This is a genomic window from Paenibacillus amylolyticus, assembly GCF_001570725.1.
GTDB classification, from domain to species: domain Bacteria; phylum Bacillota; class Bacilli; order Paenibacillales; family Paenibacillaceae; genus Paenibacillus; species Paenibacillus amylolyticus_A.
Window position 1 is genome coordinate 57,672 of record NZ_BCNV01000004.1, and the last position, 164,862, is coordinate 222,533.

At 46.5% G+C, this 164,862-nt stretch carries 148 protein-coding genes and 1 riboswitch; of the genes, 115 read left to right on the forward strand and 33 right to left on the reverse strand.

The window, feature by feature from the left end; translation table 11 throughout:
* The first annotated feature begins 98 nt into the window (after positions 1 to 98).
* Positions 99 to 809 carry a MarR family transcriptional regulator gene (locus tag PAHA3_RS19385; RefSeq protein ID WP_062836378.1) on the forward strand — a complete coding sequence of 237 codons (711 nt, stop codon included), beginning with the start codon at positions 99 to 101 and terminating at the stop codon, positions 807 to 809.
* Positions 810 to 1,091: 282 nt separating this feature from the next.
* Entirely contained in the window at positions 1,092 to 1,283 is a 192-nt protein-coding gene (locus PAHA3_RS19390) for an aspartyl-phosphate phosphatase Spo0E family protein (RefSeq protein WP_062836379.1), read from the forward strand.
* Between the two features lie 44 nt (positions 1,284 to 1,327).
* Here the strand turns inward: PAHA3_RS19390 and PAHA3_RS19395 are convergent, their stop codons facing one another.
* The 3 genes from PAHA3_RS19395 to PAHA3_RS19405 form a co-directional block, all read right to left on the reverse strand.
* The gene (locus PAHA3_RS19395; RefSeq protein WP_017692164.1) at positions 1,328 to 2,206 is read right to left on the reverse strand and encodes a carbohydrate ABC transporter permease; all 879 of its coding nucleotides are present in this window, start codon (positions 2,204 to 2,206) and stop codon (positions 1,328 to 1,330) included.
* Between the two features lie 34 nt (positions 2,207 to 2,240).
* Positions 2,241 to 3,161 (reverse strand): ABC transporter permease, encoded by a 921-nt coding sequence (locus PAHA3_RS19400; RefSeq protein WP_062836494.1) that lies wholly within the window; start codon positions 3,159 to 3,161, stop codon positions 2,241 to 2,243.
* Positions 3,162 to 3,467: 306 nt separating this feature from the next.
* Entirely contained in the window at positions 3,468 to 3,746 is a 279-nt protein-coding gene (locus tag PAHA3_RS19405; RefSeq protein WP_062836380.1) for a hypothetical protein, read from the reverse strand.
* A 161-nt stretch (positions 3,747 to 3,907) separates the two neighbouring features.
* On the opposite strand from PAHA3_RS19405, the gene PAHA3_RS19410 reads away from it, so the two are divergent.
* From PAHA3_RS19410 to PAHA3_RS19420, 3 genes are all read left to right on the forward strand, one after another.
* A complete protein-coding gene (locus PAHA3_RS19410; RefSeq protein WP_062836381.1) occupies positions 3,908 to 5,668 on the forward strand; it encodes a sensor histidine kinase in 1,761 nt (586 codons plus the stop codon).
* Positions 5,643 to 7,235 (forward strand): response regulator transcription factor, encoded by a 1,593-nt coding sequence (locus tag PAHA3_RS19415; protein WP_062836382.1) that lies wholly within the window; start codon positions 5,643 to 5,645, stop codon positions 7,233 to 7,235. Before PAHA3_RS19410 ends, PAHA3_RS19415 begins: the two co-directional genes overlap by 26 nt.
* A 142-nt stretch (positions 7,236 to 7,377) precedes the next feature.
* The gene (locus tag PAHA3_RS19420) at positions 7,378 to 9,030 is read left to right on the forward strand and encodes an extracellular solute-binding protein (RefSeq protein WP_062836383.1); all 1,653 of its coding nucleotides are present in this window, start codon (positions 7,378 to 7,380) and stop codon (positions 9,028 to 9,030) included.
* Between the two features lie 367 nt (positions 9,031 to 9,397).
* Here PAHA3_RS19420 and PAHA3_RS19425 read toward each other — a convergent pair whose 3' ends face one another.
* Entirely contained in the window at positions 9,398 to 9,640 is a 243-nt protein-coding gene (locus PAHA3_RS19425; protein ID WP_062836384.1) for a DUF7662 domain-containing protein, read from the reverse strand.
* A 331-nt stretch (positions 9,641 to 9,971) separates the two neighbouring features.
* On the opposite strand from PAHA3_RS19425, the gene PAHA3_RS19430 reads away from it, so the two are divergent.
* From PAHA3_RS19430 to PAHA3_RS19460, 7 genes are all read left to right on the forward strand, one after another.
* Positions 9,972 to 11,687 (forward strand): DUF6138 family protein, encoded by a 1,716-nt coding sequence (locus PAHA3_RS19430; RefSeq protein WP_062836385.1) that lies wholly within the window; start codon positions 9,972 to 9,974, stop codon positions 11,685 to 11,687.
* 90 nt (positions 11,688 to 11,777) lie between these two features.
* Positions 11,778 to 12,830, forward strand: coding sequence for a hypothetical protein (locus tag PAHA3_RS19435; RefSeq protein WP_062836386.1), 1,053 nt, complete (start codon positions 11,778 to 11,780; stop codon positions 12,828 to 12,830).
* A 279-nt stretch (positions 12,831 to 13,109) separates the two neighbouring features.
* The gene (locus PAHA3_RS19440; RefSeq protein ID WP_167350916.1) at positions 13,110 to 15,011 is read left to right on the forward strand and encodes a hypothetical protein; all 1,902 of its coding nucleotides are present in this window, start codon (positions 13,110 to 13,112) and stop codon (positions 15,009 to 15,011) included.
* 252 nt (positions 15,012 to 15,263) lie between these two features.
* Positions 15,264 to 16,040, forward strand: coding sequence for a hypothetical protein (locus PAHA3_RS19445; RefSeq protein WP_062836388.1), 777 nt, complete (start codon positions 15,264 to 15,266; stop codon positions 16,038 to 16,040).
* Between the two features lie 45 nt (positions 16,041 to 16,085).
* On the forward strand, positions 16,086 to 17,048 hold the full coding sequence (locus tag PAHA3_RS30925; protein ID WP_235599510.1) for a hypothetical protein: 963 nt from the start codon (positions 16,086 to 16,088) through the stop codon (positions 17,046 to 17,048).
* Positions 17,049 to 17,798 carry a hypothetical protein gene (locus PAHA3_RS19455; RefSeq protein WP_371327941.1) on the forward strand — a complete coding sequence of 250 codons (750 nt, stop codon included), beginning with the start codon at positions 17,049 to 17,051 and terminating at the stop codon, positions 17,796 to 17,798.
* Entirely contained in the window at positions 17,798 to 18,067 is a 270-nt protein-coding gene (locus tag PAHA3_RS19460; protein ID WP_062836497.1) for a DUF4176 domain-containing protein, read from the forward strand. Before PAHA3_RS19455 ends, PAHA3_RS19460 begins: the two co-directional genes overlap by 1 nt.
* A gap of 56 nt (positions 18,068 to 18,123) precedes the next feature.
* Here the strand turns inward: PAHA3_RS19460 and PAHA3_RS19465 are convergent, their stop codons facing one another.
* The 3 genes from PAHA3_RS19465 to PAHA3_RS19475 form a co-directional block, all read right to left on the reverse strand.
* A complete protein-coding gene (locus PAHA3_RS19465; protein ID WP_062836389.1) occupies positions 18,124 to 18,399 on the reverse strand; it encodes a WXG100 family type VII secretion target in 276 nt (91 codons plus the stop codon).
* A 187-nt stretch (positions 18,400 to 18,586) separates the two neighbouring features.
* Positions 18,587 to 19,693 carry a stalk domain-containing protein gene (locus PAHA3_RS19470; protein ID WP_062836390.1) on the reverse strand — a complete coding sequence of 369 codons (1,107 nt, stop codon included), beginning with the start codon at positions 19,691 to 19,693 and terminating at the stop codon, positions 18,587 to 18,589.
* Positions 19,694 to 19,895: 202 nt separating this feature from the next.
* A complete protein-coding gene (locus PAHA3_RS19475; protein WP_062836391.1) occupies positions 19,896 to 20,102 on the reverse strand; it encodes a hypothetical protein in 207 nt (68 codons plus the stop codon).
* Between the two features lie 335 nt (positions 20,103 to 20,437).
* On the opposite strand from PAHA3_RS19475, the gene PAHA3_RS19480 reads away from it, so the two are divergent.
* From PAHA3_RS19480 to PAHA3_RS19505, 6 genes are all read left to right on the forward strand, one after another.
* Complete coding sequence (locus tag PAHA3_RS19480) at positions 20,438 to 22,060, forward strand: copper amine oxidase N-terminal domain-containing protein (RefSeq protein WP_062836498.1); 1,623 nt, start codon at positions 20,438 to 20,440, stop codon at positions 22,058 to 22,060.
* 188 nt (positions 22,061 to 22,248) lie between these two features.
* Positions 22,249 to 22,698, forward strand: a complete 450-nt coding sequence (locus PAHA3_RS19485; protein ID WP_047841622.1) for a disulfide oxidoreductase — start codon at positions 22,249 to 22,251, stop codon at positions 22,696 to 22,698.
* Positions 22,699 to 22,717: 19 nt separating this feature from the next.
* The gene (locus PAHA3_RS19490; protein ID WP_062836392.1) at positions 22,718 to 23,161 is read left to right on the forward strand and encodes a FixH family protein; all 444 of its coding nucleotides are present in this window, start codon (positions 22,718 to 22,720) and stop codon (positions 23,159 to 23,161) included.
* Positions 23,162 to 23,351: 190 nt separating this feature from the next.
* Positions 23,352 to 24,839 carry an alpha/beta hydrolase gene (locus PAHA3_RS19495; RefSeq protein WP_062836393.1) on the forward strand — a complete coding sequence of 496 codons (1,488 nt, stop codon included), beginning with the start codon at positions 23,352 to 23,354 and terminating at the stop codon, positions 24,837 to 24,839.
* A gap of 26 nt (positions 24,840 to 24,865) precedes the next feature.
* Positions 24,866 to 25,267, forward strand: a complete 402-nt coding sequence (locus PAHA3_RS19500; protein WP_062836394.1) for a MerR family transcriptional regulator — start codon at positions 24,866 to 24,868, stop codon at positions 25,265 to 25,267.
* Between the two features lie 165 nt (positions 25,268 to 25,432).
* Entirely contained in the window at positions 25,433 to 26,488 is a 1,056-nt protein-coding gene (locus PAHA3_RS19505) for a serine hydrolase domain-containing protein (protein ID WP_062836395.1), read from the forward strand.
* A 95-nt stretch (positions 26,489 to 26,583) separates the two neighbouring features.
* On the opposite strand, the gene PAHA3_RS19510 is transcribed toward PAHA3_RS19505, so the two are convergent.
* The 4 genes from PAHA3_RS19510 to PAHA3_RS19525 all read right to left on the reverse strand — a co-directional run bounded on the left by PAHA3_RS19510 (position 26,584) and on the right by PAHA3_RS19525 (position 29,922).
* Entirely contained in the window at positions 26,584 to 27,261 is a 678-nt protein-coding gene (locus PAHA3_RS19510; protein WP_062836396.1) for a succinylglutamate desuccinylase/aspartoacylase family protein, read from the reverse strand.
* 96 nt (positions 27,262 to 27,357) lie between these two features.
* Positions 27,358 to 28,326: an ABC transporter ATP-binding protein gene (locus PAHA3_RS19515; RefSeq protein ID WP_062836499.1), complete on the reverse strand. Its 969-nt coding sequence runs from the start codon at positions 28,324 to 28,326 to the stop codon at positions 27,358 to 27,360.
* A gap of 22 nt (positions 28,327 to 28,348) precedes the next feature.
* On the reverse strand, positions 28,349 to 29,149 hold the full coding sequence (locus tag PAHA3_RS19520) for an ABC transporter permease (protein WP_062836397.1): 801 nt from the start codon (positions 29,147 to 29,149) through the stop codon (positions 28,349 to 28,351).
* Positions 29,146 to 29,922 (reverse strand): ABC transporter permease, encoded by a 777-nt coding sequence (locus PAHA3_RS19525; RefSeq protein WP_062836398.1) that lies wholly within the window; start codon positions 29,920 to 29,922, stop codon positions 29,146 to 29,148. The genes PAHA3_RS19520 and PAHA3_RS19525 overlap by 4 nt, the downstream gene beginning before the upstream one ends.
* Before the next feature lie 306 nt (positions 29,923 to 30,228).
* On the opposite strand from PAHA3_RS19525, the gene PAHA3_RS19530 reads away from it, so the two are divergent.
* The 10 genes from PAHA3_RS19530 (at position 30,229) to PAHA3_RS19575 (ending at position 39,280) form a co-directional block, all read left to right on the forward strand.
* Positions 30,229 to 31,080 (forward strand): DegV family protein, encoded by an 852-nt coding sequence (locus PAHA3_RS19530; RefSeq protein WP_062836399.1) that lies wholly within the window; start codon positions 30,229 to 30,231, stop codon positions 31,078 to 31,080.
* 204 nt (positions 31,081 to 31,284) lie between these two features.
* Positions 31,285 to 31,950 carry a response regulator transcription factor gene (locus PAHA3_RS19535; protein WP_062836500.1) on the forward strand — a complete coding sequence of 222 codons (666 nt, stop codon included), beginning with the start codon at positions 31,285 to 31,287 and terminating at the stop codon, positions 31,948 to 31,950.
* Positions 31,947 to 32,879 (forward strand): sensor histidine kinase, encoded by a 933-nt coding sequence (locus tag PAHA3_RS19540; RefSeq protein WP_062836400.1) that lies wholly within the window; start codon positions 31,947 to 31,949, stop codon positions 32,877 to 32,879. The genes PAHA3_RS19535 and PAHA3_RS19540 overlap by 4 nt, the downstream gene beginning before the upstream one ends.
* A 125-nt stretch (positions 32,880 to 33,004) precedes the next feature.
* A complete protein-coding gene (locus PAHA3_RS19545) occupies positions 33,005 to 33,928 on the forward strand; it encodes an ABC transporter ATP-binding protein (protein ID WP_062836401.1) in 924 nt (307 codons plus the stop codon).
* On the forward strand, positions 33,921 to 34,619 hold the full coding sequence (locus tag PAHA3_RS19550; protein ID WP_062836402.1) for an ABC transporter permease: 699 nt from the start codon (positions 33,921 to 33,923) through the stop codon (positions 34,617 to 34,619). The genes PAHA3_RS19545 and PAHA3_RS19550 overlap by 8 nt, the downstream gene beginning before the upstream one ends.
* A 105-nt stretch (positions 34,620 to 34,724) precedes the next feature.
* Positions 34,725 to 35,537, forward strand: a complete 813-nt coding sequence (thiD, locus tag PAHA3_RS19555) for a bifunctional hydroxymethylpyrimidine kinase/phosphomethylpyrimidine kinase (protein ID WP_062836403.1) — start codon at positions 34,725 to 34,727, stop codon at positions 35,535 to 35,537.
* A 251-nt stretch (positions 35,538 to 35,788) separates the two neighbouring features.
* Positions 35,789 to 36,469, forward strand: coding sequence for a response regulator transcription factor (locus tag PAHA3_RS19560; protein WP_062836404.1), 681 nt, complete (start codon positions 35,789 to 35,791; stop codon positions 36,467 to 36,469).
* A complete protein-coding gene (locus PAHA3_RS19565; protein ID WP_082762910.1) occupies positions 36,466 to 38,214 on the forward strand; it encodes a sensor histidine kinase in 1,749 nt (582 codons plus the stop codon). Before PAHA3_RS19560 ends, PAHA3_RS19565 begins: the two co-directional genes overlap by 4 nt.
* A 21-nt stretch (positions 38,215 to 38,235) precedes the next feature.
* Complete coding sequence (pssA, locus tag PAHA3_RS19570; protein WP_062836406.1) at positions 38,236 to 38,781, forward strand: CDP-diacylglycerol--serine O-phosphatidyltransferase; 546 nt, start codon at positions 38,236 to 38,238, stop codon at positions 38,779 to 38,781.
* 13 nt (positions 38,782 to 38,794) lie between these two features.
* Complete coding sequence (locus PAHA3_RS19575) at positions 38,795 to 39,280, forward strand: DedA family protein (RefSeq protein WP_062836407.1); 486 nt, start codon at positions 38,795 to 38,797, stop codon at positions 39,278 to 39,280.
* 383 nt (positions 39,281 to 39,663) lie between these two features.
* Here PAHA3_RS19575 and PAHA3_RS19580 read toward each other — a convergent pair whose 3' ends face one another.
* Together PAHA3_RS19580 and PAHA3_RS19585 are read right to left on the reverse strand one after the other, a co-directional pair.
* Positions 39,664 to 40,317, reverse strand: a complete 654-nt coding sequence (locus tag PAHA3_RS19580) for a hypothetical protein (protein ID WP_062836408.1) — start codon at positions 40,315 to 40,317, stop codon at positions 39,664 to 39,666.
* Positions 40,318 to 40,518: 201 nt separating this feature from the next.
* Positions 40,519 to 41,709, reverse strand: a complete 1,191-nt coding sequence (locus PAHA3_RS19585) for a cation:proton antiporter (protein WP_062836409.1) — start codon at positions 41,707 to 41,709, stop codon at positions 40,519 to 40,521.
* A 378-nt stretch (positions 41,710 to 42,087) separates the two neighbouring features.
* Here PAHA3_RS19585 and PAHA3_RS19590 point away from each other — a divergent pair, with 378 nt between their 5' ends.
* The 5 genes from PAHA3_RS19590 (at position 42,088) to PAHA3_RS19605 (ending at position 45,296) form a co-directional block, all read left to right on the forward strand.
* Positions 42,088 to 42,660 (forward strand): DUF420 domain-containing protein, encoded by a 573-nt coding sequence (locus PAHA3_RS19590; RefSeq protein ID WP_017692198.1) that lies wholly within the window; start codon positions 42,088 to 42,090, stop codon positions 42,658 to 42,660.
* 72 nt (positions 42,661 to 42,732) lie between these two features.
* Positions 42,733 to 43,476 carry a 2,3-diphosphoglycerate-dependent phosphoglycerate mutase gene (gene gpmA, locus PAHA3_RS19595; RefSeq protein ID WP_062836410.1) on the forward strand — a complete coding sequence of 248 codons (744 nt, stop codon included), beginning with the start codon at positions 42,733 to 42,735 and terminating at the stop codon, positions 43,474 to 43,476.
* Between the two features lie 151 nt (positions 43,477 to 43,627).
* Positions 43,628 to 43,798: a hypothetical protein gene (locus PAHA3_RS30570; protein ID WP_167350917.1), complete on the forward strand. Its 171-nt coding sequence runs from the start codon at positions 43,628 to 43,630 to the stop codon at positions 43,796 to 43,798.
* 178 nt (positions 43,799 to 43,976) lie between these two features.
* Complete coding sequence (locus PAHA3_RS19600) at positions 43,977 to 44,885, forward strand: aldo/keto reductase (RefSeq protein ID WP_062836411.1); 909 nt, start codon at positions 43,977 to 43,979, stop codon at positions 44,883 to 44,885.
* An 84-nt stretch (positions 44,886 to 44,969) separates the two neighbouring features.
* The gene (locus PAHA3_RS19605; RefSeq protein WP_062836412.1) at positions 44,970 to 45,296 is read left to right on the forward strand and encodes a thioredoxin family protein; all 327 of its coding nucleotides are present in this window, start codon (positions 44,970 to 44,972) and stop codon (positions 45,294 to 45,296) included.
* A gap of 622 nt (positions 45,297 to 45,918) precedes the next feature.
* Here PAHA3_RS19605 and bacA read toward each other — a convergent pair.
* Complete coding sequence (bacA, locus tag PAHA3_RS19615) at positions 45,919 to 46,728, reverse strand: undecaprenyl-diphosphate phosphatase (protein WP_082762920.1); 810 nt, start codon at positions 46,726 to 46,728, stop codon at positions 45,919 to 45,921.
* Positions 46,729 to 46,942: 214 nt separating this feature from the next.
* Here bacA and PAHA3_RS19620 point away from each other — a divergent pair, with 214 nt between their 5' ends.
* The 5 genes from PAHA3_RS19620 to PAHA3_RS19640 all read left to right on the forward strand — a co-directional run bounded on the left by PAHA3_RS19620 (position 46,943) and on the right by PAHA3_RS19640 (position 50,636).
* Complete coding sequence (locus PAHA3_RS19620; RefSeq protein ID WP_062836414.1) at positions 46,943 to 47,575, forward strand: TetR/AcrR family transcriptional regulator; 633 nt, start codon at positions 46,943 to 46,945, stop codon at positions 47,573 to 47,575.
* Between the two features lie 115 nt (positions 47,576 to 47,690).
* On the forward strand, positions 47,691 to 48,542 hold the full coding sequence (locus PAHA3_RS19625) for a substrate-binding periplasmic protein (RefSeq protein ID WP_062836415.1): 852 nt from the start codon (positions 47,691 to 47,693) through the stop codon (positions 48,540 to 48,542).
* A gap of 32 nt (positions 48,543 to 48,574) precedes the next feature.
* The gene (locus PAHA3_RS19630; protein ID WP_062836416.1) at positions 48,575 to 49,219 is read left to right on the forward strand and encodes an amino acid ABC transporter permease; all 645 of its coding nucleotides are present in this window, start codon (positions 48,575 to 48,577) and stop codon (positions 49,217 to 49,219) included.
* Positions 49,220 to 49,235: 16 nt separating this feature from the next.
* Positions 49,236 to 49,982 carry an amino acid ABC transporter ATP-binding protein gene (locus PAHA3_RS19635; RefSeq protein WP_062836417.1) on the forward strand — a complete coding sequence of 249 codons (747 nt, stop codon included), beginning with the start codon at positions 49,236 to 49,238 and terminating at the stop codon, positions 49,980 to 49,982.
* 231 nt (positions 49,983 to 50,213) lie between these two features.
* The gene (locus PAHA3_RS19640) at positions 50,214 to 50,636 is read left to right on the forward strand and encodes an OsmC family protein (protein WP_036606882.1); all 423 of its coding nucleotides are present in this window, start codon (positions 50,214 to 50,216) and stop codon (positions 50,634 to 50,636) included.
* Positions 50,637 to 50,730: 94 nt separating this feature from the next.
* Here PAHA3_RS19640 and PAHA3_RS19645 read toward each other — a convergent pair whose 3' ends face one another.
* The gene (locus tag PAHA3_RS19645; protein WP_062836418.1) at positions 50,731 to 51,342 is read right to left on the reverse strand and encodes a TetR/AcrR family transcriptional regulator; all 612 of its coding nucleotides are present in this window, start codon (positions 51,340 to 51,342) and stop codon (positions 50,731 to 50,733) included.
* 141 nt (positions 51,343 to 51,483) lie between these two features.
* Between PAHA3_RS19645 and PAHA3_RS19650 the strand changes: the two genes are divergently transcribed.
* The 21 genes from PAHA3_RS19650 to PAHA3_RS19750 all read left to right on the forward strand — a co-directional run bounded on the left by PAHA3_RS19650 (position 51,484) and on the right by PAHA3_RS19750 (position 81,546).
* Positions 51,484 to 52,662: an MFS transporter gene (locus tag PAHA3_RS19650; RefSeq protein ID WP_062836419.1), complete on the forward strand. Its 1,179-nt coding sequence runs from the start codon at positions 51,484 to 51,486 to the stop codon at positions 52,660 to 52,662.
* A gap of 181 nt (positions 52,663 to 52,843) precedes the next feature.
* Positions 52,844 to 54,634 carry a sensor histidine kinase gene (locus tag PAHA3_RS19655; RefSeq protein WP_062836420.1) on the forward strand — a complete coding sequence of 597 codons (1,791 nt, stop codon included), beginning with the start codon at positions 52,844 to 52,846 and terminating at the stop codon, positions 54,632 to 54,634.
* Positions 54,627 to 56,225 carry a response regulator transcription factor gene (locus PAHA3_RS19660; protein ID WP_062836421.1) on the forward strand — a complete coding sequence of 533 codons (1,599 nt, stop codon included), beginning with the start codon at positions 54,627 to 54,629 and terminating at the stop codon, positions 56,223 to 56,225. Before PAHA3_RS19655 ends, PAHA3_RS19660 begins: the two co-directional genes overlap by 8 nt.
* A 174-nt stretch (positions 56,226 to 56,399) precedes the next feature.
* Positions 56,400 to 59,309, forward strand: coding sequence for a glycoside hydrolase family 2 protein (locus PAHA3_RS19665; protein WP_062836422.1), 2,910 nt, complete (start codon positions 56,400 to 56,402; stop codon positions 59,307 to 59,309).
* A gap of 279 nt (positions 59,310 to 59,588) precedes the next feature.
* The gene (locus PAHA3_RS19670; RefSeq protein WP_062836423.1) at positions 59,589 to 60,572 is read left to right on the forward strand and encodes an ABC transporter permease; all 984 of its coding nucleotides are present in this window, start codon (positions 59,589 to 59,591) and stop codon (positions 60,570 to 60,572) included.
* A gap of 15 nt (positions 60,573 to 60,587) precedes the next feature.
* Positions 60,588 to 61,490, forward strand: a complete 903-nt coding sequence (locus PAHA3_RS19675; RefSeq protein ID WP_036606894.1) for a carbohydrate ABC transporter permease — start codon at positions 60,588 to 60,590, stop codon at positions 61,488 to 61,490.
* A 187-nt stretch (positions 61,491 to 61,677) separates the two neighbouring features.
* Positions 61,678 to 63,366: an ABC transporter substrate-binding protein gene (locus PAHA3_RS19680; protein ID WP_062836424.1), complete on the forward strand. Its 1,689-nt coding sequence runs from the start codon at positions 61,678 to 61,680 to the stop codon at positions 63,364 to 63,366.
* Positions 63,367 to 63,753: 387 nt separating this feature from the next.
* Entirely contained in the window at positions 63,754 to 65,457 is a 1,704-nt protein-coding gene (locus tag PAHA3_RS19685; protein WP_062836425.1) for an ABC transporter substrate-binding protein, read from the forward strand.
* A gap of 320 nt (positions 65,458 to 65,777) precedes the next feature.
* Positions 65,778 to 67,475, forward strand: a complete 1,698-nt coding sequence (locus tag PAHA3_RS19690) for an ABC transporter substrate-binding protein (protein WP_371327943.1) — start codon at positions 65,778 to 65,780, stop codon at positions 67,473 to 67,475.
* A gap of 188 nt (positions 67,476 to 67,663) precedes the next feature.
* A complete protein-coding gene (locus PAHA3_RS19695) occupies positions 67,664 to 70,045 on the forward strand; it encodes a glycoside hydrolase family 95 protein (RefSeq protein WP_062836426.1) in 2,382 nt (793 codons plus the stop codon).
* Between the two features lie 16 nt (positions 70,046 to 70,061).
* Positions 70,062 to 71,423 carry a GH1 family beta-glucosidase gene (locus PAHA3_RS19700; RefSeq protein ID WP_062836427.1) on the forward strand — a complete coding sequence of 454 codons (1,362 nt, stop codon included), beginning with the start codon at positions 70,062 to 70,064 and terminating at the stop codon, positions 71,421 to 71,423.
* Positions 71,424 to 71,752: 329 nt separating this feature from the next.
* The gene (locus PAHA3_RS19705; protein WP_082762913.1) at positions 71,753 to 72,016 is read left to right on the forward strand and encodes a hypothetical protein; all 264 of its coding nucleotides are present in this window, start codon (positions 71,753 to 71,755) and stop codon (positions 72,014 to 72,016) included.
* A 318-nt stretch (positions 72,017 to 72,334) separates the two neighbouring features.
* Positions 72,335 to 73,309, forward strand: a complete 975-nt coding sequence (gene cyoA / locus PAHA3_RS19710; RefSeq protein ID WP_062836428.1) for a ubiquinol oxidase subunit II — start codon at positions 72,335 to 72,337, stop codon at positions 73,307 to 73,309.
* 21 nt (positions 73,310 to 73,330) lie between these two features.
* On the forward strand, positions 73,331 to 75,301 hold the full coding sequence (locus tag PAHA3_RS19715) for a cbb3-type cytochrome c oxidase subunit I (RefSeq protein WP_062836429.1): 1,971 nt from the start codon (positions 73,331 to 73,333) through the stop codon (positions 75,299 to 75,301).
* Positions 75,302 to 75,922 (forward strand): cytochrome o ubiquinol oxidase subunit III, encoded by a 621-nt coding sequence (gene cyoC / locus PAHA3_RS19720; RefSeq protein ID WP_062836430.1) that lies wholly within the window; start codon positions 75,302 to 75,304, stop codon positions 75,920 to 75,922.
* Positions 75,923 to 76,252, forward strand: a complete 330-nt coding sequence (gene cyoD / locus PAHA3_RS19725) for a cytochrome o ubiquinol oxidase subunit IV (RefSeq protein ID WP_062836431.1) — start codon at positions 75,923 to 75,925, stop codon at positions 76,250 to 76,252. It abuts the gene before it with no gap.
* A gap of 216 nt (positions 76,253 to 76,468) precedes the next feature.
* Positions 76,469 to 77,308, forward strand: a complete 840-nt coding sequence (gene kduI, locus PAHA3_RS19730) for a 5-dehydro-4-deoxy-D-glucuronate isomerase (RefSeq protein ID WP_036606918.1) — start codon at positions 76,469 to 76,471, stop codon at positions 77,306 to 77,308.
* A gap of 221 nt (positions 77,309 to 77,529) precedes the next feature.
* Positions 77,530 to 78,288 carry a DeoR/GlpR family DNA-binding transcription regulator gene (locus tag PAHA3_RS19735; protein ID WP_062836504.1) on the forward strand — a complete coding sequence of 253 codons (759 nt, stop codon included), beginning with the start codon at positions 77,530 to 77,532 and terminating at the stop codon, positions 78,286 to 78,288.
* 76 nt (positions 78,289 to 78,364) lie between these two features.
* On the forward strand, positions 78,365 to 79,117 hold the full coding sequence (gene kduD, locus PAHA3_RS19740; protein WP_062836432.1) for a 2-dehydro-3-deoxy-D-gluconate 5-dehydrogenase KduD: 753 nt from the start codon (positions 78,365 to 78,367) through the stop codon (positions 79,115 to 79,117).
* A gap of 37 nt (positions 79,118 to 79,154) precedes the next feature.
* Positions 79,155 to 80,000 (forward strand): sugar phosphate isomerase/epimerase family protein, encoded by an 846-nt coding sequence (locus PAHA3_RS19745; RefSeq protein ID WP_062836433.1) that lies wholly within the window; start codon positions 79,155 to 79,157, stop codon positions 79,998 to 80,000.
* 238 nt (positions 80,001 to 80,238) lie between these two features.
* Positions 80,239 to 81,546: a homocysteine synthase gene (locus PAHA3_RS19750; protein ID WP_062836434.1), complete on the forward strand. Its 1,308-nt coding sequence runs from the start codon at positions 80,239 to 80,241 to the stop codon at positions 81,544 to 81,546.
* A 154-nt stretch (positions 81,547 to 81,700) separates the two neighbouring features.
* Here the strand turns inward: PAHA3_RS19750 and PAHA3_RS19755 are convergent, their stop codons facing one another.
* Complete coding sequence (locus tag PAHA3_RS19755; RefSeq protein ID WP_062836435.1) at positions 81,701 to 81,883, reverse strand: hypothetical protein; 183 nt, start codon at positions 81,881 to 81,883, stop codon at positions 81,701 to 81,703.
* Between the two features lie 84 nt (positions 81,884 to 81,967).
* On the opposite strand from PAHA3_RS19755, the gene PAHA3_RS19760 reads away from it, so the two are divergent.
* Positions 81,968 to 83,983, forward strand: coding sequence for a heavy metal translocating P-type ATPase (locus PAHA3_RS19760; RefSeq protein WP_062836436.1), 2,016 nt, complete (start codon positions 81,968 to 81,970; stop codon positions 83,981 to 83,983).
* A gap of 131 nt (positions 83,984 to 84,114) precedes the next feature.
* Positions 84,115 to 84,924: an alpha/beta fold hydrolase gene (locus PAHA3_RS19765; protein ID WP_062836437.1), complete on the forward strand. Its 810-nt coding sequence runs from the start codon at positions 84,115 to 84,117 to the stop codon at positions 84,922 to 84,924.
* A 123-nt stretch (positions 84,925 to 85,047) separates the two neighbouring features.
* Here the strand turns inward: PAHA3_RS19765 and PAHA3_RS19770 are convergent, their stop codons facing one another.
* A complete protein-coding gene (locus PAHA3_RS19770) occupies positions 85,048 to 85,779 on the reverse strand; it encodes a ZIP family metal transporter (protein ID WP_017692233.1) in 732 nt (243 codons plus the stop codon).
* Positions 85,780 to 86,035: 256 nt separating this feature from the next.
* On the opposite strand from PAHA3_RS19770, the gene trxB reads away from it, so the two are divergent.
* The 4 genes from trxB to PAHA3_RS19790 all read left to right on the forward strand — a co-directional run bounded on the left by trxB (position 86,036) and on the right by PAHA3_RS19790 (position 89,500).
* Positions 86,036 to 86,977 carry a thioredoxin-disulfide reductase gene (gene trxB / locus PAHA3_RS19775; RefSeq protein ID WP_036668032.1) on the forward strand — a complete coding sequence of 314 codons (942 nt, stop codon included), beginning with the start codon at positions 86,036 to 86,038 and terminating at the stop codon, positions 86,975 to 86,977.
* A 62-nt stretch (positions 86,978 to 87,039) separates the two neighbouring features.
* Positions 87,040 to 87,270, forward strand: a complete 231-nt coding sequence (locus PAHA3_RS19780; protein WP_056693307.1) for a glutaredoxin family protein — start codon at positions 87,040 to 87,042, stop codon at positions 87,268 to 87,270.
* 249 nt (positions 87,271 to 87,519) lie between these two features.
* Positions 87,520 to 88,353, forward strand: a complete 834-nt coding sequence (locus tag PAHA3_RS19785; RefSeq protein WP_062836438.1) for a helix-turn-helix domain-containing protein — start codon at positions 87,520 to 87,522, stop codon at positions 88,351 to 88,353.
* Entirely contained in the window at positions 88,262 to 89,500 is a 1,239-nt protein-coding gene (locus PAHA3_RS19790; RefSeq protein ID WP_082762921.1) for an AraC family transcriptional regulator, read from the forward strand. Before PAHA3_RS19785 ends, PAHA3_RS19790 begins: the two co-directional genes overlap by 92 nt.
* Before the next feature lie 117 nt (positions 89,501 to 89,617).
* On the opposite strand, the gene PAHA3_RS19795 is transcribed toward PAHA3_RS19790, so the two are convergent.
* Together PAHA3_RS19795 and PAHA3_RS19800 are read right to left on the reverse strand one after the other, a co-directional pair.
* Positions 89,618 to 89,815: a hypothetical protein gene (locus PAHA3_RS19795; RefSeq protein WP_017692236.1), complete on the reverse strand. Its 198-nt coding sequence runs from the start codon at positions 89,813 to 89,815 to the stop codon at positions 89,618 to 89,620.
* A 147-nt stretch (positions 89,816 to 89,962) separates the two neighbouring features.
* Positions 89,963 to 91,129 carry an ROK family transcriptional regulator gene (locus PAHA3_RS19800; RefSeq protein WP_062836440.1) on the reverse strand — a complete coding sequence of 389 codons (1,167 nt, stop codon included), beginning with the start codon at positions 91,127 to 91,129 and terminating at the stop codon, positions 89,963 to 89,965.
* A 200-nt stretch (positions 91,130 to 91,329) separates the two neighbouring features.
* Here PAHA3_RS19800 and xylA point away from each other — a divergent pair, with 200 nt between their 5' ends.
* The 9 genes from xylA to PAHA3_RS19850 all read left to right on the forward strand — a co-directional run bounded on the left by xylA (position 91,330) and on the right by PAHA3_RS19850 (position 108,434).
* Positions 91,330 to 92,646, forward strand: a complete 1,317-nt coding sequence (xylA, locus tag PAHA3_RS19805; RefSeq protein ID WP_062836441.1) for a xylose isomerase — start codon at positions 91,330 to 91,332, stop codon at positions 92,644 to 92,646.
* A 509-nt stretch (positions 92,647 to 93,155) separates the two neighbouring features.
* Positions 93,156 to 94,649: a xylulokinase gene (xylB, locus tag PAHA3_RS19815; protein WP_062836443.1), complete on the forward strand. Its 1,494-nt coding sequence runs from the start codon at positions 93,156 to 93,158 to the stop codon at positions 94,647 to 94,649.
* A gap of 221 nt (positions 94,650 to 94,870) precedes the next feature.
* Positions 94,871 to 95,602 (forward strand): glycosyltransferase family 2 protein, encoded by a 732-nt coding sequence (locus PAHA3_RS19820; RefSeq protein ID WP_235599512.1) that lies wholly within the window; start codon positions 94,871 to 94,873, stop codon positions 95,600 to 95,602.
* Positions 95,603 to 96,669: 1,067 nt separating this feature from the next.
* The gene (locus tag PAHA3_RS31235) at positions 96,670 to 97,740 is read left to right on the forward strand and encodes a glycosyltransferase (protein WP_062836505.1); all 1,071 of its coding nucleotides are present in this window, start codon (positions 96,670 to 96,672) and stop codon (positions 97,738 to 97,740) included.
* A gap of 249 nt (positions 97,741 to 97,989) precedes the next feature.
* A complete protein-coding gene (locus PAHA3_RS19830; RefSeq protein ID WP_062836445.1) occupies positions 97,990 to 98,616 on the forward strand; it encodes a bifunctional 4-hydroxy-2-oxoglutarate aldolase/2-dehydro-3-deoxy-phosphogluconate aldolase in 627 nt (208 codons plus the stop codon).
* Between the two features lie 168 nt (positions 98,617 to 98,784).
* Positions 98,785 to 99,711 (forward strand): alpha/beta hydrolase, encoded by a 927-nt coding sequence (locus PAHA3_RS19835; protein ID WP_062836446.1) that lies wholly within the window; start codon positions 98,785 to 98,787, stop codon positions 99,709 to 99,711.
* A gap of 229 nt (positions 99,712 to 99,940) precedes the next feature.
* Positions 99,941 to 102,334 (forward strand): S-layer homology domain-containing protein, encoded by a 2,394-nt coding sequence (locus PAHA3_RS19840; RefSeq protein WP_062836447.1) that lies wholly within the window; start codon positions 99,941 to 99,943, stop codon positions 102,332 to 102,334.
* A 292-nt stretch (positions 102,335 to 102,626) separates the two neighbouring features.
* Positions 102,627 to 103,754 (forward strand): transglutaminase domain-containing protein, encoded by a 1,128-nt coding sequence (locus tag PAHA3_RS19845; RefSeq protein WP_062836448.1) that lies wholly within the window; start codon positions 102,627 to 102,629, stop codon positions 103,752 to 103,754.
* A gap of 153 nt (positions 103,755 to 103,907) precedes the next feature.
* Positions 103,908 to 108,434 (forward strand): collagen binding domain-containing protein, encoded by a 4,527-nt coding sequence (locus PAHA3_RS19850; RefSeq protein WP_062836449.1) that lies wholly within the window; start codon positions 103,908 to 103,910, stop codon positions 108,432 to 108,434.
* 128 nt (positions 108,435 to 108,562) lie between these two features.
* Here PAHA3_RS19850 and PAHA3_RS19855 read toward each other — a convergent pair whose 3' ends face one another.
* The 3 genes from PAHA3_RS19855 to PAHA3_RS19865 all read right to left on the reverse strand — a co-directional run bounded on the left by PAHA3_RS19855 (position 108,563) and on the right by PAHA3_RS19865 (position 112,504).
* Positions 108,563 to 109,204, reverse strand: coding sequence for a class D sortase (locus PAHA3_RS19855; RefSeq protein WP_062836450.1), 642 nt, complete (start codon positions 109,202 to 109,204; stop codon positions 108,563 to 108,565).
* 195 nt (positions 109,205 to 109,399) lie between these two features.
* Positions 109,400 to 110,881 (reverse strand): amino acid permease, encoded by a 1,482-nt coding sequence (locus tag PAHA3_RS19860; RefSeq protein WP_062836451.1) that lies wholly within the window; start codon positions 110,879 to 110,881, stop codon positions 109,400 to 109,402.
* Positions 110,882 to 110,998: 117 nt separating this feature from the next.
* Positions 110,999 to 111,214: riboswitch (Lysine riboswitch) on the reverse strand.
* 147 nt (positions 111,215 to 111,361) lie between these two features.
* The gene (locus PAHA3_RS19865; protein WP_062836452.1) at positions 111,362 to 112,504 is read right to left on the reverse strand and encodes a virulence factor; all 1,143 of its coding nucleotides are present in this window, start codon (positions 112,502 to 112,504) and stop codon (positions 111,362 to 111,364) included.
* Positions 112,505 to 112,746: 242 nt separating this feature from the next.
* On the opposite strand from PAHA3_RS19865, the gene PAHA3_RS19870 reads away from it, so the two are divergent.
* Entirely contained in the window at positions 112,747 to 113,163 is a 417-nt protein-coding gene (locus tag PAHA3_RS19870) for a hypothetical protein (protein WP_062836453.1), read from the forward strand.
* A 48-nt stretch (positions 113,164 to 113,211) separates the two neighbouring features.
* Here PAHA3_RS19870 and PAHA3_RS19875 read toward each other — a convergent pair whose 3' ends face one another.
* Complete coding sequence (locus PAHA3_RS19875; RefSeq protein ID WP_062836454.1) at positions 113,212 to 113,910, reverse strand: response regulator transcription factor; 699 nt, start codon at positions 113,908 to 113,910, stop codon at positions 113,212 to 113,214.
* 342 nt (positions 113,911 to 114,252) lie between these two features.
* Here PAHA3_RS19875 and PAHA3_RS19880 point away from each other — a divergent pair, with 342 nt between their 5' ends.
* From PAHA3_RS19880 to PAHA3_RS19905, 6 genes are all read left to right on the forward strand, one after another.
* Positions 114,253 to 117,099: a PAS domain-containing sensor histidine kinase gene (locus PAHA3_RS19880; protein ID WP_062836455.1), complete on the forward strand. Its 2,847-nt coding sequence runs from the start codon at positions 114,253 to 114,255 to the stop codon at positions 117,097 to 117,099.
* Between the two features lie 386 nt (positions 117,100 to 117,485).
* On the forward strand, positions 117,486 to 118,832 hold the full coding sequence (locus PAHA3_RS19885) for a cytochrome ubiquinol oxidase subunit I (protein ID WP_062836456.1): 1,347 nt from the start codon (positions 117,486 to 117,488) through the stop codon (positions 118,830 to 118,832).
* Positions 118,829 to 119,863, forward strand: coding sequence for a cytochrome d ubiquinol oxidase subunit II (locus PAHA3_RS19890; protein ID WP_062836457.1), 1,035 nt, complete (start codon positions 118,829 to 118,831; stop codon positions 119,861 to 119,863). Before PAHA3_RS19885 ends, PAHA3_RS19890 begins: the two co-directional genes overlap by 4 nt.
* Before the next feature lie 8 nt (positions 119,864 to 119,871).
* Complete coding sequence (gene cydS / locus PAHA3_RS19895) at positions 119,872 to 120,069, forward strand: cytochrome bd oxidase small subunit CydS (RefSeq protein ID WP_062836458.1); 198 nt, start codon at positions 119,872 to 119,874, stop codon at positions 120,067 to 120,069.
* Positions 120,070 to 120,139: 70 nt separating this feature from the next.
* Entirely contained in the window at positions 120,140 to 121,186 is a 1,047-nt protein-coding gene (locus PAHA3_RS19900) for an MBL fold metallo-hydrolase (RefSeq protein ID WP_062836459.1), read from the forward strand.
* 215 nt (positions 121,187 to 121,401) lie between these two features.
* The gene (locus PAHA3_RS19905; RefSeq protein WP_062836460.1) at positions 121,402 to 123,027 is read left to right on the forward strand and encodes an ABC-F family ATP-binding cassette domain-containing protein; all 1,626 of its coding nucleotides are present in this window, start codon (positions 121,402 to 121,404) and stop codon (positions 123,025 to 123,027) included.
* 116 nt (positions 123,028 to 123,143) lie between these two features.
* Here the strand turns inward: PAHA3_RS19905 and PAHA3_RS19910 are convergent, their stop codons facing one another.
* Entirely contained in the window at positions 123,144 to 123,332 is a 189-nt protein-coding gene (locus tag PAHA3_RS19910; protein WP_017692261.1) for a hypothetical protein, read from the reverse strand.
* A gap of 290 nt (positions 123,333 to 123,622) precedes the next feature.
* On the opposite strand from PAHA3_RS19910, the gene PAHA3_RS19915 reads away from it, so the two are divergent.
* Positions 123,623 to 124,510: a cation diffusion facilitator family transporter gene (locus PAHA3_RS19915; protein WP_062836461.1), complete on the forward strand. Its 888-nt coding sequence runs from the start codon at positions 123,623 to 123,625 to the stop codon at positions 124,508 to 124,510.
* Between the two features lie 90 nt (positions 124,511 to 124,600).
* On the opposite strand, the gene PAHA3_RS19920 is transcribed toward PAHA3_RS19915, so the two are convergent.
* On the reverse strand, positions 124,601 to 125,080 hold the full coding sequence (locus tag PAHA3_RS19920; protein ID WP_062836462.1) for a hypothetical protein: 480 nt from the start codon (positions 125,078 to 125,080) through the stop codon (positions 124,601 to 124,603).
* A 372-nt stretch (positions 125,081 to 125,452) separates the two neighbouring features.
* Positions 125,453 to 125,617, reverse strand: coding sequence for a DUF1328 domain-containing protein (locus PAHA3_RS29960; protein ID WP_017692264.1), 165 nt, complete (start codon positions 125,615 to 125,617; stop codon positions 125,453 to 125,455).
* 220 nt (positions 125,618 to 125,837) lie between these two features.
* Between PAHA3_RS29960 and PAHA3_RS19925 the strand changes: the two genes are divergently transcribed.
* From PAHA3_RS19925 to PAHA3_RS19975, 11 genes are all read left to right on the forward strand, one after another.
* Positions 125,838 to 126,347: a DUF948 domain-containing protein gene (locus tag PAHA3_RS19925; RefSeq protein ID WP_062836463.1), complete on the forward strand. Its 510-nt coding sequence runs from the start codon at positions 125,838 to 125,840 to the stop codon at positions 126,345 to 126,347.
* Positions 126,348 to 126,415: 68 nt separating this feature from the next.
* A complete protein-coding gene (locus tag PAHA3_RS19930; protein WP_062836464.1) occupies positions 126,416 to 126,949 on the forward strand; it encodes a hypothetical protein in 534 nt (177 codons plus the stop codon).
* A 94-nt stretch (positions 126,950 to 127,043) separates the two neighbouring features.
* A complete protein-coding gene (locus tag PAHA3_RS19935) occupies positions 127,044 to 127,388 on the forward strand; it encodes a general stress protein (RefSeq protein ID WP_062836465.1) in 345 nt (114 codons plus the stop codon).
* Positions 127,389 to 127,736: 348 nt separating this feature from the next.
* The gene (locus PAHA3_RS19940) at positions 127,737 to 128,906 is read left to right on the forward strand and encodes a PP2C family protein-serine/threonine phosphatase (protein WP_062836466.1); all 1,170 of its coding nucleotides are present in this window, start codon (positions 127,737 to 127,739) and stop codon (positions 128,904 to 128,906) included.
* Positions 128,903 to 132,625 (forward strand): response regulator, encoded by a 3,723-nt coding sequence (locus tag PAHA3_RS19945; RefSeq protein WP_062836467.1) that lies wholly within the window; start codon positions 128,903 to 128,905, stop codon positions 132,623 to 132,625. The genes PAHA3_RS19940 and PAHA3_RS19945 overlap by 4 nt, the downstream gene beginning before the upstream one ends.
* Positions 132,626 to 132,711: 86 nt before the next feature.
* Entirely contained in the window at positions 132,712 to 133,584 is an 873-nt protein-coding gene (locus PAHA3_RS19950) for a CheR family methyltransferase (protein ID WP_036606984.1), read from the forward strand.
* 16 nt (positions 133,585 to 133,600) lie between these two features.
* On the forward strand, positions 133,601 to 135,277 hold the full coding sequence (locus PAHA3_RS19955; protein ID WP_062836468.1) for a response regulator: 1,677 nt from the start codon (positions 133,601 to 133,603) through the stop codon (positions 135,275 to 135,277).
* A gap of 86 nt (positions 135,278 to 135,363) precedes the next feature.
* Complete coding sequence (locus PAHA3_RS19960) at positions 135,364 to 135,702, forward strand: STAS domain-containing protein (protein ID WP_017692272.1); 339 nt, start codon at positions 135,364 to 135,366, stop codon at positions 135,700 to 135,702.
* A gap of 18 nt (positions 135,703 to 135,720) precedes the next feature.
* Positions 135,721 to 136,173: an anti-sigma B factor RsbW gene (gene rsbW, locus PAHA3_RS19965; protein WP_062836469.1), complete on the forward strand. Its 453-nt coding sequence runs from the start codon at positions 135,721 to 135,723 to the stop codon at positions 136,171 to 136,173.
* The gene (locus PAHA3_RS19970) at positions 136,170 to 136,943 is read left to right on the forward strand and encodes a sigma-70 family RNA polymerase sigma factor (RefSeq protein WP_062836470.1); all 774 of its coding nucleotides are present in this window, start codon (positions 136,170 to 136,172) and stop codon (positions 136,941 to 136,943) included. Before rsbW ends, PAHA3_RS19970 begins: the two co-directional genes overlap by 4 nt.
* 146 nt (positions 136,944 to 137,089) lie before the next feature.
* Positions 137,090 to 138,106, forward strand: a complete 1,017-nt coding sequence (locus tag PAHA3_RS19975) for a magnesium transporter CorA family protein (protein WP_062836506.1) — start codon at positions 137,090 to 137,092, stop codon at positions 138,104 to 138,106.
* Between the two features lie 19 nt (positions 138,107 to 138,125).
* On the opposite strand, the gene PAHA3_RS19980 is transcribed toward PAHA3_RS19975, so the two are convergent.
* The 4 genes from PAHA3_RS19980 to PAHA3_RS19995 form a co-directional block, all read right to left on the reverse strand.
* Complete coding sequence (locus tag PAHA3_RS19980; protein WP_017692276.1) at positions 138,126 to 138,491, reverse strand: DUF5665 domain-containing protein; 366 nt, start codon at positions 138,489 to 138,491, stop codon at positions 138,126 to 138,128.
* An 84-nt stretch (positions 138,492 to 138,575) separates the two neighbouring features.
* Complete coding sequence (locus PAHA3_RS19985; RefSeq protein WP_017692277.1) at positions 138,576 to 138,983, reverse strand: YtxH domain-containing protein; 408 nt, start codon at positions 138,981 to 138,983, stop codon at positions 138,576 to 138,578.
* Positions 138,984 to 139,047: 64 nt separating this feature from the next.
* Positions 139,048 to 139,305: a GlsB/YeaQ/YmgE family stress response membrane protein gene (locus PAHA3_RS19990; RefSeq protein ID WP_017692278.1), complete on the reverse strand. Its 258-nt coding sequence runs from the start codon at positions 139,303 to 139,305 to the stop codon at positions 139,048 to 139,050.
* Between the two features lie 134 nt (positions 139,306 to 139,439).
* The gene (locus PAHA3_RS19995) at positions 139,440 to 140,141 is read right to left on the reverse strand and encodes a phosphatase PAP2 family protein (RefSeq protein ID WP_062836472.1); all 702 of its coding nucleotides are present in this window, start codon (positions 140,139 to 140,141) and stop codon (positions 139,440 to 139,442) included.
* Between the two features lie 178 nt (positions 140,142 to 140,319).
* Here PAHA3_RS19995 and PAHA3_RS20000 point away from each other — a divergent pair, with 178 nt between their 5' ends.
* Positions 140,320 to 141,339, forward strand: a complete 1,020-nt coding sequence (locus PAHA3_RS20000; RefSeq protein WP_062836473.1) for an asparaginase — start codon at positions 140,320 to 140,322, stop codon at positions 141,337 to 141,339.
* A gap of 139 nt (positions 141,340 to 141,478) precedes the next feature.
* On the forward strand, positions 141,479 to 142,204 hold the full coding sequence (locus PAHA3_RS20005) for a pirin family protein (RefSeq protein ID WP_062836474.1): 726 nt from the start codon (positions 141,479 to 141,481) through the stop codon (positions 142,202 to 142,204).
* A gap of 65 nt (positions 142,205 to 142,269) precedes the next feature.
* On the opposite strand, the gene PAHA3_RS20010 is transcribed toward PAHA3_RS20005, so the two are convergent.
* Positions 142,270 to 142,494 carry a DUF1128 domain-containing protein gene (locus PAHA3_RS20010; protein WP_017692283.1) on the reverse strand — a complete coding sequence of 75 codons (225 nt, stop codon included), beginning with the start codon at positions 142,492 to 142,494 and terminating at the stop codon, positions 142,270 to 142,272.
* A 158-nt stretch (positions 142,495 to 142,652) separates the two neighbouring features.
* Between PAHA3_RS20010 and yyaC the strand changes: the two genes are divergently transcribed.
* The 5 genes from yyaC (at position 142,653) to PAHA3_RS20035 (ending at position 149,149) form a co-directional block, all read left to right on the forward strand.
* Positions 142,653 to 143,210 carry a spore protease YyaC gene (gene yyaC, locus PAHA3_RS20015; RefSeq protein ID WP_082762916.1) on the forward strand — a complete coding sequence of 186 codons (558 nt, stop codon included), beginning with the start codon at positions 142,653 to 142,655 and terminating at the stop codon, positions 143,208 to 143,210.
* A gap of 60 nt (positions 143,211 to 143,270) precedes the next feature.
* Complete coding sequence (locus PAHA3_RS20020; RefSeq protein WP_062836475.1) at positions 143,271 to 144,062, forward strand: alpha/beta fold hydrolase; 792 nt, start codon at positions 143,271 to 143,273, stop codon at positions 144,060 to 144,062.
* Positions 144,063 to 144,337: 275 nt separating this feature from the next.
* On the forward strand, positions 144,338 to 145,042 hold the full coding sequence (locus PAHA3_RS20025; RefSeq protein WP_062836476.1) for a DUF6483 family protein: 705 nt from the start codon (positions 144,338 to 144,340) through the stop codon (positions 145,040 to 145,042).
* Between the two features lie 96 nt (positions 145,043 to 145,138).
* Positions 145,139 to 146,380: a class I SAM-dependent methyltransferase gene (locus tag PAHA3_RS20030; RefSeq protein ID WP_062836477.1), complete on the forward strand. Its 1,242-nt coding sequence runs from the start codon at positions 145,139 to 145,141 to the stop codon at positions 146,378 to 146,380.
* A gap of 186 nt (positions 146,381 to 146,566) precedes the next feature.
* On the forward strand, positions 146,567 to 149,149 hold the full coding sequence (locus PAHA3_RS20035) for an O-antigen ligase family protein (RefSeq protein ID WP_062836478.1): 2,583 nt from the start codon (positions 146,567 to 146,569) through the stop codon (positions 149,147 to 149,149).
* A gap of 470 nt (positions 149,150 to 149,619) precedes the next feature.
* Here PAHA3_RS20035 and PAHA3_RS20040 read toward each other — a convergent pair whose 3' ends face one another.
* Positions 149,620 to 149,967 (reverse strand): hypothetical protein, encoded by a 348-nt coding sequence (locus tag PAHA3_RS20040; RefSeq protein WP_062836479.1) that lies wholly within the window; start codon positions 149,965 to 149,967, stop codon positions 149,620 to 149,622.
* A gap of 160 nt (positions 149,968 to 150,127) precedes the next feature.
* On the opposite strand from PAHA3_RS20040, the gene PAHA3_RS20045 reads away from it, so the two are divergent.
* The 14 genes from PAHA3_RS20045 to PAHA3_RS20110 all read left to right on the forward strand — a co-directional run bounded on the left by PAHA3_RS20045 (position 150,128) and on the right by PAHA3_RS20110 (position 162,743).
* On the forward strand, positions 150,128 to 150,742 hold the full coding sequence (locus PAHA3_RS20045; RefSeq protein ID WP_062836480.1) for a DedA family protein: 615 nt from the start codon (positions 150,128 to 150,130) through the stop codon (positions 150,740 to 150,742).
* A gap of 2 nt (positions 150,743 to 150,744) precedes the next feature.
* Positions 150,745 to 151,314, forward strand: coding sequence for a thioredoxin family protein (locus PAHA3_RS20050; protein WP_017692292.1), 570 nt, complete (start codon positions 150,745 to 150,747; stop codon positions 151,312 to 151,314).
* 6 nt (positions 151,315 to 151,320) lie between these two features.
* Positions 151,321 to 151,953, forward strand: coding sequence for an MBL fold metallo-hydrolase (locus PAHA3_RS20055; protein WP_062836481.1), 633 nt, complete (start codon positions 151,321 to 151,323; stop codon positions 151,951 to 151,953).
* A gap of 508 nt (positions 151,954 to 152,461) precedes the next feature.
* Positions 152,462 to 152,728 carry a hypothetical protein gene (locus PAHA3_RS20060; protein WP_076333554.1) on the forward strand — a complete coding sequence of 89 codons (267 nt, stop codon included), beginning with the start codon at positions 152,462 to 152,464 and terminating at the stop codon, positions 152,726 to 152,728.
* A gap of 237 nt (positions 152,729 to 152,965) precedes the next feature.
* Positions 152,966 to 153,349 (forward strand): hypothetical protein, encoded by a 384-nt coding sequence (locus PAHA3_RS20065; protein ID WP_024631336.1) that lies wholly within the window; start codon positions 152,966 to 152,968, stop codon positions 153,347 to 153,349.
* A 205-nt stretch (positions 153,350 to 153,554) separates the two neighbouring features.
* Positions 153,555 to 153,842, forward strand: coding sequence for an Asp-tRNA(Asn)/Glu-tRNA(Gln) amidotransferase subunit GatC (gene gatC / locus PAHA3_RS20070; RefSeq protein WP_036607033.1), 288 nt, complete (start codon positions 153,555 to 153,557; stop codon positions 153,840 to 153,842).
* 27 nt (positions 153,843 to 153,869) lie between these two features.
* Positions 153,870 to 155,327 (forward strand): Asp-tRNA(Asn)/Glu-tRNA(Gln) amidotransferase subunit GatA, encoded by a 1,458-nt coding sequence (gatA, locus tag PAHA3_RS20075; RefSeq protein ID WP_036667997.1) that lies wholly within the window; start codon positions 153,870 to 153,872, stop codon positions 155,325 to 155,327.
* Positions 155,328 to 155,353: 26 nt separating this feature from the next.
* Positions 155,354 to 156,793 carry an Asp-tRNA(Asn)/Glu-tRNA(Gln) amidotransferase subunit GatB gene (gatB, locus tag PAHA3_RS20080; RefSeq protein ID WP_062836483.1) on the forward strand — a complete coding sequence of 480 codons (1,440 nt, stop codon included), beginning with the start codon at positions 155,354 to 155,356 and terminating at the stop codon, positions 156,791 to 156,793.
* 95 nt (positions 156,794 to 156,888) lie between these two features.
* Positions 156,889 to 157,353 carry a GNAT family N-acetyltransferase gene (locus PAHA3_RS20085; protein ID WP_062836508.1) on the forward strand — a complete coding sequence of 155 codons (465 nt, stop codon included), beginning with the start codon at positions 156,889 to 156,891 and terminating at the stop codon, positions 157,351 to 157,353.
* A 33-nt stretch (positions 157,354 to 157,386) separates the two neighbouring features.
* Positions 157,387 to 158,097, forward strand: a complete 711-nt coding sequence (locus tag PAHA3_RS20090) for an MgtC/SapB family protein (RefSeq protein WP_062836484.1) — start codon at positions 157,387 to 157,389, stop codon at positions 158,095 to 158,097.
* Between the two features lie 147 nt (positions 158,098 to 158,244).
* Positions 158,245 to 158,838, forward strand: a complete 594-nt coding sequence (locus PAHA3_RS20095) for a hypothetical protein (protein WP_062836485.1) — start codon at positions 158,245 to 158,247, stop codon at positions 158,836 to 158,838.
* 26 nt (positions 158,839 to 158,864) lie between these two features.
* Positions 158,865 to 160,274 (forward strand): DUF4097 family beta strand repeat-containing protein, encoded by a 1,410-nt coding sequence (locus tag PAHA3_RS20100; RefSeq protein WP_062836486.1) that lies wholly within the window; start codon positions 158,865 to 158,867, stop codon positions 160,272 to 160,274.
* A 171-nt stretch (positions 160,275 to 160,445) separates the two neighbouring features.
* Entirely contained in the window at positions 160,446 to 160,868 is a 423-nt protein-coding gene (perR, locus tag PAHA3_RS20105; RefSeq protein WP_026081471.1) for a peroxide-responsive transcriptional repressor PerR, read from the forward strand.
* A gap of 144 nt (positions 160,869 to 161,012) precedes the next feature.
* Positions 161,013 to 162,743, forward strand: a complete 1,731-nt coding sequence (locus PAHA3_RS20110) for a glycosyl hydrolase family 18 protein (protein WP_062836487.1) — start codon at positions 161,013 to 161,015, stop codon at positions 162,741 to 162,743.
* A 272-nt stretch (positions 162,744 to 163,015) separates the two neighbouring features.
* On the opposite strand, the gene PAHA3_RS20115 is transcribed toward PAHA3_RS20110, so the two are convergent.
* Positions 163,016 to 163,396: a DUF2614 family zinc ribbon-containing protein gene (locus PAHA3_RS20115; protein ID WP_062836488.1), complete on the reverse strand. Its 381-nt coding sequence runs from the start codon at positions 163,394 to 163,396 to the stop codon at positions 163,016 to 163,018.
* A 122-nt stretch (positions 163,397 to 163,518) separates the two neighbouring features.
* On the opposite strand from PAHA3_RS20115, the gene PAHA3_RS20120 reads away from it, so the two are divergent.
* On the forward strand, positions 163,519 to 164,397 hold the full coding sequence (locus PAHA3_RS20120) for a nucleotidyltransferase-like protein (RefSeq protein ID WP_062836489.1): 879 nt from the start codon (positions 163,519 to 163,521) through the stop codon (positions 164,395 to 164,397).
* Positions 164,398 to 164,862: the final 465 nt, after the last annotated feature.

The following is a 164,862-nucleotide window of genomic DNA, read 5'->3' on the forward strand; positions in this document are numbered from 1 at the left end:
AATTCTATTCATTTGTCAATATTGTTTCCTGGAAACTTTATTTATGAACCTGTCCTTGATATACTGGGATGAAGTTCATTAGTGTTGGAGGAAAAAGGATGATCAAGCCATCAAACTATCACAATAAAGAGCACCTGATTGATGAAGTGCTGGAAGCTGTGAAAGACATACAGATTAAATTCCAAGCGGAAGATGACGAAGAGAAGGAGTGGCTGCTCCAAAACAGCCCTAATCCGGAGGTTCAAGAGTTAGTCGAAGACATGACGGTTACTATGCTGCATGTGCTGGATGCCATTGGAACACTTGAACCTGTAAATGGCATAACCATTTCGAAGCAATTCGGCTTTTCCAAAGGCACAGTTTCCAAAATCACCAAGAGGCTGGTCCAGAAAAATATCATTTTGCCTGAATACCTGCCGGATAATAAAAAAGAAGTATTGTTTCGCGTGTCAGAACGGGGTCAAGACATATATCGTTTACATCAAGCCATGCATCAACAAATTGATCTTGGCGCAAACCGTTTTTTGCAACGATATACCGAAGATGAATTGCAGTTCATAGTTCATGCTCTCCGTGATACGGCACAGGCGTCCTGGTTCCATACAGAAAAAGATGGTCCGTTATTGGTTTCTAGTGAAGTTATTCCATATCCCGATGAAGTCTCACATGATAATGAGAGTACGGAAGCAGTAACCGTTAACGAGGAAATGAATGAAATTATGGGGATGCTTCATACGCTGAATTCCCGTGATCTGAAGAAGGCCAAGGCCGTTCTTGAGGATGTTTTCTTTACGAAATATGAGGATTAGCGTAAGTAAGCTGTTGAGCCTGCTCATATTCATCTCGGCATACGAAGTTGTTCTGCAAAAAAATAAACGCTATAAAACCGGACAGGCCGCAGCCGATCCGGTTTATTTGCATTCAACATATATGCACATCAGGTTATGTGATCCACGCTAAAAATAAATTTCACAAGAAAAAATAACCAAAATTTTAATTTTGGGGTAATCCAAATCCCCTCTTGTTCCGAATATTATATTAGATGGTCTTTTTTGGATGATGGATATTTAAGGACAACAGGGGGCGGGAGTATGGTACATAATCCGGAAACCATTCAGGAATGTATCGAACATGCACGGCAAAGACTCTACCAGATTGCAAATCAATATCCGGAACTGTGGCATCCGGAAGTTATTCGCCAATCCATGGTGCTGGATGAGTTAATTAATGAATATAACAACGCAACTCGTGGGAGAACGATCGCAAATCAAATGAAATCATAACCTTCTGAACAAAGAATTTCATGTCGAGATTCCGTGTGTTTGCCTTACTCTTTTACCGCCCCGAGCACAATCCCCTTTACGAAGAAACGCTGCAAGAACGGATATACGAGCAGGATCGGCAGAGCGCCAATAAAGATCTGAGCCGCGTTCACCGTACGTTGAGACATGTTCTGGAGCTGCGTTGCATCCACGTTCATGTTGGAGAAGTCCTGCTGTACGATAATGGTCTGCATTAACGTGGCAAGTGGATATTTGGAAGCATCATTCATATAGATCAGCCCGTCGAACCAGGAATTCCATTGACCTACCATGGTGAATAAGGAGATCGTGGCAATGGCGGGCATGGATACAGGCAGATAAATTTTGAACAGGGTCGTAATATGGTTGGCTCCATCAATGAATGCGGCTTCTTCCAGCTCTTTTGGCACGTTACGGAAAAAGTTCATCATCAGAATCAGGTTCCAGACAGCCACCGCGCCTGGCAAAATGAGAGCCCACATCGTATTAATCAGTCCAAGCTTCTGGATCAAAATATAGGATGGAATCAATCCCCCGCTGAATAGCATCGTGAAGATGAAAAACCACGCATATAACGAGCGCCCCTTGAAATGCAGACTCTCCTTGGATAATGGATAAGCCGTCAGGAAGACAAGTGTCATACTGAGCAAAGTACCTAGAACCGTACGCTGGACTGAGATCCAGAGTGCACTGAGAAAGTTACTGTTACCAAATGTTTTGGTATAGGCGTCCACCGTAAAATCAATCGGCCACAGTGTTACCAGATTGGCGGATGCTGCCGCTTTACCACTGAAGGAAACGGCCAGAATATGGACCAGCGGCAGGATGCACAGGATCGAGACGGCCGCGATGAATATCAGGTTGAAACCATTGAATATACGGTACCCGGTTGTTTTGTGATACACCTTGATTCCTCCTTAATGCGTTATGCTAACTCTTTTAAAAAATACGGTAATTGGCGATTTTGTAAGCCATCCGGTACGCAGAGATGACCAGGAACATCGCGACAAATGATTTGAATAGTCCAACGGCTGTCGCAAAGCTCATTTTGCCATTCAGAATTCCCATCCGGTAGACAAAGGTATCGATAATATCGCCTTTTTCATATACCAGCGGATTGTACAGGTTGAAGATCTGGTCGAAGCCTGCATTCAGGATATTGCCCAGCGATAACGTACCTACTACGATAATCATCGGCACGAGTGCAGGCAGGGTAATATGTAATGTCTGTCTAAGTCGTGTTGCCCCATCTACCTCCGAAGCCTCATATAATGCGGGGTTAATACCCGCAAGTGCTGCCAGAAATACAATCGTTCCGAATCCAAATTCCTTCCATACATCACTAACAACTACCGTTACACGGAACCAGTCGCCATCCCCCAAAAAGAAGATCGGTTCAACGCCAGCCGCCGCCAACACCTGGTTTACCAGCCCGCCTTCCGGTGATAACATGTCGAGCAATATACCACCCAGGACAACCCAGGACAGGAAATGGGGCAGATACACCAAGGTCTGTGAGAAACGTTTGAACGTGGAGTTCCGAACCTCATTCAGCAAAATGGCGAACACCACGGGGGCCACAAGTCCGGCCACAATTTTCATCGAAGCGATCAGTACCGTGTTCCAGATGACCTGAACGCTGTCGGGATATTCGAACATGAACCGGAAGTTGTCCCAGCCGACCCATTTGGAGCCAGTGAACCCCAGCCACGGTTTGAAGTCTTGAAAAGCAATAATAATGCCGCCCATGGGCACATAGGCGAACAGCAAAGTGAGCAGTACAGCAGGCAGCAGCATCAGATGCAGCGGCCACGTGCGTTTGAAATTCCAGCGGGTACGTTTGCGTGCATGGGGTGTCATTTTTCGCACCGGCTTATTGGTTGTTAACGGTTGTTCCATAGCCATCAGGGTCCCTCCTTTATCTCGTCCAACCCCGGGCAACATGAGGCGATCAAGCCTCTGCACGGAGTGGAGCAACTGAATTATAACAACGGAAAAGGGCGGACTATAGAACAACATTTCAATGCGGATGTTGAAATATTAACCTGTTGATGGAAACAGCAAAAAAGAGCATCCGACTGTAAAGTCAAACGCTCCTGTTATCAGGTTAGCTCCTGCCATATGTTTTCTGCTTCCGATATGCCCTTCATGCTGAACATGCCTCTATTATTTCACAATCGAGCCATCATACTGCGTATCAACGGTACGAACCGCTGACTGTACCTCGGTCACTAAACGTTCCCGTTCTTCATAGAGCGGGGCTTCCTCTCCCTCAAAATCAAACTGAATCGCCCGAACGCTACCTGGAGATAAGGTTAATTCCTGAAGCTGTAACTCAAACAGGAATGAAGCATCAAAAGCCATGCCATCTAGGTCCCTGTAACAGTACAAGCTGGAAATATCATCTTCTTCAATATGCAAAATGCCTTGTTCTGTCAGTTGCATCACAGAGCCCCCTCACGAAATGTTGATTCATTTCCAGTATAAGGAGATTTCAGGTCGTAGGAAAGACGGAGAACATAAAATCATATAGAAATGTAAGGGTTTTCAATATAAAATAGGACTTCGGTGTAGAACGACTTCAAATTCAGGGACAGGGTGAAACGATGAAATTCACAGTATTTGCGAAGACGGTCATTCTTTTAATCTGCCTGCTCGTACCCATTCTGCTGCTCTATACATACGCGAATCAGGCAAATGTGGACATGGTCGTTGAAGAGAAACAACAGTCGAGTCTGAACCAGTTCAATTATTTCAGTTCCCAGGTGGATAAAAATATCGAGCAGCTCTCACTGTATGGTCTTACATTGTTGCGGGATCCGAGTATCCTGCACTACCGTTACATGACGGATTTAACCAGCCAGTATGAGAAGAACAGCATCTATCTGGATATTCTCGACAAATTATCGTTGTACCAGTCCACCAGCCGCTGGAAGAACGATATTACCATTGTGCTGCCACAAGCCGAACTTGTGTTATCCACCATGTCCAGCCGGACGGTCTACGATGAGAAGATGTTGACGTTTCCGCAACCGGGCCAATGGCAGCTGGAGCAGGGGAGCTTCACCTACTTTTTCACAGATAACTATGAGTGGAATGAAAAACCGGTGAATACAGGCGTGCGAACGGTGATGGAGATTAATTTTGACCCGATGAACGTGGTTGCCATGTTGGATGATTTTAAAGAAACGCAGGGCGGAGATCCTTTCTTATTAGTACCGGGCAATGAGCCGTTACTGAACCGTACGGCGGACCCCGAACTGGTTGAAGCGATCATGCGAGATATGCCTTTTAACGGAACGGAGAGGGAGGGCAATCATCAATTGGAGGTGGGCGGCAAGCAATATCTGGTCAGTTACGTGCACTCCAAACAGCTACAGGCAGTATACGTGAACCCAGTGGTATTGGATGATTTGCTAACCCCGATGGATAAGAGCCGAAATATGTTTATTACCTCCATTCTGTTACTGCTCGTGCTGAGTATCGGGGCTGCGCTGCTTTTGTATCGAAAAGTCCAGGTGCCAATCCACCGTTTGATGAGAGGGCTGCAACAGATTCGCAAAGGGCAGCTGTCCACACGGATTCCAGTCGATCACTCTCGTGATGAATTTGCGTACCTGACCCAGAGCTTTAACCATATGGCGGAGCAGATTCAGGAACTGATCGAGAAGGTATACGAGGAACGTATTCGCTCACGTGAAGCCACACTTAAACATCTGCAATCACAGATCAATCCTCATTTCCTGTACAACTGCCTGTTTTATATCAAAAATATGACCCAGCTCGGCAACCGTGAAGCGGTTATTGCCATGTCGCTAAGCCTGGGTGACTACTATCGCTACATTACGCGGGGCGAGAATGATATGACGACAGTGGAAGAAGAGATCCGGCTGCTGGACCATTACTTGTCCATTCAACAGATGCGGACCAACCGGCTGACCTACGAGATCGCTGTACCGCAGCAACTGATGCAGCTTCACATTCCGCGACTGCTCATTCAGCCGATCGTAGAGAATGCGGTGATCCACGGTATTGAGCCGATGGAAGGCAGTGGGCATGTTGTCGTAACAGGTATGGCGGTACCCGAACATATTGAGGGACGAAAATATACAAGATACAGCCTGTTTGTAGACAATGACGGTGTCACGCTGACAGCGGAAGAGATTGCGGAATTGGAACGGGAGATCAATGAACCGATGGGCGAAGAGATTGGAACAGGCACATGGAATGTGCACCAGCGTCTCGTTACACGATATGGGCTGTCGTCCGGGCTTCATTTTGGAGCGATTCCCTATGGTGGACTTAGTGTAGAAATTCGATGGTTTGAGGAGGAACAAACGAATGATGAATCTGATGGTCGTGGATGATGAACATTCCGCAGTAGAGTCGATCGCCGTCTCCATACCGTGGAGAGAACACGGGATTGGTCAGGTATTCAAAGCCTATTCAGTCAAAGAGGCACTGGAACATATGGCAACACATCAGGTCCATATTATTATCACGGATATTCGCATGCCGGGTCTGTCCGGTCTGGATCTGGTCAGTCATATCCGGCAAAAGTGGGAACGTACCAAATGTATTATTTTATCGGGGCATGCTTCCTTCGATTATGCGAAGCAGGCGCTCAAACATGGGACAGTCAGTTATCTGCTCAAACCGGTCCGGGATGAGGAACTGATCGAATCCGTGCAGCAGGCCGCCGTGCAGATTCGCCTGGAGGGTGAGAAACAAATGCTGCACCAGCGGGCCATGTATTCGGTGAGGGAACATCTGCCCGAGAAGCGGGCGGAGCTGATGAAGGATGTGCTGTTAGGGCATAAATTTGCGGATGCAGAACTCACGGATAAGTTGGAGCAGCTGGAGATCGTGTTCCGTCCACAGGATAAAATGCAGCTGCTACTCATCCGTTATGATGACCATCAAGCCACACATAAAGCGTTTCGGCTGATGAAGTACGCCATCTCGAATGTAGTGGAAGAGATCTACGGCAGTGCCTATCATCTCTGCCATACGGATGACGCCTATGATGACCTAGTCTTCATGACCAGTCCCAAACAAACCCAAGCCGAACCTGAGATGTTAATGGGCCGACTCGGAGAACGGTTAATCCACAGTGTGAGGCAGTATCTGAACGCGACCATTTCACTATCGGTTAGCCGCATGGGACGTTTCCCAGAACAGGTGCCGCAGCTATATCATCAAGCTGTGAGTGCACTTCGCAAGCAGGCCGAGGCGGGCAAAGGATTACATCTGAATGCGGTGGCAGGAACCAATGGGGCCACGTTGAAGTCTCTTGCAGCGCTGTATGAACCGCCGGGTCTAACGACGTTACTGGAAGCCGGGCGCATGGAGGATGCACACCGTAAGATTGATCAGATCTTTGCCGAACTGTCGAACAGTGTGTTCCCGGAGCATGTGTATGTGGCTTTTCATTATCTGGCGGCGGCATTCTCCTATATGGCTCATCGGGAAGGAAGGCAATTAGCCGAAGTGCTTGGGGAGCAGTATCAGCAGCTGCTCAAGGATGGTTATGGCATCTCGCTACGCAGTCTTGAAACGTGGACTCGGTCTGTGATGCAGCATTGGGCAGAGAGCACCAGCGAGGCGGGACAGGATGCGGGATCAACCCTCATTAGGCAGGTGCAGCAATGGATCGACCATCATCTGGGTGAGGATCTATCGTTGCAGGTCATTGCTGGAGAAGTGCATCTGCACCCGGTATATCTGTCGAAAATGTACAAACAATCCACCGGTGAAGGTATTAGTGATTATATTATCCGTTCCAGAATGGAACGTGCGGTTCATTTGCTCAAGCATACGGCGATGAAGATCTATGAAGTTGGTCAGGAAGTGGGGTACAACAACACGCCTTATTTCATTCAGGTGTTCCGCAAACATTATGGACTGACCCCGCAAGATTTTCGGAACGGTTAACAAATCAATATGAACATTGAAATTGTGATATATGTTTGCCTCCCCGGCTGCACTATCCTTTTCATGTAAGGTGCATAATGCCACATGCAGAGGTGCATTTGGCACAAAAGGGTATCCAAGTTACCTGAGGAGGGGTTAGTTCATGTATAGAAAAATGATGACGGCATTGCTCGCAATAACGATGGTTGCTGTAACGGCATGCAGTTCGGGGGCCAAGGAAGAACCGGTGAAGGAAGCAACTGCACCACTTGCTCTGCAAGATGGGAAGTATGAACCGGCGGTACAGATGAGCTATTTGCGGGCCTGGAATGATGATACAAAGTTCAAGAATGGGGAAACGGCACAGAACAATGTGCATACCAAATGGGCCAAGGAACGACTTGGTATCGATCTGACCACACCGTGGGCCGTATCGGTGACCAATGATGCATTTTATACAAAATTGCGCTTGTCTCTGTCCGCTAACGAGGAATTGCCGGATATCGTCTCCATTCGGGGAGACTACAATCTGGTAAGGGAATTAATCGAATCCGGCAAGTTTGCCAATGCAGGCGAGTTATTTGACCAATATGCTTCGGACACATGGAAACAGGCATCTGAATCGGCACCGGAGGAATGGTATCCATACATGTATGAGGGCGAGCGTTATGGCATTCCGATCTTTGATTATGCCTACAATGGTGATTCGGTCATGTTCATTCGGGAAGACTGGTTGAAGAAGCTGGGACTGGAAGAACCAAAAACCATGGATGAGCTGGTTACGGTGATGGATGCTTTTACGAATCAGGACCCCGATGGGAATGGCAAGAAAGATACGTATGGTCTCACTGTCGGCATGAAGAATGCGCTCAATACGTGGATGACGGAATCGGGCTGGATCTTCGGCATGTACAACACGATGCCTGGACAATGGAATGATGCTGGAGACGGCACACTGCAATATGGTTCCATCCAGCCAGGTGTGAAGGAAGGCCTTGCGACGATGAAAGATTGGTTGTCCAAAGGTTATCTGCCCAAAGAAGCAGGCGTATATGACGAGATCAAGGCAGCAGAACTGTTCACCGCAGGTAAAGCTGGCATTATCGTTGGGCCACACTGGATGCCAAACTGGCCGATCGATGATGTGAAGAAAAATGTGGATGGTGCCACGTACAAGGCTATTGCCTTACCTACAGGGCCAACAGGCGAGAGCCATCAACATGGTTCTGGTGCAAGCAACGGGGTGGTGCTGATTAACAAAGACATGGCGAACCCGGAGATTTTCTTCACGTATCAGAATTATCTGTTCGACAACTTTGCCAACCCGGAAGTGGGCAGCGAGTTCGAACATGGCTTTGCGCAAGGATATGACTATGACATCGTGGATGGCAAAGTTGTTGGTGAAGCTGAAGTAAAAGACGGCGTATCCCCACTCAAATATACGATTACGTATGATGGTGCCCGGATCCCGAATCTGATGATGGATACGCTAGCGGAACTGGCGAAGGGCAAAGAGCCGGAGACTCCTTTTGAGAAAAATACGAAGATTGCCAACAAACCGGAAGTGTTTGTCGCCGCTGAGGTGGTTGTTGCGAATAAAGATAACGCGATCAAGAACAAGTTCACCGGGGCACCAACCGAGACGATGAAAATGAAGAAGGACGCGATCGACAAGCTGGAGAAGGATACGTTCAGCAAGATCATCTATGGTCAGGTGGGCATTGAGGAATTTGATACGTTTGTGACAAAGTGGAAGTCCATGGGCGGCGATGATATTACAGCCGAAGTGAACGAGTGGTATAAGACAGTTAATTAATAAATAAAGCAGAGTAGAACGATGAATTCATCGGATCTACTCTGCTTTTTTTGTAGGCATTTTCATGACAAAAAACAACAAGGATAAGAAAAATAGAGCCTTTGAGGGTTAATACAAATAATCTATATAAATTGAACTAAAACATTCACAAGAGAACGAAGAGGACAGAAATAACCTGAAAAAGCGAAGCTAAAAGCTTTCTGAAAGAAAGCTGCATCGGAAGCATAGGCTCGCCTTTATCCCTGGATTTTCACCTTTTAAGAGTGAATGAAAAAAATCTGGGGATAACAGCGATCGGAAGGTTGTTCTGTCATTGGAGTTGTAAGTGTGAATAATCTTTAGTTCAATTTATATAGTACATGATTATCTATGACTCGAAGCGGACAAAGGTAACGTTTTTTCCTAAAATCACATTATCCACCTTCCAGCCGGCATTTAACCAGGATAGTGCCTGTGTATGATTATTGGAATTATTCACCCACCATTGTTCGCGATTATACGCTGTAGGGGGTAACGTAAATCCGAGAATTTCCTCAAGCTCTGCATATGTAAGGGTGATTGAAACCTGATTCAAATAGTTTTCCAAAGGGAAGTATTTGCTATAGCTCATTTAGTCAGACCTCCTGAAAAGGAATACAATGATTATACAACGTGGGGAAGATGATAGCGAGGGCATGCCGAGAGTCTACATAGATGTGAAAGGCTTCCGTAGATCTCTTTGACTAGGGCATGTCTTAAATACCACTTATGGGCATCTTTCACCACCTTTTCTCCCCCTGCTGCCTTATTGTTCCGGGTGTGCTGGAGAGAGTAAAATAATAGGTAGTATGCGAACGTCAATACGTATTTATAACATAGACGCCCCGGATTGATCCGGGATTCATAGAGGTTCAAGTGTTGTTGATAAACATCATTAGATGTATGGGAAGGCAGGAGATTAGATGAGTACACTTTATGATCAGGCGATGGAAGAGATGATTACGACGATCCACGAATGGTTTGATGAACAGGAAAAGCGAGATGATCTGGAAAGTGTTGTGAAGCGAACCACGCTGCAAATGGGCATCTTCAATGATATTGTGCTGGATTACAGACCTGGCCGGACCACCGTAGACAGTCTGGATTTAGGTTTGGATGATGGTTTGAAATCGAAGCAGGCAGGAGCCTTTACAGAGGAACAGGTACGGAATGAGATCGGGCCAAAGCTTGTAGAGGTTGTTCAAGACAGATTGGACAAGCTGGCTAATACACCATTGATTGACTATCGATTTACCTTTCGTGGGAAATTCCCAACAACCGAAGGTAAGATGCAATTGACGTTACTTGAATATATTAATGAGGAGAAAAGACAGCTACTCCTTGAGCGTATTTATAGCTATGTAGACAAGAAACTGGAGAACGGTACATATCCAACGAAGCGCTTGGAGTCCTTCTTTTTGACAAGTCATCTGCTTGATCCGAAGCTGTTGCCGGAGTTGGATGTAGCATGGACGATCAGGCAGTATGATCGGATTCAAGCGTTGAATCAGGGGCGTCCGGATGCACTTGCGGAACATCGTGGTGAGATTACTCGTGCGGTGACGGCATGGGCGGAGAATCAGTTTTTGCCACAGTATTTTGATGTGCAGTCCTCGACTTATCGTACCAACGAATATTCGCTTAAACCCGGAGCAACGCTTCAATCGAACATCGAAACACAGGCAGGCCAACATTCGGACGAGCAGGGGAGGGCGCAAACATTCGGGACTCAACCAATAGATCTGCTATTATACGCGGCGGTGATGATTCTACGATTTGAGCCGAGCTATAGCAAACCCAAAGGTGTAACTTTCCTGGAACTGGCGAAGCAACTCGGTAGCCGTCGTGCGGAACGCATGATGACAGAAGGTAGCGGGACGTATGCGAAGGACGATATTCATGTGAAGACGGAAGAAGTGGAATGCAAAGCAAATGATGTATTCGCTCTGATGACCATTCACATTCGGAAGGAAGAGGCGAGTGCTTATCAGCAGGCACTTACCTTTATCACTCATCTGTTGAAGCAGGGCTTTCCGAAAAGTTATAAGATCAAGCTGAAATCTGCCGTAAAGCAGTATTTGCCGATTAAAGGGCTCGCGAAGTCGGATACGCACCGATTCTTTGCTAATGCACTGGAGTACCCGGAGTTGCATCCACTCCTGGAAGAGTATGCGCGTGAGGCTATCCAAGAGTTTGAGTTTTATGAGGATACCGAGGGTGAGAAGAGCTGTATGCCAGGCAGTTATGCAACCTTTGGGCTGGGGCTCGTGGATGAGCGGTATTTCCCGCTGGTTGAATATTACATGGGTGAAGTGGATGATGAGCATCAGTTAATTCAGGATAAGTTCATTGCGGCATTTGTAGAAAAACAGGGTGTAACGGCTCAATCCATACCTGCGTTAGTCGCCAGTTTGCGTCGTTCTACGGACAGCTTGAAGCTGAAGATTCAGCCCGTGCTGGAAAATGAGGTAATACTCGAACTGTTGGTTAGACAGATTCAAGAACTTGAGCATTATGAAGCGGAACGTGTGCTCTATCCGATCTTTGGCAAGGTGGAGAAGCTCACAACGCTCGCTCGCAAAGCGGAGGGAAGACGGAAGGAATTATTGCTACAAATGTTGCAAGCCGCAGGGAAATGAGGATGTACACAAGACAAGTCAGATTGTGATGTATGAGCCAGCAAAGCATTTTAGAGAAGTGAAAGTGTATAAGGAAAGGTGGGAGAAGTTATGGAAGCATTGAGACGAGACATGTGGCAGGGGTTGAATGCTCAGGATAAAGAGGCTTGGATGCGTAAGCTTATTCGTCGTTTACCAGATGGTATGGTATATGAGGGTCTCGAGACATTTGAACGATTCGGTCAGCGAATGGAGACAGGTGTATTTACGGAGGATGGGCTGAGATTTGTGTTTGTGCCTGGGGATCAAGTAACGCTCGGCTGGGATCGTTGGCAACATGGAATGAACGAAGAGACCTCAGCCGACCTGCATCAAACGGTCAGTGAGTATGGTGTGGAGGACGTGGATTCGTTTCTGGCGAGCCAAATGTCACCTGTGAGAGAAGTGAATATTGCGCCGATGCTCGTGGAATGTGAACTGATCTCGCTTGGCTGGATTGAAGTATCCGAGGAGGAAGCACACGCGCAGGAAGATCCTGATTTCCCGTCAGCACTGGAGCAGTTTAAGCAGTCGGATATACGTGAATATGAATTGCATCAACAATTCCGTCTCATTCGCCAAGGTGAAGATGAAGTCCGAATCCTGTGGTTCAACGAAGGAATAGAACTGGAGGACGTTGTGAGGGAGGAAGCAGCGGCGGGCTTTGGTTTGCTGACCGAAGACGAATGGGAGTATATCTATGGCGGCGGTTGTCGCACTTTATTCCCCTGGGGGGACAGCTTCAACTATACGATGAGATTGAAGCACTTTGGAAGTCTGGAAGGCGTGGATGAGATTGTGGATAAATCGACAGATCTAGACTCTACACGAGTTGAAGAAAAGGATGATCGTCCTTATGATCTGGAACTACCGAATTTCTTTGGCATACAGTTTGCAGGTGATCCCTACAAGTATGAGCTTACACTCGATTCGGCTGGCGACGTGATGCCCAAAGGCGGAGACGGTGGGAGTCTGATTTGCGGTGGAACAGGGCCGTTGATTGGTTTCTTGCCTGCTGCTGCGGTCTATTATCGAGACGTTAATGCCAGTGAACTCGACTGGGAGGATTTGATGGATGCGATGTACTATCGCAGGGTTGTTCGTTTAACAGATCTAAAGGTTTGATCGATTAACCGTAACACCTAGTAAGCGGTAGGATTCCTACGGAGAAAGAGATTAACTGGATTCTAAAGTGACAGCTGACAGATAAATGAATACATCCGTCTCTGTCCTTTGGAGTGTTTCATTAAGACCAGAAGATGGAAGAAAAAGTAATGAATATTTAGATCAAAAGTTCTATACTTAACGAGTCTCAACCAAATTTATTACATAGAGAAGGAGTTAAGTATGTCCAGAGTATGCAAATGGCTCATCGTCAGTTTAGTTTCAATTTTTATACTTAGCATGTCGGAATTCACAGTCTCAGCGTCCACTTCAATAGTTCAAACCGCACAGAACACAGAGCGATCCATTTCATCCAAAGATCGGGTGCAACATAACATTCGTTTTGCAGTCAGAGGCACGGAGGTGACCGTGACTACGCTTCGAACAAGTTTTGATACTGGTGAAATCAAAGAAAATGAGTATCATTTTACCGATCCAGCTATCCTTCCTCGGATACATACCGGTCTGACGACAACTTCCCATCAGTATGATCCTATTGTTAGTGACACACCAGCAGGATTAAAAGGATACATAACTTATTATGCCACGGATGATAAGCAGTATTATTACGTTTTGTATGAGTATGACTATAGCTCGAACACACTTCGCAAGGTCCATGAGGGCGAAAACCGTATCTACTTGGAACCTCAAATCGGAATATATTATACGATTTACGAGAAAAACGTACCTAAATCCAACTACTATTCCATGGTCACAGGAAAAAAAGTATACACTCGTGGAAAGATTTTGCTGGAAAGAGATTTTACAGACACCAAATATGTGGTATCACCGATTCCACAAACCCGTAATTTTGGGGTTTATTGCACAGATACTTTAGATTGTCACTACCTTGAATATGGCGGTATAAAGGGGAAGAAGGCAAAAGTAAGCGACTTGTGGATGAAGCCCGACCAGAAGACGGGCTTGTCTACTAAAGCTTTTCAGGTAAGTGCAGATGTTCATCTAAATGTTTCTCAAGGCAACACGAGGGATCGGAAATCAGACTGGACTGTGGTTGTAACCAAGAATGGCAAAAAAACCACACTGATTAAAGAGCGAGTGGGCTATGTGCAATCATTTATCTCACCCGAAAGAAAAACATTGGTTCTGGTCACAGAGAACGGTCTGGATAGTAAAAAGGAGTCTTCCAAGGTACAAATCTATGATTTGAAGACCCTTAAACGGGTTCGTTCCTATGATTCTCCTTATCGCGCTCGTACCGAAAGTATCCAATGGATTACTGAGGATGAGTATATTATTGAACAGTATTTTTCCAATCCAGGTTCTTACCCGCCATCCTTATATGTTATTTCAGAAAATAAACATCTTAAATTGAATTATAGTACGTACAGTGACTGGAAAAAATACTGGAATTCCTTTCAGTTCTCTAATGTCTTTTTCCCGATGGAGCCTGTAGCTATTAAGTCTGACCAGGGTGTATTAGAGTATAAAGGACAGCCTTCCTTCTACATGGAAGGGCAGCATTATGTTCCTTTAGAAGAATTCACTAAAGCATTTCATATTCAATATAATCTCGGTAAGGATCGGATCATCTTCACTCGTGGACAGCGTTCTTCTAGTGTAAATCAGCCTTCAAAACAATTGTTGACGCTGTACAATCAGACCTTTATTCCCTTGGGTCAGTGGAGTAAGGACTTGGGGCTCAAAGTATCGGAGACAAAAGGAAGCAGGTACAACAAACAATTAAGCATAAGCGATGAAGAAAAGGGTACTGATCTGGCCATGGAGCCCAAAATTCTCCCTTTTCAGGCAAGTGCACGATGGATGGATCGGGTAGGGGACAGTTACCAATTAGATCCGGTAAATACTAGGCCGATGGAATCAGCTGTGCCAGACCGAATTGATGGTGTAGTGCTGAATTTTGATCGAACATTGACCATTTCCTCCTCTAAAGATTCAATTACAGAGTTGCTGTTCACCAATCCAGACTACACTTCGGTGATCGGGAAAGTATCTTTAACGGACATACCTGAGAGGAAGTGGGGATTTAGCACAGCCAAGATTCCAGAAAACATGTTACAAGATGGTGTGCTTAATATGATTTTTCCCGTGAATGAAGGAAAATCAACGATGGTGTACTCCTTGAAGCTTCCAGAACCATTTGATAAAAATAAATTCTAAAGATAATAAGCAGTTCAGGTACAGCATCATTTTTGCTGTGCCTTTTTCATTTTTTTGGGTAAATATAATCAGGCTTAACGTCTCACATCAGGAGTGGGGGCGCATTGAGCCCAGCCAAGGTTCCTTTTACAATAAAATAATAGAATCTTTCGCCACCTCTTTATATTGACCACTTGGGAAAGGGGAATGACCTTGCCTTCATATACATCGTTTCAGTGTTCCGGCCGGGAGGCCTTGTTTCTGTTTCATATAATGAATATTCCGGAAGCGGATCAGCTTCTCACGGATCTGAATGATCCTGCATTACAGGGGGAGCAGGTCGAACGTACCTATGAGCAGATTCTCGCAGGTTTAGTTGAAGATGGTGTTATTGAATTGGATAACCAGCAGATGACCATCGATCCGGAAGTACATAACCTGCTTATGGGCTGTAAGCTCAGCAGTGCAATAACCCGACTCGATTTGCGTGCAGCAGATGGGCAATCATCGGTGACCTATGGATTTTTGTCAGGCGGCATGCAGATGGTTGAGTGGGTCTGGAAACCTGCACAAGATCAGGCGGTACTGACTTCTTTTGATGAATTCGAAGAAATGTTTCAGGTCATGGGGAATCGAATTGAACTACCCGACCCAGTAGTATCCAATGTGAACCCTCAATCACAGGATACGATTCGTACACTCATACAGGGAGAAACGTTAAAACATCTGTCTGCGTTGGCAGTAGATTCAGCCTTGGAAAAGTTCGAATCTCTTTTGAAAGAGGACCAGCATCTGGATCAAGCGTTAATGCAGACATTGACTGAAGGCTTTGCCACGCTTGAGAAGTGGGGGAATTTCGAGGTATATACTCGAGGACGGGAAGGACAGCCACAAACCCTTTATTTTATAGGCAGTATCCACGGGAACTGGTTGTTCCTTGAAGGGGAAGAGAACGATCTATTAACAGCTTTCAAGGTAACGGAAGAAGAGCTGGTGCAAAGCCTGTTTCTGCTAACGACCCGATCGTTATCCGTACTGTCCGAAGTTTAAGCCCGACATGAGCCATACATAGATGTAAACCAAGGGGGGATCCAGTTGACCAAAATTGTCATGAAGGCAGACTATCTGAATTCACTCGCACAGCAGATTGAACAGGTGACGGCACAGCTGCAACAGGTGGATAGTGTTCTGCAACAAGCCATTCAGGGAGCAGCCTGGCAGTCGGGGAATAGACAGACCATTATTGGTCTGTACCAGACACATCAACAGCGGTTTCAGACTGCTGGACAGAGTATGCAGCAGCTGGCTGCGTATGTAAAGACTACTCGTGAGAAGATGGAACAGGAGGATCAATCAGGTGGGAGATTTGGTCTTACGGGTGTTAATTTGCTAGCACCATTTGATGGCCCCGGAAGCACAGTAGGTACGCTAACCGCTGCTGCGGCTGTCGCGAAACTGGGATATCGAGTGAAAAACGGTTATATGGTCAAGCAGGAGCTGAACCGAAACACGCCACGTATTTTGGTTCGCGAAAGCTATGATTCAGTGAAAGGTAATCCGTTGGTGAACGGCAGACCAAGGGACTACAAAATCCATTATGTCCGAGACATTGAAGCCAAAATAGCGAACGGAACAGCTACACCTCAGATTAAGGAAATCGCCTCGATGATGAAGCCAGGTTATGCAGTCAAATCGGCATTAACGGACAAGCTGGGTTGGGCGAGTGTAGGTATTGATGTATTCACGGATACGCAGGAGAACATCAGTCAGAATGCGTCCGGTGACAAGATTGCTGGTGATATTATTGGTAACGTTGTGGTCGGTGGGGCAACAACGGTGGGAGCGACTCTCTTGGCAGCGGCCATTCTGCCTGCGGCGGCGCCTGTACTGGCAGTAGGTGCAGTCGGCTTGGGTGTATCTGTAGGTTTGACGTATCTTGCAGAAGGGGTAACCATGAATATGGATTTGGATGGCGATGGGCAGGATGATTCCGTGAAGGATGTTGTAAAACATGGAGCGAAGAAAGCATGGTCTACGGTTTCCGGGTGGTTCAAATAGATGGGAAGTCATAAACGAACTACCAAGACATCCATTACTTCCGAATCTGCCGTGTATGAAGGAACATCCTATAATCGGGATGCATTCGAGAACTATCTTGCGGTATACGCCGTGGACGGAATTCGTTTCAGTGCAGGTACGCTCGTTCTTTTCTTCCTCAATGTATTCCTGCTCATCCCAGTGTTCAGTGTTCCGTTTCAGCCGTTGTATGCCTATTTGCTGCTCCCGCCGCTGGCAGTCATGAATGTATGGGCCATTGCTCTGATTGTGGCTCCCCGCAGGTTGCAATTGAATTACGTTCTGTTTCGAGGTGTATTCGGAATCGTATGTTCATTGGGCTTTATGATGATTATTCAAAAGTTTGCCTACGGCATGTTAGGCCTGACAACGCCTTGGTATGCGATTGGTTCGTTTGTGGTATACGGTTTTGCATTCTTTCAGTATGCGAAGTTTCACATCAACAGATTGAAGCAGTCACCTAACAGGCAAAAGTCTGATAAAGGCGGTCGCATGCCTGTTGCGACGCTGACTATGCTGACTGGCGGTGGTTATCTGCTGGCCAATATTTCTCTGGCCTTTGTTACCGAACAGACGGTTGCTGTTGTGCTCATGAGTGTGTATATCATGCTGGCCTTTGTTGTATTTCATTTTATAATGGATACGCATCGGTACTACTGGCTTCGCCGCGTACTGAACACGCCTGTGGAAGCTGGCAATACAACACAGAATACAGAGAGGAAGATTACATGATGGACAAAGAAACATCTACCTTACTGCCGAATGGGTCTGTTATTCGCTTAAAAGAAGGCACCAAAAAGCTTGTTATCTATGGACGCAAGCAGATGTTAATGACAGAACCACCCCGTCAATTTGATTATATTGGCTGTTTATACCCCGAGGGTTACATTAATCCGGATTATACGTATGTATTCAATCACGAAGATATCGAAGAGATTATTTTCAGAGGATATGTGGATCAGGAGGAGGAAACATTCGCGGCGGAACTGGAGCGTAAATAACCTGAGTTGTAAAGGTTGGTTCTACATATGAGGAAATGCCACTAAACGGATCAGTCCTAACGTGACTGATCCGCTTCACGGAAACGCGTCGCTGTCTGCTGAAGACTGGTGCCAGTCTCCTGTAAACCGCGTAAATAGTGACTTATGTTTGTCATGCTGTCATTCATACGCCCGAGAAACTCCCGCTGGCGTTCGCCTTCCCACTGCCCCTCAGACTGATCAATCATCGTTTTGAGTTGGGCCAGAATATCTTGTCCATTTTGGGATGCCTTGTTGAACTCACCTGCCAGTTGTTGAAGTTCTTCTGGGGACAGATCAATGCGTTGGTTCATGATGTCCACTCCGTTTCGTTCGGATATAAGATACTTTACACTTCATTATAACCCCATCCTTTTCAAAATGAAGCTGGACGAAAGCCTTGTTTTCAGACCAATTCAGCGCGTCTTCATAGTACAAAACACACATCAATCAGCCCCAGCTTATAGAGTGGGACCGAAGTGATGTGTGTTTCTTTTTTGTTTATTTCACTTTCTGTACAGATACCGCCATTTGCTCCAGTTGATTGTGAGTCAATTGGTTATTCGGCGAGCTGAATGTTACATAACGATCATCCAGCTTGAACGTGAGCATATCCGTTTGATCGGGTGTATACCATTTGGCGGATACGCCATTAGGCAGTTTTACCGTTTTGCCATCATAGCTGAACGAATAATCTTTAGGGGATACCGTGACATTCATACGATTGAAAACAAAGTTTACACCATCACCGCCCGCACCTACGCTTTTGAACGAATCTCCAGCAACCATATGTTGTGGGGCATAGGCAGTTGTGAACCCGTCAAACTTTGCAAATGCTTTGCGAATGTTATCCAATTGTTGCTTGCTATAGTTCACATCTGCGAATGCAGTAATCCCTTGATCGTTGTTGCCAGTTACCTTCTGAACAGAGACAGCGACTTGTTGCAGCTGAGCTTGGCTCAGCTTATGATCCGGTGAGCTAAGTGTAACGTAGCGATCATCCAGTTGGAATGTGAGCATGCCCGTTTGATCTGGTGTGTACCATTTGGCGATCACGCCATTGGACAGTTTCACATCTTTGCTCGTATAGCCGTCTGAATAATCTCTTGGAGACACATCCACTTTCATATGGTTGAAAACAAAGCTGACGCCATCGCCACCCGCACCTACACTTTTGAACGTATCACCTGCGATCATCTGCTGAGGTGCATAAGCGGTCTCGAACCCATCGAATTGTGCAAAAGCCTTTTGAATGGCGTCTTTTTGTGCTGTACTATACGTTACATTCGTTAGAGTTGATGGATTGCTTGTCGCTTGGCCAATAATGACCTGTCCTTTTTTGCCATCATAGGATACAGGTACATGTAGCGCATCGGCAAGCGCACGTACAGGCAGATAAGTGGAGTTGTTATAGGTAATTGGTGCAAGCTTGTTGCCATTGCCATCCGTTGGTGAGTAAGCCGCGCCATCAACATTAAAGCTGATTCCATGGTTAAGGTATGCAGAGATTTTTTCCAGCTGCGTTCCGGCGAATACACCCGTTGCTCCTGTTAAAGTCATGCCCAGTACCATCATTGTTGCTACAGATTTTTTCATGTTTTTTTTCATCATATATCTCTCCTTCAAGTTGGGGTTTGGTTTGTTTAATGGGCTCGCTGTCCCTTATGGCTTTATATTAAACCCCGAACATATCCAGAATAATTCTGAATTATCTCCAACTTGTAAACATGTGCATGTACATGGAGAATGTAGAACGAAACTTGAAGTTGCTTGGCATGTTTGAACGTATTCTTTGCCGAATCGAAACATTTTAGTTAAAAAGATAGAGGATTAGTCCGCCAAAACCAAGTACAATCGCACCGACGTATACATAGGAAAGTTTACTGAGGTTTTGCTTTGTGCGGCGATCATATTCGGGATTACTGGTCTGATTGGCTTTCGAATTTCCGATGATCATGGTAGCAACACCTCCAAATAAGGCGATACCCACAATTAAAACATAAGGCAACCAGGTCATGAATGGACCTCCTTCGCGAATAATATGATTCTCTTCATTGTACTTCAGGTTAACCTTTGATGTAAGCTTCAATTGAGAAATTAAGGGAAATGAAGTACCTATCTTACAGATGGTATATCGTCTCGGATAGGAAAGATCACTGCAACTTTATATTTTTTTAATCCTAAAAAACCTTGATACAACAGGCATTCGTAGCTTTCTTCACTGAAAGCTGCGAACTTTTTTTGCCCACAGAGTGATCCAGAATGGAGAAGCCTGCGTTACACCCTATGAAGACGACGACAAGGAAAGAAATTATACACAAAACATAATCGAGGAGTGAACACGTAATGAAAATGAAAATGAAGAAGTTTATCGCACCTGTACTTAGCTTGACACTGTTGATGCCGGGGATCGCTGGAGCAGCTTCCGCACCACAGACACCGATGACCATGATGAAAGCATCCGTGAACACACCTGCAGCTGACCTGAGAGCGAACCTGGACCACCTGTTGTCCGAGCACTTTGCACTCGCAGTAACGGCAATGGCCAAAGCATATGACGGAGCTAAAGATGCAGATGCAGCCTACAAAGCACTCGACCAGAATGCACTGGATATGCAACCGGCAATCGCTTCCCTATACGGTGACGCTGGTGCCAAAGAATTCGAACGTATCTTCCGCGCTCATAATAAATACACAGATGATCTGGTGAAAGCAACCAAAATGGGCAACCAGGCTGGGATCAAACAAGCACAGGCAAACATCAACGGTTTCGTGGATGAATTCTCCACATTCCTGAGCACAGCTACCGAAGGCAAGTTGCCAAAAGCAGCAGCCAAACAGGCTCTGCAAGTACATGAAGATCTCGTGCAAAAAGTATTCGATGAGTATGTAGCTGGAGATTATGCTGATGCATACAAGGCTTACCGTGAAGGTTTCAAAGAAATGTTCGACGTAAGTAAGGCGCTCTCAACGGCCATTACTACACAAATGCCTGAGAAATTCGAAAATACCAAAGCGGATACGAAAGCAGCTGATCTGAGATCTGCACTCAACCACTTGGCTTCCGAGCACTTTGCGCTTTCGGCTCTGCAAATGCAAGAGGAATTTGATGGACGCACAGCAGCCTCCAACGCACTGGTTACAGCTGAAGCTGGAAACACAGCTGACTTCAAAGCAGCGATTGCTTCCGTTTACGGCAACGATGGTGCCAATGCTTTCGAGAAAATTTGGGTAACCAACCACGTTAATGCACAAAGCGACTACGTAAAAGCCGTTAAAAACAACGATGCTACGGCTCGTGCAGCAGTAGAGAAACGTATTGATGGATTCACAACAGAGTTTGCTACATTCCTGGATTCGGCAACAGCTGGCAATCTGCCAAAAGCAGCAGGACAACAAGCTCTGACAACGCATGAGAATCAAGTGCAAAACGTATTGAATCAATATGCAGCAGGTAATTATGATGCTTCTTACACAACAAATCGTGAAGGCTTCAAAGTGATGTTCGGTGTAGGTCAAGCCCTGGGTAACGCGATCGTGACTCAATTCAATGACAAATTCCAAGAGCCAGCAACACCTGCACCCGCGCCGGAAATGACAACAGTATGGATGCAACTGAACAGCAAAATGCTGAAAATTAACGACAAAACAACCAACATGGACACAACACCAGTACTTTGGAAAAACACAACATACATTCCACTGCGCTTCCTAAGTGAAGGTATTGGTGCAACAGTGAAATGGGACAAAAAAGCACAACAAGTAACGGTAATGGCTGGCGATGATACCCTTGAATTCTGGGTGAACAACAACGTGATGGAAGTGAACGGTGTGAAGAAAAACGTGGGTTCAACTGTATTTGTAAACAAAGATGGACGTACGCAAGTACCCCTGCGTTTCATTGCTGAACTTCTGAACTGGGACGTGAAATGGGCACAAAAAGATGGTTCCATTACGCTGACTAAATCCATGTAATCCAACGTTTTTCATATGAATCAAGCAAAAGAGCTGCCCCATACGGCAGCTTTTTTGTATTCACCCAAAAGTTCAAAAATTTGGTATAATCATCGAGTAATGACCTACATAACAGCTTGAATAGCCGATGGAGTCTAGAATGAGGTATGATAATTTGGTATAAGCAAAATGAAAAGGGGGACAGAGGAATGAGTACATCATCAAAATCGGAGCGTCCAGCGAGAAATGTGGATACCCGGTTATTTGTTGCCTGGGCCGTTTCCGTTATTGCAACAGGGGGCAGTCTCTATTTCAGTGAGATCAAGGGCTTTCTTCCATGTGATCTGTGCTGGTATCAGCGCATATTCATGTATCCACTAACGATCTTGCTGGGCATTGCCTACTTTAAGGATGACGTGGGCATCACGAAATACGTGCTCCCACTTAGTTTCGTCGGTGGCGGCATCTCGTTATATCATGTAACGATCCAGCGTATTTTTTCGGCTACAGGTAATGCCGTGGCGTGCGGCAAGGTTCCATGTTATACCGACTATTTGAACTGGTTTGGATTTATCACCATTCCGCTATTGGCACTGATTGCCTTTATTATCATCATCGTGATGCTGTGGGGCATCGGCAAAACACCAAAATCTTCTTGATAAGAAAGGATAGATGGTGATGAGCGGACAAGCTCGTTGGTTCACGCCCTTCCTGGTGCTGATCCTTTTGGTCGCTGGCTGCTCCTATGAGGAGCAGTCTGCTTCCGGGGAGATGCCGGAGATGATCCGGGTGAAACTTATGATGCCGGATAAGGCGAAAGTGAATGAAGAGGTCGCTTTGCAGATCAAGCTGACACAGGGAGATCAGTCTGTAAATGATGCGGATCATGTACAGTTTCAGGTATGGAATGAACAGGATGAACCCGAAGCACCTTCATTCGATCAAGGAATGATGAGTGCCGAAGAGCTTGAATCTCGGGGAGCGACGAAGGCTGTATCTATAGGTGATGGTATATATGAAGTGAAACATGTGTTTCAGCAACCCGGAGTGTACGTGGTGCAGGCGCATGTGACCTCAGGAGCGATGCATACCATGCCTCGAACAAAGGTAACCGTAGAATAGTCATTTGTGGTCACCCGATGAATATACCGTACAAGTGCATTCGGGCTGGATGTAGGGTATATTCATCGGGTGTTTCAATGTGTTTCAATTGGCTTGCTTCACCCGTTTTTCGTTCACATATTCAGCCTTGACCTTGAAGTATACTTCAAGGTTTATTCTTGATTCATCAAGGAATATTGGAGGCTGGATAATGAGAATTTTAGAATGGATTTTGGTATTGGTAACCGTAGCTGTTACAGTAATTATGCTGGTGTTTCCGAAGCGCTGGGCAATGATAATGGGGACACTCACAGCTCTGATTCTGGCAGTGCTTCTGCATGGCTTAATCAATTCATTTCGGGTGCAGATGATACTAACCTATATCGTTACACTTGTATTATTCATAACGTTAATCATTCAACTCATGAAATCATACCGCAGTGGCCGTTATGTTCACAGCGCGCAGAAATCCAACCGTCGTTCATGGATTAAGATGACGCTGGCATCGATTCTGGTTCTGGCCTTCAGTGCAGGTTCAATCATACTGACCTGGCTGTTACCTGCTTTTACAATGCCTGAACCAACCGGCTCATATGCCATTGGCACGTTCTCTGAGCACCTGGTGGATGAATCTCGTGAAGAGACCAAAACACCCGAGACCGGGGACAAACGTGAACTTATGATTAATGTATGGTACCCGGTGGATCAGGAGGCCGTCCAAGGGCTGCCGCTGGAGCATTACCCTAGTGAACTGGGAGAAGCGATCAGTCTGGTGTTTGGCATTCCATCTCAGGTGTTCAGTTATCTGGATACCATTCCAACACATGTGGTGCAAGGAGCTGAGATGTCCACCGTCCAAAGCAAGTATCCGGTTCTGCTATTCTCGCCGGGTGTCCGCTCAGCCCGTTTTCAAAGCATGACGATGATTGAGGAACTGGTTAGCCATGGTTACATTGTCGTGGGGATAGATCACCCTTATACGTCAGCACAAGTGACATTTCCCGATGGACGTGAAGTTTCCTATCAGGCTGACCCTGAATTTGCAACGTCAGCGGAATTGTATCAATATAATGTAGAAGGCATAGGTATCCGTGCAGCTGATGCAAGCTTTGTGCTCGATACGCTTACCCAATGGAATTCACATGACCCGAATCAATTGCTCCAAGGCAAACTTGATCTGGATCAAGTGGGCATCATGGGTCACTCATATGGTGGGGCAACGACAGCGGAAGCACTGGCGCAGGATGAGCGATTCCAAGCAGGACTTAGCCTGGAAGGCGGATTCTGGGGAACCGTATCCAAGACAGCCCTGAAACAGCCGTTTATGTATATCATGTCGGGTGGAACCGCCAAAAGTCTGGAACCGGATGCCACCGAAACGGAAAAAGTAGCCTATCCAGAGTTTAAGCCTGATCTGGATCGAGTGATGACAAGTAGTCTGAATGATACCTATTATCTGACGGTGGATAATTTCTTCCATCAAAGCTTTACGGATATTTCATTAATCTCACCGAAACTATTCGCCAGAGGCATGACGCCAGAACATAATGTGGATATAACAAGATCCTATGCGCTGGCATTCTTTGACCGTTATCTGAAAGGGGAAGAGCAGCCCTTGCTGCAAGGTTCTTCAGCGCAATTTCCCGAGGTCACCTATGATGCCACGTATACCAAGATCCGCAACAAACAAACGCAATAAGTCCGCAGAAAGGTGGAGGAGTAGGCATGGAAACCATGACAAGAGGAATGTTGGCCAAGCGTACCGGTGTGAGTATGGCAACCCTCCGTTATTACGAGGATAGCGGGATTCTGCCTGCTCCCCGTCGTTCCTCCAACGGATATCGGGTGTATACCGAGGATTATCTGGTCAAAATTAAGTTCATTAAGGACGCCCAGCTGCTGGGTTACTCCTTAAAAGAAATACAAGAGACGCTGCAACTGCTCAGCCAGGAGGATATGGAAAGTGAGACGTTAAAATCCCTCGTTTCTGACCGAATCGCTGATATTCAGAAGCATATCGATCACCTGGAACAGATGCAGATTCATCTGGCCAGGTTGCTTAAGACGCCAGAAGATGATATCCACAACTATATTCAGTCGTTCAGGGTAACAAAGAAAGAGCCGTAATCGCGGCTCTTTTCCTGTTTAGCAGAAAAACAGGAGATGACTAACGAGCAGGGAATCGGAGATTTAAAACGAATACATAGTGTAGTTTGCCAATACATAGTGGTGGTTAAAGCAATTTCAATATTCCAATAATGAAATTTACACCAAAAAGGAGTAACATTTTCTATGAGGGATTTACAAGATTTTGTATCCGATTACATTAAAGGCAAGAAACATCTGCATCTTGAGATTGGCATAATTACAAAGGGCGATATCGAATATCATTCGGTAGGCAATCCCCAAAAGAAGAGCACGGCGGCTCCCGAACACAGATTGTTCGAAATCGGCTCTGTAACCAAGCTTTTTACATCGATCCTTCTATTAGAATTGGAACATCAAGAGCAGCTTTCCACGGATGACACGGTTGGTAAGTACATACACAATGGTAAAAACGATTATTTGAATAAGGTTAGCTTAAAAAGTCTTGCTACGCATACCTCTGGATTACCTGGAATGGCTACAAACCTGTCTTCGAAGAAAAATCGATACAATCCGTTTTCAAATTATACGGAGGATGATTTACTTGCTTTTTTATCGGATGCTGACTTTACGGATCAGATGGGTTCATTTGAGTATTCCAATACCGGCGTGGGCTTACTGGGTTATATCCTATGTAAAGTATCAGGCAGTACATATGACGATCTGCTGAAAAAATATATCACAGGTCCATTAAAGATGACGGAGACAGCTGTTATGCTGAATGCAGAACAGAATGGCAGATTTGTAGATGGACATACGTCAACGGGGAAAAAGATGCCTCATTGGGATACTGGTGTACATGAAGGGGCAGGGGCGATCAAGTCGTCTCTTCACGATATGTGTTTATTTGTGCAGGCCAATCTGAATGAAGATCATCCGCCAGTCTCTGCAATGCAACAAAGTCACATGCCTGTAATGATTGGAGATTCAACTCATCGTTACGGATGGTTTAGTGATCATATCTCAGATCAGAATATTCTCTGGCATAACGGTAGCACATTTGGTTTCTCCAGTTATTTGGCTATAAATAAGCAACAGGGGATAGGCGTCGTATTATTGTCCAATTATTGTTTTGGATCAGCCTCCATTGTGGATGAGTATCTGGATGCGATATTCAAGTTTATAACTAAAAAAGACCTTTATCCACTCATGCCGCTGGACCCTGTGGGTAATAAAATTCTGGAAGCAATGATGCAGAGATAAATGCAAAAATAAACACCTCCAAAGCGAACTCCCGAAGTGTATCCTCGGGCGCTCTCTTCTGAAGGTGTCTTTTATTTGTATCTTCATAATCTCAATCATGACATGCCCGCTTCACGCAGAAAATGGTGCACAATCTCCGTCTGATACTTGATCCGGGTAGAGCGTTTCAGACTCCAGCAGGTCTCCACCGTAACAGAACGGGCTTGTAATATTCTTGAAGCCGCTGTACGGGCAGATCCCGGTAACTCATGCTGCTTGAGGTTAAAATGACGATCACGAATCGCAATCGACCGATTCATCCGTTCGATCACTCTTCTGCAAGCCGGAATCGTCCGACTGCCGGGATTGGTAATCAGCGTTTGTCCGAGCACTCGCGAACTAAGCTGTGAAAGTCCGTTGGCTTCATGCAGATCGAGCCACCAGTCGGCCCGATGTTCACGCGCCAGCTGAAAAACTGCCGCTGCTAATCGATGCTTGGCCTTGCCCGACATACGGCGTGGAAACGTACGATTCAGATCTGGCTTACCTCTGATTTTCTTTGCGTAGGCTTTCTGATTCACGCGTGGCACGATAATCAGCAGCCCTCGCTGAATGACGCGACGACCCGTCGTACAATCATCTGCGAGCTTTTGTGCAGCGGCCATACTCGCCGTTTCATTCCCATGAACCCCGGATGTAATGAACATCACCGGTCCCGGCATCATGCCACGTACGATGTAATAGGGAGTGGCGTGTGCGCTGGATGCTGCCAGTATATGTTTGGTCACAAGCATGACGCTTCACCTCCGCTATTACAGTACGTCATGTCCCTCTTTCATGTAACGGCAGAAGAACAGGTCTTCATCCAATTTCATTACAAAATGGGCCGACTAGTACACCCGATGAATGATATCTTCAAAATCAGGTTCTTTCATCTCTACATCTTCAATCTCACCCCAATGTTCCAACTGTTTGAGAATGTCCATTGTGCTCCATTCCTTACGGTTCACTTGGGTGGTGACGATCTGTCCTTCCACTCCTGTAATCTGTATCGCGGACGACACAACATCTGGGATGTGAAACGCTCCCCGGAACGTTACCCGAATTAACGTAGGCAGTCCGATGGTTTCGCGAAGCGATGAGATCGTGCCGTCATATGTCAGTTGACCATGGTTAATCACCATGACCCGGCTGCATAACTGCTCAATGTCGTCCATGTCATGTGTGGTCAGCAAAATCGTTTTGCCAAACGTTTCATTTAATGTACGTAGAAATTGGCGAATGTTCCGCTTTGCGTTCACATCCAGTCCAATCGTCGGTTCATCGAGAAAAAGCAGTTCCGGATCATGCAGCATGGAAGCTGCGAGATCCGCACGCATGCGTTGTCCAAGCGAAAGCTTGCGGACAGGCGTGGCCCAGAACGATTCAAGGTCCAGCAGCTCGGCGAACTGGGACAGCCGTTTCTTTTTATCCTCGGCACGGACGCCGTACATCTCGGCCAGAATATCATATGAATCTTTCACGGGTAGATCCCACCAGAGCTGGCTGCGCTGTCCAAACACGACGCCCAGTCGACCGACGGTGCTGCGCCTGTCCTGATGGGGGTTCATACCACCAAGCCGGACCTCGCCCGAGGTTGGGTGCAGGATACCTGTCAGCATTTTGATCGTGGTAGACTTACCAGCCCCGTTTGGACCGATGTAGCCCACAAACTCCCCTGGGCCGATATCAAAACTGATATCGCGGACCGCTTCCTTGGACACATATTCACGTGAAAATAACGTACGTAACCCGGAGAAACGTCCTTCGCGAATAACAGGAGTTTTGAATTCCTTTTGCAGATGCCGTGCTGTGATCATGTTCATGATTCGTTTCGCCTCCTTAGCTACCTGTACTTTGATATTTGGTCATGCCGAATTGCCAGAAACGCAGACTTGCAGCCAAGCTCAGTACGGCAACCGCCGCAACAGCAACTAGAACCCACGCTCCTCCTTCACCCCGCAGCAGGTAGAGTGACGGAATGTAGTTGACGAATCCCACAGGAATCACCGTTAGCAGAATGCCGGACATCCATTTGGGATATAACGTTAGCGGATATTGGGCAGCTGTTCGTGCTGCATCTTCCGTGATCGTCTGTAATTCCTCGATGCGTGTGGTCCAGAATCCGAGTGTGGCGGTAGCGAGTCCGATGGAAAAGAGAATCACTGCCCCTGTCAGGATGATGAACAGGGAGAAAGGAATGGCAGTCCAGCCGATCTGTCCGCTCTGCATCATGCCTGCTAGAGACCAGCAGAGAATAAAACCGCCTTGCAAGACTTCTCCAGCCATGATGCGGAAGTTTTGTGGAAGCAGTGCCAGCAATACGGGCATGGGACGGGTTAACAGTTGATCAAGCTCACCGCCCACCAAGTATTTTTCCAGATGATGAACCTCGTTGCCGAATGTGCGGTACAGTGTTTTGGATAACGTCATGATGGCGAAAAGATAACCAATTTCATCGAGGGACCAGCCTTTAATGGCTCCGAATTTGTGCAGCACCAGAGCAACCATCAGAAACTCGGAGATTTGAATTAAAGCGGCGAGTACGGACGCCATGATGAAATTGAACTTGTATTGCATCCGGCTGCGGATGCTCGTTCGAATGAGCATTTTATATAAATTGAACCAGGAAGTTCGTTTCATCCGCCTTGTACCTCCACTTTACGACGTAACACTTGGGTAATCGCAAGACAGATCAACGTCATGAAGACGCACCAAAGCAAGGTTCCCCATAGCAAGGAGCCATCTTCGAAACCAAGATAGATTCGGGTAGGTACATAGAGCAGGAAAGGGTAGGGTGATATCCAGGCAAGTTGTTCAAGCCAGTTCGGTAGCCATTCCAGTGGAATGAAAAAACCAGCCAGCAGATTCATCATCGCGTGATTGCCCCAGTGAAGCCAAGAGGACTCTGTGGTCCACATCGACGTGGCACCGATAATGTAGTTCATGCAGATGGACAAGTATGCGGCGCCGGCAAGACCAAGTGCTGCATAGAACAACGTTGAAACGTCTGAGGGCCAATCCAGGGAAAAGACAATGGAGAAGAGCAGGTAGATCGGAATACTTTTGTACACAAACTGGTAGGCAATCTGCCCCCATTCGCGTGCCATCAGGTGGGTGAACAGATGAACAGGCCTCATCAGATCCAGTGCAATCTGCCCTGTCCTGACGGATAGGGGAATACCCAATCCATTCGTGAGAAAACCTGAGATCCAGAGAGAGGATTGCGTGAACGCAATATAACTGATCATCCCCTGTGTCCCGTATTCTCCGAGTGTGTGATCGGCCCCGATGCCGATCCAAAGGCAGGCGTACATGTAACCGAACATGGCGCTTGCCAAGTTATGGACCATGTGTGCCCCGCGGTATTGCAGGTTCCGGGAGTAGGCTTTGGAAGCCAGAGTGAAATAAAGCATGTGACACCTCCGATAAGTGGATTGAACGGCGTTTCCGTTCACTTCAGTCAAGGCGAAAAAAGAGAGAAGGACAACAGCATACCAATTTATTCCTTCACAGGCAAGACATTTTTTTAGCTATAAATGGAAATAATAGGGTTGTTCATGATTGCGCCACAAGACAACGGTCTGTCCGTTCCTTTATAATTGAGAGGCAGTATCGCAAACGTTTACAATATGAAATATTCAAATTTTAAATAAACCGCCGGGCTTGTGCCTGACGATTGAGGATACAGAACGAACAATCCGGCAAGAGAGAAGGATGTCATGAAGAAAATTGCATGGGTCACCGATAGTACCAGTACACTGGATCCCGTTTTTGCGGAGCAAAATCATATCTACATCGTACCGCTGCGCATCGTATTTGGAGAAGAATGTTACCGGGAAACCGATGACATTACATCTGAAACGTTCTATGAAAAACTTGCGGAGGCTTCACGTGCGAGCAGTTCGCAGCCACCCATTGGCGAGTTCATTGAACTATATGAGTCGCTGAAAGACAAGTACGATGAGATTATTACGATTCATTGCTCTACTGCACTGAGCGGAACGCTGCATACGTCCATGCAGGCTGCAGAGATTGCAGGAGTGACGGTGACCGCAATTGATTCAAAGGCAGGTGCCTATCCTCATCGTGAGATGATTATGCAAGGACTGGAATGGCAGAAGCAGGGATGTTCGGCTGCCGAGATCAAAGTAAATATTGAACAGATGATTGATAACATGTCCTTTTACCTCATACCGGCCAGTCTTCAGCATCTTCACCGCAGTGGGCGGGTGTCGGGCACACAGCTGATCATCAGTCAACTGCTCAAGATCCATCTGTTGCTTCGATTTGAAGAGGGCAAAGTGGTTGTGAATGAGAAGATTCGCACGTTCAAGCGGACGAAAGAGCGTATGCTGGATATGCTCAAACTGGATGTGGAGAAAGTAAAGCATGTGTGCATTATGCATGCGAATAATCAGGAAGAAGCCGTCACAATCAAAAAACAGATTGCAGATCTATTGCCTAGATTAAAGACCGAGATCATGCCGTTTATTCCTGTGGTGAGTATCCATGCAGGTGCAGGAACCATTGGGCTGTGCTGGATACACAGCGAGAACGGATACAGAGACTAGACGTATAAGCACTCATCTATTAACGCTCATAGACCTGGCAGGAAACACACTTTATACCAAAGTGGTGCTCCTGTCAGGTTTTTTCGTATGTCATTGCCAATTCAAACAAACTGTGAGGTAATAAAGAAAAATGTTCATGTTGGAGGGGAACTTGTGTCAAGTCACCGCTTATTGCTTGTTGAAGATGATCGTTCAATTAGTGAGATGGTCGGACCTTATCTGGAAAAAGAGGGATACGACGTCACGTATGCATATGACGGATTAGAGGCAGAATGTCAATTCAGTCAGTCACAACCGGGGTATGATCTGGTTATTCTGGACCTGATGCTGCCTCGTAAGAGTGGGATGGATGTGCTGCAGACCATTCGGGCAGTAAGTTTGGTACCTGTGCTCATTCTGTCTGCGAAGGATGGAGAAGTGGACAAAGCGCTGGGGCTGGGCTTCGGTGCTGATGATTATTTGAGCAAACCCTTCTCATTAATCGAGTTGACTGCCCGTATTAAAGCTGCGATTCGCCGCGCCAATTATACCGCTCAGCCTGTGGCTGAAGTGGCTAAAGATCAGCGTATTCACCTCGGCGGACTTGTGGTCGACATGGAGACATACGAGGTGGAACGTGAAGGTACACCCGTCAAGCTGACCTCCAAGGAATTTGGCATTCTGAAGCTATTGGTTACTCATCCCGGCAAAGTGTTCACCAAGGCTCAGATCTACGCTTCGGTCTGGAACGATCATTATTATGGAGACGAAAATATCATTAACGTACATATGCGTCGTCTGCGCGAGAAATTGGAGGTGGACCCTTCGGCTCCCCAGTATATCAAGACACTCTGGGGCATCGGATATAAGCTGGAGGCGGAGCAGGCATGACACTGATTTTTGCCAGTACAACAGCTATTCTAGTCATTGTGGTCATTGGAATGTGGGTGAGATTGCGGAAACGCAGCCAACACTTGTCTTATATTCATGAGAAAATATCCGCTATTTTGGATCAAGGCACCTTTGAGCGCTTGCTTGTATTCAACAGTGATGATCAAGTTAGCCAACTTCTGAAAGACATGAACCAGCTGCTGGACCATGCGCACCGTGCGACGGCCGGTTATGCGAACCAGGAGAAGGAGATGCGCAATATGCTCTCCAACATCTCGCATGATCTGAAAACGCCGCTTACGGTTGTGCTGGGCTATAGTGAGACCTTGCTGCACAGTCCATCATTGACCGATCAGGAACGAAAGATTATGACGGAGAAAATACAAGATAAGGCGCAGGAAGTGCTACGTCTGATTCATTCCTTTTTCGATCTGGCGAAGCTGGAATCTGGAGACACTGAGCTGGTGCTTAGTCGAGTTAATATAAGCGAATTATGCCGGTTGAAGATGATCTCCTTTTATGAAATGTTGACCAATCTCGGGTTGCATGTGGAGCTGGATATACCTGATGATGATATCTTCGTGCAAGGAAATGAAGAAGCACTGGACCGTGTGCTGGATAATCTCATTACCAACGGGATGAAATATGGATCAGAGGGTAAGGTGCTAGGGCTAACGCTCGAACATTCGGCAGGTGGACCTGTGACGCTACAAATCTGGGACCAAGGGAAGGGAATTCCTGAGAGTGAGCATAGCCGTGTGTTCGAACGTATGTATACACTGGAGGATTCTCGCAATCGACTCTATCAGGGCAGCGGCCTTGGGCTGACGATTACGAAGCGGCTAGTTGAGCGGATGGGTGGAAGCATTCATTTACATAGTGTGCCACATCAACGGACTGTATTTTCGGTTACCTTAAAGGCCAGGTAGAGCCTGTTTTGGCATTTTCGGTCAAGCTTAAGGTTTTTGTAAGATTTGATTAATAAAAAAGCAGACTTTTCTCTTTACAATACAGTATAGGAACCCGGACAGGGGACGTAAAGGAGAACAAGACGATGACTTATATCGCACGAACGATAGATGTGACCAAAGTATATGAAGGGGTCGAGGTTGTATCCAACGTCAATATGAGTATTAAGCAAGGTGAGATCTATGGGTTTCTCGGTCCGAATGGTGCAGGCAAAACAACCATCATGAAGATGCTGACCAATCTGGTTAAACCAACAACAGGAGAAATTGAACTGTTTGGGGAGAAGCTTACACCTACATCCTATGAAGTGTTGAAACGAATGGGCAGCATTATTGAATATCCTTTTTTCTATGATAAGCTGTCTGCTCGCGAGAATCTGGAGCTTCACTGTGAATACATGGGGTTTCACAACAAAAAGATCATCGACAACACGATGGAAACGGTAGGGCTTAAGGATACGGGCAAGAAACCGGTCAAGGACTTCTCTCTGGGTATGAAACAGAGGCTGGGATTGGCTCGTGCACTCATAACCACACCCGAACTGCTCATTTTGGATGAACCGATCAACGGATTGGACCCTGTAGGGATCCGGGAGATGCGAGATTTGTTCAAGCGCCTTAGCAATGAGTATCGCATTACCCTGTTGGTCTCTAGTCACATTCTTGGCGAGATAGAGCAAATTGCGGACACGGTTGGTGTCATTCGCGGCGGTCGCTTGGTGGAGGAAGTATCGATGGAGAGCATTCGTGGAAGTCAAAATGAGTTCATCGAGTTACAGGCGGTAGATATCCGCAAAGCGACTTATGTCATTGAACACCAGCTTGGTTTGAGTAATTATAAACTGGTCGATGACCAAACGTTACGAATCTATGATCCGGGAATCATTCCATCGGGACTGAACACCAAGTTGATTCAACACGGCATTGAGATCGAATCGATATCCAAACGGGCTCATTCCCTGGAAGAACACTTCATGAAGTTGGTAAAAGGGGATGAAGACGTTGCTTAAACTAATCAGACTTGAGATGCGGAAGCACCGCTTTGCACGTAATTTTGCAGGTGCAGGTATTGCCAACATAGCCATTCTTCTTTTCCTGATTATGATTGGATTCATGGATATGGGAGCAGAAGATTATGCCTATGCCGATTACCAGACCGCCTTTATAATTATCGATACGTTTGCGAGAGCGACCTTTATCATATTTGCAGGAGCTTTATTATCCAAGCTGGTGATCAGTGAGTATCGAAATAAAACCATGAACGTCATGTTCACCTATCCCATCCAGCGTCATAAAATCATCGCGGCCAAATTGATTATCGTGTTTGGTTTTACAATTGTGATGATTATGGTTACCGATCTGTTGATGGGTTCACTGCTGTTGATTGTTAATCAATTCTATTCCTTCATTCCTGAATCACTGAGCAATCGGGATATGTTGGGACTTCTGGTGAAGTACAGTATCAGTTCTTTATCGGCTGCGTGTATGGCACTCATTCCCCTATTCTTCGGTATGCGTAAGCATTCTGTTACAGCGACAATGGTCTCGTCCATTTTGCTAGTTTCGATTGTCTGCTCCGGATTCAACGGGTCGGAAGTTTCCATTCATTCGCTTATTGTTATCCCGCTGACCCTTGGAGCTGTAGGTATATGGATTGCTTCGATGTCCATGGTTCGTTTGGAGACCAAAGATGTGAATTGATTCATTCGGAAAACCATGCTCTGTGTGGCTTCAGATGCCATTGACATCCGCTCGTACAAGGGATAGGATAATGTCAACTGAGACACAAAGGAGAATGCAACTACCATGACGATTCCAAAAACATTAACAATAGCTGGCTCGGACACGAGCGGCGGTGCAGGGATTCAAGCTGATTTGAAAACTTTTCAGGAGCTGGGTGTGTATGGTATGACCGTACTGACTACGGTTGTGGCAATGGAGCCCGATACATGGGATCACCAGGTCTTTCCTGTGGAATTAAATGTAGTAGAAGCGCAGCTTCGCACTGTTCTTGATGGCATCGGTTTTGATGCAATGAAGACAGGTATGCTCGGTTCTGTAGATATTATTGAACTGGTAGCGAAGCATATTCGCCGCAGTGGTCTGCCACAGATCGTGATCGATCCGGTAATGGTCTGCAAAGGTACGGACGAAGTACTGCAACCGGAAAATACGGAAGCAATGATCGAATTCCTGCTGCCAGGTGCCGATCTGGTTACACCTAATCTGTTCGAAGCATCCCAACTGGCGAAGAGTGGACCGATTCGCTCCAAAGAACAGATGGAAGCAGCAGCAGCAGCAATTCATGCCCATGGCTCAAAGCATGTTCTGATCAAGGACAGAGGTGTAATTAGCCCGGGTAAAGCAATGGATCTACTCTATGATGGAACCAACTACGAATGGTTTGAAGCCGATGTTGTCGGCTCCGGATATACGCATGGTGCGGGCTGCACGACGTCTGCGGCGATTACCGCAGGATTGGCTCGTGGTCTTTCAGTGAAAGAGGCTGTTCGTGAAGGTAAAGCCTTCGTGACCAAAGCGATTGCCGGCGGATTCCCGCTGAACCGTTTTGTTGGCCCGACACTGCATGTGGCACACCGTCTGGAGCACCAACGCTAAGTGTTACCAGTGAGCGCGCAGTAGCGCATCACTTCTGGATAACACACTTCGATTTCATTTAAGTAGCTGTCAATGAGCAGAAGATTGCTCGTTGATGGCTTCTTTTTTGTGCGAATTTTGATAAAAATTAGTAACTTTTGGCTTATATTAATCGTATATATCATGGGGTTCATTCCAAAAGATGTCTGGACACATGAACGACACATGGAATAGGTATGTTATCATCAGAAATCTAAAAAGGAGAGTCGGTCATGATCAGAACAGTGCTTCTGGTGGAAGATGAAAGCCGCATTCGTGAGATTGTGGCCGATTATTTCATAAAAGAACAATGGAACGTCATAGAAGCAGAACATGGAGTACAGGCATTGGAACTGTTGGCTCTGCATGAGGTGGATCTGGTTATTCTGGATGTTTTGATGCCGGAAATGGATGGATGGACATTATGCGGGCATATTCGCTCCCAATCCACCGTACCTATTATCATGCTGACTGCACGGTCCGAGGATGACGATAAAATTCATGGATTCCAGCTGGGCGTAGATGATTATGTCACGAAGCCATTCAGTCCACGTGTGCTGGTTGCACGTGCAGAGACATTAATGAAGCGGGTTGAAGGTTCATTTGGACGAGAGCAGGGTGTGGTTCGCTTCGGACAGGTAACTCTTGATCCATGGGCTCGGCGACTGGAGAAGGACGGCATTGAAGTGGAGCTTGCACCAAAGGAGTATGATCTGTTGCTCTATTTGGTACGAAATGCAGGCATTGTATTGTCCCGGGATGCCATCCTGAATCGGATCTGGGGATTTGATTTTGAAGGGGACTCTCGTGTTGTGGATACTCATATCAAGAAGCTGCGCAGTAAATTAGGTGATGAAGCCAAGTGCATTCGGACTGTAATTGGCACCGGATATCGTTTCGAGGCAGAAGCATGAGAAGAAATGGCGTAACAATGAAGCTTTTCCTGGTCATGGCAGGATGTCTGGTACTTCTATACGGAACGACGGTTTTTGCCCAGTTGGTCTGGTTTCCTGACTTTTATCAGCATCAGAAGGTCAGCAGCATGAAGAAAAAGCTGTCCAAGTTCGAACAGCAATATTCCAATGGGCATTGGAGTGATTTACAACTAGCCAAGGAGACCGGGAAGTTCATGCGTCAGAATCAGTCGCATCTGGTCATTCTGACGAATACCGGAAGACTGGTTAATGATCCGTTCCACATTACGCTGCTTCAGGAGGACGGGAGTCACGTGAAGGTGTCCTTATCCTTGTTTATCAATAGTGAGAATGCAGGCTGGATTACATCCCATCTGAAATATGGGCAGGAACTGACGGTGAGAGGCCCGGCCAGCGGTTCCATGGTCTACCCATTCAAAATCCAGGATGCCACTTCTGCTGCATGGGGAACAGAAAGCTTTCAGGAATCGATTGAACCGGTAAAGGAATGGTCAGGTGTATTGACCGAGGTAGTTCTTCCTAATCTGGCAACGTGGAGTCAGAGACAGGGACTGCTGGTGCAGGCACTGGATAGTCGGTTCCCTTTGTCCACCGAAGACCAGCTTGCCTTGGCGAATGGCAAAATGCTTAATGAAGAATGGACGGATAGCTGGAGTGGTGTGCGGAACGTCATCACCATTGCTCCGGTGCATCGTTCAGGGCCCGAGCAACAACTGATATTCTCGCTTACCTCTCTACAGGAGATGAGGGAAGCGAACGAGGCAACACGATTGTTCTATGCGTATTTTGGTATTGGCGCATTTATATTGATTCTGTTACTGGCACTGCTGCTGTCCCGAATCGTAACGAAGCCGCTGCTGGCCCTGAACCATGTCGCCAAGAAAATGTCTACCCTGGATTTCACGGTGAAATCACCCATCCGGCGTAATGACGAAATCGGCAGTCTGTCCAATAGTCTGAATGCATTATCCGGAACCTTGGGTCAAACATTGGAAGAGCTGAGGCAGGCCAACACGCAGATGCGTACAGATATGGAAATGAAGCAGCAGATTGAACAGCGTCAGCGCAAATTTTTTGCCGATGCATCGCATGAACTCAAGACACCGATCAGCATTATTAAGGGTTATTCCGAAGGGCTGAAGGATGGCGTAAGTGAAAGCAAGCGTGAGCGTTACATTGAGATCATCGCCGATGAGACCATCAAAATGGAAACGATGGTTGAAGAGATGCTGGATCTGGTACGACTGGAATCTTCAGCGGTTCAGTTGAATACGGATGCTGTTGCACTGGCTGACATGATTGAAGATATCGCCGGTCGTCTGGGTCCGCAGCTGAAGGACAAAGGATTGGATGTGGTGCTTGTATCCACAACAGAGCAGACGGTGGAAGGTGACCGGAGCAAGCTGGAGCAAGTTATTTTCAATATCATGATGAATGCTATACGTCATGCGATACCACATACCGATATAACTATTGAGATCAGCAGACGTGACGGTTTGGTTCACATTTCCATTGAGAACAAGGGCGAGCAGATTGCTGAAGCTGAGCGCCAGTATATATGGGAGAGGTTCTATCGGGTAGAGCGCTCACGTAATCGCAAAATGGGGGGAACCGGGCTCGGTCTGGCCATTGCGAAGCAGATTCTTGATCTGCACGGGTGCAGTTATGGAGTGGAGAATACACCGGATGGAGTCCGTTTTTATATTATTTTTCCTAAAGCCTAGTACGAAAGGGAGTCAAATCTTATGAAGTCTTTACCATCGATTTTAACCTTGGGGAATCTGAGTTCAGGCATGCTGGCAGTCATTATGGCTATTCATGGTGAATTTGCCCTGGCTGTGATGATGATATGGGTAGCGATGTTCTTTGATCTGTTTGACGGGTTTGCGGCCCGCAAATTGCATTGTGAGGGTGAGTTCGGCAAAGCTCTGGATTCGCTCGCAGATGTAGTTTCATTCGGAACAGCCCCCGTGCTGATTCTGTATCTGAACTCCATGAATGAAGTGAGTGTGCTGGGAATGGCACTGACCGCATTGTTTCCGGTTTGCGGTGCATTGCGTCTGGCTCGTTATAACTGTCAGAAGACAGCAAGCAGTGGTTTTGTCGGGATGCCGATTACATTTGCAGGGGGGCTGATGTCCTTTTTCGCGCTTTGGAGTCTTTATTTCACGCATGGTGTAGCTTATCTTGTCATTATTGTACTATCCGGTCTCATGGTGAGCCAAATCCGATTCCCATCACTAAAACAAGTGCTAGCCTCTCATGAGAAGGATATTGTGGAACCGAAATAAGGAGCGAGTCAGTATGGAATTTGCAAAAGAATTTATTGGTCAATATGGATATTTCGCAATATACGGACTACTGGCTCTTGGTGTCATTGGCATGCCGATTCCGGATGAGGTGATGATGACGTTTGTTGGATATCTCGCCTCCATCTCGGTATTGAATTACTCCGTATCCATCGCCGTCAGTTTCGGTGGCGCATTTACCGGGGGGCTGCTCAGCTATATGATCGGCAAGAAAGCGGGCAGGCCGCTGGTTGAAAAATACGGCAAGTGGGTCGGCGTCAATGCCAAACGATTCAGCAGGGTGGAGTCGTGGTTCCTTAAATATGGATATTGGTCCATCATCCTGGGTTACTTCATTCCAGGCATTCGTCATCTGATGTGCTGTTTCTCGGGGATTAGCAAGATGGCAATGGGCAGGTACGTTCTCGTATCAGGCATTGGTGCATTTGTCTGGTGTGTAGTCTTTATCTCGATTGGTTTTTATGTCGGTGTGTTAACTTAAAATGGGACAGCCTGTTGCAACAACGGGCAAAGATCGAAGACCTCTTGAGTGTAAGGTGGTCTTTTTTTGTTTTTCTATGTACGGTCGGAGACCTCATTCTAAGTAATTTAATCGACTACAAGTAACTTCCCCTTGGAACTGTAGGCTAGCCCGCAAGCTATTCCAAGTAAATTCAAGCGTTTCAAAGTCATCTCCAAAACTCTAACGAACTCAGATGAGCTTATTACCTAGATATGAGCAATGTTGAAATTCTAACGAATCTCAGCAACCTTATTTTACGAAAAAGCCTGAATAAGTGCCCTGATTTCCTCCATATCATCAGAATAAGGTGTCCTGAGTTCGTTAAAAAATGGATATGCCCCAAATCGGCGAAATAGAGTGTCTCAGGTTCGCAGGATATAGGTTCGATATCGTTGGGTGCCACTAGCGACATTTAATACTTGTTGATCCATCAGGCTGTGAAGAACTCTTCGAGCATGCTGATCTGTGATTCGGAGGTGCGCTGCTAGTTCCGATGGGGCAAATGGACGAATGATGCGTCTGGCATAACGAACAGTTTCGGCTTCAATCCAATTGAGGGATGCGGGCACATCTGTAGCAATGAATTTTCCCATAAAAGAGAGCACAAGCTGTTGGCACCTTTTCGGTTCGTCCTTAATGGAGAGATACGCAATCGGCAGAAAAATCCAATCATCAAGTGTTAGCAGACAATGCCTCCAGCATAAATCTTTAAACCGCCTTACATCCAGATCCCGAGCATGTGGCCCGTATCCCTGAATCTCAATACCTCCTTTAACGCCGTTACCTGGCAGATAAGCCAGATCCAGATAGCGATAGCCGTTATGAAAGTCGCGAACCTCCCATTCAGGTTGCAGATGGTTAAAGCTTTTCATAACAGGGAACCAAACGGAACGCAAAAATTCCAATGTGCCATGTTCAAGTCCATTTTCTATTCGCGAGAGCACTCTGGGGTTCGTTTCCTTCTCCAAAAGGGAGTGCATCCACACTTCGTAAGCCTCATCAAAATCAATACTCATCGTCTTCATCTCCTTTAAAAATAAAATAAAACGAATGTGAACAGGGATTCAGGTCGTCATCCGAAAATACAAAAAGCCGCTCTGACCATTTCTAACCTTCACATTGAAGGAGAGAATGGATCAAAGCGGCATGTGCTTCACGACCGATATATTGCATTTCTAAGCCAAGTATAGCTTTAACTACAGAATGATTTCAATAGCTCATCCGTTCAAATGTGACTCCTCAATCCCTTTCTCAAACCGCTGCTCTCCTTTTTTACGTGCAAAGGTTATTTTGAGCAGAGGTGGCGTAACCAAGGTAGTGATGATGACCATGATCACAACGCTGGTAAAGTACTCCGAATCAAGCAAGCCGGAAGCAAGTCCCGTGGATGCGATAATTAGAGCAACTTCCCCTCTGGAGATCATGCCTGCCCCAATAGCAATAGAAGAGGAACGATCAAATCCGGTCAGCCGTGCACCAGCTCCACCACCAATCATCTTAGTGACAATGGCGATGAGACTGATGACGATAATAAACCAAATCTGCGAACCGACACCATCAAAGGTGACATTTAATCCGATACTGACAAAGAATACCGGGACAAAAATCCCGTAAGCAATCGGCTCGATTTTAGTTTCAACCTCATGTTTGAAGGTAGTCTGAGAGATGGCAATTCCTGCTGCAAAAGCACCGATAATACCCGCAACACCCATCCACTCAGCAAAGTAGGAAAAGAGAAAACAGATAATGAGTCCGGTCGTAATCACGGTCTCGGTGACCCGCAGTGGGGCCATCCATTTCATAATCCGTGGCACGAGCCACCAGCCTGCTGCAAAGATGATGACGAAGAACAGCAGTTTCTTGCCAATCAACCATCCAATAGAGATATCTCCAGCACCTGTGCCGAGCAAGCTCATCATAACAGCGAGTAGAACCACGACGAGCACATCATCCACAACGGCTGCGCCCAGAATCGTAGTACCTTCCCGTGAACTCAGCTGATTCATGTCCTTCAACGTCTGCACAGAGATACTTACGGAAGTCGCACAGAACAATAGTCCGAAGAACAGCGCGTGTGTCTGCGACATGCCGAAAGCTAAGGCCGAACCGTATCCCCCGACAAAAGGTAAAATAACTCCACCGACAGCCACAGCAAAAGCAGCCTTCCAGTTTTTCTTCAATTGCTCCAGATCGGTTTCCAGTCCGGCGATGAACATCAACAACAGTACCCCGATCTCGGCCATGTAATGAACGAAATCCGTCTTCTCCACCCAACCGAGCAGCGCAGGCCCAAGGATGACACCGACAATCAATTTCCCCAATACCGAAGGTTGACCCAGTCTCACAGACAGATCTCCGGCAAGTTTGGTAAAGATCAAAATAAGTGCAAGAACCAAAATAAATTCCATAGGTGTACTCCTCTCCGGCAGTAGCGTCAATAGGTTAACCTGTCCAAGGGTGAAGCAGCCCATCCAAGCTTCAAACCAAAAAAAAGCATGGAACCACTTCAAAAAGTGCCATTCCATGCCTTGAAAAAAACAAAGAGGGGCCCTTGGTGACAGGCTCCTCCATTTTGAACGCGTATGTGATTAATTGCGTTAATTATACCACAAATGAAGGATTCGGTAAATGGGAGCCGGATTGGATTTGATTGAAAATGGCCGCAAAGGGGCATTTTATAGGGGAGTGCAGCGGTTTTTGTTCAGAGTGTTGTCACTTAACAGCCCGGAATTGCCGAGATATAATGATATAGAACATAGAAGTTAGGATATGAGGAGGATTTTGCATTGGGCAAAAATAACAAAGGGGAACCGAACATCCCGTCCCCGACGAGCAATAAAAATTTCGCAGGCATCATTATCACGATTTCCATTCTTGCTAATGTCATTATTTTATTATTGTTCTTCGCACCGTCTATTGGTTACAAGGGTGATGTAACCTTTGATATTACGGTGTTACCGCGGTTTAATGCCGTGTTTAACAGCTTTACCTTCATCTTCCTGCTCGCAGCGCTTATTGCTATTATCAAGCGGAATGTGAAGCTGCACAAACGATTTATTCTTGCTGCATTCTCAACAACGTTGTTATTCCTCGTGACATATCTGACGTTTCATTACCTTTCTCCAGAGACGTCCAAATACGGCGGCGAGGGCATCATTCGTTCCATTTATTTCTTCATCCTGATCACCCATAGTATACTGGCAGCCCTCATTGTTCCATTGGCGTTGTTCACACTCGTGTGGGGTTGGACGAATCAATTGAAGAAACACCGCAAAATTGCACGTTGGACTATGCCAATCTGGCTGTATGTCAGTTCTACAGGTGTCGTGGTATACCTGATGATGGCACCATATTATTAATGTGATGAACGTTTCACTGTGCTAAATAGTTTGACTTGCGGGTAATGTTTCTTTGGAAGGAGGTTCACGCTTATGTACAGAGTTGTTTTGATTCGCCATGGACAGAGCATGTGGAATGTGGAGAACCGATTTACCGGTTGGACAGATGTGGATCTGACGACGGATGGTTACGCAGAAGCTCGTAAAGCAGGGAAGATCATGAAGGAACAGGGGTTTGATTTTGATTATGCCTATGCATCTGTGCTGAAACGTTCTATTCGAACACTCGATATTGCGCTGGATGAGATGGACCTCATGTGGATTCCCATTACGAAGACCTGGAAGCTGAATGAACGCCATTATGGTGCACTGCAAGGACTGAACAAACAGCAGACTGCCTTGAAGTATGGGGAAGACCAAGTGAAGGAATGGAGACGCTCCGTTAGCGTATCTCCCCCTGCATTGGACGAAACCGATGATCGATATGTGCAGGATTTGGACAAGTACAAGCGGCTCGGGTGCACGATCCCGTTTACGGAGAATCTGATGGACACATCGAAGCGTGTGCTGGATTACTGGAATGCGGAGATTAAACCGATGGTGTCGGCTGGCAAAAGAGTGCTGATCTCTGCGCATGGTAACACGCTCCGTTCACTCGTCATGCATCTGGACCAACTGTCCGAAGCAGACGTGATGGCGCTCAACATTCCGACAGGCATTCCGCTTGTCTATGAGTTGGATGAAGATCTGCATCCCATCGGTCACTTCTATCTGACCGCGGATGGTTCGACCTACAAACATGAAGAAATGACCCATGTGGCAACGCCGTCCGATTAATGGACATGGATGATTGGAAGATGACCGCTGAATTGAATTCGGAGGTCATCTTTTTTTGTGCGATCAAGCTTGCACTTCGTTTCGTTTTGCTCCCAGAGGGTAATTGTCAAACAAGACACGATGTACATTTATCCTGAAGGAGGAGAAGCACATGTCTAAAAGAAGAGGAATACTGATGACGGCTATCGGAGCAGGTGTAACTTATCTGATGAGGAACAAACAAGCAAGAGATAAGCTGTTCAGCACCGTATCGGGTATGATGAAAAACTCCAATTCGTCGAATGGAACAAGTAAAACCAGACCACGCGTGGAAGTGAAATAGATTGCGATAGTTCACCTATCGATTGAATTAAATGATGATCATGAGAAACCTGGAGATGAAGTCGTTCCAGGTTTTTTTGTGCAATTGAAAGCCACCTTTTGTTTTGGTGAGGCATGCGATTTTTGCCAGCAAGAATGGTACAATGGATACTTGCAGAACGTATGGAGGGAGATAAATTATGAAGAAGAATCGTCTGGGCACATCCGGACTAATGGTGTCTGAGATTGGGCTGGGCTGTATGTCGCTCGGAACCGATATGGAGCCCGCTATAGATCTGATTCATGAAGCTCTGGATCACGGTGTAAATCTGCTGGATACAGCGGATCTGTATGACGAAGGGCGTAATGAAGAAATTGTAGGACAAGCTATTAAGGGACGTAGGGACCAAGTCGTTGTGGCGACCAAAGTAGGTAATCGTCGTATTGCTGGCAAGGAGGGCTGGTCTTGGGACCCATCCAAAGCCTATATCAAGCAGGCTGTGCATGAAAGTCTGAAACGACTGCAGACCGATTATATCGACCTGTATCAGCTGCATGGCGGAACCTTGGACGACCCCATCGAAGAGACGATCGAAGCGTTTGAGGAGTTGAAGAAAGAAGGACTCATCCGGTATTACGGCATCTCTTCCATTCGCCCCAATGTGATACGGGAATATGTGAAGAGGGCATCGATCGTCAGTGTAATGAACCAGTATAGTGTTGCTGACCGCAGAGCGGAAGAAGAAGTGCTGCCTTTATTGGAACAAAAGGGGATCAGCGTAATTGCCCGTGGACCTGTAGCTAGCGGTGTGCTCGCCGATTCCGGATCTGCCAAGGCAGATAAAGGTTATCTGGACTACACACCAGAGCAACTATATACCATTCGGCAAGGGCTAAGTCGTTTGGTCACGGATCAACGCAGCATGGCTCAGACGGCTATTCGCTACGCGTTATCCCATCCTGCCGTAGCAGCAGTTGTCCCGGGTGCCAGTTCAAGAGACCAGTTGCTGCACAATATTGCCGCTTCGAATTCACCCGCGCTCACAACTGCAGAAATTCAGGAAATACGGGAGCTTAGTCCCGCTAATCTGTACAAGCAGCATCGTTAACGTTATTAAGCCTATTTTCAATTGTAACTATACAAGGTACAATGAAGATCAGCCCAAAAAGAACAACCAAAGGAGAGATGACATATGGAAAGAATTCAAAGTGAACAACAATATCTCGATACAATTAACTCTGATGGTTATACCGTCATTAAATTTGATACAACCTGGTGTCCGGATTGCAAAAACCTGGATCGCTTCATCGGGGATGTTATCGACCAGCATACGGATAAAACCTTCTATGCCCTGGATGCAGAGAAGTTCCAGCCGTTTGCCGATGAGAATGGTGTACGTGGCATTCCAAGCCTGCTCGTTTTCCAGAACGGCAAAAAAATCGCACATCTGCATAGTAAATGGGCGAAAACACCTGCTCAAATCTCCGAGTATCTGGAGACGCTTGAATCCAAAGTTTAAGCATACGAAGGCAATAAAGTTTATTAAATAACATTGCTATGAAGACCTCTTCTTGTCCAGGCGACAGGAGGGGTCTTTTTGCTTCATTCCAGCCCGCATGATGTTTCCTCAATTAAGTGAAGCTGAGGAAAAGGGCTTGTTTAGAATTTGTTCAGTGTTCCCATGTATACTGTGAGAACAAACTGAATATTTGGAGTGAACAAGATCCGTATGAAGAATGAAATTTTTGAAGAAATGCACCAATTAAGTCACAACGATGACCGAAGATACCGATTATTAATGATCGGCGTGAAGCAGTTGCTGCAGGAACAAAAGGAGAGTAGATATAATTTGATTGAAAGATTGAGGTATCGGAAGAGACACCGGAACATTCAAGTGAAAGAGTGGTACTGAGCCAGACATCTTACCAGAAGTGAATATGAACCTGGAAGTCCATGATACATAGTAAACCTAGTCGTCATCACGCATGATCCAACCTATAATTACAGAAATTCCTGTCTCTGAAGCAACAACAGAACCATGTAGCAATAGTTAGCACAGAGAACATAAATAAGGCGGTCTCGTTCCGAAAGGAACGAGGCCGCCTTGATTTTGCCTGTCTTAATGAATGTAATTGTAATGATTACATCAAAATAATAAAGAACACGGCTGCCAAAACGAAGCGATATACAGCGAAGACGGTCAGGCTCAATTTTTTCAAAATGGACAAGAACGTCTTGATCGCCAGCATGGCGACGATGAACGCAGCGATGAATCCAATCGCGAAGATCGGGAAATCACTGCCGTTCAGGTGATCGATACTTTTGTACAGGTCATATCCCGTAGCACCAATCATAATCGGCACAGACACGAGGAATGTGAACTCGGCAGCGGCTACACGGCTTACTCCTGCAAAGAGACCGCCTGAGATCGTTGACCCGGAACGGGAGAAGCCTGGCCACAACGCCAAGATCTGAAATAGTCCCACCACGAATGCCTGTTTGTAAGAAATATCATCGACATCATGAGTGGTAATTCGGTGACTCTTTTGGCTCCAGCGTTCGGCTACAATCATCAATATACCACCAATAACGAGGCTGTACAGCACTGTCTCCGGACCAAATAAATGTGCTTTGATCCAGTCGCGGAATACAAGTCCGATGACTACGGCAGGAACCATTGCCAAGAAGATATGTCCCAGATTGAGGCGGCGGGAATACGACCTAGTCCCTCCGGTGAAGCGGAACATATCAATGAATTTGTTCCAGTACAGTACTACAACAGCAAGTACAGCTCCGAGTTGAACAACCACCTCAAACGTTTTGACTGACTCGTTGTCCTCCGATAAACCCAGCAGGTGGGCGGTCAGAATCATGTGTCCAGTAGAGGACACGGGCAAAAACTCAGTCAAACCTTCGATGATGCCCATAATAATGGATGATATAATGTCCAATTCTCTTCCTCCTTGAAATGCAGGTGACAGCAGAGGCTGTCCTGCTTGACCATGCCTGTTCATCTGAACAAGGCTATCACCTATTATGATCACAAATGCGCTCAACTTCAACTTATGCTTGTAACCATTTGTTTAAAACTATATTGACAAAAACCTAGTTATCCAATAGGATATAACTTAACTGACTGACTGATCAATCGGGAGGGTTACATGAATGACCAAAATTAACGGTTTGGAACCCGGTGAAGAACGCCGGGACCAGATAATTCGCATAGCGATGGAGCGATTTGCAACCCAGGGCTACCATCAGACGAAAATTTCTGATATCGTCCGTGAAGCTGGTGTTGCGCAGGGAACGTTCTACTGGCACTTCAAGAGTAAAGAAGCCATTGCTTCGGAGATTGTATTAACGGGCAAGGAGAAGTTACTTGAGGCAATTGGGCAAGGATACCGCAAGGATGCCGGATCAGTAGAGGATATGGTGAAAGCATCGGAAAGGCTATTCACCGACTTGTTCTCATTTGCTGCGCAGAATCGTTATTTTATGGAGCTGTTGCTCAAAGGCATCGTGACCGAAGAATCCGTACAACGTCTGGTCGAGGAGACACGTAATGCCGTCGAGACAGCGTTCCGTCACAATATGGAACGTGCCATCGAACTCGGCATGTTGCCTCAGGACATGGATGTGCCGCTTCGGGCCGCATTGTTGGTAAGCATGATTGAAGGCATGATATCGCGATGGTTGTTCGGCTCGGATGAGTTGCACAGCAAGTTCTCAGCCATGACAGCTTCATCACTGGCAGCTGAAGCAGCAAGCTTTGAGTTTTACGGACTCCTAGGCATATAAGATTCACATGATTAAGCAAGTAACAGGGAATAATGGTACAACTGCGGTTTCATGACAACGAAGTAACCGAATGTACACCAAGAGATGAATACACGAATGAGAGGAAGTTAACGTAATGAATAACACATATGGATCGAAAACTCGTAAAGGCTGGTCTTTGACAGCGATTCTGCTGATGACCGTGCTGGTACTTAGCGCTTGTGGAAGTAAGGCAACGGACAATGGAGGCACGAACGGTGCGCAGGCAAGTAATGAACTGGAGCAGATCAAGTCTGCTGGCGTGATCAAAGTGGGCATGATGGGCACATACGCACCATACAACTTCCTGAACGATAAGAAAGAAATGGATGGCTACGATGCTGATATCGCACGTGAGGTTGCGAAGCGTTTGGGAGTTGAGGTTGAATTTGTATCCCAGGAGTTCTCCGGTCTGACACCTAGTCTGCAAGCTAAAAAGCTGGATGCCATCATCAGCCAGATGACCATTACTGATGATCGTAAGAAAGTACTGGATTTCAGTGATCCGTATATCACGAACCAAGTTAAAATCATTGTCAAAGAAGACAATAACGATATTACCAAGCTGGAAGATTTCAAAGGTAAAACGATTGGCGTAGGTTTGGGTACGAATGATGAATCATATCTGCGTAATGAAGTGTTGCCGAAAGTGGGCGACTTCACGATTAAAACCTATGACGATGTCATCTCTTCACTCAAAGACCTGAATGCTGGGCGGATTGATGCAACAATCAACAACATGTACGCACTGAAACCGATTGTGGATGCCAATGGACTCAATATCAAAGCTGTAGGTGAAGCGATTAAAAGTGACCAAGCAGGAATTGCTGTACGTAAAGACAACCCGGAACTGGTAGCTGCACTGAATGATGCCCTCAAAGGCATGAAAGATGATGGCACGTACGATACCATTTTCAAAAAATGGTTTGGTGAAGAGCCTGCGCAATAATGAACCTGCAAGGCGAAGGGAAGATTTGACCCATGGAACTGGTATTTGAGAATATCCCCTTCTTTCTGAAGGGGGCTTACTATACGCTGTATGTAACTGTGATCTCCATGTTTTTTGCCTTTATCATCGGCGTGCTCGTTGCGATTGCTCGTCTGAAGGGACCGATGTGGCTTAGGTTGATCGCAAGATTTTATGTATCCATCATGCGGGGAACCCCGCTGTTGGTGCAATTATTCGTCATTTATTACGGATTGGTCGATTATGGAGTGACCTTGGGATCGCTCACCGCAGCATGTCTGGGACTCAGTCTGAATGCAGGTGCGTTTCTGTCGGAGACGTTCCGGGGAGCTATTCAGGCTGTACCTAAAGGGCAGACGGAAGCTGCATACGCAACGGGAATGACACCGGCTCAAGCAATGAGACGGATTATCTTTCCGCAGGCTGTACGCATTGCCATCCCTCCGATGGGGAACACCTTTATTGGCATGTTGAAGGAAACGTCACTTGTGGCTGCCCTTGGGGTAACAGAGTTGCTCCGCTCGGCACAGCTGTTGGTAGCCCAATATTATGTAAATATGCCGTTTTATCTGGCCATCGGTGTGATCTACTGGATTATGAGTATCGGCTTCTCGGCCATTCTGGAACAAGTGGAGCGCCGGCTGGCCCGCGCTTACTGATAGGAGGAGAGAAGCGATGATTACCACAACTGGACTTACCAAACGTTTTCAGAAAAATGAAGTGCTTACGAACATCGATCTGCATGTCGATGCCAAAGATATTGTTGTATTGCTCGGACCGAGTGGTTCAGGCAAAAGTACCTTGCTGCGCTGCCTGAATGGACTGGAAGAGCTGTCTGGAGGACAGATCGAAGTGAACGGTGTAGTGGTCAATAGTGCTGATTCACTGCGTGTCCAGCGTGCCCGGGTATTGGAGATTCGTCGCCAGACCGGTATGGTCTTCCAACAGTTCAATCTGTATCCGCACAAGACCGTGCTGGGTAATGTGATCGAAGGTCTCGTTACGGTGAAAAAAATTAAACGTGATGAAGCAGCTGAACGCGGCCGGATTCTGCTGGATCGGGTGGGGCTGTCGGATAAGCAGGATGCGTATCCATCCCGGTTGTCGGGTGGACAACAGCAACGGGTCGCCATTGCACGTGCACTCGCAATGGAGCCGGAAGTGATGCTGTTTGATGAGCCAACTTCAGCCCTTGATCCTGAGCTGGTCGGAGAGGTGCTTTCGGTCATGAAGGAGCTGGCAGAGGAAGGCATGACGATGCTGGTTGTGACACATGAATTGAAGTTTGCCCGTAATGTGGCGAACAAAATCGTCTTTATGGCGGATGGATCAATCGTGGAAGAGGCAAGTCCACAAGCCTTTTTTGAACATCCAACGCAAGAACGCACCCGTCGTTTCTTGCAACAGATTACTGAATTCTAATTACATTACTACAATTTATACTGATTGATACGATGATTACAGAGATAAGCTACTGAGTGAAGGGGACGGAATCGATTCTGAAGAAGCGTAGCGCTCGCCTTTGTCTCCGAATATTGTCCTTTGTGAATAAAAATCAAAAATATTTGGAGACAACAGCGATCGGAAGAACGAGCCGTACCCGGAACGGATTTCTGCAAATCGTAAACTATTGTAAGAAAGAAGGATAACATCATGAATGTAACAACCGTATGGAAAGGCAAACGCGCGTTTACTTCCGAAGGACCCTCTGGCTACGCGGTTGGCATGGATGCCACTGCTGCTTATGGTGGTGACAGCAAAGGTGCGACCCCGATGGAATTGTTACTCGCGGGTCTTGGCGGCTGTATGGGAATCGACATTACGATGATTCTGGACGCTTTCCTGGACAAAATTGAGTCGATTGAGATTGAAGCGCAAGGCACACGGAGCGAAGAGATGCCCAAAGGCTTCACATCCATTGATCTGATCTTCAAGGTCGATGGTGATATTCCGGATTATCGCATCTGGAAAGCCATCCAAATGGCCGAAGAGAAATATTGTGCAGTCTCCGCTTCGCTGAGTGCCGATATTCATCCAAAACTGATCCTGAATGGGGTAAGTACACCTCGTCCTTAACAGCATATGAGTAAATCGTATACTGAGCAGGCACTTCCAATCGTGGGAGTGCCTTTTTTGGTTTTTCTAACGTATCAACAGTTAGTGAATAAAGTCAGGCTGGATGTTGAACAAGGTTCCAGATGCCCATGAATTCCGTGATAGCCTGATCGATCGTTGCAAAAGGAATGCCATCCCGGGCTTGTGTAGATATGCCTTGCATAAAGGTATCAAATACGGTGGTTAGCATGACCACATTCGTGGAAGCAGGAATTTCACCAATATCTACTGCACGCTGGATGCAATCCTGCAGGCGGTTACGAGTCAGCTTTCTTTTCTCAGCGGCAATGTCACGGATATGATTGTTTTTGGAAGAACATGTGCTGGCGGACAGCACAATTAAACAGCCCGATGGATGTGCGGTGTCTGTTTGCATTTTTGCGGTACTTCTTAGTGTTGTTTCAATTGCTTCTTTTGGTGACAGCATGAGATCCGAGAAGCTTTCGGTGACACGTCCAAACGTTCCCATATATCGTTCTACCACTTCTGTATACAGCGCTTCTTTGGATTCAAAGGCTGCATAGAAGCTGGCTGCTGAAATATCCCCCATGGCTGCTCGAAGCTGAAGTAATGAAGTGGCCTCGAACCCTTGCTCCCAAAAGAGCATCATCGCCTGTAATAGGGCTTCATCCCGATCGAAAATGCGCGGACGTCCCGTTCTTGCCATAAGAGATTCCCCCTTTTTTCTTAATTATATACTAATCGATCCAAAAGTCATTGACAAGGTGAGACAGTCTGAATAATATAAGGAATGATCGATCCATAATTCGATTGCTTATTCTATACTACCTTAAAAGGAGCTGCACAGATGTCGAATATATCTTCTCATCGTTTTCCATGGTTAGGGTTGCTAGCCCTGGCTATGGCGGGTTTTATAGCCATTATGACCGAAACACTTCCTGCGGGGCTGCTGCCGCAAATTAAAGAAGGGCTGCAGATCTCTGAGGCAGGGGCGGGGCAGCTTGTCACCTTTTATGCTGTTGGGTCGCTGGTTGCTGCCATACCTGTGGCGGTGCTGACAAAGGGCTGGCGGCGGCGTCCGCTTTTACTCCTGTCCATTATCGGTTTTCTTGTCTTCAACACCATTACTGCCCTCTCGTCAAACTATGTGCTGACACTTTTCGCTCGTTTCTTGGCTGGTGTTGCAGCGGGTGTCTCTTGGGGCCTGATTGGCGGTTATGCATTACGCATGGTACCTGATCATCTCAAGGGAAGGGGCATGGCCGTAGCTATGATTGGAACGCCGATTGCCTTATCATTTGGTGTTCCGGCAGGTACGCTGCTGGGTTCATTTATGGGCTGGCGCTCGGTGTTCTGGCTGATGTCGTTGCTGGCGTTGGTACTGATTTTCTGGGTGCTCTGGAAAGTACCCGACTATCCAGGGCAGTCAGCGGATAAGCGGATCTCCCTCAAGCAAGTACTGTTCACCCCCGGTATCATTCCCATTTTGACTGTCGTCTTGGCCTGGATGCTGGCTCATAATATTTTATACACCTATATTGCTCCGTTTCTCGCTGATGTCGGTTTGGAATCCAAGGTTGGACTCATTTTACTTGTATTTGGTCTGATGGCATTGGTGGGCATTTGGGTTACAGGTATGTTCATTGATCGGTGGTTGCGTATGCTGGTTCTCATGAGCCTTGCGGGCTTTGCTTTGGTTTCCCTTGTATTAGGTCTTTGGAGTGAGCATGTTGTTGTCGTCTTTGCTTCTGTTGCCCTGTGGGGTCTGACATTTGGCGGTGCGGCTACCCTGTTGCAGACTGCACTTGCTCAAGCTGCGGGCGAACAGGGTGTGGATCTCGTCATGCCGATTAATACAACCGTTTGGAATTTGGCTATTGCCCTTGGGGGAATGGTGGGAGGTGTTCTTCTGAATCAATGGGGAGCTTCGTCATTTAACTGGGCCATCTTGGCTTTATCACTTGTGGCTCTGATTGTTGCATGGCGTGCTAGAGGATATGGATTCCGCCCATCTAGCAGTCACTAAACTTCTGTCGGCAGAAATAATTTGGTAAGCCGGTCGCCATGTTAATGGCGGCCTCTTCTGTTCGAGGTTCAATGACAATCCGAATTCTGGCGGTTATGTGGTATGATAAATTAAAGGGACAGGACATCCTGATCCTGCTCTTTATATGTAAGCGCTTATACAGATGACGGAAGGTGCAGACATGTTTAAAAGGCTGATACGAACCACCAATAATCTAAAATTAAAGCATAAATTGCTCATTTCCTATGTACTGGTCGTCATGATCCCGGTCCTGATCGTTGGTCTTGCTGTGACCAGTTATTTTCGCCAGCAGGCTCTGGACAATGCGATTGGGCAGACGATCATCAATGTGGACAAGATCAAGAGCCAGACGGCGACCATGTTGCGTGTGCCAACAGACATATCCAACCTTTTAATGTTTAATGCGGATCTCAAGGAGATCGTGAACAAACGGTACGAGAGTGTTGTGCAACTGACCTCGGCTTATCTCGCATACAAAGATTTTCAAGAATACAGGCGTCTGTACCGTGAAGTCGCCGGCATTCGGTTTTACTCGACCAATCCGACACTGATCAACAACCTCGAATTCATTCCTGTAGATAAGCAGACCGAAGAGAGTTACTGGTATCAGCAGGCACTGAAAACGACCAGCATCGGGTGGTTTTACATTCCGGACAAGGGTGATAATCCTGTACACAAGCTCAGCCTGGTACGCAAAGTACCTTTTGCCGAATATCGGACCGAGGGTGTGCTGATGATTGTGATCAATCAGGATGAGCTGAATGGATTGTTGCGTCAAGAACAGTTCGAGACGTTGATTACGGACGAGCAGGGCTACGTGGTTGCAGCCAAGAATACAGAGCTGGTGGGTAAAACGCTGAACGAACTTGATTTTGGCGTCGATCTGCAGAATCAGGCAAAAGGTACCATAGAAGCTGACTTTCAAGGGGAACCCTCCAACATTGTTATTGATGAGCTGGGTCCTGGATCAAGCATGAACAGCTTGAAGGTTATTTCAGTTTTTGCTACCAAAAATATTGTCAAAGATGCGAACACCGTCAGCATGATCGGTATGATTTTTATTATCCTTGTGCTGGTTATCGCCCTGCTATTCGTATATATCATCTCGTTCCTCACGTCGAACCGATTGCTGCGGCTGAGTAAACATCTCAATAAGCTTGCATTAGGAGATCTGAACGTGACTTCGAGAATTGACGGCAACGATGAGATCGGACAACTGTCACGTCAGTTTAACTATATGGTGAAAAGCATCAATGAACTTATGACGCAGGTGGTAGAAGCGACCGAACAGAACAATCAATTGGAAATCGCCCAGAAAGAGATTAAACTGAAAATGATGGCGAGCCAGATCAATCCTCATTTCTTGTTTAATGCTTTGGAGTCCATTCGCATGAAAGCGCATATTAAGGGCGAAGCAGAGATTGCCAACATCGTCAGGCTGCTGGGCAAGCTGATGCGCAAAAGTCTGGAGATTGGCAGTGGAAAAACAACCTTCCGGGCTGAACTTGAAATGGTACGTTCCTATTTGGAAATTCAGAAATTTCGTTACGGCGACCGACTTGCGTTCCAGATCCATATCGATCCCGAGGTGGAGAAGATGTACATTCCGCCTTTGATTATTCAGCCTCTGGTTGAGAATGCGATTGTCCATGGTCTGGAGAACAAAGAGGGTACAGTTCGTGTGAATATAAGTATTCGTTTAGTAGAGGACATTGTGCAGATCCGTGTAGAAGATGATGGTGCAGGCATAACGCCGGAACGACTGGCTGAGGTGATGCAGTTCATCTGTGGACCAGAGGAACAGGAGAAGAGCCGGATTGGCATGCGTAATGTACATCAACGCTTAACACTGACGTACGGGGAGCCATATGGATTGCAGATTACGAGTGTATATGGGGAAGGAACAGAGGTTTCTTTCACTTTGCCAGCAGGAGGGGACCAACATGTATAAAGTATTTTTGGTGGATGACGAACCGAGCATCCGTGAGGGACTGACCACCATTATCGAGTGGGAAAAATACGGATTCGAGGTCATTGCTACAGCTGCCAGCGGGCGTGAGGCCATCTCCCGGTTTGAGGAATTGGAGCCTGATCTGACGATTATTGATATTCGCATGCCCGGTATGACCGGGCTGGATGTGATTGAAGAAGTGCGCCGGAATCATCCGGATTCGCACTTTTTGATATTGAGCGGTTACGCGGATTTTGATTATGCCAAAAAAGCCATCAGTTTCGGTGTGGATGGGTATCTGCTCAAACCGGTGGATGAAGAAGAGATTATTGGCGAGCTAGAGCGTATTGCTACGATCTTGACCCGTGAACGAGAGACGATGGCACGTCATGCTGGTGAAGATACCGTCTATCGGGAGCATCAGATCGAGGCTTTGCTCTTTGACAGTCTGGAGGGTGCGGGTAGCATGGAAGAAGATAGCCTGGGGCTGCACTGGCCTCACTATCAGATTGTGCTACTTGAGATGCATGTAGCCCCCGACCTGCAGCGGGGAAGTGTAATGAAACGCAAACTGATTGAAGCATTTGACCAGAAAGAGCGAGGTATTGTATTCTCGTTCCATTCCGGTCTGGGGCTGTTAAGTAAGGAAACAATCACATCCGAGTCATCTGCAAGAAATCTGTATGATGAGCTGGAAGGGCTACTGGGAGAATGGGATATTCACATGTATGGTGCTGCCGGAGAACCGGTACATTCTACTGCTGAGATTGCACGGTCATACACTCAGGCCAATCGTACTCTTGGGGAACGATTCTTGTTCACGGAGCAGCGCATTATTCTATGGAATGAAGGCAACGAAGGCGAAGGCGTTATTGTGCCAGGAGTTGAAGCTGTGGATGGAACGCATGAACCAGATGAGGAAGAACTCGCGGACAAGCTGTATTATGCGTTGGACATCCGCAGTAGTGAATCAGTCATGCGGGTACTGGGTGAGATGGAAGAGCGTGTGGTTCCATATCATCGAACAGAGCAAGCGATCAAGACGGCGTTCTCACAGGTATTTTCTCTGGCAATCAACAAGCTCGCAGCGACGAATCAACATATGCACTCCATTATGCAGGAACATTCGGTTCTGATTAACGAAGTCTATCATCAATTCACGATGTCCGATCTCAAAGTGATGGCAGCCGAGCATTTGAATCGACTTATTCAACGTATGGGTGGAGGTAGCAAGGATACTGTACTGAAACAGATGATTGAATTTATCCAGCGTAATCCTGGTGAAAATCTCAAGCTCGAAGTACTGGCAGAAGTGTTTAACTATAATAGCAGTTACCTCGGCAAGTTGTTCAAGAATCATACAGGAGAGTACTTCAATGTTTTTCTGGACAAGGTTCGTATGGAGAAGGCCAAGGAATTACTGGATGAAGGACTGAAGGTCCATCAGGTCGCGGCGAGAGTGGGATATGCGAACGTGGACTATTTTCACGGTAAGTTCAAGAAGTATGTAGGGGAATCCCCATCCGCTTACAAACAAGCAAGAACGCAATCCCTTTCCAAAGAATCGGCTACCGATATAAACGAAGAATAAGTACGAAGTGCTGGGCTTTGCCCATGCTTATTTTATAAAACGTTTTCGGTTTACTGGACATTCTCCAGATTCATCATATTGTCCATGCTCTTCCCATGATAAGCAATGGTCACGGAATGCTTCACATCTTAGACTGGATTTACAAGAATCCAGATGAAGGGATGGCTATACGATATGAATTTGTCTGATATAGGTGCTGTACGTCATACATTGAACTTAAATGGAACATGGCAGTTTCGTTTGGATTTGGAGTCTGATAAGCTCGTTGAACAAATGATATCACCACCTCCTCGGAGTGAAAACACATCATGGGAGAGCATTCAGATTCCTGGTTCATGGGAAGAGCAAGGGTACGGGGATGAGCCTGAATACGAAAGAATCGATACCTGGACCAAGGTACGTGAGTATGAAGGCTCAGCCTGGTATGCACAGGATGTTCATGTTCTATCAGACGATTTTGGCTGCCAGTATATATTCAGGTTGGAAGGGGTTCGCTGGACCACGAATCTTTGGATTAATGGACAGTATGCCGGGCAGCAAGATAGTCTGGTGAATCAACAGAAGTGGAATGTTACCTCTCTGGTCAAGCAGGGAGAAGTGAATCGGATACAGATCTGCGTGGATAATACGATGAAACTTCCGTTGGCTGGTAGCCATATTCATTCATTGCATACAGCCACAGCCTGGGGTGGAATCACGGGTGGTGTTTATCTGGACCGACTGCCCCCATGCCGAGTACAGACGTTACGCATTCAACCAGATGCTGAAAACGGAGCCATTCTGGTTGATTGTACTGTAAGCGCTCCCGCAAATGAATCGGCCAGAGGGATGCAATTGCATGTGGATATCCAGCATCCGGACGGCACATGGCTTGATCGTTACATTTCTCATGTGGAGTTGAGTGGTCCTGCGCATACTGACATAAGCTCCGTTGTTTCAACTGAAAGCAACGCAGTAATAGACCAGTGGCGATTGGAGCTTGGGACAGAGAAGTCTATCGCGAGATGGTCGGATGAATCACCTCAATTATACAGAGCAGTGATCCATCTTCTTGACGGTGAACAGGAGCTGGACCAGCTGGAGCAAACATTCGGTCTACGTTCTTTTGTTGCAAACGGAAAGCAACTTGAATTGAATGGGACGCCGTTGTATCTTCGCGGGTACGTCGATTGCTGTATCTTTCCACTTACAGGATACCCCGTTTGGGACAAGGAGCATTATATTCAGCAGTTTCGAATTGCCAGATCATACGGCTTCAACCACGTACGATTGCATGGGTGGAGCGCGCCTGAGCCTTTCTGGGACGCGGCTGATGAAGCCGGCATGCTGGTGCAGGCAGAACTTCCACATTGGTCTCGATTCTTTGAGCAACCCGATCAGTCTGCGCCGGCTGAAGTGTTGTCCTATCTGACACAAGAACTGGACGGGTTGCTCCAATCGCTGTACAGGCATCCTTCATTCGTCATGTTCTCCATGGGGAATGAACTGATTGGTCCGAATGGTCATCCTGAACTCAATGCATTGGTATCGAGGGCAAGGGATATGGACCCGACCCGGTTATATACGGACAATACAGGTTTTGGACAGCTTCCGGCGCAAGGGCGGGAAGGTGATTATTATATTCAGTCGTTGAACTGGCATCCCCCACTTGAGTCCACTATATCAGCTGTACCGGATACCACGCTGGATTATCATGCGGTTACCCGGCTTGCGAAGCATCCCGTTATTGGACACGAACATGCACAGTTCACCATGTATGTGCGGCCCCAAGAACGAGCCAAGTATACTGGCGTATTGCGTCCTAGCTGGTTAGGACCCATCGAAGAATCGTTGTCTAACAAAGGCATGATGGCGGACCTGGAGCATTTTCAACAGGCCACCGGCACACATTTGATGCGTTCCTTAAAAGAAGCCATGGAGCGGATTCGACGAACACCAGACGCTGCAGGCGTGCAGTTGCTGGACATCCGCGATTTTCCAGGGCAGGGACATGCTACGACGGGCATTCTGGACGTATTCTGGGACGACAAAGGTATTACAACACCTGAAGAATTCATGCGGTTCAACGCAGACGTGGTGCTGTTGTTAAGCTGCGATGAACGTACATTCTACGCCGGAGAACCTATTCATGTCGATGTCCGCATATCACACTATGGTAAAGATCCGCTTAAGGATGCATCCATACAGTGGAAGTTGATTAGCGATGATGTGATGCTTACGGAAGGAGAATGGAAAACCGGAGATATCCAATGTGGGTCCGTCATGTCATTGGGAAGCATCGTCACTACAACACCTCGTGAAGGAGCAGCTGCTTTTCGGATCGAAGCGGAACTGCGGTCAGGTGATTCGGAGAGGATTGCAGCCAATATGTGGCAGGGCTGGTCGTTTCCTTTTTATCAGTCTCATCCGGGTTCGAAGCGGTTCTGGAATACCGTGGCAGAGTTGCGGCCATTCCTGGGTGAAGCACATGATGATTGCGTAGATCACATCGATGGATTTCGTTTATTGAAAAATAGGGAGATTGACTTGGTTATCGTTCAGTCGTTGACACCTAATGTCCTTGATTATATGGTCAACGGGGGGAGTGTGTGGCTACAGCCAACGGCAGAAGGGCTATATGATTCAGTGGAGACCAAGTACCTGCCTGTATTCTGGAATTACCTGATGTTCGCTACACAGCCTGGTGCAACGATGGGCATGGTTTTGAGGGATCAGGTACCACTATTGGGTTCCTTCCCGCAGGATGGGGCTTCCGATTGGCATTGGTATCACCTGGTGAACGGTACACCGGCGTTATGTTTGGATACGTTGCACGGTGTGGAGCCACTAATTGAAGTGGTGGACCATTTCCATCGGGCCAAACGACTCGCTTATGCTTTTGAGGCAAAAGTAGGGAAAGGCAGGATTTTGGTATCCTCACTTCCTTTTACTAACCTGTCGTTAATGAAGCGTCCGGAAGTCGCCTACTTATTCCAGGAGATACTTGCGTATCTGAATGGGGATCAATTCCGTCCAGCAACCTCCATATCTGTAGCACAATTGCTCGGGATCGTTAAACTGCAAACCATTCAATTTACATTGTGATTTAAAAGGACCCGAAAGGGTCCTTTTTGTATGCCAAGTAATTGAAGTAAACGATTACTATAAAACGTTTTCGAAATTTACCACTTTAGATGGTATTTTACCTTTATATTACTTTTGTTTCATTTAAAAGTAGGATTTATCACTGATTTTAACTAATTTATGTCTGATTATATATGTCTATATCTAATTTTTATATGATTTTCTCTAAAATCCAGATGGTATTTTGAAAACGCTCTATCGAGTATGATTATTTTATAAAACAGAGGAGGGGGAACGGAGATGGAAACGCTAACAAAAAAATCCGCTTCCGCGAACAGAAGCAGTGACCCCAAACCGCCTTTAAAGAAACGGCGGAACGGAATTTGGGACAGAATGAAGCAGCAGAAATATCTCTATCTCATGTCATTGCCATTCGTAGCTTGGGTTTTCGTATTTAACTATCTGCCACTATGGGGATGGACGATGGCTTTCCAAAACTATAAACCTGCCAGATCATTTGGTGATCAAGAGTGGGTTGGTTTTAAACACTTTGTAGAGCTGTTCAGTGATGATCGTTTCTATCTGGTACTTCGAAATACGCTTGCAATGAGCTTGATGGGACTAGTTGTTGGTTTTATCGTGCCGATATTCTTCGCTATTCTCCTGAATGAAATGAGAGGCATGTTCTTCAAGCGTGCCGTGCAAACGGTATCATATCTGCCTCACTTTGTATCTTGGGTTGTTGTAGCCGGGATCATTACGAAGATGCTCTCCACCGATGGAGGGATTATCAATGATCTTTTGGTAGGCCTGAACATTATTGATCAGCCGATTCAATTCATGGCTAAGGGGAACTTGTTCTGGTACATTGTAACCGCTTCAGATATGTGGAAAGAAACTGGTTGGAATGCCATCATCTATCTGGCGGCGATTACAGGTATCGACAATGAGCTGTATGAAGCTTCCCGTGTAGATGGAGCCAACCGGTGGAGACAGATGTGGCACATTACGCTGCCTGGCATACGGACCACGATTTCCGTACTTTTCATCATGTCAATTGGACATCTTATCAGTATCGGTTTCGAGAAGCAGTTCTTGCTTGGCAACAGTCTGGTCACAGACTACTCGGAAGTACTTGATCTATACGCGCTCAATTATGGTTTGAATATGGGACGATTCTCATATGGTACAGCCATAGGTATATTCAACTCCGTTGTCAGTATCATCCTTCTGTTTACTGCGAACGGCTTGTTCAAAAAATTCACAAAAGAAAGCATCATGTAGGGAGGGGACGACATTATGGCGAACAAAGCATTCAATGCTACTCGGGGCGATAAACTGTTCGATATATTCAACATCCTCGCGATGACCATGGTGCTGGTTGTAACACTTTATCCATTCCTTAACGTACTAGCCATCTCACTCAATAACTCGACAGATACAGTACGTGGCGGAATTTACTTGTGGCCTCGCGAATTCACATTACAGAACTACAAAACGATTTTCCAATATGATGGATTGCTACAAGGTTTGCAGATCTCCATTCTGCGTACACTTGTAGGTACCGTGCTCGGATTGATCAGTTCATCCATGATCGCCTTTACACTGAGCAGACCTGATTTTGGACTTAGAAAATTTGTTTCCACAACGCTTGCGCTCACGATGTATTTCTCCGGTGGTCTGATTCCGGTGTACATTCTGATGCGTGACTTGAACCTGATCGGTACATTCTGGGTATATGTATTGCCTGGCATGATCAGTGCATTTAACGTGTTCATCATCCGTTCATTCATTGATGGCCTGCCATACTCATTGCAGGAATCTGCGAAGCTGGACGGAGCGAATGACTTTACAATCTATTACAGAATCATCTTGCCACTGTGTAAACCAGTGCTTGCTACCATCGCATTGTTCCTGGCTGTAGGTCAATGGAATGCGTGGTTCGATACGTACCTGTATAATGGTTCAAAGGCACATTTGACCACGCTCCAATATGAGCTGATGAAAGTATTGCAGAGTACACAGCAGGGCTCAGGTGCTGGACGAAATGCCAATGATATGGCGCAGCAAATGACACAGATTTCACCGGAATCGATCAAAATGGCGATTACGATCGTTGTAACGGTTCCAATCCTCATTGTATATCCATTCCTTCAAAAGTACTTTGTTGGCGGTATGACACTGGGCGCAGTAAAAGGTTAAACAAGCTTGTACAGGCTGCCACATAGAGCGGCCGTACACCTACAAATGAAGCATCAGGATAACCGAAGCGCAGCCATGTGGTCTGCGCTTCACCGTATAGGGCTGCGGTGTGGTATTCATGAGGCTATAGACAGGGACAAAAAAGTCCCGGACAAAACAGACATATGAAACAGGGAGGATTACCATTATGGCAAGTTCCAAAATGAAGATTGCACTGGCTCCAGTGCTTGCGATGTCTTTGCTCGCAGGTTGTGGTGGAGGAAGCGGCGGTGATACGTCCTTCAAGGATACAAGCGCAGAGACAACTCCACTTACTTTCGACTTTTTTAGTGTCGATCCCAGTCCGAACTGGAATGGCATGAAGGATGAAGTCGGCAAAGTCCTTACAGAAAAAACAGGGATAACCCTTAACGGTGAATTTGCCGTTAGTGGTGGTCAGGATAAGATATCCTTAATGGCAGCGAGCGGAGACTATCCGGATATCGTGTCACCCAAAGGAGAACTTAGCAAACTGGTGGATGCCGGGGCAATGCTCGATCTGACAGATCTGATCGACCAATATGCTCCCAATCTGAAGAAGCTGTATGGTAATTACATGGACCGGTTGAAATACAGTAACGAAGATCAGGCTATTTATGTGCTGCCAACGTATTATGCGGTAGACCAAAAGTACTTTGATGCAGGTGGCGGATTTGGTATTCAACACCGTGTATTGAAAGAACTCGGATACCCGGAAGTACGTACACTTCAGGATTACGAGAATGTATTGAAGGCGTACAAAGAGAAACACCCAACGATTGATGGTCAGCCAACCATCCCTTTAACACTGGACGCGGATGATTGGAGAATCATGATTACCGTGACGAACCCGGCCTTCCAGGCCACAGGTGCACCCGATGACGGTGAATACTACATCGATCCAGAGACATATGAAGCAAGTCTGCATTACAAACGTCCAGAGGAAAAAGAGTACTTCCGCTGGTTGAACCATATGTATAACACTGGATTGCTGGATCAGGACAGCTTCATCCAAAAAACAGACCAATACAAATCCAAAATTGCAAGTGGACGTGTTCTTGGTGTCATTGACCAGGATTGGGGTTATTCCGATGCAGAAAATGCACTGAAATCTGCGGGCAAGGATGAAGCAACGTATTCACACTTCCCGGTAACCCTGTCCGAGGATATCAAGGATCATGCCTACCAAGACCCTGGTTTTGTATCCGGCTGGGGTGTAGGGATTACAACATCGAACCCTGATCCGGTTCGTACGATCAAATTCTTTGATTACCTGGCTTCTGAAGAAGGGCAAGTACTGATGAACTGGGGAATTGAAGGCAAGCAGTATGAAGTGAAGGACGGCAAACGTGTGATTCCTGCCGACATTCAAGACCAAAAAACCAATAATGCAGCCGTATTCCAGAAAGAAACGGGTATTGGACTGTACACCAATATGTCCGGTCACTATGGAGATGGTGTGAAGGATTCAACGGATAACTACTATACTACGAATTTCCCTGAACAGATCGTGGCAGCCTATTCCGATGCAGAGAAAGAAACACTCAAAGCATATGGTGCTACTACGTGGAAAGACCTGTTCCCAAGTGAAGATGAGTTCCCAATCAAACCATGGGGAGCAGCATACAATTTGCCAACACCAGGTGATTCTAACTACAACGTTATCTTCAAGAAAACACAGGATATCATCCGGAAACGTATACCGGAAGCCATTCTGAGTACTCCTGAACAGTTCGATGCTATCTATGACGGCATGATTGCAGAAGTGAACCAAGCAGGAGCAGAGGATATGGAGAAACAATATACAGAGCTCGTACAAAACCGTGTTCAACTGTGGAGCGGTGAAGAGGCTAAATAAGTACGTGTCAGGTCAGATTCAAACAGAGAAAGAACCCGGGAAACCGGGTTCTTTTTTATGTCTAAAACGTTTTCTAAAAAACGTTTTCAATTTTGAATATTCGCTATTGACAAGGACTATTGGAGGTATTATTATTCAATTATGAAAGCACTTACATTTGCTTGTACATCAGGGAAAACGACATACATTCTGTCCTATTCGTTCAAAGGCAACTTAGAGGATGACGAGTGAATTAAGGTGATGCAAGATCCATTCACTGTTATAAGGAAAGCGCTTTTAATGTTAGATAAACAAAATAGTTACACTTGTTTCATCTGGTCACGGTATGTGCAGGTCAGCCTGTTATACAAATATACAGCTTCATTATATCCATAAGGGGGATTACACATGAAGGGCAAAACACCAAAAACATTCGCAATGCTTCTGTTAGCCAGTGCTCTTGCAATTACAGCAGGATGCAGCGGCAGTGGAGGAGGAACTACCGCTTCAGAAAAGCCGGTTGATTCTGGAGATACGACCACCCCGGTAACCTTTACATTCTTTGGTGCAGACGCAAGTCCGAGCTGGAACAACATGAAAGATGCAGTGGGCCAAGAGATCACCAAACAAACAGGTGTTACAATTGAAGCAGAGTACGATGTGAATAATGGTGGTGACCAAAAGATTCCTTTGATGGCTGCCAGCGGTGATTACCCTGATATTATCTTTCCTAAAGGTAACTTGTCGAAGCTAGTGGATGCAGGCGCAATGCTGGACCTGACTGACCTGATTGAGGAACATGCACCAAACCTGAAAAAAATCTATGGCGAGCAGATGAATCGTTTGAAATACAGTCTGGACGATCAGGCGATCTATGCTATTCCAACGAATATGGGTGTAGATAACGTTGCATTTGATGCAGGTGGCGGTTTCGAAATTCAGCAAAGAGTCTTGAAAGAGCTCGGATACCCTGAAGTGAAGACACTTGAGGATTACGAAAACGTTCTTAGAACGTATTATGAAAAACATCCAACGATTGATGGTCAACCAACCATTCCGCTGACATTGAATGCAGATGACTGGAAGATCATGATCACGGTAACGAACCCTGCCTTCCAGGCAACAGGTGGACCGGATGATGGTGAATATTACATTAACCCTGAAACGTATGAAGCAATGCTTCACTACAAACGTCCTGAGGAGAAAGAATATTTCCGTTGGTTGAACAAAATGTATAATGAAGGACTGCTGGATAAAGATACTTTTGTGCAAAAGGATGATCAATACAAATCCAAAATTGCCAGTGGTCGTGTACTCGGTCTGATTGACCAGGACTGGAACTATGGTGAAGCCGAGAATGCTCTCAAAGCAGCGGGTAAAGATGATGCCACATATGCTCACTTCTCCGTGTCCCTGAACAAGGACATTGTGGATCATACGTTCCAACCAACTGGATTTGACGGATATGGAATCGGGATCACAACTTCGGCCAAAGATCCGGTACGTATTATCAAATTCATGGATTGGCTTGCTTCCGATGAAGGTCAAGTGTTGAGAAACTGGGGTCTTGAAGGCGAACACTACAACGTTGAAAATGGCAAACGTGTCATCCCTGACGAAGTTCAGGAACGCAAAACGAATGACAACTCAAACTTCACCAAAGAAACAGGAGTTGGATTGTACAATATTTTCAGTGCAAGATACGGTGATGGTGTAAAAGATGCTACAGATAACTACTACACAACGAACTTCCCTGAACAGATCCAAGCAAGTTACACACCAGCAGAGAAGGAAACATTGAAAGCATATGGTATTACAACATGGAAAGATTTCTATCCTTCCGAAGATGAACTGAAGCTGAAAGATTGGGGCGCAGCATATAACATGCCTGTACCTTCTGACACGGATTACAACGTAACATTCCAGAAAACGCAGGACATCATCCGTAAACGGATTCCAGAAGCCATCCTTGCCAAACCGGAGAACTTCGACAGCGTATATGATAGTCTCCTGGCTGAACTCGATAAAGCGGGTGCGGTAGAAATGGAGAAACAATACACCGTTTGGATCAAAGAACGTGTTGCGCTATGGACTGGAAAAGATGTGAAATAAGATTGAAAACAAGGCATAAAAGCCAATGGTTTTCATTTCAAAAAAAGCCCTTGAGAAAGGGCTTTTTTTGTTGTTGACGTAGGGTGGTGGATAGCATATAATCTATCATGTAAGCACTTTCAGTAAGCGTTTTATAGTAATTACGAAAACGTTTTATGCTTGTTAGCAGAATGTTTTATCGCCTTAAACCGATTGAGATGCTAGCTTTACAAAAAGCCATAATGGACTGTATCGAAAGCGCATTCAAAAAAAGTGGTATCCTCAGGCATAAAGCCTGTTATACAGATAAAACCTTCATAAATAATAGGGGGAACTAGACAATGAGAGGCAAAATGAAAGGTAATACACCCAAGACGTTTGCAATGTTGATGCTCGCAAGTGCAATGTTGGTCACAGCTGGTTGTGGGAATTCGGGAACCAAAGAGACTTCGGAGTCCAGCGGAACCGAACCGATCACTGTTACATTCTTCGGGGCGGATGCTAGTCCAACCTGGAACAAGATGCAAGATGCTGTTGGTAAAAAGATAACGGAGCAAACAGGCGTTACCATTGAAGCAGAGTATGATGTAAACGATGGTGGTAACCAGAAGATTGCGCTTATGGCTGCCAGTGGTGACTTTCCTGATATGATCTACCCTAAAGGTAACTTATCTAAGCTTGTGGATGCAGGCGCGATGCTGGATCTCACGGATTTGATTGAGGAGCATGCTCCCAATTTGAAAAAAATCTATGGAGAACAGATGAACCGTTTGAAATACAGTCTTGAAGATCAAGCGATATATACCATTCCAACCAATATGGGTGTCGATAATGTTACGTTTGACGCTACAGGTGGATTCGAAATTCAGCAAAGAGTCTTGAAAGAGCTTGGGTACCCTGAAGTGAAAACACTTGAGGATTACGAGAACGTACTTAAAGCTTATTATGAAAAACACCCAACGATTGATGGTCAGCCAACCATTCCATTGACATTAAATGCAGATGACTGGAAGATCATGATCACGGTAACAAACCCAGCTTTCCAGGCAACAGGCGCACCGGATGATGGTGAGTATTACATTGACCCTGAAACGTATGAAGCTAAGCTGCACTACAAACGTCCAGAGGAAAGAGAATATTTCCGTTGGTTGAACAAAATGTATAATGAAGGCCTACTGGACAAAGATGCATTTGTTCAAAAGGATGACCAATATAAGTCCAAAATTGCCAGTGGCCGTGTCCTCGGTCTGATTGACCAAGAGTGGAATTATCAAGAAGCGGAGAACGCGCTTAAATCATCGGGCAAGGATGATGCCACATATGCTCACTTCTCCGTATCCCTTAACGACGAAATTGTGGATCATACGTTCCAACCAGCCGGATTTGACGGTTATGGCATCGGAATCACAACTTCTGCCAAAGATCCAGTGCGTATCATCAAATTCATGGATTGGCTTGCTTCCGATGAAGGCCAAGTATTGAGAAACTGGGGTCTTGAAGGCGAACACTATAACGTTGAGGATGGTCAACGGGTTATCCCAGATGAAGTTCAAGATCGTAAAACAAATGACAACTCCAATTTCAGCAAAGAAACAGGAATTGGGATGTATAACGTATTTAGTGCAAGATACGGTGACGGTGTAAAAGATTCTACGGATAACTACTATACAACGAACTTCCCTGAACAGATTGTAGCTGGTTACACGGCTGCAGAGAAAGAAACGCTGAAAGCTTATGGTATCACGACTTGGAAAGAGTTCTATCCAGCTGAAGAAGATCTGCCAGTCAAGGATTGGGGCGCAGCTTATAACATGTCAGTACCTTCCGGTACAGACTATGAGGTAACTTTCCAGAAAACGCAAGATATCATCCGTAAACGGATTCCGGAAGCTGTTCTGACTACACCAGCAAACTTTGATGCAACCTATGATGCTCTACTGGCTGATTTGGACAAAGCAGGTGCAGTTGAAATGGAGAAACAATTTACGGTTTGGGTTAAGGAACGTGTCTCCCTGTGGACAGGAAAAGACGTAAAATAATATGGATTGTCTGCGGTTCATGGTTACACAAGGAAAGGCCCTATATAGGGCCTTTTTTTGTGGATGATGTGATGATTTGCATTGACGCAAATTTTGAAATCACATATAATTTTATTATTGTAAGCACTTACCGAAAACGTTTTATGTACTAAAGAATTCTATAGCTGATTTAGGAACAGGAGCTAATCATGTCCCAACACAATAACCAAACTAAAATCAATCGTCTATGGTATCGAAAACCGGCAAAACGCTGGGAAGAAGCATTGCCTATCGGAAACGGCCGTCTTGGAGGCATGGTGTACGGTGGCGCAGCAGATGAACGAATTCAGCTCAATGAAGATACATTATGGTCAGGATTTCCACGAGATACGATTCAATACAGCAGTCAACGGTATTTGAAACAGACGCGTGAGTTGATTATGGATGGGCAGTATGGCGAAGCGGAGGATTTGTTGAACCGTGAAATGCTGGGTCGTGATGTGGAGGCCTATCAGCCGATGGGTCACTTTCTACTACACCATGAGGGTCTGGATGATCTTTCGTATGATGCATTTGAGCGTGAGCTTGATCTGGAGTCGGGTATTGCCACCACGGCGTATTCTTGGGAAGGAACTCGTTATGTACGTGAAGTATATTCCAGCGCTTCGGATGATCTGATGGTCTGCACATTGAAAGCTGATCAGAAGGGTGCCGTGAATGTAAGTGTTACGCTAGACAGTCCCCATCCTTATCAGGTTCAGACTTCGGGAGATGCACTCACCATGCTCAGCCGGTGCCCAAGTCATGTGGAGTCCAATTACTTCAGGGATCACCCTGAATCCGTTATCTATGAAGAGGATCGGGGAACCGCGTATGCTGTGCGTGTGGCAGTTACGGCAACAGGAGAGCAGGCGAAGGTCTCCAAGCTGGAAGGCAAGCTACATATTCAGGGTGCTGATCAGGTTGTTTTCTATCTGGCAGCAGCTACGTCCTTTGAAAGTTACAATGTATTGCCTGTGAAGGACAACCTGGTGCTGGAAAAGGAATGCATGGATACGATATCCAAAGGGATCGCACATGGTGCGGAATCGCTTCGTGACCGACATGTAGAAGATCATAACGCTCTGTTTAACAGAGTCTCTATTGATCTAGGTGTATCGGCTAACGCCGAATTGCCTACGGATGAGCGGCTGCAGGCTTATCAGGCAGGGGAACAAGACCCTGGGCTGGAGGCACTCTATTTTCAATATGGAAGATATCTGTTAATGGCGAGTTCGCGTCCGGGCAGCCAGCCTGCCAATCTGCAGGGAATCTGGAACCATCAGGTAGAGCCGCCATGGCACAGTGATTACACGATCAATATCAACACCGAAATGAACTACTGGCCGGCAGAAGTCTGCAATCTCAGTGAATGTCATGAGCCGCTATTTGATATGCTGACAGATCTCAGTGATACAGGGCGTAGAACGGCGCGAATTCTCTACGGAGCCCGTGGATGGACCGCGCATCATAACGTGGATATCTGGAGAACCACGACACCAACAGGCGGTGATGCAAGCTGGGCATTCTGGCCGATGGGTGGCGTGTGGCTGACCTCGCATCTATGGGAGCATTACCAATTTACCGGTGATCAGCGTTTTCTTGAGGAACGTGCCTATCCCATTATGAAAGAGGCTTCACTCTTCTGTCTCGACTGGCTGGTGGAAGGACCGGATGGTTATCTGGTCACGATTCCATCCACTTCACCAGAGAACAAGTTCCTGACAGACGCTGGAGAGGCACGCAGCATATCCATGGCTTCAACGATGGATATGAGCTTGATTCGTGAACTGTTCAGCCGTTGTATTGAGGCCGCGAAGCAATTGAATCTAGATGAGTCGTTGGCGAGCGAGTGGGGTGAGGCTCTGGAGAAACTCTATCCATTCCGAATTGGAAGCGAAGGACAATTACTGGAGTGGTTTAAGGATTTTTCCGAATCCGAGCCAGGGCATCGTCACGTCTCCCATCTATATGGACTGTATCCAGGAGAGCAGATTAACCGCATGCATACTCCCGAACTTGTGGAAGCAGCACGAGTATCGCTTGAACGCCGTATCGCACAAGGTGGCGGGCATACAGGATGGAGCTGTGCGTGGTTGATCAATCTGTATGCACGACTGTTGGATAAGAACCAGGCACATCAGTTTGTACGCACATTGCTGGCTCGATCTACGCATCCGAATCTGTTTGACGACCATCCGCCTTTCCAGATTGATGGTAACTTTGGAGGCACGGCCGGAATGGCCGAGATGTTGTTGCAGAGCCACTTGAACGAGTTACATTTACTGCCAGCACTGCCTGATCTCTGGACTCAAGGTCGTGTTGAAGGGCTTCGTGCAAGAGGTGGCTATACCGTGGGCATAACGTGGGCGGACAATAAGCTCGCGTCAGCGGTCATCAAGGCAGACCGAAATGATTCGCTGACCATTCGCAGTGCTTATCCGCTGCGTGTGGAAGGACATGAACAAGCTAAGGCAGAGCTTACGCCACAGGGCGATTATGTAGTTATTTTAACCATGACCGCAGGACAGACGATCCGCGTGTCATCATGAGACGGAGGAGTAAACCATGACGATTTTTAAATTTCCGCAAGATTTTCGCTGGGGAACAGCAACAGCTTCCTATCAAATAGAAGGAGCGGCACAGGAAGGTGGACGCGGGGTATCCATCTGGGATACGTTTGCGCGCACGCCTGGCAAAGTATATAACGGAGACAATGGTGATGTTGCATGTGACAGTTACCATCGGTATGAGGAAGATATCGAATTGATGAAGAAACTCGGGATTAATACGTACCGGTTTTCCATTGCCTGGCCGCGTATTATTCCTGACGGGGATGGGGAGATCAATCGGGAAGGTCTGGACTTCTACCACCGTTTCGTGGATGCATTGCTGGAGGCTGGAATTGAACCGTTCCTCACGCTGTATCACTGGGATCTTCCGCAAACGCTGGAGGATGACGGAGGTTGGGGCAACCGCAGAACTGTGGATGCTTTTGTGAAATATGCCGAAGTGATCTTCAAAGAATTCTCGGGTAAAATCAACTTCTGGCTGACATTCAACGAACCATGGTGTATCGCGTTCCTGTCAAACCTTCTCGGGATTCATGCGCCAGGAAACAAAGACCTGCAAACGTCAATCAATGTTGCTCATGGATTGCTGGTTGCTCATGGTAAAGCAGTTCAATCCTTCCGTCGCTTGGGTACAACCGGACAGATCGGTATTGCTCCAAACGTATGCTGGGCTGAGCCTTATAGCAAATCTCCTGAGGACCAAGCTGCTTGTGATAGATCAATCGCGCTCAATACCGACTGGTTCCTTGACCCGATCTACAAAGGCTCGTACCCGCAATTTATGGTGGACTGGTTCGCAGAAGCGGGAGCTACGGTGCCAATTCAAGAAGGCGATATGGAGATCATCTCGCAACCGATCGACCTGCTAGGCATTAACTATTACACCATGGGGATCAATCGCTTCAATCCTGAGGCAGGCGCTCTGCAATCGGAAGAAGTTGATATGGGCCTCACTAAAACCGATATTGGCTGGCCAGTGGAATCACGCGGCTTATATGAATTCATGCATTATCTGCAAAAGTATGGAAATGTGGATGTGTATATCACGGAGAACGGTGCCTGCATCAATGATGATCTGGAGAATGGCAAAATTAATGATGATCGCCGGATTGCATATTATGAACAGCACTTGGCTCAGATTCACCGCATCATTAATGACGGCATTAACCTGAAAGGGTACATGGCATGGTCACTGATGGATAATTTCGAATGGGCAGAAGGCTATCGTATGCGCTTCGGTCTCGTTCATGTGGATTATCGTTCACTTGTGAGAACGCCGAAGGAGAGCTATTACTGGTATCAGAATGTCATCAAGAATAATTGGTTGGAAACACGGAACGAACATAATCCCCAATAGACTCGGTGGCAGCTTTTAAGGGGAAAGCAAAGAGAAAGACGGTAGCATTGGAGTATTCCGATGTGCCGTCTTTTTTGTGTTTTATTACAGATGAAAACGAGGAGATCATAAAGGTTTGATCAGGTCAAGTGTAGTTCCTGTTATGAAGAGACGGTTTTTGGGTTATAAGAAGTAAGGAAGAAATGAATAATGTTTTGTCAACGGGTAAAATTAAAATAAAGTGTCCAAATTGCGAAGAAAATTTGAACATTTGTTGACTAAAAATCATACTGATGTGGTATATTGGTATAAGGAAAGCACTTACAAAAAGGGAAAAGGAAGTGTTTACTATGGCATCGAAGACAGCAATGGTTAGCCAATTGGAGCGCAAAGACAAAAATATGCAGCGCGCCGTCTTGACGATGACAGTTCTGGCATGGGTCGCACTCATTACGGGAGTGATCATGTGTCTGATCAATCTGAATGATTTTAATGATCGTAATCTTGGCTTGATGGTCGGTATTGGATTCCTTGTAGGTAGTGTATTTATCTACGTTATTGCCAAAGCGATAGGCCTCGTTCATACACGCCGGGAAGACGAAGGCGCCGATTGATTATAATCCTGCGTACATTCGTTCATAATAAGACTGGATAAGTACCCGGAATCCAGTCAATAAAGCCCTTTGCGGATTCGTTGACACTGTTCAACGGGACTGCAAAGGGTTTTATTTTGTGACTTGATGTGTAAAGATTACAATAAGCAAATATCAACCATGCAAGCGATTTGTGAGAAAAAATTCACACATTTAAGGTGTAAAATCGACAAATTTGTTAACAAGAACAAAAAAGTTGTTCATTTCTGATATCTTTAGTAGGAAGAGAGTAGTATACTGATTTTTCAGTATGAGCGAATTTAAGGAGAGGGGATCAAAATGAACAAGAAACCTAGGTCGCTAATCCGGATTATCATTCCGGTTGTCCTGACGTTGGTTACAATTGCATTGATTGTCTGGCCAATGCTGGCAGGCGGGCAGTACGTTGTTCTGGATCCGAAGGGGCCAATTGGCGCTTCGCAGAGAGATTTGATTGTCATCTCGACAATTTTGTGTGCTGTCATCATTGTGCCAGTACTCATTTTGTCTGCCGTAATCGTATGGCGTTACCGCGACAAGCCGGATAACAAAGCTGCTTATGAGCCTAACTGGTCTCATAGTACGAAGGCGGAGGCAATCTGGTGGACGGTTCCAATTATCATTATTGGACTGCTTGCCATTGTTACTGTTCGTTACACGTATGATCTGGAGCCTTCGAAGCCGTTGGCTCACGAAAAAGCACCAATTACCATCCAAGTGTCTTCATTGGACTGGAAATGGTTGTTTATGTATCCTGAGCAAGGGATTGCAACGGTCAACACGCTGAATATTCCGGCAGACCGGCCCGTGAAATTTGAACTCACTGCGGATTCACCGATGAATTCATTCTGGATTCCGCAACTTGGAGGACAGATTTATACGATGTCGGGTATGGCGATGACCTTGTATCTGCAGGCAGATCATGAAGGCAAGTACTGGGGTTCAGGCGCTAACTTCACAGGTGAGCATTTTGGAGAAATGCGTTTTGATGTGAATGCTACATCGGACGAAGATTTTGACAAATGGGTAGCTGAAGTGAAACAAAGTTCCCAGGAATTGACTACAGAAGGTTACAAGGCACTGGCTGAACCAGGAACAAGCAATGTTGCTTATTATTCTGCCTTCCCAGAAGGATTGTTCCAAAATATTGTGACGAAATACGTTGTAGATGGTCAAAGTGCTCACAGTAAGCATGGTACTTCAAACGAAGCTGCTGGAGCTACTCAGAATTCAAACGATGTGTCCAATCAAGATGAGGACAAGAGTGCTAACTAAAGATTCGAAAGGAGGCCCCCAATGTTAGAGAGACTTAAAGAGTTTGCATCGGAGTTCTTCGTTACCGGCGACCCGCTGATCTATGGAGCAGACGTGGCGATCGGGATTACGATGATTACTATCGTAACGGTGCTGACTTATTTCAAAAAATGGGGCTGGCTCTGGCGTAACTGGTTAACTACTGTCGATCATAAAAAGATCGGTATTATGTATATCATTGCTTCCATTATCATGTTGTTCCGTGGTGGTGTGGATGCATTGATGATGCGTCTGCAGCTAGCTATGCCTAATATGGATTTCTTACATCCTGAACATTATAATCAGGTATTCACAACTCACGGTACGATTATGATCCTGTTTATGGCGATGCCATTTATGTTCGGTTTATTTAACGTCATTGTGCCACTACAGATCGGAGCAAGGGACGTTGCGTTCCCGTTCCTGAATGCACTGAGTTTCTGGTTATTCTTCTTGGGCGCAATGCTGTTTAACCTGTCCTTCGTTATCGGTGGTTCACCGGATGCGGGATGGCTGAGTTATCCGCCTCTATCGGAGCTGTCGCACAGTCCGGGGGTAGGACAGAACTTCTATATATGGGGTATACAGATATCGGGTATCGGTTCCCTGGCTACCGGTATCAACTTCTTGGTTACCATCATTAAAATGCGTGCGCCAGGCATGAAATGGATGAAAATGCCGATGTTTACATGGTCGGTATTCTCCACTTGTATCATCATCTTGTTTGCATTCCCAATCTTGACCGTGACGCTTGCATTGCTATTCCTCGACAGGTTTGCCGGGGCGCATTTCTTCACGCTTGATTTGGGCGGTAACCCAATGATGTATATCAACTTGATCTGGATGTGGGGTCACCCTGAGGTATACATTGTCGTCTTGCCGGCATTCGGTGTGTTCTCCGAGATTGTAAGTACATTCTCTCGGAAAAAACTGTTTGGTTACAAGTCGATGGTATTTGCGATGTTAATCATCAGCTTCCTGTCCTTCTTCACATGGGCGCATCACTTCTTCACGATGGGTTCTGGAGCGGACGTGAATGCATTCTTCGCCGTAACTACGATGTTGATTGCTATTCCAACAGGAGTTAAGATATTTAACTGGCTGTTTACCATGTATCGAGGAAGGATACGCATGGCGACTCCGATGATGTGGACACTTGCCTTTATCCCGTGCTTTATTGTCGGGGGTATGACAGGCGTTCTGTTATCCGTTGCTCCTGCTGACTTCCAGTTCCACAACAGTTACTTCCTGATTGCCCACTTCCACCAGGTATTGATCGGTGGCGTTGTCTTCGGATACTTCGCAGGTCTGTATTACTGGTGGCCTAAAATGTTCGGTTTCCAACTCGAAGAGAAACTGGGCAAATGGGCATTCTGGACTTGGAATATTGGTTTCTATGTCTGCTTCATGCCGCAGTACGCTGTCGGTCTGATGGGTATGACACGTCGTCTGAGCACATACGGCTGGGATACTGGCTGGTGGGAACTGAACTTCGTATCCACAATCGGGGCATTCCTGATGGGTGTCGGATTCCTGTTCCAAGTTGCACAAATCGCAGACGGTATTCGCAAATATAAAACACTCAAAGCTTCCGCCGATCCTTGGGATGGTCGTACGCTCGAGTGGTCGATTCCTTCACCAGCTCCTGAATATAACTTCGCTGTTACACCGCGCGGAGATGATATTGATGAGTGGTGGGAAGAGAAAGAACGTCGTGCCAAAGGCATCTATCCGCCTGAGCAACCGCTTGAGCCGATTCATATGCCGAAGAATTCCTCGATTCCGTTCATCATGTCTGTCTTCTGGTTCGTTGCCGGTTTCGGCTTCGTATTCGGTTGGCTGTGGATGGCGATTCTCGGACTTGCTGGCGTCGGCATTTGCATGATCGCCCGTTCATTCTCTTACGATACGGATTATTATATTCCGGTCGACGAAATTAAGCGTACCGAAGCGTCGTTAAGGGGGTCGGTATAGATGGCTCAAGCAGCCGCTAAGCACGGTGAGAATCATGCACATGGTCATGACCATGGCCACCATGATCCACAGGAAATGAAAATTCTCGGATTCTGGTTCTTCCTGATTTCCGACGTTATCCTGTTCTCCGTATTGTTCGCAACCTTTATTGTGTTGCGTGACAATACGGCGGGCGGACCGATTTTGTCTGAATTAATCAAAATGCCTGGCGTTATCGCCGAGACGTTTATCTTGCTCACAAGTTCATTTACGAGCGGCCTTGCCGTTCTGGCAATGAATCAGGGTAAAGTAAAACAATTAATCAGTTGGTTGGCTGTTACAGCTGTTCTGGGTGCGAGCTTTATCGCTCTTGAGGTATATGAGTTTATTGAGTTGATTCACGAAGGGTTTAGCTTTACAACGAGTGCTGCTTCTGGCGCATTCTTCACCCTTGTGGGTACTCACGGACTTCACGTATCGCTTGGTTTGATCTGGATGATCGGACTCATGTTCCAACTGAAAAAACGTGGTATTACCGATGTTACTCGCGGTAAAATCAACGTTATCAGCTTGTATTGGCACTTCTTGGACGTCGTATGGATTTTCCTCCTGTCGATCGTCTATCTCATGGGGGTGATGTAGATGTCAGGGCACAACTCACATGATTCCCACGGTCATGAGCAACATGGTTCACTGAAGTCCTATGTCATCGGCTTCATTCTGTCCGTCGTTCTGACAATCATTCCACTTGTGGTGGTTCTCAATGATATGATGGAAAGAACAGGAACACTCATTGTTGTTCTAGGTACAGCAGCACTTCAGTTCGTGGTTCAACTCTTCTTCTTCATGCATATTCGTGAAACAGAAAAACCGCGCTGGAATGTTATGGCTCTTATCTTCGGTTTGCTGATCATGATGACTATCGTGATCGGTTCGATCTGGATCATGCTTAACAACGCTGTTGCACATTAATATGTGAATTAAAGAAGATCTTCCGGTCTGTATTACAGACTGTGGGGATCTTTTTTTGTTCTCATTTAAGAAATAAATAGTATTAATGATTAATTATATTAATTATTTTGAAAATAAAGGTACACAAAAGATACATAATGAACTAAAATGAACTTATATGAACATTATTTAAGATCAATCTCAACCAACTCAAATGACGAAAGGAATGGATTAATAATGGAAAATCGCTATGCTGCACATCCCAATGAAGTGAAAACGTATGATACATCTCGCCTGCGTGAGGAATTTTTGATGGAGCAACTGTTCGCAACTGATGAATTGGTAACGGTATATTCTCATGTAGATCGTTATATTGTGGGAACGGCTGTACCTGAGAGCAAGGACATTACCCTTGAAGTAAACCTGAAGGATATCGGAACAAACTTTTTCCTGGAGCGTCGTGAAATCGGTATCATTAATGTCGGTGGTCACGGAACAGTGACAGCGGACGGACAAGGCTATGAGATTGGAGCAAAGGAATGTCTCTACATCGGTAGAGGTGTGAAGGAAGTCGTGTTCACGAGCAGTGACAAGGCTCAGCCTGCCCAATTCTATTTTGTATCCACACCGGCTCACCACACCTATCCAACGGTAAAAGCAACGCAAGAACAAGCTCAGCCGAATCATCTGGGCAGCATCGAAACATCCAATGAGCGTACGATCTATCGATATATTCACCAAGGAGAAGGCGGAATCCAGAGCTGTCAGCTGGTTATGGGCATTACCGAACTCGACAAGGGTAACATGTGGAATACGATGCCTGCACATACCCATAACCGCCGTTCCGAAGTATACTTGTACTGGAATCTGCCTGAAGACGGCGTTGTGTTCCACATGATGGGCGAGCCGAACGAAACACGCCATCTGGTTGTGCGCGATCGTCAGGCAATCATCTCGCCAAGCTGGTCCATTCACAGTGGTGTGGGTACGAGCAATTACACCTTCTGTTGGGCGATGGCTGGTGAGAACCAGACGTTCGAAGATATGGACGGCGTAGCGATGAAAGACCTGAAATAATAAATTACAGATGTCTGAGTTAATTTGACAGAGTAGACACTATAACGGAGGGGACAGAAAGAACCTGAAGAAGCGAAGCGTGCGCCTTTATCACCAAATTTTTCCCTTTAAATAAGGGATTAAAGAAAATTTGGGGATAAGAGTGATCGGAAGGTTTTCTGTACCCGAAGTGTAAGTGTGAAACTACCATTTTACTCAGGTAGTATAGGAAGTTGATTATGATGAATCCATTGAAAAGACATGAAAAAATTATGGAGGCTCTGCTGGAGCGCCAGGAAGTAACCGTAAGTGATCTGAGTGAGCTGTTGCAGGTGACGGGGAAGACGGTGCGAGAGGATCTCGACAAGTTGGAGAGTATGGGGCTACTCGTACGTGTCCATGGAGGCGCTATGCTGGCTCAGAATGACCAGTATGGCATCTTGAATAGCCGCGGAGTTACAGAGAAGCATCATCCAGAGAAGACGGAGATTGCTGAACGCGCCCTGGCTTACATTCGACCTGGAGATATCGTTGCTCTTGATGGTGGTAGCACTACGCTGGAGATGGCTAAACGTCTTGACAATCAGCCCATCACGGTAGTGACTAATGATCTGTTCATTATTGCGGAGCTAACCAAAAAGGAGCAGGTGCGACTGGTCGTGCCTGGCGGGGCTCGTGTACGGAATATGCTGGTGGGCGATGATACGGCTGCGTTTATATCCAGTCTGAACATTCACAAAGCCTTTATATCCACGACAGCCCTTCATCCGGAATTTGGGCTATCGATCTACACGGGAGATCTGGTTCCTTTGAAAAAAGCAATGATATCTGCCTCACAGCAAGTATACGGCGTTGTGGATCATTATAAATTCGGACAATTTGCACTTCGGACTTTTGCCCAGTGTTCGGAACTGGACTACATTATCAGTGACAGTCGTCTGGATGAAGAGACAGCTGCCTTATATGAGCAGAGCGGTGTCACAGTGGATCATCAAAGTTAACTATATTCATGATTCATGGGATTAAAGAACGGACGGATCTATTGTTTGCATATCAAACCATGCGGAGGAATCATTCATGAACCCATTTGATTTAAGCGGACAAGTTGCACTAGTTACAGGTACCTCAGGTGGACTGGGACAAGGTATGGCCATTGGTCTGGCAGAAGCAGGTGCTGATGTTGTACTGGTCTCTTATTCCAAGCCTGCGGAAACGGCAAGTGCGATTGAAGCCCTTGGGCGCAAAGCCTATGTGATTGAAGCGGATTTAAGTCGTGAAGATGAGTTATCGGCTGTGTTCGAACAGGCGCTTGCGTTCCAGGGCAGAATTGACATTCTCGTCAACAATGCGGGAATCATTCGCCGCACACCTGCGGCTGATCATGCAGGGCAGGACTGGCATGATGTAATTGGTCTGAACCTGAACACTGTATTTTTCCTAAGCCAATTGGCTGGCAGACATATGATTGAACGCGGAAGCGGCAAAATCATTAATATTGCATCCATGTTGTCCTATCAAGGCGGGATCAATGTGCCGGGTTATACGGCTAGTAAACATGGTGTTGCTGGATTAACCAAAGCTCTCGCCAATGAGTGGGCAGGCAAAGGTATTCAGATTAACGGGATCGCACCTGGTTATATGGAAACGGATAATACAACCCAGATTCGTGCAGATGAGAATCGTTACCGGGATATTACAGCCCGTATTCCTGCTGGACGTTGGGGTACTCCTGAAGATCTGAAAGGACCGGTTGTCTTTCTGGCATCTGCCGCTTCGGATTATCTGAATGGTCATGTGCTGAATGTCGATGGCGGCTGGATGGCACGTTAATCGCTTGATAATCGGATTAGCATAAGGAGGCAGTGAGATGAAACTTGGTATTCTGGCACATACATTTGGCAAACAGCCTACAGCACAGCTTGCGCAGACGATTGCGGATAATGGATTCAATTCCGTACAGCTGGCACTTGCCAAAGCATTATCCGATGTGGACTCTTCGAATGGCAAGCTGAGTCCAGGGCTGGCGAATGAGATTGGAGATCAATTTGCACAGCGCGGGGTGAAGATTGCGGTACTGGGCTGTTATATTAATCCGATTGACCCTGATCCGGTAAGCAGACGTGCGGACATTAATCGATTCAAGGAGCATCTGCGTTATGCCCGGGATTTTGGTTGCAGTATGGTGGCAACGGAGACCGGGGGCTTGGATACCTATCAGGGTACGCATCCGGATGGATATGAAGAGAAGGCTTGGAGCGTGCTGAAAGAAACGGTTGAGGAGTTGGCTGAGGAAGCAGAGAAGTGGGGCGTTCATGCGGCGATTGAGCCTGTATCTACCCATACCCTTCATACCCATGAACATATGACACGGTTGTTTGAAGAGATTCCTTCATCCAATCTGGGGATGCTATTTGACCCGTGTAATCTGATTAAACAGCCACATGCAGCAGATCAAGGGGCTTTCTTGCGTGAGGTGATGGAGTCCCTGTATCAACGCATGATCGTGATTCATGCCAAGGATGTAGCTTTTGATGCACAGGGAGAGAAGTTCAATCCGGTACCTGGAGCAGGCATACTGGATTACCCGTTATTTTTTGAATTGCTGAAGACGTATAAGCCACATATCGATATTTCACTTGAAGGCGTAACTGCGGAGGAAGCTGTGCCTGCGGCCAAACATTTGCGTGAAGTATGGAGTGCAGTTCGGGTCTAACAAAAGCCTGGATGAGATATTGCATATCGAAGCCAAAATAGCTGAAAAACCTTTGCGAGGGCAAAGGTTTTTTTGGTACAGAAATCGATAATTTACATATTAAATATTTCTTATCGGAGAAATCGGAAATAATTCTTTTCAAATGCGACATCTTGTGAGAGAATATGGAAAACATACGCCACCATGCCAAGACATCAGGGACTCAGAGAACGTATATACCAAGGGAGGATTCAGATTTATGTCAAACGAACGTGAGCTTTCATTTGAAACATTGGCAATTCATGCAGGCCAGGAGATTGATCCAACCACCAACGCACGAGCTGTGCCCTTGTATCAGACAACTTCTTATGGATTCAAGGACACCGAGCATGCCGCTAATTTGTTTGGTTTGAAAGAGTTTGGCAACATCTATACCCGTCTGATGAATCCAACAACCGACGTGTTTGAGCAACGGATTGCGGCGTTGGAAGGCGGAGCCGGGGCACTCGCTACAGCTTCCGGTCAGGCAGCTATTACGTTTTCACTTCTGAATATTGGCGGTGCAGGTGATGAGATCGTGTCTTCGGCGAGTTTGTATGGGGGTACGTACAATCTGTTCTCGACGACTTTGCCGAAATTGGGTCTGGACGTGAAATTCGTGGATTCCAGTGATCCTGAGAATTTCCGGGCAGCCATTACGGAGAAAACGAAAGCGTTGTATGCCGAAACGATCGGTAATCCGAAGGGCAATGTATTGGATATTGAAGCGGTGGCAGCTATCGCCCATGAACATGGAATTCCTTTGATCGTGGATAATACGTTTCCGAGTCCGTACCTGCTTCGTCCGATTGAACATGGAGCAGATATTGTCGTTCACTCTGCGACGAAATTTATTGGCGGTCATGGTACATCCATTGGTGGCGTAATCGTGGATAGCGGAAAATTTGACTGGAAAGCGAGTGGCAAGTTCCCTGGATTGACGGAGCCGGATTCCAGTTATAATGGTGTGGTTTATACGGAAGCGGTTGGACCGATTGCTTATATTATCAAAGCACGGGTACAGCTATTGCGTGATCTGGGTGCAACAATTTCTCCATTCAACTCATGGTTACTGTTGCAAGGACTTGAGACATTGCACCTACGTGTGGAACGTCATAGTAGCAACGCTCTGGCTGTTGCGGAATTCCTTGAGAAACATGAGGACGTGTCTTGGGTAAGTTATGCAGGTCTGCCGAGCCATGGTTCTTACGAGCTTGCACAGAAGTATCTGCCAAGAGGACAGGGCGCCATTCTGACCTTTGGAATCAAAGGTGGTGCGGACGCAGGTCGCAAATTGATTGAAAGTGTCAAACTGTTCTCTCACCTTGCAAACGTGGGCGACTCCAAATCACTGATTATTCACCCGGCAAGTACAACTCACGCGCAGTTGACCGAAGATGAACAAACTGCCGCAGGCGTTAATCCAGAGTTGATTCGTCTGTCTGTGGGTACGGAGAACATTCAAGACATTATCTATGATCTGGAGCAAGCCATCAAAGCAAGTCAGGGAGCAAGTGTAGGCGCATAAATTTCATTGGGTGGATGTGCGTACAATCACTTAAGCGATATGCCATAAACAGGTTAAACGTATATTCATAGATGCTTAAAGCCGTTGTCTTCCGGGACAGCGGCTTTTTGTCTTTTTGAACACGCATTTCTGAGTAACTATCGAAAAAACCCATTTACAAATGTGTATCACAGGCATATACTGGTTGAAAGTTGTATTGAGTAAACACAATTGCATAAGTGCAAAAATGATTATCATTCTCATTCGAGATTAATGCAAAATCATTCACAAAACCATGCTGCTGCGGGATTCCCGCAGCAGCATGTGTCATTTTTAGGGCATTAACAATGGCTCTCATTCTCAATACAACTTCATTTCTGGAAGCGGAACTGGAGCACAATCACTATCCGCAAACCTATCATTCGAAAGGAACGTGATTCATATGCAAGCGATACATCAACCACTACACAGACAGAAACAAGTAGAACAGCGCTCATCCCAAACACCAGGCCCAAACCGGGGGCGCAAGCCTGATTTTCGAGCCATGTTGCAGAATAAAGAGATGCAAACTGCATTGGGCAGCGGGCTATTGATGCTGATTGCTTGGGGAACTGCACCGTATTTTGGTACCTTATCCATCATGCTCTACATTGTGGCGTATGCCGTTGGCGGTTGGACCAAAGCGAAGGAAGGCATCGAGACACTGGTCAAGGACCGTGATCTGGATGTAAACCTGCTGATGATTGCCGCATCGCTCGGGGCAGCAGCCATTGGTTACTGGAATGAAGGTGCGATGCTGATCTTTATTTTTGCACTCAGTGGTGCATTGGAAAGTTACGCGACAGAGCGCAGTCATAAGGATATCTCATCGTTGCTGGCGCTGAAGCCAGAGACTGCACTGCGTATTGAGGATGGACAGATGAATCTCGTGGCTATTGATGATCTGCAATCTGGTGATCTGCTGTTGGTCAAACCGGGAGAGCTGGTTCCTGCGGATGGTGTGGTGTATCGGGGGAGTTCTTTTATCAATCAGTCGTCCATCACTGGAGAATCCCTGCCTGTGGACAAAGTTGCAGGTGATGAAGTCTATGCAGGTACGGTAAACGGTGAGGGTGCCTTATACGTAGAGGTCACAAAATCAGCTGAAGGTTCACTCTTCGGCAAGATCATTAAAATGGTGGAGGAAGCGCAGGCGGAAGTGCCGGATTCTCAGCGTTTCATGGAGCGGTTTGAAGGGATTTACGCACGTATTGTTGTAGGGGTGACCTTACTTGTCATTGCAGGAACTCCACTGCTGCTTGGCTGGACATGGAATGAGGCGTTTTACAAAGCAATGGTATTTCTGGTTGTGGCTTCGCCTTGTGCATTGGTGTCTTCCATCATGCCTGTTATGCTGTCCGCGATGTCTAGCAGCGCCCGCCGGGGCATTCTCTTCAAGGGAGGTGCCCATATGGAGAATATGGCTCGCACGCGGGTTGTGGCTTTTGACAAGACAGGTACATTGACTATGGGTACCCCGCAAGTCACCGATATTATTACGGCTGAAAATGTAGATCGCGCCCAGCTATTAGCTGCGGTAGCGGCTATTGAGAACCTCTCCATGCATCCTTTGGCTCGTGCAATCGTAGATCAGGCGAACAAGGAAAACATTACACTTCAGGAAGCGGAGCACGTACAGGCACTAACAGGCTGGGGCATCGAAGGAACGGTAAACGATGTGGTCTGGAGCATTGGCAAAACAAATGTAATGGAATCGTTACAGTCAGAGATGATAAAGGACGCTAACGTTGATGGTTCAGATGAACATGGTGTTAACCACGTGAAGGTATCTTCTGAGTGGGGCGATGTATGCTCCCGTCTTGAGGGGGAGGGGAAGACCGTATCTGTTGTTATGGCTGATGGTGAATTCGTCGGGCTGATTGCCATGCGGGATACGGTAAGGCCACAGGCGGCAACTGCAGTGAAAAAGCTTGAAGCCATGGGTGTTAAAGTTGCGATGTTAACAGGAGATCGAGTCAGATCAGCTTCTGTGATTGCGCGTGAAACTGGAGTAAGCATGGTCTATGCAGACTTGTTGCCTGGAGATAAGGTGAAGCAGGTACAAGCACTCCGCAAACAGTATGGTCCTGTGCTGATGGTAGGGGATGGTGTAAATGATGCACCAGCACTTGCAGCAGCTACTGTGGGTATGGGGATGGGATTGTCCGGCAGCGGGACTGCACTGGAGGTCGCTGATGCGGTACTTATGAATGATAACATTGAAGAGATCGCTTGGGTGATTGGGCAGGCTCGTCGAGCACAGCGTACAGTGAAGCAAAATATGTTTTTTGCCATCACCGTTATTCTAGCCTTAATTGCTGGTAACTTTCTCCAAGACGTCGCATTGCCTCTGGGTGTGGTAGGTCATGAAGGAAGTACAATTCTAGTTATTCTGAATGGACTTAGGCTGCTACGGTAATCAGATTTGGAGAGGAAAATGGGTAATTGGTTTCGCTGGTACTATGCGTCTTGTAGAACGGCTCACGTTTGAACCTTGGGTCAGCGGGTAATGACTCGAAGAGACGATTCGCTAATAAGGGGCTGTGAGATATGGGACGTTATGTACAAGTGGAACCGAATGTAAAAATATATGTTGAAGATATTGGTGAAGGAACCCCGGTTGTCTTTTTGCACGGCTGGCCTGTCAATTATAAAATGTTTGAATATCAGCTGAATGTTCTACCTAACCATGGCATTCGTGCCATTGCGATAGATTTTAGAGGATATGGCTTATCGGATAAGCCATCCACCGGGTATGATTATGATCGCATGGCAGACGATGTTCGTGCCGTTATTGATGATCTGGAGCTGACAGACGCGGTACTCGCAGGGTTCTCCATGGGTGGAGCAATTGCAGTACATTATATGGCTCGCCATAAGGGACATGGTGTATCCAAGCTGGCCTTGTTATCTGCGGCAGCACCTGTGTTCACACAGCGCGAAGGATATCCGTATGGATTGACCCCGGAGCAGCTGAACGAGCAGATTATTGAGCCGATCTTCGCAGATCGACCGAAGTTGCTGGAGACGTTTGGCGGCATGTTCTTCGCGAAGGAACACAGCCAGCCATTCATGGATTGGTTCCATGCACTGGGCATGGAGGCTTCATCCTATGGTACCATTCGCAGTGCAATGGCGTTGCGGGATGAGGACTTGCGAGGTGAGCTGAGTTCGATTCAGGTGCCGACAGCTATTTTGCACGGGAAAAAGGATGAGATCTGTCCGTTCGAATTCGCCGAGCAGATGCACCAAGGCATCGCTTCATCTCAATTGATTGCTTTTGAAGAGAGTGGTCATGGCGCATTCTATGATGAATTGGAGAAATTCAATTCGGAACTGATCCGATTTATTCAATCTTAATCAGGTGGGTGCATAGTGCCTCATACAGACAATCCCAGTAATTTCATGGAATCTTCATTTGTGGCTAAACAAAGAACCCGGTCGACAGTCTTGGACTGTTTGCTCGGGTTCTTTAGTCTTGAATTAAAACAGTTCGGTCAGACCAATCATCGTGATAAGTCCGAGTAAAAACGAGATGGTCGCCACACGTGCATTGCCGTCACCATGACTCTCGGGAATGAGTTCCTTATAGACGATGAACATCATCGCACCAGCTGCAAAAGCCAAACCATAAGGGACAAGACCAGCTACGAGACTACTTAGGGTGTAACCAATCATAGCTGTAATAATCTCTACCGCTCCGGTCAGAGTGGCAATACCCAGCGCTTTGAAGCGGCCAATGTTCTGGTTCACGAGAAATAGGGCCACCAGGAATCCCTCCGGTGCATTCTGCAATCCGATGGAAAAGGCAATGAGATTGCCCAGGTTCTCATCCGAGCTTGCATAGCTGACTCCAACCGATAACCCTTCCGGCAGGTTATGCATGGTGATGGCTGCAATAATCATGAAGGCTTTGGCTTCAATTTTGAAAGGCATTTTCTCGGGATTCTCCAGATCGACGTGTGGAATCTTCATCTCCAGTACCAGTAGCACCAGGCTACCAAGCATAATACCAAATGCGAGTACAAAGAGGTTCGATTGGCCAAGCGCTTCGGGAATGAGATTATACACCGAGGCCGAGGTCATAATACCTGCGGCGTATGCCAGCAAGATATCACGCAGACGGTGCGAGATCTTGCGCATAAATAGAATCGGTACGGCCCCTAGGCCGGTAGACATGGCTGATATAAAACTGCCAATGAGTGCATCGTTCATGCTTCCATTTTCCCTCCTGATGAAGACTTCTTCATAATCGCTGCCGAGCATTGACACCGTACATAAAAGAGATCATAATGAACAACAGATTAGAATGATTATAAATTAGAATTCCGTTTCTGCATAGGGCAATTGTCATTACACAGGCAGGTCTTGTGGACATGATGTAGGCTTTTCGTTCTAGTGTATGCAAAAGCATAAGCTTTTGATGCCGGAGGGCCTAACCTTTTTACAGAACCCGGGGGAGGAACTATACATGTATAAATCAATTATTATCGGAACAGGCCCTGCAGGGCTGACAGCAGCAATCTATCTGGCACGTGCCAACTTGAACCCACTCGTTATTGAAGGACCACAACCTGGTGGCCAACTGACAACAACAACTGAAGTGGAGAACTTCCCAGGTTTCCCTGATGGTATTATGGGTCCTGAACTGATGGATAACATGCGTAAACAAGCGGAGCGTTTCGGTGCTGAATTCCGCACAGGCTGGGTGAACAACATCGACATGAGCGAGCGTCCATTCAAGATTCAAGTTGAAGGTATGGGTGAACTCGTATCCGAAACATTGATTCTGTCTACAGGCGCATCTGCTAAATACCTGGGTATTCCTGGGGAAGAAACGAATGTGGGCCGTGGTGTGAGCACATGTGCAACATGTGATGGATTCTTCTTCCGTAACAAAGAGATCATCGTTATCGGCGGTGGCGACTCTGCACTTGAGGAAGCAAGTTTCCTGTCCCGTTTCGGTTCCAAAGTAACGCTGGTGCACCGTCGTGAAGAACTGCGTGGCTCCAAAATCATGCAGGATCGTGCACGCAGCAACGAAAAAGTAGAGATGGCTTTGAACCGTACACCACTCGAAGTACTTGCTGGCGACAACGGCGTGACAGGTCTGAAAGTGTTGAACAACGAAACAGGTGAAGAAGAAGTGATTCCAGCAAGCGGCGTATTCGTAGCCATTGGTCACACACCAAACACTGGATTCCTTGGCGGACAGATCACTACAGACGAACACGGATATATCCTGACTACACCGGGTACATCCGAGACAAACATCCCAGGCGTATTCGCATGTGGTGACGTTCAGGATACACGTTACAAACAAGCGATCACAGCTGCGGGTAGCGGATGTATGGCTGCGATGGACACAGAGAAATACATTGAAAGCTTGGAGCACAGCGCAGTTGTTCTGTAATAGAATGAGCTGATTTCAAACAAACTATAGATTAATATAAAACCATACGAGGTGAATTAAACATGGAAAACGTAATTGTATACACATCAACGAATTGCCCGAACTGCAAATCCGTAAAAAGTTTCCTGGCTGACAAAGGCATCGCTTATGAAGAGCGCAATATCGAAACTAGCGATGAGTTTGCACAACAAGTATGGGACATGGGTGTACGTGCCGTGCCTTTGACTGTGATTGGTGAACACCGCATCCTGGGTATGAACAAAACCCAATTCGCTAAAGCATTGGACGCTTAATTCAGGCTGCTGATCATCTGGATCATCATGTGATGAAAGAGAGATTCGATTCATATGCAATTCCGGTTTTCGCGAGCCGTTAGGATATAGAAAGAACCGTACCCGATTGGGTACGGTTTTTTGTGCACTTGCTCTGAATGAAACGAGCGGATATTTAACTGACCTCAAGCATATTCGGAATTGTCCAATATACAGAAGTGCGATATCCTTTTCTTAAGTCGCAGAGCACAATTGAGGTGAACAAGCAGCATGATTATAGATCAGCAGGAGCATTTTCGCTTCTGGGAACAGGCCAGTATACGAGATATCCATGTTGAAAGAGCTATTCTTGCAAAGGGTGAAAGAACATTATTCACAGTACAATCCAGTAGTTTTTTCTGTTTGAAGAGAGGGAACGTGCTGGTGTTGCTCAATCAGAACACCTATTCCATCAATGCTTTTGAGATTATACACGCACCTCCCAAAAGTCTGTTTGAAGTTAATGCAGGTTCAGACGGAGCGGAGTATATATTGATTTCCTATAAAGCAGAACGGGGACCATCGTACGGCGATGAGTCGATGTTTGTAGACGAACGCAGATATCCAACTCACGTTACATACCGTGTGACACTAACGCAACCAATGATGCTATATGAAATTGCAGATCGTATGTTAGAGGCCCAACAGCAGGAGGCGCCTTCGGTACCACTTCAACTTAAAGCATCGTTCTATCAATGGGTTTATTACCTGGTGGAACAGTACTATCTACAGCCTCTGGTTGTAAAAGTAACCAGCCCCGTCGAGTTGGTCATACAGACTCTGGAGTACCTGTTGCAGAACTATGCAAAACCGCATACGTTGGACTCTTTGGCGGCAGCAATGGGGCGGAGTCCGGGCCATCTTTCGAATTGTTTCAAACAAGTGCTTAATCGTGGACCGATTGACTGTCTAATCCGTTTGCGTATGCAAAAGGCTTGCAAGCTATTGGCCCGAAACAAAGCTTCCCTTACGAATGATTGCATCGGCTATTGGGTACCAGGATGCTTACTATTTCAGCAACGCCTTCAAAAAGTATATGGGAATTTCACCGCAGAAGTATCGTAAGCAATGGGTAGAGGAAGATGTTACATCCTCAGCAGGAAGAAATTATATTGTTGGCTCTCCAGCCCCATGTTATATTCCTTCATATGATAATGATAATTATTATCAATATTTAGATGGAGGGTCTGATGAAATGTTAAGAAATATAAAGAGAGTCCCAATGGCTTTGCTGATGGCTTTTGGGTTGCTGTTGAGTGCATGTAGTGGCGGTTCTTCAGGGAATACAGGGGCTGCAACAGGAGATGGAAGTACAGCTCAATCGAAAGCACCAGCTTCCCAAGTAAACAGTTCAAGCGAAAATAATACAAATGAAAATGTGCAAGCGACAACACGTATAGTGAACACATCCCTGGGTGAGGTCGAAGTGCCAGCTAATCCGCAGCGTGTCGTAACGGATTTCTTTTTGGGTCATATTCTGGCCTTGAATGTAAAACCCGTAGGAAGTAACGGCGTATTTATGCAAAACCCTTATCTGGAGGGCAAGGTTTCCGGTATCGAGGATATTTCGGACAATCTTGAAGCAATAACTGGACTGAACCCTGACCTAATCGTTACAGGCAATGCCAAAAGTTACGATGCTTATTGCAAAATCGCCCCAACCGTCTTTCTGGACAACTCGGCCCCAGTTCGTGATCAGGTTAAAGAGCTTGGCGTTATATTGGGGAAAGAGGCTGAAGCATCGGCATGGCTTACCGATTTTGAACAAAAGGTGACTTCGGCCAAGGAGAGTTTAAGCAGTATAATCAAAGAGGGAGAAAACGTTACTGTGTTTGACGGAGGCTTGAGCAAAGACATCACGCTTTATGGTAATGCGCATACAGGCAGAACGATCCATGGTGAATTGGACTTGCCTATGAATGAGAACGTGATACGCAGCATTGATCCAAAAGTGGGCTGGGCTACGATCTCTAATGAGCTCGCCGGATCATATGCTGGTGATTACATATTTATGGCCGTGAATGCCAAAGTGGAATCATTTGACTATACGAGTGATCCGGTGTGGGGAACGTTAGACGCAGTCAAAAACAATGAGTTATACGAAATTGATGGTTATAAATTTTACTTTTCCGATCCAATTTCCGTCATGGGTCAGATTCAGGATATTGTTGATATGATGGAAGAACGGGCTCTGGAGAAATCTAAAAAGTAGTGATTTAACACAGGTAACGTGAAAAATCCCCTTACCGCTGTAATTAGGAGCACATGGTAACATGAACTCCAGGAATTACTGCGAAAGGGGATTTTGCGTTTAATTAAACTATATTATCTAGAAAAAAATACTCATGAAAGTCTGAAATACAACATACACCAGCAATCCTGACAGCATGTACATGAAACCAGCCTTCTTTTTGCTCTGAAACAATCGGAGTATGCCAAGGCTGAACAGGGGCGCAAGCACAATCAGGAACAGGAGTACGGTGACAAACATTTGCGCCGAGATATCTGAAGTATCCACGTAGGTCACGCTTTTCTTCACTCCGTTTCGTTATCGGAATTAACACAGCTGCATTCACATAGCCATGACAAAAATCACATAACCCCATTATACATCTGGATTTCTTTAACAAAAAGGGAGGAAATGGGGCGAAATGATGTCAATTTTCATCTGTTATTAGACGGAAACCCTTATTCTTCCTAGAAACTGGGAAATCGCAGAGTAAGCGGCACCAACACGGGTGGAACGGCTGCCCAGAGCTGCCCACTCAATCTGCAAACTGCGGCGGTGATATGGCAATGTCCGTTCTTCTACCACTTGTTTGAGCGCTGTTTCAATCCATGGTCCTGCTTCCGAGAGCGGGCCACCAATGATAATGCGTTCCGGATTGAAACTGTTCACGATGTTGGTGATGCCAATCCCCAGTTTGCGCCCAATCGTATCGTATAATGCCTGAACAGCCTCGTCGCCTTGCTCCGCATAATGAATAAGCTCTCGGGTAGTATGAGCAGGTAATTTCAGCTGATGATCCGGATGCTCGTAGGCTTTTTCCGATGCATATAACTCCCAGCATCCACGATTACCGCAGGAGCAGGGCAGACCTTCGGCTTCAATGGACATGTGGCCTGTTTCTCCAGCATAGCCCCATGCTCCTTTGTATAATTCACCATCCACCATGATGCCTGAACCAATTCCCATGCCTGCACTGATATAGATCATATGGCGAACACCGATGCCTGCTCCAAAATTTAACTCTCCATGAGCGCCAGCATTGGCTTCATTATCGATGGTTACAGGTAGTTCGAATTCTTCTTCAAGTATGGAGCGCAGAGCTACCTTCTCCCACCCAAGGTTGGGTGCAAACAGGACCGTTCCTGCCTCATCAACCATGCCGGGCACTCCGATGCCAATGCCGATGACACCATGAGGGGAAGGAGGAGCTGCTTCAATGAGTTGCTGTGCCGCCAATTTCAATTGCTCCAGTACAGAGGACACATCATGATGTTCCAAGATTACTGCATACTCTGTGATGACGTGACCTTCCAGATCCGTCAGTACACCTTTCAAGTGGGTCACACTAAGTTCCAGTCCAACAGCATATCCCGATGTCCCTCGAAACAGTAACATGAGTGGTTTGCGTCCGCCACTGGATTCTCCAGGGCCAATCTCCTCCAAGAGTTCATCGTTAATCAGATCGGCTACAAGGTTGGAAACCGTTGCTTTGTTAAGTCCTGTTAGTTCAGACACGCGTGCGCGTGAAAGAGGGGCATGACGCCGGATCGTATCCAGCACGATCGACTTATTTATTTTTTTGACCAGCATCTGGTCTCCGGTAATTTTCATATGGTTAAGGCACTCCTATTCTTCTGATAAAAGGGTTCTGACCCACATCCGAAACAAGTTATTCGACTATTATAGCGTAAACAAACAGGCAAAAAACATTTTTATTTTTACTTTGTTTAACCAATAGACAAAGTATTATCGATGTGATAGGATAACGGTGTAAACGATTTCTTTAAAACTATTGAGGAGGCATTTTACACATGGCCTATTTTGAATCCGTTAATAAAATTACATTCGAAGGTAAAGATTCCAAGAATCCATTTGCTTTTAAACATTATAATCCGGAAGAAGTGGTAGCCGGCAAATCGATGGAAGAACATTTCCGTTTCGGTATGGCTTACTGGCATACATTAACTGCAGGCGGTAGTGACCCGTTTGGTGCGGAGACAGCTGTTCGTTCGTGGGATAAATATTCAGGTCTGGACCTTGCGAAAGTTCGCGTGGAAGCGGCATTTGAATTTTTGGAAAAAATGAATCTTCCATACTTCTGTTTCCACGATGTGGACATCGCACCAGAAGGCAACAACCTGCGTGAATTCTATAGCAACATTGATACTATCGTTGGTCTGATTGAAGACCACATGAAATCCAGCGGCAAAAAACTGCTCTGGAACACAGCAAACATGTTCTCGAACCCACGCTTCATGTTCGGTGCAGCTTCTACTTGTAACGCAGACGTGTACGCTCACGCTGCAGCACAAATCAAGAAAGGTCTGGAAGTCGGTAAACGTCTGGGCGCTGAAAACTATGTATTCTGGGGCGGTCGTGAAGGTTACGACACATTGTTGAACACAGACATGCAACTGGAGCAAGACAACATTGCTCGCATGTTCCATATGGCTGTAGACTACGCGAAGGAAATTGGCTTTGACGCACAATTCCTGATCGAGCCTAAACCAAAAGAGCCAACGAAACACCAATATGATTATGATGCAGCAACTTCGATTGCTTTCTTGCAAAAATACGGTTTGGACAAACACTTCAAACTCAACCTGGAAGCGAACCACGCTACATTGGCAGGTCATACATTTGATCACGAAATCCGTGTTGCTCGTACAAACGGCATGCTGGGTTCCCTCGATGCGAACCAAGGTGATATGCTGATCGGTTGGGATACAGATGAGTTCCCGGTTGATATGTACGATGCTACATTGACAATGTATGAAGTATTGAAAAACGGCGGTATCGGCCGTGGTGGTGTGAACTTTGACGCGAAAGTACGTCGTGGTTCCTTCGAAGCAGACGATCTGTTCCTGGCACACATCGCAGGTATGGATACGTATGCGAAAGGTTTGAAAGTAGCAGCGAAATTGATCGAAGATCGCGTATTCGATGACTTCATCGAAAAACGTTACAGCAGCTTCAGCGAAGGTATTGGCGCAGATGTAGTTGCAGGTAAAGCAACACTGGCTTCCCTTGCTGAGTACGCGTTGAACAACGAAAACCCACGTAAAAACCAATCCGGACGTCAGGAATTGCTGAGAGCACAACTCAACCAGTACATCCTGGCTGACTAATAACGGTAGGCTTGATGCACGCCGACCATCGATGGTTACTCATATGTGGTTAGTCATTAGTAACTAAGCCTACCTTGCACAAGCTTGTACCATGGAACGCCTGAACAAGCATGACATTCGGACCGTCCCCGACTTTCCCTTGGGAAGACGGGGACGGTTTTTTGATACCTGAGCCAATCATGCACAAGTGACCTACATGCGTATCAAAGTTTCATCTATATATCAATGACGGATAGACGTCGTTGGCACGATTTTTCGCTACAGAAACGAGTACGTTTTACTCGTTTCATATCCATGTGTGTCCGGATCATGCATGCAAAACGGAGTGAGCAGAAAGGACCCGAGGAAGCGGAGCGTACGCATTTATCCCCGGATTTCTCCCTTTTCAAAGGGATTAAAGGAAATCTGGGGGTAACGGCGATCCGAGGGTTTTCTGATCACGGAGTGACTTTCATGCGAACTTGGATCTTTCGTGGATATAACCTGTGATAAACGAGAGGAGTTAACCTATGAGTTACGTAATTGGCGTCGATCTAGGAACCAGTGCGGTCAAAACGGTGCTGGTCAATCGTGAAGGAAAAGTGGCATTTGAAGCATCCGAGGCATACCCGTTGTACCAGCCCAAGGCTGGATATAGCGAACAAAATCCCGAAGATTGGGTAGAGCAGACGATTGTCTCCTTGCGCAAATTGCTGGAAGTGTCTGGCGTGCAGCCTTCGGAAATCGAGGGGTTGAGCTTCTCCGGCCAGATGCACGGACTGGTCTTGGTGGATGCCGAAGGTAAACCGCTGCGTAATGCAATCCTGTGGAACGATACACGCACAACGGCTCAGTGCCGTCGCATCGAAAAAGTGCTGGACGGCAAGCTGTTAAGCATTGCGCGGAACCGTGCCCTGGAAGGTTTTACTTTACCGAAAATTCTATGGGTTCAGGAGAACGAGCCTGAATTGCTGCAGCAAGCATCCGTGTTCCTGTTGCCAAAAGACTATGTGCGTTATCGCCTGACAGGGGATTACGCCATGGATTATTCGGATGCAGCAGGTACGTTGCTGCTGGACGTTGCAGGCAAGCAGTGGAGCAACGAGATCGCAGAAGCATTCGAGCTGCCAATCTCCCTTTGTCCACGTCTCGTGGAATCGTTTGAGGAAGTGGGCACATTGCTGCCTGAGATTGCAGATCAAACGGGTCTGGCGGCTGCGACGAAAGTATATGCAGGCGGTGCGGACAATGCTTGTGGTGCCATTGGCGCAGGCATTCTAAGTGAAGGACAGACGATGTGCAGCATCGGCACGTCCGGGGTTGTGCTTTCCTACGAAGAGCGTAAAGATCTCGATTTCGAAGGCAAAGTACACTTTTTTAACCACGGGGAGAAAGATGCCTTCTATATTATGGGGGTAACGCTTGCAGCAGGATACAGCCTGTCCTGGTTCAAGGATACATTTGCAGCGGACAAATCGTTTGATGTGCTCTTACAGGGCATTGATCAGGTGCCGGCGGGCAGCAATGGATTGTTGTTCACACCTTATATCGTTGGGGAGCGTACACCTCACCCGGATGCGAATATTCGTGGTAGCTTCATCGGTATGGATGCGGGGCACAAGCTGGAGCACTTTGGACGCGCGGTGATGGAAGGCATTACGTTCTCGCTACGCGAGTCGATTGATATTCTGCGCGGTGCAGGTAAAACCGTGAATGAAGTCATCTCCATTGGTGGTGGTGCCAAAAATGAAGCCTGGTTGCAAATGCAGGCGGACGTCTTCAACGCCACAATTGTGAAGCTGGAGAGCGAACAGGGTCCTGCGATGGGTGCAGCGATGCTGGCGGCTTATGGCTGTGGCTGGTTCCCGTCCTTGCAGGAATGTGCAACGGCGTTTATTCGTCCAGCGAAGTCCTATGAGCCGAACCCGGAAACGGTTGCGGTGTATGATGGCCTGTTCGCACTCTATCAGGAAATCTACGGACAGACACGTAGTCTGAATGATCGTCTGGCTGCGTACCGTTAATTCATTTATTTCACTACATTAAATTTCTTATTACATTAAGGCATCCGCGCAGGCGGGTGCTTTTTTTGTCGTTCATCCGGATTAATCTCATGAAAGGTTTTCTTGGCCTGCATATCCGCATTCTAGCTCTGCATAGATTGGAAATAGAGGATTGTGATTTGTCCAGGCATCGATGTTCGATGATTTAAATAGGTAGAAGCTTGAGCATGGGGGGTGAAGCTTTGGATGAACAAAAGGAGCATGGAAGACCACATATCACCTTGTCGATGATCGTTCGTAATGAGGAGAATCGATATCTCAGGCAGGCTTTGGAGACACACCGTCCCTGGATTGATCGTGCGGTCATCATTGATGACGGAAGCACAGACGGAACGGTCGCACTGTGCCGGGAACTTCTGGACGGTATTCCACTCGTATTAGTGGAGAATTCTGCTTCACGTTTTGCAGATGAGGTAAGCCTGAGGAAACAACAATGGGAAGAGACAGTGGCGACTGAACCGGAATGGATTTTAAATCTGGATGCAGATGAGATTCTAACCCGTGACTTTGGGGCTGTGCGCGATTTGTTGCTCAGTGGACATGAAGACGCAATCTATTTCAGATTGTTTGATATGTGGAGTGAGACGCATTACCGGGAAGATGAGTTTTGGCAGGCGCACGCTTATTATCGGCCATTTTTAATTCGGTATCACCCGGGTATGAGCTATGAATGGAAAGAAACCCCCCAGCATTGTGGTCGTTTTCCGTTAACAATTCAGCATTGGTCCTATGGATGTCATGCTCCCCGGGTGAAGCACTATGGTTGGGCTCGGGAAGAAGACCGTATCCGCAAATATGATCGCTATCAAGCACTGGACCCTGAAGCAAGATACGGTTGGAAGGAACAGTACGAATCGATATTGGATCAAGCGCCACGACTGTTGTTATGGTCCGAGAATGGAGAGGAGGAGTGAGCGAGTTGAAGAAAGATCAGGTACGTAAATCGCAAGAAGAATCCACACCTCAAATAGAGCCGTATTCCCAAGAAAAAGAGAATCAGAAAGAGAAGCAGAATGAGAAAACAAAAGAGAACCAGCATGTGATCCAGAGTGAAAATCGACCGTCCAGACGTTCTGCTAAATCGCGGGAAACCCTTCAATCGGAAAAGCTTTCTGAGTCTGGACAGGAAAGAATACTGATCGCGAGCCCTGTTCGCCAGACCGCTGCGGTGCTCCGTGAATTTCTGGATTCTCTGCATGCACTGGAACGAACAACGGTGAAGACGGACTATCTGTTTGTAGACGATAACGAGGAAGAAGCCGCATCGAATATATTGCGTGAATTTGTGCTTCAGCATGAAGGGACGGTTATTCATGCAGATGAACTTGATGGTGACAGTCCTCACAACAAAGGGGTATACAACAAGGATGAGGGAGGCCACTATTGGCAGGATGAGCAGATTTGGCGCGTAGCCGGTTTGAAAAATCATATTCTGCAATATGCACGTGATAACCTCTACGATGCAGTTTTCCTGATTGATTCTGACTTGGTGCTGCATCCGCGGACGCTGGAGCAACTCGTATCGAGCGGCAAAGACATTGTATCCAATATTTTTTGGACACGATGGCAGCCGGGGGCAAGGGAGATGCCGCAAGTATGGCTACAGGATGAGTATGCTTTGTATCGACGCGGCGGCAAATCATCAGCCGGGAACGAGGCGGAAGACGAGGGGGCGCAAACGACTGCTTTTCTGAATCAGCTACGCGTCCCGGGTTGTCATGAAGTTGGAGGGCTGGGGGCATGTACGCTCATTCGCAAAAATGTTCTGGCAGCAGGGGTTTCCTATGACCAGATTCCGAATGTATCCTTCTGGGGCGAAGATCGTCATTTCTGCATCCGTGCTCAGGCACTGGGTTTTCGTTTGTTCGTGGATACACATCTTCCGGCCTATCACATCTATCGTCTGTCTGAGTTGCCGGGGGTATCTGCCTTTAACCGCAGGGCCAGACGAGGCGAAGAGACGATCAGTATTACGCTGTGTATGATTGTGAAAAATGAAGAGGCGTCCCTCGCCAGATGTCTAGACTCGGTCAACGGTATTGCCGATGAAATCGTAATCGTCGATACCGGTTCAACGGATCGTACCCGTCAGATCGCTTCCAGATATACGGATCGTATCGTTGATTTTGAATGGGTGGACGACTTTGCAGCAGCACGTAACTTTGCCTTCGATCAGGCAAAGAGTGAATATATTCTATGGCTGGATGCAGACGATGTGTTTGAAGCGGAAGATCGCGCCAAGCTAATTGCTTTGAAACGGTCGCTGGACCCGGATGTTGACAGTGTCACGATGGATTACAATCTGTCATTCACAGCAGACGGCAAGGTTGCCTACAGCCTGCGCCGGAATCGTCTGGTGCGTCGGGATCGGCAATTTCGCTGGATTGGTGCGGTGCATGAATACCTGGCTGTAGCGGGCAATCTGCTGCATAGTGATGTGGCAGTTACCCACAAGAAAGACAAAGAATATACCGATCGTAATCTGCGGATCTATCGCAAAAGGGAACAGGCCGGTGAGGACTTCCCACCGCGCGATTTGTACTATTTCGGCAATGAATTAAAGGACCATGGACAGCATGAGGATGCGGTGAAATATTATGAGAAGTTTCTGGATACCGGATTGGGTTGGGTAGAAGATCAGATCGCTGCTTGCCAGAAAATTGCCGATTGCGAAGCCGCACGCGAACGTCCGGAACAGGAAGTCACGGCGTTGTTCCGATCGTTTGCCTATGATTTGCCAAGAGCCGAGATCTGCTGTCGATTGGGTGGTTATTTTGCCGACCGTGAAGATTATCGCAAAGCTCTGTTCTGGTACGAACAGGCGACTCGGGCTGTACGTCCGGATGATCCTATGGTGGTGCTGAATGAAGCAGCCTGGACCTGGATGCCGCATCTTCAACTATGTGTATGTTATGACCGCATGGGTAACCGTGCCAAGGCCCGGGAACATAATGATATCGCACTCGCCTATCATCCAACGCATCCAAGTATGTTATATAACGATCGTTACTTTAAAGATTTGGAGAAGGATAACGTATTGGAAAATGCTTAGCATTTCTGATCAAAATGGATGCCTCTTTCATGGAATTGAGTGGGTGAATCAGCCCATGTTCCATGAAGAGGTTTTTTTACGTTGTTATAAAAGAACATCATAGAGTTGGTGACAGACGTATTCACTTCGGAAATGGATTAATGTATTTCATCCAGGGGAGGATATGCTTTACAATAATAGTAACGGAAAAGCGGTGAACATGATTGCCTGTCTTCGGCTACCGAATTGATGAAGTTAGGGGAACTGGATATGAATCTGACGGAAGTACTATTGGAATCGAGGCTGGTCGCGATTGTACGAGGCATTAGCCGTGAAGCGGCGGTAACAGCTGGACAAGGTATGACAAGTGGTGGCATCCGACTGATGGAGGTCACACTGAACACGCCGGGAGCACATGATATTATTGCAGACTGGCGTGAGCGGCATGAAGGGAAGGCTTATGTTGGAGCGGGTACGGTACTGAATGTGCAGATGGCCAAGGAAGCGGTCGCTGCAGGCGCACAATTTTTGGTGTCTCCCAATGTCGATCTGTCTGTAATTGAATATGCTGTAGAACATGGTATCGAGATCTGGCCTGGAGCCATGACTCCCACGGAGATTGTCGCTGCCCATGAAGCGGGAGCACGAGTTGTGAAGCTATTTCCGATGGCAAGTCTGGGCATTCCGTATCTGCGGGAGATCAAAGCCCCACTGAATCATATTCCACTGCTGGCAACAGGCGGCGCAACGCTGGAGAACATTGCTGACTATTACGCAGCAGGCGCTGCTGCGGTGGGTCTGGGAAGTGCACTTTTGCCACGAGAGGCTCTTAACGCAGGAGATCATGAGCAGATTGCGGCCTGCACACAAAAATTTGTGGAAGCAGCGAAGGAGTAGTCACGGGCGACGGACGAGAAGTACGTAGATTTGGGTATATATATGAAGGTATCTTTTAGAACAATTTTAGATCAATCGTTATCATAAAAACCGATGTCGTTTAACGTGCCGTTCATTCTATTGTCTTATGATGGATGTATGCCAGAATTCGGAGAGGAGAGATGCCCTGTGAAAGCTAAAACAATGATTGGCGGCATGCTGGCCGTTGCCGCAGTAACGGCAGGTGGATTATGGAAGGCCGCTGTGAAGAGCCAGACACCCAAGAAGATTCCAATCACCCTGACGCCTCCAATGCCATTTGAGGATGTGACCTTTGACAGTGGAGGAGGTCGAGTGCATGGCTGGTTCATCCCGGCCAGAGCTGACATTCCGAAACCATGGCCGCTCGTTATTATTGCACATGGCTGGGGCTCCAATCGCTCCCGTGTTCTTCGTTACGCGCGTCCGATCTGGGAAGCAGGATATGCCCTGTTTATGTATGATGTTCGCAGTCATGGGGCCAGTGATCCGGTTCGTGCTGCATCTGCCTACCTGTTCCGGGATGATCTGCTCGCGGCATTGCAGTATACGACCGCACGACCAGAGATTGATGCGGATGCCATCGGAGTGCTTGGACATTCTTTGGGTGGACTGGGTACGATTCTTGCAGTGACGGAGGGAATCCCTGTATCAGCAGTGATTACGGACTCGATGCCATCGCAATTTGAGGTAATCGTCAGTTCGGAGCTGAGACGTCGGCGTCTACCCCTCTTTCCACTGGCCCAGTTAATTCCGAGAATCTGGTTCTGGCGATTGGGTGAATCTCTGAAATCCTATCGTCAGCGTGATCCGGTGATGATGCTGAATGAACGGCGCAGGGGAATGCAATTACCGATGCTTATGGTGCACTCCAAGGGAGATAATTTTATTCCCCCGAGTGAGCTAGAATATTTTATGTCCAAAGCCGATCCGCCTGTGGAACATCTATGGGTCAACAGCGGAGGACACAGTTGTTCCGAGGAAGATCCCGTCTTCTGGGATACTGTTATTCCATTCTTGCAAACCCATGTCCAAGGTCGGTCTAAGTCGAACGATTCCACTATTGCGAGCAGTTAAACCAGGTAGAATCAGGCCTACATAAGAGTGCAGGCTAACAGAGAAAACGCCAACGTGGTTGGCGTTTTTTTTGCTGTTATGAACAATATGCAGAAATTCACATTTGTAAAATTGCCCCGAAAACGACCATTAAAAAGGAAGCTTATGGTATCATAGGATAGACTGGCAATATTCATGCGAGGTTATTTGCTATGCTTCTTTGTATGAAATTGAAGGGAGAGGTCCAGATTTGAGTTTGAATTGGAAGTTTAATGTACGTTTCAAAATGTTCGCAACCAAAGCAACAACCGCAGCGATGGCAACACTGTTACTTGCTTCGCAAACACCAGGTTTTGCAGGCAGCGCATCAGCCGCGAGAGTTGAACAGGTGACCGAAGCGACAACGGGGGATAATGAACAACTAGACGCAACGAGCAATGACGTGCCTGAGGGAGCAAAAATCTCATCCAGGCAAGCCAGTGAAAATATACTGAAATTATTTCCATTGTTAAAGAAAGCAACGATCTCATCTGCCCGATTCGATTCACCTAATTCTTATCCACCGCCAGACTACAAGGCATGGGAGATCGGGTTCCAGATTACACAAGGCAATCATACCTCAGGATTCAATGCAACTGTACATGCAGGCACAGGGGAAGTGTTAAGTGTACATTTGCCGTCGGATGTCATGGATAAGCATATCTCGGAATCGGATGTGAAGCTAACTAAGGCTGAAGCCGAAGAGAAGGCTGTGGCACTGTTGTACCAAGCGATTCCAGGTCTGAAGGACACGGAGTATGCTCCGCTTGGAGATCTGTATTCTTCCATTGAACAACAGTCATTGTTTGGCAGAACAGAGTATCGATATGCTTACCAGTTAAAACATGACGGATTGTTATCTGACGCAGAGACAGTCTACATAAATGTGGATGAAAGTGGTTTGGTGACAGGTTACTCACGAGGTACTACCTCAGCTAAGTATCCTTCATCGAAACCGGCAGCTTCAGCAGAGAAAGCCAGACAGCAGTTTGAAGAACAGTTCGATGTGGAGTTGGCTTATATCTCCAAAGATCGTCTGTCTTCCAAGCAGGGTCAGCAGTATTACCTTGGCTACACACCGAAAAATATCAGTATCGTTCCGATTGAGGCGAATACGTTGGAACGGATTAATACTTTAACAGGTAAAGCTGTAGATGAAGATTCTCTACAGCAGGATACGAAGTTGAAAGGTGATGTGACTCCTTTTGTCCCGGCCAATGGTACGAGGTTAAATGTACAGCAGGCCGCCAATCGGGTGGCAACGAACTTTGAAATTCCGAAGGGTTACAAGCTGGAGCACAGCCAGTTAAGCAAGGGATTGTATGCAAGCCCGAACAATCAGGTATGGAGCCTGAGCTGGAGTGATCGAAGTGCCAATATGTCCTATATGTTCATGCGGGATATCTCAGCACAGGTAGATGCAGTTACAGGACAGATCTACAGCTATACAATGATGCAACGAATGGGACCGGAGATGGAGCAGGAGAAGCCAACTGAAGAGAAGGCAGAGAAATTGGTAACCCGGAAACAGGCTGAGAAACTGGCGATGAACACAGTCATTGCACTAGTTCCAGATGCAACGGAGCAGTTCCGGCTGGCTAATGTTATTGAGATAGACGATGCACGCACCTTTATGTTCCAACGGTATCTGAACGGCATCCCGGTCAAGGATGATACGGCACAAGTACAGGTGTTGAACAACGGGGCAGTTAATGAATTCTATACGCGTATTGCCGCAACGCCTGAACAACTGCCAGTAGAGAAAGAACCAGCCATCAGTTACGAAGAGGCAAAGGCAATCTATCTGGAAGAGTTCAAGCTGGTTCTGGCATATTCTCGTTACGGTGGATGGGGTACGAACAGCGGTGAAGTCATCCCGGTGGGAGTTAACTTGGCTTATATGCCTACACGAGATGATAATTCGATCTACGGCACCTATGAAGTGCTGGATGCTAATACGGGAGAATGGACGTTGTTATACGGAGATACAAGCTCTGCAACCAAGGCTAGTCCTACGGATATTTCTGGCCATGTGGCTGAAGCAGCTCTGCGGAATATGACACAGCATGGCGTATTGCTTGCGGATGAGAATGGACGTGTATTCCCGGATCGTGTGATCACCCGAGGTGACTGGTTTAACTATCTGGCAAGAGCGATTAACCCGAATATGGATCTCTACTATAGTGGGGACGGAGATGACAAGCTGTATGCCGACGTTACACCTGACAGCCCGTATTATAAAGCAGTTCGGGCATTAATCGATCAGCGCTGGCTTGCCGGAGCAGACCCTGAACAGAATCTGAATCCGCAAGAAGAGATGACACGTGAAGAATTGGCAGTGCTGCTTGTACGTATTTTACGCTATGAGAAGCTGGCCGGATTCTATACGTTGCCATCGGATCTTCCCAACATTGCGGATGCCAGTGCCATTACGAGCAAGGGTGCGGTTTCCCTGAGTTTGAAATTGGGCTTGCTTCCTTCGATTGAAGGACGATTCATGCCTGCACGCAAAGTGACAGTAGCTGAAGCGTCGGAGGTACTGGAACGGCTTGCCAAGCTTCAAGGCAAGACAGATACGTTTATGAGTGGTAATCGTCTGTATTAGACGAGGAATGACGCATATCAAGCCCGTGTGAATCATAGGATGAAGATAACGGGTAATCGTGATTCATTGAACTGAAGATCAGAGGGACCTTCCATTGAAGGTCTCTTTTGATTTAATTTTTACAAAAATTATATCATTTCAACTAACATTTACACAGCGATCGGAAAGTTGTTCTGCCATCGGAGTGTTCGTGTAAATATTCTTTAGTTGAACTGATATAGAAGAATGACGACAGAGCCTTTTGTGATACAATAGGGCGTGAGAACTTTGCAAAGAGGGGTGGGTTCCTTTCATGGGTAAGAACGGGAAACGAATTATCACCATATTGCTGGCAGGCTGTCTGATTGCTGTAGCGTTACCACGTACGGTTGATCTGGATCAGCTGTATGCAGCATCGGGTACATCAGATATATCCACGGCTACGGATCTGCGTCAGACTTTGCTTACCGCAATGTCACAGCGAACGGAGGAACTTGTTTTTACATACAAAGGCAATGTGAAAGGCCTCAAAAAACAATTGCAAACCTCCATCGATGAGGCAATGAAGAGTGACCCCTATATTCAATATACCGTTAAAAGTTATGCATTTAATTATAAAGGTTCCAATGTGTCGGCCGAAGTACATGTGACTCTCTCCTACCGGGAAACCAAGGAACAGACCGATTATGTAAATCGTAAAGTCACGAACGTGTTGAAAGAAATTATCAAACCAGGCATGACGGATCATGAGAAGGTCAAAGTCATCCATGATTGGATTGTGCTTAACCTTTCCTATGATACCTCGCTGAAGAAATATACCGCCTACGACGGTCTTGTTACGGGCAGTACCGTCTGTCAGGGATATTCACTGCTGGCATATCGGATGTTGGAGCGAGTAGGCATTGATAACCGGATTGTGGAAGGCACAGCAGGTGGGCAGCTTCATGCCTGGAATATCGTGAACCTGGACGGCAAGTGGTATCACATGGATACCACCTGGGATGATCCTACTCCTGACCGTAAAGGTAAGGTAAGCCACAGCTATTATTTGCTGAGCGATGATGAGATGGCACGTGACCATATCTGGACAGGCAAAAGCAAGTACCCTGCTGCGCCAGCCCCTTATCGGGAAGCTTTATTGAAGTTGGTGAAGGCCGGAGATAGCAAAAAGGCTGCCTATCAGAAGCTGTACCATGCTCTGGACTACTCCCTGTATGATGAACAGGATGCGGTTAAAGGCCATGCTGCGCTGAAGACCAAGGTTCAAAGTACACTGAAGGAAGGCGGAACCTCGCTCACGTTCAGGTATAAGGGTACCGAGGCTGGGCTGATTGAAGATTTGCAGGATTTGTACCAGCTTGGCATGAAATCGATATCTTATTATGTGTCCAAAATGGAAGGCACCACCGATCTACGCGTCAAGATTAACTGGACACTTTAACAACCGTTTTGAACAGGATGCTCCGTATGAGGAGTGTCCTTTTTTTGTGTTCAATGACAAGGGTTTATGTGTTGTCTATTTTTTGTATATGTCGCTTTGTTATTCTAATCTTCGGCGTACGCCAACACTACGTTAGAGGAGGATATGCAAAAAATGAGGAAAAAAATGAGCATAGTGATCATTGCTCTATTGCTGGTCACGCAAATGATGCAGGGTTGGATATTTACACCAACGATGCATGCTCAGGATGAAATGACTAATTTGCCAGCCAGTGCAATGAGCGATACAGCATCAGAAGAAGGTTCGGCAGTTTCGGGAGAGGGAAACAACGTTGATGTTGCTGCCAATCCGGAAGAAGAGGAGGATGCCAGTACTCCAAGAGATCAGCAAGGAAATGTGATGCGTTTGCTTAATGCATCCGCAGGCCCGGTGATCACAGAACATTTAATTACAAGTGTGCAGATGTACAATCAGGCCCCTGTAGACAATGGAGATGGCACGATCGAAATAAAAGGCGATAAGATTAAGGATATTCGTCCACGTATTCAGGATGAAGTAGCTGTAGTCTTTACATGGGGACTCGCAGATGACACGCACAACTATAGCGATGGTTCTACGTACACCTTTAACTTACCCGATAAATTCATCATTGGATCGCAGCTTAAAGGTGATCTGGATGGCGGTGTTGGGGAGTATGTGGTGAATACAGATGGCACAATCATCTTTACCTTTAATGAACTGATTGAACATGCGAAGCTGGAAGGTAACTTCTATGTGTGGATCAAGTTCGATGAGAGCAAGATGGAAGATGGTTTGAAACAGAAGATAAACTTTAGTTCCGTTGGACAAGGCATCATTGATGTACACTTTGCCAATACAGCCACGGATAAATTAAAGAAATCGGGAAGCGCAAACAAAAACAACTTTAACTCCGATGAAATTGACTGGACCGTTGATTTTAACCAAGGCGAGAAGGCCATGAACAATGCTGTTCTTACAGATACGTTGCCAACAAACCTGGAACTCAAGGGCAACATCGAAATTCGCGAATTGGAAGTGCAATTGAATGGATCTGTAAAAGAAGGTCCAGTGGTGCAAACGGAGTCTGCGTTTCCTGTTCAACTGGGAGACATAGATAAGGCCTATCGTGTGAGCTACACAACAAGTGTTAAAGCACCAACCGTTGCTCCGTTCACCAACGTGGTGTATCAAAATCAGGTTGCGCTGACAGCAGATCAGAGTGAGTACAATGAAACGGACATTGGTCGGGTCAGCGTGAGCTTTAATGAGCCCTTGAACAAGTCAGGGCAAGATAGTGCATATGATCCGGTGACACAGACGATCACATGGAAAGTGCAATACAACTACAATCAACAAGAAATCGTGCAAGCGAATGCTTGGATTGAAGACCGGTTTGATACGGCAAAACAGAAGCTGATCGACAATTCCGTTAAAGTGTATCAAGTGGACATTAGTCCAAACGGAGCCGCTTCAAATCGGACGCTAATCAATCCGAATGAATATACACTTGAAGCGATGAATACAGGCTTCGATGATGGCTTCAGATTACATTTTAAGAACGATATTACAAAGGCCTATGAGATCGAATATGATACACAATCCATCGCTCGGGTCTATACAAACGATACGATAACCAATACCGTGAATATGTATGATGGTACTTCCAAAACAGGCCGAAGAGACATTCAGGAAGTCATTTTTGCAAAGAGCGTAAAAAGTGAAAACTTCAACACAAAAGAAATCGAATGGCAGATTGTGTTGAACCGTGATTTACAGGACATGACGGATATCGTCATCACCGACAATTATGAAGGCAAACATATGAAACTCATTCCGGGTAGTCTGCAAATTAGTGGTGCTAACAAAGACGACTTTGAACTGACCGCAGATCCGGCTGATCCCTCGTATGAAAAAGGATTCTCCGTTCGGCTGAAGAACGGCGTCACACTTAACACAGAACATGTTATTACCTACACGACAAGCTTTGATCCAACGGCAGGTATGCCAACGAATAATGAATATCGCAACTCAGCTACGATCGATTGGGAAGAGTCCGATGTAGTACAGACTACAATTAGCAAATCTGCTGTGGTCAAACCCCAAGAGTACACCATTCAAAATGGTAACAAGAAGGGCGAATACAGCGCCAAAGACAAAACGATCACTTGGACAATTGATGTAAACTACAACTTGTACGATATTCAGGATGCAATCCTTAAGGATGCTTACACAGGTAACCAATCTTTTGTAGACGGTTCATTGAAGGTTCATGAGCTGGTGTTGCAGGGAGAAAATAATGTTACTGCAATAGGTAGCGAGGTTGTGCTGACGGCTGGACAATTCCAGCTGAACCCGGACGGTAAAGGCTTTGCATTGGATCTGGGTAACATCGGCAAAGCAGCTTATCGTATTCAGTACCAAACAAGCCTGGATGGACCTTATTCCGTCGAAGGCGCATATGCCAACCAGGCTGTTCTAACGGACGGTGAGGGCGGTGAAGTACGCTTTAATAGATCAGCAAGTGTCACGCCAGCTCATGGTGGTGTGTATGTACAAAAAACAGGTCAACAGATCGGTTCAACGGATAAAGCATCATGGACGGTAAATATTAATCCAAGCCAATCTTATGTTCCCGCGGGTTCTCCATTAACGGATACCCTGTCGGAAAACCAGATTTTATTGGCCGATTCATTGAAATTATATGCAACGAACCTGCCTGCCAACAATTCAGGCAATGTATCCACCAAAGCGGGTCTGGTTGATCCGGCTGATTATGAATTGGTCGTGGAGGGCAATACATTTACCTTCACCTTCAAGAAAGACCTTCATACTGCATTCATTCTGGAATATCAGTCCTACATTAATGCCGATCATGGCGCTCGAATTGAGAATAAGGTTGAATTCGCAGGTCAGTCTTCCTCAGTGGTAGGCGAAGGCAATCAGGCGGGCATCAAAGTTTCATTGGCCGGAGCAGGCGGAGGAGCATCCACAGGTTTGGGCAAAATCACTATTCACAAAGTCAGTGATGCAGGACTTCCGCTGGAGGGGGCGATATTCGCAATCTATAATGCGTCTGGAACTACTCTTCTGGAAACATTGAAACCAACGGATGAGAACGGAGTGATTGAAAGCTCCAGAAATTATCGATTGAACAATCTGACGAATGGCGTACCGTATAAGTTAAAAGAACTGTCAGCACCGGCAGGATACTTGGTTGATCCTGAGTATGGCGCTGCTTCAGGCAAAACAATTGAATTCAAGGATGCGGATATCGCCTTTGAAATTGAAAATAAAAAGATTCGTCAAGGCTTTGAATTAACCAAGGTAGATGCGGTGGACTCCTCCAAGACACTTCAGGGTGCAACTTTTGAATTGTACTTGAACAATGGCGCAACCCGGGAGAAAATAGACGAGTTAACGACAGGGGAAGATGGGAAAATCGCCAAAGGTGAACTCTTAGCAGGGAATTATGAACTGGTAGAAGTTGATGCACCTGAGTTTTACCAGTTGGATGCTACATCAATTCCCTTTACCATTGTAGAGAACCAGACTCAGATTATTACATTGACGAAGTCTAATGTGATGGGGACGGGTGGGAAACTTGTCGTTACCAAAGTAAATGCCAAGAATCAGTCCGTATTAAGCGGAATTGAGTTCGAACTGCGTGATCCTTCTAACATGGTCGTTGATACTAAAGTAACGGATCTGAACGGAGTCATTGAATTTGATAACTTGGCCTATGGTTCATATACATTGGTAGAGACCAAGGCAGAAGGCTTTGTGATTGAACAGCCCGAGACGGTTGTATCTATTACCAAACCGGAAACCCAATTGACCATCGAAAATAAAGAAAATGATCGTTCCGTAAAATTGATTAAATATAATGCGGGTCGAACTCAGCATCTGCAGGGAGCTGTTTTTGAATTATGGGCTCAAAGTGCATTGATGGACGCAAATGGGAATTGGGAGTTCCACAAGGTAACGGGTCTAGATGAAGCTACACTGACAACCAATCAACAAGGTGAAATTGTACTTGAAGACTTGGATATCAATAAATATCAGTTGGTTGAAATAAAAGCGCCTAATGGATATATCTTGGACACAACGCCAGTACCATTTGAAATTACGAACATCCAAACCGAAGTTGTAGTTGTGGAAAAAACGAATCAGGCTATCCCGGTATCGGGTGGGTCGAGTGGACCTTATAATCCGGGAACACCTACTACGGGTGTAACACCAGATCCAGAAAAACCAGTAATACCGGAACCAGGAACACCAGGACCATCAATTCCAGGCACGGTTGTTACTGAAACTACAGAACCTGGGGGAGGAACCGGAATTCCAACAGATGAAGATTCCGGAGTAGCGCCACCGACACCTAGCGTTTCGAACGGTGACGACACTGCACCTCCAACTGGGGATACAGATGCACCGAATGGGGATAGTGCATTAGCACCTCCTGCTGGAGCGGACACAGACGGATCACAGGGTACTGGAAACGCTGCATCACAGCAGACCGGAAACGCTGTATCAGAGGGAATGCTGCCGAAGACAGGCGAAGAGAGCACACTGGCTTTCACTGTTACAGGCATGATGCTGATGGCATTAGGTAGTGCGGGATACGCCTACTTCCGACGTAGACAATCGTTTCAACGCTAGATCGCAGCACGTAATGCAGGAACTGATCATATTCAGATCAAAATACCCTCTAGCTTTCACAACGGTGACTCAGAGTCACCGTGTGAATATATACTAGAGGGTGTTTTCTTGGCTGAACCTAGAGAAGATCATAATCCGGCAACATCCAGATTCACTTCAATGGCTCTTACAATGAGCCGATGTGTTGGATTAATAAGTGGATCACACGTAATCAAGGTGAGGACCTGTCCGAGCCCAGGGTCTTCCAATACAGACAAGTCATTCGGCTCCACAACAGATATCTGATCTACCTTGTACTGAATAATCGTTCGATCTGCCAGAGTGACCTCCATGGAATCCCCAATCTGGAGTTCTCCCAGGCGATTGAACAGTCGTCCTTTTTTGTGGGCGCGATGAGCGGCTATGGCTGCATTACCTTTGTTCCCAATGCGGGTAGTTTCCACAAGATGGGTTGCAGCTACCTTCATATTGTCTTCCGTTGCACCCTCCAGAATCGGTAAGCGGACATCAATCTTGTCAATCGATAGCACCCCCAACGTATCCGAAGAGGCTTCCTGCGCTGTATCTGGATTGTCCGTAGTCGGCTCGGTAGAAGCTGCATCCTGTATACCTTGTTCGAAGGAGTGATTAAGCTTAGACAAGCCATTTTGCAACTGCTCCAGATCGTTCATGACACGGGTTTGCTGCCAGTCATAATACGTTTCACGCAGGAAAGGCAAGCTGACGATCAGAACGCCCAGCAGGATGAGCAGGATAGAGAATTTTTTCATTAAACATCAACTCCCGTTGTCCAAGAAAAATAGTGTACCTTCCTCTATTTTACTTACCGACCTATACAAAATATGGACAGGGACGAAAGGACATACGGGAATGTTCAGGGGAGAGAGCCGATCCAAAACAAAATATCCCCGTATCGCCACAGTAGAAAAACTGCAACGCCACGGGGATGTTTTATTATATAGCTACTATTTATTAGTTGGTGAATCGGTAGGTGTGAAATCACATTCCTGCAACGGCACCACTTTGGTCTTCTTGATCCATTTGTAACCGAGCCACAATACCAGGAACAGCGGTACGCTCAAGTAAGCGACGATGGCTCCACTCCAGTCGATCTGGTCTCCCGTGAATGCCTGGTAGTTCTGTCCGATAATCACGATGATACACAGGACAAAAGCGAAGATCGGCCCAAACGGGAACCAGCGTGCCCGGTAAGGCAGGTCGCTCAGGTCTCTGCCTTGTGCAACGTATGCACGGCGGAAGCGATAATGACTGATGGCGATCCCGAGCCAAGTAATAAATCCGCACATCCCGGACGCATTCAGCAACCAGGTGTACACAATGCCATCGCCGAACAGGGAGGCAAGGAATGCCAACATACCAACCGCTGTCGTGAGCAACAGGGCATTCATGGGAATACCTTTTTTGTTCAACTTGCCTAGGAAGCGAGGGGCTTTACCATCTCGGGCAAGGGCGTAGAGAACCCGGCTCGAAGCATACATGCCTGAGTTACCGGCAGAGAGTACGGAAGTTAGAATGACGGCATTCATGACGGAAGCCGCAATGGCGAGTCCGGCTTTCTCAAACACCAGCGTGAACGGGCTAACCCCGATATTTTCCAGATCACCCTTGAGCAGGTTCGGATGAGTATATGGGATGATTAGACTGATCACAGTAATCGCCAAAATGTAAAAAATCAGAATGCGCCAGAATACCTGACGAATTGCACGAGGTACATTTTCTCGTGGGTTCTCACTTTCACCGGCGGCTACACCGATAAGCTCTGTGCCTTGGAATGAGAATCCCGCGGCCATGAATACACCAAGCACGGCGAAGAATCCGCCATGGATAGGTGCATCACCGATGGTGAAGTTACTGAAACCAACTGCTTCTCCGCCCATAATACCGAAGATCATGAGCACACCAACGGCCAGGAAGATGATAACGGTAGCTACCTTGATAATGGCGAACCAGTATTCGGACTCTCCGTAGCCTTTGACCGACAGTACGTTCAAGGCAAAGATCAGCACGAGGAACAACAAGCTCCATAACATGGATGAACTGTCGGGGAACCAGTATTTAATGAGTACTGTAGCGGCAGCAAGCTCTGCTGCAATGGTTACCGCCCAGTTGTACCAGAAGTTCCAGCCCATGGCGAAGCCGAGGGCCGGATCGACAAAACGTGCGGCATACGTATTAAATGAACCGGAGTCCGGCATAAAGGTTGCAAGCTCACCAAGGCTGGTCATCAGGAAATAGACCATAATGCCAACAGCCGCATAGGCAATTAAAGCTCCACCAGGGCCTGCGGTTGAGATGGCGGTACCACTTGCGAGGAACAGCCCAGTACCAATGGAGCCACCGAGGGCGATCATCGTCATATGGCGTGCGCGTAATCCTTTTTTCAGGGAAGGTCCGGTTGTCGTTGTTGGGTTACTGCGGTCTTGCATGGAAACACTCCTTCATTCGATATACTGATGTTTGCGATACCTGAATTCATAAACAAAAAGACCACAGGCATCAGCCTGCGGTCTTTAATATTTCAATGTCCGCACCATGTCCCAGATGATTAAGATAGCTCAACACAGAAGAATTCATACCTTTATATAAAGGAAATGTACTTCCGTGACAGTTCTGCGCCTTTCGACAGCAGCCCCAGCCCACCGGACCGTATAAGGAACGTCCAGTAAGCTTCGGCGGGTACACCTTTCGGCTGATATCAAAAGCGGCTCCTTCGCGCCTCCTTCAGCGTACTGATCGCACCCGCGACCTCTACCTCACCATCAATGGATGAGGTGTATCTATTGTCTATGAAATTATGAACAACACAACTTAACACTGTGTGTTCTGTTTAGTAAACAGACAATCAGTATAACGCGCATGGTTTTCCAGTGCAATAACAATTGTTGGATGTGAGGTCTGAGGGACGACTAATCCTCTTTCTTGTTACGGCCAGCCATTTGCTGCCATACCGTTCCAGCAGCCTGTTCGCCCGATTCGATCCGCTCCAGAGCCATCTTGGCTTGTAGGCTGACTTCAAATTCGGGATCATCGGCTGCAACTCGCAAGGCTTGTTCTGCTTCTTCTGTTCCGACTTCATATAGAAAACGTGCTGCACGCCAGCGTACAAGTTTACTTTTATCGGATAACGTTGCTGTCATGGCTGGAGTGGCGGCAGGGTCACCGATATCAGACAAAGTATCCCCGGCAGTCCGACGTACCGCAGGAGAACTGTCCTGCAGTGCTTCATAGAGCAATTCCATCGCTTCCGGTGTACGAATGTCACCGAGGTATACTACAGCCAAGCGGCGAATCTGCATTTTGTTGTCATGCAGGGCATGGGCTACAAGGGGCAGTCTTTCGGCCGTAGGCTCCATGCCGTCAAATGCCGCATAGCGAACATTCCAGTCCTCGCTTCGAAGAGCCTCTTCAAGTTCGGCTCCATCCAATTCACGACGGCGCTCAACGAACTCTTCTGCTTTGGTACCATGTTCAATGGCCTGTTTGATGACCTGTTCCAGTCGTTCTGGCGGGTAAGCAGCTTCCAATTCCTGCTCGACTTCACGAGCAATATCAGGCAATTCACCATATCGAACGCCGTAATCGCTCAGTTTGCGTTCTTTGATCATCGTCGCACTGGCGACTTCTGTCACGGCTTTCACAAAACGGTCCGACAACGAGATTCGTTCTTCCTTGACCCCGGCTTTGACCCTGATTTGCATCGGTACGCCTCGGAAAAATTGTACGAATACCTGTGCTTCTCCGAAGTGCTCGCCTGAGGCATCTTCGGATTCAATCCAGTCCAGATCAATGCCTTGCTGTCCCAGACGATTTTGGACTTCGCCCAAAATGACGGACCAGTCTGCATTCCCTTTACGGTCAAGCGCCACAAAGTCGGTCGTGTGGAACACACTCTTTACGCCAGGAATATGAAGCATCTGGCGTATGAACGCCGGAGCGGATCGTTCGTTGTCCAGTGTATATGTTTTGCGAATTCCGTCCTCCAGACGTTCATCGAGATGCAGCATCATCGTATTTGGACTCGGTGTTGGTTCAATGGAAACAATATTCATCAGTGTAACCTCCTATAGTACCAGATTCATCCTTCACTTCCCGTAAATTAAATCACACGGGTATTTCTCTATTTTACATCAATGTGTGGAATCTGCGAAATCATCCAGAAACAAAGTGTACGAGACTGACACTTTGTGTGAAGAAGTACGAAATTTGTTAACACTTCTTTCATGTTCACGCACAAACATTTTTAAACGAAAATTGGCACAATAATAAGAAGAAACAACTGGAGGTTATACCTATGGAACCCATTACCGTGCTTTCGGATGGAAAACGTCGTATTGCATATGAAAATATTATTCAATTATTCAGGGAGTGGATGGCTGATGCACCATCCGGTTCAGTGATAGAAACACATCGGGGAAGTTGGGAAAACTCCCGTTATTGTATTGTTGATTATCAGATCGCCGAAGAAGCGGTGTCAGCGGCGAATGCTATTCGGGCTTTTATGCCGCAGATTCCACTACTGGTCATTACCGATTTCAAATCTTTAATTCGGAAGCGTCACCTGCAACAGATTACAGGTACAGGTGAGATAAAGATGATTCTCTGGAACGAGCAAGATCCGAATCATCTGATCAAGGACATGCAGCAGTGGTTACACACTTCGGTGTATGAATCACAAATAGCCATACCGCCCATCCTATCCATGAGATAAAAGTAGGGGTATGGCCAAAGGTTTTGAACTTCAATCGTTACGATAAAATCAGATCACATATTTATAGCCTGTTCCCCAAACGGTCTTGATATAACGGGGATTCTTGGGGTCAGGCTCGATTTTTTTACGCAGACTTGAGATATGAACATCAATGGTACGATCCAGATAGGCACGTTCGGAGCCTTTGATTCGATCCATCAGTTCATTGCGGGTGAACACTTTGCCTGGATTCCGGTACAATTCCTTCATAATTTCAAACTCGATATGAGTGACCTCGATTTCAACACCATCTACAAACAAAGTTCTTCTGTACTCATTCACATTCACATGTCCAGTAACCTCTGCCTGCTTGTCCTCTTTAACCGGTTTATCCTGATAGGAAATAATTGATCTGCGCAGCAATGCTTTAATTCGGGCGTCCAGCTCTTTCAGACTAAATGGCTTGCACAGGAAGTCATCCGCACCATTGTGCAATGCGCGAAGTCGATCATTCAACATGGTGCTTGCCGAGATCATCAGAATGGGCACAGTGGAATGCTGGCGGAATGCTTCTACAAGATCATTTCCATCCGTTTCAGGCAGCATTAGGTCCGTTACAACAATATCCGGTTGAAATTGCGGGAACAGTTGAAGTGCCTCACGGGCATGATGAACCCGTTCAGTGATGTATCCTTCCTCCTCAAGAAAGAAAGCAATCATGTCAGCCAGATTTTTCTCATCTTCTATAAGAAGTACTTTGATCGTCATAGGGTCACACTCCTGGTGAAAATAATATGTTAAGAAAATACTAAAAAATTACGGTGATTTGCTTAAAAATACTGCAAAAAATTTAATGTTTCTATCCCAAAATATAGGATGTGTATGTAGGTGGATAGCAGGCTTTTTGATGAACTTCAATATTTTAGCATGAATGCAGTTTGTTTGCCGAGCGATCAGAATTTCCCAAAGCTACATCAAGTACTAATTACAGTATAATGGATCAGAACGGTTTCTGGGGAAAAAAGTAGATTGTATCCGCTTTAGTTTATAGGAGGAACCAACGTTGTTGTTAAATACAGAACCAAAAATCAGCCGTGAGGGCAGTGATTTATGAATCGTTTAGATGTAAGACAGCTGCTGGAGTGGGTGGTACTTAAGCTGAGGGTACCCTGGATTGGAACCAGCATTCTGATCATTATTGGCTCACTAAGCACTATTTTTCCGCTTACTTTATTCTATGGTGTACAGTTTATGGTTGGGAGCGCAGCGGCACTCGTTGCTCTTCGTTTGCATGGGGCTATCTATGGATTTGTCACTATTACAGTTATCCATCTGCTGAATACTATCATTGTCGGCTTCGAACCGCGGAATTTAACTGTGATGATTGCGCATTTCATTGAACTGATCTGGATGCTCGGTTGGCAGCTCCGTTGGAAGAATGGCAGTCTAATCAAGGCTAATGCTGTCTTCTGGGTAGTGATGCTACTTCCGGTTATTTATTGCGGGCATTATATATTGGGCCTGAATATAGAAGATTTGAAGTATGAGTATATGTATATTGCCGTGATTGGCATGGTGAATGCCCTGATCGCGGGTATTGTGGTGGATTTCTGGATTACCACGGGTGAGCACAAATCCAAGCGTACGGGAACCATACCACTTACAAGGATTGCGTTTAAGTACGTAGTTGCCTTCGTGGTATTTGTTTCGCTCGTATTGTTATCCGCAGATAGCCGCAGACAATTGAGTCAGATGAATGATGCCATTTTACGTGATATGAAACATGCCGCGAATGCCGTTGTTCAGGATCTAGACGAACAGTATGTTACCTCGGAGAATATGGATCAGAATATGGCACGTTATCACCATCTATTGGGTGTGAATGTGATTCTGCTGGATCGGAATGATACAGTCGTGGCTTCTGGTTTGAATACACTTCAGACTGGCGAGTACTTGGATATGGACCAATTCCGTCTTCTAAAGTCGAGGGATAATCTGATTCTGTTAAGCTCCGATAATATCCATTACAGTGATGTATTGAATCACTGGAAAGAGGCATCTTTCATCTATGAAGCGGAGATGACAGATGTAACACCTTATCGGGTATTCATTGAGAACAACTCGACCAAGTATTATCCCCGAATAGAATCGATCTACCTGTCCACATTGCAATCCCTGTTCGTCATCATCGTTGCTTCCATGATTGTGGCGGCTCCTCTGAGCAGTAAGGTCGTTAGCCCGCTGTTAAGACTAACCAGGATGACAGGTTCTCTTCCGAGATTGTTATTTCGCAATGGGAAGATGGAATGGCCAACGAGCCATGTAACCGAAGTGCAGATTCTTATTGGTAATTTGCGCAAAATGGCTGATGTGCTGCTGGAACAGTTCGAACAGATCCGACTGGACAAGTTAACGCTAGAGGATAGGGTCATCGAGCGGACCAAGGAACTCAAGAATAGTGAAGAAGTCAAACGTGCAATTATTGAATCGTCGATTGATGCGATTATCGCTGTGGACTCCAATGGGATCATCGTTGAGTTTAACCCGGAGGCCGAAAGAATGTTTGGATTGCTTCGGGAAGAAGTGATTCTCATGAAGGAAGCACCGTCTCTTTTTCAAGGGGCCAGTTGTATGGAGATTAAGAAATTGCTGGAGCGATTCGAATATGTTGAAGGTAAGAGATACACGACCGTAGATGAAATTTCAGGTATTCGCCAAGACGGTTCCGTATTTCCAATTGAGTACAAAATTGTTGAAATTCAGCTTGGCAAAAATGAGACGTTGTATAACCTGTTTATTAAGGATATTACAGAGCGAACCAGAGCAGAAGAAGATCGTGTGCGGCATGCCCTTGCACTGGAGCAGCTCAATTCGGAGTTGTTCAATGAAAAGATTGCTATTCAGGAACAGCGGGATATCAGTGAGCAATTTATAGAGTCTGTTCGGGAAGGTCTTGTCATGTCTGATCGACTAGGCAACATAACCATCGTCAACCGAAGGATAGAAGAGATGTTTGGTCTGGGTGATTTCCTAGGCAGATCCATTGAAGATTTGGCGCAGGCCATTGATACGATGGTATTGACGGATAACTTCAATCTGTCGGAACAGACGAGGGCATTCCTAAATGGTGAAACGGCGTTTATTGAGACCGAATTTATATTCAACAATGTAGAGAAAAGTGTATTTTCCTTGTATATGAAACAGATGGATGTCCCGGGTAAAAATCATGGATTCCTGCTAGTATTCCGTGACCGGACAGGAGAAGAGCGGTTGGATCGGATGAAAAATGAGCTGATCAGCGTAGTATCCCATGAGCTTCGAACACCTGTAGCCACCATTATGGGATATGTGGAACTCATGATGATGTATGACCTTCCGGCAGCTCAACAGCAGGAATTCATGCAGACCATCTCATCAGAGGGCAAGCGGCTGAGCAGTTTGCTGGATGATGTGCTTGATATTCAGCGGCTTGACAACGAAGGTATGACCTACCATATGACCTATGTACCGCTGGTTGAACTGGTAGAGGGGGTAGTTGATCAGTGGAATATGAAGTCTGTCCAACGAATCCATGTTCATACGTTTAATGGGGACTTTTTTGCTTATGCTGACCAGAACAGGATGGTTCAGGTTCTTCATAATCTGGTGGGTAATGCGGTCAAGTACTCACCGGGAGCCGACCGCATTGATGTTACGTTATGGGAAGAAGAGGAATGGTTATGTATCGATGTACGTGATTACGGAATAGGTATTGACGAGAAAGAAAAGGACATGCTGTTCAACAAATTCTATCGTGTGGATAATTCGGATCATCGGCAGATTGGTGGAACAGGAATCGGATTGTACATTTCCCGCAAAATTGTAGAGGATCACAACGGTACACTGACCTTTATATCTGCACCGGACAAAGGAAGCACGTTCAAGGTTCGACTGCCCAAGCAGGATGTGTTGCTCTAAACATAATGATTAAGAAGTAAGAACATGTTTTACTTTTTCTAGCACAACGGTTATCAGATCTATTTGATAAAGTCTTTACCTTTCGGCACGCAAGCGTGATGAGAGATAAAGGCTTTTTTTGTTTTTTCAATGTCCCGGATAAAAAAACCTATTCTTTTGCACACTGTATATAGAGCCATAATTTTCATCCCATGCCAAAGGAGGACGGCAGCTATATGTTCCGTAAACAAGAGAAAACACTCATCATCGTCTGTCTGGTCGCAGCTGTGGTTGTACTGTATGCCGTGGTGAAAAGCATCATTCGAATCATGAGTTATTGAGATACACGTTCAAGCAGAGTGATCTGCTGTCGTACATAAACGATTATGTGAAAGAGGAGTGTAACCATGTCATCCCTGGATCCTGTTTTGCTCAGCCGTATACTGACCGGTCTTACCCTGTTTGTACACATCATTTTTGCCTCCATCGGTGTAGGTGTTCCCCTCATGATTGCCTTGGCCGAGTGGCGAGGACTGCGAACCAATGATATACATTACACCCTGTTGGCACGCCGTTGGGCGCGAGGTTTTGTCATCACCGTTGCCGTTGGCGTCGTTACAGGTACCTCAATCGGATTACAGCTCAGCCTGCTGTGGCCGATGTTTATGCGGGTCGCGGGACAGGCGATAGCTCTGCCGCTGTTTATGGAGACGTTTGCCTTTTTTATCGAGGCGATCTTTCTTGGGATTTACCTCTATACGTGGGATCGTTTCAAAAAGAAATATACGCATATGCTGCTGTTGATTCCGGTAGCTCTCGGCTCATCTGCATCTGCGATATTCATTACAACGGTAAATTCCTTCATGAACCAGCCTCAGGGATTCACCCTGATTAATGGCATCATGAAGGATATCCATCCAATTGCTGCGATGTTGAATCCGGCAACGCCAACTAAAGTGTCCCATGTACTTGCCTCCTCATACACCCTGAGTGCAGGTATTCTTGCGGGGATCGCTGCCTTCAGTTTGCTCCGGGGACGAGACCATGTGTATTACAAAAAAGCACTGAAACTCACGACGGTGTCTGCGCTCGTATTTGCGATCAGCACCGTCATGATTGGAGACTCCTCCGGTAAATTTCTGGCGAAGTATCAGCCGGAGAAGCTGGCTGCCGCAGAATGGCATTTCAAAACAATGAAGAAGGCACCGCTCCTCTATGGCGGAATTCTGGATGAGAATAATGAAGTGAAATATGCCATTGAGATTCCGTATGCTCTTAGCATTTTGGCAGGTAATCGTCCAGATACGGAAGTGAAAGGTCTTGAAGAATATCCTGCGGATCTGAGGCCACCACTGTCTATTCACTATATGTTCGATCTGAAGGTCACAACCGGCGTGATCATCCTGATGATTCCTGTGCTCTATGTACTGCGTCGATGGTTGCCAGGTCGTAAGCCGTATCCCAAATGGCTGCTGCTCGGCATTGTCTTGCTGGGACCTCTCGCCATGATTGCCATTGAGCTGGGGTGGATGTTCGCCGAAGTTGGCAGGCAGCCTTGGATTTTACGTGGGTATATGAAGGTGGCGGAAGCGGCTACGACGTCAACTTCGGTAGGATGGATGCTGGTGTTGTTCATCTTGCTGTATCTGATTCTGTGTTTCTCGTGCATTCGGGTGCTCAGCAAGCTGTTCCGTAATAAGGAAGCAGAGAAGGAACTGGAGACGCTGGGGCTTGAAGGAGGGATCGTGCATTGAGTTTCGAAATTGCAGGCATCGCGATACTGTGGACATTTTTATTCGGTTACTTGATCGTCGCTTCGATTGATTTCGGTGCTGGTTTTTTCAGCTTTTACAGCATCTTAACCGGTCACGAGAACAAAATTCATAACATCATTCAGCGCTACCTGTCTCCCGTGTGGGAAGTGACGAATGTGTTTCTGATCTTTTTTGTGGTCGGACTGGTCGGATTTTATCCGGACAGCGCTTTTTATTACGGGACGGCTTTGCTGGTTCCAGGTTCCCTTGCCATTGTACTGCTTGCCATCCGGGGTGTGTATTACGCTTACAATACCTATGGCAACCATGGGAAGAACAGCCGGATCTACATGGCATTGTACGGAGCGACGGGATTGCTGATCCCAGCGGTGTTCTCTACCATTTTGGCGATATCCGAAGGTGAGATCATTGAGCAGATGGGCGATCAGGTGTTTTTTCGATGGCGTGAATTTTTGACGAATCCCTATACCTGGTCGGTTGTTTTGCTTGCTCTGGTTAGTGTGCTGTATATCTCGGCGATGTTTCTTACCTACTATGCGAAGCGGGCGGCGGATGAGCCTGCCTTTGAGGTGCTTCGAGAGTATGCGCTGCTCTGGAGCTTGCCCACTATTTTCGCGAGCTTTCTGGCTTTTCTGCAGATTAACAAACAGAATCCCGCACACTTTGAGCAGATGGTGAATATTTCATGGATGTTCATTGCTTCGTTTATATGTTTTGTCATTGCGGTGTCGCTGGTATGGAAACGCAAATATCTGGGCTGGTGTTTTATCGCTGTCATGCTTCAGTTTGCCTTTGCCTGGTATGGTTATGGACGATCTCACTTGCCGTATATCCTATATCCTTACATTAATATTTACGACAGTTTTACGAATCGTACGATGGGGATTGCGCTGATTACGGCGTTCAGCTTGGGGCTGCTCGTGCTGATTCCTTCGCTTGTGCTGATTATGAAGCTGTTCCTGTTTGATGCCAATTATGTACGCGGTAATTCTGGTAAAAAGAAAGGATGAGTCTGTTCATGCTGCTGAACATGTTCTTACTCATGTCTCCCTTGCTGCATTCACTATCTACTGAGGGAGTCACGGGGATACCTGGTATAACCGGATTGAGCTTTTTTGAGACATTCACCATTATGTACGCCCCACCACTCATTATTGTGGCTGCGATTGCCTTTCTGTTCGTGTATCTGGCCGTATGCAAAAATCCGCAGGATTGATTGGCTGGTACGTGCATTCCCATTTGGGGTAATCTGTTGTTAAGAAATAGGAAGGGAGGAGGGCCCTTTCATGCCTAAAATCCGTTATAACAACATTGATAATGTAAGTACGGACAAAACGCTGAAGGAATTCAAGCAATGGAGGGAGCAACGGCGCAACAAAGTGAAGGACTATTCCTACACCGTGCCCAAACACCCACCTGAACTGGATTATCTGCATGCCAACCGGGATGACACGAGTATTACCTGGATTGGTCACTCCACGTTTTTCATTCAATATTATGGATTGAACATCGTGACTGACCCGGTGTGGGCCGAAAAAATGGGATTTCAACGAAGGCTCGGTGCCCCCGGCATTCCGATTCAGGACATTCCACCTTTGGATGTCATTCTAATATCCCATTCCCACTATGATCATCTGCATCTGGCTTCCTTGCGTAAGCTGATTACAGCCAAGACGTTGCTGATCGTACCCGATGGTCTGAAGCGCAAAATGATCCGAAAAGGATTCCATCGATGCCAGGAGATGAAATGGTGGGATCATATGACACTTGGCGGAGTCAAAATAACTTTTGTTCCGGCACAGCACTGGACGCGCCGAACGCTGTTCGACACCAATACATCCCATTGGGGCGGTTATGTGTTGGAACCGAATCATCCGGCGACGACTTCAGCAGCGGAAAGTGCTGCAACAGCGAGTGGTCAGGATGAATCATCAACGGAATCAGGGAAGAACGAAAAAGCCAAAGCATCTGACGGCCCGCCTGTGTTGTATTTTGTGGGTGATACAGGTTACTTCCAGGGATTCAAAACGATTGGAGAGCGCTTTGACATCGGTGTTACCCTGATGCCTATCGGTGCCTACGATCCGGAATGGTTCATGACTTCTCAGCATGTGACACCTGAAGAAGCGTTGCAAGGATTCGTTGAATCCGGTTCCCAGCTCATGGTGCCGATGCATTACGGCACATTTAAGCTGGCGGATGATACGCCCAAGGAAGCATTGGATCGGCTGGAAGTCGAACGTGAGCGGCTTGGCATCGGTAAAGAGCGAATTCGGGTGTTGGGTCATGGCGAAACGCTTCGTATTCACCACGAAAATGGTAAACAGGACTAACAAAAGTGATCCAAATATGTTAATGTAGGGGTATACCCGCATGAACAGTATATTTACCAAATCTTTAATAAGTAAAAAGCGGCCAATTTTCGAATTTGCCGCTTTTTTGTGTTATAATATGGTGCCAGAATAGGCATCGGGATATTGAATCCATGATTTACGCAACTTGCTATTCATGCAGTATGCAGATTAACCAATAAAGGATGGTATGCTTAATGATCAGTACAAGCGGCATCACGCTCCGCTACGGAAAACGTGCACTTTTTGAAGATGTAAATATCAAATTCACGCCAGGAAACTGTTACGGCCTGATCGGCGCCAACGGAGCCGGCAAATCAACATTCTTGAAAATTTTGTCCGGTGAAATTGAATCAAACTCGGGAGAGGTGCACATCACCCCGGGCGAACGTATGGCCGTTTTGAAGCAAAACCACTTTGAATATGACGAGTATCCGGTTCTCGAAACCGTAATTATGGGCCATAGTCGTCTCTATGCCATTATGAAAGAAAAAGATACGCTGTATGCCAAAGCGGATTTCACTGAAGAAGATGGCCTGCGTGCAGGTGAGCTTGAAGGTGAATTTGCCGAGTTGAACGGCTGGGATGCTGAGCCGGATGCAGCAGCACTCCTGATCGGTCTGGGTATCGACCGTGACATGCACGATAAGAAAATGAATGAACTGAGTGGTAACGAAAAAGTTCGTGTCCTGCTTGCTCAAGCATTGTTTGGTCGTCCAAACAACCTGTTGCTCGATGAGCCTACCAACCACTTGGATCTCGAATCCATTCAATGGCTTGAGAACTTCTTGATGGACTATGAAGGTACAGTTATTGTGGTATCCCATGACCGTCACTTCCTGAACAAAGTATGTACGCACATTGCGGATATTGACTTTGGTAAAATCCAGCTGTACGTAGGTAACTATGACTTCTGGTACGAGTCCAGCCAATTGGCACTTGCATTGCAACGTGATGCCAACAAGAAAAAAGAAGAGAAGATTAAAGAGCTTCAAGCCTTTATTCAACGTTTCTCGGCGAATGCCTCGAAATCAAAGCAGGCGACTTCCCGGAAGAAACAACTCGACAAAATTACGCTGGATGACCTTCGTCCATCGAACCGTAAATATCCGTTTATCAACTTCAAACCTGAGCGTGAAGCCGGTAAACAATTGTTGACCGTAGATCGCATCAGCAAATCCATTGATGGTGTAAACATGCTGAATGATATCAGCTTTGTCGTGAACAAAGGGGATAAAATCGCATTTGTTGGCCCGAACGGGAATGCTAAGTCACTGTTGTTTGATATTCTTATGGGTGAAACGGAATTGGATAGCGGCGAATACACTTGGGGCGTAACAACAACTCAAGCTTATTTCCCGAAAGACAACTCCAAGTATTTTGACGGTGTAGACATGACTCTCGTGGATTGGCTCCGTCAATATTCCAAAGATCAGGATGAAACGTATCTGCGTGGATTCTTGGGACGTATGCTGTTCTCTGGTGAGGAATCCTTGAAAAAGGCAAGTGTACTCTCCGGGGGCGAGAAAGTTCGCTGTATGCTGGCGAAAATGATGCAGACTGGTGCTAACGCATTGATTCTGGATGAGCCTACGAACCACTTGGATCTCGAATCCATTACAGCGCTGAACAATGGCATGATTGATTTTGATGGCACAATGCTGTTTACATCCCATGACCATCAGTTCATCCAAACGATTGCTAACCGGATTATCGAAATTACGCCGAATGGCATCATTGATCGCCAAATGAGCTATGACGAATATCTGGAAAGTGATGAAATCAAAGAACTGCGTAATAAAATGTATCCGGTAGAAGCTTAAAATAAGTCTGATCTACAGGTACATTATGTACAGGAACACAAAAGAACCGCAAGCCTCTCTGAAGAGGGCTTGCGGTTCTTTTTGCAATCCAATGGCTTTCTCTGAGGCTCTAAGACCTAAGATCCACCAGTACGGCGACGTTGGTTGTTAGGTTTCTTGTTGTTTTGACTCTTCATCGCTTTAGGTCCGCCTTCAAAGTAGGCGCTGGATTGGTTACCGGAATTTGCTTGTTCTTTCTTTTGCGCCAGCTTCTGGCGTATAGCATCCTGCAAACTGACCTTTTTCGGTTCGTTATTTTCGCTCATCGTTATTTCCCTCCCGGTCTTACAGTAAGCCGTCCAGATTGGACGGGATGTACCTATTTTATACGTTTTACAAAAGCCCCACAAGGGCAACCTGATAAAATGCTCAAATCCTTTGATTTGAGCCAGGCCAACATTCTTTCTCATCGCCTACAGCCCTGCCGTCTGGCAACTTTGTTTCGGCTTGCCTACAGCAATGCAGCCTGGCAACACTGTTTCTGTAGACCCACACGCTCCGCATTTGGTAACATGGAAAAACCGTAATACGAAACGTTAAAGGAGTGTCGCCCGGTTTGAACGCTTATGAAGAAATACGAAAAGGGGAGCGAGGGGCTTGGGTTAGCATCGTAGCCTATCTCGTCTTGTCCGCCTTTAAGCTGATCTGTGGATATTTATTTGCTTCCAGCGCATTGTTGGCGGATGGTTTTAATAACCTTACGGACATTGTGGCGTCCGTTGCTGTACTGATCGGGCTTCGGATCTCCCAGAAGCCACCTGATTCGGATCATGCTTATGGTCATTTTAGAGCGGAAACTGTTGCTGCCTTGGTAGCTTCATTTATTATGGCTATGGTTGGTCTGCAAGTATTGGTTGAAGCCGTTCGTTCTTGGTATGAAGGCGCCTTTGTTGCTCCGAATCTGTGGGCGGCAGCGGTGGCTGTGGTCTGTGCGGTCGTGATGTTAGGCGTATATCGTTACAATCACCGACTGGCTAAACAAATTAACAGTCAGGCACTGATGGCTGCGGCCAAAGATAATCGTTCGGATGCATGGGTCAGTATAGGCGCTGCAGTTGGGATTATAGGTGCGCAGTTCGGACTTCCTTGGCTGGATAAAGTAGCTGCGATTGCTGTAGGATTGTTGATCTGCAAGACGGCTTGGGAGATTTTCCGTGATTCAACTCATCGTCTTACGGATGGATTTGATCAGAAGGAACTGACGGATCTTAGATCCTCCGTGGCTCGGGTTCCCGGCGTTGAGATGATCAAGGATGTGAAGGCACGTGTGCATGGCAGTCATGTACTTGTGGATGTGGTGATTGAAGTGGACGGAGGCCTAAGCCTGATAGAAGGCCATCAGATCTGTGACCGAGTGGAAGAGCGGTTGAAGCGATCGCATAACATCATGCATGTGCATGTACATGTGGAACCGAAGATGGATGAGGTCACGGGAAACCCTTGAACAGGGCGTGAACATGTTGGAAAATCAAAAGAGGACAGCCGCATAATGCGCGCTGTCCTCTTTACTTATCGTTAGAACGATTATACGATATTATTGAATGGCAACGTGGATCCACGCTTTGCCTTTCCACGTGTATACTTGCACCCACTCGCCACCGTCGAATCCGTCAACGACTTCACCTGTTGTGTCGATGACTTGGGAGCTCAGTGCACCGATTGGTTTACCGTTAGGTGCATCATAGAACCAAGTGCGCTCAAGCAAGTTCAGCAACATCGTCGGTACCAGTACTTCATCGCCTGGTTTTACAACTGGTTCGTCAAACAACTTATCTGTTGTAGGAGACGGATTATTACCATTAGTACTGTAGGTAGCACCTGTTACTGTCTCAGTAGTACCTTCCACTGTTTCAACAGCAGGTTTGTTCACTTCAACAGCCGGAGTTGTTGTCGTTGTAGCTTCTGTTCCTGTTTCCGGAGTCACTGTTCCAGTAACCGCTTCCTCAGCACCAGCAGCGGCAGCCATCGAACCCATCAACGTTAATGCAGCGGCAAAACTTACGATTTTTTTCATTTGTAATTCCTCCTCGGTTTGTTATGTAATTTGTTGTCCTGTGTTAAAAGTAACCAAGCGAGCTACCCTATGAATCACAAATTATAACAATATTTTCTTGCATTCTCCAGTGTCAACTGGCGCATATGTGGGTATATAGCAAGCCTGTAAATATCATACTTCGGTGGGATAAAACCGGGTTGGCTATCTCAAAAAAGTCCTGTTTTTAGCGATTCAGTGGGCGAGCGGATTGGAATAAAGCGGGAGGGAGTGCAATACATAATATAGAAAAGTTGACCTATGCCTGAACGCACAAAAGCCAATCGGCTTGGTAGCACGATCGGCTTTTGTATGTATTCCTTATTCAGCATTCAGTCATAACAGAGACTGAGGTTATCGCATTCGGCTGCGTCCCGTAATAAGGGAGATTACGAACAGTACTACAAAGATGAAGAAGAGTACTTTAGCGATTGAAGCAGCTGCTTCAACAATACCGAAGAATCCGAAAATACCTGCTACCAGTGCAATAATTAGAAATAATACAGACCATTTCAACATGAGGTTTCATCCTTTCGTTTACTTTATTGTGGAGTGAGTTGTGTTCACCTCACCGCCTTGTGTAGTCTAACTTTAACCGGGGGTTATCCGGTTGAAACATTGGTTTTTTTTCCAAACGCGGGCATAGTTGAAGTAAACTGTTATTTTGTTTCGTCCGGGAAATCGCCGGGTAACTATAGCAATAACAAACTGATGCACATATGGAAAGAGAGGTTCTTCTATGATCTATCAAATTAGCGTGGCCCTGATTGCAGTGGCATTTGCAGTACTGGTTTTCTTTTTAATTCGTACTTTGAAATCCGCCCAAGGTTCTTTGGACAATGTCTCACAGACATTGCAGGAGGTACAGAAGACCATTGATGAACTTAGTTATGAAGTGAAGCAGACGGTAAGACACGCCAATGATATTACGGTGGATGTACAGCACAAAATGAAAAAAATCGATCCTGTTATGGAATCTGTTGAGAATCTGGGAGAAGTGTTGAATGAAGTGACGGCAGCAGCCAAACAAGTCTCCACGACGCTGATGGCGAAATTTCAGACCAAACGTAACAACACTGAACAGACCAAGCATGCTGAAGAGGTTCATGTAACTGCACCGCCTGCTACATCAACGGATCGTACTCTGCAATCCTATGAAGCTACATATAATGGTGATGCTAAGGACGGGAAAAACTGGATGAAGTATATTGATGTTGCAGCGAATGTATGGCAACGGATGCGTAAATAACATGATCGCTTTGTAATCCAAAAAGAAACCTTCAGAGCGGTGATGAACCTGATGAAAGGGTGAGAATCATGATGAAACTACTGCTTGTGATGTTTAGCGTAATTTCTCCCTTTTCCGTTCAACCGGCAGCGGTACCCGCTGCTCACGATATGCAATGGACGGCAATGGAAGAGAAGGCGTCAGAGGTGACTCTGGCTGTTGATCGATCCGAGACTTTCCAGCATTTTCGGACTCTGAATGGCGTTTCTCTGGATGACACCATGAACGATGTGTTGGCCAAGAAGGGCCAGCCGGTGCATAAGCAGGAAGATCCTTATCTGGGGTGCCCTGAATATCACTTTCACGATGTGAAGGTTGGCTTGTGTGAAGATACGGATGTTATTCATTATGTGCATATCGATGCATCTGAGGATCACATCAAGTTAAATGGGCAGAGAATCGAGATGAATATTGAAGCGATCCATCAAGCTTTAGGCAAACCCTATTATGTGGCTGAGGACGGAGAAGTATTTCTCCGTGGAGACCAGGCCCTAAAGGTATATATGAAGTCAGGCTCTAGCCAGATCGACGGCATTGATCTTTTTGATGACACGGTTTCCTAGGATTGGTTATTACCGAATCGTTTCAATCACAGATAGTATGGTTATATACTAAGTAGCTCGATAAAGAAGATTAAATCAGAGGAGAGTGGAAACGATGAATTCAACCAATGCGCAAGCTTATGCAAAAGTGGTAGAAAACGGAGTCCAGGCGGTAGAAGCGGTGAAAGAATTGCAGATTACCGGTTACCTTGCTGATCATATCTTTGTTCTCGCCCATGAGAAGGATCGTACAGATCGAATTGCCGATACAGCAGATGCCAAAGAAATTGGCATTAAGGAAGAAGGCGTATTTGATTCCTTGGCGAATCTGTTCCGCTCACGTGGTGATGAACTCCGGGCCAAAATTGTATCGATGGGCTTTACCGAAGCCGAGGCCGACTTCTACGAGAGTGAACTTGACAAGGGTAAAGTGCTTGTTATTGCTAAAAAGAAAGATTAACCGATATATGTCGCAAGTTGAAGCTTGCTGAACATGGACGAGCTTCTGAATCACTTCTGTAAAATGCTTAATCAAAAACATAGATAAGGAATGGGGCTTTCCCCATTCCTTATCTATGTTTTTGCAAGTTTGGAAGCGGGATCAGGACGCTGCAAAAACAGGGTGGTCGCGGGGAAAATCCCCTACGATGGTGCCATTTACTGATAGAAGTTTTTTGATTTTAAGATTATAGTTATACTAGGAATTATTATGTCTACCGCCGTTTTGTATGCAAAATTTGTATAATCAACGTTCGTTTTAATCTAATAAGAATCGACAAACCCGGACGCCACAGATAAGGAGATATCAATGAGAATACTTATTGTTGACGACAATCCGACGAATGTCATTATCATTCGAGAAATTCTGAAAAAAGAAAACTATCGTGACATTGTAACGGCAAGTTCCGCTATGGAAATGTTTGAAGTTTTGGGAATTGGGGAGGAAAGCAACGAACCACGTCCAAGACCGTCGGATATTGACCTGATTTTGCTAGATATGATGATGCCTGAAATGGATGGTATCGAAGCCTGCAGTATTGTGCAGAAATTTGAAAATCTGAAGGATATACCGATTATTATGGTGACTGCCATCGGTGACTCCAAGAAACTTGCCGAAGCATTGGATGCGGGTGCATCTGACTATGTAACCAAACCGATTAACAAAGTCGAACTGATGGCGAGAATTCGACTCGCGCTTCGTTTGAAACAGGAGAAGGATTGGCATAAAGAGCGTGATCAACGCATTCAGGATGAGCTGAAGCTAGCAGCAATGGTCCAAAATGCCGTATTAAGTCCGGCAATCCGTGATCCACTGTTTCAAGTGCATGCCATCTATAAACCATCCTTTGAGCTTGCGGGTGACCTCTACTCATGGTATCCACTTGGGGAAGGCCGTTATGGAGTACTCTTGCTCGACATGATGGGACATGGAATATCTTCATCCCTGTTTACCATGTTTATTGCTTCTGTGTTGAAAGATACGGTTACGACCTATGTCGATCCAGAGAAGGTCATTCAGGAGTTGAACCGTCGCTTCAACCAGCTCCATCTGGAAAAACAATTGGTACAGTACTATTTCACGGCAATCTATTTGGTCGTTGATACACGAATGAAGCGTATTGATTATGTTAACGCAGGGCATCCACCTGCTTTATTTTTCCGAAACGACGGCAGTGTGACTACATTTGACAGCGTCTGTTGTCCGGTTGGGTTATTTGACAAAATGGACATTGAACCACAAACGATTCATTACGAGGGTGATGGGCATATTGCACTCTATACGGATGGATTGTTGGAAGCTGTTCAGGGCGGGCAGGAGGAGCAACACGAATTCCTGGTCGAAAAACTGACAGGATCACATCAATGGAATGAAGCTGCCATGCAGGCACTATTTTTCGACGATGAAATTCCCCAGGAACGGGATGATGATAAATGTCTGGTCTGGATTACTTTGGATAAAGGGGCGGGGGCTGAATGAAGATCAGGAATAAACTGCTGATTGGCTTTACCGCTCTAATGGCCATTTTGATTGTACTCACGTTTGTGAGCTATGAACGGCTGAACAGCAGTAATCAGCAGATTGATCAGATGTATCAGGAGCGTTATCTCAAAGTAAGATACACATCTGCTGCACGTGGAGAGGTTAATGACATTGCCAAAGTGCTGGCTAACTTGTTATTAAATCCGAACAATTCGATTAGTGCAGCTGATGGTGACCTGAAGGAGATGAAAGATCGGGGTGATGGTTATCTCGAAGAAGTAAGAAACCGGGCGGACAGTGCGCCTGAGCATCAGCTGGTGGATCGTGTGAATTCGGCGTGGACTGCTTATACATCCTACGCAACGAGACAGATCAGCCTGATGTCCCAAAACCGGGTAGAAGATGCGAATAACTACCGCAATGCAACAGGACTCGCGGTGCAAAAAGAGGCTGTGGATAGTTTGAATGCTCTTTCCCGCTATCAGGATCAAGAGATTGATGCCGAGATCAAGGACGCTAACGCAGCGTATACGAGAGCAGTGCAGATCACCATAAGTATCATGATTGCCGGACTGTTGCTGGCGTTGGGTGTCATTATGTGGGTGCTGCCTAGTATTACACGGGGTCTGAATACCGTATCGATGATGATCACCAGTTTCGGTAAAGGCCGCTATCGTACAATCCGGCGCATCCAGGTCAAGTCGACGGACGAGATTGGTCAGATTGCCACAGTATTCAAAGATGTATCCAGCGATCTGGAAGAAAAACTGGAAGTCGAGAAAGCCTATGTGCAGGCTCAACAGGATCAGAACTGGATGAGTTCGAACATCGCAAGAGTTCCGGAGCTGCTTCGGGGCATTGGTTCCATTCGACAAATTTCACAGATGTTTATCAGTGAGTTCACACCTGTGCTTGGTGCTCAGTTGGGTGTCGTGTATCTGGTCGATGAGGAGAAACATCCCGACGAACTGAGACGCTACGGTGCTTATGCATTCGAAGAGAACGAAGACGTTGGTAAAGAAATGTACCGGATCGGTGAAGGTCTGATTGGTCAAGCTGCGCTGGATATGACACCGATTGTTCTAGAAAATACCCCGGAAGATTACGTGCATATTGGTTCAGCTTCAGGTTCAACACGTGCTGCGGGCATCATGATCTATCCTGTTGTGTTTGAAGATGAATTGATTGGTGTTGTTGAACTGGCTTCCTTTGAAGGCTTCAATGAACTGCACAAACAATTGTTCTCTCAACTGATCATGAACCTGGGCGTTATTCTGAATAACGTTCGACGTCGTTTGCGTGTGGAGGAGCTGCTTCGTGAATCCCAGGCACTGACAGAGGAACTACAGGTTCAGTCGGAAGAATTGCAGACACAGCAAGAAGAACTGCGCCGTTCCAATGAGAATCTGGAGGAGCAGACAGAGGCGCTTAAACGTTCCGAAGAACTGCTGCAGCGCCAGCAGGAAGAGCTGGAGCATTTTAATACCGAGCTTATTGCCAAAACGCGGGCGCTTGAAGAGCAGGTACGTGAAGTCGAAGAGAAGAATGACGAAATTGAGAAAACGAAGACACAATTGGAACAGCAAGCTACACAACTGTCGATGACAAGCAAGTACAAATCCGAATTTTTGGCGAATATGTCGCATGAACTCCGTACGCCACTGAACAGTCTACTCATTTTGTCTCAATTATTGTCGGAGAACAAGGGTGGAAATCTGACTGACAAGCAGCAGGAATACGCACAAACCATCTACATGTCGGGTGCGGATCTGCTGAAGATGATTGATGAGATTCTGGATCTGTCCAAAGTGGACGCAGGTAAGATGGATATCAATTATGAGACGGTTCGAATGGAAGAGCTGACCAGCTTTGTTCAGCAAAACTTTGGACCGATGGCAAATAAAAAAGAGCTGAATTTGAACATCGAGTTTGACAGCGATTTACCGGAATGGGTCTACACCGACAGTCATCGCGTCAAACAGATTCTACGGAATTTGTTGTCGAACGCGTTCAAGTTTACCAATCGTGGTTCGGTCAGTCTGATTGGACGACGGATGAAACCGGAAGAACTGCCGGGTTACATGAATACGAATCAGGAATATCTCGGATTTAGTGTAAAAGACACCGGCATTGGTATTCCATCGGATAAGACGGATCTGATCTTTGAAGCATTCCAGCAAGTGGATGGGACAACAAGTCGGAAATACGGCGGAACGGGTCTGGGATTGTCCATTAGCAGGGAACTGGCACGTTTGCTTGGTGGTGCAATACAGGTGGAATCATCCGAGGGAGAAGGTAGTTGCTTTACCTTGTACCTGCCGGATAATCATGAAGAGGAAGCCCTGGCCGAGGAAGGTGCAAAAGAAGCTGCAGTATCTTCAGAGGCGCTGTATGAACAGTCCATGGAAACACGGACCATGCTTTCAAGTCATCAATCCATTCTCTCTCCTGATCCGGAGCGTAGCGTAGGTACGGACCTATCTCCTACCCATACGCCTGAAGTAACGCAGATCGAAGATGATCGTGAAAATCTGATGGAAGGTGACAAAATCCTTCTCATTATTGAGGATGACGTGAACTTTGCACATATTTTGATGGATATGGCCAGAGGAAGAGGATTCAAGGCACTTGTTGCCCTGCAAGGGGATAAAGGACTTGAAATGGCACGTCAATATCTCCCGGATGCGATTATTCTGGATATTCAATTGCCGGTTATGGATGGTTGGACCATTCTGGGCGAGCTGAAGAGCAGTTCGGCAACACGCCACATCCCGGTACATGTGATTTCGGTCATTGATGATATGAAGCAAGGTCTGATGATGGGCGCTATCGCGTATCTGAAAAAACCTTCCAGCAAGGATTCACTGGATAAAGCTTTCTCGCATATCAAATCCTATACCGAGAATCAGTTGAAACAATTGTTGATTGTGGAAGATGATGAGATTCAGCGTAAAGCCATTATTGAATTGATTGGTCATGACGATGTGGCAATCACAGCAGTATCCACAGGCAGTGAGGCTTTGAATGAGTTACACACCCAGCGTTATGACTGCATGGTACTGGATCTGATGTTAACAGATATGACCGGATTCGAGTTGCTCGACCAGATTCGGGATGATGAATATCTGAACGATCTGCCGATTATAATTTATACAGGCAAAGAACTGGATTCCAAGGAAGAAATGAAGCTGCGTAAATATGCGGAATCCATCATTATCAAGGATGTGAAGTCACCGGAACGTTTACTGGATGAAACTACATTGTTCCTGCATCGGGTAGAAGCCAATTTGCCGGAAGATAAGCGTCGAATCTTGCAAAAGCTGCACAACAAGGAAACGTTGTTTGAAGGCAAGAAAATATTGCTTGTCGATGACGATATTCGTAATGTATTTGCCCTTTCTAGTGTCCTTGAAGGCTATCGCATGGATGTAACGTTTGCTGAGAACGGCCGTGAAGCTCTGGAGATTTTGGAGAAAAATCCGGAAATTGATCTGGTACTGATGGACATGATGATGCCAGAAATGGACGGTTATGAAGCGATGACACGAATCAGACAGATCCCGCAGTTTGAAAAATTACCGATTATCGCGCTTACGGCTAAAGCTATGAAAGAGGATCGAGGCAAGTGTATTGAGGCCGGAGCATCTGATTATGTGAAAAAACCGATCCAGACGGATCAATTATTATCCTTAATGCGCGTATGGCTGTATTCGTAAGTTCATTATTCGTAAGTACATTGTTTGGGTAATGAAAGACAATACGACGAATACGCAAGTAACAAATGAAGAAGTGGAGAGAATTTATGACACCGTGGGAACCTACCGAGACGGGGGCAGATTTGGTCCGTATGCCGCAAGATGAAGAGCGCGAGCTGATCGAGATTGAGTTGCTGTTGGAAGGCATGCACCGTTTATATGGATATGATTTTAGAAACTATGCACTGCCATCCCTGAAACGAAGAATCTGGCATCATGCACATGCCGAAGGTGTTAAGAGCATATCCGGGCTGCAGGAGCGTGTGCTTCATGACCGTTCCGCGTTTGAACGGTTTGTACAGAATTTGTCCATCCCTGTGACGGAAATGTTTCGAGATCCCTCGCTTTTCCGAATGTTTCGGGAACAGATTATTCCTATTCTGAGAACCTATCCGTATATCCGAATATGGCATGCGGGTTGCTCTACAGGCGAGGAAGTCTATTCCATGGCCATCATGTTGCATGAGGAAGGGCTGTATGACAAGGCAAGAATCTACGCAACGGATATGAATGATCGCTCATTGCAGCAGGCCAAAGAAGGCGTCTACGGTATTGAGAAAATGAAACTGTTTACTACAAATTATTTGGAGGCAGGGGGTACCAGAGCCTTCTCCGAGTACTATACAGCGAAATATAATTCGGTGATATTTCATCCTTTTCTAAGGAAGAACATCATATTCGCCGAGCACAATCTGGCAACAGACCGGTCATTTAATGAGTTTAATGTTATCTTTTGCCGCAATGTCATGATTTATTTCAATGATGAACTGCGGAACCATGTGCATGGGCTGTTTCACGAGAGCTTGAGCCACTTTGGTATTCTGGTTCTGGGGTCGAAAGAATCGATACATTTTACAGAGTTCAGTGATACCTATGAGCCATTAGACCGGACCGAAAAAATATACCGGAAGATCAAATAGGGGGTTAGGGTTAGCCATGGGGCTCAATGAACCAATCCATATATTATTGGTAGATGACCGCCCTGAGAACTTGCTTGCTCTTGAAGCAGTTCTGGAATCGGAACAATATAAACTCGTTAAGGCAACTTCTGGAGAAGAGGCACTCCGCTGTCTGCTAAAAGACGAATTTGCGGTTATCGTACTTGATGTACAGATGCCTGGAATGGACGGAATTGAGACAGCAAAGTTAATTAAGGCACGGGACAAGTCCAAGGATGTGCCGATCATATTCATCTCTGCGAATAGCAGAGAGGCGGAGCACTTGTTTGCCGGATATTCAGCCGGGGCCATTGATTACATGGTTAAGCCATTTATTCCTCAGATTTTGAAATCGAAGATCGAGGGCTTTGTGGAGATGTTTATCACCAATAAACGATTGAAGACACAGACCATGCTGCTTCACCAGAAGACACAGGAACTGGAGAAGATGAACCAACAACTCGTTCAGGCCAAGGAAGAAGCGGAAATTGCAGCCAATGCGAAGACTGAATTCCTGGCGATGATGAGCCATGAGATTCGCACACCGATGAACGGAGTTATCGGCATGGTGGATCTGCTGATGGAGACGGAATTGAAGGACGATCAGAAGGAATACGCAGACATCGTTCGTCGCAGTGCGGATGCACTCGTCACGGTCATCAATGACATTCTTGACTTCACCAAGATGGAATCCGGCAAAATGGAACTTGAAGAGCATCCTTTTGAACTTGTCTCCTGTATTCGGGAAGTGCTGGGATTGTTTGCGGCAGAAGCAGGCAAAAAGAATCTGGAACTGGATTATTTCCTGGAAGATTCGGTCCCTGAATTGATTTATGGAGATATGGCAAGGCTACGCCAGGTTCTCTTGAATCTCATTGCTAATGCGATCAAATTTACCGACCAGGGCGGGGTATATCTGATTGTGTCAGTGAATGAGGAGAAGGACGGACAAATGGCGTTGGAGTTTGCTGTTAAGGACACGGGAATAGGCATCGCGTCAGACAAAGTTGATCGCCTGTTCAAGCCGTTTTCCCAACTGGATACATCCATGACACGTAAGTACGGCGGAACAGGCCTTGGCTTGGCGATCTGCAAGACGCTGGTCGAAATGATGGGTGGACAGATCTATCTCGACACCAAGGAGCAACGGGGAGCAACGTTTGTATTTACGATTCAGGCGAAACGTTATGTAGAAACGGAACTGGTTCAAAGGAACGGGGAAGAGAAGCTGACGGATGTGAAGAATGAGAATAAATATCCCACGGTATTAATTGTGGATGATCATCCCATTAACCAGAAGCTGATGGCGATTATGCTCAGTAAGCTTGGGTTGCTCTCGGACATCGCTGAAGATGGACAGAGCGCACTGGACATGGTCCTGAGCAGCCGTTATCCCTATGACTATGTGTTCATGGATCTGCAGATGCCTGTTATGGACGGTCTCGAGTGCACACGGCGCATACGAGAGAGTCTGTCCCCGTCTACTCAGCCAATCATTATAGCGATGACGGCTAATGTTATGGAAGGCATTCAGCAACGCTGTACTGCCGCAGGCATGGATGATTATATTAGTAAACCGGTGAAGATGGGCAATGTAAAACAGAAAATAGTCCAGTTTCAAAAACAACGCCAAATGTTAAACTCAGGCCCATCTGCCATGAATCATGCCAATTGAAATATTTGCCAAACTTCTTTTTGTTTCACTCGTGCTGAAGTTGGGTTATTAGGTAAGGAAACCATTGATCAGGAGAGAGATGTCTAATGAATACAAATAAGAATGAAAAATTCAATGCAAGAACTGAAACACAGGACGGCGTGTGCACGGTGTATCTGACTGGCGAACTGGATTTGTCGGTTGCTCCTGACTTCCGTTTGGTAATGGAGCCGCTCGTGGATAACAAGGAACAGGATCTTTTGATTAACATGAAAGAATTGAAGTATATCGACAGTACAGGGATTGGTATCCTGTTATCTGTTCTGAAGGCAAGACATGGAATGGAAGCTCGTTTTGAAGTACAGGAAGTTCCTGCGCAAATCCAGAAACTTTTTGATATGACGGGCATCGCCAAATTCTTTGTCACACAGAAGAATTCCCAATAGGAAAGGATCGAAAAAGGAATGAATGCAGAAGTTCAAAGAGTCACCCTTAATCTACCGGCGACAGCTGATTACGTTGATATTGTAAGACTCAATCTTTATGGAGTAGCATCCAAAATGGGATTCTCTTATGAAGACATTGAGGATATGAAAGTGGCTGTATCCGAAGCCTGTAACAACTCTGTACTATATGCCTACTCACACGAAGGCGGCATGGTTGAAGTCGTATTTGAAGTGGACGGCGAAACACTGTCCATTACTGTCAAAGACGAAGGTGCCAGCTTCGAGAATATGAACCCTGCTGTGTCACGTGCCGGTCTTCACGACAAAGAACTGACAGAAGCACAGATTGGCGGACTTGGGTTCTACCTGATGCAAGCCTTGATGGACGATGTCAGTGTGGAAAGTGAGACGGGCAAAGGTACGAAGGTAGTACTCGTAAAACGTCTTGCAAGAAGTGAGGAGAAAGTATGAGTGAAAAAGTGACTCCCCCAGAGTCCATGTCTGAAGCTATAGGTTTGATCTGGGAATACCAGCAGACCCAAGATAATGAAATTGCAACAGTTCTCATCCGTAAATATGAACCGATGGTAAAGATGGCAGCAGGTAAAATTGCTCGGAATCGCCCCGATCTATACGAAGACTTGTATCAGACCGGGCAGATGGCATTGATACGTTTGCTCAAGCAATACGATATCAACCTGGGTATTCCGTTTGAACCTTACGCCATGAAGAGCATGATTGGTCATATGAAGAACTATTTGCGAGATAAATCCTGGTATATTCAGGTGCCCCGGAGGATCAAGGAAAAGGGCGCACTGGTGCAACATGCCATTGATGAGTTAACCGTGAAGCTGGAGCGCTCACCTGGTGTGAACGAGATTGCTGAATACCTTGATTTGACCGCGGAAGAGACGATTGAAGTGCTGGCTGGTCGGGAATGTTATCACTATGTGTCACTGGATTCTCCGTTATCTCAGGATGACAGTGCAGCGACATTGGGTGAGCTGATCAGTGCAGATGTGAATGACTTCGATTCAGTCGAAAAACGGATGGACTTGCAACAGGCATTGGGACAATTGAAGGAACAAGAGCAGAAGGTACTTATTCTAGCATTCCAAGATGGCCAATCTCAGCGGGCAATTGCCCAGAAGCTTGGTGTTTCACAGATGAGTGTATCGCGGATTCAGAAGCGAGCTACAGAGAAGCTGAAACAGATCATGTCGAATGCTTCAATGTTATGATAAAAGAATCCCTGATGTTGTTGAGTACGGCATAAAAAAGGACACGTAATTGCACTGAAATGCATACGTGTCCTTTTTGGGATCGAAAAGATGGGTATGCGATGAACGAACTAAGTGCAGGAGTGGATAATGTGATTGTGGATCAAATGAAGCTGGAAGCTCGCCGCGACAAGTTATCTTGCTCGGACCAGTGGCAATGGTGGGATTGGGTTGCACCTGACCCTGCCAACATGAGTGATGCTTTGGAGGAGCTGACAGAGGCATTTCCGGAAATGGAGTATTGGCTTCATAAAATTCCGGAAGTCGAATCGAATTATTTGTCCGTCCGTTTCGTGAATGGTACTGAGCCCGTCTTATTTGGCTCCTTGTTGTATGCGATCAAGAATGAGAGAGACGACAAACGCCAGGATAATCAGATGTTTTTCTATGTCGATCGCAATAACCTGGTTACCTTGAACATGGATGACAATACACGAGGCATTATGAAGACGGATGAGCGCGCACATATGTTACAGCAATGTAGTGAGGCCAGGGATGGGATGTTTGTACTTTTTCGAGCTATACTGCATTACTACCATGTTGGGATGGATCATTTTGAGATGAACCTGCGTGATTTGGAGCGGAAGATGGAATCCCGCAATGCCCGCACCTTAATGGACCAGATTCTCGCCGCTCGATTTGAATTGTTGTACTGGAGCAATCTGTTTATTCCCTACTCGGAACTGATGGCTGCTGCCCATGAGGCTTATCTCAGCGAAATCAACGAAAATCGGTACTTCCAACAGCTTCAACATCGAGTAGAGCGAATGGAACGTTTGTTTAGTCACTACGAGAAAGAGATCGATACGTTAATCTCCATTGATAATGCGATCTCTGGTGTACGTGGAAATGAGATCATGAAGACGCTGACCATTGTCACCGCTGTGTTCATACCCGCTACGGCAGCTGGCGCAATCTGGGGGATGAACTTTGAGAACCTGCCCTTTATCGATAAATCATGGGGAGTTGTACTGGTCCTTATCGTCATTATCTTAAGCATGATCAGCATGTATGTATGGCTGATGATGAAAGGATGGACAGGGGATCTGCTCAAAGTAAAATCATCACAGTCTTCTGCCGAAGAAGGACAGAGTAGAGGAGCGACCGGAAAGCGTAAGACTTGACCTACTCTGCTAATTCATTTTAGTTTTTGTAATCTTCAATATAACCAAGCAAGTCAGCAATATATTGTCCCACAATCGGCATATTGACGAATTGACTGAGAATGAACGCCAGTAAACCCAGAACGACAAAGGTACCTACGGTCAGACCGAGTCCTCGAGCCATACCCGCTGTAAAGTTCGTAATAATCCGCTTTTTCGGACTGCTGTAATTCTCAATAATATCCTTGATCTGTGCTCTCTCCAGACTATCCGCAATCTGGTCCAGACGTGTGTTCAATCGCTTTACCTCATGCCGCAATTCAAAAGGATGCTCGCTTGTATCATACTGCTGCGCCGGTGTTCCTCCCGTAATTGGAGTATTGCCGTTGATTGTAACTTTACTCATGTTTCCTTCCCCCTCAACTCGCATTGGATAAAAAATAGCCAGCTGGAGTGCAGCTGGCTATTGGTCACTCGATCTATATAAGCCTTACAGGCTAGTCGAGTTAAGTTCTTTACGCGCATCTTCCTTCGCTTCCACAGAAGCGGCAGCCACTTCATCAGATGCACGGGATGCTTCGTTAGCCACATCAGCGGACGCTTTTCTGACAGAGTCCATGACATCATTGCGGCCTTGATTTACCGTTTTCGCAATATCAGAAGTTTTGGAAGAGACCGTTTTAGCCAGTTCAGAGGCTTTATCACCTACAACCGTTGCCACTTCTTTGGTGCGGTCAGTAACCATGCCCACTTTCTCGGAAAGGTCACCACGCAATTCACGTCCTGGTTTAGGAGCAAAGAGTAGTGCTGCAGCTGCTCCCAGCAACCCCCCGATGAAAATTCCTTTGGCGAAAGTCGAACCAGTCTGTACAGGATATTGCTCTTCTGCTTTATTCATGTCTAATCACTCCTTCTTCAAATTAAGAAACAAATACGAAACAACGAACACCTTGTTGCCCGAATCAGGCAGCCTGTCTTAGCAGTCTGGACACAAGCCCCAGCAAGAAAACAAAGAGCGCTGTACCAATGATGGCAGGAATAATGGCAAAGTTACCGATAACCGGTCCCCAGTTACCAAGCAAAAGTGCTCCCAGCCAGGCTCCGGCAAATCCGGCAATCATTGCACCGATGATGCCTCCAGGCATGTTGTGACCGGCAAGTGCATCTCCGATCAAACCGATGATGACTGCCATCACTATGCTGATAATGATGCCCCACATAACAACCGCCTCCTTTAAACTTGATGTAGGATGTTGTCTGTTCGCGTTTGCTTACTTCGTATATAAACGCCGTGCAACCCTGTGAAACAATAAAGATGAGGATGAATGAACTGGAAATTGGAGGAATTCATTCTTTAATGGGTTCGTTTAATGCCTTTGATCATGCAGAAGATCCATGCCAAACCAGCGGCAAATCCCGTAAATACATCCGTAGGATAATGAACACCCAGCATGATGCGGCTGAGGCCGATGAAGAAAATAAAACTGATGCCGCATAGAACAGGTAGCCACACACCGGTAGTGGCATGCCGCTGTCGTTCAATGGCCCATATGACAAAGAGCATGCCGTAGAAGCCCATGGAGATCATGGCGTGTCCGCTAGGGAAGCTGTACCCGTGAACGACGAGCAGATGATCCAGTTCAGGTCTGCTTCGTCTGAAAAATTCCTTCAATAACGTGTTCAGAATCCACATCATGGCAAAACTTCCCGAGATCGCATATCCATATATAACATACCTTGGACTGCGTTGCATGAAGAAAAGAAGGGCAAAACCACCTGCAGCCACAGCAGAGATTTTGAATGAGCCCAGTGCGGTTATGAATGCAGTGTACGAGAATAGATGAAGACGTGAATCCGAATTCAGATAAAATAATTGCTGAATCTGATCATCCAGACGAATAATAACATCAGCACCCAGCCAGGCACCCAGACCTGCCAGGATAAATACGACCGAAGCGCTGAGGGCCAGACCAGCCAAACCCCAGTTGAGGAGTGGACGTAACAACGTGCCGGGAGTTGAACCGAATGAGGCTGGTGAATATGTTTTGCGCGGCATAGTGAGTTTCTCCTTCAGTAGTTGTAGTAGATGAACGTAGATTGATAAAGCTATACCCGAAATACCTGTCGAAAAAACTGTAAAAACGTCGCTTTTGTACTATACTATTTAGGATATCCCATGCGGCGTCGTGACGCAAAGCAGAGATGAATTCGGGAGCACAAAGGAGAGAACTCGCATGGAGAGTGCCTTGTTAATTAAAGAATACCGTGCAGGCGTTATGGAATGCGCCCACTACGGACACATAAGTATTACCGATGAGCATGGTCGAATCGTATACTCGGCTGGTGATCCTCATTTTCGAGCGTTCACTCGCTCATCTGCCAAACCTTTTCAAGCTATTCCAGGAATTCGGGCAGGGATTGCCATCCACTACGGCCTCTCAGCACAGGAGATTGCGATCATGTCCTCTTCGCACCGTTCGGAACCGGAACATATTCGGGTGCTGGAGCAGCTATCCGGTAAAATCGGATTAGGAGAAGAATGCCTAATCTGTGCGCCGAGTTATCCGCTTAATGAAGAAAGTCGCAATGAATGGTTACGTGCACAAGGGGAGAAACGTCGCATTTTGCACAACTGTTCCGGCAAACATCTGGGAATCCTGGGATACAGTCAGATGAAGCAGGTGGATCTGGGCAGTTACGCTGAGCCGGATCATCCGGTGCAACGTGAAATTCTCGAAACGTTTGCCGACCTGGCAGGCATTCAGGAAAAAGAGATTGAGCTTGGGACGGATGGCTGCGGCTTTCCGGTATTTTCTTTGCCGTTATCGGCACTGTCGAACGCCTATCTGAAGCTCGCTTGTCCGGATCTTATCGCTGATCCTTCCACAAGAACAGCTGTGGAGACGATCACATCAGCCATGAATGAATATCCGTTGATGGTAGGTGGTACGGAGCGTGTAGATTCAGTTTTGCTCGAAGACAATAACATTGTAGCGAAGGGTGGATTCAAAGGGGTCTTCGGATTTGGTCTGAAAAAAGAAAGACTGGGAATCACCTTCAAGGTACTGGATGGTTCTGAGGAAGAGTGGGCCTTCATTACCCAATCCATCCTGAAACAGATTGGTTATTCCAATGAGAGCACCATTGCACGATTGGCTGAAGTATTCCCTTCGGACATCCGAAATGACGCGGGTACCCTTGTGGGTCATGCAGATAGTGAGTTCCTTCTGCACTCACTTGAAGATAGCGTATAACCTTAAGAAGGAGCGTGATTAGAGTTGCCGGACCCCGGGTAAAGATGACATACCAACTGGTATTCATCTATACAATTCATATACACGCATGGACTGCCGCGGTAATGTGGCAGCTCTAAACCCTTGGAGGTGGATGAACATGATTAAAGTGGTGACATCGGAAGAAAGGCACACGTCGGATCGAGGTTGGATACACAGTGAATTTAGCTTTTCGTTTGCGGATTATGATGATCCGAGCAACGCCCATTTTGGCTGTCTGCTGGCTCATAATGACAACACGCTGATGCCGAAAGAAGGCTTTAAGAAACATCCACATCATGATCTTGAACTTGTCAGTTATGTCATCTCAGGCACACTCAAGCACACAGATAGTATGGGAACAGAACAATTGCTTGAACCGGGAACGGTCCAGGTGATGAGTGCGGGAACGGGAGTTGAACATTCCGAGACCAATCCGTCAGCGGATGAATCGGTACGTTTTCTCCAGATGTGGTTTTTGCCATCGGAGCGTATGTTGAAACCTTCCTATACGAATCGGAGAGTAGAGCCGCAGGAGCATTTGAATCGTCTATGTCCGATTGTATCAGGCCAAGAGGGTGAGGGAACCGAGGGTGCATTGCCTATTTCCCAGGATGTAACCTGTTACCTGTCCCATTTGGAATCCGGGAAGAAGTTGATGTACCCGCAACACGAAGATCGGCGCACACATCTTTTCCTGATCAGTGGACATGTGGAGATTCATTGTTCGGACGGCAACTTCAACCTCAAGCCGGGGGATGCTGCGCGAATTCGTAAAAGTTGTGATCTGCAAATCACGAGCACAGGCAGTGAACCTGCCGAATTTGTTCTGGTTGACCTGCCTTAAGCATATAAACATGTGAAAAAGGACCTGTTTCCACGTTGATGTGGAAGACAGGTCCTTTTTTGGGCTTAGGATTTACGAAGGTTCCCCAGTTCGGAAGCAACGGCTTCCACTTCAGAGATACTGAGATGTTCCTTGCTCAAAATCATTTCATACAGGTCAAACAGATCTTCATATTTCTCAAGTGGGAATGACGAAGCTTGCATGGCGGCACCGCTTGCCATCCGAAGTTTGGTTTTGATCGCTTCAATCATATATTCCATATTGGCTGCTGTTGCTTGTGTTAAATCCATCGTTAAGTTCATCCCTTCCGTATCGGAAACTCTTGTTATTGTATCATGATTGGAAGTGCTCAGGCCAATGCTTTTGCGGGGAAACGAAGCATCGGTTACAATGATGGATACAACAACAGGATTTAATGAGAACCTGAGTGTACTGGAGGGAATACAGCTTGGCAGCGTATAAGCGAGAAATGGTTCGCCATCAAGGAAGGGAAGTCCGCAAAGGCGTGCCTGCAGAGGATCTGGTATTATTTTTCAAAAACATCGTTCAACTTCATTCTCCAGCTGAAGTCACGTTTGTCTGCATCGGTACTGATCGTTCCACTGGGGATGCTCTAGGTCCACTGACAGGAAGTTTACTACAAGAGAGCGGAATGGAGAACGTGATCGGCACGCTGTCTTCCCCTTGTGATGCAGATACGCTGGAAAAGAAATTGGCACTTATTCCTGCACACCATGCCATCATAGCGATTGATGCGTGTCTGGGTCCAAAGAATGCCGTAAGTACATACTATCTCTCGAACAACCCACTCATTCCGGCTCAATCGGTTGGGGGCAAGCTTCCTCCTGTCGGACAATACAGTGTGGCAGCTGTGGTTAATGCCAATGGACCAAGGCCTTATTCCATACTGCAGATGACCTCGCTTCACTTGGTTATGGGCATGTCACGAACGATTGCAGACGCCGCGATTGAAGCATGGAAATGGAGACAAACGTTTCATTCATGATACGTAGGCTTAATAATATACAACCTGAATTATTTAATTCGCGCAGAGAGAGGGATTCATATGGAAAAAGTGATGTGTGATGGAACGACGATTTGTTATGCCGAACAAGGTAAGGGAGAAGCACTCATTTTGCTCCACGGATACTGTGGCAGTTCCTCATATTGGGATGAGGTCGTACCTGAGCTGGCACGCAGCTATCGCTGTATTGTACCTGATCTGCGTGGACACGGAAAAACAGATGCACCTGTAGGAAGTTATACGATCGAACAGATGGGCAACGATGTGTTACAGCTGATGGATGAGCTGAACGTGGAAAAGGCGGTCCTTCTGGGACACTCCATGGGGGGATATATTGCGCTTTCGATCGCACAACGCCACCCGGAGCGTTTGAATGCATTTGGCCTGATTCATTCCACAGCCTATCCGGACAGTGAAGAAGCCAAGGAGAAACGTCTTCGCGCTGTATCCACCATTCAAACCGAAGGTATCGTGAATTTTGTAGATGGACTGGTTCCCGGCTTGTTTGCACCGGAACATGTGGACTCGTTATCTAAGCAAGTCACACGTGTGAAGGAGATTGGTTACCAGACAGCCCCTCAAGGTGCTGTTGGCGCTGCACTTGCTATGCGAGAACGCCCGGATCGCCGTGATGTGTTGTCAGCTACACCATTACCTGTATTGCTGGTAGCTGGAGAGAAGGATGCTGTTATCCCGCCAGAACGCACATTTACAAGTGACAAGCCACATATCGTGCAAGCGGTTATTGCTGGTGCAGGTCATATGAGCATGTACGAAGCTCCAGAAGAGTTAATTCAGGTCATTAAACAATTTATGGTTGGATTATCGAAGTAATTGATGAAGTGATTTATGTGGATTTCATTAGAAATTAGAATATAGTTTGGTTTCTGGATGACTCTACTCTCTTGTGGAGGAGTATCCAGTTCCATTCCAGCCGAGCCCCTGCAACGTCCCTTTCGGATAGGCAGGGGTTTGGTGTATTCATGGCCAGAGCTTAGACGCGCGCGTCTTGTTTTGGCTTTTTGTCATGGCATGAATTAAAATAACTATAAAGGGACGTTATGAGAACGATTGGATGCATAGGGTCGAATGATGAGGGGGCATACAGCATGTTCAGAAAAGATTATCTGCTCCGCATGATGGAGGAAATGACAGAGGCAATTGGCAAAGTGTTCACGCTCAAACAGCAGCGTAAGCACACCGAGGCATTGTCCGAACTGGATGAGCTGATGCGCAGGCAGTTTGGATTAAATCTATCCCTACTGAACTCATTGCCAGCGGAGGATGTTATTGAAATGTTCCGTTTTCGCGGAATGATTGAAGTGGACAATCTACAGCAAGCCGCCAGGCTAATTGAAGAAGAGGCATATATTTATCAAGAAAAGGCCAGAGTGGAAGGCATCGATGATCAGGAGAGAATGGACGCAGAGGATGAGGCCCTCATTCGATTGATGAGATCACTTCATTTTTACCTGTATGCATTGAATCATGGCGCTAATCCCAAGTTATTGGACGCACCGGAACGGGTGGAGGGTGTGCTGGGGCTTACGAAAGAATATGAACTTCCTGCTCGAACCGAAAGACAGCTTGCCCTGTATCGTGAACAACAAGGACGTTACGACCAGGCAGAGAACAGTTGGTACAGATTGCTCCAGCTTGGTGCTGAATTCCCGGTGAGCTACCGAGATGATGTACAGGCGTTCTATGAAAGGTTGAGCCAACTTACGGACGAACAACTGGAGCAGGGCGGTCTGCCACGGAACGAAGTTGAAGAGGGACTAGCTGAACTCAATCGTCATGAGATGAACTTATAAAATATGGATTGGATCAAGGCTTGTTACCTGCCTTTACTTGGAGAGGGAACGGAATTGTGGTATGGTAACGGTTGACCAAATCAAAACGAAAGTGAGATGTACCCCGTGGATTCATTGCGAAAGCTTATACAAGACATCTTTGAACAGAATTCGCTGATTACAGCGACCTGGAGCCAGCTGCGCAGACGGGACAATGTCTCGTATACCAAAGTGCAAGTCAAGCCGGTGACACTGAAGAATCAGCTGCATTATCAATTTGCATTCCATTATAACAACAAAGTGCTGCACGAGAATTTGACTCCGGCTGAAGCGGCAGAGCGTATGACTTTGTTATGCGAAGAGACGTTTCGTCAAGGCCTGCTCTGTACGACCGAGGCAGACTATCAAATTTTGATCAGCAAAAAATATAAAGTATCCATTTTGACCAAATCTGCTTCCAAGACTGCGGTGGATCTGTCGCATAATCGCAAGAAGCAATATGTATTGGAAGAAGGCGTACCTGTATCGTTCCTCGTTGAACTTGGTATTATGAACGAAGAAGGTCGTGTGCTGGCTCGTAAGTATGACAAGTTCAGACAGATTAACCGTTTCCTTGAAATGGTGCAGGATGTTATTCCGCATCTGCCGGAGGGACGTCCACTGACCATTGTTGATTTTGGTTGTGGCAAGTCTTATCTGACCTTTGCGTTATATCATTATCTGTCTGTACAACAACGGCGTTCACTCAAGATTATTGGGTTGGACTTAAAGGCAGATGTAATTGAACACTGTAATGATCTGGCTAATCGATTGCATTATGGCGATCTGAAGTTTCTGGTTGGAGACATCGCGGACTACGATGAATTGAACGAAGTGGATATGGTTGTCACGCTTCATGCCTGTGATACAGCTACCGATGCTGCTTTGGAGAAGGCAGTTCGTTGGGGGGCTTCTGTTATTCTGTCTGTTCCTTGCTGTCAGCATGAACTGTTTGACCAGGTAGAGGCTTCCGTGATGAATCCGTTGTTGTCCCATGGCATCCTCAAGGAACGTTTTTCCGCACTGGCTACGGATGGGATTCGTGCCAAGTTGCTTGATCTGATGGGATACAAGACACAATTGCTTGAATTCATCGATATGGAGAATACGCCTAAAAACATATTGATTCGCGCTGTTCGCGGTCAGGCTGGCGAAGTGACGGAGATGTGGAACGAATATACGGCTTTCCGTGATTTCATTCATGCCGATCCCTATTTGGAGCGGGCTTGTGCGGATTTGCTTCCTGGCGATGGCAAGCAGGCCGGTGGGAAATCAAGCAAAGAAACTGTTCAGGATTCCGCAAATTGCGATCTTTGCTGAGTGTGCCAATGATAATCCAGGGACATACTGCAATTAGGGTCTCTAAATGTAAACTTCAACTGAATGCACATACGTTATAGCAAGCAACTTCATAACTGTCAGATAATATCAGGCAGAAGGACCCGTTATCGGGATCTTCTGTCTTTTTGTCATGCATATGGAGCGGTGGAAGGAGGGTGGAAGCGGATGAAAAAAGGGACAACGGATAAGGGAATTATAAGGTACAAACGAGGTCATGGGGCGAGCGAGGAAATGATGGAACATGCTTCTGACAGGAACGACCATGCAGAGGGTACAGAATATGTAGATAACAGGGACTTATGTAAAGAGGGCAGGAGGGAAGGTAGAGACAGTAGAGATCGTACATATCATAGGGAAGATACATACAACAAAGATGATACATATCAATCAAATGGAGTTATCCAAACTGAGGGGTCAGGTCGTTTTCCTCAGATATTGAAAAGAGAACATTATTCAGGGTCGGGATGGACTGTTGGGCTGGGTATACTCTCCATTGTCTTGCTGCTCGCAGGGTGTCTGAGTCGAGGATTGTACTATTCAGTGGATCTGTATCCTGTCCTTCTGATCGCAGCAGGAAGCATATTAATTATAGTTGTGCTATTTCTTGCAGCTTTTCATCCAGAGAAAGAGAAAGAGAAAGAGAAAGGGCAAGCGAGAAAACAAGTAACCCTGTCAACGGTACATTGGCTAGGGAACGATGAACGAACGGTTGGGCGAATGATTCGAATCCCGGGAATGTGGCGGGTATTGTGGCCGCTGGGGATGATGATTTGTTTTGGGCTACATGCATGGGCAGGCTCGGTGAGTAAACAGGGCAGTATGGATGAAATGCTGCGGTGGAGCCTGCTTGGGATGTTTACTCTGCTCACCGCAGTATTGGCTGCGCGCACGGATGGTGCGCGTTGGTTAGCTTGCGGTTGGCAGGTGGCAGGCGGCTTGCTTGTGTTAAGCGGCATTCTAGCCGTGTGCGGAGTATGGCCGCTGCCCTTCGGGGTAATGCGGACTGCTGACCCCGAGATCAGCTCCGCCGGAGCCCGGCTCGGCGGATTATTGCAGTACCCTAATGCGTACGGGGCCATTGTTGGCATGTACGCATTGGAGCGGCTGACAGCCGCCGCGCGAGTCATAGCCCGGCCTGTGCCGGCCGGGCGACTCATCGCGGCAGTGCTGCCGCTCATGCCTGCGCAAGCCGCGCTCCTGCTGAGCGAGTCGCGCGGCGCTTGGCTGGCGACCGGCTGCGCCGCGGTCGCCGCCTTCGCTTTGCAGCGGCGCGGTGCCCGCCTGCCGCTGTTGCTGGCCACGGCCGCGCCATTAGCGTGCGCGGCCTGGCTGTACCGCCAGCTGGCTGCTGCCCAGCTGGCGCCTGCACTAGTGCCCGGCCTGCTGGCACTAGCCGGGGCATGGGCAGCTGCGCTGCTCGGCACGCTGCTGCTGTGCCGCCTCTGGCACAGCGTCGCCGCCAAGGCCCGCGTCGCTGCCTTGACGGCCATCGTGCTGGCGGGAGCCGCCGCCGCACTGATGGCCGTGGCCTCCACCGCCGATCGCCTAGCGGCAGGTGTCGGCACTGGGGTGTCCCGCCTACAGATTTGGCGGGACGCCCTCCAGCTGTGGACCGAGGCCGCATGGCTCGGCCACGGTGGAGATACATGGCGCAACATGTTTCGCGCCATTCAATCCTCGCCTTATGTCGGAGGCGAGGTCCACAACGGTCTGCTCGATCTGGCCTTAGACACGGGCGTGATCGGCATCCTGCTTGTCGCAGGGTGGTTTCTCCTCACCCTGCGAAGCATCTTTCATTTTGCACCGCAGCTCATGCCATCCGTGCTTATTTTTGGCCTGCATGGGGCGATGGACTTTGACTGGAGCTTCACACTATTCTGGATGTTCTTCATCTGGCTCGGCGCTTGGGCAGAAGCATTGAAGAGGGAAGCGGAGGGAGTCCAACGTTCCGGCGGAACTGTAGAATACACTCCCTCCAGATTCAAATCGAGATCTAAATCCAGATCTCTTTTCTTGCGATATCTAAGAACCCAATCGCGTCCATCTACTGTCCCGATGCGATCCTTCTTTCATATTTTTCAGCGAGTAACTGCACGGCTAATAAGGGTATCCACAGTGATGATCATCCTTTTCTGGATTGGTGGAACAGTGTGGCTGACCTCCCGATACGCTGTAGCAGAAGTGCAGTACCGTCAGGCGATGTCTGAACCGGATGGCACTCCAGCACAGAAGGTGCATCTTATGGCTGCCTTTCAGTCTAATCCGAATCGACCGGATATCGTGATATCCCTTGCACGATCTCTTCCTGGACGAGAAGCAGAGACACTCCTTTTAAACAGCTTGTCCCATTCCCCGATGCACCCTCAGATTTACATTGAATTGGGACGATGGGCAGCCCAATTCGGCGAGGGACAGCAGGCTGGAACATATTTTGAGCAAGCGATCGCGTTGAATCGGTATGATAGCGGCGGTCAATCCACTGCTTTGTACTGGATGGAGAGGGCAGCGCGGCGGGAATGGGAGGCAGGATTCACGAATCGAGCCCAACAGACTGCCGCCGCTGGTGTACAGATGTATGAACGTTATCAACTGCTGGCTAAGGAAGTGGAAGCAGGAAACGTTCGCAATGATCGTCGTTTTGTACTGGAAGAACATGCTCAAGATTATGGAGAGAACCTGCGCAGGTTTGCTTCTGCCTCTGCTTCTTCTCCTCCGTTTATTCCAGAGTTGACCAAGCGGAGCCCTTGAATCACTGCTGAATCTTGACGCTTACCCAAGCAATAGAATAATGAATGTCAGCGTCGAAATAGTCTGGAAGTCCAAGCGGGCTGCTCCTGGCGGATGGGTGTCCGATTTTCTAAGGAACATAGGACGTCTTATTTGGCCTTTAGCTCCTCCTTTTAAATTGTAAGGAACTTCAGACAAGTTATTTTCCCAATTCTCCTGACAAAAACGTTATAAAAGGCCAAAAATCCCGATATAACGTGTCTGAGATTCCTTAGATTTCTAAGGAGGCTTAAAATCCCTGAATAAGACGCCTCAGATTCGTTACCGCTCGTGGGGATTAATCATCACCAATTACTCGGTGTTTATGTTCATACTCCCTGTGGTGCTCATTGCTCCCTGTAGTGGTGGGCTCCATGCTCTGCTCCAACCGTAAGCCAGAGGAGGACACTGAATTCCACCCAGAGGGAAGCTTTTCATTCCTCCATTCCTGCCTACAGGCGATACCCGCCAAATGCATGCTGAAACGCCTCTTTTAATGGTTCAACATCCACTTCCCACAGTGCGGCGATCTCTGCACTGACATCCGTGTTCCACCACTCACATAATTTTTTGCGGTTATCGCGATTCTCCCCGATCCAGAGCAGATTCGTAATCACCTTACCGTAATAACATTCTTCCGCCTGCTTCATCCGTTCTGGGGAGACATACACTTTTAGCCTTTTGGCTGTACGATACAATTCCTTGCTGCATGCCCTGCGAATCCCTCTGGCTGAAGGAAGGTTTTGACCTGATTGCTTATGTTTGACCGGTGGAGAACCGGGTATTGACTTGTGTGACATCTTCTCACGCTCCTCTCCCCATACCATATGCGAACCGCTGCGAACGGGACACTACCCCAACCTCGTGAAGTAGCAACGTCCACAGCCCTGTGATAAAATAGGGACGAACATCCATGGTGCGGAGGGGCACCGCCAATCAGGATGGAGAAAGAGGGTTGAGATGGACTTTATTCATAACCTTGTCAGCCAATTGTTCGAATGGATTCAAAGTCTTGGGTACTTTGGAATCATGCTTGGATTAATGTTAGAAGTGATCCCGAGCGAAATTGTGCTGGCGTATGGAGGTTTTCTCGTTTCACAAGGTAATATCAACTTTTTCGGTGCTATGATTTTCGGAACAATCGGCGGTGTGATTGCCCAATTATTTATTTACTGGATTGGCCGTTATGGCGGCAGACCTGTGCTTGAACGCTACGGTAAATACATACTCATCCAGAAAAAACACATCGACCATTCCGAAGAGTGGTTCCGCAAGTATGGTACAGGTGTCATTTTCACGGCGCGTTTTGTTCCGGTGGTAAGGCATGCAATCTCCATCCCGGCTGGCATCACGAAAATGCACGCAGGCAAATTCATCTTGCTTACTACACTCGCTGTTATACCTTGGACTGCATTGTTTATATATTTAGGGATGATTCTTGGAGATCAATGGAAGCATATTGATGAGAAAGCGGCACCATATGTTATGCCGATTTTGCTTGTTGCTCTCGCCCTTATGATCGTTTATGTACTTATTAAATGGATGAATGCTCGTAAAAAGAAAGGAAGTGTCTAGTCATGGGTAAACCCAACTTGTCTCACAAATTCGGTAAAGGTCTGCCACCGAAAGATTTTATCGAGAGTATGACCAAGAACCAAAGTGAATTCCAGGCCAACTATGATAGCTTTACTTGGTCGAACGAAGAGGATCGTGAGTTCTTTGAGAGTCTGAATCATCGCGATGATCTGCGTGTGTTAATTCTGGCTGCGGACTGGTGCGGAGATGTTGTCCGTAATATTCCGGTTGTGTTCCAGGCGCTTGAAATCTCAGGAATCCCAACAGAGGTTCTGATTATGGAGAACCATCCTGAAGTGATGGATGAGTTCCTGACGATGGGTGGCCGTTCCGTGCCAGTCGTTATTTTTGCAGATACAGGTGGTCATGTATTGGGTCAGTGGGGACCTCGTCCGCAGCATGTACAGGAAGTTATGATTGAATTCAAACGCCTTAATCCGGATCGTGAAGCAGCAGATTATCAAGAAAATTTGGCTGTAGCACGTCAAGAGATTGGCAAACGTTATGGGGAAGGAACGGAGTCACATGCGGCCATTATCCGTGAGCTGCGTGAACTGATTTCGGGTTACTAAGCCGATATGCTTAACATTCGTACGTTTTCATTAGGCCCACTTCAAACCAATGCGTATCTCTTACAAGGAGATGATCCGGGTAAAGCCGTCATTATTGATCCGGGCATGAATCCGGGGCCGCTGCTTAAAGCGATCCAAGACTTGGAGATCGAAGCCATTCTCCTCACTCATGCTCACTTTGATCATATGGGTGGGGTAGATGAGATCCGTAAATTGAAGGGGTGTCCCGTTTATCTTCATGATTTGGAGAGTGATTGGCTTACAACCCCGAAATTAAATGGATCTTTGAATTGGCCGCAGGCGACACCACCGCTTTCGACAGATCCTGCTGAATATGCCATGGACGAAGGGCAGAAGCTGAATCTGATTGGTCATACGTTTAAAGTGTTCCATACACCTGGCCATTCACCAGGCAGTGTAAGTTTGCTTTGTGATAACGACCTGTTTGCCGGTGATGTGCTGTTCCGCATGGGTGTGGGCAGAACGGACCTGACAGGAGGGCGTGAACGGGATCTGATTGATTCCATCCAGAACAAGCTTTACACCTTTGCTGATGAAGTGAAAGTATATCCAGGTCATGGTCCCAAAACGACCATTGGTTATGAGAAACAGAACAATCCTTACGTGTCCGCAAGATAATCCGACATGATATGTGAAGAAAGTCTGGACAAGTGACAACTTTTTCATTAGAATAGCAATTAGTTGTTACAAGCGTTAAGGCATCATCTAACTGAAGCATTACCAAGAAACACCCAACCTTGCGAAGCACGCAGACTGTGGTCTATACCCGGTTTGCGTTCTTTTTTTGTTTTCAGCCCCTTTTTATCAGAGAATCAGCCTGTTTTACCCTACATAGAGATGCATAATATGCTTCATCACAAGCCAGTTTGAGACCAATAGCAAGTTAGCAGCAAGTACAGATTGATTTAGAAATAATAAATTTTTAAAAATAGTATATAAGTTGAGCAATCATTTACAGGATAACGGAGAGGACAGAAAAAACCTGGAAAGCGAAGCGTTCGCCTTTATCACCGGATTTTCCCTTTAAGAAAATGGAATCGAAAAATCTGGGGATAACAGCGATTGGAAGGTTATTCTGTCATCGTAGTGTCAGTGTAAATAATCTTTAGTTCGACTTATATAGATCATGAGAGCGGGGAATATCAAAGTGGAGAAAACAAGAGTTATTCTGTTGGGACAGCGTGTCGAGTATCCGATTATTGAAGAAAACCGTCACATCATAGAAAGCGGAAAAAGAGAAAAAGGTACTGAGCGAGCCTCAATACATAACCCTAGCGTGACCAGTGAAGGGATGAAGTCTCAGCAGAATATATGGACGAGTCGTGTATTACGAAATGGAGCCCGCAACCAACCGTGGTTCGACAAGCTGCAAGATTACCGGAATGAAGTCTGATTGCCCGGGAAATTGTCGGGTTTAATTTTTTTTGATCACATTGAGCGTTTCTTGCAGAGCCTGTCGTATTAACTAGCACAAGCCAGGTGCACGAAATCAGAAATAGCATCATTTTAAAAATGGAAAAAAAGATTTTGCACAAATATGTTGTTTAATTCTAGTATTCCTAGACATCGCTATTCTTTTCTAGTAGACTATACAAATAAATATTAAGATAGACTACCAGGAGGTTAGACGATGCTGCGATTAGGAGAGAAGGTTGTCATCGTCGCGGATGCGTTTGAGCAGAATCTTCCTGTGGGGGAATATGGTTTCATCATCGCTTATGACCGGAATCCGGACAATGCGTTCGACTACGTGCTTCGAGTGCCGCAGGTGAACCGGAACTTTTTTGTTCCATCCGGCGACGTCGATCTGGAAGAGGTTCTGCTGAAGCAGGAAGCTGAGCGGGTCGAGCGAGAAGCGTTGATAGATTACGCCCTTGCGACACACAATGAGAAGCTGTTTCATCATCTGATGAACGGAGATTTTCAAGCTGTGGAAGAGGAAGAGGAAACCGCGAACGATGTTATGTCACAGGCGGATTTTATAAAGCAGGTTAATCTGCGTGCATGGATTTAGAATTTTAAGAGTCGGCTGATGCCGGCTCTTTTTTATTTTATAAGTTCGTTTTTAGCTTCCCGGAAGTCAGTCAGGTCATTTGCATTGAATTGTCGAACTATCTCACCTATAATGAAAAAAGTTATCTTGAGACTTTAGCCCGTTAAACGAGCGATTCGTTTCAGGTCGTTGCGGGAATCAGACCGAATGAAGGAGGCATCCGCTAATGAGTATTTCGAATAATGACGTTCAGCATGTGGCCAAGCTGGCCCGGCTCAACTTGACTGCTGAAGAAGAACAGACCCTGACAGGTCAGCTGAACGCGATTTTAAAATATGCAGAAAAGCTGAATGAGCTGGATACAGAAGACATCGAGCCCACCACTCACGTTCTGCACGTAAGCAATGTCATGCGTGAAGATGAGACCAAAGAAAGCCTGTCGATTGAACAGGTGATGCGAAATGCACCGGAAGAAGAAGACGGGCAGTTTAAAGTGCCTGCAGTAATGGAATAACGGATAACCGGAAGGAGGACAAACACTGTGAGTTTATTTGAACAATCGTTGCCTGAGTTACATAACAAGCTGCATGCCAAAGAGCTGTCGGTCAGCGATCTGGTGGATCAGGCGTATCAGAACATTGGCGCGCATGACGATAAAGTTAAGGCCTATTTGGCACTGGATGAAGAACAAGCACGCGCTCGTGCACGTCAACTGGATGATCGTCTGGTGAGCGGCGAGGAGAAAGGTTTGCTTTTCGGCCTTCCTGTCGGTATTAAGGATAACATCGTTACGAACGGACTGCGCACGACGTGCGGTAGCCAGTTTCTTCGTAATTTCGACCCGGTGTATGATGCGACAGTTGTCGAGAAATTGAAAGCTGCGGACACCGTAACTATCGGTAAACTCAACATGGACGAATTCGCCATGGGCGGCTCCAATGAGAATTCAAGTTTTTCCCCTGTACGTAATCCATGGGCACTTGATCGTGTTCCAGGAGGCTCCAGCGGTGGTTCGGCAGCAGCTGTGGCTGCGGGAGAAGCATACTTCACGCTCGGATCAGACACAGGTGGTTCTATCAGACAGCCTGCTTCGTATTGCGGTGTTGTTGGATTGAAGCCGACGTACGGACTTGTTTCCCGCTTTGGATTGGTAGCATTTGCCTCATCCTTGGATCAGATTGGACCTTTGACGAAAAATGTTGAAGATTCTGCCTATGTACTGCAAGCCATTGCTGGTTATGATGCCAAAGATTCGACATCTGCAAAAGTAGAGATTCCAGATTATTTGAGCGGACTGACAGGTGATGTCAAAGGGCTTCGCATTGCTGTTCCGAAGGAATACATCGGTGAAGGCGTAGACCCACAAGTGAAAGAGACGGTTCTGTCTGCATTGAAAGTTCTCGAAGGACTCGGGGCAACATGGGAAGAAGTGTCGCTTCCGCATACCGAATATGCGGTGGCTACGTATTACCTGCTTGCATCTTCAGAGGCTTCTTCCAACTTGGCTAGATTTGATGGCGTGCGTTATGGCGTGCGTGCTGACAATCCGGATAACTTGCTGGATCTGTATCATCAGTCCCGCAGCCAAGGCTTTGGTCCAGAAGTGAAACGCCGCATCATGCTCGGAACGTATGCACTCAGCTCGGGTTACTATGATGCTTATTATCTGAAAGCACAGAAAGTACGTACATTGATCAAACAGGATTTCGACAATGTATTCGCCAAATATGATGTGATTATTGGACCAACTGCGCCAACTACGGCGTTCAAACTGGGTTCACAGGTGGATGATCCACTTACGATGTATCTGAACGATATTTTGACGATTCCGGTTAACCTTGCTGGTGTACCTGCTGTTAGCATTCCATGTGGATTCTCGGATGGATTGCCTGTCGGCCTGCAGATTATCGGTAAAGCCTTTGATGAAACAACCGTATTGCGTGTAGCGCATGCGTTTGAACAAAATACAGAATTCCATAAGCAGCGTCCGCAGCTGTAGACTGCCCGGAACGGAGGAATATAGAAATGTCCGCATCTAAATATGAAACGGTCGTTGGACTTGAAGTCCACGTGGAGTTGCATACGAACTCCAAAATTTTCTGTGGCTGCTCCACAGCTTTTGGAGCTCCGCCCAACACGCATACCTGCCCGGTCTGTCTCGGACATCCGGGCGTACTTCCTGTACTGAATCGTCAGGCGGTAGACTACGCAATGAAGGCAGCGATGGCCCTGAATTGTACGATTGCTGATGTCAGCAAGTTTGACCGTAAAAACTACTTTTACCCCGATTCACCAAAAGCCTACCAGATCTCGCAATTCGATCAACCGATCGGTGAGAACGGCTGGATTGATATCGAAGTGAATGGTGAAACGAAACGAATCGGCATCACACGTCTTCACTTGGAAGAAGATGCAGGGAAGCTCACGCATATCGATGGCGGATACGCTTCTTTGGTGGACTTTAACCGTGTCGGCACGCCACTCGTGGAGATTGTATCCGAGCCTGAGATTTCTTCTCCGGAAGAGGCACGTGCGTATCTCGAAAAATTGCGTGCAATCATGCAGTACTGCGATGTGTCGGACGTGAAGATGGAAGAAGGTTCACTGCGCTGTGACGCCAACATCAGTTTGCGTCCACATGGACAGGAGAAGCTGGGAACAAGAGCCGAGCTGAAAAACATGAACTCCTTCCGTGGTGTTCAGCGTGGTCTGGAATATGAACAATATCGTCAGGCTGAAATTCTGGATGATGGCGGTGAAGTAGTTCAGGAGACGCGTCGCTGGGACGAAGCGCAAGGAAAAACACTATCGATGCGTGGTAAGGAACAGGCGCATGACTACCGTTATTTCCCGGACCCGGATCTCGTGAAGCTGCATATTGATGCAGCCTGGAAAGAGCGGATCAAGGCTACGATACCTGAACTCCCAGACGAGCGTAAAGCGCGTTACACGGCTGATTATGGATTACCTAGTTATGATGCAGAGGTTATTACTTCATCCAAGGCTATAGCTGATCTTTTTGAGGATAGCTTGAAATTCACTCAGGATGCCAAATCCGTATCCAACTGGATCATGGGCGACTTGCTGGGTTACCTGAATACGAGCAATCTTGAGGTGACTCAGGTTCCACTGACAGGCCAAGGTTTGGGTGAGATGATCGGACTGCTGGAGAAGGGTACCATTAACAGCAAAATTGCCAAAACAGTATTCAAGGAAATGCTGGAGAGCGGCAAGCTTCCACAGCAGATCGTTGAAGAGAAAGGTCTTGTGCAGATTAGTGATGAAGGTGCCATTCTTGCCATCGTTGAGCAGGTTGTGGCGAATAATCCTCAATCGGTGGAAGACTATAAAGCTGGTAAACAGAAAGCCATTGGCTTCCTCGTTGGTCAGGTTATGAAAGAAAGTAAAGGTAAGGCGAATCCAGCTCTTGCCAACCAACTGCTTGCAGATGTACTGAACCGCTAATCCTTCCGGTGAGGCCGGACAGAAAGAGGCTCGTCCCTGTGACAGCCTCTTTTTGTTATTATGGAGACAAATGTATCTCGGACGGGGGAACGGATATGAACATTCAACCATTGTCACTTAGTGATCTGGAGACGTTGGGGCAGTTATGGAGACTTCAACATATAGCTTATCGATTGGAAGCCGAAATCATCGGATTTCAGGAGATTCCTCCTTTGATGGATACGATGGAGACACTACGGGATTGTGGGGAGAGCTTTTACGGTTGCATCCTTGATGACGGAGAGCTTATCGGGGCTGTCGCTGTAGCAGAGGAAGAGGAGAACACACTGACCATTACACGAATGATGGTGCACCCGGATCACTTTCGCAAGGGAATTGCTGCATCTTTGATGACGTATGTGTTGGAACAGCATGCGGATCTTCCACGTTATATCGTCTCCACAGGAACGCTGAATCAACCCGCTGTGAATCTATATACCAAATTCGGTTTTAACCCCGTGGAAGTCACACAGATTGCACCTGGAGTGGAATTAACGACTTTTCACAAGAATAAACTTTAATCATATTAACAACTTTGAGGAGGAATACCGACTTTGGGCGATCCCTGGTTCATTGATGAGTGGCACATTTTATTACGATTATTACTGGCCATGCTGCTTGGAGGGCTGGTAGGCCTAGAGCGGGAACGGTCCAATCATGCCGCTGGTTTGCGTACCCATATTCTGGTATGTCTTGGCTCTGCACTGATTATGATGTTGTCTGTTTATGGCTTTAAAGATTTTGCTAATGAATTAAATGTAAGGATCGATCCAGCGCGTCTGGCTACAGCTGTAATTACCGGTGTTGGATTCCTGGGAGCAGGGACAATTCTCTTCACGGGAAAATCCATCACCGGACTGACTACGGCAGCTTCAATCTGGGTTGTTGCAGCCATTGGGCTTGCAGCAGGTGCTGGGTTCTTCTTTGCCTCTATCGTATCTACCGTTCTGGTGCTGCTTAATCTCTGGGTATTTAACAAATTAGAGCTAAGGTATCTACGAGGGAACAAACTGCATGTCGTTACACTTCATACCTTGTCAGAACCCGGTTTCCTGGAACAGTTGTCTTCATGTATGGAGCAGGAGAAGATCAAAATTCGTAAAATCACGGTGAATGAACAGGATCTCGCTTATGCAGAGATGGTATCGGTTGAACGTAAAATTGAGATTGTATTGCATGTCCAGGTACCGCATGATTTCAAAACAGTAGGCCTGGTATCCAAGTTAAGACAGTGGGAACACGTTACCAAAGTGTCGATCGAATAAATGAAATAGAACCCTCCCCAGGCCAGCAGTGCCGGAGGGTTTTTGGTCATATCCATATTTCTTCCAGTTACTCTCCTTGCTCTTTAGGGTACTATCTAACCAAATGCATGAAGAGCGGAAGGTCAGTTCAGAAGAGAGGAGTATGTTATGAAAAGGAGACGTCAATCGAACAAAAAAGCCAGTACAGTTCAGACCAAACCGGTCAGGAATCGGACTCATAAATTTATTGCAGGGTTATTGAGTGCCATTATTCCAGGCTTGGGCCATATTTATCTGAGATTATACATGAGAGGTTTGACCTTTATGCTGCTTGTTTTGCTTGATCTGTCAGCAGTGTTGTACTTCTCATCCATTGGTATACAGATCAATGTGCCATTGCTCATCTTGCTGGCTTTATGTATTCCGGTTATTTACTTTTACAATGTATATGATGTGCTGCAATCTGCGGATTGGGTCATGATGCGCAGACGTAGAGCAGTAACCCAGGCAACTTTGGACAAGCCGATATCCAATGAACGTTCTACACGAGATGCAATGATGGTCTGGGAGAGAGGCATATCGTTCGGATTACTTCTGATTGTGGGAGGGTCTTTGATGGTGTTGTTCTTCCGTAAACCACGCTGGTTCCAAGAGATCCTCGCCATGTATGGCGGATATTCCTTTGCGATTCTTATGATCGTAGGAGGATTGCTTCTGTTCGGGCGTGAGTTCTGGGTTATGTTGAACAAGAAAAAAATGTAATTGGAACGATACAAGGGGGGAACGTGATGAACCGTAAAGTCCGGGTTGGCCGCTATACGGCTGCCGCCTTAATCATAGCGGTCGGTGTGCTGTTGATTTTGGATAAACGGTGGGGAACTGACTATGTATATGAGATGGTGGACTGGTGGCCATTTTTGCTCGTTGTTTTAGGCGTGGAATATATTGTGCTGTTCCTGTGGACACGCAGAAGAAAAAAGGTACAATCGGATAATCCAGGTAATCCTGATGACCCCATAAAAGTACGTTTCAGACCCGATGCCAAAGGCATCCTGGCCTCATTGATTTTGGCGGCTTCCGTATTTATTGTTACAGAGCAGGATCACTACATGCACTTATGGAATAGAGTGAGTCTAAATCTCGGAGCTGCTTCCATGGACTACAGTCAAGCTGCAGGATATATGGAGGATAAGGGCACGATTCGTGTACCTGTTGGTATGGATACGTCAGATCTGGTGGTCGAAGGTGTGAACGGGGACATCTCGGTTCAACGGGGAGACACGGAGGAGATTGAAGTACGAACGGTTATCTGGGTAGATCAGACGACGGAAGTACAGGCGAAGGCCGTAGCAGATGCCTCTTTTGTGGAGACCGATGGTACGAAAGTGATTCATATCAAAGCTACAGGCAAGACGTATGGAGAAAATGAAAAAACGCAGCCACGGATGAATATTACCATAACGATTCCCGATGATCGTCGCTTTAATCTGGACATTCGAACTTCCAATGGTGCCATATTGTTAAACCGTCCGGAAGCCATTAGTACCATATTCGCCGAAACGGGTAACGGGCGGATTCGGATTACCAATGCCGTTGGAGATATCTCGGGCAAAACATTGAACGGAGATGTCATCGTAGCCAATGCCATTGGTAATGTAGATCTTGACAGTAACCGTGGAGACATGAAGGCCCGCGGTGTTTCCGGTGATGTCGATCTGACCACACAAGTGGGAAGTATCAGTATCGCGGACTCCGTTGGCGAATTCACGGCAGAGACACGTAACGGTAATATTACGCTTGATGGTGCCAACCTGGGAATCAAGGCTCAATCGCTCAATGGCAGTATTAACATTGTATCTGCCAAAGTCGGAGGTGACTGGGATGTGTACAGTGCTGTAGGTGCCATTAACGTGCTACTGCCTGATCGGGGTGACTACAGTCTTGCGGGTTCCAGCAGTTATGGAGATTTAATCACGGATCTGCCTTTCAAAGTACAGAATAAAACGATAGAAGGCCAGCTCGGTGAGGGTGAGTACAGGGTGAAAATCGAAGGCAACAGTGATCTCACCATTCAGAGCAATCCGGCCGTGTCTACGCCTGAAATAGTTACACCGGAGTCTGAAGATGAAGCTGAGAATCTGGAACAGACAACCGAAGACGGAGCAAATTCCCAGGAGGATTCTACAGAGGTCCCTTGACCACTGCGTTGACAATAAACTTGTAATCGCCGTACAATAAATGTACACTGGCAAGATTACACGACACGAAAGATGTGTTGTCGTTGTTAATGGCCGGGAATCAACTCTGTACAAGGAGCCAGCAATATACTCTTCAGCAGAGAATGAATGAAAGGTAAGGCGGTGGGTTTTATGGCAACACGTGTCCAACATGCGTTGGAGCATCTGAAAACGACTGGTGTCCGTATTACACCCCAGCGTCATGCCATATTGAACTATCTGATGGAATCCATGGGGCATCCGACAGCCGATGAAATTTACCGAGCCCTTGAACCCCAATTTCCCAGTATGAGCGTGGCGACGGTATATAACAATTTGAAGATGTTTCTGGAAGCTGGCATGGTCCGGGAATTGACATACGGAGATAATTCAAGCCGCTTCGATGCCAATGTGACGGATCATTATCATGTTATCTGTGATCAATGCGGCAAGATTGAAGACTTCAGCTATCCTTCACTCAAAAGTGTAGAGCTTCAAGCGGAATCGAGTACGGGTTTTGAAGTACACGGTCACCGGTTGGAAGTATATGGCGTTTGTAAAAGTTGCAGGGATTAAGAGAGTTGAATTACAATATTAGCGTGTAGAATTCAGTATGGATTCTTCGCGCTTTTTTTTTAGCATTTATGCAAAATGCTCATTTCTATAACAACTTATGCGCACATCCTTAAGATTCAGCATAATTAACGGAGGTAGACGTTTTTGGGTAGAAAAAGCAGATATACAGGTCAGAAGCGACGTTCATTTTGGCCCGGTTTTCTCGGGGCTTGTCTGATCGCTGGGGGTGCTTACTGGCTTATAACGAATGTATGGTTGAACCAGACTCATGAAGACCCCGATTGGGTAGGGAGAAACCAGCCTATTTTTGTGGATGGGCAATTGATGGACGGAGACGCTTCGGGTACAGGAGATCAACTCAAGTTACCTGTAAAGGTGCTGCAAGAGGCGATTGATGCGGGCATACGTTATGAACCAGAGTCGGGAGATATCATTATTGCTTCTCCTCAGCGAGTCCTTCATATGAAGGAGGGCAGCACACAAGCAGAACTTAATCACAAAGATTATCCTATGACGGTTAAGCCGGAGGTTAAGGATGGGGAAGCATACATTCCGCTCAAACCTTTGAAGGAAGTGTACGGCATAGCTATACAGGAAGATTCGGTAACAGGTGCTGTGCTGCTAATGCGCGGAGGAGACACGATACAATATGCAGAGATTGATACGTTATCATCCAAAGCGGACAAAACGGTGCCGTTGTATAAACGCGGGGGAGAATCCTCACCAATCATTGCCGATATGGAAAAGAATGCACGAGTACGTGTATGGCAGACGGGTGATAAACAGAGTTTTGTTCAACTCGATAATGGATATGCCGGATACGTAGATAATGATCATATTGCGCTCACCGAGAAAAAGAAGGTGGACATGCCCAAGTATACACTGACTGCTGCAGAGAAGAAGTGGCAGAATAAACCGGTAAACCTGGTTTGGGAAGCCGTGTACAATCGTCAGCCTGATGTGGGCTCGATCGGTAAAATGCCTGGTGTGAATGTGGTTAGCCCCACATGGTTCCACATTACAGATGGACAGGGCACTGTGAAAAGCAAGGGAAATCAGGGTTATGTGAACTGGGCTCACCGTTCAGGTATGGAAGTATGGGGACTCATGGATAATAGCTTTGACCCGGACATTACCAAAGAAGCCGTAGCTTCTTATGCGACACGAACGCATATTATCGAGCAGATGTTAGAGTATGCACAGACGTATCAGTTGGACGGTATCAACATCGACTTTGAGAACGTCTATACAGATGATGGGCCGAATATTACGCAATTTGTGCGTGAGATTAAGGCGATGGCACGTATACATGGATTGATGTTATCGATCGATGTAACACCGAAATCCAACAGTGAGATGTGGTCTGCTTTTCTGGATCGCCGTGCATTAGGTTCTTTTGCCGATTATGTTATTGTGATGGCCTATGATGAACATTGGGCGGCTAGTCCCAAGGCGGGTTCGGTAGCGTCTCTTCCATGGACTGAGGCTTCCATGAGACGCATACTTGAGGAAGATGAAGTACCTTCTAACAAGTTGATTATGGCAGTGCCGCTTTATACCCGGATCTGGACGGAAGAGACGAACGATCAAGGGGAGGTTAAGGTGTCTTCCAAAGCGGTAGGCATGAATACCATTGTGGACCTGATTCAAGAAAAGAAACTCAAACCTGAACTGGATCAGGCAAGTGGACAGAACTATGTGGAATACAAGGAAGACGGAGCGACCAAGAAAATATGGATCGAAGATGCCGTGTCGCTTCAGGCGCGTGTGGATTTGATTGCTTCGTTGAAACTGGGCGGAGTAGCGGCGTGGAATCGCAGTTTTGCCAATGCTTCTGCGTGGGAGATATTGAAGCAGGCCGGTCACTCAAAATAATTTGCTCGTGCTCCAGTTTTGACTACTGGCTTAACTTCCTTTACTTCACAAAGTCAAAAGTTGTTCCCGTTTGATATCATCATATGTGCAGTCAAACGTTTTGTTGGCCTTAGGACTTATAACTTAACTTCATATCTTAGCTAGTTACAAGAGTAACAAGAGTAACATTTATAAGCCAAGTCAAAAAAGGTCCGGTAGAGATACCGGGCCTTTTTTTTGTTCTTCATTAGAATTAAGGTGAAAGACATCTAGCGGTTGGAGATCAATTCGTACTATCCTTCGGTGGGGGGAGCTGTTGTAGAAGGCGCTTTCAGTTGTTGAATGGTTGTATTGGCCTTGTTAGGGTCCAGGGTGAGGATGGTATGACAGAACATACAACGATCCGTCTTGCCTAGCATTTTGGTTAACTTCCCGCATTCCGGGCAGTCGACTTGTACAGCACTGGTAGAGAGCATGCCAGCCCAGAAATAAATGGCCAGACTGGCCATCATGGCAATCAGTCCGATGACGAGTCCTACAGCTGCGAATACCTTACCTGCATGTCCCCAGAATACAATCCCGGCTGTTCCCAGTATCATTAGGCCCATACCTAGCATGGTCAGCAGTAATCCCCAAGTGCGAAAAGCATTAATTTTTGCTGATTTAAAAATCATGAAAAATGCTCCTATCGTATGAGTAGTATCGGACCTGGAAAAGAAGGAAACTTCAGTCTGGATGTAGAATTACATTATAACTGACTTGGCGCTTATCTGCCATGAAATGTATGGAGGGAATCGTGGAATTAAAGAACCTTGCTTTTTTGTCCGAACAGTCGGAAGAGACGGGGGCAGTTGGGGCTATCGCTTATTCCCACCCGGGAGAGCGATTCCACGGCTCCCTAGTTCAAGATTTTGAATTATTAGTACTTGTTGTTCATAATGATGACCAATTGAAGTCGACGGTGGGACATTATAGATATGGTGAACTTCGTTATCAAATGATCTATGCGAGCCGTCATGAGTTACAGAGTAGTGTCGTTACCGGGAATCATCATAATCTTACCCAGTGTCTGATTGAAGGTGAGATTATCTGGGAAGCAGACAGCGCCTTAAGTGATTTACGAGAAGAACTGTCTGCCTTTGGGGCAGAATTGCGTGAGCAGAAGCTGCTTCATGAATTCACCAGTTTCTTGAGAATGTATGTGGAGGCTAAGCGCCATATCCAGGAAGGGCATGTTGTAGATGCCTACTATAATGTATTAGAGGCTCTGGGGAACTGGGCAAGAATTGTATTGATTGAACAGGGGATATACCCGGATCATGCCGTCTGGACGCATGTACAGAGTCTGGATCGCGCTTTGTGGAAACTATATCAAGAGCTTACGGTAAGCTCCGAGACGCTGGAGCAGCGAGTAGAGCTTGTCCTGCTTGCCTGTGAGTTTTCCGTAATGTCCAAAATGAGTGAATGCTCTGAGTTGCTGCTACGTGTGTTAAGAAGTCGCAAAGAGCCGTGGAGCATGAATGAACTGGTTCATCACCCGCAGTTAAGGTTTGTTCGAGAAGATCTGCCATTGGTTCTGCGCAAGCTGGTCTTCCGTTCTATTGTAAAAGAATCGGCAGGGTGGCCATCAATCGGAGGAGAAGGCCGGGAAATTCGGTATTGGATTGAGGCATAATCTTCTCCAAAATCCTGGAATTATATGGATCGCATAAGGGAGGGGAAACCTTCCTTTTTTGTTTGTCTAATAATTTATAAAAAAATGTTGACTCTCATTCGTGATATATGATACATTATATTTCGTTCCTCAAACGAGCTTATCGCCAACAAACGATAAATTCTTTAGAGGAAAAGTGAAGAACTAAAGCTTCAAAAAACGAAGTTAAAAAAAGTTCTTGACGAAAACAAACGAAATGTGATACATTATTTAAGTCGCCGCCGAAACTTGGTTGAGACGAAAAAAGAGTAAATAAATCGTGTTTGATCTTTGAAAACTGAACAACGAGTGAGTAACGATCTTGCTTGCAAGATCGACGCTGAGAAATGGGTACAAGTCTTCGGACTGTATGATTTTGAAGCGCAAATGAGATTTTTAATCTCGTCAGATTCAAAATGAGCTTATCGCTCTTTTCAATACTTTATT

Bases quoted from the DNA above. Each gene is read 5' to 3' on its own strand.
- PAHA3_RS19385 (WP_062836378.1), top strand. From the start codon at position 99: ATGATCAAGCCATCAAACTATCACAATAAAGAGCACCTGATTGATGAA.
- PAHA3_RS19870 (WP_062836453.1), top strand. From the start codon at position 112,747: ATGGAACCCATTACCGTGCTTTCGGATGGAAAACGTCGTATTGCATAT.
- PAHA3_RS19980 (WP_017692276.1), bottom strand. From the start codon at position 138,491: ATGAGTAAAGTTACAATCAACGGCAATACTCCAATTACGGGAGGAACA.
- PAHA3_RS19485 (WP_047841622.1), top strand. From the start codon at position 22,249: ATGAGTACATCATCAAAATCGGAGCGTCCAGCGAGAAATGTGGATACC.
- PAHA3_RS19830 (WP_062836445.1), top strand. From the start codon at position 97,990: ATGAATCTGACGGAAGTACTATTGGAATCGAGGCTGGTCGCGATTGTA.
- PAHA3_RS19645 (WP_062836418.1), bottom strand. From the start codon at position 51,342: ATGGCAAGAACGGGACGTCCGCGCATTTTCGATCGGGATGAAGCCCTA.
- kduD (WP_062836432.1), top strand. From the start codon at position 78,365: ATGAACCCATTTGATTTAAGCGGACAAGTTGCACTAGTTACAGGTACC.
- PAHA3_RS19700 (WP_062836427.1), top strand. From the start codon at position 70,062: ATGACGATTTTTAAATTTCCGCAAGATTTTCGCTGGGGAACAGCAACA.
- PAHA3_RS19745 (WP_062836433.1), top strand. From the start codon at position 79,155: ATGAAACTTGGTATTCTGGCACATACATTTGGCAAACAGCCTACAGCA.
- PAHA3_RS19955 (WP_062836468.1), top strand. From the start codon at position 133,601: ATGGGGCTCAATGAACCAATCCATATATTATTGGTAGATGACCGCCCT.
- PAHA3_RS19670 (WP_062836423.1), top strand. From the start codon at position 59,589: ATGGAAACGCTAACAAAAAAATCCGCTTCCGCGAACAGAAGCAGTGAC.
- PAHA3_RS19515 (WP_062836499.1), bottom strand. From the start codon at position 28,326: ATGATCACAGCACGGCATCTGCAAAAGGAATTCAAAACTCCTGTTATT.
- PAHA3_RS19780 (WP_056693307.1), top strand. From the start codon at position 87,040: ATGGAAAACGTAATTGTATACACATCAACGAATTGCCCGAACTGCAAA.
- PAHA3_RS20060 (WP_076333554.1), top strand. From the start codon at position 152,462: ATGAGAGCGGGGAATATCAAAGTGGAGAAAACAAGAGTTATTCTGTTG.
- PAHA3_RS19660 (WP_062836421.1), top strand. From the start codon at position 54,627: ATGTATAAAGTATTTTTGGTGGATGACGAACCGAGCATCCGTGAGGGA.
- PAHA3_RS19880 (WP_062836455.1), top strand. From the start codon at position 114,253: ATGAATCGTTTAGATGTAAGACAGCTGCTGGAGTGGGTGGTACTTAAG.
- PAHA3_RS19580 (WP_062836408.1), bottom strand. From the start codon at position 40,317: ATGAGTATTGATTTTGATGAGGCTTACGAAGTGTGGATGCACTCCCTT.
- cyoA (WP_062836428.1), top strand. From the start codon at position 72,335: ATGAACAAGAAACCTAGGTCGCTAATCCGGATTATCATTCCGGTTGTC.
- PAHA3_RS20020 (WP_062836475.1), top strand. From the start codon at position 143,271: ATGGAAAAAGTGATGTGTGATGGAACGACGATTTGTTATGCCGAACAA.
- PAHA3_RS19945 (WP_062836467.1), top strand. From the start codon at position 128,903: ATGAAGATCAGGAATAAACTGCTGATTGGCTTTACCGCTCTAATGGCC.
- PAHA3_RS20040 (WP_062836479.1), bottom strand. From the start codon at position 149,967: ATGTCACACAAGTCAATACCCGGTTCTCCACCGGTCAAACATAAGCAA.
- PAHA3_RS19520 (WP_062836397.1), bottom strand. From the start codon at position 29,149: ATGAAACGAACTTCCTGGTTCAATTTATATAAAATGCTCATTCGAACG.
- PAHA3_RS19575 (WP_062836407.1), top strand. From the start codon at position 38,795: ATGGAATTTGCAAAAGAATTTATTGGTCAATATGGATATTTCGCAATA.
- PAHA3_RS19605 (WP_062836412.1), top strand. From the start codon at position 44,970: ATGGAAAGAATTCAAAGTGAACAACAATATCTCGATACAATTAACTCT.
- PAHA3_RS19445 (WP_062836388.1), top strand. From the start codon at position 15,264: ATGAATATTCCGGAAGCGGATCAGCTTCTCACGGATCTGAATGATCCT.
- PAHA3_RS19950 (WP_036606984.1), top strand. From the start codon at position 132,712: ATGACACCGTGGGAACCTACCGAGACGGGGGCAGATTTGGTCCGTATG.
- PAHA3_RS19565 (WP_082762910.1), top strand. From the start codon at position 36,466: ATGAGAAGAAATGGCGTAACAATGAAGCTTTTCCTGGTCATGGCAGGA.
- PAHA3_RS19875 (WP_062836454.1), bottom strand. From the start codon at position 113,910: ATGACGATCAAAGTACTTCTTATAGAAGATGAGAAAAATCTGGCTGAC.
- PAHA3_RS31235 (WP_062836505.1), top strand. From the start codon at position 96,670: ATGATTGTGAAAAATGAAGAGGCGTCCCTCGCCAGATGTCTAGACTCG.
- PAHA3_RS19510 (WP_062836396.1), bottom strand. From the start codon at position 27,261: ATGCTTGTGACCAAACATATACTGGCAGCATCCAGCGCACACGCCACT.
- PAHA3_RS19540 (WP_062836400.1), top strand. From the start codon at position 31,947: ATGACACTGATTTTTGCCAGTACAACAGCTATTCTAGTCATTGTGGTC.
- thiD (WP_062836403.1), top strand. From the start codon at position 34,725: ATGACGATTCCAAAAACATTAACAATAGCTGGCTCGGACACGAGCGGC.
- PAHA3_RS19490 (WP_062836392.1), top strand. From the start codon at position 22,718: ATGAGCGGACAAGCTCGTTGGTTCACGCCCTTCCTGGTGCTGATCCTT.
- PAHA3_RS19500 (WP_062836394.1), top strand. From the start codon at position 24,866: ATGGAAACCATGACAAGAGGAATGTTGGCCAAGCGTACCGGTGTGAGT.
- PAHA3_RS19465 (WP_062836389.1), bottom strand. From the start codon at position 18,399: ATGAACCAACGCATTGATCTGTCCCCAGAAGAACTTCAACAACTGGCA.
- PAHA3_RS20010 (WP_017692283.1), bottom strand. From the start codon at position 142,494: ATGGATTTAACACAAGCAACAGCAGCCAATATGGAATATATGATTGAA.
- PAHA3_RS19505 (WP_062836395.1), top strand. From the start codon at position 25,433: ATGAGGGATTTACAAGATTTTGTATCCGATTACATTAAAGGCAAGAAA.
- perR (WP_026081471.1), top strand. From the start codon at position 160,446: ATGGCAACACGTGTCCAACATGCGTTGGAGCATCTGAAAACGACTGGT.
- PAHA3_RS19990 (WP_017692278.1), bottom strand. From the start codon at position 139,305: ATGTGGGGCATCATTATCAGCATAGTGATGGCAGTCATCATCGGTTTG.
- PAHA3_RS19935 (WP_062836465.1), top strand. From the start codon at position 127,044: ATGAATTCAACCAATGCGCAAGCTTATGCAAAAGTGGTAGAAAACGGA.
- cydS (WP_062836458.1), top strand. From the start codon at position 119,872: ATGCTGCTGAACATGTTCTTACTCATGTCTCCCTTGCTGCATTCACTA.
- PAHA3_RS19625 (WP_062836415.1), top strand. From the start codon at position 47,691: ATGAATAACACATATGGATCGAAAACTCGTAAAGGCTGGTCTTTGACA.
- PAHA3_RS19545 (WP_062836401.1), top strand. From the start codon at position 33,005: ATGACTTATATCGCACGAACGATAGATGTGACCAAAGTATATGAAGGG.
- PAHA3_RS19655 (WP_062836420.1), top strand. From the start codon at position 52,844: ATGTTTAAAAGGCTGATACGAACCACCAATAATCTAAAATTAAAGCAT.
- PAHA3_RS30570 (WP_167350917.1), top strand. From the start codon at position 43,628: ATGTCTAAAAGAAGAGGAATACTGATGACGGCTATCGGAGCAGGTGTA.
- PAHA3_RS19390 (WP_062836379.1), top strand. From the start codon at position 1,092: ATGGTACATAATCCGGAAACCATTCAGGAATGTATCGAACATGCACGG.
- PAHA3_RS19850 (WP_062836449.1), top strand. From the start codon at position 103,908: ATGAGGAAAAAAATGAGCATAGTGATCATTGCTCTATTGCTGGTCACG.
- PAHA3_RS19530 (WP_062836399.1), top strand. From the start codon at position 30,229: ATGAAGAAAATTGCATGGGTCACCGATAGTACCAGTACACTGGATCCC.
- PAHA3_RS19455 (WP_371327941.1), top strand. From the start codon at position 17,049: ATGGGAAGTCATAAACGAACTACCAAGACATCCATTACTTCCGAATCT.
- PAHA3_RS20085 (WP_062836508.1), top strand. From the start codon at position 156,889: ATGAACATTCAACCATTGTCACTTAGTGATCTGGAGACGTTGGGGCAG.
- gatB (WP_062836483.1), top strand. From the start codon at position 155,354: ATGTCCGCATCTAAATATGAAACGGTCGTTGGACTTGAAGTCCACGTG.
- PAHA3_RS19765 (WP_062836437.1), top strand. From the start codon at position 84,115: ATGGGACGTTATGTACAAGTGGAACCGAATGTAAAAATATATGTTGAA.
- xylA (WP_062836441.1), top strand. From the start codon at position 91,330: ATGGCCTATTTTGAATCCGTTAATAAAATTACATTCGAAGGTAAAGAT.
- PAHA3_RS19860 (WP_062836451.1), bottom strand. From the start codon at position 110,881: ATGCAAGACCGCAGTAACCCAACAACGACAACCGGACCTTCCCTGAAA.
- PAHA3_RS19400 (WP_062836494.1), bottom strand. From the start codon at position 3,161: ATGACACCCCATGCACGCAAACGTACCCGCTGGAATTTCAAACGCACG.
- PAHA3_RS19855 (WP_062836450.1), bottom strand. From the start codon at position 109,204: ATGAAAAAATTCTCTATCCTGCTCATCCTGCTGGGCGTTCTGATCGTC.
- cyoC (WP_062836430.1), top strand. From the start codon at position 75,302: ATGGCTCAAGCAGCCGCTAAGCACGGTGAGAATCATGCACATGGTCAT.
- PAHA3_RS20065 (WP_024631336.1), top strand. From the start codon at position 152,966: ATGCTGCGATTAGGAGAGAAGGTTGTCATCGTCGCGGATGCGTTTGAG.
- PAHA3_RS19760 (WP_062836436.1), top strand. From the start codon at position 81,968: ATGCAAGCGATACATCAACCACTACACAGACAGAAACAAGTAGAACAG.
- PAHA3_RS19475 (WP_062836391.1), bottom strand. From the start codon at position 20,102: ATGACCTGGTTGCCTTATGTTTTAATTGTGGGTATCGCCTTATTTGGA.
- PAHA3_RS19620 (WP_062836414.1), top strand. From the start codon at position 46,943: ATGACCAAAATTAACGGTTTGGAACCCGGTGAAGAACGCCGGGACCAG.
- PAHA3_RS19930 (WP_062836464.1), top strand. From the start codon at position 126,416: ATGATGAAACTACTGCTTGTGATGTTTAGCGTAATTTCTCCCTTTTCC.
- PAHA3_RS19845 (WP_062836448.1), top strand. From the start codon at position 102,627: ATGGGTAAGAACGGGAAACGAATTATCACCATATTGCTGGCAGGCTGT.
- PAHA3_RS19715 (WP_062836429.1), top strand. From the start codon at position 73,331: ATGTTAGAGAGACTTAAAGAGTTTGCATCGGAGTTCTTCGTTACCGGC.
- PAHA3_RS19800 (WP_062836440.1), bottom strand. From the start codon at position 91,129: ATGAAAATTACCGGAGACCAGATGCTGGTCAAAAAAATAAATAAGTCG.
- PAHA3_RS19920 (WP_062836462.1), bottom strand. From the start codon at position 125,080: ATGAAAAAAATCGTAAGTTTTGCCGCTGCATTAACGTTGATGGGTTCG.
- rsbW (WP_062836469.1), top strand. From the start codon at position 135,721: ATGAATGCAGAAGTTCAAAGAGTCACCCTTAATCTACCGGCGACAGCT.
- PAHA3_RS19750 (WP_062836434.1), top strand. From the start codon at position 80,239: ATGTCAAACGAACGTGAGCTTTCATTTGAAACATTGGCAATTCATGCA.
- PAHA3_RS19675 (WP_036606894.1), top strand. From the start codon at position 60,588: ATGGCGAACAAAGCATTCAATGCTACTCGGGGCGATAAACTGTTCGAT.
- PAHA3_RS20045 (WP_062836480.1), top strand. From the start codon at position 150,128: ATGGACTTTATTCATAACCTTGTCAGCCAATTGTTCGAATGGATTCAA.
- PAHA3_RS20030 (WP_062836477.1), top strand. From the start codon at position 145,139: ATGTACCCCGTGGATTCATTGCGAAAGCTTATACAAGACATCTTTGAA.
- PAHA3_RS19600 (WP_062836411.1), top strand. From the start codon at position 43,977: ATGAAGAAGAATCGTCTGGGCACATCCGGACTAATGGTGTCTGAGATT.
- PAHA3_RS19650 (WP_062836419.1), top strand. From the start codon at position 51,484: ATGTCGAATATATCTTCTCATCGTTTTCCATGGTTAGGGTTGCTAGCC.
- PAHA3_RS20035 (WP_062836478.1), top strand. From the start codon at position 146,567: ATGAAAAAAGGGACAACGGATAAGGGAATTATAAGGTACAAACGAGGT.
- PAHA3_RS19460 (WP_062836497.1), top strand. From the start codon at position 17,798: ATGGACAAAGAAACATCTACCTTACTGCCGAATGGGTCTGTTATTCGC.
- PAHA3_RS19480 (WP_062836498.1), top strand. From the start codon at position 20,438: ATGAAAATGAAGAAGTTTATCGCACCTGTACTTAGCTTGACACTGTTG.
- PAHA3_RS19640 (WP_036606882.1), top strand. From the start codon at position 50,214: ATGAATGTAACAACCGTATGGAAAGGCAAACGCGCGTTTACTTCCGAA.
- PAHA3_RS19735 (WP_062836504.1), top strand. From the start codon at position 77,530: ATGAATCCATTGAAAAGACATGAAAAAATTATGGAGGCTCTGCTGGAG.
- PAHA3_RS19905 (WP_062836460.1), top strand. From the start codon at position 121,402: ATGATCAGTACAAGCGGCATCACGCTCCGCTACGGAAAACGTGCACTT.
- PAHA3_RS19770 (WP_017692233.1), bottom strand. From the start codon at position 85,779: ATGAACGATGCACTCATTGGCAGTTTTATATCAGCCATGTCTACCGGC.
- PAHA3_RS20095 (WP_062836485.1), top strand. From the start codon at position 158,245: ATGAAAAGGAGACGTCAATCGAACAAAAAAGCCAGTACAGTTCAGACC.
- PAHA3_RS19705 (WP_082762913.1), top strand. From the start codon at position 71,753: ATGGCATCGAAGACAGCAATGGTTAGCCAATTGGAGCGCAAAGACAAA.
- PAHA3_RS19560 (WP_062836404.1), top strand. From the start codon at position 35,789: ATGATCAGAACAGTGCTTCTGGTGGAAGATGAAAGCCGCATTCGTGAG.
- xylB (WP_062836443.1), top strand. From the start codon at position 93,156: ATGAGTTACGTAATTGGCGTCGATCTAGGAACCAGTGCGGTCAAAACG.
- PAHA3_RS19415 (WP_062836382.1), top strand. From the start codon at position 5,643: ATGATGAATCTGATGGTCGTGGATGATGAACATTCCGCAGTAGAGTCG.
- PAHA3_RS19960 (WP_017692272.1), top strand. From the start codon at position 135,364: ATGAATACAAATAAGAATGAAAAATTCAATGCAAGAACTGAAACACAG.
- cyoD (WP_062836431.1), top strand. From the start codon at position 75,923: ATGTCAGGGCACAACTCACATGATTCCCACGGTCATGAGCAACATGGT.
- PAHA3_RS19430 (WP_062836385.1), top strand. From the start codon at position 9,972: ATGAGTACACTTTATGATCAGGCGATGGAAGAGATGATTACGACGATC.
- gpmA (WP_062836410.1), top strand. From the start codon at position 42,733: ATGTACAGAGTTGTTTTGATTCGCCATGGACAGAGCATGTGGAATGTG.
- PAHA3_RS19985 (WP_017692277.1), bottom strand. From the start codon at position 138,983: ATGAATAAAGCAGAAGAGCAATATCCTGTACAGACTGGTTCGACTTTC.
- PAHA3_RS19790 (WP_082762921.1), top strand. From the start codon at position 88,262: ATGATTGCATCGGCTATTGGGTACCAGGATGCTTACTATTTCAGCAAC.
- PAHA3_RS19975 (WP_062836506.1), top strand. From the start codon at position 137,090: ATGAAGCTGGAAGCTCGCCGCGACAAGTTATCTTGCTCGGACCAGTGG.
- PAHA3_RS19925 (WP_062836463.1), top strand. From the start codon at position 125,838: ATGATCTATCAAATTAGCGTGGCCCTGATTGCAGTGGCATTTGCAGTA.
- PAHA3_RS19970 (WP_062836470.1), top strand. From the start codon at position 136,170: ATGAGTGAAAAAGTGACTCCCCCAGAGTCCATGTCTGAAGCTATAGGT.
- PAHA3_RS19585 (WP_062836409.1), bottom strand. From the start codon at position 41,709: ATGGAATTTATTTTGGTTCTTGCACTTATTTTGATCTTTACCAAACTT.
- PAHA3_RS19410 (WP_062836381.1), top strand. From the start codon at position 3,908: ATGAAATTCACAGTATTTGCGAAGACGGTCATTCTTTTAATCTGCCTG.
- PAHA3_RS20005 (WP_062836474.1), top strand. From the start codon at position 141,479: ATGATTAAAGTGGTGACATCGGAAGAAAGGCACACGTCGGATCGAGGT.
- PAHA3_RS19690 (WP_371327943.1), top strand. From the start codon at position 65,778: ATGAGAGGCAAAATGAAAGGTAATACACCCAAGACGTTTGCAATGTTG.
- PAHA3_RS20000 (WP_062836473.1), top strand. From the start codon at position 140,320: ATGGAGAGTGCCTTGTTAATTAAAGAATACCGTGCAGGCGTTATGGAA.
- PAHA3_RS19535 (WP_062836500.1), top strand. From the start codon at position 31,285: ATGGTCGGACCTTATCTGGAAAAAGAGGGATACGACGTCACGTATGCA.
- PAHA3_RS19695 (WP_062836426.1), top strand. From the start codon at position 67,664: ATGTCCCAACACAATAACCAAACTAAAATCAATCGTCTATGGTATCGA.
- PAHA3_RS19470 (WP_062836390.1), bottom strand. From the start codon at position 19,693: ATGAAAAAAAACATGAAAAAATCTGTAGCAACAATGATGGTACTGGGC.
- PAHA3_RS20055 (WP_062836481.1), top strand. From the start codon at position 151,321: ATGCTTAACATTCGTACGTTTTCATTAGGCCCACTTCAAACCAATGCG.
- trxB (WP_036668032.1), top strand. From the start codon at position 86,036: ATGTATAAATCAATTATTATCGGAACAGGCCCTGCAGGGCTGACAGCA.
- PAHA3_RS19865 (WP_062836452.1), bottom strand. From the start codon at position 112,504: ATGAATATTGTTTCCATTGAACCAACACCGAGTCCAAATACGATGATG.
- PAHA3_RS19525 (WP_062836398.1), bottom strand. From the start codon at position 29,922: ATGCTTTATTTCACTCTGGCTTCCAAAGCCTACTCCCGGAACCTGCAA.
- PAHA3_RS19685 (WP_062836425.1), top strand. From the start codon at position 63,754: ATGAAGGGCAAAACACCAAAAACATTCGCAATGCTTCTGTTAGCCAGT.
- pssA (WP_062836406.1), top strand. From the start codon at position 38,236: ATGAAGTCTTTACCATCGATTTTAACCTTGGGGAATCTGAGTTCAGGC.
- PAHA3_RS19900 (WP_062836459.1), top strand. From the start codon at position 120,140: ATGCCTAAAATCCGTTATAACAACATTGATAATGTAAGTACGGACAAA.
- PAHA3_RS19665 (WP_062836422.1), top strand. From the start codon at position 56,400: ATGAATTTGTCTGATATAGGTGCTGTACGTCATACATTGAACTTAAAT.
- PAHA3_RS19405 (WP_062836380.1), bottom strand. From the start codon at position 3,746: ATGCAACTGACAGAACAAGGCATTTTGCATATTGAAGAAGATGATATT.
- PAHA3_RS20115 (WP_062836488.1), bottom strand. From the start codon at position 163,396: ATGATTTTTAAATCAGCAAAAATTAATGCTTTTCGCACTTGGGGATTA.
- PAHA3_RS19680 (WP_062836424.1), top strand. From the start codon at position 61,678: ATGGCAAGTTCCAAAATGAAGATTGCACTGGCTCCAGTGCTTGCGATG.
- PAHA3_RS19495 (WP_062836393.1), top strand. From the start codon at position 23,352: ATGAGAATTTTAGAATGGATTTTGGTATTGGTAACCGTAGCTGTTACA.
- PAHA3_RS19785 (WP_062836438.1), top strand. From the start codon at position 87,520: ATGATTATAGATCAGCAGGAGCATTTTCGCTTCTGGGAACAGGCCAGT.
- PAHA3_RS20025 (WP_062836476.1), top strand. From the start codon at position 144,338: ATGTTCAGAAAAGATTATCTGCTCCGCATGATGGAGGAAATGACAGAG.
- PAHA3_RS19885 (WP_062836456.1), top strand. From the start codon at position 117,486: ATGTCATCCCTGGATCCTGTTTTGCTCAGCCGTATACTGACCGGTCTT.
- PAHA3_RS19940 (WP_062836466.1), top strand. From the start codon at position 127,737: ATGAGAATACTTATTGTTGACGACAATCCGACGAATGTCATTATCATT.
- kduI (WP_036606918.1), top strand. From the start codon at position 76,469: ATGGAAAATCGCTATGCTGCACATCCCAATGAAGTGAAAACGTATGAT.
- PAHA3_RS29960 (WP_017692264.1), bottom strand. From the start codon at position 125,617: ATGTTGAAATGGTCTGTATTATTTCTAATTATTGCACTGGTAGCAGGT.
- PAHA3_RS19425 (WP_062836384.1), bottom strand. From the start codon at position 9,640: ATGAGCTATAGCAAATACTTCCCTTTGGAAAACTATTTGAATCAGGTT.
- PAHA3_RS19630 (WP_062836416.1), top strand. From the start codon at position 48,575: ATGGAACTGGTATTTGAGAATATCCCCTTCTTTCTGAAGGGGGCTTAC.
- PAHA3_RS20050 (WP_017692292.1), top strand. From the start codon at position 150,745: ATGGGTAAACCCAACTTGTCTCACAAATTCGGTAAAGGTCTGCCACCG.
- PAHA3_RS19635 (WP_062836417.1), top strand. From the start codon at position 49,236: ATGATTACCACAACTGGACTTACCAAACGTTTTCAGAAAAATGAAGTG.
- PAHA3_RS19755 (WP_062836435.1), bottom strand. From the start codon at position 81,883: ATGAGAGCCATTGTTAATGCCCTAAAAATGACACATGCTGCTGCGGGA.
- PAHA3_RS19910 (WP_017692261.1), bottom strand. From the start codon at position 123,332: ATGAGCGAAAATAACGAACCGAAAAAGGTCAGTTTGCAGGATGCTATA.
- PAHA3_RS20100 (WP_062836486.1), top strand. From the start codon at position 158,865: ATGAACCGTAAAGTCCGGGTTGGCCGCTATACGGCTGCCGCCTTAATC.
- PAHA3_RS19995 (WP_062836472.1), bottom strand. From the start codon at position 140,141: ATGCCGCGCAAAACATATTCACCAGCCTCATTCGGTTCAACTCCCGGC.
- PAHA3_RS19440 (WP_167350916.1), top strand. From the start codon at position 13,110: ATGTCGGAATTCACAGTCTCAGCGTCCACTTCAATAGTTCAAACCGCA.
- PAHA3_RS19435 (WP_062836386.1), top strand. From the start codon at position 11,778: ATGGAAGCATTGAGACGAGACATGTGGCAGGGGTTGAATGCTCAGGAT.
- gatC (WP_036607033.1), top strand. From the start codon at position 153,555: ATGAGTATTTCGAATAATGACGTTCAGCATGTGGCCAAGCTGGCCCGG.
- PAHA3_RS19420 (WP_062836383.1), top strand. From the start codon at position 7,378: ATGTATAGAAAAATGATGACGGCATTGCTCGCAATAACGATGGTTGCT.